Genomic DNA, 230,686 nt, shown 5'->3' with positions numbered 1-230,686 from the left:
AAAAAATGCTCGCCGACCACCTCACCCGTTTCGGGGTCGTAATGGATTGTGGCGGGGCCGTGATATCTATGTAACTGGCCGGAAAGATTGAAATAAACTTCGCTTTCCACATTTCCGGTCTCAGGGTCGTATCGTATGCTCGCAGGATGGCGACCGTCTTCGAACGGATCGAATAAATCGACGTTGAAAGTTTCAAGCGTCTTTCGGCCCTTCTCATCGTAGTTGGTAAGATAGGGGCCATTGCATCGTCGCAAATTGCCCTTTTCGTCTTTCCAAGCCTCAACAGCGACATGCCCGGCATCGTGATGTCGAATAACCTCAACAGTGTATGTAGTTATGTGTTCTTTGGATTTCATAAACCTCCATTTCTAATTAGTTAAATTGTATCACGAGATATCAAAAAAGCACAGAAAAAACATAGAGATAAACGAATTTCCCAAACTTCCCCGAAGTTCCCGTGCCTCGTTCTGGTTCCATGGCCATTGTGTTCCTGTCCCCGAGCGCTCGGAAACATTTTCGAGGGGATGGACTCCCTCCATTACGATGGAGAGTTACGATGCAAGACAAAGCCCTATGCACTAAATGCGGCTTACCAGTTTGCACACCTTGCGTACCTGAAGCAGCGAATGACAACCATGCGGTTCGGCTTCCAAACGATGAGGTGCTGCGTAGCCCTGAAACAGTGAATGCGCTTGCTCGATACTGTGCGCGTTTGGAAATCCCACGTCGTCAGTTTCCGAACGCGATGGCGGACGCAATTTTCGGCTTTCGTGGCGCGATCCTAAACCATCACGGCAAGCCGTTTATCATTGGCGAGAACGATATCGATAAAGCGTTTGGTGTTCCAACTGACAGCGAGCGTGAAGAATACGATCAAGGCATGAAGTGGGACACTGAGCTTCGGTGGATTAGTAACTTCTTCATGCGCGCGAAAAAGCCCGCAAAACAGTCTGCACAGATCAAAGTGACGCCTCGCTTGAGGCTGATCTATATTTTCGTTGCAATCAGAAAACTGCAAGCGATCTGATAAAGCCAAAGACTCTGAAAGCGCCGCCAATGAGCGGCGCTTTTTTTTGTTGAGGCAAGTGCATCTTTGTCCGTTGCTTTGCCCAACCCGTCGGTGCGAGTGCGCTTTGCTGTCCTTGTAAGCGATGCATGTCGCATCGCTGGTGAAGGACTAAACCCCATGTGGCAGCACAACAACCAAGAGCCAAACAAAGACGTCATAGCCCATTCAATCGGATGGATTGCATCCATTGGTGCTGCGGTAATGACGTTCTTCGTAACGCCGCTTGTTTATCAGGCAAGCGTTTCAGCGCTCTTGCGGTTCACAGCCAATCACTACGGCCCTGATTTCGTCTTCGTCGTAGAGCTTGTTTGGTTTCCGGTTGCCTTAGCCCTTGTTTTCTTTCTGCTCAGGGCGTTGACCGCGTTCCTGCTCAGATTGGGACAACTGCTTGCTGCCCGCATCGGATAGTAGGTTCTTCCGCGCACCTAAAAGGATGCTTCAAATGAGCAATCTCGAACACGATACCAGAATTGATATCTCCAGAAAGCCGAAACCAAAAACCAACTGGACCAAAGCCATCTTTGAAGGCGCTGGTGCAGTTGCGGTCTGGATCATCGTTCTGGTCGTCATCGCCAACGTGATTGGCTAATCCAAACCTTTTGAATGGGCGCGTTTCCTGACGGGATCGCGCCCTTTTTGTGTCTGCGTTTCAGGAGAATTAGTTATGGCAGATTTCAATGAAGAATTTCGTTTCGGCTCCGCAAGATGGGCGACGGCAGCGGAAGTCCGCCGCGCCGGATTGTTCAAAGCCCAAGGGCGGCATTTGGGCTACTTTGGCGGAAAGCCGATTAACGCTTTCGGCGATGCGAGCCTCATCACAATAGGTGGCGCGGGTTCGGGGAAATTCAAAGATCAAATCGCATTTTTGGCGTGCAATTCACCGGGGCAGCGGGCGTTGTTTATCGACCCGCGCGGTGAAGCTTCCGCAGTGTCGCGCTTCATCCATGTTCTTAACAATGAGTCCGCCTATGATTGGACACCTATACCAATGGCTGGCCGTCCAAGCCTGAGTTGCAACCCCTTGGACATTCTCGATCCGAATGCGCCGACCTTTATATCAGACTGTAAAATGCTTGCCGATAGCCTGCTCGTCGCTGCCAAAGGCAAAGACCCTTACTGGATCGGGCGGGCGCAGGAATGGGTTGCAAGCTTCCTCAAATTTCATGTCGAACGTTATGGAAAGGTCACGTTTCGCGATCTGGTGCGCATTATGAATGCAATTGAATCAGATGCTGATTATTGGACTAGCGTTCTTCAAGCCATGATGGCGTCCCCCTATTCCAAAGTACAGCGCGTAGCGGGTGAAATGCTCAACAAGCAAACCGAAAGCAGTCGAGAATTTGGCTCGATCTTAAGTGAGCTTTATAATGCTCTTGGTATTTTGGACGATGAGAACCTTCTGCGTTCTTTGGATGGAACGGATTTCTCGCTCAAATGCCTCACTGACCCGCACCGCGTGTGTAAGGTTTTCCTAAATACCCCCGCCGAATATCTTGGAATTTGGGCAGGCCTTCTCAGGATTATTTTCGAGGCTACGATGCTTGCCAAGGCACGCAAGCCAGACGCGTCGCGCGTTCTGTTCGTCATCGATGAAGCGGGACAACTTGGTAAATTCGAGGCGATGCTGCGCAGTGTGACTTTTGGGCGTGGTGCGGGCATTACAACTTGGACGTTCTGGCAGGACATCGGGCAAATTTCACGCAACTTTGACCGCGAGGCCGTGCAGACGTTTTTGGGATCGGCGCAATATAGGCAAGTGTTTGGCGCGCGCGACTTAGAGACTGCAAAAATGGTCAGCGAGATGTGCGGAACGCAAACGCTCACTTTCGATGATGAATTGAGACAAGGCGAAGCCAAGCGGTTAAGGCGCAAAATTGCTCAAAATGTCATGCTTGGCAAAGCCGATCCGATGGAGGCAGGCCATCACATGGCGCAGCTTGATCAGGCTTCCAAGCATCGCAGCAAACAGCAGCGTCGATTGATCTTGCCCGAAGAAGTGATGGCGCTCGGCGAAGACGAGCAACTTATCTTTGCCTCAGGCCTGAATCTGCCGCCGATTAAGGCCAATAAGTTTGGATATTTCACGCGCCAAGCCCGCAAACAAATGGCGGGAAAATATCTCGATAGCCCTTATCACGCGCCGCCTCCGGGTAAGGAAGGTTATGTGCGCGTGCATCACTGGTACGGCGCGCGTTGGCACAAGATTATTCGCGAGCGCGTCCCTGCGTCTTTCCGTCAGTTCGCCCAATATGCCGATGGGGGTTGGGAGTATCTGGATGGCTTCTACAGCCGTTCGTAACACCTAAAAACATCGAAAGGATCACACGCCCATGAGCGAACATGATCAACCCCGAAACGCGCGTGAAAGCGCGTGAAAGCGCAAATGCCAAGGATCGACAGGACAACCAAAGCGAAGCACCAAAGCGCCCCTCTCACATTGCCTATCAGGTGCGTGAGAATGGCGAGAAGTCTTATTTCAACAATATCGGCGTTGGATTTGAGCATAAGGATGAGAAAGGCATCAATGTCATTTTGGAATCTGTGCCTGTTGATGGAAAAGTCACTCTGCGCCGTTTCGAAGATCGCTTGGCGAAACTCAAAGACGGTCAAGGCTCCATGCAGCTTGAACAGGAGCATGAACGTTGAGTTCAGATCATAATGATGCGGGTGGATCATCACCCGCATCGGCGCGCGGTGGTTTTGATGCTGCCGATAGCAATCAGCCCAAAGGCAAAGAGAACACCTTTCAGTTTCGCGCGGACATTGATCTGGGCGAAGTGGCAACCAAGGCTGAAAAAGAGTTTCTGGAAGCCAATCGTCCAAAGCCGGAAATGGAACTCAATCTCACACCAGAAGGCGGGTTTGAAACCACGGTCAAACAGAAGGTCAATGTAGAACAGGAGCGCCGCATTCAAAAAATCGGCAATAGCCTGCGCCAAGCCCAAGACAGGCTTCGAAATGGTTTTGCAAAATCCCAAGACCGCGGCGTTTCACAGGCTCAAGACCGGGAGTACGAGCGATAGAATTGAAGGTTGCTTTTCATCAAAAACAAAATCAAAGGCCGGGCCTAATCGTCCGGCCTTTTTTCCTGTTTGGCCCTCTGGCGGGCTTTGAAGGCATCAATGCGTTTTCGTGCCATATCCAAGGCGGCAGTATCGTTGGTCAAATCCCATCCCGCCTCGTCATGGGCTTTCAAGATGCACTGAACGGACAATGCAAAAGCATCATCCAAGGATACGTTCCTTTCATGGCTCCACTGTAGCGCAAGCGCCAATGTCGATGCTTCATCATAAGCGGCGTCAGCAACAATGCGATCATACCAGTTCCACACGGCCCTATAGACTTCGATGGTTCTGGTTTCACCATCTGGACATTCAAAGCGGCGTTTGGATGTGCGGAGGATTTCTTCGTGTTCGCGTTCAATAAGATAAGTCAGCATAGAATTTGAGTGTAACGGATTTGAGATTTCGCCTGCAACTCATTCCCGCAAAGCCATTGATTTGAATGGCAAATATCTGCTCAATTTTAGAACCTTCTAAGGCTCTAAATCAGGTCCATCGCGTGTGCGTTCACAATGAGATGAATTGGCATCTCGCTGCGCACGGCCTTTACGTTCCCTACGCGGCCTATCGCGCTGCGTTTTGATCGAAGCTTGCATTTCTCGCAGATGTTCACGCGCGCGCTTTTGATCGGCGCGTAAATCTTCAAGAGTTTTCTTATGGGTGCTTTGCATTTGGGCCTGACGCGCTGCCAGTTCACGGCGCTTTGCAAGCTGCTGCGCAATCATACGGTCTTGCTCTTTACGATCCCGCTGCTGCGCTTCCAGAGCCTCGCGTTTGTTCTGCGCTTGGATTTGTGCGCGTTGCCCCGTCACCCACTGCCAAAGCCCCTTCAAGCCGGAATTAAGCTGATCTGAGCGGGCTTTGGTTTCCACGAGCCATCTTTGCTTATGTCGGTCATCGAGTGCTTGCCTGTCCGCTTTATGCTGTGCGGTTAGGGCATCTGTTTTCTGCTTTAGATCATCTTGCGTTTGGCTGTGCTGCGTCTTTGCCTCTTTGGCATGGCGCACAAATGCCTTGCGCATATCCATAGCCATATCGCGTTTGGCGGCCTCAACGCTTGGTAGATGTTCGTCAGGCTCACCAAGTTTGGCGCGTATCTCTTTGGCCTTCTTGCCAACATACCGCGCGATGCTAAGCACTTCGCCTTGTGGCGTGACAGACACATGGCCGCGCCGATCCCCTCTGGCAAGAATGTAGCCGCGCTCTGAAAGTGCATGAGTAAAGGCCACTCTGTTATCGCTCGCGGCATAGGCGTCTTGAATTGCACCTTTTAGATCACGCGGGTCAACGTCCATGCGTTTGCTCTGTTGGTATTCTGCGAGCGTGTAATTGCGCGGATCGCCTGCACCTTTGCGGGCCAGACCGTCCGGCATTTTCCATTCATGCTCGTGATAAAGCTCGCGGCTGATGCTCTGGCACTTCAGCTTGTAATGAGAAAGGTTCTTAGCCGTCATGGTCTCGGCATCAATGCGTGACCAGACAGCGTGTGCGTGGCGGCGGCCTTCTTTCTCATGGAAGACAATGGCGCGGGGTTGTCCTATCAAGCCGTTCTTAAACTCAACGCGCTCAATGGCTTCTTCAAAGGCTGCGATGTTCACCTCTTCATGCGCGGGAGGATTAAAGCTGCAGCTGAATAAATGCTTGCGGCACTTGGTACCTTTGGAAATTGCGTAAGATTCTTCCAACGCGCCTTCCAGATCATCGCTGATAAAGCCGCGCAGTTCATGGACCGTAATATGCTCATTGCCGTCTTTATCATTGAGCAAATGAGCGGCAAGCTCTCGTGCGCTTCCCCGTTCTGATCCGACAATAATCATGCAGCGCCTATCTCTCTTTGAGGCCAAGGGCCTTCATCAGAAGTGACTTGATCTGGCGGATGTCATCGCAGGCGGCTTTGATATGGTTTTCCGTTTCAGTTGTGACAGGCAACGCGCTCATGCGGGCAAGATTGAGAAGGCCGCGTAAGACGCTCAAAGCTTGGCTTTTGCCCAAAAGCGCAATGATCTGCGCAAGCTGTGTTTGAGTCGTATGAGGTGCAGGCGCACCGGATATTTTGCGGCGGGGTTTGCCAAGTCTATCCAAAGTGCATTGACGCACATAAGCACTCGCCGAAAGCTTGCCGCGCTTTGCATCAATCGCCCGCCATTCCTCATCGGAAAAACGGATCGAACGCGGCTTTGTTGTTTCTTGCTTTGGCATAGATCGGCTACGCGTAAACCACACGTAAATGCGGTCACGCCTTCAATTGTGAAATTAAAGAATGAAAACTAAAAAACCGCGCCCACCTCATTGGGTGAAAGCGCGGTCAAACGAGAGATTTTGAAGTCTCAAATATCGAGTTCTGGATCAGGTGGGTGATCAATGAAGGGATCACTGTCCGGTTCATCCACGCCTAAATCTGGGATGGATTGAAGAATGGCCTCCATCCGCTCCAATTCTTTGAAAACATCATCAAAATGGTTCGGACAATCTCCTTGGAAGTCCGCCACAATTGCGACGGCCTGTTTATCAGTATTTCTAAAAACAGTAAATTGTGGTGTCGCCATCTAATGCATCATCAGCAGTATGAAACGCTATCAATTACTTGAGCACCTGAATAAGAAAGACGGTCAGTTTTCAGCGACCAGCTGATTAGCTGTTTGAATAAACATCAAGAGGAAAGCACACCGACAATGGAGGTCTGTACAAGCGTTAGACTAGCACCACATAGTTCTATGAGTGGTAAGCCTCTGGAGGCCTAGTCGATCCGAATTTGTAGGCGAACGCCAAGTTCGACGACATGGAAGTGCTCGCTGCTAAACGGTGGGTTTTGGCTCGGCGAATGACTAGCAGGGAGTGGGCAGCCATTTGTCCCGCTAGGCGACCGCTGCGAAACGATGCCGATTTGTTTAACGCCTCATCCGAGCGATGCCTGAAGCACCAAGGAATATAGCTGAACCGGATTAGAGCGGGATAAGCGATCCAGCTGCCAGGCAGAACGATGCAACCACTTTACAGCGAGGACAAGCTGCACGTTGGCAAGCGCTGCCGAGGCGGGCGCGCCTTGAGAATACGCGGATCAGCAGGTGCACCGAACAATTCCAACGACCGGTGTAGTCTCGACCATCGACATTCTGCTCGAACCATTGGCGCATCCATGGCTCGATGTCGCACGCGTTCAACTATGGCTGTCGGTTTCGATTGCTCGAAGCTGTCAACGACCTTAGCAGGGAGTGTTTTGAACTCGCCGCCAAAATGGTGCCGTCTAGGTGACTCGAACACCCGACCTCCGCATTACGAATGCGATGCTCTACCAACTGAGCTAAGACGGCACTTGGTTTGCTGGTAGCATTTTCGCACAATCCGTCAAGCGCGTTTGCAACCGGTATAAGCCCTAGCCGAAACCCTGCCCCGCATCCTTCGCTTCCATTCTTATAAGACGCGATGTCCTTACTGCTGCCTGGCGGTGATAGACTATCGCCTGATAATCCGGGTCGGTGACCATTTCTAGAAACGCACCTGCGGTGGGGTATCTGGCGATGAATGCGACGTCCCAAAATTCGTCGGCTGGACCGATGAGCATAAGTTTCGGGTTGCCGGACCAGATGATGGAGCCGCCGACGCGTTTGAATATCAGCTCGCTTGCCTTGCCGTAGGCTTTGTAGGCCTCGGCACCCGTTGCGACGCGACCATCTTCATAGGCCGCGCTTTCGTTCAGTCTGAGGAGGTTTAGCATTTCAACGGGAACATCACGGGGCAGGTTTTTGAAGGCGGTGAACGCTTCGCGGTCGGGATCGATAAATTGGGTCATGCGTCAATGAACGGCAGACGTGACCTCTTGTCGAGAGCGTCAGCATTGATGGCTGTAGGTGAAGACCAGTGTGTCATATGCGACCTCACCAGTGGGCGAGCAACGGCGGTGGACCTGACGATCACCACGGACGGTTACCTTGGTCTGGCCGTTCGAAATGGGGCCGGAAACATTATACGTCAGCGGGGTACCGGGGCAGAATTTCGAGTAACGCCGCGCGGTACCAACATAGCTGTTGCCCCGCTTGCGGCCGTTGAACAGCACCGTGCCACGCCGCACACCGGCGCGGCGCAAGACGGCGCGGGGCCGTTGATAGACGAAGGTGCGGGCGTTGCCGTTCGCTTCAAGCCGCATGATCGACCCGTTGTGGTTCCAGCAACTGGCAGCGTGTGCGGAAGGAGCGGAGATCATAAAGGCTGCTGCGCTGACGCTGAAGCCAATCGCGAATGCGGATGCTGCGCGAAAGAGTTTTGGAAATCGGATCATAGTGGCCTCCCAAGCCGGTATTGTGATGCGGTGGGGTCGAACGCCTGGGGCGCAAACGTCCGACCCGCACATCACAGTGCTACTCATTTGGGAGGCATGATGTGCGTTAGCTCACACCGTGCGAAGCAACGCCGAACTTAGGCGTGGATAACGCGGCCTTCGGAATCCATGACGCTCTCGTGCATCATTTCCGACAGGGTGGGATGTGGGAAAACGGCATCGATGAGATCCTGCTCTGTGGTCTCCAGATTCATGGCGACGACAAAGCCCTGGATGAGTTCGGTAACTTCTGCACCGACCATATGGGCGCCAAGGAGTTGACCGGTTTCGGCGTCAAAAATGGTCTTCACCATGCCTTCGGGTTCACCCAGTGCGATAGCCTTGCCGTTACCGGCGAAGTTAAAGCGGCCGATCTTGACCTTACGGCCAGCCTCTTTCGCGGCGCGTTCATTCATACCCACGCTAGCGACTTGTGGGTTACAATAGGTGCAACCGGGGATCTTTGCTTTGTCCATGACGTGAGGATGTTTACCAGCAATCTTTTCAACGCAGATGACGCCTTCATGTTCAGCCTTGTGGGCAAGCATTGGAGCACCAGCAACGTCGCCGATTGCGTAGATGCCTTTGACGCTGGTTGCGCCGTATTCATCAGCGGTGATGATGCCGCGGTCGGTTTTCACGCCGAGTTTTTCAAGGTTGAGACCATCCGTGTTGCCGATGACGCCGACTGCGGAAATGAGATGCTCGGCTTCGATCTTCTCGATCTTGCCGTCCTTGGTTTCCACGTGAGCGGTGATGCCAGTTTTGGATTTATCGACCTTGGCAACCTTGGCCTCCAGCACGATCCGCATGCCCTGTTTTTCAAAACGCTTCTGGGCGTGGGCGGCGATTTCGTGATCTTCCACGGGCATGACCTGCCCCATCAATTCAACCACCGTCACCTCCGCGCCCATGGAGCGATAGAAGGAAGCGAACTCGATGCCGATAGCACCGGAGCCCATGACGACGAGGCTCTTCGGCATCTTCTTCGGCACCATGGCCTCGAAGTAGGACCAGATGCGGTCGCCATCCGGTTCCATGCCCGGCAGGCCGCGCGGGCGTGCGCCGGTGGCGATGATGATGTGTTTGGCTTTGTAGGTGCCCTCGCCCTTCACGCCTTTCGGCACGGGGTGTTGCGGCTCGACGGCTTTCTTGGTGGGCGACTTCACCGCGACGGTGCCGGCATCCTTCAGCGAAGCTTCGCCCCATATGACGTCGATCTTGTTCTTCTTCATCAGAAAACCGACGCCGCCGTTCAACTGGCCGGACACGCCGCGCGAACGTTTGACGATTTTTTCCATATCGAAACCGACACCTTCAGCCGACAGGCCGAAAGCGTCCGCATGGTTCATATGGTCGTAAATCTCGGCAGACCGAAGCAATGCCTTTGTTGGGATGCAGCCCCAGTTGAGGCAGATGCCGCCAAGATGTTCGCGCTCGACAACCGCAGCCTTCATGCCGAGCTGGGATGCGCGGATGGCAGCGACGTAGCCGCCGGGGCCGCCGCCGATGATGAGAACGTCGTATGTGTCAGCCATGATGGTCCCTCATATGAATTCGTGTGCGCGCTTGGCGAAACGCCACCTTGTGCAGTTCGCCTGCGCCCGCTAACCCGCGTGCAAACCACATGTCCGCATTGCGAGTTCTTCGATGGATTTCTTCTCCGCTTTCGCCAGCCTCGGCTATTCGTCGATCGTTTTGATTATCGCCATGGTGTTCGCCACTGCGGTGGTTTGGAACGGGTTGAAAATGTACGCGCGCCCGATCTGGATGCGCCTCGTCTTGCTGGCCATTGCAGCAGTTGCTTTCGGTTTCGCCACGATATTCCTGGCCGAGCAACGCGCCATCGTTTTGAACGACCTGAAAGAGAGCGAGTTCGAACCCCGCGATCCCTCGCTTCCCGGTGCGCCGCAACCCGAAGCTGCGCCCGCCACCGATTGAGGCTACAGAGGTCACCTTTAGACCAGCATCGCCGTCGGATTCTCGATGTAGCGCTTGAACGCGCTTGCCAGTTCCGCACCCAAGGCACCGTCGATAGCGCGGTGGTCGAAAGCAAACGTTGCCGCCATCAACGTCGCTGCGCCGATGGTGCCATCAGACTTCACGACAGCCTTTTTCTCGCCCGCGCCAATCGACACGATGGAAGCGTGAGGCGGGTTGATGATGGATGTGAATTCGCGCACGCCGAACATGCCGAGATTGGACACGGCGGTGGAGCCGCCCTGATATTCTTCCGGCTTCAACTTCTTGCTGCGCGCACGGCCAGCCATGTCCTTCACCTCGGCAGAGATAACGGACAGAGATTTGGTTTCTGCCTTGCGAACGATGGGTGTGAACAGGCCGTCTTCGACCGCAACCGCAACGCCAACATCGGAATGCTTGTGATAGATGCGGTCGGTGCTGGTCCACGAAACGTTGGACATCGGTACGGCCTGCAGCGCGTGAGCCATGGCTTTGACGATGAAGTCATTGACCGAAATTTTGAAGGCAGGCTTGCCGTCGACGTCCGGCGCACCAGCGTTTATTTGCGCACGCAGCGCGAGCAATGCATCGAGTTCGCATTCCATCGTCACGAAATAAGACGGGATGGTCTGGGCGCTTTCGGTCAGGCGTTCGGCGATGACCTTCCGCATGCCGTCGTGAGGTTTCTTCTCGTAGGCATCGGCATCATAGAGCGCGAGAACTTGATCGTCGGACATGCCGGAAGCGCGGGAAACCGTCTGGCCACTTGCTGCGGCTTTCGTCGCGGCGCCGGGCTGCGCGTTTTCGACGTCGGCTTTGACGATACGTCCACGCGGGCCGGAGCCGGAAATGGAGGCAAGATCGACGCCTTTTTGTTCTGCAATCCGGCGAGCAAGAGGTGTTGCGAAAATACGTTCGCCATCAGCACGTTTTGCGGACGTTGCGGAGACGTCCGGCTTGCCATGGCCCTTGGCGTCGTTAGCGCTTTTTTCTGCGATCACAGGAGCGGGCGCGGTTTTCGGGTCGTCATCGGCATGGGGCGTTTCGGCAGGCTTTTCAGTAGCCGCATTTTGTGGCGCGTCGATATCGGAGGCGTCTTCCCCTTCTTCCGCCAGCACTGCGATCACGGCGTTCACTTTCACGCCTTCGGTACCGGCAGGAACCATCAGCTTGGCGACAACACCTTCGTCCACGGCTTCCACTTCCATGGTAGCCTTATCCGTTTCGATCTCGGCGATCACGTCGCCTGCGGAAACGGTGTCGCCTTCTTTCACGAGCCATTTGGCGAGGTTGCCCTCCTCCATGGTGGGGGAAAGGGCTGGCATGGTTATGTTCACGCTCATCGGGTGAGGCTCCCGTTTACGGCTTCGAGATAGATGGGTCCGGAATCTTCCGGGCCATCGTCATAGGGTGCGGCATCCCAGGATCGCGCGGACAGGATGGTGCGCGTCACGGTGATGACGTTGTCGTGGGCGGGGGTGGCGTTGGCGACGGCGCGCAATGTGGCTTGGTCTGCGATTGCCGCCTCCAGCGCTTCTTCTTTGGTCAGCCTGCGTCCGACAAACTCTTCAAGTGCATCATGGCAAATGGCTAACTGGTCACTGCCACAGGGGATGACGACCGCTTCGCGGAAGCGGTCATATTTTGCGCGGTTCACGTCCAGCGGGGGAAAGGAGGCCACGGGCGCGGCCTACTTATAGGTGACGGCTTTTGCCGCCTCGATGATTTCGCCGACATTGGGAAGCGCAAGCTTTTCCAAGTTTGCCGCGTAAGGCATCGGCACGTCTTTGCCGGTGATGCGGATAACGGGCGCATCCAGATAATCGAAAGCGTTCTCCATGATCTGGGCGGAGATTTCCGCACCGATACCGGATTGCGGGAAACCCTCTTCGATGGTGATACAGCGATTGGTCTTCTTCACCGATTCAACGACCGTTTCGATATCCATGGGGCGGATGGTGCGAAGATCGATGATCTCCACGTCAATGCCCATGCCGTCGAGTTCTGTGGCGGCTTCGATAGCGTATTTCATGCCGATGCCGAAGGTCACGAAGGTAACGTCGGCACCCTGTTTGTGGATGCGGGCCTTGCCGATGGGGAGGACGAAATCATCCATCTTCGGCACGTCAAAGGACTGGCCGTACATGATTTCGTTCTCGAGGAACACGACAGGATTGGGATCGCGGATGGCTGCTTTCAGCAGGCCTTTTGCGTCTGCCGCGCCATATGGAGCGATGACTTTGAGACCGGGAATATGGCCGTACCAGGCTGCGTAACACTGGCTGTGCTGCGCGCCGACGCGGGCGGCCGCGCCATTGGGGCCGCGGAAGACCATTGGTGCGCCCATCTGGCCGCCGGACATGTAAAGCGTCTTGGCGGCAGAGTTCACGATCTGATCGATGGCCTGCATAGCGAAGTTGAAGGTCATGAATTCGATGACAGGACGCAGACCAGCCATGGCCGCGCCGACACCGATACCGGCGAAGCCATGCTCGGTGATGGGCGTGTCGATGACGCGCTTTCCGCCGAACTCGTCGAGGAGGCCTTGAGTAATTTTGTAAGCGCCTTGGTACTCGGCAACCTCTTCGCCCATGACGAAGACGCGCTCGTCGGCGCGCATTTCTTCTGCCATGGCGTCGCGCAAGGCTTCACGCACAGTGGTGGAGACCATTTCGGTGCCTTCTGGAATGTCCGGGTCCGACATACGGGCAGCGGCTTTGGGCTCGGGGCGCACTTTGCCTTCAGCAGGGACGCGGCGGTCGGCCATGTCACCGTCGAGCGCGCCATCGGCGACTTCATCGGCTTCCGGCTTTACGGATGTCGTCTTGCCTGCATCGGCAGGTTTGGTCTTGGAAGGTGCGGCAGCAGCATCTTCTGCGCTTTCACCTTCGTCGGCCAGCACAGCGATAACTGCGTTCACTTTCACGCCTTCGGTGCCAGCTTCGACAGAGAGCTTTGCCACGATACCTTCGTCGACAGCTTCGACTTCCATCGTGGCCTTGTCGGTTTCGATTTCGGCAATCACGTCACCAGCGGCAATGTTGTCGCCTTCTTTAACGAGCCATTTGGCCAGAGTGCCTTCTTCCATCGTTGGAGAAAGCGCGGGCATGAGAATTTCGGTCGCCATCTATGCAGCCTCCCCGTCGGTGGGAATGAGTATGTCGGTCCACAATTCGGACGGATCGGGTTCCGGGTTCGTCTGGGCGAAATCGGCAGCTTCTGCGACGATGGCGCGGACTTCCTTGTCGATGGCCTTCAGCTCGTCTTCATCGGCCCATTTCTTTTCGGCCATACGGGCTTTTACGCGCTCGATGGGGTCATTTTCAGCCCGCATCTTCTGCACTTCGTCTTTCGAACGATATTTGGCCGGATCGGACATGGAGTGGCCGCGATAGCGGTAGGTCTGCATGTCGAGAATGATCGGGCCGTGGCCGGAGCGACACCAGTCGGCTGCCAGCTCACCAGCGGCCTGCACGGCGCGGACGTCCATACCATCGACTTCGATGCCGGGGATGTTGAACGAGCAACCGCGCTTGGAGAAATCGGTTAGCGCGGACGAACGGTGTACGGCGGTGCCCATAGCATAGCGGTTGTTTTCGATGATGTAGATCACCGGCAAATCCCAGAGCTTTGCCATGTTGAAGCTCTCGTAAACCTGGCCCTGGTTCGATGCGCCGTCACCAAAATAGGTGCAGGAGACGTTGCCGTTTTCGGTGTATTTGTTGTTGAAGGCGAGGCCGGTGCCAAGCGAAACCTGCGCGCCAACAATACCGTGGCCGCCGTAGAAATTCTTCTCTTTCGAGAACATGTGCATGGAGCCGCCTTTGCCGCGGCTGTAGCCACCTTCGCGGCCTGTCAGCTCTGCCATGATGCCCTTGGGGTCCATGCCGCAAGCCAGCATATGGCCGTGATCGCGATAGGCGGTGATCGCCTGATCGCCCTCGATAAGCGCGGCCTGCATGCCGGTGACGACAGCTTCCTGCCCGATATAGAGGTGACAAAAACCACCGATGAAGCCCATGCCGTACAGCTGGCCGGCTTTCTCTTCAAAACGACGGATCAGCAACATCTCGCGATACGCATTGAGTTCCTGTTGCTTATCGTAGTCGATCGGCTTGGGCGTTTTGGGCGCTTTGGGAACCGATTTCGATGAAGATTTTGCGGTGGAGGTTTTGGCCAAGGCGCACACCCGTTCTCGATTGCATCAACGGGAGAACGCCAAAACGTACGATACGTTTCAAGCAGGCTCCCAGTTGCCGAGCATAAACGGATGGAGACATTTCACAATGCCGTTTTTTGCATGCGACAATTGATGTAAGCGCATGACTTGTATTGCAAATTCAAATTATAACTATATTTCAGCTATAGTTGATTTTCCGGATTCATGAGCACGATCTCGTCTTCGCGCGCCATGTTGAGCTGGCGGCGGACGTATTCGTCGACCATGTCTTTTTCCAGATTGCCATCACGCAACATGGCGACACGCGCTTCCAGCTTTTCACGGACGGCGGTGCGTTGTGCGAGCTTCTTTTCCAGCTTCGCGGTCTGCACATCCATGGCGATCTTAGCGCGGATGCCATACTGGCCGTTGAAAGCGTGGAATCCGAAATAGCCGAGAATCATCAAGGTCGCCAAAGGCGCGATGAAGCGGGTGAGTGGACGTTTGCGGGAGCGGACAGCCATGCCCGCACCCTGCAGCCAGTGTGGTTAAAGAGCGGTTATCAAGCCGCCCTCACATCAGCTTTTGACGACAGAAAGACCGGCGAACTCCGCCTGCGACCCAAGCTCTTCTTCAATGCGAAGCAGTTGGTTGTATTTCGCTAAACGGTCGGAGCGCGACAACGACCCGGTTTTGATCTGGCCGCAATTGGTGGCGACCGCGAGATCGGCAATCGTGTTGTCTTCCGTCTCGCCGGAGCGGTGAGACATGACGGCGGTGTAGCTAGCGCGATGAGCCATATCGACGGCTGCGAATGTTTCCGTCAGCGTGCCGATCTGGTTGACCTTCACGAGGATGGAGTTCGCCGTACCGCGCGAGATGCCTTCTCCCAGGCGCTCGGTGTTGGTGACGAAAAGATCATCGCCCACAAGCTGATGGGTCTTGCCGATGCGGTCGGTCAGGTCTTTCCACCCGTCCCAATCATCTTCGGCCATGCCGTCTTCGATGGAGATGATCGGGTATTTTTGTGCGAGTTCGGCAAGATAGGCTGCCATGTCGGTGGACGATAGGACGCGGCCCTCGCCCTTCAGGTCGTACTGGCCGTCGCGGAAGAATTCGGTCGACGCTGTGTCCAGCGCGATAAAGACATTTTCGCCGGGCTTGTAGCCAGCCTTTTCTATGGACTGCATGACGAAATCCAAGGCTTCCGGCGCGCTGCCAATGTTGGGGGCGAAGCCGCCCTCGTCGCCGACATTGGTGTTGTGACCGGCATTGTGCAGCGCTTTTTTTAGCGTGTGGAAAATCTCCGCACCCATTCGCAGGCTTTCGGCGAATGTGTCCGCACCGGCTGGCATCACCATGAATTCCTGAAAGTCGATGGGGTTGTCGGCATGTTCGCCGCCATTAATGATGTTCATCATCGGCACCGGCAGCACGTGGGCGGATGGGCCGCCGAGGTAGCGGTAAAGCGGCAGACCGGCGGCTTCGGCAGCGGCTTTTGCAACGGCCATCGAAACGCCGAGAATGGCATTCGCACCCAATTTGCTTTTGTTGGGCGTGCCGTCGAGATCGCACATCGCCATGTCGATGCCGCGCTGGTGTTCGGCTTCCATGCCCGCGATGGCGTCGAAAATGTCGTCGTTGACGGCTTCGATCGCTTTGTTGACGCTCTTGCCCATGTAGTCCGAACCGCCGTCGCGCAATTCCACTGCTTCATGCGCGCCGGTGGATGCGCCGGAAGGAACAGCCGCACGACCGAAGGAGCCGTCCTCAAGCAGCACATCGACTTCAACCGTGGGGTTGCCACGGGAGTCGAGAATTTGGCGGGCGTGGACGTCGAGAATTGCGGTCATGGGAGGCTCCTGAACCGTTTGAATTTAGGCGTTTATGGGCGCGATGAGTGCGAGTCGGCAAGTGGTTTGGATCACGCCACCATTTTCGCCAGTTGTTGAGCGATCACCGCCGCACCACGCAAACGTTTATCAGGGGTCGGGTAGTCGCGTTGTAGCACGATGGACTGGTCGGGACGGATTTTGGCTGTGCTGCCCTGTTCGCCGATCCATGTGATGAGATCGCCGGGTGACGCGAATTCCTTGTTGCGGAATTGCACGACGACGCCTTTCGGCCCCGCATCCAGCTTTTCGATGTTCGCCTTGCGGCACAGCGCTTTCACGAAGACGATCTTGAGCAGATGCTCCACCTCTTCTGGCAGTTTGCCGAAGCGGTCGATTAGCTCTGCGCCGAATGCATCGATTTCCTGCGCGGTATCGAGCTCGGCCAAGCGTCGATAGAGGCTCATGCGGACGGTGAGGTCCGGCACGTAGCCTTCGGGAATCATGACGGTCGCGCCGACGGAAATCGTCGGCGACCACTTGCCGTCCATTTCCGCTTCGCCGCCCTCTTTGAGCTCGGCCACAGCCTCTTCCAGCATCTGTTGATAAAGCTCGTAGCCGACCTCGCGGACGTGACCGGATTGTTCGTCGCCAAGAATGTTGCCCGCACCGCGAATGTCGAGATCGTGGCTGGCCAGCTGGAAGCCTGCGCCCAGCGTGTCGAGGGACTGCAAGACCTTGAGGCGACGTTGGGCCGTTGCGGTGAGCACCTTCTTCGGCGGCAGCGTGAGCAGCGCATACGCACGGGTTTTCGACCGGCCAACCCTGCCCCGCATCTGATACAACTGCGCCAGGCCGAACATATCGGCTCGGTGAACGATCATGGTGTTGGCGGTTGGAATATCGAGACCGGATTCCACGATTGTGGTGGACAGAAGCACATCGTAACGCCCCTCGTAGAAGGCGTTCATCACGTCTTCCAACTCGCCCGGAGGCATCTGGCCATGGGCGACGGCGACCTTCAATTCCGGCACGTGCTCAGCCAGCCATTCCTCGCGGCCGCGAATGTCAGCTAGGCGCGGACAGACGTAAAAGCTCTGGCCACCGCGATAGCGTTCGCGTAGCAGCGCTTCTCGCACAACCACGCCATCGAAGGGCATGACGAAGGTGCGAACCGCCATACGGTCCACCGGCGCGGTGGTGATGAGCGAAAGCTCACGGACGCCCGTAAGCGCCAGTTGCAGTGTTCGTGGTATCGGTGTGGCGGACAGTGTGAGGACGTGAACGTCGGCTTTCAGCTCCTTCAACCGCTCCTTATGCTTCACGCCGAAATGCTGCTCCTCATCAATAATGAGCAGGCCGAGGCGCTTAAATTCGATGCTTTTGCCCAACAGCGCATGGGTGCCGATGATGATGTCGGCGGTGCCGTCCTTCGCTGCAGCTTTTGCAGCCGACAGGTCTTTTGAACCGACGAGCCGCGAGGCCTGCACGATCTTGATGGGCAGACCATGGAAACGCTCGGTGAAGGTTTTCATGTGCTGGCGCGACAACAGTGTGGTGGGCACGACGACGGCCACCTGCTTGCCCGACATAGCGGTGAGGAATGCTGCGCGCAGGGCAACTTCCGTCTTGCCGAACCCGACGTCGCCGCAAACCAAACGGTCCATGGGTTGGCCGGATGCGAGGTCTGCGAAAACCGAGTCGATGGCGTTCAGCTGATCGTCGGTTTCCTCGTAAGGAAACTTTGCGGCAAACTCGCCATAGACACCGTCTGGCAGTTGGATGGGGTCGGCTTTTTTCAACTGGCGGGCGGCGGCGATGGCGATCAACTGACCGGCCATTTCCAGAATGCGCTTCTTTAATTTGGCCTTGCGGGCCTGCCAGTTCGCGCCGCCGAGACGGTCCAATTGCACTTCCGTGTCGGAATTACCGTAGCGCGACAGCAGTTCGATATTCTCCACCGGCAGGAACAGCTTGTCCTCGTTGTGGTAGCGCAGCTCCAGACAATCGTGGGGCGCGCCCATTGCTTCGATGGTGACAAGGCCGTGGAAACGCGCGATGCCGTGATCGACGTGGACAACGACATCGCCTGCCGACAGCGACGAAATTTCCTGCAGGACTTCAGAGCCCTTGCGCTTGCTGCGGTTGCGCTTGACCAGCCGGTCGCCAAGGAAATCCTGCTCCCCGATAATCGCCAGTTCGGGGTCTTCGATCCCCTGCTCTATTTTCAGAACAGCGAGCCCCGTGGTGCCTTTTTTCAGCGCATCCAGTTCTGCGATGTTGTCGACGGTTTTGACGTTGGTCAGGCCGTGCTCATCCAATACCTGCACCAGCCGGTCCCGTGCGCCGCCACTCCAGGAGGCGATGGCAACGCGCTTGCCGGCTGCGCGCAAATTCGCGGCGTGGTCGGTGAGCGCCTGAAAGATATTGACGTTGCCCGCACTGCGTTCGGCGGCAAAACTGCGGCCTTGTTTAGCGTGCAGATTGATGACGCGTTCGCCTTGGCTGAAGTCCGGTGCGTCGAAGGCGGATAGCGTGATGAGCTGACGGGCTTGAAGACCAGCCTGAATGAGCTGTGGCGACAGATAGAGCTGATCGGGCTTCACCGGCTTGTAGGGCGCGCCTCCATCTTCGCTGCCATCGAGGCCTCGCTGGCGGGCCTCGTAATGGTCTTCGATCTGGGCGTAGCGCTGTTCCAACGCTTCAACATGGGTGAGATCGGCCACGAAGATTGCGTCCGGAAGATAATCGAACACGGTTTCCAGCCCGTCGAAAAACAGCGGTAACCAGTGTTCGAGACCTGCATACCGGCGACCTTCGGACACGGCCTCGTAAAGCGCATCGTCACGGGTGGCAGCACCAAAGGTGGACAGATAGTTGGTGCGGAAACGGGCGATGGAGGATTTTTCAAGCACCACTTCGCTCATGGGGGCCAGCGTCAGCTCTTTCAGCTGCGCCAATGTGCGTTGCGTGGATGGGTCGAAGCTGCGGAGCGTTTCCAACGTGTCACCGAAGAAATCGAGCCGCACGGGCGCTTCTGTGCCAGGCGCGTAAAGATCGAGAATACCGCCGCGCACGGCGAACTCCCCCGCTTCACGCACCGTGGGCGTGCGTTCAAAACCGTTGCCGGACAGCCAGATGATAAGCGCGTCCATATCGACCCGGCCACCCGGCGCGATGCGTTTCACTTGTTCCGTCATGAACGCCTTGGGCGGCACGCGCTGCATTATGGAATTGGGCGTCAGCGTCAGCAGTCGTGGCTTGTCGGATTTCGTACCGCGAGCCAGACCGGACAGCGTGGCGATACGGTTCGCCAGCACGTCGTTAGACGGCGATACGCGGTCGTAAGGCAGGCAATCCCATGCGGGCAGATGTTCGATCTCTGCCCATGGTGCAAAGAACGGCAACGTCTGTTCCAGATCAGCAGCGCGCTGGCCATCCCGGGCTATATAAACCAACGGGCGGTCCGGCGCGTTTTCCTGCTGCCACGCCAAAATTTGCGCGAGCACCTGCGCTTCGTATCCATCCGGTACAGCACCGACACGAATGGTGCCGGGGTCGGCAAGCAGCCCTTTCAGGCGGGCGATTTCAGGTGTTGTCATGGGTTGAACTCAAGCTGCGCCGTGGAACTTGCGGATGCGGCGCACAACTTCGTTGTTCCAGTTTGGCGGAACCTCGATTGTACCGGAAAGCCATTTGTACATATCGGGATCCGGCACCTGCATCAGCATTTCAAACTCCGCCAGTTGCTCATCGCTCATGTCTTCGATTGCAGCATTTGCGAATGTGCCGAGCACATAGTCCATCTCGCGCATACCGCGATGCCACGAGCGGAAAAGAAGCCGTTTGCGGCGGGCATCCAGCCCGGCGCTGCTGCGCATGGTTTCGCTCATGGGGTCGTCCGGTACGGGAGAGGTTTCCGCTTCCTATAAGTGGCTGTCTGCCACTTGTCAGCCGATAGCTTTGCCATGCGGCATAAACGACCGGTTAGGAATTTGTCGGATAGTTTGCAGCATGACCACGCTACTTCTCATTTTCGCGCTGCTATTTTATCCTCACGCTGCACAAACCGCACTTAATGCGGAACAACAGGCAGAGCCTGTCGCCCAGAAAGTTATCGTCGGCGAGTGGACTTACTACAGTTGTGACGATGGTGCGCCGCTTTATGCGCGCTATATTCGTGAGCAGCCACATCAATATGTCGAGATAAAATACGACAGCGGTCCTCGCATCCGGCTTGATAGCAGCACCCACGTTTTTGGGCCGCATTTTACTGACGGCACGATCAATTTGTTGCGCAAGTCGACAGGCGCAACGCTGACCGACGAAGCTGGACGCCTTATCAACGACTGCCTGCTCTAACACCGCTTGCGCCGCAGCCTGGCTCACGCCAAAAAGCAGGTATGCGTCCCGACATTCTCAACCCGCTGTTTTCGCCGCTCCAGTCCCTACCGGGAATTGGGCCGAAGCTGGCTGTTGCTTTGTCGAAACTGTTGAAGGGTGGTGACGGCAAACTGCCAGCCCATGTTTCCGACCTGCTGTTTCATCTGCCATCCGGCCTGATCGACCGGCGTAATCGTCCGCTCATTATGGACGCGCCGGATGGTTCGCTCGCGACGTTGGAATTGCGGGTAGATCGCCACGAAGAACCGCCGCGTGGGAACTTCAAGGTGCCTTATAAAGTCTTCGGCCATGACGAGAGCGGCGAAATCGGGCTGGTCTGGTTTCGAGGCCAAGCCAGATGGTTGCGCGACAAGCTGCCGGAGGGTGAAACACGTATCGTTTCGGGTCGTGTGGAATGGTTCAACGGGCGGCCCAACATGGTGCATCCCGACCATGTGGTTTCGCCTGAAAATATCGACGAATTGCCGTTGGTCGAGCCGGTCTATCCGCTGACGGCTGGTGTCTCGCTCAAGGTGATGGGGAAAGCGGTTGATGCCACGCTTTCAAAACTGCCGGACCTGCCAGAATGGGCGGAGCCATCCGTTTTGGCAAAGCACGAATGGCCCGCCATGGCCGAGGCGCTGGACCGCATTCACCATCCGCAGGATGAACTCGACCTCTCCGTGCATGGCAAAGCGTGGCACCGGCTGGCCTACGATGAGCTGCTGGCGGGACAGCTTGCGTTGGCGCTCGTTCGCAGCCGTATGAAGCGCAGCGCAGGTATCGCGTGGGTGGGTGACGGGCGACTTCAGAAGGTCGTGCGGAAGACATTCCCCTACCCGCTCACCGGTGCGCAGGAGCGGTCCGTCGGTGAAATTCTGGCCGATATGGCGCAGCCGGAACGCATGTTGCGAATGCTGCAGGGCGATGTGGGGTCGGGCAAGACCATCGTCGCGCTGTTGGCCTGTTGTGCTGCCATCGAAGCCGGGGGACAGGCGGCTATTATGGCGCCGACCGAAATTCTCGCGAGGCAGCATTTGGCGACGATCACGCCACTGGCAGAAGCTGCGGGCATAAGGATTGCGATCCTGACAGGCCGTGAAAAAGGCAAAACACGCGAAGCCATACTGGAGCGGTTGGCGGATGGCAGCATCGACTTGCTCGTTGGCACACACGCGCTGTTTCAGGGGCCGGTGGAGTTCAAAAACCTCGCGCTCGGCATTGTCGATGAGCAGCACCGCTTCGGCGTGCATCAGCGGTTGGCGTTGGCAGCAAAGGGTGCAGGCGCAGATATTTTGGTGATGACCGCGACGCCGATCCCGCGCACATTGGTGCTGACGTTTTTCGGCGATATGGACGTTTCGAAGCTGGACGAAAAACCAGCGCACCGCCTGCCGATCCAAACCAACGCGTTGCCGATGGAGCGGCTCGACCAGCTTATCCAACGCACTGTCGATGCCGTAGCAAAGGGCGACAAGATCTACTGGCTCTGCCCTCTGGTCGAGGACAATGACGAGTTGCCCGTCACGTCTGCGCAGGCACGCTACGACTCACTGCGAGCTCTGATGGGCGACAATGTCGGGCTGGTTCATGGACGTATGAAGCCGACCGAAAAAGATGCTGCCATGGCTGATTTCAAGGAAGGGCGCACACGGGTTCTCGTAGCGACCACGGTGATCGAAGTCGGTGTCGATGTGCCAGATGCGACGATCATGGTGATCGAACATGCCGAGCGCTTCGGCCTCGCCCAGCTTCACCAGTTGCGTGGCCGTGTCGGGCGTGGCGACAAATCGTCTAGCTGTCTGCTGCTCTACAAGGCGCCACTGGGTGAGGTTTCCACCGCTCGGCTGAAGATCATGCGCGAGAGCGAGGACGGTTTTCGCATTGCGGAGGAAGATTTGAAGCTGCGTGGCGAAGGCGAAATTCTCGGCACCCGCCAGTCCGGGACGCCCGGCTTTCAGATCGCGCAGATGGAACATCACGGCGATATACTCGAACTTGCCCGCGACGATGCACGGTTGGTGATCGCCACCGATCCAGAACTGGAAAGCGAACGCGGCAAAGCTTTGCGCGTGCTGCTCTATCTGTTCTCGAAAGATGAAGCCGTAAGGCTGTTGAGAGCGGGTTAGACCTTCTTTTTCGCCTCGTGCTTGGCGATGGCCTCTTGCTGCATCTGGACATATTCCGGTGCGACTAGGCCTGCGGAGATTACCAATTTGGCAGCTTCTTCAACGCTCATGTCCAATTGAATCACGTCCTCTTTCGGGACGAAGAGCAGGAACCCGGACGTCGGGTTTGGCGTCGTCGGCAGGAACACAGAAACGGTCGGGCCAGCGGGTTCATCCAGCTTCGCCTGCGTTTCGCCCAATGTATCGGTGGCGACAAATGCCAACGCCCACAAACCCTTGCGCGGGTACTGCACCAGCACAACGGCTTGAAAGCTGTCACTGTCTTCGCGGAAAACTGTTTCGAAAATCTGCTTCAACGCAGAATAGATCGAGCGCACGACCGGCATCCGCGACAGCAGATATTCGCCATAACCGACGATTGAACGACCGATAAGATTAGCCGTGAGGAAACCCACGATCGTTATGACCACGAAAGCAATCAGCAGGCCGACGCCAGGCACTGTGAATGGCAGATAATTGTTAGGATTGAAGACATCGGGGAGATACGGCTTCACCCAGCCATCGACCCAACCAATCAACGTCCAAGTCAGGTAAAGCGTGATCGCAAGCGGCGCGCAGATAACCAGGCCCGTGAAGAAATAATTCCTCAGGCGCAGAAAGCTGGACGGCTTTTTCGGACTGTCTTTGGAGTTGCGGCTCACGGGCACTCACACGGTTTGGGAGAGGTATCCGGCGCGAATGCCGGACACTTCCTTAGTTGGCTATCAAACCGCCAAGCGCAAGGGCTTTGGCTATTCGACTGTGACCGATTTTGCCAGATTGCGCGGCTGGTCCACATCCGTGCCCATGTGGACAGCGGTGTGATAGGCCAGCAACTGCACCGGCAGCGAATAGACGATAGGCGTTACCAGTTCCGGCACTGTGGGCATGACGATAGTTTTCGCTTCCTCCATTCCCGCTTTTTCTGCACCCTGCTCGTCGGTAATGAGGATGATCTTGCCGCCACGGGCAGCGACCTCCTGCATGTTCGACACCGTTTTCTCGAATATGCGGTCGTGGGGTGCTACCACGACGACCGGCATTTCTTCATCGATGAGCGCGATGGGACCGTGCTTCAGCTCACCAGCCGCATAGGCTTCTGCGTGGATGTAGGACAGCTCTTTCAGCTTCAATGCACCTTCCAGCGCCAGCGGGAAGTTGGTATCGCGGCCTAGATAGAGGCACGATTTTACGCCCGCGAGTGTGGTCGAAAGTTCCTTGATTTCGTCTTCCAGCTTCAACGCTTCATGGACGTAGCGCGGCACTTCTTCCAACGCATCGACCATCTCCTTTTCCTGATCGCTGTCGATATGGCCGCGCTGAACGCCAGCAGCGACCGCCAGTGAGGCGAGAACGGAAAGCTGGCATGTGAACGCCTTAGTGGAGGCTACGCCGATTTCCGGTCCAGCCAGTGTAGGAAACACATAATCGGATGCCCGCGCCATGGTGCTCTCCTGCACGTTGACGATGGACAAGAGTTTCTGGTCGTTGTCTTGGCAGTATTTCAGACCGGCCAGCGTGTCCGCCGTCTCGCCGGATTGCGAGATGAACATGGATAGGCCGTTTTTCGACATGGGCGCTTCGCGGTAGCGGAATTCGGAGGCCACATCGATATCCACCGGCAGGCGGGCGTGGCGCTCGAACCAGTATTTCCCGACGAGACCCGCGAGGTAAGCCGTGCCGCAGGCTGTGATGGTCAGTCGATCCAGCGTCGAGAAATCGAGATCTTCACGACCCTCGCTACGGCGGCGCAACATGATCTTGCGTTCATTAAAATCCACGTAGCGCGAAAGTGTATGGCCCACGACTTCCGGCTGCTCGTAGATTTCTTTGAGCATGAAATGGCGGTGGTTACCCTTGTCGGCCATGTGGGCCGAACCGGACGACACGCTGGTTTCACGCTCGACGACCTTGCCGTTCGCATCGAAAATAGTGGCGCCAGTGCGGCGTAGAACGGCCCAATCGCCGTCTTCAAGATAGGTGATGCGGTTGGTGAAGGGGGCGAGCGCTACGGCATCGGAACCGAGATACATTTCGCCTTCGCCATGGCCAACGGCTAGCGGCGGCCCGTTGCGGGCGGCGACAATGAGGTCATCACGACCCTTGAACATGATAGCGATAGCGAATGCGCCGGTAAGCTGTGCGATGGCGGCGTGGGCCGCCTGCTCCGGTTCTTTTCCCGCAGCCATTCCCTTGGCGACGAGATGGGCCAGAACTTCGGTGTCGGTCTGCGATAAGAAGGTATAGCCGTCGGCTTCCAGCGCTTCGCGCAACTCGCGGAAGTTTTCGATGATGCCGTTGTGGACGACTGCCACGTCAGCGTTGGAAAAATGCGGATGGGCGTTCTTTTCCACCGGTGCACCGTGGGTGGCCCAGCGGGTGTGGCCGATGCCGATGTGACCGGCGAGCGGCTCATCGGCCAAGCGCTGCTCAAGATTGATGAGTTTGCCTTCGGCGCGACGACGGTCGAGCGCACCATCGTGGATGGTTGCGACACCTGCAGAATCGTAGCCGCGATATTCCAGCCTTTTCAGGGCGTCCACGATGAGGGGCGCAACGGGCTGCTGACCCACAATTCCGACGATACCACACATGGGCGCAGTCCTTTGTAACTTCGCACGTCAAAGCGCACGCATCTGTTCCGCCCGTATCAAAGTGCGGGCAGGTTCCAAGTCACAATTGATTGCAAAGACGCAAAGAAAGCGTTTCTTATTTGGAACTTCCGTCCAGTTTTTTAGAGGCTTTCGTAGCCGCGTTGCGTTCGCGCAGCTGTTTGGCCTTGCCGGGTAGGTTCTTCTGTTCGGCTCGTGTGATGGCCAAAGCATCAGCTTCGACGTCACGGCTAATGACAGAACCAGCCGCCGTAATGATGCCTGCGCCTACAGTGACGGGAGCGACCAGAGATGTGTTGGAACCGATAAAAGCGCCTTCGCCGATCCGCGTTTTCCATTTGTTGTAGCCATCGTAATTGCAGGTGATGGTGCCCGCACCGATATTCGCTTTTGCCCCGACTTCAGCATCGCCAATGTAGGACAGATGGTTGACCTTTGCGCCCTCGCCCAGCGTCGCGCCTTTGATTTCGACGAAATTTCCGACCTTGGTGGATTTGCCCAGATCGGCACCTGGACGCAGGCGGGCGTAAGGACCAACCACCGCACCTTCACCAACGGTCGCACCTTCCAGATGCGAGAATGCGCGGATAGTTGCGCCGGACGAGATGGAAACGCCCGCAGCGAAGACAACGTTGGGTTCGATAATGCAGTCTGAGGCAAGTTGCGTGTCGTGGTGCAGAATAACGGTGCCGGGCGACGTCATGGTCACGCCGTCGCGCATAGCCGCTTCGCGCCGGCGCTGCTGCCATAGCTCTTCAACCTGCGCCAGTTGCACGCGGTCGTTCACGCCCAGTGTGTCAGCTTCCGGCACTTCAATGGCGACGGCTTTGAGGCCGCGTTCACGGGCGATTTCTACGGTGTCTGTGAGGTAATATTCGCCCTGCGCGTTACCGCTGCCCACAGCGTCCAGCAGATCAAGCGCATGTTCGGCGCGGAAAGCCATGATGCCGCTGTTGCAGAATGTGACCTTGCGCTCTTCGTCGGTCGCATCTTTCTCCTCGCGAATGGCGAGAAGCTGCGCACCATCTGTGAGCAAGCGCCCATAGCCGGTTGGTTTTGCTGTATGAAAGCCCAGAACAACAACATCACAACCGGAGCGCAAAGCCTCGCGGGCGCTGTCGATGGCTTCTGATCGGATCAATGGCACGTCGCCATAAAGAATGACCAGATCGCCACCCGCTTTTTCGATCACAGCCCGCGCCGCCAGCACGGCGTGTGCGGTGCCTTTGCGCTCGTGTTGAATGTGCGTCGATACGGTGTCGGAATGCCCCCGCACCACGGCCTCTACCCGCTCCGCCTGATTGCCCACCACGACAGCGACCGTATCACTGCCCGTGCTGATTGCTGTGTCGATGACGTGGTTGACCATCGCCAAGCCCGCGACCGGATGCAGCACTTTGGGCGTATCGGAACGCATTCGCTTACCCTCACCGGCGGCAAGGATTACGGTCGTGCAGGTGGTTTGGTCGGGTGTGGTCATGGGCGGTAAACTTCAATTGTGGTCTTGAATCGCGAGTTTCGCGCAACCCTATTTACCGAAGATTAAGCATGACGCGAGATAGATGAACACGCGCGGGCACATTTCCGGCCTTTGTCTCGGCTTTTGCCGGAATTGCAGCGCAGCAAGTCGAATGGACAGGGTGTTCGGCGCCAGTATCTCAGCAGGATGACGCGACATGGGCAAATATCTCGATTTCAGGATTGTAGAAGAAGGCGCCCAGACCAGCCAGATCAGCCATCTGCTGTCCTTGAAAAATGACACGCCCGAACTTGACCAAAACCCGCCCAACGATGCTCCGCTGCCGGGTGCAGATGTAGCGCTTTACACATGGGGCGCGCTTGCCTTCGGATGCGTTGCGTTCATGGCAGCATCCATTGCAACTGGGCCTGATGGCGGGCCGCAAATGGTGGAAATGGCGCGCAAAGCACCTGCCAAGCAGCCGCAGGTCGATCGTGTAGTTGCCATGGGCGAAGATGGTCTACCGGGTCACAGCACATGGTTGGCCGATAGTGGCACGATCAATCCAGAAGGCCTCGACACCAATCCAGTCGGCACTATTACGACTAAGCCCGTATATTTGGGACCAAAACCGACGACATCCAAAGTTGCAGGCTTGCCCGAGCCTCTGCCTGTTATGGAGCATCAGCGCACCGGCGAACTTCGTTCCAACATCACTCACTCTACCGGCAAACACGCAGCACGCCTGCGCGCGCCCAATGGCACACCAATTCCTGCAAAACTGTTTGTTCGCCTTGCGCAACGTGCGCCGGATTTGATGGGACGGCTGAAAGCAAGCTCATCCCAAGGCGAGCTGATCGCTGGTCCGTTCACCACTCGCGAATCTGTCGCGTCGTTTTGCCGATCTGTTGTGTTGCGTCTGACGCTTGGTTGCGAACCGGCAGACTGGCCAAATTCCGACGGTTAAGACTACCAGCTTGCGCGTCTGTTGGATGCGCGACATAGGGTTTCGACCCCACGACGGAACCCTCCGCCATTGTCCGACGATCAAAACTCCACGCCAGAAGCTATCCGTGAACGCCGCAACGCTTATTTGCTGCTGGCGATCATGCCGTTGTTTTTCTCCAGCAACATCATCTTCGGTCGCGCTGCGGTGGATGATGTGGAGCCATTTACGCTGGCTTTTATTCGCTGGACGTCCAGCGCGCTGATACTGCTGTTGATCACTGCGGGCGCAGTGAGGGCCGCATGGCCAGCTATCCGATCTGCAGGAAGCCTGCTGTTCATCAACGCGTTTCTCGGCATGTGGATTTGTGGTGCGCTGGTTTATCTGGCGCTGAAATACACCAGCGCCACGAACGGCACGCTGATTTATACGTCGTCGCCGGTACTGATCATCCTAACCGAGTGGTTGTTTCGAGGCCGCGCAGTGGGTTGGCGCGAGATCGTTGGAATTACGGCGGCGCTGATCGGTGTTGTGGTAATCGTTGCGAAAGGTAGCTTTGCAGTTTTGGCGGCGTTAAAATTCAACGCCGGTGACCTGATCTTTGTTCTCGCGGCAATAAGCTGGGCAATCTATTCGGTGGTGCTGAAATCGAAAGCGTTCGACGGCATTCCCACCCTGCCCTTGTTCACCGTAACCGCCGCCTGCGGTGGCGTGTTGCTGGCACCATTTGCGGTGGCGGAAACTGTCTGGCTTTCCACTTTCCCCAACACATGGTCGAGCTGGGGCAACATTGCCGGGATCGTTTTCATCTCATCGCTGCTGGCGTTTTCGGCATTTCAGTACGGGGTGAAAGTGCTGGGTCCATCGGTTGCCGGCATTTCGCTCTATCTGTTGCCTGTCTATGGCGTGACGCTTGCGGTGATCTGGCTAGGCGAGGAACTCGCGACTTATCACGGCTGGGGTATTGCACTGGTGCTGAGCGGAGTGATTTTCGCAACTCTGCCGAAACGTCTGGCGAAGGCCTAGTTCAATTCACCACGCATGAACATTTTGGCAAGCTCGACAGCCTGCGGCGTGTCTGACACTTCCGGCACAACCGTTTCGCGTCGAGGCGGCGTCATGCGACCTTCTGCAATATCGTTGGCCTCAAGCAATGCCATCTCTATGAGATAGGTCAGGAAATCCAGATCCTTGGCGTTTGCGATCATGCGTAATTCTGTCAGCATCTGGCGGACGTATTCGCCTGTTGCCTGCGCGTCTGTTTGGCCCTGCGACCTGGTTTTGGTCTGTTGCATTATGCCCCCGTATTACCCGTTGAGTTGCCCTATGATTTGACAGATGCCCGCTGCCAACTGCGCTTTGGTTGTGAATACACGCAATCTAATTGAAATTTATAAAAATACCTGTTTTGGTTGCATTGCTGGAGAGCAGCACTAATCAACCCGACCCAATTATACAACCCATAGTAGTATTTTAATCTTAATACACTCATTTATCTATACACCGTGACTTATCATGCAATTGCTTTCGGCAACCGGCTTGCCTACATGCTGCCCGTCACGAATTCCCCGTCCGACAGCAGGCTTCCATGAAACTGGTCATCGTCGAGTCCCCGGCAAAAGCAAAAACGATCAACAAATATCTAGGCTCGGATTATAAGGTCCTGGCGTCCTACGGCCACGTGCGCGATCTGCCAGCCAAAGACGGCTCGGTGTTGCCGGACGACGATTTCTCTATGTCATGGACGGTGGATGCACGGGCCAAGCCGCGTCTGACGGATATTACAAAAGCGGCCCGCGCTGCCGACCGTCTCATTCTCGCGACCGACCCCGACCGTGAGGGCGAAGCGATTTCGTGGCACGTGCTGCAGGTGCTGCGCGACAAGAAGATTCTGAAAGACATGCCCGTCGAGCGGGTGGTCTTCAACGCGATTACCAAGAAGTCGATTCTGGAAGCGATGGAGCAGCCACGCGAGATCGATGAGCCGCTGGTCAACGCTTATCTCGCCCGCCGCGCGCTGGACTACCTGGTTGGTTTCAACCTGTCTCCGGTGCTTTGGCGCAAACTGCCCGGTGCCCGCTCGGCTGGTCGGGTGCAGTCTGTCTCCCTTCGACTGGTCTGTGAGCGTGAGAACGAAATCGAGGTCTTCAAGCCTCAGGAATATTGGACCATCACCGGTGAATTCAAAAACCCCGCCGGTTCCGATTTCGATGCAAGGTTGACCGAGTTCGACGGTGTTAAAAAAACTCGTCTCGATGTGAAGACGGAAGACGAAGCCAGCGCCATCAAACGCATGTTGATGACCGCCGACTTCAAGGTCGGCAAGGTCGAGGCCAAGCCCACGACACGTAATCCTTATGCGCCTTTCACCACTTCTACGCTTCAACAGGAAGCCTCATCAAAACTCGGCTTCGGCGCGTCCCGCACCATGCAGGTGGCGCAGAAATTGTATGAAGGCGTCGATCTCGGCAGCGGCACCGAAGGTCTCATCACCTATATGAGGACCGACGGCGTTCAGATGGCACCGGAAGCGATCGACGAAGCCCGCAAGGTGATCGGCGCAGATTTCGGCAAGATGTATTTGCCGGAAAAAGCGCGTTTTTATTCGTCGAAAGCGAAAAACGCGCAGGAAGCGCATGAGGCGGTTCGACCTACCTCCCTGTCGCGTAACCCTAAAGACATCGCGAGCCACCTCGATGATGACCAGCGCAAGCTGTATGATCTCATCTGGAAGCGCTCTATTGCCAGCCAGATGGCGTCTGCGAAGATCGAACGCACAGCAGCCGACCTCGTCGCCACGAAAGACGGCCAGACTGCGACCATGCGGGCCAACGGTTCTGTGGTGAAATTCGACGGCTTCCTATCTGTCTATTCCGACAGCAAGAAGAAGGCAGATGAAGAGGACAAACGCCTCGTTCCGCTGAATGAGGGCGAAGTGATTTCGCGCGAAGCGATCACTGCCGATCAGCACTTCACCGAACCGCCATCGCGCTATTCAGAAGCTTCCCTCATCAAGAAAATGGAAGAGCTGGGCATCGGTCGCCCCTCCACCTACGCCTCCACGCTGAAGACGCTGGAAGACCGCGAATACATCACCATCGAACAGCGCCGCCTGACGCCGCAGGCCAAGGGCCGTGTCGTCACGTCGTTCCTGGAGAGCTTCTTCAACCGCTATGTCGAATATGATTTCACGGCATCGCTTGAAGAAAAACTCGACAAGATTTCCGCCGGTGAAATGGAATGGAAGGACGTCCTTCGTGACTTCTGGAAAGATTTCTCCGCAGCTATTGGCGACACCAAAGAGCTTCGCATCACCGAGGTTCTGGACAAGCTGAACGAAGAGCTGGGCCCTCTTGCCTTCCCTGAAAAAGAAGATGGCTCCGACCCGCGCCTTTGCCCGACCTGTAATGAAGGCCAGCTTTCGCTCAAGGTCGGTAAGTTCGGTGCGTTTATCGGTTGCTCCAACTATCCCGAATGCAAATTCACCCGCCAATTGGGCGCGGAAGGTTTGGAGCAATCCGAGCAGATGGCCAATGACGGGCCGAAAGTGCTCGGCGTCGATCCAAACACCTCGGAAGAAGTGAAGCTGATGGTGGGTCGCTTTGGCCCATACGTCCAGCGTGGTGAGGGTAAGGAAGGCAAGAATTCCGGCATTCCAAACAGCTGGAACGCAGCGGAGGTCGACTTTGAAAAAGCTATGATGCTTCTGGACCTACCCCGCACGATTGGCCAGCACCCTGAAGACGGAAAAGATATCATTGCCCGCTTCGCCCGCTACGGCCCTGTTGTCCAGCACGGCAGTAAATATGGCGGCTTGGAAAGCGATGATGAGGTTTTCACCGTCGGCATCAATCGTGCGGTTGCAGCTCTCGCCGATGGCGCAAAGCGTGGCGGTCGTGGCACCGCAGCAGCAGCGCTGAAGGAGCTGGGCGAGCATCCAGAATTCGGTGGACCCATGTCCGTGAAGAACGGTCGTTTTGGGCCTTATGTGAACCACGGCAAAATCAACGCGACTGTTCCGAAATCCATCGAACCAACGGCAGTTACCGTAGAACAGGCCGTGCAGTTGCTGGCCGACCGTGTTGAGAAATTGGGCAAGAAGCCACCGAAGAAGAAGGCGCCTGCCAAGAAAAAAGCACCGGCCAAAAAGGCTGCGGCAAAGAAGCCCGCAGCCAAGAAAGCGCCTGCGAAAAAACCAGCGGCCAAGAAGCCTGCCGCGAAAAAGACAACCGCAAAGAAAGCGGAATAACAGTCGAATATGACCGGGCAACCCATTGGACGCCCGGTCGTTTTATAGTTTTGCGGGCAACCGCACTTTCCACTGAAAGACGCCCTTGCCCAAAGCTCCCACAGATAAAAATGCCAACAAGAACAAAGGCAAGCGCGCTCAACTTCCCACACCCGAGCAAGTGGCGGAGTGGATCCGTGAGAATCCCGCTCAGTCTGGCAAACGAGAAATTGCACGCGCTTTCGGCCTGAAGGGCCAGAATAAGATCGCACTGAAAGCCGTGTTGAAAGAGCTTGAAGCATCGGGCGTTGTGAACAAGCGCGGCAAGCGTTTTGCCGAACCCGGCCAACTGCCGCCCACGACTGTTTTGGACGTTGTCGAGCGTGACCGCGAGGGCGGGCTGATCGCGCGGCCCATTCAGTGGGATGTGGAGGTCGATGGCCCTGCCCCTGCCGTTTCTATTGTGAACCATCGCAATTCTAAGGCCCCGACCGCAGGCATCGGCGATCGTGTGCTGGCGAAAATAAGTGGCAACCCGACGCTGGGTTTCCGTGGCCGTGTCATCAAGCGGCTGGAACGTAATGTCGGTGCCGTGTTGGGCGTATTCCGCGCTTTCAAGGAGCCGGAAGGCGGCATCGTAGGGCGTATCGAACCGACCGACCGCAAGGTCAACGAGATGCTCGTTTATGAGCAAAATACAGGTGGCGCTGAAAACGGCGACCTCGTGGAAGTGTCCGTCGTCGGGCGAAATACTCAAGGTTTGAAACAGGCAAAAATCGACAAGGTGATCGGTGATCTGGCTTCAGAAAAAGCCGTCAGTCTCATCGCGCTGCATCAGCACAATATTCCGACCGAGTTTCCGGAAGCGGCTATCAAAGAAGCTGACGCCGCGGGTGACGCGGACATGAACAAGCGGGCCGATTGGCGCGACCTGCCGCTCATCACCATCGACCCGGCGGATGCCAAAGACCACGACGACGCTATCTACGCGATTGCAGATGACGAACCGACCAATGAGGGCGGTTTCATCGTCACCGTGGCGATTGCTGACGTGTCTTACTACGTGCGCCCCGGCACTGCGCTGGACCGCGAAGCGCTGACGCGGGGCAACTCGGTCTATTTTCCAGACCGCGTTGTGCCAATGCTGCCGGAGCGTATTTCCAACGATCTTTGTTCGTTGAAAGAAGATGTCGACCGCCCAGCCATGGCGGTGCGGATGACATTCGCTCAGGACGGGCGCAAGTTGCGTCACACGTTCCACCGCATCATGATGAAAAGCCACGCGCGGCTGGCCTATCAAGAAGCGCAAGCGGCAATTGATGGCGACCCTGCCCCACGTGCCGAACCATGGCTGGAACCTGTGCTGCGCCCGTTGTGGGCGGCTTACGAGGTGCTGAAACGCGGGCGCGACTACCGCAAGCCGCTGGAGCTTGATCTGCCGGAGCGCAAGATCGTGCTAACGGAAGACGGTCAGGTGGATCGCGTGATCGTGCCGCCACGACTGGATGCGCACAAGCTCGTCGAAGAGTTCATGATTCAGGCCAACGTGGCCGCTGCCGAGACCCTTGAGAAGCGAAAGCAGGCGTTGATCTACCGTGTCCACGAACAGCCCAGCATGTCGAAGATCGAGTCGCTGCGAGACTTCTTGCGGACGCTTTCGATTCCCTTGGCGAAGGGTGATCAGGTGAAGGCCGAGACGTTCAACGGTATTCTGTCAGGCGTAGAAGGTACGCCCCATTCCGAACTCGTCAGCACTGTGGTGCTGCGGTCGCAAAGCCAGGCGGTCTATAGCCCGAACAACCAGGGTCACTTCGGGTTGAACCTGAAAAAATACGCGCATTTCACTTCGCCTATACGCCGCTATGCCGACTTGATCGTGCATCGTGCTTTGGTATCGACGCTGAATTTGGGCGCTGGTGGCATCACGCTGGCGGACGAAGAGCGGCTGGAACAGATTGCGGAGATGATATCCGATACCGAACGCCGCGCCATGATGGCCGAGCGGCAGACCATCGACCGGTTGATCGCGCACCACTTGCAAAACAAGATCGGCGCGCAATTCTCCGCTCGCATCAATGGCGTCACCCGCGCCGGTTTGTTCGTCACACTGGACGATACGGGCGCGGATGGTTTCGTGCCGATTTCCAAGCTGGGTGATGAGTATTTCATTTATGATGAGGTCACCCACCGGGTGCAGGGCGACGTGACCGGCGGCATTTACCAAATGGGTGATCGCGTCGAGGTAGAGCTCGTTGAGGCCGCGCCGGTAGCGGGATCGCTGCGATTTGATATGATCACGGAGCCGCGAGAGGGCGACGGTCTGCCACGGAGCAAACGCAGCCGTTCAGGTTCACCTTCAGGGAGACCGCAAAGACAACGCCGCTCCAACCGCTTCGGAGGAAGAAAATGACCATTTCTGATACCACCCTGCCCGATCGTTCTAAAAGTCAGGCCGTGATGCGAGGGTTAAAATGCACATGCCCTAACTGCGCTGAAGGCAAGCTTTTCGACAAGTGGTTGAAGGTCACGCCTGAATGTTCGGTGTGCGGCGAGCAACTTCACCACGAGCGCGCGCAGGACTTTCCACCCTACATCACCATCATGATCGTCGGCCACGTTATCGTGACGCTGCTGATGATGGTTGAGGCGAATTTTGTGTGGTCGCTGACCACACATCTATTGGTCTGGATTCCGCTTTCCACCGCCATGACGCTGGCCATCATGCAGCCGGTCAAAGGCGGAGTGGTCGGCTTTCAGTGGGCCGTTCGCATGTTTGGTTTCGGCGATACGGAAGAGCGCGTCGAACAACCATGAGCAAAGAGGTCATGAGCCGCGATGCCGTGGAACGCGCTTCTGTGCGCGAAGGCATCGGGCGTGCGCCCAATATGCGGCCCAAGGATGCTTCGACGCTGATTATTTTGGACGGTGAAGGCGCGAAAACAAAAGTGCTCATGGGCCGTCGCCACGAACGGCATAAATTCATGCCCGGACTGTTCGTTTTTCCCGGTGGACGTGTGGACTCTGGTGATGGCTCGATCACGACAGCGGACGAGTTGCACGATCAGGTTCACACAAAGCTGATCACGAACCTACGCGGAAAACCTTCAGGGCGCCGTGCGCGGGGAATCGCTCTGGCCGCGATACGAGAGACCTACGAAGAAGCTGGACTGCTGTTGGGGAGCTGCAACAACGCTTATGCGCCGACGCACGATGACTGGCAGGGGTTTGCGGAACACGGCGTGGAGCCGACGCTCTCGCCGCTTCGCCTTCTTGCACGCGCCATCACGCCGCCGGGCCGAAACAGGCGCTTCGATGCTTGGTTCTTCCTCACCCGCGCCGAGCATATCGCAGTGCGACTGGAAGAATTGCCTACCGAAGAGCTGCAGGACCTGCATTGGCTGACGGTCGATGACGCGCTGCAACTCGAGCTACCGGTCATCACCGTGTCGGTGTTGAAAGACCTGAAGAAGCGGTTGGAGCGCGATCCTGATCTCGCACCGGAAGCGCCGCTGCCGTTCTATCACATGAGATATAACCGCTACGTGGAAGAAACGATTTAACCGGATACGTTGTGCGGCTTGACAATCGCCGTGCTTGATTTACACGAACCTCACCGACGCTGCCCGGAAGAGCCGTGCGCCGCGTCTTGATATATTCAAGGACACGAAAATGGCTAAGGCAACCACCATCAAGGTGAAGCTGAACTCGACCGCAGACACCGGGTTCTACTACGTCACCAAAAAGAACTCGCGCACGATGACCGAGAAGCTGACCAAGAAAAAATACGACCCGGTCGTTCGCAAGCACGTCGAATTCAAAGAAGGCAAGATCAAGTAGATCTAGCCACCTTCAGAATTTTTGAAAAGGCCGTCGGAAATCATGCGTTTCCGACGGCCTTTTTGTTTGTGCAATTAGAAACTCCGACACCAAAACACGCGTCCAAAACGCAATGAGCCGACGGCCTGCTGCAACCTAAGTTGCGCTGGCCGTCGGCTCGCTTTCCGGCCCGAGTGATGCGGCGGGCCCGGGTGATCCGGAAAGGCGAGGATGTCGCGCAAGCGCGTCGTCCCTGCAGGCACACTGGCGCAAGCTAAAATTTGCTGCAACGCGATAAGCTATTGTTAGTGAACAGTTAAGGTAAAGCTGCGGGGTTAACGGCCGCCCGTTACGCGGCGTCTGCAACCACCTGATTGCGACCACGGCGCTTGGCATCGTACAGACGCTCGTCTGCCCGCTTCAACATCGTTTCAACTGTCTCATTGGGGCCGGCGATGCCGGCAACGCCTGCAGACACCGTGATCGAGATTTGCTGACGACCATTGTCGACGATGAACGGATGCGCGGAGACCTCCCGACGCATCCGGTCTGCCACAACGAAAGCCAACTCACGGTCGGTATCCGGCATAGCAACGATGAACTCCTCGCCGCCGAAACGGCAGGCTAAATCCTTGTTGCGAACGTTTTTCAAAACGCGCTCTGCAAAGATTTTCAGCACATCGTCACCCACCTGATGCCCATAGGTATCATTGACGTGTTTGAAGTGGTCGATGTCCATAATGATGAGCGACAAAGGCTTGTTGGCAAGGTTCGCCTTTTGCAGCAGCCCTTGCATGTGGTTGTCGAAATAGCGGCGGTTGTTCAGACCCGTCAGGCCGTCGGTGACAGCCATTTCCATGGTGTTGTGGACACTGGCGCGTAGTTGGTCGTTCAACCGCTTGCGCCGCACCTGTGAGCGCACACGGGCTCTCAATTCGTTCACATCCAGCGGGCGCGTGATGTAATCGTTCACGCCCAGATCGATGGCCCGAATGAGAACCGCCTGATCTTCTTTCTGAGCCACGAGAAGAATCGGCACCAATCTTGTGCGGTCGAGGGAGCGCAGTTGCGAACAAAGACGCAGCGGATCGAAATTCTCGATTCCCAGCGATATTATGATCGCGTCGAAATCATCATCAGCAGCGCGGAACAGACCTTCTTGGGGATCGGTGACCACGGCCACGGAATGTTCGGTGGTCAGCGCGTTGACGGAGCGTTCGTAGGATGACGCGCGGTCATCGACGATCAAAATCTTACCGTCGCGGCCATTTCGCGGGTCCACGACCTCCGCTTCCGTTTCCATGCCAAGGCTCGCGCCGGTCGCCGCACGAAGTTTCAACTCGTCCATGGAGTGTTTGAGGCGTGCAAGGCTCTTCACACGGGTCGTCATGGCCAGATCATCGACAGGCTTAGTTAAAAAGTCATCTGCTCCAGCATCCAGGCCCTGAACACGATCGGACGCCTGATCCAGCGCCGTTACCATGATGATGGGAATATGTGCCGTCTTCGGGTCTGCCTTCAGCCGCGTGCAGACTTCATAACCATCCATGCCCGGCATCATAACGTCGAGCAGAATCACATCGCAACGACCAGCCTGACAGATGGCGATAGCATCGGGACCATTGGAAGCCGTGACGACCTCGAAATACTCGGCGAGAAGTCGCGCTTCCAGAAGCCGGACATTGGCCTCCACATCATCGACGACCAGAATGCGGGCCGTCATCGGGCTTTGCCTTCACCCAGATAAGTTTTCACAAGCTCGATAAAACGCATCACGGAGATGGGTTTGGAGATGTATGCCTCGCAGCCGCCCTGCCGAATACGCTCCTCATCGCCCTTCATGGCGAAAGCCGTGACGGCTATGACCGGAATGCGGGCAAGCGAATCGTCTTCCTTCAGCCATTTTGTCACTTCCAGCCCGGAAACTTCCGGCAACTGAATGTCCATCAAGATGAGGTCCGGGTAATGTTTGCGGGCGAGATCCAGCGCAGACAAGCCGTTACTCGTCTGAATTGTCTCATATCCCTGCGCTTCGAGGAGGTCGTTGAACAGTTTCATGTTCAACTCGTTATCCTCGACAATCATCACTTTCTTGGCCAAGAACTCGCCTTTCCCGTGTCGAGACCGCTATGGATGCGGCTGCAAATTGAACGCGGATTGACCGCGATTCCATCAACACGTTGATTTCGTCACATTTAGATAACCGCTCTTTTCTTTAGGACAGGTGAAGATGACACCCCTATCACACACCGCAGCCGAGGCGCTGGCGCTTGCAGGTCTTGCCAGATTGGCGGCTGACGACGAGCTTTTGCTGCGATTTTGCGAATTGACCGGCATCTTGTCGAATGAAATGCGGGAGGCCGCGACGCAGCCGAATTTCCTGCCCGGCGTCCTCGACTTCTACCTTGCCCACGAGCCGGACCTGCTCGACTGGGCGCGTGGCGATGATTTCCCACCCGAACATGTCATGGCTGCGCGCTATGCACTGGCTCCGGAAGACATGGCAGGAATGCAATGACCAAGGCCTATGAAGCCGATCTCTTCACGATCGAACAGTTGAACCGCCTTGGCTACACAGGCGGAAAACGCGCCACACGGCACGAAAAACCCTTGCTGGTATGCGACGTGGACGAGGTTGTGGTGCATCTGGTCGACCCATTCGTCGCTATCATGGAAGAGCGCGGCTACGAATTGCGGTCTCATGCCTTCCAGCTGACCGGCAACGTGTTCGACCGCGAAACGGGTCGGGAGGCAACGCAAGACGAGGTTTGGGAAGGATTGACGCAGTTGTTCAAAGAACAGGAGCAGCGGCAGGGCATCGTCGATGGTGTTGTCGATGGGTTGAACGGCCTAGCGGAATCAACTGACGTGATTTTCCTGACCAACATGCCTCACCCGTTCGGCGATATTCGTCGCGGATATCTGGCATCGCGCGGACTGGAATTTCCGTTGGTCACGAACACGCGGTCCAAAGTGCCCGCGATTCGCATTCTTGCGTCCCATTGTTCCGCAGGCATTGGCTTCGTGGATGACACGCCCACCAACCTGAAACAGGTGGCGGAATCACTTCCAGACGTGAAATTGTTCCACTTCATGGCCAATGACACATTTCGCGATATGGCGGAGAAAGTCGAAGGCATTCATTTCTCCACCGGCGATTGGGTCGAAGCACGGCGCGGTATGGAGACTGCTTTCGCGAGCTGAACCGCGAACGAACGATAGAGAACAAGAAAAGAACATGCTAAGCTTTCGTGATGGATGGCTCGCTCGGATTTTGTCGTGACTGCCTGCAACCGCAGGCGAACACCCTGACCCGTTGCGAGGCATGTGGAAGCCCGCGCGTCGTGCGCCACCCTGAACTAGCGCAGCTTTCGCTTGCCCATGTCGATTGCGACGCTTTCTACGCATCGGTGGAAAAGCGGGACGATCCTTCGCTGGCCAATAAGCCGGTCATCGTTGGCGGCGGAACGCGGGGTGTCGTCACCACATGCTGCTACATCGCCCGTATCAAAGGCGTGCGCTCTGCCATGCCGATGTTCAAGGCGCTGAAATTATGCCCTGAAGCCACAATCGTGAGGCCTCGCATGAAGGTGTACGCAGAGGTCGGGCTGCAAGTGCGGGAGATGATGCGCAGCCTGACGCCGGTGGTAGAGCCGCTGTCTATAGACGAAGCCTTTCTCGACCTATCCGGCACCGAAAAACTGCACGGGGCCATACCGGCGCTGACGTTGGCGCGGTTTTCGCGGCGGGTCAGCGACGAGGTCGGCATCAGCATTTCAGTGGGACTGGCTGCAAACAAGTTCCTAGCTAAGGTGGCGTCTGACTTGGAGAAGCCACGCGGATTTTCCGTCATCGGTGCAGCAGAGGCTTATGATTTTCTCGCCACCAAACCGGTATCGCTGATCTGGGGTGTGGGCCGCGCGATGCAAAACAAACTGCATGGCGACAACATTCGCTTGATTTCCGATCTGCAGCAGATGGAGGAGGAAGACCTTATCCGCCGCTATGGCTCAATGGGCATGCGGTTGGCGCGGCTTTCCAAGGGGCTGGATTTTCGGCGCGTGGAGGCACGTAGTGCGTCCAAAAGCGTGAGTTCGGAGACCACATTCAACGACGACAAATCACTGCCTGCAGACCTTGTGCCAATTCTGCGGCGACAGTCGGAAAAGGTTGCGGCGCGGCTGAAGGAAAAGCATCTCGCGGGGCAGACTGTGGTGCTGAAGCTGAAGACCGCAGACTTCAAATCCCGCACCCGCAACACCACCCTGCCTGACCCCACGCAACTGGCCGACCGCATATTTTCCGTTGGCAGGACCATGTTGCAAAAGGAATTGGACGGTACGCGTTTCCGGCTGCTTGGCATCGGCGTGTCGGATATGAAAAGCGACGAGACCGCAGACCCCGGTGATCTGGTGGATGATGGCGCGCAACGTCGCGCAAAAGCCGAGCGCGCAATGGATGATTTACGCGCCCGCTTCGGCGATCAATCGGTGGAACTGGGCCTTACGTTCGGAACGGTAAAGCCGCGAAGCGAACCGCAACTGGATAAGTAGAACCAATCATTTGCAGGGTTCGGTTTTGAGCATTTCGATCTGTTTCAGATCGCCGCGCAACGAGTAATCCTCGTATTGCATGATGAGCCGGCGGGAGACGCCGCTCTCGTGCATGTAGAAAGATACCGCATAAAGCGGCGTCTTCTCGCCGGTTCCCAGCGTATCGTTTTGTTTGAAATAACTCACCGTGACAGGCCATGCCGACTGGCCGGCAAAGTCCTTGCCAAGGCCGTCTGTCTCGCCCGTAACCTCGACGAGATCAGCGCGCTCTTTGCCTATGATCGCTGTTGTTTCCATCAGCTCATCCGCATCGCCCGAGCCGTCGAAAACCACAGCCTGATGAACCGTCTCACCGGCTTTTGCAGCCTTGATGATTTGCGCCATATGCTCAGACATGAAGACCGCATCGTCGAGCTTTATGCTTTGCTCCTCTGGCAATGCAATTTCCACCTGCATGGAATCACCTTCACGTTCCGCCTGCCCCTTCAAATCCTGCTCCAATTGGCCGTTGAGATAGGACTTGTTGACGAAGGAAAAACTCCTACCATCGGCGCTTTCAAAGCTTGTCGTGCGCTGGTCGTTGGTGAAGCCTTTGCGTGGCGTCGAAACTTCCGTGAAGAAACGAAAGCGCGTGGCAAAACCCTCGCAGGCTGAGCCCGTCATTTCATAGACGATGCGGCCCTTGATGCCGGTGATTCCCGAGCGATCACTCGATTTATCGAGGCTCAAATCATAAACGGCCCGATGGGGAAGTAGCCCTTCGAGACCGGCAGCATGAGCAACGGGCGCAACACTGATAGCGAGCGAAATGAGAGCAAGGCGCAGGGTCATGTGATTCCTTAGCTGATAAGCCGCCAATTTCGTATTGGGCGGCAGTTCGGCGACTGTTGCAGGAGATGCAAACAGGCTACCACTGCTAACAAGCATAGCGCCATATGGGAGTTAATCATGGCAGGAAAAGTAGAAAAACGGCTGGCAGAACTCGGCATCGAACTGCCGGACGCACCGGCCCCGGCAGCCAATTACGTGCCCTTCACGATGCACAACGGCATGCTGATCGTTTCAGGCCAGATTTCCAAGCAAGGCGACGGCACTATGATGACCGGCAAGCTGGGTGATTCTGTAGATGTGGCCGGTGGTCAGGCTGCAGCTCGCGTTTGCGCACTCGCCATTTTGGCACAGGCCAAGGCCGCGCTGGGTGACCTCGACCGTATTACGCAAGTGCTGAAATTGCAGGGGTTTGTTAATGCTACGCCTGACTTCACTGAGCATCCACAGGTCATCAATGGTGCTTCTGACGTCATTGCAGAAATTCTGGGTGACGCTGGAAAACACGCTCGTGCCGCAGTGGGCATGGGTTCCTTGCCGATGGATGTGAGCGTCGAAATCGACGCAATGATCGCCTACGAATAGCGACCGCTAGAATGCTGAAAGCTGCGCCCGATTGGCTCGTAGAACGACCCATAGCCCATCGGGCGCTGCACGATTTGAAACTGGGGCGCGCTGAAAACAGCTGGCGCGCCTTCGATGCCGCCATTACCGCTGGATACGCGATAGAGTGCGATGTGCAGACTTGCGCGTCGGGAGAACCCGTAGTGTTTCACGACACAGTTCTGGCGCGCATGACCGGTGTGGAAGGCAATGTGCGCGATCATACCCCGGACGATCTGCGCAAGATGCGGCTCGCCGGTACCGAAGACGGCATTCACACTTTATCTGAACACCTGGCCCAAGTGGCCGGTCGTGTTCCGCTTATCGTGGAGTTGAAAGGTCTGAAGGGCCATGATGCCGGTTTGGTACAGGCAACTGCTGATGCGCTCTCCGGTTATGACGGCCCGGTCGCAGTGATGAGCTTTGCCCATTGGCTGGTGAACGAGTTTGCCAAGACCATGCCGCACGTACCGCGCGGTTTGACCGCAGAAGGTGACGATGAAACCCGTGATAGGCATGCGACCATCATGGAAAAAGCCGACCTTCAATTCGTCTCCTACAGCGTCACAGATCTGCCCAACCCGTTCGTTGCAGAAACGCGTGAGTACGGCTTGCCGGTGATTACGTGGACGGTGCGGAACGAAGAGCATGTTGAACTGACCAACAAGTACGCCGACCAGATGACTTTCGAATGCTTTTTGCCGGAGACACCTGTCCTTGGCTGATAGTGACGAAATCACAATCGAAGTAGTGTCTTCTGCCGAAGCTGTGGGACGGGTCGAATGGGACGGTGTCGCCAACCCTGCTTCGGACCCGACGTCAGAGTTCGACTATAATCCGTTCCAATCATTCGCGTTCTTCGATGCGTTGGAGCAGTCCGGTTCTGCCACTGGCCGCACCGGCTGGTTGCCACAACACCTTGTCATGCGAGATGCTGACAAGGCCGTGCTCGGCATTGTGCCGTGCTATTTGAAGAACCACAGCCAAGGCGAATACGTGTTCGACTACGGCTGGGCAGATGCTTTCGAGCGTGCTGGCGGCGACTATTATCCCAAGCTGCAAGCGTCCGTGCCGTTCACACCGGCAAGCGGACGACGGCTTCTCGTTGGCAATGGGCCGGACGCAAAGCGCCACCGTTTGATGCTGGCTGGTGGACTAGCGGAAGTGTGCAGCAGGCTGGATGCCAGTTCAGCGCACATCACTTTTCTACCGGAGGACGAATGGAATCTGCTTGGTAAAAATGGCTACCTACGCCGCAGCCACCAGCAGTTTCATTGGCTCAACGATAATTATGAAAGCTTCGGTCAGTTTCTCGAAGCGCTGTCATCGCGCAAACGCAAGAACATCCGCAAGGAGCGTAAGGCAGCGCTGGAAGGCAATGGCATAACCATCGACTGGCTGACGGGCGATCAACTGACCGAAGAAATTTGGGATCGGTTCTTTCAGTTTTATATCGACACGGGTTCACGCAAATACGGACAGCCCTATCTAACGCGGGATTTCTACAGCCGGATCGGCGAGACGATGGCGGACGATATCGTGCTGATGATGGCCAAGCGTGACGGGCAATATGTAGCCGGTGCGATCAATTTTGTCGGGTCCCACACCCTGTTCGGGCGTCACTGGGGTTGTGTTGAAGACCACCCGTTCCTGCATTTTGAAGTCTGTTACTATCAGGCCATCGACTACGCGATCAAACACGGGTTGGAACGGGTTGAAGCCGGTGCGCAGGGCAGCCACAAGCTGGCGAGGGGGTACATGCCCCAAACCACCCATTCCGCCCATTACATCGCCCATCCGGATTTTCGCCGCGCCGTGGAAGACTATCTGGAGATGGAAAGACGCGAAGTTGCGCGGGAAAACGAAATCATCGCGCAACATGGCCCGTTCAGGGAAAGCGCAGGAGACAAAAATGACTGAGGCTTACGACGACCAGAACGTGTTCGCGAAAATTCTACGTGGCGAACTGCCATGCGAGAAGCTGTATGAAGACGAGCACACGGTGGCGATCATGGACATCATGCCCCGCGCCGACGGGCACTGTCTGGTGATTCCCAAAGCGGCTGCCCGCAACATTCTAGACATTGATTCTGCTTCGCTTGCCGCCGTTTCAACAACTACGCAGATCATGGCACGGGCAACGAAAACCGCGTTTTCTGCAGACGGCATTACAATCCAGCAATTCAACGAGGCAGCAGGCGGACAGGTGGTGTTTCACCTTCATATGCATGTCATTCCGCGCCACGAGGGCCAGAGCTTGCGACCGCACACTGGCACGATGGCCGATGGCGATGTGTTGAAGGCCAATGCGGAAAAAATCCGGACGGCGCTGAGTGATCAAGCGGCAAGATAAGCAGCGATCAGAATAGCTTCGCCGACAAGAACACCGGCGATCATGTTTTGTTTTGTCACCACATAAGTCACAAAACCCACTACTGCAGCGCCAGCCCGAACAGGCATCGCGAAATCGGCTAGTGCTCCTGTAGGAAAGAATATGAACTGCGCTGCAACGGCAGCAACAAGAGCTGTAGCAACGCACCGAACGGCTACGAGAACCTCGGAATGTTCGTCAATATCGCCAATTAACCAGGCCCCCGCCCATCGCCACATACTGGTCGGAAGCCAAGCCGCGAGCATGATGAAAACGAACGGCCACCACCAGGTATCAAAGCTGTCATAAAACATCACACAGCCCTGCTTTTTTGCCAGCGGTGCACGCCATACGCGATGGCACCGCCAAGGAAACCAGCAACCAGAATGTTCGCTTGCGGAACAACCAGCGCGAATAGCGGGCCGAGCGCAAAGCCTAAGCCCAAGGCGAGTTTTTCAGCCAAAACACGGGTCGTTTTCCAAGTCGCCATGGTGAAATAGATCGGCGTGAGGAAATAAAGCGCTGCCATCAACACAGGCGGGAATGTAGCTGCAAGCTGATGCACCAATGCAGCAACACTAGTGGTGGCGAGCATCATGGTGGCTGCAAAACCCATGAAATAGGGCAAACGGCCCCTCCGTGGTATCTCGGAAGCAACTGCCAACGTGTGCACCCAAGGGGTGATCGCCACCATGTTGGATACTGCAAACAGATGCCAAGGCTTCGTACGCGGAGCGCGGATTTCCGGCACCAGCGCCATAACCATCGGCATCATGCGGATTGCGGCCAGCATCACTGTAAGCGCGATGAACGGCCAAGGCAGGCCTGTCACGATGCCGCCCACCAGTAGCAAATGCGACGGTAATGCCCAGACCAGCGGCACCATGAACATGACTTGTTCCAACGGCAGGCCAACTTCACGTGCGAGACCGCCAAACCCTATAAAGGCGGACAGTAGGATTAGAGCTGGAATGGAGAGAATTTTCGCCATGCCGCGCGGAAACCACGACCAATCGTAGATCGGTCCATTGTCTTCAACTGTTGGCGGATCGGCGGGAGACATGAAAGTCATTCGATGGGCAAACTACGCACCATCTGTGCGACCGGACCGGAGCTTTGGCAAGGATGTTTGCCTCTTTGCTGCTGTGCACGAGACGCTCAGTTTTCGAGCTATGGCAAACAAAAGGGCTGCAGCTCAACGCGACAGCCCTTTCTGATTAGATTTAGGAAGCCTTAGCGGCTTTGTCGTCCTTCGCATCATCGCCTTTGCTGCTTGCTAGGAAAGGCAACGGGGATTTCTTTTCACCGGCACCGCTTTCCAATGCGGCGTCCAGTTCTTCGGCAAGCTGATCTTCGAGATTTGCATCGTCAGTCTTACCTGCATTCAGCGGCGAACGGTTCATAGTAGCGGAGGCTGGCTTTGCGCTGGCGACCGGTGCTGGCGCGGCCATGACATTGTCATCCACCGGGCTGCCGAGCTCAGCAAGAAGCTGGCCAAGTTTACCGGCCAAGCGGAAATCTTCGCTCATGCGCAGACGGTTGAGGGCATCGGCGCGGATTTTTTTCAGCTGTTCGATATGTTCCATGGGATTAGTCCTTTTACTGTCGGTCACGCGTCAGATTGACGAGGAATGCGGCAAGATTCGTAGTGGCCCTTCACTTTCGCTTACAGCGGGTTACGCATTCGCTTGCAAGCAGATGGATGTGAAAAGGGCGAGGTCTTGCCCCGCCCTTCCCGTCATTCGTTTTAAGGTCAGCTCTTCATCAGCTTTTCAAAGGAACCTTCGGCACTTTCGAACCGCCGCCTTTATTGGCGGGAGGATTCTTCGGCGGCGTCTTCTTGGCCTCCGTTTTTTTAGCAGGGGTCTTTTTGGCAGCGGGTTTTTTCGCAGCCGCTTTCTTTTTCGGCGTTGGGTCTTTTTTCGGTTTCACCGGCTTGTCGTCGATAGCTTCCAGCTTCAACTGCTCTTTGCCATCCACGGTTTCGACACCGACCTTCACCGTGCCACCCTTCTGCAATTTGCCGAACAGCACTTCATCAGCCAGCGGCTTCTTGATGTGCTCTTGGATAACGCGGCCTAGCGGACGCGCGCCCATGCGGTCGTCGTAGCCTTCCTTGGCAATCCAACTCACAGCATCAGGTGTCAGATCGAAGGTCACGCCACGTTCTGAAAGCTGGGCTTCTAGCTGCATGACGAATTTCTGCACGACCTGATGAATGACCTCCGGCTTCAACCCGTCGAACGGGATGATCGCGTCGAGGCGGTTGCGGAATTCTGGTGCGAACAGACGGTTGATCGCTTCCATATCGTCGCCTGTGCGCTTGGACGAACCGAAGCCGATAGCGGATTTGGCAGCTTCCGACGCGCCCGCATTCGTCGTCATCACAATGATGACGTTGCGGAAATCGACCTTCTTGCCGTTGTGGTCGGTCAGCGCGCCATTATCCATCACCTGCAACAGGATGTTGAAAAGGTCCGGGTGGGCTTTCTCGATTTCATCCAGCAACAACACGCAATGCGGATGCTGGTCGACACCGTCTGTCAGCATGCCACCCTGGTCGAAACCAACATAGCCGGGGGGCGCACCGATGAGACGGGAAACCGTGTGGCGTTCCATATATTCCGACATGTCAAAGCGCAGAAGTTCCACGCCGAGCGTGTCAGCAAGCTGTTTCACGACCTCGGTTTTACCTACACCGGTGGGCCCGGAGAACAGGTAAGAACCGATTGGCTTGTTTGGCTCACGCAAACCGGCGCGGGCCAGCTTGATCGCGGATGACAGGGCGTCGATAGCCTTGTCCTGCCCATAGACCATACGCTTCAACTCATCGTTGATGTTCTTGAGAACCTCGGCATCGTCCTTCGACACGGTCTTCGCCGGAATACGGGCCATTGTCGCGATTGTCGCTTCAATGTCCTCTGTGCCGAGCGTTTTCTTCCGCTTCTCGGCCGGCAACAGCATCTGGCTCGCGCCGGTTTCATCAATCACATCGATCGCCTTATCAGGCAGCTTGCGGTCGTTGATGTAGCGCGACGACAATTCAACAGACTGGATGATCGCATCGTTGGAGAACTTAACTTTGTGGAAGTCTTCAAAATACGGCTTCAACCCCTTCATGATCTCGATAGCATCGGGAATAGACGGCTCGTTCACGTCGATTTTTTGGAATCGACGCACCAAAGCGCGGTCCTTCTCGAAGAACTGGCGGTACTCTTTGTATGTGGTCGAACCGATGCAGCGGATCGCGCCGCCAGACAGCGCCGGTTTCAACAGGTTGGACGCATCCATGGCGCCGCCAGACGTGGCGCCAGCACCGATTACGGTGTGAATTTCATCGATGAACATGATCGCGCCGTCGGTCTCTTCGATCTCTTTCATCACCTGTTTCAGGCGTTCTTCGAAATCGCCACGATAGCGGGTACCGGCCAGCAGGATGCCCATGTCGAGGGAATAGATCGTGCAGTCGAGCAGCACTTCCGGCACGTCTTTATCGACGATGCGCTTGGCGAGACCTTCAGCAATCGCGGTCTTACCAACGCCAGGATCGCCCACGTAAAGCGGGTTGTTCTTGGAGCGACGGCACAGAACCTGAATGGTGCGGTTCACCTCGCTCGTGCGGCCGATCAGCGGATCGACTTTGCCGTCCATCGCCTTCTGGTTGAGATTGACGCAATAGGCCGCCAGCGCCTCGCCTTTTTTCGGCATCTCACCGCCCTCGCCTTCCGGCATAGCGGTTGGATCGACACCTTCAACGGGACGCGCAGAAGAAGCGCCGGGGCGCTTCGCGATGCCATGGGAGATGAAGTTTACGGCGTCATAACGCGTCATATCCTGCTGTTGCAGGAAGTATGCGGCATGGCTCTCACGCTCGGCAAAGATCGCCACCAGCACGTTAGCGCCCGTCACTTCTTCGCGACCCGAAGATTGCACATGAATTACCGCGCGCTGAATAACTCGCTGGAAACCGGCGGTGGGTTTGGAGTCATCCAACGCCTCGGTCACCAGATTGGAAAGCTCGGAATCGATATATTCCTGCAGGTCATCGGCAAGTTTCTGGGTGGAGACGTTGCAGGCGCGAAGCACGGCTGCCGCGTCCTCATCTTCCACCAGCGCGAGCAGCAAGTGCTCAAGCGTGGCGTATTCCTGGTCGCGTTCGTTTGCGAATGTCAGTGCGCGGTGAAGCGCGTTTTCTAGGCTGTCGGTAAAGCTTGGCAATAGCTCGTTCCCGTTTTTGTATGTCCGCCTCGCAACAGCGCGGGACGGGCGAGGCCCAAGGCCCCTACTTATTCATGTCGAGGCTTGCGGCCCCTACTTTTTTTCCATCACACATTGCAGCGGATGTTGGTGTTTGCGCGCGTGGTCCATGACCTGCGTTACCTTGGTCTCGGCAACTTCATAGGTGTAGACTCCGCACTCGCCGACACCGTTTTGGTGTACGTGGAGCATCACTTGCGTGGCTTGCTCCATATTCATCTGGAAGAAACGCGCGAGGATCTCGATCACGAATTCCATGGGGGTAAAATCGTCGTTGAGAAGCAAAACGCGGTAAAGGCTGGGCTTCTTGAGTTTCGGTTTGGTGCGGGTGATGACGCCGGTATCGTTGCCGGTGCCGCCCTCATCATCGTTGCCCATGTCATCATCATTGCCAGCTAGGCGGATGTCGAAACGGGCTTCAGTTGTATTGTAGTCTTCTGATTTCATTACGTTTATGACGATCAATCTGGAGAATTTCGGGGCGATGCCCGGTGTTGATAGAAGCCGGATGAGGGGTTTGGAGGGCGGCTTCCTGTTGGAAAGAATATAGGGCGTGATTTGCTGAGTTTAAGCCCCCTGCAGCCCAACCTTCAACCGCGATACGCACTGGTGCGACAACATCGTGAATGACAAGCGACTGAATCAATTTTCTCAAAAAATTAAGGTGACGGCTTAAGCTTCTGGCAACCACGACGGTTTACCAATTGCTCTTGTGACGTTGGGACCATCCTGACGTCACGAGTAATCCTTCGGTCTGCCGTGTATGGGCGGGCCCTCAGTTTGAGGTTTTGTCGTGCGTACCGTTTTCGGATCGACTTCCGCTGCAGCAATGCGGCTTGTGTTCACTCTTTTCCTGTCCACTTTTCTCGTTCTCAGCTTCCAGCTGATGATGACCGGCGATGCCGAGGCAAAACGAAAGAAAAAGGGTAATCCGCGCTACGCGGCTTACGTGATCGACGCCAAGACCGGCAAAGTGATCTTCTCGCGAAACGGAAATGCCCGTCGCTATCCGGCGTCCCTCACCAAAATGATGACGCTCTATCTTGTCTTTGAAGACATGAAAGCTGGTCGCATCAACGGTAAAACCCGCTTGGTGATGTCCAAGAAGGGTTCACTTCAGCAGCCTTCCAAAATCGGCCTTCGTGCTGGTCAGTCCATCTCCATGGATCAGGCTGTGAAATCGCTGATCACGAAATCGGCCAACGATGTTGCAACTGCAATCGGCGGTCAGCTGTCCGGTTCCGAAGTCGAATTTGCCAAACGCATGACCCGTAAAGCGCGCCAACTTGGTATGAGCCGCACCACATTCAAGAACGCCAACGGCCTCACCGCTCGTGGTCAGGTGACGACTGCTGCCGATATGGCAAAGCTGGGCATGGCGTTGCGTGAGCATTTCCCGCGCAAATACAAGCTTTTCTCCACGCGTGTCTTCAAGTTGGGCAAGCGCCGCTACGGCAACCACAACAAGCTGTTGGGTCGTGTTCGCGGTGTCGATGGCATCAAGACCGGTTACACCCGCGCTTCGGGCTTCAACCTGGTATCCTCTGTTCAAACCGGCGGTCGCAGCATCGTGGCTGTAGTCATGGGTGGCCGTTCGGGCCGTTCCCGCAACGCCCACATGCAGACGCTCATCAAACGACACCTGCGCAAGGCCAGCCGTGGTAAGCAGCGTCGCGTAGTTGCTCGTGCCACCGGCTCACGCGGTTCGGTTGCTACGAAAAAGGTGATCGTTGCCAAGGCCGTTACACCAACGCCAAGCCCGCTGGCCGCTCGTTCTTCGGCCCGCAGCCCGCAGCAGAAAATTTCCAGCCGCATCGCGACCGCTCATTCAGCAGCAGCACCAAAGGCAGTTGAAATCGCAGTGGTTAATCGCAAGCTGAAGAAACTGGCCGGGGGCGCTCGCCCTGTGCCCGTGTTGCGCCAGACACTGCCCGTGAAAGCGTTCGCTGCATCTGATCCGGTCAGGACTGCCGCGACCCCTGCCCCCAAAGGGTGGCAGATTCAGATTGCGGCTGCGCCAAACCGCGACAAGGCTGCCCAGATGCTCAAAAACACGCAGCGCAAGCATCGCTGGTTGTTGGGCAAGAACGGCAAAAGTCTTCAGCCCGTGCGTCTCGCAAGTGGCGAAGTGTTGCACCGCGCGCGCTTTACCGGCTTCGGTTCGCAGAAGTCTGCTGTCCGTGCCTGCTCCTTCTTGAAGAAGAAACGCACCGCTTGCATCGCGATCAAAGGCTAGTTCAGCCCAAAATCGCGCTTAAATTCCGCCGGACGCGTACCTGTCCGGTGTCCCACTGCCTCAATTTGTTTTGTGTATGAGGAACTACCCATGAGCCCGCAGAAGAATATCCTTCGCCTCGTTGATTTTGGCCGCAAGAAAAGTCGAGCCCCCGCTGTCGGGGTGCGCGGTCTTCATCAATCGCCGATGGGCAGCCTTGATTTCGTCGATGCCAGCCCCCGCAGCAAGCCCCAGCACCTCATAGGCCTCCTGTTCGCCCATGGGTCCCGTGCTCGGCGCAGCAGTCTGCCCCGCACCGGCATCGCCCTCTCCGTCTTCACGCCAGGCGGGAAAACGGCGGTCAAGATACGCGTCTAACAAAGCGAGCGACTGGCCGTCATCGACGACTTCACTGCGAAGATCGAGAATGTCGGCCTCGTCCATCTCGTCCAACACACGCCCTTCGTGGCGACCGACGAGAACAATGCCGTTCATCTCGCCACTGTCGTGATCCAGTTCCATCTCAAGTGCTGCGGACCGGACAGAAGATTTGGACGGGCCGGATGAACCACCGCCACCGAACATTTGCGATACGCCGCCCCAACGCCGCCAAAGTGCGGCACCGCCCATCACCATCATCATACCGAGGCCTGCACGACCTAGCAGCAATGCCCCGCCACCCAACACAAAAAGCGTGACTGGTAATGCACGGCGAATGATCGTGGCGAGTTGTGCTGCGGGCACGACAACAAATAGCACAGCAGCGATTAAGCCGAATGCGATCAGGCCGGTGATAAATGTCATTTCAATTGCTCCAAAAGGGCCTGCGCGCCCTTATCGCCCTTTGCCCGCGCGTCTTCCAGTGCCGCGCGGCCGCCACTAACAAAACGGGCAACTGCTTGGAGAAGATCAGCCAACCGCGCCGCACTGCCCGGGCCAAAGCGCATGTAAGCGCCGCCGGACAGGCGTGAAATTTCACGGAACGTGCGCTCTGTGTTTCCGTCATGGCCTTCCTGAAACATGAAACACGGCACGCCCAGAAGTTTCAACTGGCCTGCACGATGGCAAAGCTCGTCTGCGTTCTCTTCCATCGCATCGCCAACAAACACCATCGCGTCAACACGGGAGCGGTTGGCGTTTTGCGGGTTTTTCTTACCCGCTTCTTTGATGGCGTGAGAAAGCACCTTGCCGATTTGGGTCTGGCCGCCCCGACAATCGATACCTGTCATCAGATCGCGAAGTGCGGCGGGCCGCGTGACCCATTTTGATGCACGGCACTCGCCGTATCCGCGAAAATAAACTAGCTGCACATCCAGCCCGCCAGTGTCTTCAACAGAGTTGAACATTTCGGACTGGATCTTTTGCGCCTCATCCCATGTGTGACCACGGCTCAGCGTTGCATCTAACGCGAATATCAGCCCGCCAGCACCCTCGCCGCGCCCTTTCAGTTTGGAAGCAGCCTTCAGAAAGTTGGAAATATCGCTGCCGGTTGACGTCGTAGGCGTCGTGATCGGCTTCTTTGGCGTAAGATCTTTGCTCATGCCTGATAGTTGGGCTGCCAAACGGCCCGTGACAAGTCGCGCTGCGGTCGCGGCTTGGCGTTATCTGCATCTTGTCTGGTTAGGCAAAGATGTCCGGCATGGCGACTGGTTCTGCCGAACGCTGCAACCACACTTTGCGCGCGTCGGCCCGTTGGCGACCAGCCTCATCCACGGGCAAGCGCAACATCTTGATGAGATTGCGAATTTCCAACAATGCAGAATGATGGGAACGCGATGCACGGTCGGTCAGCCCAAGGTTTTTTACATCATCCAACGCGGTTAGGCCCTTTGGGAAATATTCGCGATAGACCACGCGTTCCGAAATTCCATCGGCCACACGGAAGCCAAGACGCAGCGATAATTCCTTCACGCAAGCGTGGAGATTTAACTGGTTGCGGGAGCCGATTGAAGCGAGACGGTTGCGCACTACAATCCAATCCAGAAGGCCGTTGTCAGCCAGTCGCCTCTGGCGGCGCGCTTCGCGTACCATCATGGCGTAGTGGGAAACGTCGACTATTTCGAGACTGTCACCGTCAACTCGCCCAAGCACGTCAAAATCAACGAAACTATCGTTCATGGGCGTTACCAGCGTGTCAGCCATCGAATGAGACAGGCGCATGAGATAGTTGTCGGAACCGGGCGTATCGACCACCACGAAATCATGGCTCTCTTCGACATCGGACACGGCCCGCACGAAGGCTGCGAAATCTTCGCTCTGCGCGTCACGTTGTGAATCGACAGTGGCTGTGTCGAAGCGGAAATGGCTGGGCAGTTCGAGATCGACCTTATGGGTCTGCGCAAAATTACGGCGGTTCTGCACGTAGCGGGTCAGCGATTTCTGGCGTGTATCAAGATCGATTGTCGCCACGCGAAAGCCTGCCTTGAGCAGTGCCACCGTTATGTGCATTGACGTGGTCGTCTTACCGGAACCGCCCTTTTCATTTCCGCAAACAATCACATGCGCATTGCTTTTGCGGCGCTTGGCTTTGCCAGCCGCCTCGAAGGACATCACATCACCGGTCAACATCGTCATTTTCCCCAAACGAGATCCACCCACAGATCTTTGTCATCGCCCTAAAAGCACCCTTGTCAGGCGCTTGGCCGAACATGGATCGAATTTCGATACAAATTGCCTCAAAGTCACAAAGCTTTGGGATTTGATGTTCGACAGGGTTAATTGTTCGCTTGAAAACGGATGGTCAAAGAAGACCGAGATCGGCCAACTCGTTCTGCAAATCTGCTGGCAAAGCGGCTTCTCCAGCCTGTAAATCCGGTGGAACATCGGCTTCCACCAGATATCGCCAGCCTTGGAACGGACGACGTGGCACCCAACGGGTCGGAATGAGTTCGCTCGCCAGATGAAGACGACAGCGCTTGATGCCATCCGGTGTCGTGAACGGTTCGATGTCGCGGAAGAGCTGCCGCCCCTGCACATGACCTTTGATGACCCAGTATAGCGAACCGCCGTCCAGCAGTTCATCCATGCGCTTCGGCACCATACGAGTGGTGTGGAAACTTGTGCCGGTGCGCTGCCGGTGAGCCACATATCGGTGCAGCTCTTCAAGGCTGTCGGTCCCGACGCTGAGTTTGAGCATATTGAGCGGCATCAATCGACTTCCGTAGGTGTTTCCACGCGCATGGCAATTTGACCGGCTGCGGCTTGGCCATCTTTCGTTATGGCGATATCGCGAATGATGCCGTCTGCGGGTGCGACCACGGCATGTTCCATTTTCATAGCTTCCACGGCGAACAGCATGTCGCCTTTTTCCACCTCGTCACCTTCCGACACGGTGAGCGCGAGGATCCGCCCGTGCATGGGAACTTTGACCGAGCCATCGGAGCTGCTGTCGCCTGTCTCATCTAGCGACCAAACCCAAGGGCGCACCTTCACCTGTCGTCCTGCGGCGAGTGCGTATGTGATATCGCCATCTCGAGCGATAGAAATTTTCGGGTCCGGGGCGCTCCAAGTCACTTCGTTTTCAGAGATAGAAATGCCATCAGCACCATGGCGAATACGGAGATCAAGCGGTTCACCATCCACCTCGACCCGAAGTGGTGTTTCGCGTGCGCCGGACAGTTGGAAGCCATCGGTCGCAGTCCATGGAGAGTTGGATTTGGACGCGGTCTGCATCGACTGAACTGCCGCTGCGATGAAGGCCAATGAATTATCATCAACCGCCGTCAGCGCCTCAAGATTACGGTCGATGAGGCCTGTATCGAAGTGACCGGCAGCGAAGCCTTCATGCTCCAGCAGTTTGATGAGAAAGCCCGCATTAGTTTGCGGGCCGGCGATCTGCACCTGTTTCAACCGTTCGGCCAAACGGCGCATGGCTTCATCACGTGTCATGCCGTGAGCGATAATTTTCGCGATCATCGGATCATAAAATGCGCTGACCTCGTCGTCGGTTTCAACGCCCGTATCGATACGGATATGGTCGTCGTCGGCGCCGAAATCGGCCGCGATGAGCTTGCCTATTGACGGCAAGAACCCGGTCGATGGGTCTTCAGCGTAGAGGCGCGCCTCCGCCGCGTGACCGGTTATGGATAGCGCGTCCTGCTTCTTCGGTAGCGTTTCACCGGACGCCACGCGCAACTGCCATTCCACCAGATCGACGCCGGTGATGGCCTCCGTTACCGGATGTTCCACTTGAAGACGGGTGTTCATCTCCATGAAATAGAACGAATCTTCGCCAAGATCACCGGACACGATGAACTCCACCGTACCAGCACCCTGATAGCCAACCGCCTCTGCAGCACGGCACGCCGCCTGCCCCATGGCCGCGCGAAGTTCCGGTGTCATGCCCGGTGCGGGTGCTTCTTCGATCACCTTCTGGTGGCGGCGCTGGAGCGAACAATCGCGTTCGAACAGGTGCACGACATTGCCTTGGCTGTCGCCAAACACCTGCACTTCGATATGGCGCGGGTTTTCGATGAATTTCTCCACCAGCACGTCGTCGTTGCCGAAAGCCGCCTGCGCCTCGCGCATGGCAGCTGACAAGGCTTCTGCAAATTCTGCGGGTTTCTCGACCTTCCGCATACCTTTGCCACCACCGCCGGCGACGGCTTTGATGAGCACGGGATAACCGATCTCGTAAGCCTTCCGACGTAACAGATCAGGGTTTTGGTTCTCACCGTGATAACCCGGCACCACCGGCACTCCGGCGTCGTCCATTATAGATTTCGCACGGTCCTTCAGACCCATGGCGGAAATGGCCGATGGCGGCGGGCCAACGAAAATCATCCCCGCTTCAGCGACAAGCGTGGCGAATTTCGCGTTTTCAGAGAGGAAACCGTAGCCGGGGTGAATAGCGTCCGCACCGGCTTCACGGGCAACCGCGATGATGCGGGCTTGGCGAAGATAACTTTCTTTCGGCTCTGGCCCGCCAATCTCGAATGCCTCATCTGCCAGCCGCACATGGCGGGCATTCGCGTCTGCAGTGGAATGAACAGCAATCGTGCGGATGCCCATGCGACGTGCTGTGGCGATGATGCGGCAGGCGATTTCGCCACGATTTGCGATAAGAAGAGAACGGATCATGGAAGCGTTCTAACCGGCAAGTGCGCCTTGCACCATCACCGAGATGGGGTTGCCCTCAACACTCTGCGATATTCACCGGAACATTGACCGCCAAACCGCCTTGGCTGGTCTCTTTATAACGCTCGTTCATGTCCATGCCCGTTTGGCGCATGGTTTCGATACAGGCGTCCAGAGGTACGAAATGGGTACCATCGCCGTGCAGCGCCAAGGATGCGGCGGTAACGGCCTTAACCGCGCCAAGCGCGTTGCGTTCGATACACGGCACCTGAACCAGCCCTCCAACAGGGTCGCAGGTCATGCCAAGGTGGTGTTCCAGCGCAATTTCGGCAGCGTTTTCCACTTGCTCCGGCGTGCCGCCCAGAACAGCGGCGAGACCCGCAGCGGCCATGGCAGCAGCAGAACCAACCTCCCCCTGACAGCCGACTTCCGCACCGGAAATTGATGCCTTGTGCTTGATTATGCCGCCGATGGCAGATGCGGTGAGCAGGAAAGTTTCGACATCCGCCTGGTTCGCGCCTGCGTTGAATTTGTTGTGGTAGGCCAGCACCGCCGGGATGACGCCTGCTGCGCCGTTTGTGGGCGCGGTGACGACCTTGCCTCCAGCAGCATTTTCCTCGTTCACCGCCATGGCGAAAACTGACAGCCAGTCGTTTGCGGCGAGCGGTCCGAGATCATTGTCCTTCCAACGCTCTTCCAACCGTGCGGCGACCGATGCGGCGCGGCGTTTGACCTTCAAGCCGCCGGGCAATTCGCCCTGCTTGGAAAGGCCGCGCTGCATGCAGTCGTCCATGGCTTTTGCGATTTCACCCACGGATTGCTGCACATGGTTGGGTCCGCGCATTGCTGTTTCGTTGGCACGCTTCATGTCTGCGATGGAAAGCTTGGAGCGTTTCGACATCTCCAGCATTTCTGCAGCGCTCTCGAAGGGCCACGGCGCCGTCTCTCTGCGCTCGTCATTGTCGCCACCCGCCTGGGTTCGGGCCAGTTCGGTGTCGTCCACCACGAAACCGCCACCGATGGAGTAATAGACTTTGCGGAGCAGCGGGTTGCCGGCGGCGTCCAACGCAGAAAACCGCATACCGTTGGCGTGACCGGGCAGTGTTTCGTCATAGTCGAAAATCAGATCGCTGTCGGCATCGAACCGCCAATGATCGAAACCGTCAGCATCTATGCGATTGCTCGCAGCGTTCCTTGCCAGAATCACATCGACATCATCAGGGTCGAGCGTGGATGGCTCAGCGCCCATAAGCCCCAGAATCACTGCGCGGTCTGTTCCGTGGCCTTTACCTGTAAAAGCGAGCGAACCGTGCAGCGACACTTGTAAGCGATCCACCTGTGCAGACGCCGGGCGCGGCCAATCGCCATCGCGCAATTCGTGCAGAAAACGACGTGCCGCAACCATCGGACCCATGGTATGGGAAGAGGATGGACCGACGCCCACTTTGAACAGGTCCGTGATCGACAGAAACATAGTCTTCCCCAAAACTTCCTAAGCGAGAACGCCCGATGCAATTCGCACATCCTCTGCAAGAAGCCGTGCTGATACAACGCTACAAACGGTTTCTGGCTGATGTGCGCTTGCCTGATGGCGACATGCTGACGGTGCATTGCCCCAATCCCGGCGCAATGATGGGGCTGAACGACCCCGGCAACCGCTGCTGGATTTCAGACAGCCACAACCCCAAGCGCAAACTGCGCCACACACTGGAATTGGTGGAAGCTCAAGCGCCGGAAGGGCCGGTGCTGGTGGGCATGAACACGATGCTGCCCAACAAACTAGCTCGAGAGGCTATCGAGGCCGGACGTATTCCCGAGCTTTCTGGCTACGACAGCATTCGACCGGAAGTGCCGTATTCCGAAAACTCCCGCATCGATATGTTGCTGGAACATCCCGACCGGCGACCTTGCTATGTCGAGGTCAAAAACGTGCATCTTGTTCGAGAGTTGGGCCTGCACGAATTTCCCGATTGTAAGACGGCGCGCGGAGCAAAGCATCTAGATGATCTCACAGGTGTCGTTGCTGCCGGTGGTCGAGCCGTGATGCTTTACATTATCCAGCGCAGCGACGGGGACCGTATGACGCTGGCGGCTGATCTCGACCGCAATTACGCAGAAGCGTTTATCAGAGCGCAGGCAGCCGGGGTTGAAGCCATCGCCATTCGGTGCGAAATCTCGACGACGGGTATCGAGGCCCTCCACCCCGTCCAGATGATCGCACCCGAACTGTCTTAACCTTCAGAGCAAGAGCCAACCGTGAACAGCTACATCGCCGCCAACGACGCGCCCCTGAAGAACACGGGGCAGATCAAGCTTTATTCCGCAGCCGATTTCGACGGTATGCGCGCCGCCTCGCAGCTTACCGCGCGTTGCCTCGATGAGGTGACACATATGGTGAAGCCGGGCGTGACGACGCAGGAAATCGACGAATTCGTCTATGAATACGGTCGTCAGAACAACGCCGTTCCTGCCACGCTGAATTATCGCGGTTACCCCTATTCGAGCTGCATCAGCCTCAACCACGTTGTTTGCCACGGGATGCCTGGGCCGAAGCCGTTGCGAAATGGTGACGTTCTGAATGTCGACATCACTTTCGTGCTGGACGGTTGGCATGGCGATTCCAGCCGCATGTATATTGCGGGCCAGCCTAAACGTGCCGCCGAACGACTTGTGGATTTGACCTATGATTGCCTGATGGCTGGCATCGATGCCGTGAAGCCAGGAAATCGCATGGGCGCCATTGGCGCTGCAATTCAGGATTTAGCAGAACGCGAGCGCTGCAGTGTGGTTCGTGATTTTTGCGGCCACGGCCTCGGACGCCTGTTCCACGATGCCCCCAACGTGCTGCATTACGGTCGCACAGATGAAGGCGTAGAAATGCGCCCGGGCATGATCTTCACCATCGAGCCGATGATCAATCTCGGCAAACATCACGTCAAAATCCTCAAGGACGGTTGGACGGCAGTGACCCGTGACCGCAGCCTTTCCGCCCAGTTCGAACATTCCGTGGGCGTTACAGAAGACGGGTGTGAGATCTTCACCACCTCGCCTGCCGGTCTGCACAAGCCCGGCCTCAGCGTCCCGAAAGCTGCCTGACCCGACATGGCGGGACGTGATGATGAAACCGGTGCATATGATGCTGGTTCGCCACCTCCAATCGAGCTGGAAGAATCTCCACAGCTTCCCATATTAAAGACCGCCGCAGCGAAGCCCGAAAACCTTCTCCTCGGCCACCGGGACCGCGCGAGAAACCGGTTTGAAAAAAGACCGGACGCGCTGGAGGATTACGAAGTTCTCGAAATTCTCCTTTTCCAAAGCGTCGCGCGTGCCGACACCAAGGCCATCGCCAAGCGGTTGCTGAAAAAATTCGGCTCCGTAAGGGGCGTTTTGGGCGCAAGTTCTGCCGAGTTGCAGAAGGTCGAAAAAGTAGGACCACGAATGGCAGAAAACCTTGCTGTCGTGGGGGAAATCACATCGCGTGCGCTGAAAGATCGTATCGAAGGGCCGGTCGATCTCGGTTCCTGGTCTAAAGTCATCGCCTATTGCCAGTCGCGCATGAGCGAATTGAAAAACGAGCGGCTTCGTGTGCTCTATCTCAACAAGCAAAACGGCCTGATGGATGATGAAGAAATGCAGGAAGGCACCGTCGACCACACCCCCGCCTATCCCCGTGAAATCGTGCGGCGGGCACTCGAAGTGGGCGCAACGGCTGTCATTTTGGTGCACAATCACCCGTCTGGTGATCCGACACCATCGAGGGCCGATATTGAACTCACACGCCAGATCAACACGAGCTGCCAGACGATGAACATCGCGGTGCACGACCACATCATCATAGGCCGCGACACACACACCAGCATGAAAGCGCTGCAGCTTTTCTGATGGCCCGGTTTCTCACAATTATCGCCGCCATATTCATTTGGTCAGGAAGCGCATCCGCGCAGACCAAGGTGGGCCTAGTGCTGCCGTTGGAAGGCAGCGTGGCAGTACCCGCCAAACGCATGGAATTCGGTGCGATGTTGGCCGCCGGGACATTGCGCGATGAGATGCGAGTGAAGCTCGTTTCGGGCGGTTGCGATGACGAAGAAATCGACAACAAGATCGCGACGTTGAAGAAAGCAGATGTCGACATAGTCGTCGGCCCGCCCTGCTTTTCAGGCGCTCTGGCTATCGCCCGTGGCTTGAATCAGGATGGCGGAAAATCCGTGCCAGTGATCGCCCTGTCCACCCGCAGCAGCGGTATGGAGCGAGCGCGCAGCTATGATGGGTTGCCGATTTTCGAGATTTCGCCACCTGCACGTTCCGAAGCTGCAACGGTGGTTCAGAACATACTGCCCCGCTTCAATGGGGAGCCTTTCGCTATCGTAGATGATGGCAGCGTGTATGGACGTGGGCTGGCAGATGCAGTGCGGCTGGCGGCGGATGAAGCGGGCTTACGGGCTGTTGCGAACGAGAATTTCAGGCCGCTCCAACGCTCGCAAGTCGGGCTTGTTCGCCGACTAGCTGCTGCTGGCGCAAAAGCGGTGTTTATCGCCGCCGAACCGGAAGATGTACTCACCATAACCCGCGATATTTTCCAGTACCAACCGACATGGCAGGTTGCCGGTGGTGAAGCCGCGCGGTTGGTGCCTTTTCTGGAAGGTGCGAACCGGTTGCGCGACGGGCTACTTGCCATCCGTCTTTCTGAATTGAAATTGCTGCCGGATGCTCAACTGGGCAATGGCGTCGATATGGAGCGGTTGGATGTCGAAGACAGCCTTATCCTCGGCTACATCGCCATACAGATCGCCAGCACGCAGGCGAACAAAGAAAGCGGTTTGCTGGGCAATAGCTTCGACACGGTGATCGGACCGATACGCTTTAGCGCAGACGGCCGCGCCAGTGTTCAGGCTTTTGAGCCGATTGTTATGCGCGGCGGCGAATGGCAGCCTCTGCCATGACTTGGCAAGCAGGACCACGCAATTCCATTACCGATATTGCCGGACTTCGGGTGGGCAACGCGCATGATGATTCTCTAAAATCCGGCGTGACTGCTTTGCTCTGCGATCTTCCCAACGTGGCTTCGGTTCACGTGATGGGCGGCGCGCCCGGAACCCGCGAAACCGATCTTCTGTCTCCTGAGAACACGGTGGAATCGGTGGATGCTTTGGTGTTGTCCGGCGGCTCCGCTTTCGGGTTGGATGCGGCAGGCGGCGTTCAACAGGTGTTGCGCGATGCGGGACGTGGCTTTGCTGTGGGGCCGCACCGCGTGCCCATTGTGCCGTCGGCTATCTTGTTCGACCTGATCAATGGTGGCGACAAAGACTGGGGCGATCAGCCCCCCTATCGCGATTTGGGCATTCGCGCCGCACAGGCGGCGTCCGAAAATTTTGCAACCGGAAGCGCCGGTGCCGGTTTCGGCGCGCTGACCGGCGGACCTAACCCAGGCCTGAAGGGTGGATTAGGGACAGCGTCGACCATGCTAGAGAACGGCGTAATTGTTGCCGCTCTTGTTGCTGTCAACGCGCTTGGCTCGCCAGTGTGCGGTGACAGTGGGCAATTTCGGGCGTCCGACTTCGAGTTGAACGATGAGTTCGGCGGGTACCGTGCGAACAGCGAAGATCCGTCCGCCTTGCACATAAAATTCGGCAATCGTGAGCAAGAGGCAGGCGCAAACACAACGATTGGCATCATCGCCACCAACGCGAAGCTATCGAAAGGTGCGGCAAAGCGATTGGCTGTGGCGGCCCATGATGGTTTCGCCCACGCGCTTTGGCCGTCTCACACACCGCTTGATGGCGACCTGGTCTTCTCCATTTCAACCGGAGCGGTCGACGCCGATGGGGATCTGCCCATCTCGATCGAACTGTCTGCCGCCGCAGCAGCCACGATGGCCCGGGCCATTACGCGGGGTGTTCACGACGCCACGACAATGCCGAATGACCTGTTTCCAACATGGGCGGACCGCTTCCACCGCACCTAACGGGGGATTGGGCTTTCGCCTGCGTTGAAGCGCAGCACACGCTAGTGTTAGAGCCTGCTTGCCTTTCCGCTCCCATTCAGGCCGCGCCATGATCCCCCGCTATTCCCGCACCGAAATGACCGACATCTGGTCGCCGGAAACCAAGTTCCGCATCTGGTTTGAAATCGAGGCTCACGCTTGCGACGCGCTGGCGAAACTCGGCGTTATTCCCGAAGAGGCCGCCAAAACCATCTGGGAGCGCGGCGGTGCTGCAACTTTCGATGTGGAACGCATCGACGCAATCGAGCGCGAGACCAAACACGACGTGATCGCCTTCCTCACGCATCTGGCTGAAATCGTCGGCGATGACGCCCGCTTCGTGCATCAGGGCATGACGTCGTCCGACGTGTTGGACACGACCTTCAACGTACAGTTGATGAAGGCAACAGACCTGCTCCTCGCCGATCTGGATGGATTGCTTTCAGCTCTTAAAAAGCGTGCCTACGAGCACAAGGACACTGTTACAATTGGCCGGTCCCACGGCATCCACGCGGAGCCGACAACCTTCGGCGTGAAGCTGGCGCAGGCCTATGCGGAGTTCGAGCGCTGCAAAACACGGCTGATCGCAGCCCGCGCAGAAATCGCGACCTGCGCCATTTCCGGTGCGGTCGGCACTTTTGCCAATATCGATCCAGCGGTGGAAGAGCACGTTGCAGAGGCGCTCGGCATGAGCATCGAACCGGTGTCCACGCAGGTCATCCCACGGGACCGCCACGCCATGTATTTTGCAACGCTTGGCGTTATCGCATCATCCATCGAGCGGCTGGCCACGGAAATTCGCCACCTTCAGCGCACCGAAGTTCTGGAAGCTGAAGAATATTTCGCACCGGGCCAGAAGGGTTCGTCGGCAATGCCACACAAGCGTAACCCTGTGCTGACCGAGAACCTCACCGGTCTTGCCCGCATTGTCCGCATGGGCGTCGTCCCGGCCATGGAAAACGTAGCGCTGTGGCATGAGCGCGATATTTCGCACTCTTCTGTCGAACGGATGATCGGGCCGGATTGCACCGTAACACTGGACTTCGCACTTGTGCGCCTGACCGGTGTGATTGAAAAACTGCTGGTCTATCCGAAAAACATGGACCGCAATCTGAACCAGTTCCGTGGTCTTGTTCATTCGCAGCGTGTGCTGCTGGCGCTCACGCAGGCTGGCTGTTCGCGTGAGGAATCCTACCGTCTCGTCCAGCGCAACGCCATGCGGGTTTGGGAAGATGGTGCGGACTTTCTGGAGGAACTGCTCGGCGACGAAGATGTGCGCAAGGCTCTGACCGAAGAGCAGATCCACGAGAAATTCGATCTCGGCTATCACACCAAACATGTCGACACGATTTTCAACCGCGTGTTCGGCTAAGGCTGACCTTTATGAAACTTGCCGAAACCGACATCATCCTCGTTCCCGGTTACACCAATTCAGGGCCGGAACACTGGCAGACCGGCTGGGAACGTAAGATGTCGACCGCACGTCGCATCAGCCAGGAAGACTGGCATAAGCCGGTTGTCGAAGACTGGGTGGCAAGCCTTTTGGCTGCCGTAAAAGAAACCGAAAAACCGGTTGTTCTCGTCGCGCATTCGCTCGGTGTGCAAACCGTTGCGCAAGCAATCGCCCGGGATACAGATGGCGTGATGAAGAATGTGAAAGGCGCGTTTCTCGTCGCCCCACCGGATGTGGAAAATCCCGACATAAAGCCGAAACACCTACAGACCTTCGGCCCCTACCCGCGCGATCCATTCCCATTTCCATCTATAGTCGTGGCGAGCCAGAATGACCCGTTCTGCACCTATGAAAAAGCAGGCGATATGGCGAATTGCTGGGGCTCGATGCTGGTGGACGGACGCGAAAGCGGACACTTCAACACCGAATCCGGCCACGGACCATGGCCGGACGGGTTGATCGTCTTCGCGAAGTTTCTATCCGGGCTTTGAGCGCAAAAAGAAAGCGAACCACACTCCGCTGTCATCCCTGCGTAGGCGGGGACCCACATCTCACTACACTCAAACTACGCATGTATGAGCGCTCAACTATCCGCAAAATGCAGCCATTCCCCGCTGAATTTAGGCGCGTTTCCTGGCTCAAGTGGTTCCCCGCCTTTGCGGGGATGACAGTGGAGTATGAGGCGAGATGCGCTACTTCCGCGTTTTGATTTCACCTAACATAGTGTCGATGCCGCGCTGCAGGTAGGCAATGTCGTGGCCCATGAAGCAGCAGTCGAAGCCGATCTCAGTGGCTAGATCGACATGTTCCGGCCCCGCACACCAAGCGAAGGCGTACTTGCCACGCTTGTGTGCGGCTTCCGGCATTGTTTTGATGATGTCGATCGTGTCTGGTCCATAGGGATCGGGCACGACGTTCTGGCGGATGGAGATCGACAGATCGCCAGGGCCGAGGAAAATGCCGTCGATACCGTCGAGGTCGAGAATTACGTCCATATTGGACACGGCTTCAGCCGTCTCGATCATCGCCATGATCGGGATGTGATCGTTAGCCTGCGTTACATATTCCGGGTTTGTCAGCCCCATCAGGCCCGCACCGTGGGTGGGGCCGAAGGAACGATCGCCGACGGGAATGTATTTCGCTGCACTGACCAGTGCTTTCGCATCATCCAGATTGTTGATCATCGGGGCGATGATGCCGTGGGCGCCTGCGTCCAACGCGCGGCTGACAAGATCAAAGCGCCCCACGGGAATGCGAACCATCGTCGGTTTGCCGGACGGCATAACCGCAGCTATGCCACGGATGACGCTGTTTTCGGTTTGCATACCGTGCTGCATATCCAGCGTGATAAAATCAGCGTTCGTCCTGGCCAGAAGTTGTAGATAGAACGGATCCTGCTGGGCAGACCATGCGGAAACCGGCACGCCATCCTTCGCCAAAAGATTGGTCATTCGTTTCATGGTGCTGCCCCTCCCAAGGCCGGTTTGGTGGACCTTACTGGCCCTGAATTTCTTCGGCCGCCGCGATCAAAAATTCACGCATCTTTGCGCGTAGCTCATCATCACTGACGGTCGCGCTGGAGGCATCGAGGTCGCTGCGCAGCTTGCGGAACACGTCTTCGTCGCCGGCTTCTTCAAAGTCAGCGAGAATCACTTCTTTTGCGTAAGCAGCAGGGTCAGCATGGCCCATTTTTTCAGCCGCCCAATGGCCGATCATTTTGTTACGGCGGGCTTCGGATTTGAATTTCAACTCCGCATCGTGTGCGAACTTGTTTTCGTAGGCATCGCCCCGATCGTCCATAGATGACATGTGATGGTCTCCCGACTCAGACCGCGATACGCGCGGCAATCATTGCGTTGGCTGGAAGGTAAGCACGCACCCAGCCCGTCGCAACCGGTTTTCCTGTGCCGAACCGTCTTAAGGATGGCTCACCGTGATTGTCTTCACCGCCGCAGACGCCTATGGCTGGGCTTCAGCCGACAGAAAGGCAGATACATCATGAGCAGACGTCGCAAGATTTACGAAGGCAAGGCCAAGATCCTTTATGAGGGTCCGGAACCGGGCACGCTCGTGCAGTTTTTCAAAGACGATGCCACAGCCTTTAACGCGCAAAAGCACGAGATTGTTGATGGTAAGGGTGTGTTGAACAACCGTATCAGCGAGTACGTTTTCGAGCAGTTGAACCGTATCGGCCTGCCGACTCACTTCATCCGCCGCATCAACATGCGTGAGCAGCTTATCAAAGAAGTCGAGATCATTCCGCTGGAAGTCGTTGTCCGCAACGTAGCGGCTGGCTCGCTCTCCAAACGCCTCGGCGTGGAAGAAGGCTCTGTACTGCCGCGCTCGATTATCGAGTTTTATTACAAGAACGACGAGTTGAACGATCCTATCGTTTCCGAGGAGCACATCACCGCTTTTGGTTGGGCGTCGCCACCAGAAATCGATGACATGATGGCGCTGGCCATCCGCATCAATGATTTTCTATCCGGCCTGTTCTACGGCGTTGGCATTCAATTAGTGGACTTCAAAATCGAGTTCGGCCGCCTGTACGAAAACGACATGATGCGCGTCATACTGGCAGATGAAATCAGCCCAGATTCCTGCCGTCTGTGGGACGTGAAGACCAAAGACAAGATGGACAAGGACCGCTTCCGCCAAGACCTCGGTGGAATGCTGGAAGCATATCGCGAAGTGGCCTCACGCCTTGGCATTTTGAACGAAAACGAGCCGCCACGCGGCAAAGGCCCCGTATTGGTGAAGAGCGACTGATGACTGTATTCAATGCAAAAGTAACGGTGCGGCTGAAAAACGGCGTGCTGGACCCTCAGGGCAAAGCTATTGAAGGCGCGCTCGGATCGCTCGGGTTTGCCGGTGTCGAACAGGTGCGCCAAGGCAAGACCTTCGACATCCGGCTTGAGGCCGACAGCAAACAGTCTGCCGAAGATCAGCTGGGTGCCATGTGCGAAAAGCTGCTCGCCAATACCGTGGTCGAAGACTATTCGGTCGAATTTTCCACATCTTAACGTTTCGTTTTCCTTACCGCGTCGTTCACCACCTTTCTTGACCGATTCCTGACCATCCAACTCCACAACGGGGTTAACGGATGAAGGAAATGATCATGAAAAATGTAACGATATTCGCCGCATGTCTCGCACTGCCCATGCATGCCGCATCAGCTCAAGCTGCTGAATACGGTCAGGGCATCCAATACGGCCCCACTCGCAATGCGGTGCAGGTGCAGTTCGACAACGAGCAATATGAGCGCTCGCATTACAACAGCACACGCATCCACTACCGCCCATTTTTCGGTGAGCCGAAGGCCAAACACTACGTACCCGAAGCACACACGCCAAAGCGTCACAGCCGCAAATACCGGCGCCACGACCGCAAGCACCACGGTCACTAATCTGTGGCAAATGTTCGGTGAAGAAAGTCGGGCAGTTCCCAATCTGCCGGGGTGATGTGGTGGAAAGCTCATCCTTGCGGTGCTATAGATAGCTCATGCAAGTCTCTATCGTTCAATTTCCCGGCTCAAATCGCGACCGCGATATGATTGCGGCTATCCGCAAGGTTGGTGGTGTTGAGCCAAACCTTGTCTGGCACACCGATACAGAGCTTCCTGCGAGTGATCTGGTGATCCTGCCGGGTGGCTTTTCCCATGGCGACTATCTGCGTTCCGGCGCAATCGCTGCAAGGGCACCTATTATGGATGCCGTATCGAAAGCAGCTCACGCGGGCACTCGCGTTTTGGGCGTGTGTAACGGTTTTCAAATTCTCGTTGAAGCAGGTCTTTTGCCCGGCGCGTTGATGCGGAATTCGGCGCTCACATTTGTTTGCCGCGAGGTACAGTTGGAAGCTGTGAACACCGATAATCCGTTCACCGAGCGATACAGCAAAGGCGAAGTGATCCGCTGTCCTGTGGCGCATCACGATGGCAACTATTTTGCGGACGCAGACACGTTGGCCCGGATCGAAGGCGAAGGTCAGGTGGCGTTCCGCTACGCGAGCGGGACCAATCCGAACGGCTCGATCAACGATATTGCGGGCATCTTCAACGATGCAGGCAACGTTTTGGGCATGATGCCCCATCCGGAAAACCTTATCGAAGCCGCCCATAGTGGCAGTGACGGACGGCGGCTTTTCGAAGGCGCGATGAACTTGCTCCAAGCCGACGCCGCATGAGGGCTACGCAAGGGATTTTGTTTTTGTGCGCGCTGTTATTGAGTGCCTGTCAGTCGAAACCGACAGACCTTGGCAATTCGGGTCTCGGCACCCCGCAAGCTGTGATGCTTAACGTCGCCAAACAGATGCAAGCTTGCTGGTTCAAACCCAAACTGGCGCAGTTCCAACCTTACAAGCTGGCGGCTGAACTTGATTCCTATTCCGGCAAGCCGCGTGTGCTTATCGTACCGCGCAACAAGCCCGCCGGACTTCCAAAGCTCGTAGCTCAAGCTGAACGCCAAGGCGGCAGCACCCAATTCACGAGCTTCGGGCCCCTTCTTCAAACAAGCAACGGCCCTGCCCTTCGCGCCTCCATGGCTGCTTGGGCCAGCGGCTCAAAAACCTGCTGAGATCATGACCAAACCAACCGTCGATAACACCCGCCCCGTTACGCCAGAACTCGTTGCCGAACACGGCCTGAACGAAGAGGAATGGCAGCGCATTCTGGAGCTAACCGGACGCGACCCCACCTATACGGAAATGGGCATCTGGTCGGCGATGTGGAATGAACATTGTTCCTACAAATCGTCCCGCAAGTGGCTGAAAACACTGCCGACGGAGGGCCCACAAGTGATCTACGGACCCGGCGAAAATGCCGGTGTGGTTGATATCGGCGACGGCGATTGCGTGGTTTTCAAGATGGAAAGCCACAACCACCCCTCTTTCATCGAACCCTACCAAGGCGCCGCAACCGGCGTGGGTGGCATTCTTCGTGATGTGTTCACCATGGGCGCTCGCCCGATCGCTGCCATGAATGCGCTGCGCTTCGGTTCGCCTGACCACGAAAAAACGCGGCATCTTGTAGCCGGTGTCGTCGCGGGCGTCGGCGGCTACGGCAACTCGTTTGGTGTTCCCACAGTCGGCGGCGAGGTGAATTTTCACGAACGCTACAACGGCAACATTCTGGTCAACGCCTTTGCGGCGGGCCTTGCAAAAACCGACGCGATCTATGTTTCAAAAGCTGAAGGCGTGGGCCTACCGGTCGTCTATCTCGGCGCAAAGACGGGCCGCGACGGCGTAGGCGGCGCGACTATGGCGTCAGCAGAATTCGATGATTCCATCGACGAGAAACGCCCCACCGTTCAAGTGGGCGATCCGTTCACCGAAAAATGCCTGATGGAAGCCTGCATGGAATTGATGGCGTCCGGTGCTGTTATCGCCATTCAGGATATGGGCGCAGCGGGCCTGACCTGTTCCGCCGTTGAAATGGGCGCGCGGGGAGATCTTGGCATCGAACTCGATCTCGACACCGTGCCGGTGCGCGAAACGCATATGACAGCTTACGAAATGATGTTATCGGAAAGCCAGGAGCGGATGCTCATGGTGCTGCGGCCTGAAAAAGAAGCCGAGGCGAAGGCCATCTTCGACAAATGGGCGTTGGATTTTGCCATCGTTGGTAAGACCACTGACGACTTGCGCTTCCGCGTTATGCACCAGGGCGAAGAAGTCGCTAATTTGCCGATCAAAGAATTAGGCGATGAAGCGCCCGAATACGACCGACCATGGATCGAGCCCGGCACCCATGTGGATCAGGAACCACACTTGTTTGCTCCGCCGGATGATTATTCGGCAGCCCTGCTCTGGATGCTAGCCTCGCCCGACCTTTGCTCCCGCCGTTGGGTTTGGGAGCAGTACGACACGCTGATTCAGGGCAACTCGTTGCAACTGCCCGGCGGTGATGCTGGTGTGGTGCGGGTCGAAGGCCACGCCACAAAGGCGCTCGCGTTCTCTTCTGATGTGACGCCACGTTACGTCGAGGCCGACCCTTATGAAGGTGGCAAACAGGCCGTTGCCGAATGCTATCGTAATCTCATAGCTACCGGCGCGAAGCCGTTGGCAACGACAGATAATCTCAATTTCGGAAACCCTGAAAAACCGGAAATCATGGGCCAACTCGTGGCTGCTATCCGTGGTATCGGCGAGGCCTGCCAGGCGCTGGATATGCCCATCGTTTCCGGCAATGTATCGCTTTATAACGAGACCAACGGCGAAGCCATCTTGCCGACGCCGACCATCGGCGGCTGCGGTTTGATTGACGACCACGCCAAAATGGCGCGCGTTGGCACGGCAGACGAAAGCGATGTTCTGTTCCTCATCGGCACCGAGGGCACTCACCTTTCGCGCTCGATTTATCAACGAGAAATACTAGGCGAAGAAACCGGCCCTGCCCCAACCGTCGATTTGATGACCGAGCGCTTCCGTGGAGACTTTGTGCTGTCCGCCATTCGTGGCGACTACGCTTCCGCCTGCCATGATATTTCTGATGGAGGCCTAGCAATAGCACTGGCTGAAATGTGCATGGCCTCAGGTCTGGGCGCGGATTGCGATATCACCGTCACCTACCCGCATGCTGCCTTGTTCGGCGAGGACCAGTCCCGCTACATCGTCAGCGTGCCTGCAAAATGGGCCGATATGTTCGGCGCAAATTGCGAAGGCTCTGCCTGCTTCTTCTCGCGCATCGGCACAGTTGGTGGTGACCGCTTGAAGATCAACGATCTGGTGGACATATCGGTTGAGGACATGAAAGCTGCACACGAAGCGTGGTTCCCGGATTATATGGCGGGACCAAAGATCGCTGAAGCTGCGGAATAATTTGAAAAGGGCTGCACGATGCCAATGGACGCGCGTGAAATCGAGACGATGATCAAGGAAGCCCTGCCTGACGCCGAGGTCACTATCCGTGATTTGGCCGGTGATGGCGACCACTATGCGGCTGAGGTCGTGTCCGAACAATTCGTCGGCAAATCGCGGGTGGAACAACACCAGCTTGTCTATGGTGCGCTACAGGGCAAAATGGGCGGTGTTCTTCACGCGCTCGCACTACAAACCAGCCCACCCAAATAGGCTGCGGACATGCATTTTTCCGACACCGGAATTGTGGTTGGTTGTTCGTTGGTGCTTCTGGTTGTCGCGCTGGTCCTGCTCTACATCAAATTCGGCGGTCGACGAAAATCCGACCAATATGACTGGAAACCGGCTCAGGATTACGATGTGGTCCAGACCGGCGAAGCGAATATGACGCCAGCATTTCCAGTGTTGAAAAAGCGCAAATCTGTCAAAACCAACGACAAAACCGGTGATCACGAAGCCGACCAGCCTTAACTAGTTTGGCATTTGCGCCCGTAATGCAGGCGCTACACGCACCGTTATCGCAACGCTACCGTCTTCACGGTCAGTTCGTTCGATAACGTGAGCGTTCTCGTAGAACCAGTTCAGTTGGCCCAGTTTCGCAGGCGCCAACACAACGTCCACGACATTTTCTGAACCACCGAGCTTGTCTTCAACCAACTCAAGCAAGCTTCCTTCGCCCTCGCCGGTAACGGCTGACACGAGCAGTGGTGCATCATTTCCGGTTCGCGTGGCGCGGATGGCTTCGAGCGCTTCCGCATCCAGAAGATCGATCTTGTTCCACACTTCCACAACACGGCTGTGGCCATCTTCGCCCACGCCGAGTTGGGACAGGATCGTATAGACGTCCTCGGCCTGCGCTTTTGTGTCCGAGTCTGAAATATCGCGCACATGCAGGATGAGCTCTGCCTCGATCACCTCCTCCAGCGTAGCGCGGAAAGCAGCGACAAGGTGCGTTGGCAGATCGGAAACAAAACCCACCGTGTCCGACAAGATTGCCTGCGTACCTTGCGGCAAATGAAGCTGCCGCAGCGTTGGGTCTAGCGTGGCAAAAAGCATGTCTTTAGCCATCACCTCGGCGCCTGTGAGGCTGTTGAAAAGGGTCGATTTACCGGCGTTGGTGTAGCCCACAAGAGCCACGACAGGGTGAGGAATGCGCTTACGCTGCGAACGGTGAAGCGTGCGGGTGCGACGCACTTTTTCGAGCTCTTTTTCCAGCGCGTTCACCTTGCCCTGAAGTTGACGGCGGTCACTTTCGATCTGGGTTTCACCGGGACCGCCAAGGAAGCCACCGGAACCGCCACCGCCGCCACGCTGGCGTTCAAGATGGGTCCACGAACGAACCAGCCGGCCCTTCTGATAATTCAGGTGGGCGAGTTCGACCTGCAATCGACCTTCTTTGGTTTGCGCACGCGCACCAAAGATTTCGAGAATCAAGCCGGTGCGGTCAACGACCTTGGCCTGCCATTCTTTTTCAAGATTGCGCTGCTGCACAGGGGTAAGCGGATGATCGACAACAACGAGGCCAGCATCGAGGGCGGCAATCAAGCCTTTCAACTCTTCCACTTTGCCTGTGCCAAAAAGCGTGCCCGCCTTTAGTTTTGACAACGGAACCGAGGCGGAATGAACAATCTCCAGATCAATCGCCCGTGCGAGACCGACAGCTTCGTCCAACCGCGCTGCTTCACTGCGGGCGTGCACACGCTCTTTATCGGCTTTTGAAGTGGCGCGTGACGCGATCACTGGCGATAAAACCAGTGCCTTCGTAACCGGCCGTTCATTGGTGGTGTCGAGCTGGAAGCGCGGCTTTCCGGCACTCTCAAAGCTGTCAGGAGAACTCAAATCTGTTGACCCATGGACCTATTCATCGCCTTTATTCATCACCGCGTCCGCCAGTGTCGTCGAACATCTTCAACGGTTCACCGGGCATGATTGTGGAAATTGCGTGTTTGTAGACCAGCTGCGAATGGCCATCGCGGCGCAGCAGCAGGCAAAAATTATCAAACCACGTCACGACGCCGGTCAATTTAACGCCGTTGACCAGAAATATAGTCAGTGAAATTTTGTTTTTGCGGACGTTATTCAGAAATGCGTCCTGCAGATTTTGCTGTCGTTCAGCCATGTTATCCGTATCGTTTCTTTGCCGATTTACTCGCCTAATATAGGGTGCGCCCGCCGCCACGCAATCACCATTAGCGTGTTCGCCAATACCGAAGCGAAAAAATACCGATTACCGCGAGAACTTCCAACCGGCCCAGCAGCATGGTCATCATCAAAACCAGCTTGGCCGAGGTGGCAAAATTCGCATACTCGGGCCACGGCACTTCGGACGCTTGCCCCCAATCAGGGTTGTAAATTGGCCCCGCTGTGGTGAAGCTGGCGATAGTGGCTGTGAGCGCGGCTTCAAACGGCACGCCGCCTGCCGACACCAGAATTGACGCGACCGCAATGGTGATGATGGCGACAACGAAGAAACTCCAGATCGCTTTCATCAACTGCATGTCATAGCGCTCTGAACCGAAGTGGGAACCGCGCACGATGTGCGGGTAGATCAAACGGTCTAGTTCCGACAGCGACTGCACCAACATGCCACCCATGCGATAGAGTTTTAGTCCGCCCGAGGTGGAAAACGCGCTGCCACCAGCAAACACGATGAACAGCACTGTAACGAGCGGCAACAGCGTCATATAGCCGGGTTGGGTTTCCAAACCGCTGGTGGAGACAAGCGAGGCCGCATTGACGAAGGCTTCGATCAGAATTCGGCCACCGCCTGTGCCCTCCACGCCAGAAACATCGATGAACGAAAACGCGAACACAAATGTTGTGATCGCGATGAGCCCAAGCACGAAATAGCTCTCCCGATGTTGGCGCGCCCGCGCCCATTGCCCCGATGTCAGCATTCGTTGCCAATAAATACTGGTAGCACCGGCAACGAGAAAAACACCAAAAATGAACAGGCTGCCCAACGGCACCGTCTGGTCGAGCGAGCTATCGAAGGGCAGAAAGCCACCGGTCGATATGGCCGTCATAGAAAGCGTAAGCGCGTAAAACGCGCGCGTTCCTGTTATGAACATGGCCAGAAAACAGACCACAGTCAGGATCGCGTAAAACAGAGCGAGGTTGCCTGCAAATGCTAACAAGCGGCCTTGCTGGGCGCGGAAATCTGCACCGACAAACATAATCGTGTCGCGGCTTTGCAACCCACCAATGCCACTTGGCGCGATGATGAGAATTACAGTTAGTAAGGCCAAATAACCGCCAATCCACTGTGCCTGAACGCGCAGGAAAATCATTGCCTGAGGCCACTGTTCGATTTCTCGCACAGTGGTCGACCCCGTAGTGGTGAGGCCGGAAACGGCTTCGAATAGTGCATCGACGAATGAGATTTGTGTCAGATCCCAGATCGGAACCGCCAATGAGATTGGAAGCACGGTCCAGACCAGCGCAAGCAACAGCAATCGGCCAATTTGCGGCAACCGCCCCAAACGGCCTATTATCGCGAGTGCGGGACCACCGAAGACAAAGCTGCCCATGAGGATGTAAAAGCCCAATCGGCGAGCAACGTCCCCTTCGCCCGCCAAAATGGCGATAGCGACCGGTGCCAACAGCGAGACGGTGACGATGAGGCCGGTACAGGCGAGGTAGAAGGCGACCGCCAGCATTAAAAGAATTCCAGGCTGACCCTGAACATCTGCTCAACCTGTTTCACGCGTTCGGAGACGGCGAACATAACAATGCGGTCCTTGGCACGGATTTGTAGATCGCCATTGGGCATGATCACTTGCTTGTCGCGATAGACGGCACCGACGCGTATACCATCGGGCAAATCGAGGTCACGCAAGGGCTTGTTGACCAGTGTTGAAGTCTCGAGCGCTTCTGCTTCGATAACTTCAGCCGCACCGTTTTGAACTGAATGCACACCACGGATACGACCGCGCCGCACATGCTGCAAAATGCGCGAGATCGTCACAGAACGTGGGTTGAGATGCGCGTCAATGCCAAGTGACTTCGTGAAGCCATAATAGCTCATGTTGTTCAGAAGCGTCAGGTTGGCCCTGCACCCCAGCTTCTTCGACATGACGGAAGACAGGATGTTGACCTGATCGTCATTGGTAAGCGCAACCATCAAATCGGCTTGCTCGATATCGGCTTCCAGCAGGATTTCCTGATCAAGCGCGCTACCGTGCAGCACAACGGTTCGGTCAACAATATCGGCGATAGCCACTGCGCGTTCACGCGATGCTTCGACAATTTTTACTCGCGCATTGGGCTGTCGTTCTTCGATGGCTTGGGCGACGTAGAGGCCAATGTTACCACCGCCGACGATTACAATACGACTGGCGGCCGCTTCGTCATGACCGAAAATACTCAATGTTCGGCGAACTTTATCGCGTCGCGCAATGACATAGGCCAAATCGCCAGCGACCATGGCGTCGCTGGAATGTGGCACGAACAGTTTGTCACCACGCCAGATACCTGTGACCACGGCAGACAGGTCGGGAAACAGCTCCGATAGCTGATCCAATGGCGTGTCGATGACCGGGCAATCCTCGTTGCATTCGATTGCGATCATCGCGATCTCGCCGTCGGCAAACTGCACCGCATCCGTCGCGCCGGGCAATGCAATGCGGCGCAACACCATTTCACCAACCTCGATCTCAGGCGAAATGATGACGTCGATGGGCATATGCTCACGGGAAAACAGGTCTTTATAGATATCTTGAAGGTAATTTTGCGCGCGGATGCGGGCGACTTTCGTTGGCACATCGAACAATGAGTGCGCCACCTGACAGGCCACCATGTTGACCTCGTCATAGAGAGTGACCGCGATGATCATATCAGCGTCATCAGCACCGGCAGCCTGCAAAACGTCCGGCTGCGAGCCGTGACCAACAAAGCCGCGCACATCCAAGTGGTCACGGACGCCCTGAACGAGCGACGCGGAATTGTCGATTACAGTGACGTCATTGCCTTCGTTGGCAAGGCGTTCGGCGATGCCGTAGCCCACCTGCCCAGCGCCGCAAATGATGACTTTCATACCGGGCAAGCCCCTTCGAACGAAGCCATTTCGGCCTCACGAACGAACCTTATATGCCAAGGCTTTTCAATTTGCGATGGAGGGCGGACCGTTCCATGCCAACGAAATTTGCCGTCTTGGAGATGTTACCACCGAAGCGGGTGATCTGCGCCACCAGATAATCGCGCTCGAAGACCTCCCGCGCTTCGCGCAATGGCATCGACATGATGTGCTCGTCTTCGGTACCGGGTGTTTTCGGCAACATATCGCTGATCTCGCCGGGCAACTGATCCGCAGTTACGGTTTCTCCATCGTCGCCACGCGACAGGATCATCAGGCGTTCGACATTGTTACGAAGCTGGCGCAGATTTCCGGGCCATGAATGAGCTTGAAGAACTGCCATGGCATCATCACCGATCTCGCAGGCTTTGACGCCCGTTTGCGCTTCGATCTGGTGCATGAATGCAATGATGAGCGGTTCGATGTCTTCACGGCGATCAGCCAATGATGGCACTGCCAAGGGGACCACGGCGAGGCGATCAAACAAATCTTGACGGAACAATCCCTCAGTAATCCGCTCCTCCAGATCAACACCGGTGGATGACAGAACGCGCACATCGACCGCCACCTTGCGGGTACCGCCGACGCGTTCAAACTTCTGAGCGACAAGCACGCGGAGAATTTTGGACTGCGTTTCGACAGGCATTTCGCCCACTTCATCAAGCAGTAGAGTCCCGCGGTGGGCTTCTTCCAAAGCGCCCGTTTTGCCTTCCCGATTTTCACCGGCCTCAATGCCGAACAACTCAGTTTCCATTGTCTCCGGAGTAATGGCTGCGGCGTTCAGCACGACAAATGGTCCGCTTGAGCGTGCGGAATTGCGATGGATGGCGCGGGCAACAGTTTCTTTGCCGGAGCCCGATGGCCCGATGATCATCACACGAGAATTCGTTTGCGCTACTTTGTCGATATTCGAACGCAACTGGTTCATCGCAAATGACATGCCAATCATTTCCGGCATATCAGGGCTTTTGCGTTCGAGGTTTTCCACCTGTTTGCGCAGTCCAGCAGTTTCCAATGCACGCTCGGCAATAAGGATCAGGCGGTCAGCCTTGAACGGCTTTTCGATGTAATCATATGCGCCGCGCTGAATGGCGCTCACGGCTGTTTCGATATTGCCATGGCCGGAAATGACGACGACGGGCAGACCCGGATGTAAATCCTGAATTACGTCCAGCAGACCCAAACCATCCAGCTTGCTGCCTTGCATCCAGATGTCGAGAAAGATCATAGACGGCCTGCGGTCTGCGATGGCGGCCAAGGCTGAGTCGCTGTCATAAGCGGTACGGGTTTCGTGCCCCTCATCCTCCAGCAAGCCGGAAACCAGCTCGCGGATATCCGCCTCGTCGTCAACAACCAGAATGTCAGACGCCATGTTGTTCTCCCTGTGAATTGTCTTCTACCGGGTTTACCGGAACTAGAATTCTTACCATCGCGCCGTGGCCGCCATCGGCGACCTGCGGTGCGTCGCGCAGCTCGATAGAGCCACCGTGTTCTTCAAGAACCTTCGACACAATTGCGAGGCCAAGGCCGGTGCCCTTTTCGCGGGTGGTCATGTAAGGCTCCAACAAGCGCGCGCGGTTTTCCATCGGCAAACCCTTACCGTTGTCGATGATGTCGATGATGTGAAAATCATCACCAACCTGTGCGCTGATCGCAATTTCAGGCTTCTCGCCATCTTCGTATTCGTGGCCCTCGATTGCCTCTGTCGCGTTCTTGATAAGGTTGCCAAATGCCTGGCCCAGAAGGCGGCTGTCGAATTTCGCAAGCAACGGCTCTTCGCCTAACTCGACGTTGAACTTGATGTGCGGATTGGAAACCTTCAGCAGGAACACCGCTTCACGCATGGATTCCGACAGATTACCCACCGTTAGCGCAGGCTTCGGCATTCGCGCGAATGACGAGAATTCGTCCACCATCCGGCCAATATCGGCGACCTGCCGCACGATGGTTTCTGTGCACTGGTCAAAGACTTCGCGGTCCTCGGTGATGACCTTACCGTAACGGCGGCGAATACGCTCTGCTGAGAGCTGAATCGGCGTCAGCGGATTCTTGATTTCGTGTGCGATGCGTTGCGCAACGTCGGCCCAAGCTGAGGTACGTTGGGCGGAAACAAGATCGGTAATATCGTCGATTGTGACGACGTGCGAGTGAGTACCCTCACCCGTACCCTCCAGCGTTACCTGCACATCAAAGGTTCGCTCGCGCCCTTCCTGTTCCAAGGTGATCTGTTCACGCAAGCTAGATTTGTGAGCCAATTCCGCGCCATCAACCACGGCTGCAAGCTCAGGCGAAACATCGGCAAGCGATAATCCGATAAGATCGTCGCGCTTCAAAAGTCCGGCAGCCGACGTGTTGGCAATAGCAATTGATCCGCCGTGGTCGACGCCCAATACACCAGCTGTGACACCGGAAAGCACGGCTTCGGTGAAGCGCCGGCGGTCATCAATCTGTTGTTGATTGTCGAGAATTTCATCACGCTGAGCGCGCAGTTCGCTCGTCATAGAGTTGAAAGTATTGGCCAGCGACTTAAGTTCGCCTTCGGAGCGAATATCAGCGACTTGAACATCAAGATCGCCTGATGCCACCTGGTCTGCTGCGGTGATAAGGCGGCGAATAGGATCAACGAGACGGTCAGCGACCGCGATGCCCATCCACATGGCCGCCAGCAAAATGGTAAGGCACATGCCTGCGTAGAGAAGACCGAAGGCGATCTGCAGCGGAATGCGCCCGCTTTCCATCAGACGATATTCCTCGGTGACCTCTTCCATAAGGCCGAGAGAATTCAGAATTTGCGGATCGACGTTTCGCAATGTGTAGAGAAACACGTCAGCGCCCAGCGCTGGCAGCTTAACCACGCAGCCGGCAAGACTGCGCCTGCGCGGTCCGCCGCAGGCCGGTTTTTGGTCGGCAGCTTGCTGGATCAACCCTAGCGGCGCCGTTGGCAAAGTCGTGCTTTGCGGCAGCGTAGCTTCGACGACAATGTTGCCACGAGAGTTGACGATGGCAGCCCGAACCATTCCCCGTGCACGCGCCTGCCCTGTCATGAAACCTTTGAAGGATTGTCGGTCTAGAACGTAGCCGCTGCGATTCCGGCTCAACAGAAACCCCATATTCAAAGTGCTGGAATTCAAGTTACCCGCCGTCTCTTCAACATAAGATTCAGCTAGTGACATGGACGAAGCGACGATGGATTTCGTTCGCTCATCAAAAATCCGGTCCAGCCTAAGATCGAGTGTTATACCCGCGATCACTGCCACTATGATTGCCGGAAGCGCAGCAACGATACCGAAGAGCGCCACGATGCGAATGTGCATTCGCGCCGCAGCACGACCCTTTCGCCGCGCCCGCAACAGCAGGCGAACTTCGCGCGCAACGAGAATCACAATGATAGCAATGAGGACGAAGTTGATAGCGACTGTTGTCAGCACCACCGTGTCGGTCAGTTCAATCGGTGTCAGGCCCAGAAGCACCACGAAGGACGCGAGACCAAAGATGATGGTGAGGATCAGAAAGCCTAAGCCGAAGCGGCGCACTGTGCGTAGGCTGGACAGCCGATCGACGGGCGTTTCGAACACCAATGCCGGTGTTCCGGCATCCAATCCGGCGTCCAAATTTGCCATAGTGCGTGTTATCTAACCGTTCCAGCCACCCAATCGTTGCTAAGTTGCAACTATTTGTGGCGGAAATGCAACGCTTGTCTCATTTACCCAATTCCGCGCGTCACCGGCATATCGAGTTCCTTCAGCTTCTTTCGAAGCGTGTTCCGGTTCAGACCAAGAATACGCGCTGCCTTGATCTGATTGCCCCGTGTGGCCTTCAGCACGACCCGCAGCAACGGCTCTTCGACCTCGCGCAAAATGCTCTGATACAAGTCGTTCAGCGGAGCCTCATCGCTGTCGGCATCCAGCGCCTGACTAGCCAATGTCGAGATTGCTGTGGCCACATCCAGTTCACCCTCGGCAGACATTCCGGCAGGCATGTCGCCCCGCGGGCGGACGCTTCGCAGCTCGCTATCGACCAATTCGCCCGTGATTTGTTCCTGCGGATGCAGCGCCACGAGACGTTGGACAAGGTTTTCCAGTTCGCGAACATTACCTGGCCAATTGTGAGCTCTCAGCCGGTCTAACGCTTCGGATGTGAAGGCTTTGAGCGGCAGGCCGTTGTCGTGGGCAAGTTCAAGAAAGTGACGAGCGAGGTCTGGCACGTCCATCCCGCGTTCACGCAATGGCGGTACCCGTAGGGGCACAACGTTCAATCGGTAAAAAAGGTCTTCGCGGAATTGGCCAGAATCGATGAGCGCCGTGAGATCCTGATGGGTGGCCGCCACAATTCGCACATCTGTGGGAATCGCTTTGCGACCTCCCACCGTCGAATATTCGCCTTCCTGCAGCACACGCAGCAGGCGCGTTTGTGCCTCCAGCGGCATATCGCCAATTTCATCGAGAAACAGCGTGCCGCCCTCAGCCTGCTCGAACCGGCCTGCGGAACGGGATTCAGCTCCGGTAAACGCGCCTTTCTCGTGACCGAACAATTCCGACTCGATCAGTTCGCGCGGGATCGCGGCCATATTGATGGCAACGAACGGGCCGTTCTTTCGCTTGCCGAACTCATGCAGAGCCTTGGCGACAAGTTCCTTACCTGTGCCCGACTCACCGTTGATGAGGACGGTCAAATCTGTCTGCGTCATGCGCGCAATAACGCGGTAAATATCCTGCATGGCGGGGGAACGACCAACCAGCGGCATACGCGGTTCATCGGGCGCAGACTTCGTTGCCGTTCCCACCGGTTGGGCCAGCGCGCGTTCCACGGTAGAAACCAGTTCCTTTAGATCGAAGGGTTTCGGGAGGTAGTCGTAGGCACCTTTTTCAGTGGCTGTAATCGCCGTCATGAATGTATTTTGCGCGCTCATTACGATTACCGGTAGGTCGGGCCGAATGCGTTTGATGCGGGGCAACAGTTCGAACGCATTTTCATCGGGCATGATGACATCGGTGACAATCAGATCGCCGTCACCTGCCTGCGTCCAACGCCAAAGCGTTGCCGCATTGCTGGTAACGCGAACCTCATAACCGGCACGTGTAAGGGCTTGAGACACCACGGTGCGAATCGCCGAATCATCATCGGCTACAAGAATTTCAGCCATTCGTCAGACGCGCCTCTTTCCAGACGGGCAGCAAAATTTCGAAACGGGTGCCCTTCCCGCTGCGGTCACACGAAACGACACCGCCATGGTCGCCAACAATTTTCGCCACCAATGCCAAACCGAGACCGGAGCCATTGATTTTCGACGACACGAAGGGATCGAACATATGCGCCAGAATATCGTCAGGAATTCCCACGCCATTATCGCCGACAGACAGTGAAATCGGCAGCGACACACGATCACGACTGCCAGCGGCGGCCACCCGCATTCCGGGACGGTAAGCGGTTTTTAGCGTCAGCACGCGATCCTCGCGTCCCTCCATCGCTTCGCAGGCGTTCTTAACGAGGTTGAGGAACACCTGAATGAGCTGGTCACGGTTGCCGAGAACCGGCGGTAATGACGGGTCGTAGAGCTCTTCGACCATCACACCGCGCCCAAAGCCGCTTTCCGCAACCTTTTTTACGTGTTCCAGAACCGAGTGAATATTCACCGGATCGCGTTCCACAGGCCGTTCGTCGGAGAAGACCTCCATCCGGTCCACCAGCCTCACGATCCGATCCGTCTCGTCGGTGATGAGGCGCGTAAGCGTGCGGTCATCTTCCGTGCCAGAGGTTTCCAAAAGTTGAGCAGCGCCGCGAATGCCAGATAGTGGATTCTTGATCTCGTGGGCCAGCATCGCAGCTAGACCTGTTACCGTTCGGGCAGCACCGCGATGGGTAAGTTGGCGGTCCAGCGTATCGGCCATGGAGCGCACCTGAAGCTGCACTGCAACGCGCCCTTCTTCCTCCACCATGGGTGAAACGTAGATATCCACCCAACGCTCACTGCCGAGCCGAGGGGATGAGAGATCGACTTTGTACTCGTTGACCGGCGAGCGGCCCTTTAGCACCTGTTCGATGAGCGCGCGCAATGGGCTTGCTAGACTGAGGTATTGATCGAGATTGCGCGCCAAAAGCACAGCTGCGCTGGTCTTGAAGAACATCTCCGCAGAAGTGTTGGCAAAGTGAAACTTCCCGCTTGCATCCACCACGAAAACCGGGTGCGGCAACGCGTTCATAACACCCAGCGCTTCGCTTGTTTCAACCAGATCGCTCATGCGGCGGTCCGAATTGGAGCTACTTGCGACTGCGAGAACAGTTTCTCCACCATCGACAGCACTTCGGTCGCATCCGTGCCCGTCATAATCGCGCGGCGTAGCGGAGACTTCCGCACATCTTTCGGCAAATGCGCGGCGTACCAATCGATATGTTTACGGGCGTTGCGCAGGCCCAGTTCCAAACCGTAATGGGACAGCATCGCGTCCACATGTTCGCAGACCAGCGCAGCGAGGTGTTCACCTGACGGTGTTTCAGGAACCGGTGTTCCAGCAAGTGCCGCTCCGATCTGACCCGGCAACCACGGCGCGCCGTAGGACGCGCGACCGATCATCACCCCATCAGCGCCACTGGCAATGAGGGCCGCACAGGCCGTCGCCTCATCACAAATGTCGCCGTTTACGACCAGCGGCAATCGGCTGGCTTCGCGCACAGCGCGGATGGCATCCCAGTCGGCCGTGCCCTTGTAGAACTGGTTGCGCGTGCGCCCGTGAACGGTGAGCATCTGTACGCCAGCATTTTCTGCCCGACGGGCAAGTTCAGGCGCGTTTATAGATTGCTCATCCCAGCCCAAGCGCATCTTCAACGTCACGGGCAAATCGGTAGCTGCGACCACGGCGTTGATCAGGCCTTCTGCATTGTCAAGATCGCGCATCAGTGCGGAGCCGCTATAGCCGTTCGTCACGCGCTTGGAGGGGCAGCCCATATTGATGTCGATGATGGTTGCGCCAGCGTCTTCCGCCATGCGGGTGGCGCGGTCCATCCATTGCGGTTCGCGGCCTGCTAGCTGCACCATATGGTCCGGCAGGCCGGCACCTGCAGCCTTTAGCACCATTTCATCCATGCCCGTGGTCAGCGCCTCGCTGGCCACCATTTCCGACACGACCATGCCTGCGCCGTAACGCCAAGCCAGCCTGCGGAACGGAACATCGGTCACGCCGGACATGGGCGCAAGAAACGCTGCATTGCGCACGGCCCGGTTGCCGATGGTGAACGGCTGCTCTTGTTTTGGGCTCTCTTCCAACATGCCTGCTTTCTAGGCAGACACGCTTTGCATCGCAAGCCAAACGCTTGCGGTGGCAATGGTGGCGTGGCAATCGAACCACATGGATAAGCGTACGAAAACAGCCGTCATTATCGTTGCCGCAGGGCGCGGCGAGCGCGCGGGCACGGACCATGGACCGAAGCAATACCGTTCACTTGGCGGACGCAGCGTCATCGACCGCGCCATTGCAGCCTTCAGCGCACATGACGGTATCGATCTTGTTCAGCCGGTCATACATGCAGACGATCACGAACTTTTTGCAGTCGCTGCGAAAGGTGGTCCGAAATTATTGCCACCCGTGAACGGTGGCGCAACGCGGCAGGCTTCGGTCCTGGCCGGCTTGGACGCTCTGACCCATTACAATTGCGAGCGCGTGCTGGTTCACGATGCGGCCAGACCTTTCGTGACCGCAGGCATCATCGACCGTGTGCTGAACGGTTTGGACAACTCGGTAGGCGCGTTACCGACGCTTGCGGTGGCCGACAGTTTGCAAAAGGTCGACAACAATGTGGTCGGCGATACTGTCAGCCGCGAAGGCCTGCACATCGCTCAAACTCCGCAGGGCTTCGCATTCGAACCTTTCCACGCGGCGCACAAGGCTGCCGCCAACAAGGGCGTGAATACCTTCACCGACGACAGTTCGTTGATGCGCGATGCGGGCCACGAGGTAACTTCAGTCGAAGGGGACGCCGTGAACACGAAATTGACCACAGCCGACGATATTGCGCGCGCGCAGGCGGCATTTTCAGTGCCCGATATTCGCGTGGGTCATGGCTACGATACGCACCAACTGGTCGATGGTGACAGCATATGGCTGTGCGGTGTCGAACTTCCTCACAGTCGAAAACTCAGCGGCCATTCCGATGCCGATGTCGGCCTTCACGCGCTTACAGATGCACTGCTGGCAACAATCGCAGATGGCGATATCGGCTCTCATTTTCCGCCTAGCGATGAAAAATGGAAGGGCGCGAAATCCGATCAGTTTCTTGCCCATGCGATAGGATTGGTGCGGAAGGCTGGTGGCACGGTCACCCATATGGATGTGACGCTGCTTTGTGAGAGCCCGAAGATCGGTCCGCATCGCGATGTGATGCGCGGCGCGATGGCAAGCATTACCGGCGTCGACCGCGCCCGAATTTCGGTAAAAGCGACTACCAATGAACGCATCGGCTTCATCGGTCGCGAAGAAGGTATAGTGGCTTTAGCCACAGCCACGGCGGTTTTTGGAGTAGTTACATGAGCGCAGATGCTGCCGCTGTTCTAGGTGCTGCAAAAGCCAAGGGCGTCATGATTGCCACGGCAGAAAGCTGCACTGGCGGCCTCATCGCTGCGGCATTGACCGAAGTCGCCGGATCATCAGCGGTGGTCGAACGCGGCTTTGTTACCTATTCCAACGAAGCGAAGACGGAGATGTTGGGCGTTACCGCCGACCTGATAGCCGATCGCGGCGCTGTTAGTGAGGAGGTCGTAACGGCTATGGTTGCCGGAGCACTTGCCAAATCGCGCGCAACACTAGCCGTCGCCGTAACCGGAATAGCCGGACCGGGTGGTGGAAGCGAAGCAAAACCTGTCGGACTAGTGTTCGTTGCCGCAGGTTTGGCAGGCGGTGAGATGGCGGTGCAAAAGTGCCGCTTTGACGAAGAGGGTATCACAGACCGCAGCGGCATTCGTAAACGCACCGTCGAGGTTGCGCTTGCTATGTTGCTCGATCAACTAACGGCAGCGCCTTCGCCGTAGAGTTCGTCTGCGCGCTGTTCGAATGCCTGCACGAATTTTCCGAAAGCGCGGTCGAACATCGAGCCCATCAGCATTTGTAACGCGCGGCTTTTGAACTCATAATCCAGCGTGAAATGGACTGTGCAACGCCCCGTACCGGCCTCTTCGAATCGCCAGCGGTTGTCGAGATATTTGAACGGGCCATCGATATAGCTGGCCTGAATTTCTCGCGTCTCGCGATTCAGAACCACTTGGCAGGTGAAGCTTTCGCGCACCTTTTTGTACCCAGCCGTCATGTCGGCCACCAAAATTTCGCGACCTGCTTTCTCGCGGGTCTGCCGTATGGCTAACGCCTGACATAGGGGTACAAATTCTGGATACTGCTCGATATCGGCGACAAGCTGAAACATATCATCCGCCGAATGGGCGACGGTGTGAACCTTCTCAAATTGCGGCATATCAGGCGGCCTGCTGGTCCCGCGCTTCCCGCAAGCGGGCGAAATCTTCATCAGCGTGGTAGCTGGACCGGGTCAAAGGGCTGGACGAGACCAAGAGAAAGCCCTTGGCGTAGGCCGCTGTTTCGTAAGATTTGAATTCATCGGGTGTGATGTAGCGGTCGATGGCGTGGTGCTTTTTGGTCGGCTGCAGATACTGGCCAACGGTCAGAAAATCGACCTGCGCAGAACGCAAATCATCCATCAATTGCAGCACTTCGTTGCGCGTTTCGCCAAAGCCAACCATTAGGCCGGATTTGGTGAACATAGTCGGGTCCAGTTCCTTCACCCGATCTAACAAGCGCAAAGAATGGAAATAACGTGCACCGGGGCGGACCGTGAGATAGCGGCCGGGTACGGTTTCAACGTTGTGGTTGAACACGTCAGGTTTCGCTTCCACGACAATTTCCAACGCACCATCTTTGCGCAGGAAATCCGGTGTCAGAACCTCGACTGTCGTGCGTGGCGAAGCATTTCGAATGGCGTAAATGGTGTCGGCGATATGCCTTGCCCCGCCGTCGTCAAGATCGTCGCGATCCACCGATGTTATGACAACATGGTTGAGGTCGAGCTGCGCCACCGCTTCGGCAACGCGCTTGGGCTCGTCGCTATCCAGCGCGTCGGGACGGCCGGTTTTCACGTTACAAAACGCACAAGCGCGGGTGCAGGTGTCGCCCATGATCATCATGGTGGCGTGCTTTTTCGACCAACACTCGCCGATATTCGGGCAGCCCGCCTCTTCACACACCGTGACCAGCTTGTTGCTGTTCACGATCTGGCGGGTTTCTTCGTAAACGGGCGAATTGGATGCACGAACGCGGATCCAGTCAGGCCGCTTGGGCGCGGCAGGCTGGTCCGGACGGTGTTCTTTTTCGGGATGTCTCGGCTTCGGAGCCGAGATCGTATCAAGCAGCGTTACCAAGACATCCCCTCTTCAACAGTCGACCTAACGGCTTTTGATAGCGCGATAGACCCAGATAAGCAGACATGCACCGATAACGGCAACGATGCCCTGAACAATAATGCCACCGCCGGCAAAAACGCCAAGCAAACTAAGCAGGAAGTTCAAAACGACCGCACCAAGAATACCGAGACCGATATTCGCGAGCAGGCCCATATCGGCCTTCATGATTTTTTCTGCAATGAAACCGGCGATACCGCCGATAATGATCGTCATAATCCAGCCAAGACCTGTCATCTTAAACTACCCTTTGATTTGTTTATCGAAATGATGGGTAACACCATGCCACACGAACGCCGCGATAGCGCTTGGGTTCCATATTTTCAACAGAACAACTGTCAGCTAAGCGTCTTCCAAAGCATCAGGCGATGCAGCAATCAGCGTCACGCTTTCACCGCAGCCACAAGCTGATGTCTGATTCGGATTGTTGAACACAAAGCCTGAGCGCAATTTCGTCACCTCAAAATCCATTTGAGTGCCGAGCAGGAACAGAACCGCTTGTGGTGCAATGAACACCGTGTTGTCACCTGCAGGAATGGCATCGTCACCCGCTTCCGGGGCCGTTACGAGATCGACGGTATATTCCATACCGGCACAACCGCCATTTTTTACGCCTATACGAATACCCTTGGCATCGTCAGCGTTGGCAACGATTTCATCTACGCGCGAGATAGCTGCATCTGTTAAAGTGATGACTGCAAAACGAGACATTGTGACTCTCCTATTGTTTGAACATAGGGGCAATGCGGCCCATGTTCAAACGCACGCTAGACATACCATCCAAGCGCGATCTGCGCTTCTTCGGACAGCCGTTCCGGCGTCCATGGCGGATCGAAAACCATGTTGACGTTCACGCCGGACACGCCCTCGACAGGGCTGACCGCGTTTTCCACCCAGCCGGGCATCTCGCCTGCCACCGGGCAACCGGGTGCGGTCAACGTCATGTCGATGTCGACCATGCGGTTGTCGTCTATGTCGATGCGGTAGATCAGACCGATCTCATACACATCCGATGGAATTTCCGGATCATAGACGGTCTTCAACGCAGCAATGATATCGTGGGTCAGCCGCTTCAATTCATCATCGTCGATGGCGGTGACATTGCCATCTGTGACGTTTGGTACGTGTGGCCCGCCTTCAGGCAGAAGGTCATCACGAACATGTTCTGGTACGGTGTCGGCTACTTGCTCGGTCATGCGAAAAACTTCCGTGCTTTCTCGAGGCTCTCCACAAGAGTATCGACCTCTGCGCGGGTGTTGTACATGCCGAAGCTTGCCCGGCATGTCGATGTGACGCCGAAACGCTGCATCAGCGGCTGGGCGCAGTGGGTGCCAGCCCGCACGGCGACGCCTGAACGGTCGATGACCATCGACACATCGTGGGCGTGAACGCCTTCCAGTTCAAAGGAGAAGATTGCGCCTTTTTCAGGCGTATCGCCGATTATTCGCAGCGCGTTGATACCGTGCAGTTGCTCGCGGCAATAATCGCGCAGATCAGCCTCGTGATCCGCAATCGCGTCGCGTCCGATGCTCTCCATATAGTCGAGCGCAGCGCCCAAACCGATGGCTTGAACGATGGGCGGCGTGCCTGCTTCAAAGCGGTGCGGCGGGTCGTTATAGGTTACGCCATCGGTGGTGACGTCGAGGATCATCTCGCCGCCGCCCTTGAAGGGACGTGTTTCTTCCAAGGCTTCAGCCGTGCCATACAGCGCGCCGATGCCCGACGGGCCATAGAGTTTATGACCGGTGATGCAGTAAAAATCGCAACCGATATCCTGCACGTCGACCGGCATGTGCACAGCACCCTGCGAACCATCGATCAATGTACGAATGCCTCGCGCGCGGGCCATGGCGCAAATTTCTTTCACCGGCAGCACACCGCCGGTGACGTTCGACATATGGGTGATGGCAATCAGCTTGGTTCGGTCGGTGCAGGCGGCTTCCACGGCTTCCAGCGATACCGCGCCGCTCTCATCACAATCCACCCATTTCAGCACCGCGCCATGACGCTCGCGTAGAAAATGCCATGGCACGATGTTGGAGTGGTGCTCAAGGATCGACAAAACGATCTCGTCACCCGGCTCGATGTGGGGTATCGCCCAGCCATAGGCCACCAGGTTGATCGCGTCCGTCGTGCCGCTGGTCCAGACAATGTTGTTTTCTGACGGTGCGTTCAGGAATTTTGCCATCTTGCCGCGCGCAGCTTCAAACGCGTCGGTCGCTGCATTCGATAAGAAATGCAGGCCACGGTGAACGTTGGCATATTCATTTTCATAGGCGTGGCGCGTGGCGTCCAGCACCTGTGTCGGCTTCTGCGCCGATGCACCATTGTCCAGATAGACAAGCGGTTTGCCGTGAATTTCCCGACTAAGGATCGGGAAATCAGCGCGAATTTGATCGATGGGGTATGCGTTAGACATTTGCGTCCAGCCAGTCGTCCATACGGGCTTCCAGCGCCTCTTCCAGTTTCTCGTCTTCCATGGGCTCAAAGGCTTCGGCAACGAAGGCTTTGATGAGCAGGCGGCGGGCGCGTGTTTCAGAAATGCCGCGCGCCATCAGGTAGAACAGGTAGCTCGGCTCCAGATCAGTGACCGTCGCGCCGTGGCCGCACTGCACGTCATCAGCAAAGATTTCGAGTTCAGGCTTTGCGGAAAAATCACAATCGTCCGAAAGCAGCAATGTGTTGCAGGCCATCTTCGCGTCTGTCAGCTGCGCGGGTTGTGCAACGTTGATCTGGCCCTGAAACACGCCGCGACCGCGACCGGTGCACACGTTACGGAACAGCTCGTTTGCCGTTGTGTTGGCGACGTGGTGGTTGATCGTAGATGTGACGTCGATGTGGGCTTCACCACCGACAAGATTGATGCCAGCGATTTCGACGTGCCCGCCCTCGCCCCGGCAATCGAACACGATTTCCTGCCGCACCAGCTTACCGCCAGCGTTCAGAACGAAAAGGTTGATCGTGGCGTCTTTGCCGAGGTCCACGGTCAAGCGCCCCATGCGGGATGCGGCGTCGCCCTCTTCGATGGACAGGATATAGGTCAGCGTAGCGCCCTCGCCCACTGTAATGTCGACGTGGGACGAGTTGAGGTAACCGTTACCGTTCGGACCGCAAGCGCGTTCGATGACGGTGGCTTTGGAGCCTGCGCCAGCGTTAACCGCAAAGCGTGTACCGGAGGCTGTGTTGGCAGCGCCGGTTTGTGCGTGGGCAAGGCCCAACACGCGGTCGACTTCTACGCCATCGGCGATCTCGACAGTCACGCCGCCGATGGCGACAGCAGCATTGATGAGCGATGTGGCGTCAGCATTGCTGGTCGCACTTGGCGCTTCCGGCAGACCGTCCGTTACCGAAATTCCGGCAGGCAATGCTTCGCCAAAATCGTGGTAATAGCCGTCGCGGAAATGCAGCACGCAGGCGTCGGATGCCAGACGCGGATAAGGTTTGCCAGCATCGCGGGCAACCTCTTCCGACACGGGAGCGGCAGGTTCGAACCCGCCCTTCAGCAGCGCGCGCAGGTCTGTGTAGTGGTAATATTCCACGCGGCGGGTTGGCAGGCCGTTGGCTTCAATTGCGTCCACGGCAGCCTTGCGGGCCGAGGTGTCGCCATCAAATGTGCTGCGGGCCACTGCATCGATAAGCGATGTTTCGCCTTCGGTGAGAATGCGGGGGGAATGGGCTGTCATGGTTACGCCGCCGCCGCGATGATGTCGGCATAGCCTTTGGCTTCCAGTTCCAAGGCGAGATCCTTGTCGCCGGATTTTACGATGCGGCCCTTCGACAGAACATGCACGCTGTCCGGCACGATATGGTCGAGCAGACGCTGGTAGTGAGTGATGACGATCACGGCGCGGTTAGGGTCGCGCAGGTGGTTTACGCCATCGGAAACCACTTTCAGCGCGTCAATATCAAGGCCGGAATCAGTCTCGTCGAGCACGCAGAGTTTTGGCTCCAGCAGGCCCATCTGCAGAATTTCCGCACGCTTCTTTTCACCACCGGAAAAGCCGACATTGACCGGGCGCTTCAGCATATTGAAGTCGATCTCGAGGTCCTTGGCTGCGCCCCGCACGCGCTTGATGAAATCCGGCGTGGTCAGCTCATCCTCGCCGCGCTGCTTGCGCTGGGCGTTCATGGCTTCCTTCAGGAAGGTCAGCGTCGGCACACCGGGAATTTCGACGGGGTACTGGAAGGCCAGAAACACGCCGGCAGCTGCGCGTTCGGCTACGTCCATTTCCAGCAGGTCTTCACCCATATAAGTGATCGAGCCTTCGGTGACCTCGTAGTCGTCCTTGCCGGACAAAACGTAGGACAGCGTGGACTTGCCAGAGCCGTTCGGCCCCATGATCGCAGCCACTTCGCCAGCCTTCACCGACAGGTTTAATCCGCGAAGAATTTCCGTTTCATCTTCCGCGATGCGGACGTGGAGGTTTTTGATTTCAAGCATGAACTAGAGGTCTTTCTTGTAGATAATCCAGGTATCTCGAACGATCGAGAGAAAAAGAAATGGCGCGATTAAAACTAACGCCCAGTAGAATTTGCCGTCGCCTTCAGGCCACCCCCGCCAAACAGAAACTAGTGTGGGGATAAACAGAACCAACGTAATCCGCCTGTTCAGCCGTGGGTTGCGACGCTTGGCCATATCTTGAGGAGCGAGGCCAAGGCGTTCTCGCTCTATCTTCTCTCTGCGAGCCCACTCAAACATTATAGATCGGAATCTCGTTGATTTTATTCGCCCCTGTTGGTCCGTCTCAGCAACAGCGCTCCTAAGCTATTTTGAGCGCGACCAGCGCGATCAGCGTGGATTTTGGAAGTAGAACATCACCCCACACTCCCCTCAAGCGAAATCCCAATCAGCTTCTGCGCTTCGACGGCAAATTCCATCGGCAGTTCCTGAATCACTTCTTTCACAAAGCCATTCACGATCAGCGCGATCGCTTCTTCTTCCGGTATTCCGCGTTGGAGGCAGTAGAACAGCTGGTCATCGGAGATTTTGCTTGTCGTCGCCTCGTGCTCCAGCTGGGCTGAGGCGCTTTTGGTTTCGATGTAGGGCACGGTGTGTGCGCCGCAGCGGTCGCCGATCAGCAGGCTGTCGCACTGGGTGAAATTGCGTGCGTCACTGGCGCGGCGGCCAACGTTGACCTGACCGCGATAGGTGTTCGACGAGCGGCCCGCCGAAATGCCTTTGGAGATGATGCGGCTGGTCGTGTTCTTGCCGATATGCAGCATCTTGGTGCCGCTATCGACCTGCTGCATGCCGTTGGACACGGCGATGGAGTAGAACTCGCCCTGCGAACCATCACCGCGCAAGATGCAGCTTGGGTATTTCCACGTGACAGCTGAACCGGTTTCCACCTGCGTCCATGAAACTTTTGAGTTCTTGCCGCGGCAGTCGGCACGTTTGGTGACGAAGTTGTAGATGCCGCCCTTGCCGTTTTCATCACCGGGATACCAGTTTTGAACGGTGGAATATTTGATCTCGGCATCATCCATGGCGATCAGTTCGACCACAGCTGCGTGCAGCTGGTTTTCATCGCGCTGGGGTGCCGTGCAGCCTTCTAGATAGGACACGTAAGAGCCCTCTTCGGCGATGATGAGCGTGCGCTCGAACTGGCCGGTGTTCTCTTCATTGATGCGGAAATAGGTCGACAGTTCCATCGGGCAACGAACACCCTTTGGCACATAGACAAACGAGCCGTCTGTAAAGACGGCGCAGTTCAGCGTGGCGAAATAATTGTCCGACACCGGCACAACGGTGGCCAGGTATTTCTTCACCAGTTCGGGGTGGTCCTTGATGGCTTCCGACATGGAACAGAATATCACACCAGCTTTGGCCAACTCTGCTTTGAAAGTAGTGACAACCGACACGGAGTCGAACACGGCATCCACCGCAACGCGACCGGACTTATAGATGTTGTCACCCAAATCTTCTTCGCGATCATCCTCAGCAGCAAGAGCAGCCTTCGTTGCAGCGACACCGGAAAGCACTTCCTGTTCGCGCAGCGGAATACCCAGCTTTTCATAGGTTCGCAGCAGTTCGGGATCAACCTCGTCGAGCGACTTCGGACCTTCCGCGAAATTCTTCGGGGCGGCGTAGTAGTAGATGTCCTGATAATCGATCTTATCGTACTCGACCCGAGCCCAATCCGGCTCCGTCATCGTCTTCCAGCGCTCGAACGCCTCCAGACGCCAATCCAGCATCCACTGTGGCTCGTCTTTCTTGGCGGAGATAAAGCGGATCGTGTCTTCGTTGAGACCGATTGGGGCCTTGTCGGACTCGATATCTGTCGAGAAGCCGTATTTGTACTGGTCGATCTCCAGCGTTTTGACGGTGTCGATGGTTTCCTGAACGGCGACCATAATATCTCTCCTTTTGGCGGCGGCTTATGCCGCGCCTGACAGTTGTGTTTGCTGCTGGGCCATCTGCAATACAGTGACCCGCGACAGAATTTTGTCGAACGCCATAAGAAAGGCGTCCATATCTTTGGCCGTGCTGTTCCAGCCGTAGCTGACCCGAAGCGCGCCCTTTGCGATGTCCGCATCGACGCCCATCGCCGATAGAACATGGCTCACACCAACTTTACCCGACGAACAGGCCGAGCCGCTCGAAAGCGCTACGCCTGCCAGGTCGAAAGCGATCAACGCGGTCTGCGCGTCCATGCCCTCGACGGCAAAACAGCAGACGTTTGGTGTTCGTTCCGCATCTCTACCATAAAAGTGGAGTTTTTCACTCCAGCCTTGAGATGTGCATATGGACATCAGACCGGCTTCGGTCGAGTCCCGCAGGTCGGAAAGATGTGCGGCATCGTGCGCTTCAGCGGCGGCAGCTTCAGCCGCAGCACCGAAACCAGCAATTCCGACTACGTTTTCAGTACCGCCACGACGGCGCATTTCTTGTCCGCCGCCAGCGATAAAAGTGAGCGGCAGGACGTTTTCTGCAGCCAACACAAGCGCGCCGACGCCAGCGGGTCCGCCGATCTTGTGGGCAGACAGCATCAGAAAATCGACACCCAATGTGGCGATGTCGATTGGCATGCGTCCTGCCGCCTGAACGGCATCGCAGAGCGTGAACCCGCCGCGCAAGCGAACTTTGCGGGCGATTTCATCCACCTGTTGAATGATACCCGTTTCGCTGTTCACCAACTGCACGGCGACGAACAGAGGTCCGAAAGAATCGTCATGCTCCTCGAACATTGCGTCCAGCGTTTCGTCGGTCAGTCGGCCCTGCTCATCAACGGCAAGCGGAAAGACAACATGGGGAGAAAAACGGCCGCTATCCAAAACGCAAGGATGCTCGGTCGCAGATCTATACAAACGCGGTGCAATGCGCTCTTCGCCGTCTACGAAGATGTGTGGTGTAAGCGCTGATGCAGCAGCTTCCGTCGCGCCGCTGGTGAAGATCACACCAGCGGGTTTTGCGCCAACCAGCGTTGCCACCTGCGCCCGGGCACGCTCTACTATAGCGCGGGCAGAGCGCCCCTCACCGTGGATCGAAGACGGGTTTCCCGTGCAATCCATAGCCGCCGCCATAGCATCACGCGCGACCGGGCGCAGTGGTGCACTGGCATTGTGATCAAGGTAGAAACGGTGGCCGGTCACGGTATGTTTCGCGCACTTTCGAAGGATTAGAGATTGCCGGACATGGTCGCTCAAGCTGGCCATGTCCAATTTTCTTGAAATTCCGGGCTTCGTTAGCGTATACGCGCCGTTGAAAACCCGTTTTCTTCGCTACGCTTCCCATCGAATGGGGCGCGGTACGAAGTTTTGAACTGTTCTAAACTAGGTTAAGAACCTCGCCTGCCCACGTCAAGCCGTAGCTGGCCGTTGTGGGTCTGGCGGCGGCACTTGTCGCAGTCGGATATTTGTCAGGAGACACTATGCCCGAAGTTATCTTCACCGGCCCCGAGGGCCGATTGGAAGCACGTTACCAGCCGTCTGAAGACAAGAACGCGCCCATCGCGATCATACTGCACCCGCATCCGCATCCGCAGTTTGGTGGTACGATGAACCATCCGATCGTCTACAAGCTGTTCTACATGTTTCAGGAACGCGGCTTTACGACGCTTCGTTTTAACTTTCGCGGCGTCGGTCGTAGCCAAGGCGAGTTCGACCACGGTGCTGGCGAACTGTCAGATGCAGCTGCTGCGCTCGATTGGATTCAGACGCTTCATCCTGATTCGACCGGCTGCTGGGTCGCGGGCTTTTCCTTCGGTTCATGGATCGGCATGCAGCTTTTGATGCGCCGTCCGGAAATCGAAGGCTATATTTCTATCGCACCGCAACCGAACGTCTATGATTTCGCGTTCCTCGCGCCTTGCCCGTCTTCCGGCCTCATAATTCACGGCGAAGACGACCGCGTGTCTCGCCCTGAACACGTGCAAACGCTGGTGGACAAGCTGCGTTCGCAGAAGGGCATCACCACAACGCAGATCACTCTGCCCGGGGCCAACCACTTCTTCTCCGACCATCAGGACGAGTTGCTGGACGAGTGCCAGATCTACCTCGACAAACGCTTGGGTCTCATCGAAGGCGGCATCGAAGAGACGATGTTGCTGCGCTAGATCACCCCTGAAGCACAGATTTAAAATTAAGCAAAAGGCCCGGATGGAAATACCATCCGGGCCTTTTGCGTTTGACCTATTCTGCAGTTAGGCGCTGGCGCGACCAAAGTTCTTGCGATTGCCAAACCCTGCTGAGGCAGCTTGAGGTTCTTGAGCAGCTGCTCGGTGAGCGTCGTATTGCGCTCTGGAGATGCCGTGCTTCGCCAGCTCTTTGTCGATGGCCCGATTCTGCTGCCACTTCTTGTGAGCATTTGATGCCATGGCGAGCGCTACAAACCCCATCACGAATGTCATGACAAAGCCGAATGGCCAGATGTCTTTTATGCCAGACCAGGCAGACCCCATGCTGACCCCATCGAAACTGGATGCTTTTGCAGGTGCGTCGACGGCGGTCATACCCAAGGCTGGCAATAGCTTTTCGACAACAACTTTCTGGTTCACCTCGACATAGCCGCGGGTAGGCTTGCTAAAATAGCCGACCCATTCTCCGCCGCCAAAGAAGCCGTGTTTCCAACCGAGATCAAAGTAGCGGCCCTCTCTCTTGAAGTTCTCGATATCGGGCAATTCGCGCACGAAGACGACATCGCTGCTACCACGGCTCATAGGTATGATGATTGGGATCACCCTGACCTTCTTGCTGGACCGCGAACTAAAACCGCCGCGACGCTTTGCATCTGCATCTGTTGGAAGAAGGGTTGGCAGGATGAAGATCGCTGCCAGCATTGTCAGAATGTACTTCATGGCGGTCGCCCCTGCCCGATATAGAGTTCATTTCGGGAGCAAACCTAGCTGCGACATGTTGACCGAAGGCTGCTAAGGACGATTAACGGGCGGCTAATTTTCATCCTCAGGTTGAACCGGACTTTTCAAATGCCGGGCCAGCACGCCACCCGTGGTTGGCTCGGCGCAACCGGTTGTTTCGGGGAAGGTTAGCGGCAGGCCTTCAACGCTTCGCACTGCGAGATAGGCGAAAGCTTGTGCTTCCAGCATATCGCCGTCTAGGCCGAGCTTGTCAGCCAGTTGGACGGTTGCTCCGTCATGATCTGCCATGGCTGATAGATCACCCACTATGCTCGGGTTCAACCTTCCGCCGCCGCACAAAATCCAGGTCTTGGGCCGCTTCGGCAAATGGTCGACCGAGCGGTAGATCGCTTTAGCCGTAACATGCGCCAGAGTGCGCGCGCCATCGTGAAGGCCTGCGGCACTTGTTTCCAACGCTGCAAAATCGAGTCGATCCAGTGACTTCGGTGAATCCAGTTCGAAGTAAGGCGATGCCATGTAGCGCTCGACCACGGACGCCACCACGCCTCCCTCGCTGGCAATCGCGCCACCCTGGTCGAAAGGCACGCCTGCACCGTTATGCACCCACTGGTCGATAAGCGCGTTGCCCGGGCCGCAATCGAATGCGATCAGATCATCGCCATCGACATAGCTGATGTTGGAAATGCCGCCGATATTAACGAAGGCCACCGGCTCATCGAGTTTCAGCCCGAACGCCAGCGCTTGATGGAACACGGGCACCAGCGGCGCGCCTTGCCCGCCCGACTCCATATCAGCGGCGCGCATATCGAAGACGGTGTCGATACCGGTGACATCAGCCAGTGCCTGTCCATCACCGATCTGTACGGTGAGCGCGACATCAGGGCGATGCAGGACGGTCTGGCCGTGGAAGCCCAGAAGATCGACTTCAGACGGGTGAAGTTTCGCTTTTTCCAACAAATGGAATGTCGCGTCCACATGGAGTTCAGTTAGTTCCACTTCCAACTCTGCAATCACTGCCGGACGTTCATCGCGGTGTTGGATAACCTTCGCATCTTCAAGCGCAGCCTCGATCCGTTTGCGCGTGGCCGGTGAATAGGGCCGCTCAATCGCCACGCCCATTTGCACCGCGTTACGCCCATCCGTTCGCACCAACGCGGCATCGATACCGTCCATCGATGTGCCGCTCATCAGGCCGATTGCAGTTTTCATTTCAAGCCTCGTTGCGCTGCGGGTTGGACAGGTTCGGCTGGTGGTGTAGCACACCGGCGACGTCCACAACCGATTATGCACCCATGTCCCGCTTCAAATCCGATTTTCTCGCAACGCTCGACGAGCGCGGCTTCATTCACCAGATTTCAGACGAGACCGGTCTCGACGATCTGCTGACCAAGGAAGTCGTGACGGCCTATATCGGCTTTGATGCAACCGCGAAGTCCCTGCATGTCGGCTCCATGACGCAAATCATGCTGCTGCACTGGTTCCAGCAGACCGGCCACCGCCCCGTCGCTTTGATGGGTGGCGGCACCACCATGGTGGGCGACCCTTCCGGCAAGGACGAGTCGCGCCAGATGATGACGGCGGAGATCATCGCCGACAACAAGACGTCCATCCAGAAATGCTTCGATCCTTTCCTGACCTTCGGCGACGGCAAGAACGATGCGATCATGGCGGACAATGCCGACTGGTTGCTGGACCTGAACTATGTCGAGTTCCTGCGCGACTACGGTAAACACCTGTCGGTCAACGCGATGCTGGCGCGTGATTCCGTGAAGACCCGGCTGGACCGCGAACAGCACCTGTCCTTTCTCGAATTCAACTACATGTGCCTGCAGGCCTACGACTATGTGGAATTAAGCCGCCGCTATGATTGCCGCCTTCAGATCGGTGGTTCGGACCAGTGGGGCAATATCCTGTCCGGCGTCGATCTCGGTCGTCGCTCCGGCACGCCTCAATTATACGCGCTCACCTCGCCACTGTTGACCACATCGTCAGGCGCGAAGATGGGCAAATCCGCCTCCGGCGCGGTGTGGATGAACGAAGACATGCTGCCGGTTTTCGATTTCTGGCAATATTGGCGCAACACCGAAGACGCTGATGTGCCGCGCTTCCTGAAGCTGTTCACGACCCTGCCGATGGATGAAATCGCGCGCCTTTCAGCACTTGAAGGTAATGAGTTGAACGACGCCAAAAAAGTGCTGGCGACAGAAACAACCGCGATGGTACATGGCCGCGATGCTGCAGAAAAAGCAGCGGAAACGGCACGGCAGACTTTCGAGCAAGGAACAGTTTCTGCCGACCTTCCTACCATATCTGTACCCGCTGGGGATTTCGAAGCTGGCACGGGTATTCTGGGCCTTCTCGTTACCGCCGGACTTGCCGGATCGAATGGTGAAGCACGCCGGCACATCAAGGGCGGCGCGGTGAAGGTCAACGATCAGGCGGTCTCAGATGAACGCATGATGTTGGACAAATCCTTCCTCACCGATGGCGCTGTGAAACTGTCCTTCGGCAAAAAGCGCCACGTCCTGATCCGCCCCGAATAGTTAGACCCACTCGCTCCGAGTTATCAGAAACGGAACAGCTGGCGGAACACGCCGGGCGCAATTATCGAAAGCGGATTGACCTGCAAGCGCGGGTTTCCGTAGCGGCCTGCCAGCTGGAATGTGATGCCCAGCAGGCCATTCACCTTGCCGCGCCCGAAGGCCAGACCAAGAATCGGAATCTTTGAAACCAGCCGGTTGAGGCCACGGCCTGGCAAAAAAGTGCCGGAAATTTTCATGTTGTTGGCCGCATCATAAACACGGCCCTCAAAAGCCGCACTGGCATCGCCACCTGTCAGTCGACCCTTTCGGATGTAGAGCGATTTCGGCCCCTTCTCCACGACCGCCGTCAACTCATCAACACGGGCGTTTTGCGTCGGTATTTTGCTAAGTTCACGAACAATCTGATCGCGGTTTTCCAAGTCACGCGGAGCTGATGGCTTTTTCAATAGCTTAGCGAGACGCGGCTCGTTGTTGAGAGTGAAATCGTAGGCTTTCACCGTGCCGCGATAGACCTGGTTCTTATCCCGCACCAAACGCGCTTCGATGCGACCGCCCTGCACCTTTGTATAAAGATCGAGAAAGCGCAGCATAGAGCCCGCATTGGCGGATGCGATGGTGGTTTCCATTCCGCCCTTTACCGGCTGCAGAGAAAACGCTGTTGGCGTGTTGCCTGCAGAAAGACCGGTGACCACGGCCTTCGTGATTGTGGAGCCACGCTGCCGGAATTCAACGGTGACACTGCTCATGGTTTCGCGTCGAAAACCGATCATGCGCCCTATGTTTGCGGCCACCGCAACCTGCGCTCCCTTGCCGGCGGCGGTGCCTTTACCTTTTGCAAAAAATCCACGGATCAGTGATCTGGCATCATAAGACTGCGCGTCGATATTGACGTCGTAGCGGCCTGCACCTGTGCTGGACACGGCAACATCGAAATCGTCTGTGCGGTTCAGTTTTACGTTTTTAAACCGGGCTTTTCGGAAGGCATTACCGGCCAGCGTGATCTCGCCCTGCGCGGAAAACCCGTCACCCTTGAGGCGAAGATTGCTGACACTCGTCGTGTCACCGCGCTGGCGCAAATCGAAGCTGGCCGTCGCCGTGATGCCCTCACCCTTACGCCATCCGATCCAAGGCAGAGACAGTTCTGCACGCTTTAGATTCGCAACAATCTTGCTGTTTCCATCGGGCCTACGCTGCACCTCTACGGTTATGGGACCATTAAGCAGACCGCCGGTGGAAATGCCCATTTTCTCGCGCTGTTTGTCGCTCAGGGTCAGCTTGAACGAGCCTGTGCCGCCGCCGGAACCGTCGGTTGGCTGCACCATGGCAACTTCGGTCTTCGAACCATCGATTAGCGCTGTTCCGTTGATTTGCGCCTGCTGCCGATCTGCCTTGATGGTCAAGTCGCCGTCATTGAAAACGCGACCTGCAATAGGTTTCGTAGAAGCCGCATTGCGCAAGCGAATGTCGGCGTTCCATTCGCCCGGATCGATCTTGCCGCCTTTGTGCATGATCATATCAAGGTCGATTTGAGCGCTGGCGTTACCGCTCAGGGCATTGGCATCAAGGCCAATTTTTTTAGTCACACCCAATGGCTTGCGAGAACCCAGGGTCGCCAACGCCCGAAGCGGACCGTCCAAGGTGAGGTCGAGATTCATAGGCAGGTCGGGATTGGTGTAGCTGCCGAATGTCAGGCGCGATGGGCCAACCTGCAACGTACCGGATTTGCCAAGATCTGCGGTGCCTGTCGACAAATCAATCGTCGTGCGCGTACCGGCCAACAGCACGACGGCCGTAGCATTCTCGATATCGGGAATGGCTCCAGCGGTCTTCACACGAGAACCGGAAATAGGAAGACTGACGGCCAGATGTTCAGCCGTGTACAACTCGTCCTTGCCCAACACGCCAGCCGGTAGGTCCACCTCAACGAGGGCGTTGGTGATTGTTCCGCCGACTACACCATCGGAAATCCATTCACGCACTTTTGGCGCAAGATAATCCGGCCAGAATTGCTTCAGCTGAGCGACAGGCATCGAAGCGATAGTCAGGTTTGCTTTTGCAGCTGGACCTTGAGGGCTGAACGTCAAACTGCCGTCCCCCTCCAGCAAACCATCGGGCGTCTTGATCGCTATCTTGTCAGCGACGATGGTCTGGTTCGCAGCTTCCCAACGCCCGTCCAGTTGCATAGCCGCGCGTTGACGTTTCGTGCCATCCAGCAAGCCATATGCCGCGACGTTATTGGCGATAAGTTCGAAGCGTGGCGGCTGTGGATCATCGGAATTTCGCGGCAATCGCAATCCACCCAACAGAACAGCATCAGACGATGCAAATCGCATCGGCGAACGATCGAGTTCGATCTGGTTCTTGTTCGGGAGCAGGCGCAAGTTGAGAACACCGCTTCCTCCCTTCACCAGTGTCCGCCCTTTCACGTAGGGCACGTCGAGACCATCGACATCCAGTTTGGCGACCGCTTCCAGCGGTTTACCATCTGCATCGAAAGGCGCGTCGATCTCCAATTTGAAGCCAGCCGTCACCTCGGATTGAGAATTGAAATCGGCGACGGTCAGCCTGTCGATACTGACGGTGACCCGCTTTTCACCGGTGGCCTGCGGCTTCCACGACGCGGAAAATGGAATGTCTCTTTCGTTGATCAGCAGGACACCGGACAGGTTCGCGCCTGCGCCTGTTTTTCGCGTTATGCGAAGTTGTTTAACCGCAGCGCGACCGGTGTTTATCGGAAATGCGTCCAATCCCAGAAGCTTCACATTGTTGAGGTCAAACTGTTTCAGACCAGCGCGGTCGATGGACGCGACAATGTTGTCGAGCGCCGATCCGAGTTGACGCAGCGCCTTTTCGAAATCCAGCGCTCCTGACCACGCGGAGGCGGGCTGCTGCGCCGTTTCAGGAACTGCAAATGCCGACACATCCAATGCACCACCTGCAATACTGACGGATCGGGCCTGAATACGCCCCTGCATCAATTCCCAAAGGTCGAGTTCTGCATCAACACGCGAAGCTGCCGTTAACGTGCGGGAGGCGGCGTCCACGATACGGGCATCAGAAGCTCCCAATGACAACAGTCCGCCGCGCCCTACCGCAACTTCGGTTTCACCTAATTTTGCAGTGAGCGACGGCCCAAGAGCTGCGGACAATCTGCTTTCCAACTGCGCGCGCATTTGCTCGTTCGAAACGCCCCCCTGCGTCAGGGCGTAGAACAGCACGCCACCTATGCAGGCAAAAGCGATGAACAAAACAACCAACGAGCGACCCACGAAACGCACCGCGCGATTGGGCTTACCCGACCTGTCGCGCGCGCCTTTTTCAACCGGCGCACCTGTTTGGGCTTGCGCGGACGGAAAACGCGCAAGATCAGGCCGTTGTTCAAGGGTCGTCTCGTCAATCATGTCCGCGTTCGTCACCCCTATGCCAGACTTGTCCGACAGCGAATCAGCTTTACCCAGCCTGCCACGACACTAGTCGCGAGCATCATCAGGCTCAAATCAGAAGCTCGCCTTCAAGCGCTTGAAAAGCGCGGCATTTGCGCAGGGTTACAAGCCCCGTTTATTTTGCCAAACAGTGTGGTGATAGTTTGGGCAAACGAAGTGGAACACGAAAATGCTTAACGTTGGCGATACGGCACCGGCCTTTGATCTAGAAGCGCAGAGCGGCGGGCGTGCGAAATTCCCTTCCGGCAAACCTGCGGTGGTCTATTTCTACCCCAAGGATGACACTCCGGGCTGCACCACCGAGGCCAAAGAATTCACCGGTACCAAGGGCGATTTTGAAGCTCTCGGCGTGGATATTATCGGTATGTCGCCCGATACGGCGGCCAAACATGACAAATTTACCGCCAAGCACGATCTCGGCATCACGCTTGCTGCTGACCCGGACACCGAAACGCTGGCTGCATGGGGCGTGTGGCAAGAAAAGAGCATGTACGGCAAGACATATATGGGCGTCGTTCGTTGCACTTTCCTCGTCGATGCCGACGGCAAAGTGCTTGAGGCGTGGCACAAGGTTCGCGTGAAGGGCCACGTGGACGCTGTGCTAGAGGCCGCGCGCAGCCACTTTGGATAACTCCTTACTCGATAATTCAGTCAGTTCCTTGTCTATCAATTCCTTGCGGGATCGGCTTTTCACACCGGATGAATGGCCGGAACGCTGGCAAGAGCTTCCTGCATCAGGCAGGGCCTCCACATTAAAATCTGCCGCCATCGCCGCCCTGTCTGCGGCCAACCTCGACGATAAAATATCCCTTACCCGACAAGCTGCGTGGGGTTGGTTCTCCGGCGGCATCGGTCCGGGTGGCGATGTCGCCCTGCCAGTCCCTTCGCGCCCCGGACGACCTGAACAGCCAAATCTCGTTGCTCCTTCGCAACTGAAGAGGCGGTCGTTGCGGTCTGAAAAGGGCCGCTTCGCGCTGCTTCATGCCATCGCGCATATCGAGTTGAACGCCATTGATCTGGCTCTGGATGTGGTCGCACGTTTTTGCGATCCTAAACATCAGATGCCGCGTTCCTTCTACGATGGCTGGATGCGCGTGGCGCTGGAAGAAGCCAAGCATTTCAGCCTGTTGCGCGAACGTCTTGCCCAAATTGGCGGTGCATATGGCGACCTCGATGCCCATGACGGCCTATGGGAAGCAGCGCAGGAAACCGGGCATTCACTCGACGCTCGCCTTGCCGTCGTCCCCCTAATTTTGGAAGCGCGAGGGTTGGACATAACGCCGTCGCTGCTGCGGCAAATGGATGAGGTGGGCGACCACGATAGCCGTCGTATTTTCGAAATCATCTACCGCGACGAAGAAGGCCATGTTGCTGTGGGTGCCAAGTGGTTTCGCTTCCTGTGTCTGCGGCGTGGCATCTCTCCTTCCCATGAATTTCAACGTCTTGTTCGTCTGCATTTCCGTGGACCACTCAAACCGCCTTTCAACGATCTGGCACGGGCTCGAGCCGGCCTGACACCAGGATTTTATCGTGCACTTTCAAGCGCGGGAACATGAATTTCACAACCTGAACGCGAAACTGGAAACCCTCGGTTAACCACGATCTGCGATAGTGACGGCACACTGCCCACTTTCACGGACATTCCATGCTCAGCAACGCCGCCCGCTCCAACCGCCCAACCCGCGCCAAAGGCCCGGCTGTTCTGGTGTGGGCCCGCGGCGACCGAACCCGCACATGGACCGTGCGTCCCGCTTTGATGTGGCTTGGCACGGCAACTATGACGTGCCTCGCCACGCTTACAGTCGCCAGCGGTGCGTACCTCTTCTTCCAGGACGACCTCGTTCGCGGCAGCATCGAGCGTGAAGCGCAGATCCGCCAGACGTATGAAAAGCGCATTTCCCATCTGCGTATGCAGGTGGATGTGATGACCAGCCGCCAGATTGCCGGTGAACGGGTGATCCGCGAGAAAGTGTCCAAGCTCGTTGAAAAGCAACGCGAGTTGGGCCAGCAGCAGTTGGACCTGAAACGTTCCGCCATCGAAGCCGGAATTGCTGACCAGCGGGCTTCGCTTGGAAGTGCCGCATCGGTTTCCGGCCTAACCCGCCTTGCTGCCGAACAGCTGGACGCGGGTGATGACCGCGCTTTCGCCACGCTGGAAGCCTCGCTTTACGAAACCGAACAGGCCCAGCTTGCCGAGCTGACAGAGATGCGTCGCTCCACCCGCAAGAAAGTTTCGCGACTTGCTTCTTTCCTGAAGAAACAGGGTATGCGCCTACCCCGTGCTACAGCAGTCGGTGGCCCGCTGATCGAACTTTCCGGCGCCGCCAATTTTGACGATTCCGTTCGCGCGCTGGACGAGCAGATGGAAACTCTTGCGACCGTCCGCAAGGCCGCTCTCTTTCTGCCCCACGGTTCGCCCACTCCCAACTCTTCCATCTCCTCCCGCTTCGGTCGCCGCACTGACCCGTTTACGAAACGCACCGCCGTTCACGGTGGCCTCGATTTTCGCGCAGCTCGCGGCACACCGGTTCTCTCCACGGCTTCCGGCCGCGTGGTGAAAGCGGGCCGCAACGGTGGCTACGGCAAGATGGTCGAAATCGACCATGGCGGCGGCATCACCACCCGCTACGCTCACCTTTCGCGCATTCACGTGAAGAAGGGCCAGAAGATCAAACGCGGCAAGCGCATCGGCAAAGTCGGCAGCACAGGCCGCTCCACCGGCCCGCACCTGCACTACGAAGTGCGCCGCAAAGGCCGCGTGCTGGACCCGATCCACTACGTGCGGCTGGCAAAACACCTCAGCCCGCTGCTGCGCTAGAGGCCTGCGGTTCATTCCGCTGTCATCTTTTAAGCTCCCATTTCCCCCACACTACCTTGTCATCCCCGCGAAAGCGGGGCCCATCCACCCGCGAGACGCAGCGGTGGATGGATGTGAGGTAGCGGATGCACGGAAGCATCGGCGTTTACTCTCTTGCTCTCGTTTCGTTGTGAAGTGGGTCCCCGCCTTCGCCGGGATGACAAGAGAATGTTGGATTGCGGATGCGCGAAAATATCGACCCGCCTTCCGACGTCCGAGTGAGGAGCAAGGTGTCGCCATTCGCCTTTAGCGAACGAAAGCGGCCCCGTAAAAAATGAGCCAGCGGAGCAAAGGAATCTGCCGTTAGCCTGTAGTTTCAGGCGAAAAGGCATACGCCTTCGCCCCGCTCGATCCTGCTGCGGATGTGTCTCAACACCATTCCCGTCACCTCCCCGAACATGAGAACCCGAAAGTTCCCATCGGCCTTGCCTTCGGCCCGCCATTACTGACGTTCGACGTCCGGTCCCGAAGCTGTTGTGGCAGCTCTGCCGGTGCAACATAGAGCTCCGCCCGCTTGCGACCGTTAAGCGCGCGCGACGGAAGGATCGCTTTCACGCAACGATCAGGACGGTCCGGACCGTCGGCTCATGCGCGAAAGAAGGCGTAGTATGAGGTGGCTTGGTCGTGCGGGGACAGATTTATCTACCGAACGTGCGCCGTGTCTGGTCGTGCCCCCATGCAAAGTCATAAGGTGTCGCCACGGGGTCAGACTGCACAGGAAGCAACAGCGCCATGAGCCAACGACCATTTTTGGAAACCGACAAGTTGCTCACAGATGTCTTGGGCAACATTGCCGGTCTGGATGTTTTGGATATTGGCGCAGGCTCAGGAAGGCTGACGCATAGGCTGAGCAATCTCGGTGCCCGGGCAGTCGGTGCCGAGCCTAACCCTGAGGCGGTGAAAGCAGCGCAGGCTAAGCACCCTGACATTAGGTTCGTGACCGCTCCGACCGAGGCGCTTCCATTCGATGCAGCAACCTTCGACATCTCGATCTTTTCACTCAGCCTTCACCACGCGACCGACATGAGGGCTGCGATCGGGGAAGCCTGTAGGGTTACTCGACCGGGCGGTCTCATCTTGGCGATCGAACCAGAACCGCGTGACCCGCTCTATCCTGTGGTACGTTTCATCGTCGATGAAAGCGACATCTGCGCCGAAGCGCAGGCCGCGCTGGACAAGGCCGTCACTTCAGGCGCTCTGAAGCGCAGCAGCACCCTGCACATTGCCTCAAAGTATAACATGGAGACACCAGCAGACATGATCGCTGATCTTGTGTCGGTTGATAGCGGGAGAGTGCTGAAGGACGAGGATAAACCGGCCTTCGAAGCAGCCTTTTGGGATGCGCATTGCCAAGATGAAACAGGCGGATATCTGCCCTATTGGTCGCGGGCCGATGTGTTCAAGATCACGGATTGACCTAACGCGCATTCGAAATTCCGGCAGCAGGCGTTCGATCCGCCATTGCTGAAGTTCGACGTCCGGTCCGGACGCTGCTGTGGCAGCTTTGCCGGTGCGACATAGAGCTCTGCCCGATGCCGTTCGTTAAACGCGCACCACGATCAGTATGGTCTGGGCCGTCGGCTCATGCGCGAAAGAGAAGGAAGTATAGAGTGCTGGGCGAGTGCGGGGAGAGAAAATATCCCGCAAATTCGCATTTGAGACTAGCTGGTTCGCGTTTAAAATACACAGCAGATTTACTCCGCCCTAGATTGCTTAAAATTTCTGCTTATTTCTAGGATGAAACATTCACTTCTATATTTTATTTTACTCGTTACGGGAACCAGAGGGAGTTATGTATTATGAAAATCGTAAATCTATTTTTCTTGCTCGTATTCACTGTTCTTTCAAGCAATGTCTGGGCATCTGAAGATCGCTTACCCATAGCGGATGCCGATGACCCAAATTTCCAACAGGTCTTGGAGGTCTGGCTGAACGGTAACGACAGTGCCGCGCTGAACGAGTTGGCGAAGATGGCGAACGAGGACCACCTCGCGGCACAGATTTTTCTGGGGCAGATTGTCGGCCGTGCATCTCATACGAGTCGTGATCTGCTTGATGGCCTTGGGCGGGATGATCGCAGAGCCATCACACGAAAAAACGATGGTTCCCGGAGGGGAAAGTCTTGGTTGTGGGTTGCTGAAGATCGACACCCACTGGCTTGGGCCCTTGTGAACGTTCAGCAACCCGAAACCCTCGTTCAGGCTCTATCCTATCTCTTGGATCACGATGAAAAGTTCCCGCAGTGGCGTGGGATCAACAGCCTTATCAACTGGCAGGAAATGGACAGCCTGTTCCGCTTTGCTGCGGAGGGCAAGATAGATGAGATCTACAGGCCCTGGGTCGCTATGTACATTCGGGGCAAGCTGCTTTTGGGCAAGCCAGTGCCCGGCGGTCCGAATGGCGCTCTTGTCCAAGAATATGCAAAGATTGGCGACGTTTATACCTCGCCTGCCGAACATGAATTTCTCTTCTGGGGGCGGCCACCCAAGATCCTGTTCGATCTGAGTAAAGGCGTTTATCCAGGCTATCCGGAAAGCCTTGTCGATAACGCCAGCCTCTTCAATCGGCTGCAAGGAATCTCTCTATCTGATGTAAGGATGAAGCCCTTGTTGGGCCTTTGTAAGCGCATCTGCCCAAAAAGCGCTGCTGCCTGCACCGTCGCGCTTAAGGCGCATCAGCATTCTTTTGGAAGGACCTTGAGCCGCACTCACAGCCCCGTCGAAGCCTTGGTCAGTACATCGAAATATCGGGCAAGTGTGCGGTTTCCGGCGGATATCCGTCGCGTGTTGTCAGATTCCAAGCAAGACCCTGAAGCTCTGCGACCCGTGGATGCATGTTTTGCCGATTTTCTGCTTGCGAAATAGGGGACGGGAGAAAAGTCGACGTGCGGTCGTTCGCTCGCAAAAAATGCCGAGGCAAATTCAAATCTACCACTGGTTGCAAAGTGGGTCCCCACCTTCGCGGGGATGACAGTGGTGTGGGTGAGTAGCCCCTACTCCACGTCTTCGACAACCTTATCCTCGCCACTCACCTGATGCGCCAACGCCGCTTCCATGAAGGCGTTGAGGTCGCCGTCCAGCACTGCTGATGGATTGGTGCTTTCAACGCCGGTGCGGAGGTCTTTGACGAGTTGGTAGGGTTGCAGGACGTAGGAGCGGATTTGGTGGCCCCAGCCGATGTCCGATTTTGCTTCGTGGGCGGCCTGTGTTGCCTCGTTACGCTTTTGCATTTCGGCTTCGTAGAGCCGCGATTTCAGCGCCTTCATGGCGTTAGCGCGGTTCTGGTGCTGCGATTTTTCTGATGATGTGACCACGATGCCGGTGGGAATGTGGGTGATGCGAACGGCGGAATCCGTGGTGTTCACATGCTGCCCGCCAGCGCCGGACGAGCGGAACGTGTCGAGGCGTATTTCGTTGTCGGGCACGATGATTTCGATATTGTCGTCGATGACGGGATAGACCCAGACGGATGAAAACGACGTGTGGCGCTTGGCCTGTGAATCGTAGGGCGAGATGCGGACCAGCCGGTGTACGCCACTTTCGGTCTTCATGTAGCCGTAAGCGTTTGCGCCCTTCACCAGCACCGTGGCAGCCTTGATGCCCGCCTCGTCGCCGGACGTGGTGGCTTGCACCTCGACCTTGTAGCCGTTGGTTTCTGCCCAGCGGATATACATCCGCAACAGCATGTTGGCCCAGTCGTTGCTCTCCGTGCCACCCGCGCCGGAATGGACCTCGAAATAGGTGTCGTTGGCGTCGGCCTCACCGGACAGCAGCGTCGCCGCCTGTCGTTTACCGAGGTCGGCGTGCAGTTCGCGCAGGGCGCTTTCGGCTTCCGCCAAAACGTCGGCATCGTCTTCCATTTCGGCCAGTTCGATCAGGTCTTTGGTGTCGCCCAGATCGCCTTCGAGGCCGTTGATGGAGGTGATGCCGGTTTCCAGCTGCTGGCGCTCTTTCATAAGCAGTTGCGCCTTGCCGGGATCGTTCCACAGGTCAGGATCTTCGGAGGCTGCGTTCAGCTCTTCCAGACGGGTGTTCGCCTTTTCCCAATCAAGGTGACGGCGCAGCAGGCTGATGGCTTGCGTGATCTCATCGGCAAGGGTCTGCATTTCGGCGCGCATGGGGTCGTCTCGGTGGGGCTGGGATGCGCCTACCGATAGGAGGGTCGGGCTGTGGTGTAAAGTTTCGCCCGTCCTGTCGAACGCCGAAAGCCGGGTCTGCGCTAACGCAGATCCGGCCTCTTCGGGAGAACTCTTCTTAGGCGCTAACGCTGTCGGCCCATCGGCCTTCGCTACGCGAGTGCGGCGCACCAGCGCCGGGCGATACTTGATCGCCTTACAATTTCAGCAAAGAGCTGAAATTTCCGGTTATTTTAGCCGTACATGCAGCGGGCGGCGACATAGGCGCCGCGCACGCCCCGATTGCGGAATTTTCGGGCCTGTTTGCTGGCCCAGCCGCGTGGGCCGGGACCGGTACCGACGACCCAAAGGCCTTTGCCCGCGTTGGGGCTGTCGGAAGCGTCGAGATCGAAGACCTGACCACCGACACGGCGCGCTTGTTTGCGGGCAGCGTTACGGGTGGAGAAGGCGCCTGCAAAAGCGTAGTGGCCGCAAACGCCATCGGATGCGAAGGCGACCTGTGCGGATGGTGCGGCAGCGGCGTAGATGGCAACGATAGCGGCGACGGCAAGTGATTTTCTGAACATGGTGATACTCCGATACAGGAGGCATGCTCCTGAGTTCCAATACGGGATCAATTTTCCCCTTGGAGACCACAGTGAGCCAGTCACCAGCGCATCACTGTGCGGAAAGTCACACCACCAGCAGAGTGGCGCGAGATTGGCACTAAAAATTAGATCGCGAGGTACTCGTGGCGCAATTCTTCGTTGTCGAGCACCTCTTTGGCGGAGCCTTTGAACGCGATTTCTCCGGTATCGAGAATCACCGCACGGTCGGAGATTTTGAGCGCAGCAACGGCGTTCTGTTCAACGATGATGGTGGTGATGCCCGCTGCACGGACTTCCAACAGCGCTTTTTCGATGTCGTGGCGAACCACCGGCGCGAGACCTTCGTATGGTTCATCGAGCAGCAGCAGTTTCAGCTCCTTTGCCAGCGCGCGGCCAATGGCCAGCATCTGTTGTTCGCCGCCAGACATTGTAGTGCCTTCCTGTTTACGGCGCTCTTTGAGGCGCGGAAACAGGTCGTAGATCCGCTCGTAGTCCCAACCTTTGCCGCCTGCGATGGTGGCGAGGTCGAGATTTTCTTCCACGGTGAGGCCCGGAATAATGCGGCGGTCTTCCGGCACGAGCGCGATGCCTGCGTTGGAGGCGCTGAAATTCTTCATGTCGTGAACGGGCTGGCCCTGAAGCCAGATTTTGCCACCGCGCAGTTCAGGTTCGTCAGCACGGGCGATCGCGCGGAGCGTCGAGGTTTTACCAGCACCGTTGCGGCCCAGAAGTGCAAGAATTTCGCCCTCGTTAACATCGAACGAGATGTCCTGAACAATGTAGCTGTCGCCGTAATAGGCGTTCAGCTTATCGACGGAAAAATAGTCGCTGACCGCGTCGGCATTAGGAGCAGGATGAGCCGCGCTTTCGGTTGCTGTAGCCCCACCTGTTTGTTGAGCGGTCATACCTCTTCGTCTCCCAGATAAGCTTCTTTCACGCGGGGATCGTTCTTGATCTCTTCCGGCGTGCCTTGCGCGATGATGCGGCCACCGGCCAGCACCGAAATGCGGTCGGCGAGCGAGAACACGACGTGCATGTCGTGCTCGATGATGACCTTGGTCATTCCGCCTTCTTTGATCTGCTTCAGCAGGTCGATGGTGGCGTTGGTGTCGTGGCGGGCCATGCCTGCAGTTGGCTCATCGAGCAGCAACAGGCGCGGCTTCTGGATCAGGCCCATGGCGAGTTCCAGACGGCGCTTGTCGCCGCGTGACATGGAAGATGCGTTGTCGGTGAGTTGTGCCTGCAGGCCGACGCTTTTCAAAACGTGTTCGGCTTCGTCCTGCAATGCGGATTCCTTACGGAAACTGGAAAACGGGCTGAACTTGAAGTGGCCGTGTTTTTTGGAAAGGCCGGGCACCATGACGTTTTCCAGAACGGTGAGATCGGGGAAGACCTCCGGTGTCTGAAACACGCGGGCAACGCCCACCTGATTGATTTCGTAGGGTGTCTTACCCGTTAGAACGTGACCGTCGAAAACGACCGCGCCGCGATCCGGTTTCAGGCGCCCAACGCAGACGTTGAGGAGCGTCGATTTACCGGCGCCGTTCGGCCCGATGATGGCGTGGGTTTCGCCCTCATGCACCGACAGGTCCACATCGGACAAGGCATGGAGACCCGCAAAACTTTTGTGCACATCGTCGATGTGGAAAACCGTATTTGGCGTGCCGCGTTTGAAACCGCGATCTTCGCCAGCGTCATCGGTGATGTCTTGAATGCTCATCGTATCGATCTCTTTCGTGCGGGCTTATTCAGCGGCTGCAGGCGTGCTGCCTGCAACGCTGTCACGGTCGTTGGGTTTCTTGCGCGAAAAGAGCGCACCTATCTTGCCAATGCCCTGCATCAGACCGCCGGGCAGGAAGATCACGACGAGCATGAACATGAGGCCGAGCGTCAGATGCCAGCCTTTGCCAACAAACGGGTAGATAACGGCCACGATGAAATCCTGAAGAAAATCAGGAGCCCAGGCGAACCAGCTTTCAAGGACACTCTGGTTGATCTTGGAAATGATGTTTTCCATGTATTTGATCATGCCAGCGCCCAGCACGGGGCCGATTAGCGTACCGGCACCGCCGAGAATGGTCATTAGCACCACCTCGCCACTGGCCGTCCAGAACATGCGTTCAGCACCGGCCTGCGTGTCCATCGCCACCATCAGCCCACCAGCCAAACCGGCATACATGCCGGAAATCACGAACGCAGCAAGATTGTAGGGACGAGCGCTGACACCGGTATAACCAAGGCGGTTCTGGTTCGATTTCACCGCCCGCAGCATCAGACCGAAAGGCGAGCGGAAAATACGGATGGACGCGTAGAAGCTAACCAGCATGAGAAACGCTGCAACATAGTAGCCGACGTTGAAGGTGAAGACCCAGCCGCTGACCACCAGTTCGTAGCTGCTGCTCATTTCCATCCCGAACAAGCTGGCGCGGGCCTGCTCGCCGGGCTCAAGAGCGCCGTCCAAAATGCGGGGATCGTTGGATTTTGGCTGAAGACCCGTTTCACCACCGGTGATCGGCGTCAGCACCGAATAGGCGAGCGAATATGACATCTGCGCGAAAGCCAGTGTCAGGATCGAAAAGTAGATGCCGGAGCGGCGCAGCGAGATGTAACCCACCGCGAGACTGAACAGGCCTGCCACGATGATCGACAGCGTGATGGCCGGAATGATGTTCATCGTCAGCAGTTTCATCATCCAGATTGCTGCATAAGAGCCGGCACCGAGAAAGGCCGCGTGACCGAAAGACAGGTAACCTGTGAGGCCGAACAAGATGTTGAACCCGATGGCGAAGATACCGAAAATAACAAAACGCTGCATCAGGTCGGGATAGCCGGCATTGAACTGCGCGAGGCTCGAATCCACAGGAAACGGGTTTAGAAAGAACGGCGCAAACATGGTGAGAATTGCGACCAGAAGTAAAATCTGAAGATCGCGGGCGTTGAGACCGAGCATTGGTCTAATCCTCCATCACGCCGGGTCGGCCCATAAGGCCGCGCGGACGGGTAAGCAAAATGACGATAGCAACGACGTAGAGGATAACCTGGTTGATGCCGGGCAGCACTTCCAGCACTTGCCCCATAGAGGCGAAACTTTCCAGAATACCGAGAAGGAAGCCGGCCAGCACAGCGCCGCCAAGACTGCCCATGCCACCAACAACAACCACGACGAAGGACAACACGAGGAAGTCCATGCCCATATGGTAGTTGGGTGAGTTGATGGGCGTGTACATGACGCCGGCAATACCGGCGACAGCAGCCGCCAACCCGAACATGATGGTGAAGCGCTTGTCGATATTGATGCCCAGCAGACCGACCGTTTCACGGTCCTGCATGCCAGCACGGACGACCATGCCAAATGTGGTGAACTGAAGGAATGAGAACACGCCGCCGATCACCACAGCAGCAAAGGCGAAATAGACCAGACGCCAGTAGGGATAAATCACGAGATTAGGGTCGAAACCCAGCAACGTGCCGAAGTCAAAAGAGCCTGCGAACACTTCAGGTGCAGGCGTCGGGATTGGGTTGGCGCCGTAAAAATATTTGATGATTTCCTGCAGCACGATCGCCAAACCGAATGTCACGAGGATCTGGTCGGCATGGGGACGCTTGTAGAAGTGCTTAATAAGGCCGCGTTCCATGGCAACGCCAATGGCCATCATCACAGGAATGGCGACTAAAATGGATATAGGCACGGCCCAGTCGATGATGACATCACCTGTGGCCTGACCGAAAACATCATAGAGGTAAGGGACTTCCACTTTGGCCGGATTGCCGAGGAAGTCGGTTTTCGTTTCGTCGATGACGATGTGGGACACGGTGAGCAGCTTGCTCAATGTCACCGCGCAGAAAGCACCGATCATGAAAAGCGCGCCGTGTGCGAAGTTGACCACGCCAAGCGTGCCGAAAATGAGGGTCAGGCCGAGCGCGATGAGCGCATAGGCGGAACCCTTATCAAGGCCGTTGAGGACTTGAAGAACGATTGCTTCCATTGTCGGAACCCTTAAGGGCCCTCCCCGTCACGTCACACCGACCCAAGTGTCGGCAACGTAAATGTCAGAAAGAGTGGGAGCGGCCGCTAGGGCCACTCCCGATAGGCTTGCCTGAAATCAGGCGCCCGGATTGCAGGTGCCGACGGGCACAACGTTGCCGTCGCCATCGCGCATCTGCGGGTGATCTGGTGCATAGGTGACCTGATCGACCGGCGTCACTTCCACAACTTCAAGAAGGTCGAAGTCGGAATCCGGGTTTTCTTTACCCTTCACAACCAGCACGTCTTTGAAGCACTGGTGATCTTCGGCGCGGTATAGCGTTTTGCCGTTACCAAGACCGTCGAACTCGAAGCCTTCGAGTGCTTCGACGACGCCGCATGGATTGAACGTACCGGCGCGCTCACAGGCATCTGCATAGAGCAGTGTCTGCACGTAGCATGTGTGGGCTGCCTGTGATGGCGGGAAGCCATACTTGGTGCCGAAGGATTTCACGAAGGCTTTGGAACCTTCATCCGTCAGCGACCAATGCCAGTTGGTTGAACCAAAGATGCCTTTAACGTTGGCACCGGCACCCTTCGCCATAAGGCGCGAGTAGAGCGGAACAACGATCTGGAAGTCTTTGCCATTCACCTGCTTGTCGCGCAGGCCGAATTGCACAGCGTTGGTCAGCGAGTTGACCATGTTGCCGCCGTAGTGGTTCAGCACCAGCGTGTCGGCACCGGACTGTAGAACAGGCGCGATGTAAGCGGAGAAGTCGGTCTGTGTCAGCGGTGTTTTCACAGCTGCAACAGTTTCCCAGCCGAGAGCTTCCGTTGATTCTTTCACGGCCTGCTCGGTGGTGTAGCCCCAGTTGTAGTCTGCGGTCAGGTGGTAAGCCTTACGGTCGTTGCCGTAGTTCTTGGCCAACACTGGCGCGAGCGCTGCACCGGACATGTAGGAGTTGAAGAAGTGACGGAAACCGTTGGCCTTCTTGTCCTTGCCGGTTGTGTCGTTGGAGTGGGTAAGACCGGCCATGAAGATGATACCGGCTTCCTGGCAGAGCGCCTGAACGGCCACGGCAACACCGGAGGACGAACCACCAGTGATCATCACAGCGCCGTCTTTTTCGATCATCGAACGGGCGGATGCACGGGCGGCGTCAGACTTCGTCTGGGTGTCACCGGTAACGTAAACGACCTTCTTGCCAAGGATACCGTTACCCTTCAGCGCTTTGGACGAGAATGTCGGCATCATACCAGCATCGCCTTCACCGTTGAGGTGTTCGACGGCAAGTTCGTAAGCGCGCAGCTCATCAGCGCCTTCGTCGGCATATGGGCCGGACTGTGGCACGTTGAAGCCCAGCGTAACCGTGTCGCCCTGTGGGGCGTTGCGGTAGCCGGCGTGGGCATCAGCCAAAGCTGCATTGGTGAAGAAGTATGGGGTCGCGGAAGCGGCTGCGGCAGCAGCTGCACCTGACTTGATCACGCGGCGACGCGTGAAGTCTTTAAAATTGCTCATGTGGTTCCTCCCTGGAAAACGAGCTTCAAGATCCGGAATCCTCCCCCGGTTCTTGGCTTGAAGAGTAGAGAGGCCAAGGTTTTTATCAATGAGCCTTAAGGTGTATGGATTGACGCATGCGTCAATTGTCCATTCGAGGTGGATTGAAACGCCGCTAGGCGGTTCTAACCACTGGATTTTTCCGCGATTGACCTGAGCGCGTCGCAGATGTGGACGAAGGATTGCGCGGCTTTTCCACCGGCATGGCGGGCACGAAGGTAGCCGTGGATGAGGCTCGCTTCTTCGATATAGGTCGCTTGCCCGCCAGCCGCGTTGATGCGCTCGCAATAGACTTTTCCGTCATCGCGAAGTGGGTCGCATTGGGCCGAGAAGACTGTTGTCTGTGACAGGTTGGAGAAGTCTTCGTCCTCGAGCGGCGATGCTTTGGCGTTGGCCAGTCGGGATATGTCGCCGCCTGCCCGCATGGATTTGTAGGCGCGGGTGTCGGCGGTGGAGAGACCGGGTGCGTTCGCGTGTTCGACAAACGAACCTCGGGTGAGGTCCGAGCCGAGCCCGGGATAGACCAACACCTGCCCCACCGGTGCTTTCGGGTGGTTTCGTTTCTCGTGGCAAACGGCTGCCGCCAGATTCGCACCGGCGCTGTCGCCGAAGGTGATGATCGGCAGATCGTCACGCGTCACATGTTCGAAGGCCGCCATGGCATCGTGCCAATCTTGCGGGAACGGACGTTCCGGCGAGAGCGCGTAGTCGACAGCGGTGAGCAGCATTCCGGTTGCATCCGCCACCTGAAGGCACAGGTCGTGATGGCTTTCGAGCGAACCGAGTACGTAGCCACCACCGTGGAAGAATAGAATTTGCGCGCCAGCGTTTTGCCAACCGGAGGGCATATAGCGGCGGATGGGAATGTCGCCGCGTTCGTTCGGGATCACTTCATCGCGAGTCTCTATCTGCGGCAGATCATCGGGTCGAAAGTCTTCGCTGAGAGCGTCGTACATTTGGCGTTGTTCGGGGATCGACGCGGTAGTTGCGTCAACTGGATAAAACGCTTCGGTGCGGGCGATGAAGGTTTTGATGTCATCGTCGAGAATGCGGGCGTAGTCGTCTGCGGTCCACGTTCTGATCGTCATGCGAAGGCTTTTAGATCGGTTGCTGGATCGGCGGCAACAGCTTTCGGCACGTTCCCACCAGCTTCCAAAATACGTCGTGCCATCATGAAGGCCGGAGCGTCGTTCATGGCATCGACCGCCAACAACTGCTCGCCGCGATAGTACCAGATGGATTGGGCGCCTTCGCGTTTTCCGGGGCGCAATACGGTGTCGTCGTAACCGCTGTTCAGGCCGGCGATCTGCAATTTTACGTCGTATTGATCGGACCAGAACCACGGTTTCGGTTGATACTCTGCTGCCTGCCCCATCATGGCCCGCGCCGCCGCCTCGCCTTGCTGGATTGCATTGGGTACCGATTCGATACGGGTGCGCTCTTCGTTCCAGATGATGCTGGCGCAGTCTCCGGCAGCGAAAATGCTCTCGTCGGACGTGCGGCAATCGCCATCCACCGCGATGCCGTTTTCGATATGCAGCCCTGCCATTTCGGCCAAATCGGAACGCGGCACGACACCGATTCCCACCAGCACGACATCGGCTTCTATATGACCGCCATCGGAGAGGTTGGCTCCGGTCACACGACCGCCCTCGCCTGTCAGTTCGGAAATTCCGGTAGCTTCGACAATTTCGACGCCATGGCTCTGGTGTAGATCGCGGTAGAACTCCGAGGTCTGAGGTGACGCCACGCGCTGCAGAATACGGTCGGCCATCTCAACGACCGTGACTTGCTTTCCTGCCTTCGCGGCAACCGCTGCCACCTCCAGCCCGACGTAACCGCCGCCGATCACCAGTAGCTTTTCGCCCGCTGCAAAGGCTTCTGACAGCAGGTCGGCATGGCGTTTGGAGCGGAGTACGAAAACACCATCCAGAGTGCCGCCCATTTCCGCAGGCAGTCTGCGTGGTCGCGCGCCCGTGGCGAGCAGCAGCTTGTCGTAAGCCAGTACTGAACCATCGTATGCGTGGAGCGTCTTCGACTCGCGGTCGAGCGCCTCGATCCGCAGGCTGTCGCGGATAGTGATGCGGTTGCCGTCATACCACTCACGCGGACGAAGCAGCAGGCGATCCACCGGCAGCTCGCCTTTGAGATAGGCTTTGGACAGCGGCGGCCGCTGATAGGGCAGCACCGGCTCATCCATCACAAGCGTGACGGGAATTTCCACATCATGCTTGCGAATTTCCGCCATTGCTGACGCTGCTGCCTGCCCACCGCCGATGATAACCACGCCCGACAATTTTAGCGCCCGATTGCGTCCAGCGTGGCGAACAAATCATCATCCACCGCGATGCCATCGGCTTCCATGTCGGCGCGAAGTGCGGAGCGGCGTGCACCGGGAACACGGGCACCGTCTTGCGATTCGATGGATGCAGTGAGCGCAGCAATCCGGTCCGTCGCACCGGGGCCGCCGATCTTGTCGGGGTCGATGACGATAAGAAACTGGCCGACGCCTGGCGATTCGCCTTCTGCATCGAAGAACGAGGTCGCATTGGCAGCCGTGTTTGCACCGGTCAGACAAGCGGCGAGAATTTCCACCATCAGCGCCAGCGCCGTGCCTTTAGCGTCGCCCAGCGGCACCATGGTGCCGGACAGGCCGGTGGCCGCGTCGGTCGTCGCCTGCCCATCCTGACCCAGCGCCCAGCCTTCGGGAATAGCATCGCCCTTTTGTTTTGCCGCCATCAATTTGCCGCGCGCGACTTTTGAAAGCGACACGTCCACCACCACCGCATCACCGTTGGAACGCGGCGCGGCGAAAGCGATGGGGTTGGTGCCGAATGTCGCCTGCGATCCGCCCCAAGGGGCCATCGCGGCGGGTGTGTTGGCGAAAAGCAGCGCCACCAAACCTTGTGACGCCATTTTCTCGACGATCACACCGGCGACGCCGCAATGGTGCGAATTGTGAAAGCCTGCAGCAGCAATACCCTGCTCTTTTGCCATGGCAGGCAGTTGTTCAAGTGCCATGTCGAGAGCCGGATAAGCGTAGCCCTTGGCGACATCGACACTCAATGTGCCGGGCGCGGTACGGGTGAGTTTCGGAGTGGCATTGCCGTCCACCTTCCCGCTTTGTGCCTGTGCGGCATAGCTTTCAACACGGCGCAGGCCATGCCCGGTCTGGCCTGCAAGTTCGGCTTCTACCAGCGCAGAAGCGACGGAGCGTGCATTCAACTCGCTAGTGTTGCAGCGCATAAAAATACCCGCGACAAAATCACGGAGTTCAGCGGGAGATAGTTTGCGGCTCATGCGGATGTTTCCAGATGTTGAAGAACCTTATCGGCGATCAATTCGCTGACGCGGCTGTTTGATTCGACCGTCACGCCTGCAATGTGCGGTGTGGCGATGAGATTGGTGAGACCGGCGAATTTCGCGCCCGCCTCTGCGGTAAGCGGTTCGACCTCGAAGACATCGAGTGCTGCACCACCGATCATGTTTTCAGACAGCGCGTAGGCGAGCGCTGCATCATCCACCACGCCACCACGGGCCGCGTTGACGATGATCGCGTCGTCCTTCATCGCGGTGAGGAATTTCGTGTCGACCATGTGGCGGGTGCCTTCCGTCAGCGGCACGTGCAGGCTGATGACGTCGGCCAGTTCCGCCACACCATCGAGTGACACATTACGGGCGTGCTGCCAGACGGGGTCGGTGCTCGGCAAATGCGGGTCGTAGGCGACGACCTCCATACCCATCATCAGCGCCCTGCCCGCTACTTCGCGCGCAATCGCGCCGAAGCCGATAAGGCCCATGGTCTTGCCCGCCATTTCGCGACCAACCATCGCCTGTCGCGGCCACTCGCCAGCCACGACCGATGCGGTGCCGGTATATGACGTCCGTAGCAGCGCCATCGCGGACGTGATGACGTATTCAGCGACGGAGAGATCGTTTGCGCCGGTGGCGGGAATCACTTCGATGTCACGTGATTTGCACGCCGCCACATCTATGTTGTCGAGGCCGACGCCGAGGCGGCCCACGCAGGTGAGCTTGCTTGCACCTTCCAACAGTGCGCCCCGCACCTGTGTGCGGTTGCGGACCACGAGAACCTTTGCATCCGCTGCCAACTTCGCCAGCTCGTCCGGCGCATCCACAAGCGCAGGATCGTAATGCGTGTCATGAACGGCACTGAGGCGGTCCACCGCGGCCTCGTCCATAAATTCGGTGATGACGATGTCGGGCATATGTATCTCGGCGTATAATGACGTTCCATTCGTTCTATCGGCAGGATGTGTGCGGCGAAAGCGACGTTTTGCGGTTCTTGCATCAGCGCAACACGACCCAGCCATTTCGCTTCCATAGCCCACCGCCCGTTTGCATCATTTCGGGGAAGCGTTTAGGAAGCCGCCAACATCGGCGGAGACATGTTCGCCGCACCATTTCAGTTTGCTCAAGGACGTTGAACCCGTGTCCACATTCGACAAAGTCGCCGACATCATTTCCGACACTTCCGAGATCCCCCGCGAGGAGATCAAGCCGGAGTCCCACACCATCGACGATCTGGGCATCGACTCGCTCGATTTTCTCGACATCGTGTTCGCCATCGACAAGGAATTCGGCATCAAGATCCCGCTGGAAGCCTGGACGCAGGAAGTGAACGACGGGAAAGCCACCACCGAGGAATACTTCGTGATGAAGAATCTCGTTGCCAAGATCGAACAGTTGATCGCTGCCAAGGCCTAAGGTTTTCGGGCCACCGCCATGCTGCTTGAATATTTCCAGATGATCGACGGCGTCTCCTCTATCGAGGATGACGACGAAGGTGCTGTGCGTTTGGTCGCTCGTTCCATGGTTCCGGAAAAAAGCCCTGTGTTCGAGGGCCATTTTCCCGGAATGCCGCTGGTGCCGGGCGTGTTGCTGATCGAAACCATGGCGCAGGCCAGCGGTTTTCTGCTCATGGCATCGCTCAATTTTTCCGCCATGCCGTTTTTGGCCGGTGTGAAGAACGCGAAAATGCGGACCTTCGTCGACCCCGGCACGCCGCTCGACATCGCAGCCGAGTTGGAGCACCGCGGTTCCGGCTTCGCCATGGCGAAAGCGGCCATCACCAGCGACGGCAAAAAGATTTGCGACGCACAACTGACGTTAAAGACGCTGGACTTCCCCGATGACACATTCGCCACGATGATCCGCAGTCGTGCCGCTGAACTGGACGTTCCGGCCCGCTATCTGCCGCAGGAATAGTTGGGAATGATGCGGTGGGGCTTTCCCATCGCGGTTTGGCACCTTACATAACGCCATCCACTCATTTGCCTTCAGGTCGCCCGTTCATGGCCGCAGACAAACAACCCGTTCTCATCACCGGCATTGGCCTTCTATCGTCCCACGGCGAAGGCCCGCAGGCGCATCTCGATGCTATGGCTGGCGGCAAGCCCGCCAATGTCAATATCGAGCGCTTTGCGCCTTACCCCGTCCACGCGCTGGGCGAGGTGGATTGGTCGCAGCAGATTTCGCGCCGCGACATGCGGCAGATGGAAGGCTGGCAACGCATTGGTACCTATGCCGCTGGCCTCGCGCTGGATGATGCCGGTGCCAAGGACAACGAAGAACTGTGCGGACGCATGGACATGATCATCGCTGCCGGTGGTGGCGAGCGCGACGTGGAAGTCGATGCCAGCGTCATGGAAGCGGGCCGCACTGCCAACGACCGCGAAGCGCTGTTGAACGAACGCCTATCGAACGATCTGCGCCCGACGCTTTTTCTAGCCCAACTTTCCAACTTGCTCGCTGGCAACATCTCCATCGTCCATAAGGTCACCGGTTCATCCCGCACCTTCATGGGTGAAGAAGGCGCAGGCATTTCTGCCATCCGCACGGCGTTTGCCCGTGTCGAATCCGGCCAGAGTGACATCGTTCTGGTGGGCGGGGCCTTCAACGGCGAACGCGAAGACATGCTGCTGCTGTTCGAACTCGGCCACTATCTGACAAAAGATGAACTGCAGCCCGTGTGGAGCCGCGAAGGCCACAAGGCCGGTTTCGCGCAGGGATCAATCGGAGCATTTCTGGTGCTCGAAAGCGCCGACCACGCCAAAAAGCGTGGCGCAAAAGCATATGCGCGGCTGAACGAAGTAATCGGTGAACATGGCCGCCGCACCGCAGGTGCAGGTCGCGCGCGTTTGAACGATGCGTGGAACCGGATGCCGGACAAAGATTTCGACGGCGTGATGAGCGGTGCCACAGGTGCCGCCCCCGCGACCGCTATGGAAGCCTCATGGTTGCGCGATGGTGTGCCCGATCTGCCGGTACGGGCCTTCGGCTCGCTCTTCGGCCACGGTGTCGAAGCGCAATTCCCGTTGGGCATCGCGCTGGCGGCCTTGTCGGTCAACAAAGGCGAAATGCCTCCGCCGTTTGAAGGCGCAGAACGACCAGCGGCCAAACCGGCAACTGCCGTGTTGGTCACCGGCGTCGGCCATCACAGGTCCGAAGGGCTGGGCGTGGTCACAAAATTGAAAGATGAAGGACAGGCCCGATGAGCAAATTTACCGACCATTTAGGGCGTCCCATCGTTGCCATCACCGGCGTCGGCGTCGTCTCCTCGCTTGGCAAAGGCAAAGATGAAAACTGGGCGAAACTGACGGCTGGTGAATCCGGTATTCACCGCATTGACCGCTTTTCCACCGACGGGCTGAAGACCAGCGTCGCCGGAACTGTCGACTTCATGGAGTTGGACACCCACAGCGCACCTGCCCTGTCGCTGGCACTCGCCCGCACAGCAACGCGGGAAGCCGTGGATCAGGCTTCGATCGACGGTGAAAAATTTCCCGGTCCGCTTTTTCTCGCAGCCCCGCCGGTGGAGATGGAGTGGCAGCACCGCTTCGCGCTCGACCAGGAGGTCGATGAAGGCGAAGGCTATGGCCGCCTGCTCGCCGCCGCCCGCAAAGGCGATCATTCCGACCTCTATGAAATGCTGCAGTTCAACTGGATTGCAGACACGCTGGAAGAAGAATTCGGCACGGACGGCCTGCCCGTTTCGCTGTCCACCGCCTGCGCCTCCGGTACTACCGCGGTGCAGATGGGTGTAGAAGCAATCCGTCGCGGCGAAACAAATGCCGCGCTTTGCGTCGGCACTGACGGTTCGGTGACAACCGAGTCGCTCATCCGCTTTTCGCTGCTTTCCGCGCTGACCACACAAAACGAAGACCCGACCAAAGCTGCCAAGCCGTTCTCCAAAGACCGTGATGGTTTCGTCATGGCGGAAGGCGCCGGTGCGCTGGTGCTGGAATCGCTTGAAAGCGCCACGGCGCGTGGCGCAGAAGTTCTCGCAATCGTGCGCGGTTGCGGCGAGAAGGCCGACCATTTCCACCGCACACGTTCGTCGCCCGATGGCTCCCCCGTCATTGCAGCTGTCAGTCTTGCGTTGGAAGATGCAGGCGTTGCGGTGGACGAGATCGACTACATCAACGCCCACGGCACATCGACGCCGGAAAACGATCGCATGGAGTACAACTCGCTGAAAGCCGTGTTCGGCGATGCGATCCACACCACGCCGATTTCTTCCAACAAGTCGATGATCGGCCACACTTTAACGGCGGCCGGTGCCATCGAAGCGGTGTTCTCCGTACTCACACTGCAAAACGGCCTGATGCCGCCGACGATCAACTACGGCAATCCAGACCCGGACATTCCGCTGGACGTTGTGCCGGACAAGGCGAGGGAAGCGACCGTGCGAAATGTGTTGTCGAACTCCTTCGGTTTCGGCGGGCAAAATGCCTGTCTGGTGTTGAGCCAGCCGAACGGGTAAACCGGCCGCTTACGCGGAGTAATTGCCGCTCAATTTTCACTATTTTTCGAGGCCATCATGCGCGCGCTTCAACTCGTCTCCGACCGCGAAACCAAGGCGGTCGATCTGCCAGAACCGGATGCACCAGCCGCTGGCGAAGTGCAGTTGCGCGTTCGAGTTGTGGCGCTGAACCATCTCGACGTTTGGGGCTGGCGCGGCATGGCGTTCACCCAACGCGAAATGCCACTGACCATCGGCGCAGAAGCCTCCGCCGAAGTGGTGGCGCTTGGCGAAGGCGTGAGCGGGTTGAAGCCGGGCGATCTTGTTTCGATCTTCGGCGCGCGCACCTGCGGAAAATGCGCGGACTGCCGCGCCGGACGCGACAATCTTTGCGATCACGTCGAAGGCGTTCACGGCTTTCACCTCGGCGGCTTCGCCCGCGAATTGGTCAACATTCCGGCCCGCCAATGCGTGCTCGTGCCCCCGGGTTGCGATGATGTAGGAGCAGCACTTGCGCCGATTACCATCGGCACCTGCGAACACATGCTGTTCGACAACGCCAAGCTGCTACCGGGCGAAACCATTCTCATTCAGGCGGGTGGTTCAGGCATCGGCACAGCGGCAATTCAGTTGGCAAAAGCCATCGGCTGCACCGTCATCACCACCGTCGGCAGCGACGACAAGATCGAACCCGCGCTCGCGCTGGGCGCTGACCATGTCATCAATTACCGCAAAGACCGCTTCGAAGGTAAGACGCGCAAGCTGACCAAAAAGAAGGGTGTTGATGTCGTTTTCGAGCATGTTGGCAAGGAAACTTGGGCGGGCTCCATGTTGGTGATGAAGCGCGGCGGACGTTTGGTCACTTGTGGTTCCACATCGGGCGTGTCTGCTGAAACCAACCTGATGATGTTGTTCCAGCGCCAGCTGCGCCTTATCGGCTCCTTCGGTTGCCGCATGGAAAACATGGTCACGTCGATGGATAAAATCGCGGCAGGCCACGTGAAGCCGGTGATTGATACCGAGATCGAATTCGGCGATCTGGCCACCGCGCTTGAGCGCATGGAAAGCCGCAAGGTGTTCGGCAAAATCATCATGCGGATGTCGTAAGGCCAGCATGGCCCGCCTGATCCGTAACCCTCATGTCGAACGTGCTGCGCTCAAGCTGAAGAACACGAGCGACTGGATCGTCGCAAAACTTATTGGCGCATTGCTGAAGGTAGTGCGCCTGCTGCCGCCGGAACGCTCCACCGCCATGGCGGAGCGTATTGGTCGTCGCTTAGCGCCCATTCTGCCTCGCAGCAAATTGGCTCGCAAAAATCTGCGTCTCGCCTTCCCTGAAAAATCCGACGACGAGATCGAGACACTGCTGCGCGGTGTGTGGGGCAATGTTGCGCGCGGTATCGCGGAATATGTGTTTCTCGACCAGCTGTTCGATTTCGATGTCGAAAATCCCACGGCGGGTCGTATCGAAGTCTGCGGCATCGAACAATTCGTGAAACTGCGCGACAGCGGCAAGCCGGTCATCATCTTCACCGGCCATACCGGTAATTTCGAAATTCTGCCCATCGCTGCGGCAGCTTACGATCTCAATGTCACCGCAATGTTCCGCCCGCCCAACAACCGCTATCTCGCCGAAAAGCTGATGAAGGCTCGCAGTACAGCGAGCGGCCATCTTGTGCCGTCACGGGTTGGTGCCGCGTGGTCGCTGGCGCGTATTTTGGATAATAACGAGGCCGTGGGGCTTCTCGCCGATCAGGCGTTCACCACCGGCCCGCGCATCACGTTTTTTGGGCGGGAGGCATCCGCCAACCCGGTGGCGGCGAAGCTAGCACGGCAATATGATTGCGACATCCACCCTGCCCGCTGTGTTCGTCTGCCCGAGGGCCGTTTCCGCTTGGAACTGCACGAAGCCATCGACATTCCACGCACCGCCAATGGTGACGTCGATGTGCTGGGAACCACCGAACGGATCAATGCGATCATCGAAGGTTGGGTGCGCGAAGAGCCGGAACAATGGCTGTGGCTACACGACCGATGGAAGATAAAAGCCGACCCCAAAAAGGCTTGGCGCGAAGCCCGCGCCAAGCAACTTAGAGATAAAAACTAGCCAATCTTATTCGGCTGGAACCAACGCTTCGTCACCGCCGTAATACAGGCCAACAGCGTGGCGGGCGACGGCGAAGAACAACCAACGGTCCATGAACACACCAGCGAATAGAGACGCCGTTCCGATCACGCGCAAGAAGCCGAAGCTTGGCGCATAGGTGGCGATGATGAGGCAGATTACCGGCACCACAAGGCCCAGGACCAGCGCGATGCGCCAGAACTTGTCTTCGTGTTTGCGGGCCACCCGGAAGGCCATCTCATTGGTCAGGTAATTACCCATGGCATGGGGGCGTTCCAGCAGGCGCACCTTGCCCAAACCGCCAAGGCCCGTGGCGCTTTCCATCGAACTATCACCATAGCCCACAGTGCGGGCGCGGTTCATCCAGACCATGCGAATACCCCATGTGATAATGAGGAAGACAATCGCCAACCAGTTCCAGATCGCAGCAGAATCGGTGCCCGCTTCACGCCCGAAAAACGTGAGGTAGAGCATCGTGCCGGTGGTGAGCGAAACGGCGAGATAAGACGCCAAAGTCCACATGGTGTGCCAGGCAGGAATGGTGCGGAGTGAGCCGTAAATCATCGCGGTGGAGGCGACGGTGGCAATGGACAGGAACGCTGCAATGTAGCCAAGAACCGAGTTGAACTCGTCCATGAACAAGCTCATCAGCGCCAACAGGCCGAGCGGAATGAAGGTTAGAATCGCCAACACGCCCTCGCGCGACAGCCATGACGAACGCCACTGACTGAAAGCGCGCCATGCCCGTTGTGGATTGCCAAGATGCAAGGTCGAACACAGCAGGCCGATGGCGATGAGTGCGAGCGCTAATATCCACGCAATCTTGGTGGCAAGAAAACCGGGATTACCGTGGCCTGTGCCAAGTACAATAGCGAGGCCGTAGCCAGCGCCGGAAAGCGATGTGAACGCGATAACGGAAAGTGCGGGATGCATCAGTTCGCTCCTTTTGCCGAGCCGCCGGATAGCGCGCGGTCGATCCAACCCAGCAGGCCATCGGCGCTGGATGTGTCGTTCGCGTCTGCAGCGCCTGCGGCTGGCATTGCGCCCTCGCCGAGCGCTGTGCGTTTGCGCGGTGGCAGGTATTTGTTCACGGGCTTGTTGCCCTGTTCCGGCATCAGATCAAAGCCGCCACGGTCTGCAACGAGCTGTGAGACTGCGGAGTTCGGATCACCCAAATCGCCGAAGTGGCGCGCGCCGGCGGGGCATGTTTTTACGCATGCTGGCTGGCGGTCAATCTCTTCCAGTTCCTCGTTGTAGATGCGGTCGACGCAGAGCGTGCACTTTTTCATCACACCGGCGGCAGCGTCCATTTCGCGAGCGCCATAGGCACAGGACCAGGCGCAGAGGCCGCAGCCGATGCACTTGTCTTCATCCACCAATACGATGCCGTCCTCGACGCGCTTGTAGGATGCGCCGGTGGGGCAAACGGTGACGCAGGGGGCGTCTTCGCAGTGCAGGCAGGATTTCGGAAAGTGGACCACGCGGGCTTCACCGGCCATGCCTATCACCTCGCCCACGCCCTGCCCTTTGGGCTTGGCAAGTTTGGGTTCGGGCATAATCTCGAAGGTGTGGATGCGGTTCAGCCATGAGCCTACAGGTTCAGCACCATACGGGTCTTGGTCCGACAGCGGCACGCCGTAGCCGGAGGTGTTCCATTCTTTGCAGCTGACCACGCAGGCGTGACAGCCAACGCATGTGTCGAGATCGATGACGAGACCGAGCTTTTTGTCGGTCGTTGCGGGAAGCATGGTCATGCGTTGCCCTCCCTTTCTTTCGTCCATTGCAGGCCGTAGCGCAGTTCATCCGGGTTGGCGGTGCCGCCCTTCTGATAGCCCAGAACAGGTTCAGTCACTGCATCGCCTTCAGGCGCTTTTTCGATGTTCACCCGCAGATCGTACCACGCGGCTTGGCCGGTGATCGGGTCGGAGTTCGCCCAGCGATGGCCGTCGCCCTTGGGCGGTAGCAGCTCGTTGATGAGGTGGTTGAGCAAGAAGCCTTTGGTGGCCTCCGGCGCATCCTTATCGAGGCTCCATGCGCCACGACGTTTGCCGATGGCATTCCACGTCCACATGGTTTTGTCGTTGACCGCATCCATGCGGGCGATCTGAACTTTGATCTTGCCGTGGTAGGATGTGATCCACGCCCAGTCTCCATCGACCAAGCCCTTCTCGTCACAGATGTTGGACGGCACGTAGAGCGGGTTCTTGGTGTGGATCTGGCGCAGCCATGCGTTCTGGCTGCCCCATGAATGGTACATGGCCGCCGGTCGCTGGGTGAGCGCGTGAAAGGGGAATTCTTCCTTCGTGCGGTCGCCGAGACCTTCTTCTTCGAATGGCGCATACCAACATGGCAGCGGGTCGAAGGTGCGCTCGATGCGCGCGCGCAATCGGTCAGGCGGCTGGCGGTCGCCGTGGCCTTGGGCGGCTAGGCGGAACTTTTGCAGCACTTCGCTGTAGAGGTTGAAAGTCACCGGCTGGGGCGCATCGTAGAAGCCCATGTCCACGGCGAAATCCTGATAGGCGGCGTTGGCGTGTTTGAAGAATAACGCCTCTTCCGGCAGGTGCGTAACGGAGAACGAGCCGTTTTCTTTATAGCGTTCGAGCTGATCTGGGTTCGGTTCGCCGCGACCTGCCTTATCGCCGTTTTCGCCACGAAAACCGGCGAGCGGGCCGATGCCCGGCTTACGCTGGTGGTTGACGATGTAGTCGGCATAATCCTTGAACTTCGGCGAACCATCTTCATTCACCATCCCCGGCAGGCCGAGGCGAGCGCCGAGGTCGAGGACGACGGACTGAAAGCCGCGTACTCCTTCATGTCCGGGACGCTTCGGTTCGACCACCGGCCAGCGGATGGAATCCACCACCGCTTCCGGCTCGGAACACGGGCGGTCCAGCAACGAGATGCAGTCGTGGCGTTCAAGATAGGTCGTGTCCGGCAAGATGAGGTCGGCATAGGCGACCGTCTCGGAATTATAGGCATCGGAATAGATGATGCGCGGAATGACATAGTCGCCGTTCTCGTCTTTGTCCGTCAGCATTTCGATGGTGCCACGGGTGTTCATGGACGAGTTCCACGCCATGTTCGCCATGTACATGAACAGTGTGTCGATCTTGTACGGGTCGCCCGCGTGCGCGTTGGCGATGACCATGTGCATCATGCCATGGGCGGACATTGGGGCGTCCCATGTGTAGGCCTTGTCGATGCGGATGGCGGAGCCATCATCGTCCAGCAACAGGTCTTCCGGACCGTGGGGGTAGCCGAGATGCGGGCCTGCCAGCGGGCCGTCGGGCGCTTCCGTGTTGCTGTAAGCGTGGGGCTTCGGGTGCGCCGTGAACGGCTTCGGGTAACTTGGCTTGCAGCGAAAACCGCCGGGGCAATCCACCGAACCGATGAGCACCTGAAGCACATGCAGCGCACGGCAGGTCTGGAAGCCGTTGGAGTGGGCCGAGATACCGCGCATGGCGTGCATCGAGACGGGACGACCGATGAAACGCTCGTGGCGCTCGCCCTTCATGTCCGTCCACGGCTGTTCGATCACGATCTCTTCTTCGAAGGCGACCTTGGCGATTTCAGCGGCGAGGCCGCGAATTGTGTCGGCATCAATGCCGGTGGAATCAGCTACCGCTTCCGGCGCGTGTTCGGGCTTGGAGTATTCCGCCGCCATCAACGTGAACACCGGACGCGCGGTGCGGCCCTTCATGGGGCCAGCGGTGATTTTCACCGTCTGGGTGAGCGACGGAGCAACGCCCTTTTTGTGACGCGAAACCGCTTTTCCGGTGGCGCTATCGACCACCAGTTCCGCACCATCTTTGTCGCGGGCGATGAGGCCATCGTCTGCCGTACCGGGCGCGTCCACCACGAGGTGCGGCGCGTTGGAATAGCGGATGAGGTAGTCGAGATCGATTTTACGGTTGCGGAACAGTTCGTAGATTACCGACAGAATGAGTTGGCCGTCTGTGCCGGGGCGGATGCCCAGCCAGTTGTCGGCCACCGCGCTGTAGCCGGTGCGAACCGGATTGACGGAAACGAAACGTCCGCCGTTGCCCTTCAGCTTGCCGATGCCCATTTTCAAAGGGTTGGAATCGTGGTCTTCCGCGACGCCGAACATGATGAAAAGCTTGGTGCGATCCCAGTCAGGCGTTCCAAATTCCCAGAACGCGCCGCCGATTGTGTAGATGCCGGCAGCGGCCATGTTCACGGAACAGAAGCCGCCATGCGCCGCATAGTTGGGCGTGCCGAACTGTTGCGCCCACCATGAGGTGAGCGATTGCGACTGGTCGCGGCCTGTGAAGAACGCCAGCTTGCGCGGCGTTTTCTTCAGCGGCTCCATCCAGTCGACGGCGGTTTGCAGCGCCTCTTCCCAGCTGATTTCCTCAAACTCGCCGGAGCCACGCGGGCCGACACGCTTCATCGGTGCCTTCAAGCGGGCCGGTGAATAGTGCTGCATTATACCGGCGGAACCCTTGGCGCAAAGCACGCCCTGGTTAACCGGATGATCGCGGTTGCCCTCGATATATCGCACCTTCATCTCGCCGGTTTCGTCCGGTTTGAGATACACATTGATGCCGCAACGGCAGGCGCACATATAGCACGTGGTCTGCCGCTTTTCGCCGATTGGCTCGGAGAGTTTCAGTTTCGGCTGGTCGTGAACGGTCATCCCGGTTCTCCAGTTATGCGAGTGCAAGACGCGCCAGGCCGGAAGCGGCCAGCAGCATCAACAATAGAAGGCAGAAGGGTTTGTAATAGCGTTCGAGGCGCGGCCTGAACAAAGCCTGACCCAACAATACACCGGCGATAACCACCGGCGCATAGGACAAACCGCGCAAAATGCCCGTCCAGTCCATGATGCCGAAGCCGACCTGATAGCCCAGACCAACCACCGATGAGATCGCGAGATAAAGCACCAGCGTGGCGCGCATGATGATGGGGGTTTGGTCCTGCGACAGCACGTAAAGCGCCACCACCATTCCGCCCACCATGGCGAGGCCGGTTGCAAGACCGGCTGCAACGCCGCTCAAGACAACGCCAACAGTGGTTGCCAGAAATGCGAACCGCACTTTCGCCAGTTGGGCGATGGCCAACACGATAATCATGCACAGTGCGATGATGCGCGACTGGTCCACCGGCAGTGTTGTGGTGAGGTATAGACCGATGGGTTGGCCCATCATGCCACCCAGCACCAGCAGAATTGCGATGCGCCGATCCGCCTCGCGCCATCCGCCGCGCACCATCAACAGCGTTGCCGCCGTTTCCAGCCACCACAGAATAGGAATGAGTTGGAGCGGCGACAGGACCAAAGCCGCGCTGGCCATCACAAGTGCGGACAAGGCGAAGCCCGAAAAGCCGCGCACCATTCCCGCGGCGAAAACCACCACGGCAAGATAGGCTGCTTCCCAGGCTGTTAGTCCAACGCTTGCCAACCATGCGGTCAAACGGCTCCCCTCGCAGTCAGTTCAGTCGTTCGGCCACGTTCGATTGAACGTGACGCGCATTCAACCCGGCGGCAATCCCCCGCCGCCGGGCTTCGTTAGATTAATCTGTTAGGCAGAAACCTGAGGTTTCATATCGCCGGGATTGATGCCCGCGACAGAGACAGGCTTTTTCATCGCATCGCGGCGGAAGGGTTCGCCGAGTTCCTGATTGAGCAGGATTTCGATGAAGGTGGTTTCACCCTTCTTCATCTGGGCATCGACGGCTTTGTCGAGTTCCGTTGTCAGCTCTTCCATGGAAGTGACCTGCACACCGTTCACGCCGCAGGCGCGGGCGATGGCTGCGTATTCCACATCAAGGTCGAGTTCCGTACCGACGAAATTGTCTTCGAACCACAATGTCGTGTTCCGCTTTTCAGCGCCCCACTGGTAGTTGCGGAAGATCACCATGGTGATCGCTGGCCAGTCGTCGCGGCCACAAGCGGTCATCTCGTTCATGGAGATGCCGAAAGCGCCGTCGCCTGCGAAACCAACGACCGGTACATCGGGCTGGCCCATTTTCGCGCCGAGGATGGCTGGGAAACCGTATCCGCAAGGACCGAAGAGGCCCGGCGACAGGTATTTGCGGCCCTGCTCGAAGGTCGGGTAGGCGTTGCCAATAGCGCAGTTATTGCCGATATCGGAGGAAATGATCGCATCCTTGGGCAGTGCCTGTTGGATTGCGCGCCACGCCATGCGGGGTGACATTTTTTCCGGCTCGCGGTTGCGCGAACGTTCGTTCCAGTCTGTGCCTGGATCGTCGTCTTCGTGGTCCATGGAGGACAAAGTCTGGAGCCAAGAGGATTTCGTCTGGTGGATCAGAGCTTCACGATCCTTGTTCGGCGACGATGTCACCTGCGCGAGGATCTGCTCTGCGACTTTCTTGGCGTCACCCTGAATGCCAACGGCGACAGGTTTGGTGAGGCCGATGCGATCTGCATTGATGTCGACCTGAATGAGTTTCGCGTCTTTAGGCCAATAATCGATGCCATAACCGGGCAGCGTGGAGAACGGGTTGAGGCGTGTGCCGAGAGCCAGAACAACGTCGGCTTTCGAGATCAGCTCCATCGCCGCTTTCGAGCCGTTATAGCCGAGCGGGCCGACGGAAAGCGGATGGGAACCGGGGAAAGCATCGTTGTGCTGGTAGTTGCAGCAAACTGGCGCGGACAGTTGTTCGGCCAGCTTGGCGGATGCCTCGATGGCACCACCGATGACGACGCCTGCGCCGTTCAGGATGACCGGGAATTCGGCTTCAGACAGCAGTTTGGCAGCTTCGGCAATCGCGTCTTCACCACCGCGGGGCAGTTCGAATTTCACGATCTGTGGCAGCTCGATGTCGACAACCTGCGTCCAGTAATCGCGCGGGATGTTGATCTGGGCCGGGCCGCAACCGCGCCATGCCTGCGCGATCACACGGTTCAGAACTTCGGCCATACGCGATGGATCGCGGACCTCTTCCTGGTAGCAGACCATGTCTTCGAACAATTTCATCTGCTCGATTTCCTGGAAACCGCCCTGCCCGATTGTCTTGTTGGCCGCCTGTGGCGTGACCAGCAACAATGGCGTGTGGTTCCAGTAAGCGGTCTTAACAGGAGTGACGAAATTGGTGATGCCGGGGCCGTTCTGGGCGACCATCATGGACATCTTGCCGGTGGCGCGGGTGAAACCGTCAGCCATCATGCCTGCGTTGCACTCATGGGCGCAGTCCCAGAACTTGATTCCAGCTTCTGGGAACAGATCGGAGATCGGCATCATGGCGGAACCGATAATGCCGAATGCATTGTCAATACCGTGCATTTGCAGGACTTTTACAAAGGCTTCTTCGGTGGTCATCTTGGTCATGGAAAGCTCCCCCAATACCGGAAAATACGCGAAAAACGAGACAAGAAGTCTCATTATTTGAATTGCATGTGCAGTTTACCGGTTTGAGGACGCAGTGTCTTGGTGCCAATGGTTACGTCACCATGGTGCCAATTTGATGTGGTATCTGTCACAGACAAATGAGTCCATGCAATTGGCAACTATCGGGCTCGTCCACACGTATACTGTTATGAACAGCGGCAACGTCGACTTCATGCAAAGCTGCGGCCGAAGGGAATTTATGATGCGAACTTTAATGATGGCCGCCATTGCTGGCGGAACGATATTGGCGACCGGTGTAGCCGCGACAGGCAAAGCCGAAGCACGGCAAAGCACGAAATCCTTCACCTGTGATGGGGTGCGCAGCTTGATCAACCGTCGCGGTGGCGTCGTGCTAAACACCAAAAACAGCAATGTTTATCAACGCTTGGTGCGCAATTACAAGTTTTGCCCGTCACCGCTATATGCGCGTAGAACAACGGTGCCGACAAAAACCGGTCCTTGCCGCGTGCGCTATTGTTCCCAGACTCCACCGCTAGGTGGCGGCTTTCAGGGCAATTTCAATTAGACAGCTCTAGCTGGGCGCGGCGGCATTCTTTTTGCGGGATGCGCGAATGACCGCCTGCCGCTTCAAGAAACGTTTGTAGGCTGCCACCTCTTCCGGCGTGTATTTGGGCTTGGTTTTTGCCTTAGCCGTTTTCGGCTTGATGGTTTTAGCCTTGGTCGCTTTTGGCTTTGCAGCCTTCCGTCGTGTCTTTGGCGCAGCAATAGCGCTTGCAGCGGATGCTGTGCGGAAACTCGGCTTTGCAACCTCGGCTTCCACCACAGCGGATCTATCTTCAGTGCGCGGAGACGCCGACGGTTGGCCGGGAATCGGGGGTAAATATGTGTGGGAGTGCGCGGCAATATGATAGCCTAAGCGCGCCACCACAACTGCAGGCTCTACAACAGGCTTCTCGAATGTCGACCTTAGAACGGGAATGCCACCTGACGAGACGACGCGTGTTGGCTTTGTCACATTAATGACAGCGCGCGCTGCAGCCGGTTGGCCTTCATTGGCCGCTGCCACCAGTAGCGTTTCGGCAGGCTCGGGCTTGCGGGCTGTCAGCTTCGCAAACGGCCATTTTGCGCGCAGTTCCGCAGGCGTCATGGCAGCGACATTTACGTCGATCCAGTTACCCGTGCCTTTGATACGCATGGGGCATGTTGTGTCGTTGCAATTCACCATCGAGGAGAACTGCCAAATCGTGTAGCTATCCCAATTCCCCATGGGAAAGACGCCGCGAATATCGGACTTATAGCGGGCATACCAAAGGTTCAGGCGCGACAGGACCGGAAGCTCGTGCTTACGGGCAGCGATAGCGCGGGCGGTGTAATGGTTGGTGTAGAGAACCGGATAGCGCCCTGTGCGCATCTTGATGTGTTCGGCAAAAATCTCGCCATCTTCCAGCGACATCCATTTGCGCGGATCATCATGCTCGATGTCCAGCGCGAGCAAGTCGTCCGGCCCGGGCTTGGTGTAGCTGAGGAAATGTTCCGCCTGCTTGATGGGGTTTCCGGGGCGCGCCAGATGATAGGCGCCCCATTTCAAACCCTGCGTAATCGCAAGTGCGCGGCGGGTTTGATAAAGTTCCTTGGTGGCAGAATAACGCTTCCAGTTCACACGGCAGGTCTTGTCGCTCTTGCAACGATATTCAGGTGCCAGCCCGTCAGAGGCCTTGTTGATGAAAGCCGCTAGGTTTTTGTTCTTTGGCAGTTCCAGCCATTTGATCGGCGTATGCTCATAGGCATCCAGCACGATAGCAGAATTGTCTGTACGCCATGTGTTGTTGAACTCGTCAGCATGTACTGCAGGAGCTGCAACAACAATTGCGAGAAACGAGGCCGTTAGCGCTCTTCTGAACGATGTAAAATAGTCGATCATGATGCGTTCCATCCGCCAAACGAGTTATGTCCGGTGCGATCACAAACCGCCCGTACTAACTCTCCAGCATCGTTTTTTATGGTTAGCGAAACCTTAACCCGTCTATTATGGCCGCGATTAGACGGCCAAAAACAGGGCATTATGGGCCGTATAAAGACACCATCACTGGACAGAATTGTGGTGTCGCGGCAAGCGGCGGTCAATTCACCGAGTGTTGCGCGATGACATGCGCGAGGCGCTCGATGCCCGTCTCAATCACATCATCTTCGATGGACGAGAAGCCCAGCCGGAAGCTGTATTCACCGCAGGGGCCGGTGAAATAGACCTTGCCGGGTTCGATGAGAATACCTTCGGCCAGCGCAGCTTTTGCAATCTGGTCAGCCGGTGCGGTCGATCCTTCAGGCAATTCCACCCAATAGGATGAGCCGCCCTGCCCACGGCTGACCGTGGCTTGTGGCAAATGTTTTGCAAGCGCTTCACCCATGGTCTTCCAACGCTGGTGGTAGGTGCGGTGGAGCCGACGCACAAACACGTCATAATGGCCGAGCGACAGAAAGAAGGCCGTGCTGCGCTGGTTGTTCATCGGCGGGTGGCGCACCATCAGACGGCGCAGAGCGCGCATTTCTGCGATCAGTGGCGCATCGGCCACCACGAAACCTAGGCGCAAACCGGGGAACAGTGTCTTGGAGAAGGAACCCACGTATATCACACGGCCATCGCGGTCGCTGGATTTCAAAGCCGGAAGCGGTTCGCCGACATAGTTCGTCTCTAGTTCATAATCGTCTTCGATGATGAGGAAATCTTCCTCACGAGACCGCTCCAACAGGGCGCGGCGGCGCTGGGGCGACATGGTGACGTTGGTGGGCAGCTGGTGGCTCGGCGTGGTGTAGAGAATGTCGATGTCGCGCAGATTTTCGCCAACGATCAGGCCGTCACGATCTACCGGCTGCGGCGTTATGCGGTCGGTGCGGAGAGCGAAAATGTTGCGGGCGTCGGGATAGCCCGGATTTTCCAGCGCAACGCGGGTGTGGCTGTCCACCAAGAGGCTGGCGGCTGTGTAGAGCGATTGCTGCGCGCCCAGCGTTACGAGGATCTGGTCTTCGCCCACGAGAATACCGCGACGGGGCAGAATGCGGGTGCGAATTTGCTCCACCAGCATTTGATCATCATCGTTTTGGGTGTCCTGCGTCCACGCATCCAGCCACTGCTTGGACATGGATTTATAGACGCAATCACGCCAGTCCGTGATCGGGAAAAGCTTCTGGTCCGGTTGGCCGTAGATGAAAGGAAACGGCAGTTTGCGCCAATCCTTAGGCTTAGAAATATTGGCCTGACCTCCGGGGAACTTTTTCATCCGCGCCGCCCAATCAATCGTTTCCGTGGGCGCTTCCAACGCTTCATCGATGGAGCGTGCCGAGCGATGAACGCCCATTTCCAGCACGGTTTCGTTGACGTAGTAACCGGAACGTTGTGATGTGCGAAGGTAACCGTCTTCCACAAGCCCCTGATAAACCAAGACACTCGTGTTGCGCGAAATGCGCAATTGTCGCGACAGATGACGAGTGGAAGGCAGTTTATCTGTGGGCTTCAGATGGCCAGCAAGGATGGCGGAAACCAGCACTTCGCGCAGTTGCGATTGCAGCGACTTAGGCGAGTCGCGGTCGAGTTCTATCAGCAAATCGCGCATGTTGGCTCCAGATCAAGACCACTGCTGTGGTCCAGATCGTGATGGCGCGCGACGGGCCTGCCTGTCAACTCACGTGAGTGGGAGCGCAAGAACTGCGCTCCCCTGTTAGTCTTTGATTAGGCGGCAGCTTTCGCCAGTGCACGATCAATAGAGTCCATGATTTCGTCGATATCGGACTTTGTGGCAATGAGCGCGGGGCTGAGGCAAAGCGTGTTGTTGTAGCCAGCCAGCGAGCGGTTGGTGGCACCAATGACCACCGCATCCGTCTTGAAACACTCGGCAACGATAGACTGCGTGACGCTTTCGTGCACCGGCTCTTTGGTCTCGCGGTCGGTCACCAGTTCAGCACCAACGAACAAGCCCTTGCCGCGCACCTGACCAATCATCGAATGTTTGGCCTGTAGTTCTTCGAGCTTCTCAAGGCAGTATTCGCCCATCTTGGTGGTGTTCTCGAGCAAGTTCTCGTTTTCCAGAATATCCATGTTCGCCATCGCCGCTGCCGGGCCAGCCGTGCAGCCGCCGAAGGTGGAGATGTCGCGGAAATAGGACATGGGATCATCGGCGTCCGCCTTGAACATGTTGAACACGCGCTCGGTGGTGACCGTGCAGGAAATGGCTGCGTAGCCGGAGGCCACGCCCTTCGCCATAGTCACCATGTCGGGCTCGATGCCGTAATGCTGGTAGCCGAACCACGTGCCGGTACGGCCCATGCCGCAAACCACTTCGTCGATGATGAGCAGCACATCATACTGCTTGCAGATTTCCTGCACGCGCGGCCAATAGCCTTCCGGCGGGGTGATGACGCCACCGCCTGCTGTGATTGGCTCCAGAATGATGGCGCCAACGGTATCGGCACCTTCAGCGAGAATCGTTTTCTCGATCTCGTTGGCAGCGCGGATGCCGTAGTCGTCCACTTCGCCCCACTGGCTGCGGTATTCGAGGCAATGCGGCACTTCCACGAAGCCCGGCGTGAACGGGCCGTATTGCGCCTTGCGCTCGTCCTGACCGCCGGAGGAAAGCGCCGTGATTGTCGTGCCGTGATAATCGCGGGCACGATATAGGATTTTGTGTTTCTTGCCGCCATGCAGATTGTGGCTGATCTGGCGCACGATCTTGTAGGTCTTCTCATTCGCTTCCGAACCGGAGTTTGAATAATAGACACGGCTCAGGCCGGGCATCTTGTCGATCAGGCGTTCAGCAAACAGCGCGCCGGGAATTGTGCCCATGGAACCGGCGAAATAGTTCATCTTCACCAGCTGGTCGCGCACGGCATCAGCAATGCTTTCACGGCCATAGCCGACGTTTACGGTCCAAACGCCACCGGAGACGGCGTCGAGATGCTCACGGCCCGCCTGGTTCCAGACGCGCATGCCCTTGCCCTCAACGATGATGAGCGGGTCGCTGGCCTCGAACTTTTTATGCTGCGTGAGGTGGTGCCAAACGTGGGCCTTATCAGCCTCGATGACTTGGGAAAGATCGTTCTGTCCGACGTGAATGTTCATGGTTCGCATCCCTCAACTGTGCGGCGCAATCCGGTCCCCCCGTTTGCGCGATAAGCAATATCATCACAGCTTGACGGCGAATGCGAGATGGTGAGCGGAGCCAGTGGGAAATCTTGAATAGGTCCAGATGACAAGCTGGCAGGACCACAAAAAAGGCCCACCTCCTTTCGGAAGCGGGCCTTTTTCAAATCAACCGCGGGGTTGAGATTTAGTAGCTCACCTTCACGGTGCCGCCGGAGCGACGCACCAACGAGAAGAGCGTTGCGGCATTGGATGGGTGCAGACGCACGCAACCGTGGGATGCCACACGCCCCAGACGTTTGATGGAATTCGTACCGTGGATAGCGAAACCGCGATGGTAGAACATGGCGTAAGGCATTGGCGCGCCATCATACTTCTTGGAGTAATACTCCTTGTGCATGCGGTGGATCTTCCACGTACCGGTTGGCGTGCTGTAGCCCTTACGGCCGGTAGACACTTTCCACGTGTACAGGTGGCGACCACCTTTGGTCACGCGCATGGTCTGCGAGGAAATGTCGACCTTGGCGACCACGCGGCCACCGACGTTGGAACGACGCTTAACGGCGCGCTTCTTCTTGGTATAAGAGGCCTTGCGATATTTCTTGCCGTTCTTTTTAGCGGCCTGCTTTTTGTACCAGACGCGTGTCCAATAGGCCTTGTCTTTCTTCACGTAAGTGCTGGTCGATTGGCCGACCTTCACCGTTTTGGAATGGTGTGCCATGGCAGGCATGGCGATGAAGCTCGCCAGCAATGCCACTACGGTAAATAATCTTTTCATTTTGGTGTCACCTCCAGCTGACGATACTCGTACTGCCCTAATTGGCTAATGGCGCCGAACGCTGGGCCCCGCCCCTCATTCTGCTGACCAAGGTCTAACAGTTGATTGCCACCACAAGAGTAAAGACCTGCGGCTATTTCCGCTCCGATTACAGTCTAAGTTAAATCCGTCTAAAGAACTGTGCGGATTCACACTAACCTGTAACGAAGTTTGTCCGTCGCGCCGCCACGACATTTAAAGCGTGGGCCTTGAGTGGCTGGACGGTCAAGGCGATAAGGTCACGGTTTCGTGTCTGCTTGACAGATCGGTGCAATAGACAATCGTAGCGTTGTATTTGCGCCACGCGAAACGGGATGGATTCGATGCAAGACAGGTTCGACGCCTTGCGCCGCGATATTGAAGACCGCCGTGCCGAACTGATCGCACTGACGCAGGCCTTGATCCGGTTTCCCACCATCAACCCGCCGGGCGAGGCTTACACGCCATGCGCGGAATTTATCGGCAAGCGGCTGGCGAAGCTCGGCGCTAAGGTGGAGTACATTCGCGCCCACGACACGCCGGGCGACAGCGACGCCTTTCCCCGCACCAACATTGTTGCGCGGTTCGAAGGCAGCGCGCCGGGACCGGTGGTGCATTTCAACGGGCATATCGATGTCGTGGAAGCGGGCGACGGCTGGACCGTCGATCCGTTCGGCGGCGAGGTTCGCGATGGCCGCGTCTATGGCCGTGGTGCCTGCGATATGAAGGGCGGCATCGCAGCGTCCATTATCGCTGCGGAAAGCTACATGCGCGTGGTGCCTGACTTTCGCGGTGCAATCGAAATTTCTGGCACGGTGGATGAAGAGTCCGGCGGCTTCGGCGGCGTCGCGCATCTGGCGTCGCTCGGCTATTTCTCCAAGCCCCGCGTCGATCATGTCATTATTCCCGAACCGTTGAACAAGGATCGAGTGTGCCTTGGCCACCGTGGCGTGTGGTGGGCGGAAGTCGAGACATTTGGCACGCAGGCCCACGGGTCCATGCCATTTCTTGGTGATTGCGCCGTGCGGCACATGGGCAGCGTGCTGGATAAGTTCGAGACCGACATGTTTCCCAGCCTCGCCCAAAAACGCACAACCATGCCCGTGGTGCCGGAGGGTGCGCGACAATCGACGCTCAACATCAACTCCATCCATGGTGGCGAATCGGAAGCGGGCGCAGACGGCAAACCGGATGATTACGACGGTCTGCCCAGCCCCAATGTGCCGGACCATTGCCGCATGATTATCGATCGTCGCTTTTTGATAGAAGAAGACCTCGCCACCGTAAAACGGGAGGTGAGCGATATTCTCGACGGCCTAAAGCACGACCGTGAGGGCTTCGAATACGCGATAAAGGACATCATGGAAGTGATGCCGACAATGACCGAACGCGATGCGCCGGTGGTGAAAGCCGTGAGCGATGGCATCGAAGCTGTTTTGGGCAAGCCCGCAGAATATGTCGTATCTCCCGGCACATATGACCAGAAGCATGTCGCCCGCATCGGCCATCTGCATGACTGCATCGCCTACGGCCCCGGCATTTTGGACCTTGCCCATATGGCGGACGAGTATGTTATCATCGACGATATGGTGGAAAGCGCACAAGTGATGGCCCACGCCATCGATGCGCTGCTGCAGGGGCCAATCTCCTAGCCGAACGGCCTGACCATTCATTCACCTTCACATTAAACTGCACGGTCCGTGTGTTGACCAATGCGCCTGCAGCCGCGAACCATGCGATGGAATTGCCGTTCGCGGCTTCGACCAACGAACGTTTCTCCAGGGGGAATAGATGTTCAAGCTCATAAAACTTGCGACTGCCGGTGCTTTGCTGGCCGCCTTCGTAATCGCGCCTGCACTGGTTAAGCCAGCAGACGCCAAGGTCGTCATCAACGAACGGACGAAATATTACTCTGTTACCGGCCGCAACGGTAAGGCGCTGTTCCGCTCTATCAAGCGGCGCGGGCCAAAGCACCGTATGACGGGCCACGCCATCGCAACCACAACAACCTCCATCAAAGTGCGCGACATGAAATTCGGCATTCGTGGACGGAACTGCGTGGTGGAGAACGTGAATGTCTTCGTCGACATCACTTACAAATATCCCCGTTGGCGCGACCGCAGACGGGCCAACGCCGACGTTCGCAAGGCTTGGGACGCATTCGAAGTCCGCGTGAAAAAACACGAAGAAACCCATGGCCGCATCAGCCGCGAATATGCCCGCGGGCTGGAGAAGAAGCTGAAGACGCTGTTCGGCAGAAAATCACGCGGATGCAAGGACTTCGGAAAATTTTCTGAGCGCCGATTGAAGCAAGCCTATGTCGCTTTTCAAAAACGGCAGTATAACTTCGACAGACGCGAAGGCAGTGCCCGCTCGCGCATTCGAAGATTGCAGGCTGCGCTCCAAGAGGCGCGCTAAGTCCTGCCACAGAGGGAGGACTACTCTATGATCCGCACCATCTCAAAACCATCCGCCTTTGCGTCTTTCGCATTGGCGCTGGCGGCATCTGCCGTGGCATTCGTTCCCGGCGCATATGCCGCCAAAACATCTCTCAATATGGGCATGGTTTTGCAGCCCCCTCACCTCGACCCAACCGCCGGTGCGCCTGCAGCCATCGACGAAGTGGTTTACTCCAACGTCTTTGAAGGCCTTACCCGTATCGACCGCAATGGCGCGGTGCAGCCAGGCCTCGCTGAAAGCTGGACGGTTTCCGAAGACGGCAAGACCTACACCTTCAAGTTGCGCTCCGGCGTGAAATTCCACGATGGCTCGGATTTTACTGCAGAAGACGCGAAATTCAGCCTCGACCGTGCCCGCGCTGAAGGCACGGAAAACGCGCAGAAGGCATTGTTTGAAGGTATTGCGACGGTAGAAGCCGCCGATCCAGCCACGCTGATGGTGACGCTTTCCAGCCCCGCAGGCAACTTCCTGTTCAACCTCGGCTGGGGCGATGCCGTTATGGTTGCGCCGGAATCGGCTGAGACGAACAAAACCAAACCTGTCGGCACCGGTCCATTTGTGTTTTCCAATTGGGTGAAAGGTTCTTCACTCACGTTGAAAAAGAACGCTGACTATTGGGGTGATGCCGTCGCGCTGGAAACCGCGACCTTCAAGTTCATTCCCGATCCTGCAGCAGCGCTTTCCGCCATGCTGGCTGGTGATGTGGACGCCTTCGCCAACTTCCCCGCACCGGAAACCATTCCTCAGCTTCAAGCCGACCCGCGCTTTACCGTTGTGGTGGGTTCGACCGAGGGCGAGACGATCCTGTCCACCAACAACGCCAAGCCGCCGTTCGACAACATCAAAGTGCGCCAGGCTATCGCCCACGCCATCGACCGGCAGGCGATTATCGACGGTGCGATGTTCGGCCTTGGCACGCCTATCGGAACCCATTTTGCACCGCACCACCCGGCCTATGTGGATCTGGTCGGCCAATATGCCTACGATCCTGAAAAGGCCAAGGCACTGCTGGCGGAAGCGGGTTTTGCGGACGGCATCAAGGCGACCATCAAACTGCCGCCACCATCCTACGCTCGTCGTGGTGGCGAAATCATCGCCGACCAGCTTCGCAAAGTTGGCATCGAGTTGGAAATCATTCCGGTGGAATGGGCCGTTTGGGTGCCGGAAGTGTTCAAGGCCAAGGACTACGATCTCACCATCGTGTCCCACACCGAGCCAATGGATATCGGCATCTATGGCCGCCCCGATTACTACTTCAACTACAAGAGCGATGCGCTGGACGCGACGCTCGCGAAGCTGAACGAAACGGTTGACGAAAAAGGCCGTTACGCCCTGATGGCCGAAGCACAGAAGACGATCTCCGGTGATGCCGTGAACGGCTTTCTGTTCCAACTGGCCAAGGCCGGCGTGTGGGATGCCAAGGTGAAAGGCCTGTGGGAGAACTCGCCCATTCAAGCCAATGACCTGACAGATGTGAGCTGGGACGACTAAGCCGCCACACTGCAGGCAAGAATTTTCGCAAGGGCCGCATCTGCGGCCCTTGCTTTTTATGCGCTCCACTTTGCATGGTCGGCGCAGAAAACTATCGGGAGAATACCATCATGGACGTCAGAGCCGCCGTTGCCTTCGAGGCTGGAAAACCGCTGGAAATCGCCACCGTTCAACTGGAAGGCCCGCGCGCGGGCGAGGTGCTGGTGGAGATCAAAGCCACAGGTCTCTGCCACACAGACGAGTTCACCCGTTCCGGTGCAGACCCTGAGGGCATCTTCCCAGCCATTCTCGGCCATGAAGGTGCGGGCATCGTGGTGGATGTCGGCCCCGGCGTGACGACGTTGAAGAAGGGTGACCACGTCATCCCGCTCTACACGCCGGAATGCCGCGAGTGCGATTATTGCCTGAACCCGAAAACCAACCTGTGCCAAGCCGTGCGCTCGACACAAGGCCAAGGCCTGATGCCAGACGGTTCCAGCCGTTTCTCGCTCGATGGCAAACCCATCATGCATTATATGGGCTGCTCGACCTTCGCCAATTTCACTGTGCTGCCGGAAATCGCGTTGGCTAAGGTTCGTGAAGACGCACCCTTCGATAAGATTTGTTACATCGGTTGCGGCGTCACGACGGGCATCGGCGCAGTCATCAACACGGCAAAAGCGGAACCCGGCTGCCGCGCCGTTGTGTTCGGCCTCGGCGGTATCGGCCTCAATGTCATTCAAGGTCTGCGGATGATCGGCGCATCGCAAATCGTCGGTGTTGATCTGAATGATGACCGCAAAGAATGGGGCGAGAAATTCGGCATGACCGACTTCTACAACCCGACCGGAAAAGACCATCAGGAACAGGTAGACGACCTTGTCGAACTTACCGGCGGTGGTGCCGACTACACGTTCGAATGCATCGGAAACACCAACGTCATGCGTGTGGCGCTGGAATGCGCGCACAAGGGTTGGGGCGAAAGCATCATCATCGGCGTGGCCGGTGCAGGGCAGGAAATCTCCACCCGCCCGTTCCAGCTTGTGACCGGTCGTTCATGGCGCGGAACGGCCTTCGGCGGTGCGCGTGGCCGGACAGATGTTCCGAAAATCGTGGACTGGTACATGGAAGGCAAGATCGAGATCGACCCGATGATCACCCATCTTCTGAAGCTGGAAGATATCAACAAGGGCTTTGACCTAATGCACGAAGGCAAGTCGATCCGTGCGGTTGTTGAATTTTGATGCTGCGCGGAATTCTCATATGCGGCGCAATCGCGCTTCTTGGAACGTCAGTGGCTGCGCAAAATACAACAACGAGGCCCGCAGCTGAGGTCGAGACAAACAGCTCGATAAACGCCGCACCATCAAGTGATGCAACGGGCGACAGTGACTCGACCGCAAAGCCAGAAGCCGAGGCTGCTGAGACTGAAGCAGAACCTGCCGAACCTGATCCGCAGGCAAAATTGCGGAAGGAACTGGACGAGCAATTGTTGGGCGCATGGGCGGAAATGCCCGGCGGACTGACAGGGCAGCTTTCGCAGGACACGGTGAAGGTTGCATTGGCCGGATGTTACGCGGCGCTCAGCGTGCCGTCATTGCGTTTCGAAACCACAGCAGAACGAGCCCTGCCCCCGCAGGACGACCGAAAGGGGCACGTGATCTACTATCGCACCAGCAAGGGCCTACAGCGCTTTGACACGAAAGCAGGCACCGTGACGGTGTTCCCGCAAATTGCGAAAGTCCCGCGGGAGACGTTCAACGTCTATGTTCTTCGCGGGCGTTCCGCGACCTTACCGCTACGCTTTGCCAAACGTGGTCGCGGCACATTTTTGGCGGAAGGCGACAAGATTTATCTGCATTGTCGTGGCCTGCCCGCGCGACCTTGAGCGGCAGATCCTTGCGTATCTTCATCGACGCTGACGCCTGCCCCGTGAAGGAGGAAACTCTAAAGGTCGCGTCGCGTTACCGGCTGGAGGTCTTCATCGTATCCAACGGAGGGATGCGGCCTAATCCAGACCCGCTGGTTAGCGTCATAGTGGTGGCAGATGGCGCCGATGTTGCCGACGACTGGATCGTTGAAAAAGCGGAAGCCGGAGACATCGCCATCACTGCCGACATTCCACTGGCCGCCCGCCTGCTGGACAAAAAGGTGATGCCGCTCGGCCCCACTGGCAAGCCGTTTACCGAACAAACCATCGGCATGGCGCTGGCCGTGCGCGAGATCAAACAGCACCAGCGCGAGGCCACGCAGACGCAAACCCGTAATGCCGGTTTCACACCGCGCGACCGTTCCAATTTTTTGCAGGCGCTGGACCGGTTGGTGCAGCAAAACATGAAAAGAGGCTGAGACCATGGACACAATTTCCACCGCAAAAGCCCATGGCGGCATGCAAGGCATTTATTCCTATTCGTCGCTTTCGTTGGACGGCGAGATGACCTTCGCCGTCTTCATGCCGCCCCAAGCAGCGGATGAATTGGTGCCTGTGCTCTGGTACCTGTCCGGCCTGACCTGCAACCATTCCAATGTGATGGATAAGGGCGAATACCGCGCGGCAGCGGCCAAACACGGTGTGGCGATAGTCTGCCCCGATACCAGCCCGCGCGGCGATGGCGTGGCAGATGACGAAAGCTGGCAGCTTGGCAAAGGTGCCGGTTTCTACATCGATGCGACGGAAGAGCCGTGGGCTGCCAACTACCAGATGAACAGCGCGATCCATTTCGAACTGCAGGAAGTGGTGGCCGAAAACTTCGATGTTGACCTGAACCGCCAAGGCATCTTTGGTCATTCCATGGGCGGCCATGGTGCGCTCATCGCGGCATTGCGCGAGCCGGAGCGGTTCAAATCCTGCTCCGCTTTCGCGCCCATTGTGAACCCATCAACGGCTGAGTGGTCACGCAATGCGTTCACCGCCTATCTTGGTTCGGACGAAAGCAAGTGGGCCAAGTGGGACGCTGTTCGGCTGATCGAAGGCGGTGCACGGTTCAGCGAATTTCTCGTTGATCAGGGAACAGCTGACAGCTTTCTCGACGATGGCTTGCGCCCCTGGTTGCTGGAAGAGGCATGCAAGGCGGCTGATATTCCGCTAACGTTGCGGATGCAGGATGGCTACGACCACTCCTACAATTTCATCTCGACCTTCATGGCTGACCACATCGCGTGGCACGCCAAACGGCTGAAAGCGTAAGCGCTATTTCAGCAACAGACGATGCATCGTGAAGGGCTCTTGCGAGCCTCTCAATTCATGCTGCCCTGCATCTATTGCTTCGACATTAGCTGGCAATTCGATGCGCTCCAACGCCTGCTGCGAAATCAGATAATCAACATCAAGTGTCTTCGTCAGCGTCTCGATGCGGGCGGTCATATTCACCGCGTCGCCTAGAAAAGTGATTTGTCGGCGGCTGTCGCCGCACTCCCCTACAACCACGGGTCCAGCATGAATTGCCGCACGCAGATGCGGCCGTTCGCCGAATTCGACCTCGAAAGCGTCTGCCACCATATCCATCTGTCGGTGCATCGCGCGGAGTGCTTTTAAGCACGAGCGGTTGCGTTGCGGATCGTCCCGTAACGGCCATGTATAAATGACGGCGTCGCCCACATAGGACACCACCTCACCGCTGTAACCAATACTGGACCGGTCCAACTGGAAGAACACTTCGGCCAGAAAATCGTGAAACCGCAGGTCTCCCAACCGCCGTGCCAGCGCGGATGATCCCACCAGATCGACGAACATGAAAATACGTTCTTCCACGGCGGGCCGGTAATAGCGGCCCGACACAAGATGCAGAAACCGCCGCATCCCGATGATCGACGTGAACTGCGAGATCATGATGAAAGCAATAACCACCACGACCGACAAGAGCGTGTCGCGCAACTGGTTGGCAAAGGTAAAATCCTGCCAAGCAGAGGCATCACCCAGCCAAAATGAAAGCGCCTGATTGGCGACAATGCAGAGGCGGATAAGCAGCGTGAGAACCAAAACCCGCACGACGAGACCCGGCAGATAGGCTACCCGCCTAATCCAACTGCGCCGGTAGTTGCGGATGTAAAAAATTTCGATCAGCGCGCTGACGAAGGCAATGGAAAAACCAATGCGGAAGCCCAGCTGGTAATCGAAATCATCTGGCCCGTAGAACGCATCGCCATAGGCTTTGCCTAACATACCGCCCAGAACAGCGATCACCAGCGCAGCCAACAATCGAACCCACACAGAACGCCTGTGCGAGCCTGCCGCGCTTAGTTTCTCATCTGCCGCCGCACGAGGCATTTCAGCCCTTCGCCGAAAGTGCAGTAATGGCGAAACAAGCGCATTCCATATCAATGAAACGGGCGGCGCGACGGTCGGCGGCTTCGTAGTCCTGCCCCCACTGCGCGATATTCCAGTCTTCATCCACATGAGCTGCTGCCCAAGCCGCTTCCGCATCGCGCTGCCCATGGCAAACGCTTATGGCGATGATTGCAGAACCGGTGAGCGTCGTGACGACGTGAGCAGATGCGAGCGTCAGCGGGTGCTCGATTGCTTTCACATGATGGCCAAATGCGGCGATGCTTTCGCGCGGTTGGGCGACGTGCATGATGCCTTCCGCGAGCGTCAGGCGGGTGTCCAAAGCGGTTTCTGCCCAGTCCAACAACGGGTCCCACGTGGCGCGTTGGATCTCGATCAGGTCATCCGGTTGGCCTGCACGGTAGCAAAGCATGTCCGTTCCAGCGAACCGGATGATGTCTTCGCGCACGGCTTGCATTTCAGTAGCGACGCCATCAAGCGCCGTGTTCACCAGCCGAGTCATGGGCATGGTCAGCGGGTCGATGCGCTCGCCCTGTGCGTTCCATTCGGCAGCAAGACGCTCCATGATGGGCTTATTGTCGACGGCGAGGAAATTCTTACCCGGCGTTTTCACTGGGCGACCATCCAGCAGCACGCGCCATTCACCATCGACGTCACCCAACTCGACCGCTTTGTAGAAGCGCTTCGGCAGTTGGCTTTCACGCGAGGGTTCGGAAACCTTGGTCGGGTCGCGGGGTACGTTGGGGTCGCGCTCGCCCAGAATATCAGACATCAAAGCCATCCTCATCCACTTCCACACCATCCGCTTCTTCAAAGGCGAACAGGTTCCAGCTCTGCACCATATGGGGCGGCAGTGGGGCGGTTACATCCAACGTGGGTTGGTTCTCGTCGGGATGGGGAATGCGAATGCGCCGCGCATGGAGGTGCAACCGCTTTTGAATGCCGCCGGGCATCTCCCAATTCTCGGTGGAAAAATATTTGTTATCACCGATGATGGGGTGGCCGATATGGTCGGCGTGCACGCGCAACTGGTGCGTGCGGCCCGTGTGGGGTGACAGTTCCACCCAAGATACCGTGCGCGGATTGCTGTCGATAACGCGGTAGAACGATACCGCATGGTCGGCGTGACGTTCCCCATGCTTGGCAACGCGCATACGGTCGCCATCTTCCGTCTGCTCTTTCACCAGATAGGTGGAAATGCGCCCTTCCTTCTGGCGCGGAATACCACGCACCAGCGCCCAATAGGTTTTTTGCGTGGTGCGCTGGCGGAAGCTTTTTGTCAGTGCCGCAGCAGCACCACGGGTTTTTGCAACGACCAAAACGCCGGACGTGTCACGGTCGAGACGATGGCACAAACGCGGCTTCTGGCCAGCTTTGTCGCGCAGGCTTTCCAGCATGGAATCCACCGACCGGCTAATGCCGGACCCACCTTGCACGGCGAGACCGGAAGGCTTGTTGAAGACCAGCACCTTCTTGTCTTCGTACAGGATCATGTCGCGCAGCACGTCTTCATCGTGACGGTCGCGGATCGTGTTCGATGTCATGTGCAGAGGCTTGTCGCTGGCGGCAGAATCGAGCGGCGGAATACGCACCACTTGCCCTGCTTCCAACCGCGATGCGGTTTTCACGCGACCACCATCAACCCGCACTTGGCCGGAGCGAAGCAGCTTCTGCAGCTTGCCGAAACCAACGCCGGGGTAGTGCAGTTTGAACCAGCGGTCGAGGCGCATTCCGCCCTCGTCCTCATCGACCGTCTTTTGCGAAACGCCTGTCAAAGCCATGGATCAGCTTCCCAAATTACGAGCAATAGCCAGACCGGCAAACACCGCTCCGACAGAAAGAAGAACGCTGGCCGCAATATAGCCGAACGCTGCCGAGGTTGCGCTGCGTTCCCACATGTTCGCCACGTCGAGCGAAAACGCGGAGAACGTCGTGAAGCCGCCGAGGAAACCGGTGGCCACGAGCAAGCGTGTTTCGTTCGACGTGCCATTGCGTATGGCCCAGCCGATGAACAGCCCCATAAGCAAAGACCCCACCACATTGACCGCCAAGGTGCCTGCGGGAAACGCAGGCCCAAGCGCCCGCAACGCAGCGCCGTTGACGAGATGGCGAGAAGCCGCGCCGAGGCCACCGCCAAGGAAAATGAGAAAGAGATGCAACATGGCCGTCTCTTAGCCGGATGGGCAGCGCGGTGCCACCATTAAGCGTGTGCAGAAATTCAGCTATGCCCGCACGAATTTGCGCGTCACACTTGCGGCTCGGCATTTGGGGAAACGGAAACGCAGATATGAAAACGACCGCACTCATCATTGGTCTCGCAGCTTGTACCGCGATCACCGGCTGTCAAACGGCCAAACGTAAATCGACCGAGAACGTTAAAGTCATCGTGCAACCGCGTGGTGCGAAGGTGACGACATCATTGGGCGAAAGCTGCACCGCGCCCTGCAGCTTCAAGGTCAAACGCCGCAAAGTATTCACGGTCACCGCATCGAAAAAGGGCTACCGCACGCAGACTGTAAAAGTGGGCCGTAAAATCAACAAGAAAGCAGCGCTCGGCACCACGGCAGTTGCAGTCATTGCGCCGGGCGGCTCGGTTCTTGGTGCGGTCGATGTTGCTTCGGGTGCCTTGTACGATCATGAACCAAACCCGGTTCGCATCCGGCTGAAGCGTGGTCGCAGCGGAAGCTAGTTTTTCTGACGCTCGGCGCGAAGGCGGGACCAATAGTCTAGCCGCTTGCCTATTTCGCGTTCGAAGCCGCGATCGACAGGTTTGTAAAACTGTTTGCGGCCCATGCGTTCCGGAAAATAGTCTTGCCCTGAAAAGCCGTCCGGTTGGTCGGGATCGTACAGATAGCCCGTGCCGTAGCCCTCGTCTTTCATCAACTTGGTAGGTGCGTTCAAGATGCACTTTGGCGGGGCAAGCGACCCCTCTTCTTTCGCCGTCCTCATGGCGGCCTTGAAGGCCACATAGACAGCGTTGGATTTCGGAGCCGTGGCAAGGTGAACGCAGGCCTGAGCCAGTGCTAACTCACCCTCCGGAGAGCCGAGAAACTGATAAGCGTCCCGCGCCGCGATGCAGACCACCAGCGCCTGCGGGTCCGCCTGCCCTATGTCTTCGCTTGCCATACGCACCAGCCTGCGGGCCAGAAAGAGCGGGTCTTCGCCAGCGTCCATCATGCGTGTGAGATAGTAGAGTGCTGCGTCCGGGTCAGAGCCGCGCACGGCCTTGTGCAGCGCGGAAATGAGGTTGTAATGGCCCTCCTGCGCCTTGTCGTAAATCGGTGCGCGACGCTGGACGATCTCTTGCAGCTGCTCGACATCGAACGTCTCGCCATCACGGGCGGCCCGCCATGCTTCTTCGATCAAGGTCAGCACGGCACGACCATCACCATCCGCCATACGCAGCAGGCTTTCGCGGGCGTCATCGGTGAGCGGCAGCGCTCTGCCTTCGGTGGTTTCTGCACGGGCCATGAGGCTGCGTAGGCTATCGTCGTCATGGGGACGGAAGGTAAGCACGCGGGCGCGGGACAGGACAGCCGCGTTCAATTCAAAACTGGGATTTTCCGTCGTCGCGCCGATGAGCGTGATCGTCCCGTCTTCCATGACCGGCAGAAAACTGTCCTGCTGGGCGCGGTTGAAGCGGTGAATCTCGTCGACGAAGAGCAATGTACGGCGGCCATTGCCAGCGCGAATGCGGGCCTGCTCGAACACTTTTTTCAAATCGGCAACACCGGTGAAAATAGCGCTGATCTGCTCGAAATGATGCTCACCCTCGTCGGCCAGCAATCGAGCAACCGTGGTCTTGCCTGAGCCGGGTGGGCCCCAGAAGACCATCGATCCCAAACTCGGCGCTTCCAGCATACGACGCAACGCACCGTTTTCGCCCAGCAGGTGGTCTTGGCCTACGACCTCGTCCAGCGTTTTCGGGCGCAGCCTGTCCGCGAGCGGTCGCAGGCCGTCAGCCTTCAGGTCCTGCGCTTCTTTCGATGATCCGAACAGGTCGCTCATAAGGGTCTAGCGCAAGAACTGGCGCAGGACTTTTCCCTCACGCTCGATGGCAAAGCGCCAGCCATTAGCACGGCGGCTGGCGATATCTTCCATCACCTTGGTGCTGGAAACATCACGCCCATTGATGTCGAGCAGCACATCGCCAGCACGAAAACCGAGACGACGCGCCGGGCTGCGCTGATCGACTTTGCTGACGACCACGCCGCGAACACGATCAGGAATCTCAAGCTCCTGTGCAGTGCGTGGCGACAGGTTGATGACCGTGAGACCGGCGAAAGGAGAACGACCACGGAGCAAGCGCGTGTCCCGCACGGGCACTTCCGGTGCGGCGGCCAGCTTCAAGGTCAATTCGCTACGGGTGCTGCGCGACAGCACGGTCAGGCTGGCTGTACGGTCCAGACCGGCAGTGGCCAACCGGTAGCCGAGCGCATCCACATGGGGCACCGCCTTGCCGTCGATGGCCAGAATGACGTCACCCAACTGCAGGCCAGCCGCCTCTGCGGGGCTACCGCCGAACACGCCTGCGACCAACGCACCTTGCGGCCGATCAAGGCCAACCGATTCTGCAATTTCTGCGGTGACGGCCTGAAACTGCGCGCCGATCCATGGGCGCATCAGTGTCGAAGAACCGAGGCGCACGCTGTTCAACACAACCTGCACCATGTTGGACGGCACGGCGAAGCCGATGCCGTTCGACCCGCCGGAGCGAGAATAAATCGCAGTGTTGATGCCGATCAGGTTACCGTTCATCGCCACCAATGCACCGCCGGAATTACCCGGGTTGATGGAAGCATCGGTCTGGATGAAGAAACCGAAATCGTTGACGCCGTTTTGACTGCGGGCGAGTGCCGAGACGATACCGGATGTGACCGTCTGCCCGACACCGAACGGGTTGCCGATGGCGAGCACCAGGTCGCCCACTTCGAGACTTTCGCTATCGCCAAGTTTTACGACCGGCAGCTCACCTTCCGGCTTAAACTGAAGCACGGCCAGATCGGACTTCTTATCGATCAGCTTGATCTCGGCCTCGTACTCACGCCCATCAGCGAGTGCGATCTTCACCTCATCGGCGTTTTCGATAACGTGGTTGTTGGTGATCACGAGGCCATCCGCAGAAACGATGACGCCGGAACCGAGCGACTGACTTTGGCGGCGCTGCGGTTTGCCGGAAAACTCGCGGCCAAAGAATCGCTCGAAAAACGGATCGCCAGCAAAGGGCGAACGGCGTTGCGGCACTTCGCGGGCGGCATAAACATTCACCACGGCAGGTGCGATCTGCTTCACCAGCGGCGCGTAGGAATACGTCACCTGCTCCCGCGTTTGCGGAACCGCAGTTTGCGCGTAGGCAGCAGCAATGGGCGTAGCAAAAAGCACAGCAAGTGCTGCGGCAAAACGGGTCAGTCGCATGGGCAAAGTCGCTCTCATCAATTTATTTACCAAGGTCGGTCATCCTTCCTTAGCCCTGCAAAAGTTTTGCGTAGCAGAAAGGCCCCAAGATGATCCGAACCGCAACCCTGTTGGCGGCAGCAATCGCCGTTTTAACACCTAGCGTATCACAAGCCCAACCGTCCAAAGCGGGCGCCTATGTGGCGAAAGAACAGATGGCGGAAGCCTGTGGCAGCCGCAAGCGCGCCAAAGCTGCCAGTGACGCCTTTCAAGAAAAGGATCTGACCGGCGATGGACGCCCCGATCTTCTGGTGAATCACCGTAAGATTCGCTGTGCAAAAAAGCGTAAGAACGAGCGCTGCGGGCCGAAGAATTGCACCATTCAAATTTACGTGCGGACCAAACGCGGCTTGTTGAAACCGGCCTTCGAAGTATTGGCCAATGACGCGAAAATTAGTGGCGGTGAAAAACCCACCATCATCATCACCAGTTCGCTCGGCACCGGAAAAGTGCGCTGGGATGGGAAGTCATTTGGCCAGTAGCTCTGAAAAATCTGGCGGCATGATCGGCTATGTGACGCTGGGTTCGTCTGATCTGGCGAGATCGAAAGCGTTCTACGATCCGATTTTCGAAAAGATGGGGTTATCGCTCTGTTTCGAGGACGATCAGGTCTTTTGTTGGGGCGACAAGAGTGACGAAGCCGTTCCGCGATTTTTCGTCTGTACGCCATTCGATGACCAGCCTGCGACCGTGGGAAATGGAACCATGACCGCCTTCAGATTGCCCCGCGCTTCGATGGTGGATGACCTCCACAGCATCGGAATAAAGCTCGGCGGAACGGATGAAGGCGCACCCGGATTCAGACCCGAACAATACGGCGACAAGTTCTATGTCGCCTACATGCGTGACCCTGACGGGAACAAGCTTGCCTTCGCTTGCTATGACGGTATCGCCAACCCGTAACGGCTGCGAATAATGCAACCAGTATCTGAAACGAAAAACGGCGGCCCGATGAGGGACCGCCGTTTTCAATTCTTACGATGACGCTTGCGGTTTACGCAGCGGCCTCGGCAGGTGCGGTGCCCATTTCAGCTTCTTCAGCTTCCATGCGCTCGCGGTCTGCTTTGCCCTTGGCATCGACGTCGCGGTCAACCAGTTCGATGACGGCCATCGGTGCGTTGTCGCCGTAGCGGAAACCAGCTTTCAGGACGCGGGTGTAACCACCTGGACGTTCCTTGTAGCGCTCGCCAAGCGTCGAGAAGAGCTTCTTGACGACTTCGTTGTCCTGCAGCTGCGAGAGCGCCTGACGACGAGCGTGAAGATCGCCGCGCTTGCCCAGTGTGATCAGCTTATCGACGATAGAACGTAGTTCTTTCGCCTTGGGCAGAGTTGTCACGATCTGTTCGTGTGTCAGCAGCGCCTGCGACATGTTCATGAACATGGCTTTGCGGTGGCTCTGTGTACGATTGAGCTTACGCCCTTGTTTACGGTGTCTCATATGCCTTCTCCTGTAGGAAAAGCTCCGGCCTAGGACTTAAGCCCGGAGCGTTGAAATTGGTATGAAGCTTAGTATTGGTCTTCGTAACGCTTGGCCAGATCGTCGATGTTCTCTGGCGGCCATGCTGGAATTTCCATGCCGAGATGGAGACCCATCGTAGCCAGAACCTCTTTGATCTCGTTGAGCGACTTGCGACCGAAGTTCGGGGTGCGGAGCATCTCGCCTTCGGTCTTCTGGATGAGATCGCCGATATAGACGATATTGTCGTTCTTGAGGCAGTTGGCGGAACGAACGGAAAGCTCCAACTCGTCGACCTTCTTGAGCAGCGCAGGGTTGAACGCGAGTTCGGTAACCTGCTCCTGAACGACTTCTTTCTGAGGCTCTTCGAAGTTCACGAAGATCGACAACTGGTCCTGAAGGATACGTGCGCCGTAAGCGACGGCATCTTCCGGCGTAACCGAACCATCGGTTTCGATGGTCATGGTCAGCTTGTCATAGTCGAGAACCTGGCCCTCACGGGTGTTCTCCGTCTTGTAAGAAACCTTACGGACAGGCGAGAACAGCGCGTCGACCGGAATGAGGCCGATAGGCGCATCTTCGGGACGGTTGCGGTCCGCAGCGACGTAGCCCTTACCGGTATCGACGGTGAATTCCATGCGGATTTCTGCGTCTTCGTCCAGCGTGCAGAGCACGTGTTCCGGGTTGAGGATTTCGAGATCGCCAACGGTCTGAATGTCGCCGGCGGTAACCACGCCAGCGCCTTCTTTACGCACAACCATGCGTTTCGGGCCTTCGCCTTCCATACGGATGGCAAGTTCCTTGATGTTCAAGATGATGTCGGTGACATCTTCACGAACGCCAGGGATCGATGAGAATTCGTGCAACACGCCATCGATCTGGACAGCGGTAACAGCAGCACCCTGGAGGCTGGAAAGCAGAACGCGGCGAAGCGCGTTACCGAGCGTCAGGCCAAAGCCGCGCTCAAGTGGCTCTGCAACCAAAGTGCCTTTGGTGCCGTTGGAGCTTACGTCCAGCTTGGTGGGTTTAATCAGTTCCTGCCAATTGCGGTGGATCATGGGGTAATCCTTCAATACAAATTGCTGCCATCCAATCGCAGCAAATGATGGTCCGCCCCGCGGGATGGGTTCGGGGCGAGAAGGCGCGGCAATTGCTTGCCGCGCGGCAGTGGATTTTAGACGCGGCGCTGTTTGCGGGCGCGGCAGCCGTTATGCGGCACGGAGGTCACGTCGCGGATGGACGTGATGACGAAGCCGATGGACTGAAGAGCGCGAAGCGCGGATTCACGACCGGAACCGGGGCCACGAACCTCAACTTCCAAAGTTTTCATGCCGTGGTCCTGAGCCTTCTTACCGGCATCTTCAGCAGCAACCTGTGCAGCAAATGGCGTCGACTTACGCGAGCCTTTGAAGCCCTGAGCACCAGCAGACGACCAAGCAATTGTGTTGCCCTGTGCATCTGTAATGGTGATCATGGTGTTGTTGAAGGTGGAGTTCACATGAGCAACGCCCGAGGCGATGTTCTTGCGCTCTTTGCGTTTTACGCGAGCGGCGTCTTTTGCCATTTCAGTCTTCCTTTTGGGATATCGTCACCGCCGTGATTCCAGCGGCTACATCGGATTTCATTCAAGCGCGCCATAAACGCGCCTTCATTATAACGCGCGTTAAACGCGCTAACGGGGACGGCACCAGAACGGTGCGCCCCCGGTAAGAAACGTACGCCTAACGGCGCACGACCTTATTTCTTTTTGCCTGCAATAGCCTTCGCCGGGCCCTTACGGGTGCGGGCGTTGGTGTGCGTGCGCTGGCCACGAACCGGCAGGCTGCGACGGTGGCGCAGGCCGCGGTAGCAACCAAGGTCCATGAGGCGCTTGATGTTCATGGAAGTGTCGCGACGCAGGTCACCTTCCACCATGTAGTCAGCATCAATGATCTCACGGATCTGCAGAACTTCTGCGTCCGTCAGCTGGTTGACGCGGCGTTCCATTGGAATGTTAGCCTTCGTCACGATCTCATTGGCGTTTTTCTGACCAATGCCGTGAATGTACTGAAGCGCAATAACAGTGCGCTTATTAGTTGGGATGTTGACGCCAGCGATACGAGCCACGCTGCTCTCCTTGCCAAGTTGATGTTCCCGATCCAGCAGCTTGGCGCCGCCGGTGGGAAGAAAGTCGCGGTATGCGAATGGTTTGCGGACCAGAACGCCCGCATAGTGCGGGGCCAAAGCCCAGAGCGACCGCTCGAATTGATCCCCATTTGAGGAGCATTCCGAATCCGATCACTATTAATGTAGCGGATTGTTGGTGCGTCTTAAGCGTGAAGCCTTCGCGCGTCAACACATGACAGGTAGGACTGTCAAGCTTCCGGTCAAGTGCTGTTCTGCTCGCATTTTGGTTGGAGCAGAACAGATGTCGTTAAACCTGCGCGAGTACCGCACCGATTTCTTCACTCACCTGATCGATTGCGCCCATGCCATCGACGGTGCGCAGTTTCTCTTTGGCGTAATAGTAGCCGATGAGCGGAGAGGTTTCTTTGTAATAGACTTGAAGGCGGGTGCGCATGGCTTCCGCGTTGTCGTCTGGGCGACGCTTGAATTCTTTGGAACCACATTTGTCGCAAACGCCTTCGGCTTCCGGCTTGTTCAATGTGTCGTGGTAGCCGGCTCCGCAATTGGCACAGGTGTATCGACCGGCCACGCGCTCGACCATGGCATCATCATCGACACGAAGTTCAACGACGGCATCGAGCGCCGTGCCCTTCTCAGCCAACATCGCTTCTACCGCATCAGCTTGCGGCAACGTGCGAGGGTAGCCATCGAGAATGAACCCGTTAGCGCAGTCTGCTTCGTCAATGCGATCAGAGACAATTGCGTTGACCACATCGTCAGACACCAGCTTGCCTGCATCCATGATTGCTTTGGCGCGGAGGCCTGTTTCGGTTCCAGCCGCCACGGCAGCGCGAAGCATATCGCCTGTAGAGAGCTGCGGGATTTTGTGCTCTTCCACCAGCCGGTGTGCCTGCGTACCTTTGCCGGCCCCGGGAGGGCCAAGTAGGATTAGTCTCATTTCTTGCGTCGTCCCGTCTTGCGACCGCCCGGCTTACCGCCCGGCGTTCCTCCCCTCGCGCCGGACGATTTCGCCCCGCGCAACTTCGATTTCTGGATCAGACCCTCATATTGCTGGGCAAACAAGTGGCTTTGCACCTGTTGCACCGTATCCATCGTTACCGAAACAACGATGAGCAACGACGTGCCGCCGAGGAAAACAGAGATGCCCAGTCCCGTCAGGAACATTTCGGGCAGCAGACAGACGAAGACCAGATAGATCGCACCTGCCACGGTGATGCGGGTGAGCACGTAATCAATATATTCAGCCGTGCGGTCACCGGGGCGAATGCCCGGAATAAAACCACCATGCTGTTTAAGGTTGTCAGCGGTTTCCTTCGGGTTGAACACGATGGCCGTGTAGAAGAACGCGAAGAACAGGATCATGCCGCCGTAGAACAGCAAGTAGCCCGGCTGACCGCGGCCGAGGAAGGCGGAAATCCATGCTGCCCACTCGCCCTGCTCGCCAGCGGCGGAAAAGCCGGTGATCGTGGCAGGCAACAGCAGCAAAGACGATGCAAAGATCGGCGGAATGACGCCAGCGGTGTTCAGCTTCAGAGGCAGATGGGACGAATCCCCCTGGAACATTTTGTTGCCGACCTGACGCTTTGGATACTGAATCAACAAGCGACGCTGAGCGCGTTCAATGAAGACGATGAACGCGATGAGCGCAATGATGGCCACCAACACACCAAGCATGGTGAGTGTGGAGATCGAGCCTGTTGCACCAGCATCCAGCAGCTGCGCCAGAGCGCCCGGAAGAGCTGCCACGATGCCTGCGAAGATGATGAGGGAAATACCATTACCGATGCCGCGTGCGGTGATCTGCTCACCCAGCCACATGAGGAACATGGTGCCGCCAACAAGCGTCACGACCGTGGTGAGAATAAAGAACCAACCGGGGTTCAGCACCATGCCTTCAGCGCCGTTCAGGCCGATAGCGATGCCGTAGGCCTGCGCCGTGCCAAGAATAACCGTGCCATAGCGGGTGTATTGGTTGATGACCTTGCGGCCCTGCTCGCCCTCTTTCTTCAGCGCTTCCAGCGTCGGAATAACCGACGTCATAAGCTGCATGATGATGGAGGCCGAAATATACGGCATGATGCCTAGCGCGAAGATCGCCAAGCGCTCCACAGCGCCACCGGCAAACATGTTCACCAGACCCAACACGCCTTGGCTCTGCTGGTCGAATGCCGCCTGCAACTGCTCCGGATTGATGCCTGGCACAGGAATATATGTGCCAAGGCGATAAACGATAAGCGCCAAAAGGGTGAACCAGATACGCTTCTTAAGGTCGGTCGCCTTGGAAAACGTTTTGTAGTTCAGATTGGCGGCAAGTTGTTCGGCAGCTGATGCCATAGAAGTCTCCGCTGTGTCCGCTGATGTCGCCCTGCCCTTTCAGGCAACAAACGACCGGCTCTGCATGGAACGCCCCATGTGGGGTCCGCACCACTGTAATTTCAAGCATGCAGTCGCACGTAGTCACACACGCTGCAAAACGATCACGCCTTCCTTAGAGAGAGTGGCGCTTTGGGGCAATCGTCTTTCGAGGCCAAAGCTGAATGATCCCACCAATCAAGGCAATAACCGCAAAGGCGTAGAGCGTATGCCAAACAAGAATGATCCAAATGTTCGCACCAAGGGCGATGGCGACAAATGTATCTTCCAGAACGGCATGAATAATCGAGAGGCCAGCCAATGGCGTGAACAACTCGCGACGGCTGTATTGGCGCTTCTTCGTCTCCTCAACGATCAGTCCGCCACCATAACTGAGGCCAAGCAACATGCCGATGGTCACCAATGGGGCAAGCGCGGGCACGATGCCAATCATGCGGAAGAACGGCGTGAGGAGTGCTGTCAGACGATCGAACAGGCCGATGCGGCGAATACAGTCCAATAATGCGAGAAGAACGAACAGAATGAGGAGCATAAAACCGAGTGTACGAATGGTTGAGATGGTCCATGCCAACCAACCTGTATCCGTTTGGACCTCCGGCAGGAAGCCCAACTGTGCAGGCTCCGTGAGCACCTCAGTCGCACTACCGATGTGCCACAGCAAAAACCCGAATGTGATCGCTGTGGCGATTCGCACCAGACCGGTGGCCACTGCGCTCACGCCTGCCGCACGAACGATGGATTGCTCCACCGGAAGCGCGTGAGCGAACATGATCATCGACAGCAGAATATTGAGTTGCAGTGCTGTCAATTCCACCGTCGCCACGAGCGCCACCAAACCGCCTACTCCACCATAAAAACCGGTGAGCAAAGCAATGGCCCAAACCAGCCCCGCCTCACCCGGCAAGCCGACCAGACACATGACCGGCGCAAGAACATCGCCCAGCCATTTCGAGAAACCGAGCTGGTCAGCGATACGAACAAAGATCATCACCGGCAGCATGATTTTGACGAGCTTTAGGAAGGTCGTGGCGGTACGACTGACCAGAGATCGTAGATACTGATGAGTGTTCATCTTGTTGCCCTAGATCTCTTTCCAGTGATGGACGACGTAGAAACCTTCCATGCCCTCGGCCTCGATGCGCGCCATAAGGGCATCGGAATAAAATGTGCGGGGTAACCGGCTGTCGATCCATGCCGCACGGCCGGCAATGCGATCCTTATAAACGGCGAGTTTCTTGCTCGGGTTCATCGTGTAGGGATTGTACGGGTCGCTATCGTCTGGCTCAGGAACGCGACCCGGCAACCACCCAGACTTTATATTCCATGTGAATTTTTCGTATTTTTCTTCACGAAGGTATTCCCATTCCTGCTTATAAACACCGCCCAACTCGGGGCTGATGGAATCAACCAACTGACAAATGTTGAAAGACCACCATGGCTCGGAATATGACTCACCATCGACACCAATGACCTTCACCGGCAGGAATTGATGAACGCCGGGTTCTATATCCTCGACTGCCTGCCGAAACCGCTCGCTGAAAAGCGGCACGCCAACAAAGATGTTGCTATCGTAGAGCTTCCCACCTTGCGTCAGGCGCACAGTGTCTGGTGCGATGTCTACTGGGACAGGAACGCCTTCGTAAGATGCGACCGCCATATTGCTAAGATCGTAAGCTTTATGCCAAGCAGAAAGACCATCCTTATAACGCTCGCCCTTGACGTTCAGGCATTCACCCTTCGTTCTGTAAAACTTCCCACTATGTTGTAATTCAACCGTTGCAGCCATTTTGGTTTTACCCGTTCGAAAGAAAATGAAATCATATTTTTTGGGCGCCGAGACGCTCAATTGTCTCACGGTCGATAGTATGCGCGACTGTAGGGTGAAGTTTGAGTGGTTCTCGCATTGCAATGTCCGGTAAGGCGCACGGCAACAGTTTTCAAATTCATCAACGAAAAAGGCCCGATGCTTTCGCACCGGGCCTCTGATCTTTGTCGCAAGAGGCGTCGCTTATTCAGCGGCGGCTTCCTTAGCGGCGACCTTGATAGAGCCACCGGCTTTTTCGATGGCTTCGATGGCGCCTTTGGAGGCCCCGGTCACGTCGAGGTTGAACTTCGACTTGGCTTCGGAACCACCGAGGATGCGGACACCGTCGAGCTCGCGACGGATGACACCGGCTTCTTTCAAAGCTGCTGCATCGACAGTTTTCTTGACGTCCAACTTGCCAGCTTCGACTGCCTTTTCAAGGCGGGCGATGGAGACTTCATTGTACTTGTTCGCGAACTGTGCGTTCGAGAAACCACGCTTTGGCAGACGACGATAGATTGGCATCTGCCCGCCTTCGTAACCCTTGATGGCTACACCGGAACGGGACTTCTGCCCCTTCACACCGCGACCACCGGTCTTGCCGGTGCCGGAACCAATGCCACGACCAACGCGCTTGCGGCTTGGCGTTGCGCCTTCGTTGTCGGAGATTTCATTGAGTTTCATAATTCAGATCCTCCTGCTTAGGCTTCGTCGACGACTTTGACGAGGTGAGAAACCTTGCGGATCATGCCGCGCACGGAAGGAGTATCTTCCAGCGTGCGACGACGGTTCATCTTGTTCAGGCCGAGACCGACTAGGGTCTGACGCTGATCCTTGGGGCGGCGCAGCGGCGAACCGATCTGCTCCACGGTCACTGTTTTCTTATCAGCCATTATTCAGCACCCGCTTCCGCACCGATCAGGTCGCGACGACGCTCCTGAAGAGTGGAGTATTTCAGACCACGCTGCGAAGCGATGTCTTTGGGGTGCATCTGGCGCTTGAGGCCGTCGAAAGCTGCACGAACCATGTTGTACGGGTTCGAAGAACCGAGCGACTTGGCAACAACATCAGACATGCCGACCATTTCGAAGACAGCACGAACAGGACCACCAGCAATGATGCCGGTACCGGCAGGTGCGGCGCGCATAATGATTTTACCGGCGCCGTGGCGACCGTGAACATCGTGGTGCAGCGTGCGACCGTCGGCCAATGGCACGAAGATCAGATCGCGTTTTGCAGCTTCGGAAGCTTTGCGGATAGCCTCTGGGACTTCGCGAGCTTTACCGTGGCCAAAACCAACGCGGCCTTTCTGATCGCCGACAACGACGAGTGCAGCAAAACCAAAACGCTTACCGCCTTTAACCACTTTGGCCACGCGGTTGATGTGAACTAGTTTGTCGGTGAAGCCATCATCTGGCTTCTCATCGCGGCGGTTGTTACGGCCTCCGCGTTCGGGACGTTGTGCCATATCCTGTTCCTTATTCTTTTCCGGGTGCACAAACATTTGGCAAATCAGACGACTTGCCGGTGAAGCCCTTTCCCTTTCGCAGACCAGTCAGTGCCGGTTTGAACCTACGAGGTGAATGAGCAAACGGCGGAAGCCTCATGTGAGACATCCCGCCGAGAAACTTGGGTCATTCTAAAGCAAGTGCTTAGAACTTCAGGCCACCCTCACGGGCAGCATCGGCAAGAGCCTTTACGCGACCATGGTAGAGGAAGGAGCCACGGTCGAAAACAACCTCAGCGATACCGGCCTTGGTTGCGCGTTCTGCAATCGCCTTACCGACGGTTGCGGCTGCATCAACGTTGCCGCCGCCTTTTTTGTCGCCTTCCATGGAGGAAGCCGCTGCCAGCGTTACACCGTTCACATCATCGATGATCTGGGCGTAAATGTTGGCGTTGGAGCGATACACTGACAGACGTGGACGACCGTTAGCAACCTTCTTGAGGCTGCGGCGGACGCGGGCTGCGCGGCGTTCTTTGGTGTTGAGATTTGCCATCTTACTTCTTCTTGCCTTCTTTGCGGAAGACTGTCTCTTCAGCATATTTCACGCCCTTGCCCTTATAGGGCTCCGGCGGACGGTATGCGCGGATTTTTGCAGCCACCTGACCAACGACCTGTTTGTCGTGACCGGTGATGACAATTTCCGTTGGTTTCGGACAGACGATCGAAACGCCTTCAGGCGGCGTGTAAATCACTTCGTGACTGAAGCCAAGCGAGAGCTGAACGTTCTTGCCCTGCATAGCAGCACGATAACCAACGCCATTGATTTCAAGCTTACGCTCGTAACCGTCTTTAACGCCGGTGAACATGTTCTCGATCATGGTGCGCGACATGCCCCACTGGGACCGTGCGTCCTTCGACTTGTCCGCCGGATCGACGGACACGATGCCATCTTCCAATTTGACCATGACCTGCTGGTTGACCACAAAGGACAGCTCGCCCTTAGGACCTTTGGCTGTGACGGTCTGGCCGTCGACGGTAGCCGTTACCCCATCGGGGACGCTAACCGGTTTTTTGCCGATACGTGACATAATGTTGTCTCGCCTGTTTTTCTGCGCCCAAGCCAACCATAAGAAGGCCGGGCGTGATTAAAATTGAGTGCCCTAAAACAAGATCAGAAGATCCGGCAAAGCACCTCGCCACCGACATTGTGCTCACGCGCATCGTGGTCCGCCATCACACCTTTGGGCGTGGAGAGGATCGAGATACCGAGGCCGTTAGCGACGCGTGGCATCGTCTTGACCGACGAATAGACACGACGACCGGGCTTCGAGATGCGTGTGATCTCACGGATCACAGGAGCGCCATCGAAATATTTCAGTTCGATTTCGAAATCCGCTTTGCCGTTGTCGTAGTCAGTGCGGGAATAGCCACGGATGTAGCCCTCAGCTTCCAGCACGTCGAGAATACGACCGCGAAGTTTCGAAGCCGGCGTGGACACAGAGCCCTTACCGCGCATCAAACCGTTACGGATACGGGTGAGCATGTCACCTACAGGATCGTTCATCATGATGCGCGCTCCTTACCAGCTGGATTTGACGAGGCCGGGAACGAGGCCATTCGACCCCAGTTCACGCATCGCGATACGGCTCATGCCCAACTTACGATAGTAAGCACGTGGACGACCTGTGATGTTACAACGGTTGCGAACCCGTGTCTTCGCGCCATTGCGCGGAAGAGCTGCAAGCTGAAGTTGCGCGCGGAAGCGCTCTTCGATTGGCAGTTCGCGGTTGTTGATGATTTCTTTAAGTTCAGCACGTTTGGCGGCGAACTTAGCCACCAGACGCTGCTTCTTCTTGTTCTTCTCGATTGCCGAAACCTTGGCCATTCAATTAGTCCTCATATTCGTTTGCCGTTACGGCCGGGCACCATGCCGGCCCGCACTTTCGAAGAGTAGAAGCCTTAAGCGGCTTCTTTCTCTTCCTTGGGTGCGGGGAACGGGAAGTTGAAAGCGCGCAGCAGTTCGCGTGCCTCATCATCCGTTGCAGCCGTCGTACAGACGATGACGTCCATGCCCCAGATCTGATCGACCTTGTCGTAATTGATCTCTGGAAACACGATGTGTTCTTTAATGCCCATGGCGAAGTTGCCACGACCATCGAAGCTCTTTGGATTCAGGCCGCGGAAGTCACGAACGCGCGGCAGCGCGATGGTGATCAGACGGTCCATGAATTCGTACATTTGAGTGCCGCGCAGGGTAACTTTCGCACCCAGTGGCATCTCTTCACGTACCTTAAAGCCCGCGATGGACTTCTTGGCCCGTGTCACCATGGCCTTCTGGCCAGCGATGAGGGTGAGGTCTTCGGCAGCAACCGAAGCCTTTTTGGAATCGGCGGTGGACTCACCAACGCCCATGTTCAGCACGATCTTGTCGAGACGGGGCATCTGCATGACGTTCGCGTAAGCAAACTTCTCCTGCATAGCCTTCTTGACGCTATCTTCGTAATGCTTCTTGAGCCGCGGCTCGGATTTCTGCTCAGCCATCGATCAGGTCTCCGGAGCGTTTGGCGAAGCGGACGCGCTTGCCGTCGTCATTGGTTTTAATTCCAACGCGCGTTGCCTTGCCGTCTTTGGGATCGGCAAGCGCGAGGTTGGAAATGTGAAGTGAGGCTTCCTTGGCGATGATACCGCCTTCGGTTTCCTGCGACTGTTTCGTGTGACGCTTGACCATGTTGACGCCCTGCACAAGCACACGGTCGGTCTTGGTGATCATTTCCAGCACAGTGCCGGAGCGACCTTTGTCCTTACCAGACAACACGACGACAGTGTCGCCTTTTTTGATCTTGTTCATATCGGTTCCTTAACGCTCTGGACTTTCGCCTCAGAGCACCTCCGGTGCCAGCGAGATGATCTTCATGTGACGCTTGGCGCGCAGTTCGCGCGGCACCGGGCCGAAGATACGCGTGCCGGTCGGCTCGCCCTTGCTGTCGATCAGCACGGCGGCGTTGGTGTCGAAACGGATCACCGAACCGTCAGCGCGCTGAATGTCTTTCGCAGTGCGGACGACGACGGCTTTTGCCACATCACCCTTTTTAACGCGGCCGCGCGGAATAGCTTCTTTGATGGAGACGACAATGATGTCACCCACACCTGCATATTTGCGCTTGGAGCCGCCAAGCACTTTGATGCACATGACGCGGCGCGCGCCGGAATTGTCGGCAACGTCCAGGTTAGTTTGCATCTGAATCATGGCTGTTCTCTTCTATTATTGAAGGGCCCGACCGGAACGGTCAGACCCAAGTGCCATTTGCGGGAAGCTTACGCTGCCCTGCTCGTGTGTTGAATCAATCGAAGCTTACGCCTCGAGGACGATCCAGCACTTGTCTTTTGAAATCGGTTTCGTCTCTTCGATGGAGACCATGTCGCCGACTTTGCGCTGGTTGTTTTCGTCATGCGCTTTGTAGTTCTTCGAACGACGCACAACCTTCTTGAACAGCGGGTGTGTGAAGCGGCGTTCCACTTTCACGACGACCGTCTTGTCGTTCTTGTCGGACACCACGGTGCCCTGGAGAATACGTTTAGGCATTGTGTTCTTTCCTCGTGTCGCCCGCCTCTGAAAACCAGAGGCAGCGGACTATGCTGACGCTTGAGCCGGCTGTTGGCGGGCGATTGTCTGGATGCGCGCAATGTCACGACGAATCTGCCGCATGCGTGCTGTGTTTTCCAACTGACCGGTTGCCCGCTGGAATCGCAGGTTGAACTGCTCTTTCTTCAATGCGATCAGCTGATCTTTCAACTGATCTTCGCTCATGGCGCGGATGTCGCTGGGCTTCATAGCCTCAACCTTTCGATTTGTCTCTACGTGAAACGCGAGAAATGCGAACTAATTTTTTAGTCGGCGATGCGCTGGATGAATTTGGTCTTCACAGACAGCTTCATGGCACCCAAACGAAGGGCTTCACGGGCAATCGGCTCCGACACACCATCGATCTCGAACATGATCCGGCCAGGTGCAACACGGGCTGCCCAATATTCAGGAGCGCCCTTACCTTTACCCATACGAACTTCGGTCGGTTTCGCAGAGATTGGCAAATCAGGGAAGATGCGAATCCACACACGGCCCTGACGTTTCATCTGACGCGTGATAGCACGACGTGCAGCTTCGATCTGGCGCGCGTTGACGCGATCAGGCTCGAGAGCTTTCAGACCATAAGCGCCAAAAGTCAGCGTCGAGCCGCCTTTCGTGTTGCCGTGGATACGGCCCTTATGCGCCTTGCGGAATTTTGTACGTTTCGGTTGCAGCATTTGCTGTTTTCCTTCTCAGGCTTACCGGTCTGTCTCTTGCGATGGCGACCGGCGTTCCTTTGTTCTTATTATAGGCAGCTATCAGTTACGGGGCGGGCGACGGTTGCCACCACCACCGGTTTCCTGAGCTTCCGTGTGACGACGTTCGTGCGCCATCGGATCGTGCTCAAGGATTTCGCCTTTGAAGATCCAGACCTTCACGCCGCAGATACCGTAAGCGGTTTCAGCTTCAGCTGTACCGTAGTCGATGTCGGCGCGCAGGGTGTGCAACGGCACACGACCTTCACGATACCATTCGACGCGGGCAATCTCTGCGCCGCCAAGACGGCCACCACAGTTGATACGAATACCTTGGGCACCGAGACGGATTGCGGACTGCACCGAGCGCTTCATGGCGCGACGGAATGCAACACGGCGTTCCAGCTGCTGGGCAATCGACTGGGCAACGATGGTTGCGTCGAGTTCCGGCTTGCGGATTTCCACGATGTTAACGGAAACTTCGGCACTGGTCATCGTCTGGACCTTGCGCTTCAATTTCTCGATGTCTGCACCTTTTTTACCGATGATCAGACCGGGACGACCGGCGTGAATAGTAACGCGGCATTTCTTGTGCGGACGCTCGATAATCACTTTCGAGATGGAAGCTGCTTTCAGCTCTTTCTCGATGTAGTTGCGAATGTTGATGTCTTCATCAAGCATGCTCGCGTAATCGCCTTTAGTGGCGAACCAGCGGCTGTCCCACGTGCGGTTGATACCGAGGCGAAACCCGATGGGATTGATCTTTTGACCCATTACGCGGCCTCCTCTTCTTCGGCTTCCTTCACGATAATCGTGAGGTGCGCGAAGGGTTTTTGAATCCGGCTCGCTTTACCGCGACCACGTGCCATGAAGCGCTTCATGACGATGGAATGACCAACATGGGCTTCCTTCACCACAAGGCTGTCAACGTCGAGATCATGATTGTTCTCGGCATTGGCAATGGCTGACTGCAGGCACTTACGAACGGTGCCCGCGATCCGCTTGTTGGAGAATTCAAGATCGTTCAACGCGTTCTGCGCTTTCTTACCGCGAATAAGCTGAGCCACAAGGTTCAGCTTCTGCGGGGAAACGCGGATCATACGGTGGACCGACTTTGCTTCGTTGTCGGCGAGCTGACGCTCAAGTTTGGGCTTACCCATGACTTACTTCCTTTTCGCCTTTTTGTCGGCGCCGTGACCGTAATAGGTACGGGTCGGTGCGTATTCACCAAATTTCTGGCCAACCATGTCTTCGGAGACATTGACCGGAATGTGCTTGTGACCGTTGTAGACGCCGAACGTCAGGCCAACGAATTGTGGCATGATGGTAGAGCGACGGCTCCAGGTCTTGATAACTTCCTTGCGGCCGCCCTCGTGTACCTTCTCTGCTTTTTTGAGAAGGTAGCCATCGACAAACGGGCCTTTCCAGACTGAACGTGACAAATCTATCGATCCTTATTTCTTGCGCTGGTGGCGCGAGCGCATGATGAATTTATCCGTGGTTTTGTTGGAGCGCGTGCGCTTGCCTTTAGTAGGCTTGCCCCAAGGTGTCACTGGGTGACGACCACCGGATGTACGACCTTCACCACCACCGTGGGGGTGATCGATCGGGTTCATAGCAACACCACGTACTTTTGGGCGGCTACCGTACCAGCGATTGCGGCCGGCTTTACCCATGTTGGTGTTGGAATTGTCTGGGTTCGACACGGCACCGATGGTGGCCATGCAGGAACCGTGGATCAGTCGCTGTTCGCCGGAGTTGAGACGCAGGATGGCCATAACGCCATCACGACCGACCAACTGTGCGTAGGTGCCAGCGGAGCGTGCGATCTGACCGCCCTTGCCCGGCTTCATCTCCACATTGTGGATGATGGTGCCGACCGGAATAGCGGACATTGGCATCGCGTTGCCGGGCTTCACATCAGCGGAAGCTGCCGAAATAACCTTATCGCCTTCGCCCAGACGCTGTGGCGCCAGGATGTAGGCGACTTCGCCGTCTGCATATTTCAGCAGCGCGATGAAGGCCGTGCGGTTCGGATCATATTCCAGACGCTCGACCGTTGCTTCGACGTCACGCTTTGTGCGTTTGAAGTCGATCTTGCGGTAGGAGCGTTTGTGACCGCCACCGATGCCGCGTGATGTCATGCGACCGAGGTTGTTACGACCACCGGACTTGGTCAGGCCTTCGGTCAAAGTCTTGACCGGTTTGCCCTTCCACAGACCCTCACGAGAGACGATCACCAGTTGGCGCATACTCGGGGTAATTGGTCTGAATTTTTTCAGTGCCATGTTCTTATTTCCCTGCACCCTGTTTCCGAACTTGTTGTCCGGACTGCGGTGCCGTTAGCTTTTTGTCTTGAAGACCGTTCCTTACAGACCGGTCGTCACGTCGATGGACTGGCCTTCGGCCAGCGTCACGAATGCTTTTTTCACGTCGCTCTGCTTGCCGAGATGGCCGCGGAAACGCTTCACCTTGCCCTTACGGAGCACAGTGTTGACGGCAACGACCTTCACACCAAACAGACCTTCGACAGCCCGTTTGATTTCAGGCTTGGAAGCGTCACGCGACACGTTGAATACAACCTGGTTGGCTTCGGCAGCCAAGGATGCCTTCTCGGTGATAACCGGGGAGACGATCACGTCATAATTGCGGACTTCGCTCATTTGAAGCGCTCCTCAAGTGCGTCCACGGCAGCTTTCGACAACACCAGGGTGTTGCGACGAATGATGTCATAGACGTTGATGCCCTGCACCGGCAGCACATCGATATGGGGGATGTTCTGGGCAGCGAGCTTGAAGTTGTTGTCCAGTTCGGAACCGCCGATCATCAAAGCATTCTCGAAACCGAGTTTGCCGAGATTGCCGCGCAGAGCAGCAGTCTTAGGATCTTTGGCGGCCAAATCGTCAACGACGACCAGAGTGCCGGCCTGAGCCTTGGCGGACAGTGCATGGCGCAGAGCCAATGCACGGAACTTCTTGGTCAGGTCGTGGCTGTGGTCACGCGACTGCGGGCCATGGGCCTTACCACCACCACGGAACTGCGGAGCAGCCTGCGAGTGGTGACGTGCGCCGCCAGTACCTTTCTGGCGGTACATGCGCTTACCGGTGCGGTCCACATCGGAACGACCCTGTACCTGGTGCGTACCCTGACGAGCTTTTGCAAGCTGGTAGCGAACCATGCGCTGGATGATGTCTTGGCGGGGCTCAAGACCGAACACGGTGTCGGAAAGCGACACTTTGCCGGACTTGGAACCGTCCATCTTGGTGACGTCGAGTTCCATTATTCTGCGCCCTTCTCTTTGTTGTCTTCAGCAGCCGTCTCTTCGGCAGCTTCAACAGCAGCTTCCTGCTCGGCAGCCTGAGTTGCTGCCAATTCTGCAGCAGCCTCTTCAGCCATAGCGGTTTCAGCAGCAGCAGCGGCCTCTTCAGCAGCTTCCGCATCGCGGCGACGTGCTGCAGGGAATATCGCATCGGGATGAACCGGCTTCTTGATAGCATCACGCAATGTGACCCAGCCGCCTTTTGGTCCGGGCACAGCACCCTTCACCAAAACGAGACCGCGATCGACATCGACGGAGACAACCTGAATGTTCTGCGTGGTGACGCGGGTGTTGCCCATGTGGCCAGCCATACGCTTGCCTTTGAACACTTTACCCGGATCCTGACACTGACCGGTCGAACCATGCGAACGGTGCGAAACGGACACACCATGGGAAGCGCGAAGGCCACCAAAGTTGTGACGCTTCATAGCACCGGCAAAGCCCTTACCGATTGTCGTGCCCGTCACGTCGACGAACTGACCTGGCATGTAGTGAGCAGCGATAATTTCAGCGCCCACCGGAACAAGGTTTTCTTCGGTGACGCGGAATTCGGCCAATTTGCGCTTTGGCTCGACCTTCGCAACAGCGAAGTGGCCACGCATCGGCTTGGAAACGTTTTTCACCTTGGCTTTACCTGCGCCCAGCTGGACGGCGGTGTAGCCATGTTTTTCTTCGGTCCGTTGGGCAATGACCTGAACGTGCTCCATACGGAGAACGGTCACGGGGACATTGATACCTTCATCGGTATAAATGCGGGTCATCCCGACCTTCTGTGCAATCACGCCTGAGCGCATTGTTCTCATCCTTTAGCGTTTAGGACCGTGTGGTCCTGGCAGGCGGAACGCATATACGTTCACTGCCCCGCTTTTGTTGTTTGTTCAGTCCGCACGATGTGAAGACTGTGGGCGGATGCCCTTCTGTCAGACCGAGGTCTTACAGTTTGATTTCACGCTCGCTAGAGCTTGATTTCAACGTCGACACCAGCTGCCAGATCGAGCTTCATCAGCGCGTCCACGGTCTGTGGCGTCGGATCGACGATATCCAGCAGGCGCTTGTGGGTGCGCATTTCGAACTGTTCACGTGCTTTTTTGTTCACGTGGGGCGAGCGGTTGACGGTGTAGCGCTCGATGCGGGTCGGCAACGGCACTGGGCCGCGAACCTGTGCGCCTGTGCGTTTCGCAGTCGACACGATTTCCTTGGCGGACGTGTCGAGGATGCGATGGTCGAACGCTTTCAGGCGAATACGAATATTCTGACCGGTCATGTGTTTCGTCCTTGATACGAGACATCAGCCGGATGCTGATGGCCCTTGAATTCATTACGGGATCGGTCAGCCGTCCCGTGTCGTTTAGCCGGCCCTTTCGGGGCAAGCGAACGGCGGGGCAGCTTTCCAGCCGCCCCGCCGTGCATAATTTTGTTTAGTCCAGGATTTCGGCGACGATGCCGGCACCAACCGTACGGCCACCTTCGCGGATAGCGAAGCGGAGACGGTCTTCCATAGCGATCGGCACGATCAACTCAACAGTCATTTCGACGTTATCGCCGGGCATGACCATTTCCGTACCTTCTGGCAGCGAGCAGATGCCCGTCACGTCGGTGGTGCGGAAGTAGAACTGTGGGCGATAGTTGGTGAAGAACGGCGTGTGACGGCCACCCTCTTCTTTCGTCAGGATGTAGGCTTCCGCACGGAACTTGGTGTGCGGCTTGACGGAACCAGGCTTACAAAGAACCTGACCACGCTCGACGTTTTCACGATCGACACCACGGATCAGCGCGCCGATGTTGTCGCCAGCTTCACCCGAGTCGAGCAGCTTGCGGAACATTTCGACGCCGGTGCAGGTTGTTTTCTGCGTGTCTTTGATGCCGACGATTTCGATTTCTTCACCGACCTTGACGATACCGCGCTCAACGCGACCGGTCACAACCGTACCGCGACCAGAGATCGAGAACACGTCCTCGATTGGCATCAGGAATGGCTGGTCAACAGGACGCTCTGGCTGTGGGATGTAGCTGTCGACAGCTTCCATCAGTTCACGGATAGCGTTTTCACCAATTTCAGGATCGCGGCCTTCAACGGCTGCCAGTGCGGAGCCTTTGATGATCGGAATGTCGTCGCCGGGGAATTCGTAGGAAGACAACAGTTCACGCACTTCCATGTCGACGAGCTCGAGGAGCTCTTCGTCATCAACCTGATCGACCTTGTTCAAGAACACGACGAGGGCTGGAACACCAACCTGACGAGCGAGCAGGATGTGCTCACGGGTCTGTGGCATTGGGCCGTCAGCTGCGGAACAGACGAGGATACCACCGTCCATCTGGGCAGCACCGGTGATCATGTTTTTCACATAGTCGGCGTGACCCGGGCAATCGACGTGGGCGTAGTGACGGTTTTCCGTCTCATATTCCACGTGAGCCGTCGAAATGGTGATGCCGCGGGCTTTTTCTTCGGGAGCGCCGTCGATTTCATCATAGGCTTTGAATTCACCAAAATATTTGGTGATCGCCGCTGTAAGCGTCGTCTTGCCGTGGTCAACGTGACCAATGGTGCCGATGTTGCAATGCGGCTTATTACGTTCGAACTTTTCTTTAGCCATCTTGGCCTCCATTTTTCACCAGCGCTCGCTAGCGACTTCTGAACTTCTTGGCGACATCGCTGCCGCCGACTTAACTGGAAGACGCGGAACCGACCGCGCCTTCGAACTCTTTATACGCTTACGCGTATTTCTCGATCACTTCGTCGGCGACCATCTGGGGCACCTGCTCGTAGTGGTCGAATGTCATCGTGTACTGCGCACGGCCCTGGCTCATGGAGCGCAGGCTGTCGACGTACTTGAACATGTTTGCGAGAGGAACCATCGCGGACACGACTTGGTCGATACCGCGGGATTCCGTACCGGAAACCTGACCACGACGGGAGGACAGATCACCGATCACATCGCCCATATAGTCTTCCGGTGTCACAACTTCCACCTTCATGATGGGCTCAAGCAATTTTGCGCCAGCTTTCTGCGCGCCTTCACGAAATGCAGCGCGTGCTGCGATCTCAAAGGCCAGAACACTGGAGTCGACATCGTGGTATGCGCCGTCAAGAAGGGTCGCTTTCACGCCCAGCATCGGGAAGCCGGCCACGGGGCCGTTGTCCATGACAGACTTGATGCCCTTTTCAACGCCCGGAATGTATTCCTTAGGCACGTTACCGCCGACAATCTTGGACTCGAATTCGAACTCCTCGCTGTCGGGGTTCGGTGTGAAGACAATTTTCACGCGCGCAAACTGACCGGAACCACCGGACTGTTTCTTATGCGTGTAGTCGATTTCAGCTTCACGGGTGATGGTCTCACGATAGGACACCTGCGGTGCACCAACGTTAGCTTCAACCGAGAATTCGCGCTTCATGCGGTCGACAAGAATGTCGAGGTGCAATTCGCCCATACCGGAAATGATGGTCTGGCCGCTCTCTTCGTCGGAACGCACACGGAAGGACGGGTCCTCGGCTGCGAGACGGTTGAGCGCGATGCCCATTTTTTCCTGGTCGCCCTTGGTTTTAGGCTCGATTGCAATGGAAATCACCGGATCGGGGAATTCCATACGCTCGAGGATAACCGGCTTGAGCGGATCGCAAAGCGTGTCGCCCGTTGTCGTCTCTTTGAGGCCTGCAATAGCAACGATGTCGCCTGCATATGCTTCTTTGATGTCGATGCGGTCGTTGGAGTGCATCTGCAACATACGTCCGATGCGCTCTTTCTTACCTTTCACCGTGTTCATCAACGAACCACCTGTCTCCAGGCTGCCCGAGTAGATACGGCAGAATGTGAGCGTGCCGACAAACGGGTCGTTCATGATTTTGAACGCCAGCATTGAGAAAGGCTCATCATCGGAAGATTTGCGTACGGTCTCTTCTTCGGTCTTTGCGTCGATGCCTTTAATTGCAGGCACTTCCAGAGGCGAAGGCAGGTAATCGGTGATTGCGTTCAACAGCGGCTGAACACCTTTGTTCTTAAACGCCGTACCGCACATCATTGGGAAGAACTGAACCGCGATGCAGCCCTTACGGATCAATGCACGCAGACGATCGTTATCCGGCATGTTGCCTTCGAGATAGGCTTCCATGTCAGCATCGTCGGCTTCTACAGCCGTTTCGATGAGCAGGTCGCGATACTCTTCAGCTTGAGCCTTCAGCTCGTCTCGGATTTCCAGGACATCCCATGTCGCGCCGAGCTCTTCGCCTTTCCAGACGTGCTCTTTCATCTCGATCAGATCGATGATGCCTTCGAACTCGTTTTCAGCACCAATCGGCAGCTGAAGAACACAAGGGGTTGCGCCAAGGCGCGAACGGACCGTGTCGATACAATTGAAGAAGTCAGCACCGACCTTGTCCATTTTGTTGGCATAGATCATGCGCGGGACGTTGTACTTGTTGGCCTGACGCCAGACAGTTTCTGTCTGTGGCTCTACGCCGGCGTTAGCATCGAGAAGCGCAACAGCGCCATCGAGCACACGCAAGGAGCGTTCGACCTCAATCGTGAAGTCGACGTGACCAGGGGTGTCGATGATGTTGTAGCGACGCTTCTTGCCGTCACGACCTTCCCAGAAGGTGGTTGTCGCAGCAGACGTGATCGTGATGCCACGCTCCTGCTCCTGCTCCATCCAGTCCATGGTAGCAGCACCTTCGTGCACTTCGGCCATTTTGTGGATTTTGCCCGTGTAATACAGGATCCGCTCGGTCATCGTGGTCTTGCCCGCATCAATATGGGCCATGATGCCGAAGTTGCGGTAGTCCTCGAGTTTATATTCGCGTGCCATGATTATGCTCTTTGGGAATATCGGGAGACGTTACGGGTTCAGGCACTACCAGCGGTAGTGTGAGAAGGCCCGGTTGGCTTCAGCCATCTTGTGCGTGTCTTCACGCTTCTTGACGGCAGAACCACGGTTATTTGCAGCATCCAGCAATTCACCAGCGAGACGGTCGACCATAGTGGTCTCGTTACGCTTGCGGGCTGCAGTAATGAGCCAGCGAATGGCCAGAGCCTGCTTACGCTCGGTGCGAACATCGACGGGCACCTGGTAGGTGGCACCACCAACACGGCGGGAGCGAACTTCCACGGAAGGCGCAATGTTTTCGAGCGCAGTGTGGAACATCGGCAGCGCTTCGGAGCGCGCTTTTTCTTCCATCTGCTCGAATGCACCGTAAACGATGGCTTCGGCCTTGGATTTCTTACCGTCCAGCATGATGGAGTTCATGAACTTGGACAGAACCAGATCACCAAATTTGGGATCGGGCAGGATTTCGCGTTTTTCGGCGCGGTGACGACGTGACATATATCTCTACCTTACTTCGGACGCTTGGCGCCGTATTTCGAACGGCGCTGTTTACGGTCTTTGACGCCCTGCGTGTCGAGCACGCCGCGGATGATGTGGTAACGGACACCAGGAAGATCCTTCACGCGACCGCCGCGGATCATAACCACGGAGTGTTCCTGAAGGTTGTGACCTTCACCGGGAATGTAGCCGATGACTTCGAAGCCATTGGTGAGGCGGATCTTGGCAACCTTACGAAGAGCCGAGTTCGGTTTCTTCGGGGTCGTGGTGTAAACACGTGTGCAAACGCCGCGCTTCTGCGGGTTCGCTTCCATTGCTGGAACCTTGGAACGCTTGATCGGCGCTTTGCGCGGATTGCGTACAAGTTGGTTGATGGTCGGCATGACACATCCTTCTTATCTGCCCGCTCCACAAAACCGTGAGAGAATGGGCGTTTCACTGTGCTGGCACCTCTAGGCTGTCACCCGAGATGCCGTGCGATAGGGATTGTCGAGCGCATGTGAAAACCACATGCCAAACACGAGAAAGGCACCACAACGCGGGATTGCCGCACGGGTGCCGGACTCTCAATGCAGAGGAACAAGGCCAAAGTACGACCCGGTTCTTGCTCTCGAACCATACATATTCGTTTTTGCGAACCTTGTTTGAGCGGGCTGGCTGCAACGCTAGGCGCATCGCAATTCACGGCTCACATCGGCTCGTCGTGAAGGGTATCTAGGCCCAACCCCCCATCCCGTCAACCCCGATATCTTCCCTAAAAGGCCGCAAACTGGCGCTTTTGATGGCAAAAGGCATGATCGAACTACCGTAAACGTCAATGGCGTGCCAAACCGTGTGGAATCAGACCGACTTACAGGAAGTTTTGCCGTGTTTAAGAAGATCGCACTTGGGCTTTTGAGCCTTATCGTAGTTCTGGGCGTCATTTTTGCTCTTGGCCCGCGTGAAGAAATCGACGAGACGCTTCGATTCTCCGCTGATGCTGTAGGTAGTGACATAGAAGGTTATCTGGCAAAATCAGAAGCCGCCTTCACCGATATCAAGCCCGGCGCTGAAAAGCGGATCATCTGGGACAGCGATATCGCCAAGGTCCAGACCGATATCGCCGTGGTGAACATTCACGGATTCTCGGCCAGTTCGGAAGAGATCCGCCCGGTTCCCGATATGGTGGCGGACCGCTTGCAGGCCAATCTCTTCTTTGGTCGTCTCGCCGGCCACGCCCGTTCACCGGACGCGATGGCGGAGCCTTCGGTCAATGACTGGATGAACGACACCGCAGAGGCCATCGAAATCGGCAGGCGTATCGGCAAGAAGGTTATCATCATCTCCACCTCCACGGGCGGTACGTTGGCGACGTGGGCCGCAACGAAGCCGGACCTCATCAAGGATGTTGCGGGCATCGTTTTCATATCCCCGAACTACGCCGTGCAGAACGCCAGTGCCGATATTCTGACCCTGCCTTGGGCGCGTCAGTTGGTGCCTGTTCTGGCAGGTGCCGAGCGCAGCTGGGAACCGATGAACGCCGAACAGGAGAAATGGTGGTCCACCACGTATCCAACCGTGGCAGCACTTCCGATGAAAGCCAGCATCGACCACGTTCGCGCCCTGCCCTTTGAAGACATAAAAGTCCCTGCCCTTTTCATGTTCCATGATGACGACGGCGTGGTGAAATCCTCTGTCACCCGCGAGGTCGCCGCACGCTGGGGCGGTCCTGCAAAAATCATTGCGGTGGAAGATTCCACAGATACGTCGAAACACGTCATAGCCGGTGCCATCACGTCGCCGGAGAACACTCAAATGGCGGTGGACGCCATCGTAGAATGGGCGGAAGCACTATGAGCGAAACACGCACAGCACAGCCGGAAGGCTCGCACTTCATCGGCGGTAAATATGCAGAAGATAAAGCAGGCGAAGCCTTCGACACGCTTCATCCTGCGACCGGCGAAGCGGTGGCGCATATTCATGCCGCGACCGACGCGATCATCGATCAAGCCATAGCCGCCGCACAGCAGGCGCAGCCTGTTTGGGCGGCGATGTCAGGCGCGGAGCGTGGCCGCGTTCTCATAAAGGCCGCGCAGATCATGCGCGAGCGCAACGACGAGATCGCCCGCATCGAGACGCTGGACACCGGCAAGGCCATCCAGGAAACGCTCTATGTCGATGCTGTGAGCGCTGCCGATAATCTGGAGTATTTCGGTAATCTGGTCTCCACCCTGACCAACGAGCAGATACCGGTCGACGACACCGCTTTCGCCTACACATTGCGCGAACCGCTGGGCATCGTCGCAGCTGTGGGCGCGTGGAACTACCCGATACAGACTGCGACGTGGAAGGCTGCCCCTGCCCTCGCGATGGGCAATGCCATCATCTACAAACCATCGGAAGAAACGCCGCTCACCGCGCTGAAACTGGCGGAATGCCTGCGCGATGCAGGCGCGCCGGACGGAATCATCGGCATCGTGCAGGGCAAGGGCGAAGTCGGCGCGAAGTTGCTGAACCACCCTGCGGTTTCCAAAGTCTCGCTCACCGGCTCCGTTCCCACCGGCAAGCGCATCATGGCATCCGCAGCCGACAGCTTGAAAAAAGTGTCGCTGGAATTGGGTGGCAAGTCGCCCCTCATCATTTTCGACGACGCCCATCTGGAAAACGCAGTCTCCGGCGCGATCATGGCGAACTTTTACTCAACCGGCCAAGTCTGCTCCAACGGCACCCGCGTATTCGTGCAGTCTGGCATTCGTGAAGCGTTCACCGAGCGGTTGGTGGAGCGTACCAAGGCAATCAGCATCGGCGATCCGCTCGACCCTGACGTGCAGATGGGGCCGATGATTTCTGCCAAGCAGTTGGAAATCGTCAATGGCTACATCGAAAAGGGTCAGGCCGAAGGGGCAACGATGCTCTGCGGTGGCGAGACGCCGAAAGTCGAAGGTTTCGAAGGCGGCAACTGGGTCGCACCCGTGGTGTTTTTCGATGTCACCGATGACATGACCATCGCGCGGGAAGAGATTTTTGGCCCCGTCCTGTCTCTGCTGAACTTCGACGATGAAGCGGACGTTCTGGCTCGCGCCAACGACACGATCTTCGGCCTCGCCGCCGGTGTCTTCACTGCCGATATAGGCCGCGCCCACCGCGTCGTCCGCCAGCTTCAGGCTGGCACGACGTATATCAACAACTTCAATCTCACCCCCGTCGGTGTGCCGTTCGGTGGCTACAAAATGTCTGGCATTGGGCGTGAAAACGCCCACCACGCCATCGACAACTACAGCCAGATCAAGAGCGTCTATGTCGAACTCGGCGACGTGGAGGCACCCTACTGATGGCAAACCCTATCCTTGTCGAAATCACCCGAGGCGACCGCGTAGAAAGCGTCCATCGCGGCGCAGTCTCGGTGGTCGATGGTGACGGTAACACCGTCTGGCAGACCGGGGATACGCAATCGCCGGTCTTCCCGCGGTCCGCCGTGAAGGCCATTCAGGCGTTGCCGCTGGTGGAAAGCGGCACAGCCGACGCGCTGGGCTTCACCGACGAAATGCTGGCACTCGCTTGCTCCTCCCATTCCGGCGAACCGGGTCACATCGAAACCGCCACCGCCATGTTGGCCAAAGCCGGGCTGGACGAAGCCGCGCTGGAATGCGGCGGCCATTGGTCTTCGCAGCAGCCGGTGCTCATCGAACAGGCACGCACATATGCCGATACGCCCACCGCGATCTGCAACAACTGCTCCGGCAAGCACGCAGGCTTCGTGTGCACAGCCGCCCATACGGGCGTCGACCCGACCGGCTACATTTCGCCTGACCACGCGATTATGACCAACGTTCGCCGCGCCATGGAAGAGATGACCAATGCCGAACACAGCATCACCGCTGATTGCGGCACAGACGGCTGTTCCATTCCCACGCATGCGATTCCGCTAGATGCGATGGCGCTAGGCTTTGCGCGTATGGCAACAGGCAAAGGTCTCTCCAACGACCGCGCCAACGCGGCCAAGCGACTGATGAACGCCTGCATGGCGAACCCATGGCATGTCGCCGGTACCGACCGCTTTTGCACGTCCTTCATGACTACAGGTGCAGGCCGTCTGTTTGCCAAGACCGGAGCCGAAGGGGTGTTCTGCGGAGCGATCCCTGAACTCGGCTACGGCATCGCGCTGAAATGCGATGATGGCGGCACGCGCGGTGCTGAAGCCATGATGGCTGCCGTGACCGCCAAGCTGTTGGGCGATACCGACCCGCTTTACGAGACGCTGCACAATCTAGGCCACACCACCATGCGGAACTGGAACGGTATCGTGGCGGGCGAAATCAGGCCTTCGGCAGGCGCGTTCGCCTAGGCTTTTTCCGGCGGGCGGTCTTCGCTGAACGCATAGATCGCCAGTGCCACTGCCAGCGCGACAACGTAGAAAATCAACACGGGCTGGAAGGCCGATAGGAACTCGCCTTTATCGTTGGAACGATAGACGCCTGACGATAGCCACTGCATTACGCCGACACCGCCCATGTTGAAGAAGTTCAGCAGTGTCACACCCCGCCCCGTCAGGTGGTCGGGAATGAAGGCCATGCCGTGGGCCATGGTGAGGCCGAAATACATGGTGCAGAAGCCGAGAAGCGATAGCGCGATCTGCATCTGCACCACCGACGCACCAGGGTTGAGCGTCCACCACAGCAGCGCGGCCATGCCGATGCTACCGCCTGCCAGCACCACATACTTGCGGGTGTTGAACAGCTTATCCGCAGGGCCGTAGGCGAGGCTACCGACGGCCATGATGATCGCCACCACGAACAAGGTGTTGCCGATGGCCAACTGATCGAGACCATGCACCTGCCCCAGATACGGCCCGGCCCATAGCCCACGCAGGCCGCCGATGACGGCGTAATTGACGAAGAGCAGCGGGAAGATGAACCACAGCGGACGCAGCTTCATCAAATCCCAATAGCTGCCGGTGCCGCCTGCAGGTTGCTCGGCCTTCGGCGGGTCGGAAACGAAGGCGATGATGCCTGCCGCCAACGCGCAGGTGACTATTGCCAGCCCCACCATGGTGCTGCGCCAGCCGAAATTTGCAGATGCCCATGCCAGCGGGCTGGACCCGATGATGTTGCCCATCAAACCGGCCGCGATGAAGCTGGAGGTCAGCATGGCGAACTGGCGGCCCGAATAGGTGCGCTTGAAAATAAACACCGAGGCCATCAAAACAGGCGCGCAACCGATGCCGAGCATCACCATGCCGATGGTCAGGCCCAACGCGGTTTCGGACGACGCAAACAGCAGCCCGCCTCCGCCAGCGCCCACCGCAAACATGCTGGCTGCCGTCCAACGCGGGCCTACACGGTCGAGCAGCGCCCCCACCGGAAATTGCGCCAACGCAAAAGCTGCAAACCACGCGCCCAGCGCATCCGACAACACATCCGGCCCCAACCCCAGCTCCGCCGTGAGCTGCGGCGACAGCACGGCAAGAAACGAGCGGTAAAAATGGCTGAGGATATAAGCCCCGGCGAGGATGACGATGCCGATCAAAGGAATAAAGGTCCATTAGGTGTGCTGCGCTTGTTTCACCGAATACCGCGAAACACGAGTCATTTTAGCCACTTGCACGAGTCCGGTGATATATCGATTCCAGCGCGGTCCATGTCCAGTTGAGCGCGTCCGAAAATACAAGTCGAGCGTCCCATTTTGAGCGCAATATACTCTATTGTGAACACACAAGACTTAGATCTCTACGTTCAACCTCAGCTCATCCGCCAATGGAAATATGTCTCTATGAACAAAGCCGTCAAAGCGCTCGCTCTCGCTGCAATCATGACATCCACTTTCGTAACAGCCAGCGGTGCTGCCGATACGATTGAACAAATAGATAGCGATCTCGTGGCGGCAGATGCCATTGCTGAACGGTCAATTCTCTTGGGTATCGGTGCGGGCTTCCAGCCGCTTTACGAAGGGTCGGATGAATTCCGCGCATTTCCGGTTCCGATCTTTTCCTATGATTCTGGTGTGCCCGGCCCGCGTCGTTTTGAATTTCGCGGGCTGGACGACATCCGTTTTCACGCGCTGCGCTTGGGCAATTTTTCAACCGGACCAATCGTCGGTTACCGCTTTGGTCGCGATGAAGATGATTCCGCACGTTTGCGCGGGCTTGGCAATATTGACGGCGGCCTCGTGGTCGGCGGCTTCGCGTCCTACGAATTTTACAATGATACAGGTTCAAGCTGGGGTGCCGATATCGGCATCTCATCACAGGTAACGGGTGACGCTTTCGATGAAGGTCGTTTTGCAGGCCTGCCTACCCAATTCGATGATGGCTACGGCTACGAGATCGATTTTGGTATCAGCAACGAGATGGATATTACCGACCGGTTCAACCTCGCCACGCGTATCGGCGCAACCTACGCGTCCGACGATTATTTGCAGACGAATTTCGGCGTAGGTGTTGCGCAAGCTGCTGCAGCGATAGCAGCCGGTAACGGCATCGCTGCTTACGACGCAGATGGTGGCATCAAGAATGCGTATTTCAATGTTAGCGGAACCTATGAGCTTACAAATTACATCCAGCTTCGTGCAGGGCTCGGCTATTCACGCCTGATGGGTGATGCTGCGGACAGTCCGATCACCGAAACCGAGAACCAGTTTTCAGGCTCTATTGGTGCAGCGTACCGCTTCACTTTTTAAAGCGAGCGACATCCTCCACATCATGAATAAATATGCTGGTGCAGGGATGTTCAGCAGAGCTTTCGGCGGCAGGTTGTGGGAACCGTGTGTTTGTAGGTCTGGATGAACCCTCAATCAGATAGCAGACCAATCCTCCCTGAAAGCTAGTGTCCGCTCCTAGCTTCAACCAATTCATACATGAAGGGAATCTGGTTTGGTGCCCCCACCCGGACTTGAACCGGGACGGCCTTGCGGCCTACAGATTTTAAGTCTGCTGCGTATACCAATTTCGCCATGGGGGCGGCGGCGTGCCAAGCAATCGAAACGAAAGCCGAAGCCTTGCCATGCGCGCCCGCCGTGGTTAGCGCGGTCGCAGGGCAATCGGCAAGAGGCAGTTTAGCATGGCGAACAAGAACGAGGGTACGGTGACAGCAGCCATGGTTGTGATCGGCGATGAAATTCTGTCGGGGCGCACCAAAGACAAGAATATCGGCTATGTAGCCGAGTTCCTCACGGCCATGGGCATCGAACTCGAAGAGGTGCGGGTCGTGTCCGACGATCAGGACCGGATAGTGGAAGCGGTGAACGCGCTGCGCGCCCGCTACACCTACGTGTTCACCAGCGGCGGTATCGGGCCCACGCATGATGATATCACAGCTGATTCCGTTTCTGCCGCCTTCGGTGTGCCGTGCCATGAAAACCCTGAGGCCGTTGCCATTTTGGAAGAGCATTATCGCACCTCCGACCTCCCATTCACCGATGCTCGCCGTCGTATGACTCGGACGCCTGTGGGTGCCAGCCTCATCAGAAACGCAGTTTCTAAGGCCCCGGGTTTCCGCATGGAGAACGTGCATGTGATGGCCGGAGTACCGAGCATCATGCAGGCGATGATGGACGCTATCGCGCCGACGCTCGAAGGTGGCATTCCCATGCAGTCCCGCACCGTGGAATGTCCGTTGGGCGAAGGCACTATCGGCGCTCCGCTGGGCGAGCTGCAGAAGAAACACCCCGACACGATGATGGGCTCTTACCCCCGCTATAATGACGGTACCTTCTCCACGCATCTTGTGGTGCGATCCCGAGACGAGGGCGCACTCGATGCTGCAATCTCAGACGTTCAGGCGATGGTCGATCGGCTCATCGCCGAGGATTGATATTCCTACCCCGCGCTAACAGGCCTTGTGGACAGGCGCTTAGACAGCGCCTGCAACCTTGCCCGTCTCAACGCCCCGCGCTATCGACCGCCACCCCGTTGTCCGAACTGCCAACCGCCGGAGCGCATCCATGGCCAATCCCCCAAAAGCCTTTCCCGTATCGTGGGACCAGTTCCACCGCGACTGCAAAGCGCTGGCTTGGCGTTTGGCGGGACCAGGCAAGGACAAAGTAGAGTGGAGCGCCATCGTTGCTATCACCCGCGGCGGGCTTGTTCCTGCAGCAATCATCGCTCGCGAACTGGGTATACGCACCATTGAAACCGTCTGCATCGCGTCCTATCACGAGTATAAAGACCAAGGTGAGCTGGACGTCATAAAGGGCATCGACAGCAAGATGATCGAAGCCGATGGCGGCAAGGGCGTGCTGGTGATCGACGATCTGACGGACACCGGCGCGACAGCCCGCAAGGTGCGCGAAATGCTGCCCAACGCCCATATCGCAACGGTTTATGCCAAGCCCAAGGGCTGTGAAATGGCGGATACGTTCATCACCGAAGTGAGCCAGGACACGTGGATCTATTTCCCGTGGGACATGGAGATGGGGTATGTTGAGCCGATTTCGGGGTTGAAAGACGGCTAGCTTTTGGATGCATTTTTCTTCGCGTCACAAAAATATCGATTTTTTTCGCGTAAGTTTGAACTGAAGTTGATTTAGCAACGTTGTATAAGATGATGCCCTTTCAATCAGAGGTTTTCCTATGACCGACGTTACAATCACTCGCCGTTCCGCCCTGCTCGGCGCAGCAGCTCTGCCGCTTGTTGCATCCGCACTCCCCGCCAACACAGCGCAGGCCGCAGCGCCCATGATGGGCGTGGACAACACGCCGTTTGCCCGTTTCAAGCTGGGCGAATTCGAAGTGACAACGCTGCTGGCCGGTGCTGCCGTGCGCGAAGAGCCGCACAAGATTTTCGGCCTCAACGTCGATGATACGACCTTCGACAAGGCCGCTGAAGACGCTTTCATTCCCAACGATATGGCGCGCTTCTTCTTTACGCCCACCGTGGTGAACACAGGCTCCTCGCTGGTGCTGTTCGACACCGGCCTGCCGGGTGACACCCCAGGCGTGGTCTCCGCTTTGGCTGGAGCTGGCTATACGCCGGATCAGGTGGACACAGTGGTGCTGACGCACATGCACCCGGACCATATCGGCGGTATGATGACCGGCGGTAAACCCACCTTTCCCAATGCCAGCTATGTGATCGGCGACACAGAATACAATTTCTGGAAGGGCAAGGACAACCGCATCGGCAAGATGATGGACGGCATGGTCGTGCCTATCGAGGACAAAGCCAAGTTCATCAAACCCGGGGATGAGGTGACCGGCGGCATCACCGCAGTCGAAGCATTCGGCCACACGCCGGGCCACATGACCTTCCAGCTCGAAAGCGGCGGGCAGAACCTGATGTTGATGGCCGATGCGGCCAACCACTACGTGTTCTCACTCGCCCACCCGGATTGGGAAGTGTCGTTCGACGCCGACAAAGCAGCCGCTGCGGCCACCCGTCGTCGCCTGCTGACCATGTTGGCCGAAGAACGCATGCCTTTCGTCGGCTATCACATGCCATTCCCGGCGCTGGGATATGTGGAAAAGCGTGGCGAAGGCTTCCACTACGTACCTGCAAGCTACCAGCTGGAAATGTAGGTTGGACCTATTCTAGCCAAACGTTTACGCGCCCTCGTCGCCATGCTGGCGGCGGGGGCGTGTTTTTCTGCCCTCCAGCGTTGCCACCACTCCGCGTAGCGCGTGGATTTCCTGTTTCGAAAGGCCTGCTTTTTGGAAAATGTTCCGCAGGTTTTCCACCATGGTCGCCTTCTTATGGGACGGGCGGAAATAGTGCATATCTTCCAGCGCGCCTTCCAGATGGCCGAACAGGCCGAACAGATCATCCTTTTCTGCAGGTTCGCTGGGCGGTTGGTGGATGGGCAGTTCGATCTCGCCTGACGCCATCCATTCATAGCTCATCAGCAGCACAGCCTGCGCAATGTTGAGCGAAGCAAACGCCGGGTTCACCGGAAAGGTGACAATTTCATCGGCCAGTGCGACTTCCACGCTTTCCAGCCCTGCCCTTTCACGCCCGAACAAAATGCCGGTGCGCTCGCCCGCCCTATGTCGTGTTCGCAGGGTGCTTGCAGCTTCCGCAGGGCCGCGAACGGGCTTCAACATTTCACGCTGCCGGGCGGTTGTCGCATAGACGAACTGCAAGTCGGCGAGCGCGTCTTCCAACAGGTCGAACACCTGCACGTTGTCGATTATGTGATCGGCCTTGGCCGCGTTGGCCTTCGCTATGGGGTTCGGCCAGCCATCGCGCGGGTCCACCAAACGTAACTCCGCAAGCCCGAAATTGGCCATGGCGCGCGCTGCCCCACCGATGTTTTCGCCCATCTGCGGGTTCACCAGAATGACCACTGGCCCCTCGGCGATCAATTTCTTGCGGCTGTCTGTTCCCGACATCTGCGGCGCACTTCTCGTGGTTAGTTCTGTAGTTGCATTGGATTAGCGCCATGGCGGTGATATAGCCACACCAACCGTGCGAGGGAGCGCGCGGGTGCAAGACCGCTTGCGCCCTTCGCCCTTCGCTGCCCCGCTGGCACGTTCAGCCAAATAACGAAGGAATACGCATGTCCAAGATCAAGGTCGAAAATCCGCTCGTAGAGCTCGATGGCGATGAGATGACCCGCATCATCTGGCAGTTCATCAAGGACAAGCTGGTTCACCCCTATCTTGATATCGATCTGAAATATTACGATCTCGGCATTCAGGCCCGCGACGACACCGATGACCAGATCACCATCGACGCGGCCAACGCGATCAAGAAATACGGCGCAGGCGTGAAATGCGCCACCATCACGCCGGATGAAGATCGCGTTGAAGAATTCGGTCTGAAGAAAATGTGGCGTTCGCCAAACGGCACGATCCGCAACATTCTGGGCGGCGTGATCTTCCGCGAGCCGATCATCATGCAGAACGTGCCACGCCTCGTGCCCGGCTGGACCAAACCGATCATCGTTGGCCGCCACGCCTTCGGCGACCAGTACCGCGCCACCGATTTCCGCTTCCCCGGACCCGGCAAAATCACCATGAAATTCGTCGGCGAAGACGGCACCACGCAAGATTATGACATTTTCGATGCGCCATCCTCCGGCGTCGCCATGGGTATGTACAACCTCGATGATTCCATCCGCGATTTCGCCCGTGCCTCGCTCAACTACGCGCTGAACCGTGGCGTGCCGTGCTACCTGTCCACCAAAAACACGATCATGAAAGCCTATGACGGGCAGTTCAAAGACCTGTTCGAAGAGGTCTTTCAGGCCGAATTCAAAGACAAATATGAAGAGAAGAAAATCTGGTACGAGCACCGCTTGATCGACGACATGGTGGCGTCTGCCCTGAAGTGGTCCGGCGGTTACGTGTGGGCGTGCAAAAACTACGATGGCGACGTGCAGTCCGACATCGTGGCGCAGGGCTTCGGTTCCCTCGGCCTGATGACATCCGTGTTGATGACGCCAGATGGGAAGACCGTCGAATCGGAGGCCGCGCACGGCACCGTTACCCGCCACTACCGCGCTCACCAGAAGGGCGAGGAAACGTCGACCAACTCCATCGCCTCCATCTTCGCGTGGACCCGTGGCCTCGCCCACCGCGCCAAGCTGGACAGCAATGACGAGTTGCAGAAGTTCGCCGACACGCTGGAGCAGGTTTGCATCGACACCGTGGAATCAGGTCACATGACCAAAGACCTCGCGCTGCTCATCGGTCCCGATCAGCCGTGGCTCTCGACCACTGGCTTCCTCGATAAGGTCGACGAAAACCTGCAGAAAGCCATGAGCTAAGAGTTACGAAGGGCGGCCATGAGGTCGCCCTTTTTCGTTGGTGCCAAGCTTCGATGACAGCCCAAGACTTATGCCAACCGACCGGAGAGCCTTGAATACGCGCTCGTGCTAGAGTGTAGGAGAAGCGAAAACTGGAAGCGCAGCATGAACCTGAAAACATTCGATGCTGCATGCAGCGCCCTGCCCAACGTCACTATGGTTATCCAGTGGCGCGGTGCGCATGTTTGGAAGATCGGCGGCAAGGTATTCGCTGTCGGTTGGTCACGCGATCAGAGCGGCGACGCAACCTGTCCGTTTACGATCAAGGTCGATGATATGGCGTCGGAGTTCTTACGGCAGGAAACAGGTGTAGAAATCGCACCATATTTCCGCAGCCCAAGCTGGCTGCGGTTCCTGCCCGAATGCACAATCAATGACGATGATCTTGCTGGCTACATCGCCCGCAGCCGCGAGCTGATCATAAGCGGCCTACCGAAAAAGCGGCAGACCAGCTTGTTGAGCTGAGACGACTTCAACCAATAAGTGTCAGCCAGCCAGAGCAGCTCGCACAGCATCCAAAGCAGCGTCCACATTCGCGCCATCCGGACCACCGGCCTGAGCCATATCAGGGCGACCGCCGCCGCCTTTGCCGCCCAAAGCTTCAGAGCCTGCACGCACAAGAACTACAGCATCGAAACGATCTGTCAGATCTTTCGTTACGCCAACGACAACCGCGCCCTTACCGTCTTCATTGTTAGCGGCGATAGCCACGACGCCGGAACCGATGCGGGTTTTTTCTTCGTCGACCAGGCCCTTTAGGTCTCGTGGCGAGACGCCTTGCAAAACGCGGCCAACAAACTGAACGCCACCAATATCTTCGGCAGCAGCTTCCGTTCCGCCGTCAACACCGAGCGCCAATTGCTTCTTGGCTTCGGCGAGTTCGCGTTCGAGCTTCTTGCGTTCATCTATGAGTGCCGCGACGCGGGTTGGCACGTCTGCTGGTGTAGTCTTCAGCTTGGCCGCTGTGCTGCGCAGTAATTCATCCTGCTGTAGCAGATATTCGCGTGCGGCCTGCCCAGTTAACGCTTCAATTCGGCGTACGCCCGAAGATACGGCGCTCTCGCCGACGACTGTAACCAAACCAATATCACCTGTGTTCTTCACATGGGTGCCACCGCACAATTCCAATGACCAAGCTTTGGCCTCGTTACCCTCACCGACCTTGCCCATGGATACGACGCGAACCTCGTCGCCATATTTCTCGCCAAACTGTGCCTGAGCACCGAGTTCGATGGCGTCATCTACGGCCATCAGGGTGGTGGAGACTTGGCTGTTTTGCAGCACGTATTCATTGGCCATGGCTTCGATGCGGCGCATCTCTTCAGTCTCAACCGGCTTTGAATGCGAGAAATCGAAGCGCAAACGCTCCGGCGCAACAAGCGAGCCTTTTTGAGAGACATGGTCGCCCAAGGTTTCGCGCAAAGCTTCATGGACCAAGTGGGTTGCAGAGTGGTTGGAGCGTAATTTGCTGCGCCGCGCATGGTCGATCTCCAGCGATGCGCCATCGCCGACTTTCAGCGTGCCGGAATCGACCGTACCCATGTGAACGAACAAGCCATCGCCGCGTTTTTTAGTATCGGTAATAGTGAGCTTCGTTTCGCCGACGACCAACGTGCCAGTGTCACCCATCTGCCCGCCAGATTCTGCGTAAAATGGGGTTTGGTTTAGGATAACCGAAACTTCGTCGCCCTTCTTTGCAGTAGACACCTCAGCACCGTCCTGGAGAATAGCGAGGACAGAACCTTCGGCTTTTTCAGTTTCGTAGCCGAGGAATTCCGTTGCTCCGTGTTTCTCGCGCAATTTGAACCAGATGGCGTCGTCAGCGGCTCCCCCTGCACCGGCCCAAGAGGCGCGAGCGACAGCTTTCTGCTCTTCCATGGCGGTCGAATATTCGTCTGTATCGACCGTAATGTCGCGACGGCGCAGAGCATCTTGCGTGAGATCGAGAGGGAAACCGTATGTGTCGTAAAGTTTGAACGCGACGCGCCCGTCGAGAGCATCACCTGCCTTCAAATCAGCGCTGGCTGTATCGAGCAGATCGAGGCCACGTGTGAGCGTTTTCCGGAATCGAACCTCTTCCAAGTTCAATGTCTCGGTCATCAGCGATTGGGTGCGACGCAATTCCGGAAATGCCTCACCCATCTGCGCAACCAGAGCGGGAACAAGGCGGTACATCAGCGGGTCTTGCGCGCCGAGCAAAGATGCGTGGCGCATGGCGCGGCGCATAATGCGACGCAGCACGTAGCCGCGGCCTTCGTTACCTGGCAGCACGCCGTCAGCGATCAAAAAACAGGACGCCCGCAGATGATCTGCAATCACCCGATGGCTGGCGCGCGTATTATCGTCGGAACCAACGCCGGTCGCCTGCTCGGAAGCTGAAATGAGTGCTTTGAACAGATCTATTTCATAATTGTCGTGGGTGCCCTGCAGGACGGCGGCGATGCGCTCCAATCCCATACCGGTGTCGATAGATGGTTTGGGCAAGTTGACGCGTTCGTCGACCGTAACCTGCTCGAATTGCATAAAAACAAGGTTCCAGATTTCGACGAAACGATCACCGTCTTCTTCCGGGCTGCCGGGAGGGCCGCCCCAGATGTGGTCGCCATGGTCATAGAAAATTTCCGAACATGGACCACATGGACCGGTGTCACCCATGGCCCAGAAGTTGTCAGAGGTTGCGATGCGGATGATGCGGTCATCTGACAAACCGGCAATCTTTTTCCAAAGATCAAAAGCCTCGTCATCGTCGTGATAGACGGTGACGAGAAGTCTCGACGCATCGATACCGTATTCCTCGGTGAGCAAGTTCCACGCGAATTCTATGGCGTCTGCCTTGAAATAATCGCCGAAGGAAAAGTTGCCCAGCATCTCAAAGAATGTGTGGTGGCGAGCGGTGTAACCAACGTTGTCGAGGTCGTTGTGCTTACCACCTGCCCGCACGCATTTTTGCGAGGTTGTGGCGCGGGAGTAGTTTCGCGTTTCCAGACCTGTGAAGAGGTTTTTGAACTGCACCATGCCGGCTGCTGTGAACATCAATGTAGGATCATTGCGCGGAACCAAAGGCGATGAATCGACCGCAGCGTGACCGTTCTTCTCGAAATAAGAGAGGAATGTGGACCGGATGTCGTTGACGCCGCTCATGGCATTTTTCCTTGGTCGAACTGCAAACGGAAGAGCTTGCAAATGTTGAATTGGCGACGCTTCTAACGCCCACCTCTGTGGGCGCGGTTTGACCTCATCACAGCCAAAAATTCAACCGTCTGTCTCATGGTCAGATGGAGAATACGCTTAAGACGAAAAAGGCCGCCTCCGATAGCGATCAGAAGCGGCCTCTCGATTTCGGTAGCGTGATGCAGATCAGGCGCCGTTTGCGATCTCTCCGAGCTCCGGATCGGTCCCATCCTCATCCTTGCCGGTTGGCTCATCGAGCAACTTTTCGCCGATCAAGCCAGCATTGGTTCGAATGGCCTTTTCAATTGTTTCAGCAACTTCGGGATTATCGCGAAGGAACTGTTTGGCGTTCTCGCGTCCCTGCCCCAGACGTTGGCTGTCATAGGAGAACCAAGAGCCTGATTTTTCAACGATACCAGCAGTGACGCCGAGGTCGATCAGTTCGCCCATCTTGGACACGCCCTCGCCATACATGATGTCGAATTCGACCTGCTTGAACGGGGGAGCCAGTTTGTTTTTGACGACCTTGATGCGTGTCTGATTACCAACGATTTCATCGCGATCTTTGATTGCGCCGATACGGCGAATATCGAGACGAACAGAGGCGTAGAATTTCAAGGCGTTACCGCCAGTGGTGGTTTCTGGCGAACCGAACATCACGCCGATTTTCATGCGGATTTGATTGATGAAGATAACCATAGTGTTGGATTTGGAGATCGACGCGGTAAGTTTCCGCAGTGCCTGGCTCATCAAACGGGCCTGCAGGCCGGGGAGCGAAGCCCCCATCTCACCTTCGATTTCCGCACGGGGCGTCAACGCAGCAACGGAATCGATGACCAAAATATCGCAAGCGCCAGAACGCACCAGTGTGTCGGCAATTTCTAATGCCTGTTCACCGGTGTCAGGCTGCGAAATGAGCAGGTTTTCAAGATTCACACCAAGCTTTTTAGCGTAAACAGGATCAAGCGCGTGCTCGGCATCAACAAAGGCGCAAATACCGCCCTCTTTCTGGGCTTCCGCGACCGTGTGAAGGGCCATTGTCGTTTTACCCGACGATTCAGGACCGTAGATTTCCACGATACGGCCTTTCGGCAAACCGCCGACGCCAAGCGCAATATCCAGGCCGATACAGCCTGTTGAGATTGTCTCAATCTCGACCGCCTGTTCATTGGCACCGAGCCGCATGATTGAGCCTTTACCAAAGGCGCGCTCGATCTGCCCCAGAGCTGCTTCCAACGCTTTCGATTTGTCCAATTTCTTGTCCTCAACCACTTTCAGGTTCGGTGCAGCCATCGTTCGATTCCTTATTTCACGGCGTGATCGCATGTGCAATTTGGAACAGATGTACTAGCTTTGTTCTTTTTCGTCAATACATCTTTATAACATTGATAAAATTCGTTTATTTTCTTTTTTGTCCACATTTGTTCTCGTGAAAAAAATAAAAACGCATCAGCCGATGCACCTTAAATATCGGCTGCTTATCCGACGCCCATCAAATGCGACAGAATCGTGGCACTGGGGCAACACGCTTAAGGTTAACGTCTTGTTAACATTTTATTCTGCGGTCCGATTGATTGACTCTTTATAGGAAGGAAAGCCACTAAACGCCTGGGGCGCATACATTTTATAACAGAACGGATTGAGAGCGATCCATATGTTGCATGCGAGGGGTCTGGTCATGGCAAAGAGAACGCGCAGCCATATGGCCGTATCCGTACGGCTGGCAATTGCCTCTGTGTTTGTTACCGCCTTCAGCGCAACAGCTCCTGCCGCTGCTGAAAGCATGAAGAGCGCCGTGCGTCATGCTATCAAAACCAACCCAACCGGCCTTGCAAGAGCTGCGGGCACACGCGCGATCGCCCATGACGTTGAGGCCGCACGCAGCGAATTCAATGCCAAGATTGATGTCTTTGGCGAGGTTGGCGCGCAGCGGGTGGACAATGAAAACTCACTAAGTGCCAGTGATAACGACAGATGGCGCGGTGCACGTCAGGTCGGCGTATCGGCATCCTATCTTTTGTATGACGGCTATCGACGCGCGAACCGGCTGTATCGTGAAGGTGCCCGCCTAGATGGTGCTGTGTACGGGCTACTGTCCACGAAAGAGACTGTCGCGCTGAATGCGGTAGAAGCCTATGTCGATGTTGTTCGTCATCGCGACCTTATTCATATCGCGCGCCGCAATATCGACCGCCACATCGCAATCCAGCGGCAGATCAATGCCCGTGTTGAGGGAGGTAAATCTCCAACCAGCGATAGGTTCCAGATCGAAGAGCGCGTGTTTGCGGCTCGTGCAGTGTTGGTGGAAATCCAGAAAGCATATGCAGACGCAGTTGCGAAATATCAAAAGGTTGTTGGGCGTAAGCCAGGCCGGAAGATGCGAATCGCGAATGCCGGTAAACTGCCGCGCAGCAAGGAGGCATTGGTTCAGCGGTCCATCGCTAACAACTACTCTGTGCAGGCCGCGCAAAAGCAGATCAATCAAAACGAATATGCCGTTGATGCAGCCGAAGGCGAGAAACTGCCCGAGCTTGGCGTAAACGGCCGCGCTACTTGGGGTGGTGATCGCAATGGTTCGCGCGGTACGGAAACAGACGTCTATGTCGGCCTTCGCCTGTCATGGCGCCTTTACGACGGCGGCGTGCGCGACGCACAAGTTGGTGCAGCCACTGCCCGCGTTACCGAGGCGCGTTTTCAGTTGGACGAACGCCGCCGTGATGTTGCTGAGCTCGCCCGCCGTTCCTGGAACGCTTATTCCGACGGTCGCCTGCGCGCGAGCTTGCTTTCCAAGCAGGTGGAAGCGAACAAAAAGATCGTTCGCAATTATCTCGAAGAATATGAGCTATCAAAGCGCAGTCTACTGGATGTGCTGGACGGTGAACGAGCTTTATTCAACACCCGCTTTCAGTATCAAAGCGTTCGCGCCGCCTATCGATTTGCGACCTTCCGTATGAAGGCTACGCAGAGCCGATTGGCGAAATTCTTCGGTGTGTCTGCAGGCTCTATCGCACCAACGCCCAATGTCGAAAACCGCTTGCTGAATTCCGGTGGAGATCGCCCGCTTTCCAGCCAGCGCTTCTTCAATGTTAACATCGAGCCACTGAAATAACGTCGCAAAATAACGGCTTAAGTATATTTTGAGCGTAGTGACATTTGTCATATCGTGTTTTGCCATGCTGGTATTTCATGCACGGGGATGTAGCGCAGCTAGCCCGATGAAAATTTGGGGCGGGCATTAGGCAAAACGCATGGACAATACCGATAAGCTGAGCCCGGCGGAAAAACCGCAAATAGCAAGCGACACAGATGCTTCCGCCCCTGCTCCATCTCCATCAACCGCGACTGGGCTAGCGAGTGACAGTGGCATGGACGTAATGCCTGCCGTTACAGCGTGGCTGGCTGCCCATCATCAGATGCCCTATGCGCGTGCCGCCGTCTTACGCAACGTGCCATCGGACTACGCCACGCGTGGCGACGATATGTTGCCGCGTATGCTGGCCAATGTCGGACTTCAAGCCTCCATGGTGCAACGCAAGTTGAAAGATATTCCGCCCGCCGTGCTGCCTTGTGTGGTTTTCAAGAAGGACGGAAATCCACTCATCGTCACCGCGTTTGCCAATAAGGGCCGCGACGTGCTGGTGCATGACCTTGCCGATGGTGATTTTGCGACCGAGATACCGCGCCGCAAATTACAACGGCAGCTTTCCGGTACCGCCGTGTTCGCCACGCGCTCACCGGACATCGCAGCGTCCATGACCAACACGCGCTATTCCGCGCTGCATCGCGATCAAAGCCACTGGTTATGGGGCCCTATCCGCCGCAATCGTGGGGCTTGGGGTCAAATTCTGGTAGCGGCGCTGGGCATCAACATTCTGGCGTTGGCGCTACCGATCTTCGTGATGAACGTTTATGATCGCGTGATCCCGAACCTTGCGATGACAACCCTTTGGACGCTGGCGCTGGGCGTATCGATTGCGCTGCTGCTCGACCTGCTGCTGAAAATTTTACGGACGACGATACTCGAACGCGCCGGACGACGGGTTGATTTGAAAATCGCCTCGACGCTGTTCCAACAAGCGCTTTCCGTGAAAATGTTAAAACGCGAAGGCAGCGCTGCAGCCTTGGCCAGCCAAATTCGTGACTTCGAGTCCGTACGGGAATTCTTCTCATCCTCCAGCTTCGTCGCCATGATCGACGTGCTGTTCATAGGCATTTTCGTCACCGTATTGTGGCTGATCGTCGGTCCCATCGCGATCGTTCCGCTGCTTGCCGTGCCCGTCGTCATCATACTGGCGTTGGTGGCACAGGCACCCATCGGCAACTCGATCACCCAATCGCAGAACCTCGCCGCCAAAAAGAACCTCGTTCTTATAGAAACATTGTTGGGCATGGAAACAGTCCGCAGCGTCAACGGCGAAGGCGTGATGTTGCGCGAATGGGAAGATGCGTCAGCCGCCTCCACGCGTATCAATGGTAAGACACGGTTCTGGTCCAACTTCGCCATCACCTCCACCATGATGGTGCAACAGGGTGTCAGCGTCATCATCGTGTTATGGGGCGTTTATCTAGTGGCGGACGGACGCATCACGGTAGGTGGATTAATCGCAGCAAACATCCTCGCAGGTCGTGTGCTGGCGCCGCTGGGCAACATTTCACAAACGCTGGTGCGCGCGCAGCAGGCAATGAAGTCGCTGGGCTCGATCTCCCGCTTCATGGCGTTGGATGTGGAGGGCGACGGCGACCTGAAACCGGAGCTTTCGGTGCGCGAAGGAAGGGTGCAGTTCAAGGATGTGTCGTTCACCTATCCCGGCGCTCAAAAAGGCGCGTTGCACAATATCGACTTCACGCTGGAGCCGGGCCAGACCATTGGCCTTCTCGGTCGCGTGGGTTCCGGCAAGACAACGCTGGGCAAATTGTTCGTCAATATGGCGCAGCCGGATAGCGGGTTGATCCTCGTAGATGGTCACGAGATCCAGCAATACGACCCTTCGGTGTTGAGAGAAGGAATCGGGTATCTCCCGCAGGACCCTGAAATCTTTACCGGAACCATCCGCGAGAACATCGTGCTTGGCCGCCCCAATGCGCCAGAATCTGCCATTGAGGAAGCGCTGTATTTCGCAGGGATGGACCATTTTATCTCTGAAAATCCCGAAGGATTGGCGCAGTTCGTTGGCGAGAAAGGCAACCGGCTATCCGGCGGGCAACGGCAGGCCATCGCGCTGGCGCGGCTGCTTTTGTGCAAACCCAAAGTACTATTTTTGGATGAGCCCACAAACGCGATGGATACAATAACAGAAACGCTAGTGGTGGAACGCTTGAAGGCGCTGCAGGCCAAAGGCGTCACCATGGTCATATCCACCCACCGAAACTCTATCGCTGCTGTCGTTGATCGGCTTTGCGTTTTGGAGGGCGGCAAGATCATCGCCAACGGACCGCGCGAAGACGTGATGGCTGATTTGCGCAACAACGCTCAAGCGCGCGCAAAATCTCCTGTGGGGGCAACGTAAATGTTCGGCAGTTCCCTAGACGACCAGTTCATCAACCGCAGTGCGGCAACAGATTCTGCACACCGTTCGCGCGGCGCGTGGCCGATGATTATCATCATCTTGTTGGGTATCGCGGCTTTCGTGGCGTGGGCTTGGTTTTTCGAGATCGAAGAGCGAACGAGCGGTCAGGGTCGCGTAATTCCGTCCAGCCAGTTGCAGGTCGTGCAATCGCTGGAGGGTGGCATCATCCGCGAAATAGGCGTGGCGACGGGCGACATCGTAGAAGCCGGCCAATTGTTGATGACCATCGATGATACCGGCTTTTCCTCAACCCTCGGTGAAGTGACCAGCAGACGGCAGGCGCTGCTGACAGAACAGGTGCGGCTGCGGGCGGAAGCGCGGGGCGATGAAACCCTGAAATTTGCCGAAGAATTCGCGGTGGCAAACCCCAAACTGGTGGCCAGCGAAACGGAAGTTTTCCAGTCACGTCAGCAGCAGCTTATCGCCGAGCTTGAAGTGCTCGACGACAGGCTTATCCAACGTCAGGGCGAACTAGCGGAAGCCCGCGCACGCCAGACCAAGCTTGCGACAACGGCTGAGCCACTTCGCAAGGAAACCACCCTCACCCGCCGCCTGGTGCGGCGCGGTGTTGTGCCGGAGGTCGACTATTTGCGCCTTGCCAGTCGATTGGCCGAAATCGACGGCGATATAGCGGTCGCTGAAGCACAAATACCAAAGCTGGAAGCCGCAATCTCGGAAGCTAAGAAACAGCTCGTTTCAACCCGCAACACCTACAAGCTGGCGGCGAACGAGCGATTGGCGAAGTTGCAGGGCGAGTTGGCCGTGCTGCAACAAACGGAACTCGGTGCAGAAGACCGCGTGTCACGCACGCAGTTGCGTTCGCCCGTGCGAGGCGTTGTGAACAAGGTGAATATCGCAACCGTGGGCGCGGTGGTTCAGCCAGGCGCGCCGCTGGTCGAGGTGGTGCCTTCGGAAGACGGATTGCTGGTTGAAGCCTCCATTCGTCCGCAGGACGTGGCGTTTATTCGTGTGGGTGGGAAAGCGTCGGTGAAGCTGACGGCTTATGATTATCTGATCTATGGCTCGCTTGACGGTGAAGTGACCCGCATCGGGGCGGATTCCATCACCGACCCTAACGGGGAGCAGTTCTTTCAGATCACCGTGAAGACCGAGAAGAACCATCTGGGCGATAACCCCGAACGCAACCGCATCAGCCCCGGTATGGTGGCTTCTGTAGATATTCAGACCGGCACAAACACGGTGCTGACTTATCTGCTGAAACCGGTGTTGCGGGCGCGGGCTGAAGCCTTCAGGGAACGCTAAAACTCTTGCGCTCACGCTGTCGGCCTACCGGCCTACCGGCCTTCGCTACGCGGGTGCGGTGCATAAGCGCCGGGCGATTGTTTGATCGCCTCGCGACCCAATCGTAGTCGCTTGAATTTCTCTATTTAGACGTCGCGGAATACACGCCGTCCCACGCCTGTCCCGGTGGGTTGGATGAGAATTCAGCAATGCGCGTTTCGTAGATGAAAGTGTAGTCGTCGAGGTTCAAGCCAAGCACATCATCGCATTCGCGGATGAGTTCAAGGCTGGCGGTCGCAGTATCCCAATCCTGCTTGCGGTAGGCCCGCAGCATGTCGGCATTGTGCCGCGCGAGGTCCGTGAATTTCGGGGTGGCCAACATCCCTTCGTCGCCCACAAGACCGAAAATATGTTCAGGCTCAGTCTTGCCCTTCACGCGAATGAGGTCGATCTCGATCACCGCCAGACGCTTCCTCACCAACTCTGCCGTGTTAGAGCCAATGACTATGAGAATGCCGTAAGGCTTCGATTGGCCTTCCAACCGCGAACCAAGGTTCACCGTGTCGCCAAGCGCCGTGTAATCAAAGCGGCTGTGGCTGCCCATATTGCCGACAATACACTCGCCGGTGTTGATACCGATACCGATGCCGATGGTGGGACACCCCACCGCTTCTTCTTCGCCAGCTTCAGCCCGCTCACGGAATTCCTGCTGGATGGTGGCATCGAACGCGGCAACATCAACCACCATTTTAAGCGCCGCCTTGCAGGCCGAATAGGCGTGATCGTCGTGGTCCAACGGGGCGTTCCAGAACGCCATGACAGCGTCGCCCATGAACTTATCGATGGTGCCGTCATATTCGAGAATGCCGTCGGACAGGTCTGTCAGAAGCCGGTTCATCAGGATCGTGAGATCTTCGGGGTGCTCTTTGTAGCTTTCTGAAATACCTGTGAAATTTCGAATATCTGAGAACAGAACCGTAAGATCACGCTTCACACCACCGAGCTGCAAACCGTCTGGTTCATCAGCCAATTGATCGACCAGTTTAGGCGACACATATTGCGAAAATGCGCCACGGATTTGTTGTCGTTGGCGCTCTTCTGCGATGTAGCTAAACGACGCCATAAGGACCATCAACATCGCAAGCATGATGCTGGGATCGAGTAGAATACGGTACTGGTCAAACGCGAGCCAAGACCCAGCTACCAGCGCAAACAGAACGCTGCCAGACACAAGGATCGCCATTTTTGCTGATAGCATCGGCAGCACTGCGATAACAATCAAACCGGCCACGATCAGCAGCGCAATTTCGGCAATATCGGCATAGTTGGGGCGGACGAGAAGCTGGTCTGACAACACCCCTTCAAGCACTTGCGCCTGAATTTCGACCCCTGCCATGAGTTCACCAAGCGGAATGGCGCGGTAGTCTTCCAAGCCGATGGCGGAGGTGCCAACGAGCACCAGCTTGCCGCGCAGTGCGTCTACGGGAGCAGCAAATTCCAACACGTCCTTGGCTGAAACGAAGCGCTCCGGGCGACTTTTTGAAAACCATGGCCAAACATCGCCGTGCGCGCCGGTGCGGACCAACTGACGACCCAGAACGATGCCTTCAATCCCCGCTTCGTTGGTCTTGATCGCGAAGGCAGAACCACCCGTTGCAACGCGCAGTAATTCCATTGCAAGGAACAAGCGCATTTGCCCTTCCGCTTTCATGGCGAGGCCAACGCGGCGGAACACGCCGTCTGCGTCGGGCAAAACGGTGAACAGCCCGTAACCACTCGCGGCTTTTTCGATCACCGGAATGTTCTGCACCACCGTCTCGAAATTGCGCAGGAAGTCCAGCTTGTCCGGCCCAAGCATTGCATTGGGTACAGCAACAGGTTTGCGGCCGTCCTCGTTGGCATCCCGCCGGCTCCGCACGCTGGTTTCGCCCAACACCACCCTGCCCGCAGCAATTGCTGCGGCAAAGGTTTCATCACTCGATGGCAGCGCCGACAGTTCCGTTTTCACCCGTGTCGAAAGCGACGGGTTGTCCTTGGCAAAAAGATCCGGCGACAGGCGGTCTTCTTCAGCAAACACAATATCGAAAGCGGTTGCTGCGGTCCCGTAACGGGTGAGGTTTTCAACCAGCTGTGCCAGCCGTGTTCGTGACCACGGCCATTGGCCGTAAGCGCGCAGGCTGGCCTCATCAATATCAACGATGACGACCGGTTGGGGGGTATAGGGGCGCGGTTTTATGCGCTGAAAGGTGTCGAATGCGATGTGGCGCAGAGTTTGAACAGGTACGGGATCGGCAAACCGCAGGAAAACTAATGCCGCGAGAACGGCGAGACCAGCGATGCGACTCCAGCCGATTGAGCGCGCAAAGCGGCGAAACCTACCCAACATGGCGCCTAAACTCCCCTTGCAGCCGATTTCTCAGCCCGATTTCACCAACTGTCGCCCCGTCGGTAACCGCCATGTGACCTGCCACTGACCGAAGGCGCAATGGGCAAGCTGTGCAGAACTGTAACACCTTAACTTTATTGTAATAATTTGCATGGCGCGGAATTCGCCAGACTCGCAGTTGGGCGCGAAGTGTGACATAAACCACAGCAGGGGCATGGACGCGACGTATAGGGGGTCGTCATGGCTCGTCTTGATTCTGAACACGGCATTGATTTCACACCATCGCTTGAAGCGGCGGGAGCGAAATCCATAGTCGTCGAGAACCCCTATCTGCTCTTCAATGCAGAGTATTCCCGCCAAGGCTCCGACCTAATCCTGAGCGATGATCGCGGCAGTGAGCTGCGGCTGCAAAACTACTTCGATAACGCGGAACCGGCAGACCTCGTTTCGCCCGATGGCGCGCGTCTGACCGGCGACGTTGTGGAAGCTCTAGCTGGCCCCGCCTTCCCAGGGCAGGTCGCCCAGGGCGCCCCCGGCGCAGCTGTCGCTGCTGGTGCAAAGGCCATCGGTCAGGTGGAGACCTTAACCGGCACGGCAACAGTTCAACGCTCAGACGGCACCACGGAAACTTTGTCTCTGGGTACGCAAGTCTTCCCCAACGACGTGGTTGCCACAGCAGATGGCGGATCACTTTCGATCACCTTCGAAGACGGCACGATCTTCACACTCGCTGCCGGTTCCAGAATGGTGCTGAACGAGTTGGTCTATGATCCGGCCAGCGATAGCAATTCCGGCGTGTTCAATCTGGTGGAAGGCTCGTTCGTCTTCATCGCAGGTCAGGTTGCTAAAACAGGTGGCATGGAAGTGATCACCCCCGTTGCCACCATGGGTATCCGCGGCACAACCGTGCGCGTGGATATCGAAACTGTGAACGGTGTCAGCACGGTTGATATCTCGCTGGTGCGCGACCCAGATGGCGGCTTGGGCAACTTCACGATTACAGGCCTTGACGGCAGCCCGATTGCTAGCGTCACCGGTACGGAAACCAAGTGGATTATTTCACCGGTCGACGGGCAGACCCGCGAAGTTCCCAAACTTCCGGGCGATCTAGCGAAGGATAATGCACTGTTTGCGCGAGCGACACAGGCTTACGAAATCGCCGAAGGACGTGTGCGCGACGGGGGCGAGTATTTACCCAACAACGGGCCAAACAATCAGGATCGGCCTGACGACGCACCTGACGATGACAGACCTGATGGTAACAACCCGGATGCGCCCGATGACGACCGTCGTGGCGAACTTGGTTCAGGTCTGGAAACCGACGTTGCGGGTCTGAACGAAAGGCCCGGCGTGCCACAGATCGGAAGCGCTACCGAAACCCTTGGTGGCGACGGTCCACCGCTTGATCCACCTGCCCCCGGTGTGGGCGACGAACCTAACGGCCCACGTCCACCGTTAGATATCGTTATTCCCGATGTTCCCAATGATGCGCCGATAGACACCGGTCCGGTCACGGCTACGGGTCCTAGCTTCACGTTCCCAAATTTCAACGGCTCCGTCACGGAAGACGGCTTCGTCATTCTCACCGGTTTTTCTTTCACGGATACCGGTGGCCCACTAACTGTGACGTTGGTTGCGGGTTCCACAGTGACCATCAACCCCAATAGCGGTGTTACAATCCTCGAGGGTACCGGCACAAATGACGAGCGCCTCGTTATCAACGGCACGGCCGAACAAATCGAAGCAGCACTGAACGCCAACAGCGAAGGCCCGGGCCTCACGTACCGCCCTTCCTCTGATGCCGATGGCAACGGTAGCCTGACGATCACCTCCAGCGATGGCACATCTGCCGTCACAGGCCAGCTGACCCTGCCGATTGATCCGGTGCAGGACGCGCCCACAGCAGGTGACGATGCCATAACGCGCAGCGAAGATGACGGTGATCTTATCGGCGATCTTCTGCTGAATGACAGCGACCCCGACACCAGTCCTCAGCCGGATGTGTTGACCGTGACGGAAGTCACCTATGCAGGTTTTCCGTTCATCATGGGCGAGCCTCTGGTGCTGACCAACAACGCCCAGATCACCTTCCTGCCTAACGGGCTCTACGTTTTTGAACCCGGTAACAACTATCAGAATCTCAATGACGGTGAATCTGTCGTCGAGACATTCACCTACACTCTCGATGACGGCAACGGGAACACAGATACGGCCACACTGACGCTGACTATCGAAGGGGCCGACGATGCTGCTCCGATAGTTACGGTTACACCTCCCGACCCGTTCACCGAGGCTTTGGTGGGCGAGGTCGACACGGTTCGCACGTTCGATCTGGCCGACGCTGCCACTGCGACACTGGGCGGATCACCCGCTGGTCTTACAGTTACCGATGGCACGGTTGAGATTTTCGTATCGGTCGGTGGCGCCGCAGGCACCGCTGTAGCGCCAGGCCTCTTCACTGTTTCAGGCAGCTTAGTTTCCTTCGACAGCATCGTATTCGACACATTGGGCGATGGCGAAGACGCTTCATTCATCGCGACCTTCGACGCCGTGGTGAACGGCGAAACGCTGCCGCAACTGGTGGAATTCACTGTCAATGGCGTCAATGATGCGCCTGTTTCCTCGGGCAGTGAAGAGATCAGCGTCAATTTGAACGGCGTTGTTACCGTCGGTACCGACACGCTGAACGCATTCGATGTAGATGACGAAGACGACAGTCTGACGATCACCGTCACCAATCCTGCACCCAACGGCTTTTTCGCGCTGGGCAGTGCGCCCGGAACGGAGATAACAAGTTTCACACTGGGCGATCTGCGCGGTGGCGCAATCGTGTTCAATAACGATGGCACGGTGCGTGTGGACACCACGATCACCGTTTCGCTTGCAGATGATGGTGCAGATGGTGCGGAAGCGCAGCTTTCCGTTATCAATATCATCTCGATTGATAACGGCAATCTGGACCCTTCGGGCACAGGCGTTCAAGCCAGCCTGACAGCGACCGAAGATATCCAATCGACGCTCGATGTAAGCAATATTGTCATTGCTGATGCCGACGCAGCTGGCGGCGACGTGACGGTTACATTCACATCCAGCAATGGCACGATGGTCATCATCAACGGCCCTGATGTCGTTGTTGGCGGCACCGGCAATGTTGCCACGCTGACAGGCACTGTAGACGCCTTGAATGCCTATTTCGCAGGCAGCTCGGAAATCACATACCGGGGCCCGACCGACTTCAACGGCGCAGCCAGCATTGCTGTTACAGTGAATGATAACGGCAACTCAGGCTCCGGCGGCGGCACCGATGTGCTGATCGGAACCGTCGCCGTTACCGTTTCTGCCGTGAACGATGATCCCGGCGGCAGCGGTGTGCCGAGCGCTTTTTTCACCAGCGAAGATACACTCGCGCCGCTTGACGTTAGCGCCATTCAAATTACCGACGTGGACGCCACTAGCGGCGACGTCACAGTCACATTCAACGCTTCAATCGGCAGCATCATCATCGTCGCTGATGGAGACGTGACCGTCGGCGGCTCCACAAGCGAAGCGACACTGACCGGCACTGTTGTCGCGCTGAACACCTATTTCTCTGAGCTGGCTAACGTAAGCTATCTCGGCCTTGAAAATTTCAACGGCACGGCCACAATCAGCGTCACGGTCAATGACAACGGTAATGATGGCGCAGGTGGCGGCGGCGATATTTCGCTTGGCACCATTGCGGTAACGCTGGAGCCACAAGACGACGCGCCGGAAATCACCATCACGCCGCCTGCGGCGTTAGATGAAGCTTTCGTTGGGGAAAGCGTTGCGGAACGCCAGTTCAACCTCTTGGACACCGTGTCCGTCACCGACATAGACAGCCCCGGCGTTGCTTCTATCAATGGGACCAGCGTTTCGTTCTTTGAATCTGTTTCTGGCGTACCGGGTGCGCCAGCCGCAGGGGGCATTTTCTCAATGTCCGGAGATAATGTGTTGTTTGACGGGGCATCATTCGACTATCTGGGCGACGGTGAAACACAGAACTTCATCGCCACGTTCGATCTGAATGTTGACGGTACACTGACCCCACATCAGGTGGAATTCACCATTACCGGCAGCAATGATGGGCCTACCATCGGCGGATCGCTCGGCGGTTCGGTTGCCAATGGCGGCACGATAGTCCTGAACGCCCCTCATATCGACGGGCTTGATGTCGACGACGAAGACACCAGCCTTACCGTGAGTGTGGACACGCCACCGGTGAACGGCATCATAGCCTTGGCATCACAGCCTACAGTTGCGATCACCTCTTTCACCGTTGGGCAGTCGCGTGCCGGCGATGTGGTTTACGTGCACAATGGGTCCAGCACGACCACGGACAGCTTCAACTTCTCGATTGCAGATGATGGCGCCGATAGCGTTGCGCCAACAAGCGGCACGTTTAACCTCAACATCAATGTTGGCGCGAACAGCGATCCAAGTGGCAGCGGTCTGCCGACGACGCTTTCAGCTAACGAGGACATCCAGTCCACGCTGGATGTTTCAAACATAGTCATTTCGGATGCTGATGCCGGCACGGGCGATGCGACCGTGACATTCACGTCCTCAAACGGCGTCATCGCGATCGTCGGCGGCGCAGGCGTGACGGTGGGTGGAAGCGACAATGTTGGTACGCTGACAGGCACAGTAACCGCGCTAAACGCCTATTTCGCAGGCTCTCCGGAAGTCACATATACAGGCCCCGCTGATTTCAACGGCGCAGCCAGCATCGACATTACGGTGAACGACAACGGCAACACGGGCAGCGGTGGTGGAACGGACATCGCGCTCGGCACGGTCGCGGTGACAGTTGATGCGGTGAATGACGACCCGACGGGCAGCGGCCTGCCGCTGGCTCAAAGCACTGATGAAGACGTCATAGCGGCGGTGGATTTCGACGGTTTCTCACTTGGAGACATTGATGCTGGAGCTGGTGAATTGACCGTCAGCTTCACGCCTTCACTGGGCGGTCTATCTTTCGTCGGCGATACGGGCATCACAATCACCACCGCGGGAACGACGGTTATGGTGAGCGGAACTTTGGCTGCGCTGAATGCCTATTTCAGTTCAACTCCAACCGTTTTTTACACCCTTCCCTTCGATTTGAATGGTGAAACCACGATTAATGTCACTGTTAACGACAATGGAAACACAGGCACGGGCGGTGGCACAGACATCGATCTGGGTCCGATTACGTTCACTGTAAATCCGGTGAATGACGCGCCTGAGATTACGGGCGATCTGCAAGGAAGTCTCGACGAGGGCGAAACGCAGTTCTTCGGCATCGGAGACCTCAACGGCACCGACATCGATAATGCCGACGGTGATCTCATCTTCACAGTTACAAGCAGCCCGGCCAATGGCACATTGCTAGTCGATGGTTCTGCTGACACCACTTTCACCGTGCAGCAGTTGCGCGATAGTTTGGTGGGCTACAGGCACAACGGCTCGGAAACCACCAGCGACACTATCGGTCTGTCGCTCTCCGATGGTTCCTTGGCGGACACAGCTACACTGAATATTACCGTAAATCCGGTGAACGACGCGCCCGATGCGGCGGGCAGAACGGTGAGCATTGGCGAGGCTGCATTCACGGTTTCCGATACCGTTCGCCAGTTTGCCAGCGATCCTGACAATGCGACGTCCGAATTGTTCCTCACCTCCGTTGTCATTGAAGGAACGAGCACAAGCATTCCCATCGGCACCAACTTCACGCTGGCCAGCGGCGCGCAGATCAGATTCTCCGCCAACGGCAATTTCACTTTCACGCGAAATGGCGCCTATGAAGAGCTGGGGACTGGCGACCGCGTTGATGAGCGTTTCACCTATACATTCTCGGACCCAGGCGGCCTGACCGATGAAGGCCCGCTTTTGTTGGCTATTCTTGGCAGCAATGACGCACCGGTCATCACTGGTGATCTTCTGGCGACGGTTACGGAAGGAGATACAGTCGCACTCACGACCGCGGATCTGGACGGAACCGATATCGACGATAACGATGGTTCTCTCATTTTCACCGCGACAACGGGGCCTACTAACGGCACGATTTTGGTAGATGGGTCTGCAGCGACCAGCTTCACCGTCCAGCAATTGCGCGATGGCCAGGTCAGCTACACACACAACGGCTCAGAGGGCGCAACTGACTCAATCGAGCTGTTGCTCGAGGACGGCGGGGAGTTTCCAGGAGCTGCGACACCAGCAACGGCAACACTCAATATTGATATAGCCGCCATCAACGACGACCCCACCGGTACAGGTCTTCCGGTCAGCGTTTCCGTTGTAGAAGACGCCGAAGGCAGCGTGCTGATAACCGGCTTCCAGATCGATGATGTCGATGCTGGTGGCGGCGATTTCACAGTCACGTTCACCGCAGATACCGGCTCGATCATCGTGACCGGCGGAACCGGCGTGACGGCATTTTCGTCCGGCAGCGTAGGAACGTTGACAGGCACAGTAGCGGCGTTGAACACCTATTTCTCTTCGGCCTCAGACCTTCGCTATCAGAGCACGCAGGATTTTGTTGGTGCAGACAACATCACCGTCACTATAAATGACGGCGGCAACACCGGCACGGGCGGCGGCGCGGATGTCGTGGTCGGCGCTATCGCAGTAGACGTTGTAGCGTTCAACGACGATCCGACAGCGACCGGTCTAAATCTTACTCAAAACGTTGATGAAGACGTGACGACAGCGCTCGATCTTGTGGGGCTTTCACTGGCGGATGTAGATTCAGGCTCAGGCGAGCTGACTGTCAGTTTCACGCCTGCGACCGGGTCCATTTCTATCGTCGGCGATACCGGCATTACAGTCGGCTCAGTCGGTTCGACAGCAACCGTGACCGGCACATTGGGCGCGCTGAACGCATATTTTGGCGCGTCACCGGACGTCTTCTATACCGGCCCTGCCGAGTTTAGCGGCACGACATCGATCGACGTGACAGTGAACGACAACGGCAATACCGGCACGGGCGGTGGAACGGATATCGCGCTTGGCACGATCACCGTGACAATCGATCCGGTGAACGATGCGCCGGTGACAGAACTGGCAAACCTAGGGGCAGATATTGCCCTCAATGGCGGCTTTGAATCAGGACCTGCCGATGGCGTGCCGGGAGTGCAGGTAGAAGCCGGTAGCACCGCCATCACTAACTGGACTGTTTTGAGCGGTAATGTCGATCATATCGATACCACAGCCGGTGCGGCGGAAGTCGTTGCCCTGGAAGGGGAAAATGCAATCGACTTGCACGGCGACCGGACCGGTGCAATCGTCACCCAGTTGAGCACCCAGACGGGCGCGACATATGTGGTGGAGTTCGGACTGTCCGCAGCGTTCGGGGACGGAGAAACGATCCGCGACGTCGAGGTCGGCGTGAACGGGCTTGGCGAGCAGTTCAGCGTTGACACAAGCGGTTTGACCGGAGCCGGAGTTGTGCCGTGGGTGACGGAGTCTTTGGTGTTCACCGCATCAACGACCACTACATCGCTCAGCTTTACCAGCCTTGATGCCAATATCAGAAATGGCGTTTTGCTCGACAACGTCGTGGTCCGCGAGGTCTTGAACACTGGTGTTGAAGGCGGGATTATCCCCATCACCGGCTTTTCGTTGGCGGATATAGATGCGGGCATGGAAGATGTTCGTGTCGAGCTGACTGCCGAAGGCGGCAGTGTCTTTGTGAACTCGACACTAGGCGGCGTCAGCCCCGGCGATGTGACGGTAACACCTGCCGTGACCACGTTTGAAGGAACGCTTGCAGAAATCGCGGCAACCTTTGCAGACGCGGGCGGGATAACGTTCACGGCAGACGCAGGCTTTAGCGGCCTCTCGCAAGTGACATTTACCGTCAGCGATCTGGGCAACACCGGCTCTGGCGGTGCGCAATCGAGCACGAGCACGAGCTATATCTATGTAGAACCCGTGCCGAGTGCGCCGGTGATCGATGCCAGCGGAGCGAGCTTCCTGACACCTGCGGTGTTTGATGGGTCGGTGGCGAATTACGCGGTTTCAGATGCGGTGACCGAGTTTCCGACCGGAGATTTTGCAATATCGCTTCGGGTGCGCGACACGGGATTTGAGCAGGCTGGGGCGCCGGGTTTCCCGTTGGAACCATATTTCTCCTATCACCTCGACAATACCAACGATAACGAGATCAACATTCTGAGGCGGCCAGACGGCACGCTGACGGTCGCAAACTCCAGTAGAACAGTCTCCACAAGCGAGCCAATTCCCTATGATGGGCAGTGGCATCACCTAACGGTGAATTTCAACGTTTCATCAGGGACCGTGGACATCTATTTCGATGGCGAACTGGTAGAAGGCGCGCTGCCGCTAGATGGTTTGATCGCGCCAGCCAATGGCGGAATCATAGCATTTGGAGTGGAACAGGATTCCCCGGGCGGAGGCTTTGCATCCGAACAAACCTTCAACGGCAGTCTTGACGACGTTGCAATCTGGAACGAACTGCTGTCGCCGACAGATATTCTCAACATCGCACGGGGCGAAGCGTTTGCAGCAAATCCTCCAGTCCTGACTGCGCAGTGGGACGGGCTTTCCGGCACCTTCGTCAACAGTTCTGGCAGCACGACATTCACCACCAATGGCACGGTAGGTGCCGGCCCGACTTTTGCGCCGATGACCGAAGATGGCAGCCTTGTTTTCCGCGACTTCCAGGTTGCCGACGGCGACGGGCCTGACGAAGTCATGACCATGGTGCTCACGGCACCGACCGGAACGTTCACGGTGTTTTCCAGTGACGGCATTTTCGGAAGCGCAATCACGAATAACAACACCGGCACGGTCACGGTTGAAGGCACACGCGCCGACATCAACGACTGGCTTCAGAACCACGGTTTCCGCTATCAGCCCCCTGCCGACTTCTTCGGCGATGTTGATATCACTATCGACGTCACCGATAGCTTTGCGTTGACGGACAGCTTCCCGCTCACCATCAATGTGCTGTCAGTCAACGACGCCGCAACAGTCTCAGCAACAACCGATCCGACTAATTTAGTCGAGGGCGACCAAGGCGTGGTTTCCATCGCCTCCATAGATCTGAACTCCACCTTCACCGCCAGCGACCCTGACGGCACGCCGATGATTGACCCCGATAGCATCACCATTGTCGACGGTTTGAACACGGGCTTTGCCGGAAGTTCGCAGCTCTTCTACGTCGAAGGCGACGAGGTGAAACTCGATACCGGACTGCTTGATGCGCTGCAGACCGGCTCATCCATTGATGCCGTGGTGTTCTTCGATGTCGTATCAGGGCCGGAAACTTTCAGCCGCTCGATCACGATCACCGTGGATGGCGTGACCGACAGCACGATCAACTTTGTGGAAGGCAGCTCCGCGCGAGATACATTCACCCCGACGACGGGGGACGATTTCTTCGTCTCAGGCGGCAATATCTCAAACGACGAGGAGTTTCTATTTGGGGGCAATGGGAACGATATTCTGATCGGTTCCGATGCAGCAGTAGGCGAACGTTTCGATGGCGGGGACGGAAATGACACCATCATCACAGGCAGCAACAACGCCTCTACCAGCGATTTCAGCGCCGGCTCACGCGGCAGTGACCGCTACTATTTTACCGGCAACGGCAATGGCTATCAGGGCATTTCATATGCGGCATTGACCGGCGGCTTGGTCGCTACGATTTCAGCTGCGACAAATACTGCCACCATCGATAAAGGCGCGGGAGAGATCGACACAATCATCGACGTGGCTGCAGCGGTTTATTCAGGAGATGGCGGTTTTGGCCTCTACGGTTCCGCGCAGACGGACACGTTCAATATCGATAATGGTCCGATAACCGATGAAACCCAGTTCATGCAGGTGGGCGGTGGCCGCGGTAACGATGTCTATAACATTATCTCCGGTAACATTCGTCTCGATCTGCGGCGTGATGAGAACTTTGAGCAGCCGGAAACCGGTGTTCAGATCAATCTTTCGCTCGGCTCCAACCAGATCATCAATGATGGCTTTGGCGGTACCGACACGATCACCGGCCCGGGAAGTTTCACATCTATCCGCACCACCGATCTCGACGACAGCATCATCGGGTCTGCCGCAGATGAGCAGTTTATCGCTCGCCAAGGCAATGATGTCATTGACGGTGGCAGTGGTTTCGACACCATCCGTTACGACCGTTTGGGAGCAGCGTCTGTCGAACTCGATCTTGCCGCCAACAGCTCGGTTGGCATCTGGGGCGATGGGCAGTTCAATCAAACACTGACGAATATCGAAGGCGTTCGTGGTTCCAATATCGGCGTCGATACCATTCTCGGTTCCACGGCTGATAACCGTCTTGAAGGTCGCGGCGGCACTGACATCATTGATGGGCGCAGCGGCAACGATACTCTTATTGGCGGCAGCGGAGGTGATGTCTTCATCATCACAAGCGGCAGCGGTGTTGATGTTATCGAAGACTTCGACCCCACCACCTCTGGCGACCGGCTGGTGTTTGACTACAGTGGCATCAATGCGTTGGGCGATTTCGAGAGTGTGACCTTGAATGGAAGCGACACGCTGATCGACATCGACGGCGCGGGCAATACATTGCTGTTGCAAAACTATGATTTGAACGGCGCCCCCTTCCCCGCAGATTTCCTGGTCTTCAGCGCGGAATTCGGTGGGACCGGCGATGAAACGCTTACGGGTACTGCTGTCAGTGACGCGCTGCTCGGCAATGGCGGTGACGACACACTTCTGGGTCTAGACGGAGACGACATTCTCATCTCCGGTCGCGGCGTTCAGGACTTCTCCACAACAGGCGAAACACTGGATGGTGGCGCAGGCAACGACCTGTTGATCGGCGGCACGTTCTCGGCCGTTCGCCTTATCGGCGGCGCGGGCGACGATCAGTTGATGGCGGCCAATGTGTCGTTTTCTGACGATGCAACACGCTGGTTCGAATGGGTGGTCTTCGACTACAGCAACGACCCACTGGGCATCATCGCCAACCTGACTTCCGCCAATTATCTGGGCGTCGTAGCAAGCTCCGTTCTGGACGGATATGGCGGCACTGACAGCGTAACGGGTGTGCGCACGATCTATGATACTTCGTCCGGCGATTTCTTCCGCATTGATGGCAGCCTCGAGAACAGCCATTCCAGCAACCGTGTGGAAGTGGAATTGAGCAGCGGCGGTGACGATACGGTCGACTTCACAGGCGCAAGCCGAGGTCGGGTCGCTTTCACCAACGCCAGCGAGGGTGTCTCGGTCAATCTGGCGACAGGGATAGCATCGGATATCAATGCGTCCAACGGCAACCAGATCGGCAGCAACAGCATAACCGGCGCGACCGAAATCAAAGGCTCCGACTTCGGTGATGTGCTCACCGGCAATGGCGGCGATAACCAGTTTCAGGGTCGTGGTGGCGATGACACCATCACGGGCGGCGCAGGTATCGACAGCATCAGCCACTGGTCGGCACGAGACTTCGTAACTGTCGATTTATCCGCAGCAACGGAGCAGGTGTCGCAAGATGGCTTTGGCGGCACCGATACAGTTAGCGGCATTGAGAACGTGAATGGTGGTCTATCTCACGATATGATCACCGGCCAAACAAACTCCCAAGTCCTGAATGGCTACGCAGGAAATGACGTCCTGCGATCGGGTGGTCTAGGCGGCGCGGTTACTCTCATCGGCGACGAAGGAAGTGCGGCAGGCGTATCAGGCGGCAACGATACGCTCATCGGCGCGGACGGATTGAACGTGATGATTGGCGGCGAAGGCTCCGATGTCTTTGTTTTCAAATTGGAATCCACCGGCGACAACCGCAGCAATATCGAAGACTTCAGCCTTGCCGATGGCGATCTCATCGACGTTTCCGACTTCGGCGTAACGAGTACGGCTGATTTTAATCGCTTCCTCTATTCTGCCGTTGAAGACCTTACGATCATCAATGTTCGCTCAGGCGGTTCGGGGTTTGAGGAATTCATTGTAAGGGGCATCGACCTCACAGTGCTTCCCAACCCGGATGAGCTTTTCATCTTCACGCGTGTTGATGGCATTGATGGCGCAAACGACCCAATAACTGCCGATGGCGACGACGGCACTTGGTATCGCGCGTTTGAAAGCAATCCGAATTTCGGCTTCGACCAGATTTTCGTAGAGTTCGGCTCTTATACATTCGACTACAGCTTCAGCCGCATGGGTGAGCAGAGGCTCAGCTATTCAGCTGTAACAGACTGGGGGATCACCGCTGATCTGGACGGAGTGAACAACACCGGCACGATCCTTAAGGATGGCGGCGTCGAAGGCACCGACACAATCTTCAATATCCAGAACGTCGTGAACGACAAATCGGACGGGTTCCACATTTTTGGAACGACGGTCAACGACAGCTTCACCATCGACAACGGCGATAACACCTACATGGAAATCACGGCGCTGGAGGGCAACAACAGCTTCCAGATCGACTCCGGCGTGGTTCGGGTGAACTACAGCTTCAACTTTGTGTCCCCCATCGTCGCCAATCTGATTGCCGGAACGATTACGCACAGCGCTGGTAACAGCGACACAGTGAGCGGCGCTCTTGGCATTACAGAAATTGTCGGTACGCGCGACACCGACACCTTCATCGGTACGGCGAACGATGAAACCTTCATAGGGCTTGGTGGCGATGATAACATTAACGGTGGCGCTGGTATCGACCGGGTTCGCTACGATCTCGTTGGCGACACTTCAGAACTCGACGTCGATTTGACTGCGGGCACCGCAGACGGTGCTTTCGATGAAGACGGTTTCTCTCACACATTGACAGGCATCGAATGGGTGACCGGCTCGTTCAATGACGACATCATCGCAGGCTCGTCCAACAACGAACGGCTTGATGGCGGTGGTGGCGCGGACACAATCAGCGGCCAAGGCGGCAATGACGTTATCACAGTTGCAGACGTGGCATTTACCAGCGTTGATGGCGGAACCGGCCAAGATATTCTGCAGCTTGACGCAGGCGGTGTGTTCCTCGATCTGGCCACCGGTGGGGGAACGAACACTGTCACCGGTATCGAGACGTTCGATCTGAAAGCGGGAAATGGCGAAACCAAACTAAAAATTTCCGAGAACGATGTTATCGACCTTTCCACGGAAGGTAACGCATCAATATTGGCCGCGCTTGGAATTTCAAACGATACTTTGTTGGTTGAAGGCGATTCCAGTGACGTTCTCCAACTTTATCACGACGACTTCATGGGAAGTGGCTGGTCGCTCGATACGATTGCGAGTTCGGCAATGGACGGCTACGACGTCTTCACAGCCAGCAATGGCGGCGGCTTCACCGCAACCGTGGCAGTGGATGAAGACGTTCAGGTCGAGTTGCTCAACATTTCCTAGGAACCATGCCACCGCGAGAAATCCAGCAAGATAGCACCGGCATCACACTTGCCGGTGCCGCCCATCGCGACCGAACGGCGCGGATTGATGGCCGCGACGCCATGGGTCGCTCTAATCCAGGTGCGTGGACCGAGTGCCTTGGTGGTGCGGCGTGGAATGTCGCGGTCGATCTTGCAGCCCTTGGCCACAAGCCTGCACTCCACACCGTCTTGGGGCAGGACCAGAGCGCATTTCAGGATGAAGCGGAGCGGTTGGGTATCAATCTGCACGCGCAGACCAGTGATGCATCGACAGCCAGCTACAGTGCCATCGTGGATCGCAATGGCGACCTGCTGATCGCCGTGGCTGATATGGATATCTATCGCGATTTTTCTGCCGATCCGGTGGACCATGCCCCTGCCCTGATCGTCGATGCCAATCTTGAAACGGAAGCAATCGAAGCGCTTTGTTCAAAGGCAGATTGGGTGGCTGCACTGGCCGTATCTGCTGCCAAAGCACCGCGGCTGGAACGCTGTCTCGACAAGATTGACCTGCTGCTTGCCAATGCAAGCGAGGTAGAGGCGCTGGGCGGATTGAACGCCTTAGCGGACCACGTGTCACTGATCGTATCCAGCGACGGTGCCGGTGTTCTGCGTGTTATTGATCATGGTGAAATGGACAAGTTCGAGGTGCCGCCCGCCGCCATTACAGGCGATGTTGTGGGCGCGGGCGATGCGTTGGCGGCGGGCTACCTGCACTGCTGGTTGAAGCATCAATCGTTCGACCATTGCGCGACTTTCGCCATCGCCTGCGCGCAGGCCGTACTTGCCGTAAACGGCCCCGCCCGCCATGACCTGTTGCAAGCCGCCACCGAGTCGATTGCTCAATGACACAACCTCAATTCACCGCATCACCAGACGTTGCCGCAGCACTGGCGGAAGGCCGCCCGGTCGTAGCGCTGGAATCCACCATCATCACCCACGGTATGCCGTGGCCCGAAAATGTTGAGACAGCACGACAAGTCGAAGAGACAGTACGGGCTGGCGGCGCCGTCCCCGCAACAATCGCAATTTTAGACGGTCAACTGCGCATCGGCCTGACCGACGAAGAGCTGGTTGCTTTGGGTCAGGCCAAAGACGTTATGAAACTCTCGCGGGCCGATCTCGCATTCGCTGTCACGATGGGGCGAACAGGTTCGACAACGGTCGCTGCTACGATGATCTGCGCCGCACTTGCGGGCATTGAAGTCTTTGCCACCGGCGGTATCGGCGGCGTTCATCGTGGCGCTGAAGACAGCTTCGACATTTCAGCTGACCTGATCGAACTGGCGCGAACACCCGTGACGGTGGTTTGTGCCGGGGCGAAGGCGATCCTCGATTTGCCGAAAACATTCGAGGTTCTGGAAACGCAGGGCGTGCCCGTAGTTGGCTATCGCTGCGACGAACTTCCCGCCTTCTGGTCACGTGAAAGCGGGCTGCCTTCGCCGCTACGTATGGATGAGGCAATTAAGATCGCGCGCCATATGGCGGACAGGAAAGCTCTCTCGCTCGGTGGCGGCATGCTGGTAACGAACCCCGTGCCTGAAGCAGACGCCATCGCGGCGGACGTAATCGGTGCTCATATCGAAGCCGCGCTGACAGAAGCCAACCAACAGAACATCACCGGCAAAGGTGTTACGCCATTCCTATTGGGACGAATGGTCGAGCTAACCGATGGCGCAAGTCTGGTCACCAACAAGGCACTGATCCTCAACAATGCTGCACTGGCAGCCGAAATTGCCGTTGCTGCGGTCACAATTTAGCAATGAGGCAAATTGCGCGACCGTGTGAGGCAGCTTTGGGCTAGGACAATCACACCAATATGCTATGCGGGGTGGCTTGGGGCAGAAGTGATTTCAATGGGCGTGGCGAAAGTCGCGCCGCCGGGCAGGACCAATAATATGATGCTGACAGCAAAAATGCGCGCTTTGGTAATCGCGGCTCTCGCACTATTTGCAACGGGCTGCACGACAAGCAGCGTCATCACCGCGCCATACGAGCCGCCAACGGCGCGGTACGCAGCCATCGTGATCGATGCAAAGTCCGGCAAGGTGCTCCACAACACCCGCGCAGATGCCATCCGTTTTCCAGCTTCACTGACTAAAATGATGACGATGTATATGGCGTTTGAAGCGCTATCGCGTCGCCGGATTTCGCTGAACTCGGAGATTCCGGTGTCCAGTTACGCAGCCAGCAAACCAGCGTCGAAGCTCTACCTCAAAGCCGGTGAAACCATCAACGTCGACACAGCGTTGCAGGCGCTTGCCGTAAAATCTGCAAACGATGTCGCCACTGCGATGGCCGAATTCCTAGGCGGTTCCGAGGCAACCTTTGCACGCATGATGACTGCCCGCGCACGGTCGCTCGGCATGCGGTCCACAACGTTCCGCAACGCATCGGGCCTGCCCGACAGGTTGCAGGTCACAACCGCTCGCGACATGGCGACATTGTCGCTGGCGTTGCAAAAGCGCTACCCGCAGTATTTCCATTATTTCGGCAAGAGCACCTTTGTTTGGAAGGGCAAAACCATCCGCGGGCATAACCGCGTGCTGGGCATGCTGAAAGGCGCAAACGGCATCAAAACCGGCTATACACGCGCGTCAGGCTTCAACCTCGCCACGTCCGTTAAACGTCCCAATAAACATCTGGTTGGTGTGATCCTTGGCGAAGATTCCGGCAAAGTCCGCAACCGCCATATGGTGGAATTGTTGAAAGCCTTTGGCGCTTGAAACCATCACGCGACCCTGCCCGTCTCGTTGAAATCATGCAGGCGTTGCGAACGCCGGTAACCGGCTGCCCTTGGGATTTGGAGCAGACATTCCGCTCCATCGTGCCCTACACGATCGAAGAGGTTTACGAGGTCGTGGACGCCATCGAGCGCAGCGACATGGAAAACCTGCGCGAAGAGTTGGGCGACCTGCTGCTGCAGGTTGTCTATCACGCGCAAATGGCGGCTGAAGACGGCAGTTTCGATTTCGGTGATATCGTGGACGGCGTCACCACAAAGATGATCCGCCGCCACCCCCACGTTTTCGGTGATGAAAAAGCCCGCAGCGCAGGCATGGCAAAGGGGATGTGGGAGCGCATCAAGGCCGAAGAGAAAGCGGAACGCGCCGACCGCCGCGCCGCAATGGGCCTCACGCCGGCAGCGAATCCCGCAGGCCTCCTGGACGATGTTCCAGCCGCTATGGAGCCGATGTTGGAAGCGGTGAAACTGCAACAAAAAGCGTCCAAAGTCGGCTTCGACTGGAACGATCCGAAAGCCGTGATCGCGAAAATGCGCGAAGAGCTGGATGAGCTCGAAGCGGAAATCGATGGTGGCACGGCAGACAGCCGTGAGGACGAATTGGGTGACGTTCTATTCACAGTCGCCAATCTCGCCCGTCATTTCGACATGGACCCCGGTAGCGCATTGCGCCGGACAAACGGGAAATTCCGCAAGCGGTTTGCCGCTATGGAAGCAGCTGTTGCCAAGCGCGACCAGTCGCTTTGCGATCTTGATCTGGATGCACTCGAAAAATTGTGGGTGGATGCGAAGTCACACGACTAGGCACCACTGGAAAAGCAACGCTTGTCCCCCTAGATTAGTAATGAAGCAGCGCTTACGCGACGCAAACCCATTCGGAGAGCAATGCCATGAGCATGCAGGATTTCATCAAAAACGAAGTAACAACCAACGACGTGCTGGTCTTCATGAAGGGCACCCCCGCCTTCCCGCAATGCGGGTTTTCCGGCCAGGTCGCGCAGATTATGGATTATCTCGGTTGCGAGTGGAAAGGCGTGAATGTGCTGGCCGATGACGAGTTGCGCCAGGGCGTGAAGGACTTCACCCAGTGGCCAACCGTGCCGCAGATCTACGTCAAAGGTGAGTTCATCGGCGGCTGCGACATCACCCGCGAAATGTTCCAGTCGGGCGAATTGAAAACAATGCTGGAAGAAAAAGGCGTACCGATGCAGGGGAAAGCCACAGCGTAAACGACTATGCCTGAAGCAGATTTCCCCGGTTTTCCCGAGGATACCCTGCCCTTTTTAAAAGCGCTGGGTTTCCATCAAAGCCGCGAATGGTTTCACGAAAATAAGCCACTCTATGAGCAGGCGGTGAAAAATCCGCTTGCTCATTTTGTCGATGCGGCATCGGTCGCATTCGCCGAGGCTGATGTTCCGCTGAAGGGCTCGCCCCGTGCCAGCACATTTCGCATTAACCGCGACATCCGGTTTTCAAAAAACAAAGACCCTTACAACCAGCACATCTCCGGTGTGCTGACGCGCACAGGCACGAAGAAAGACACCGGCGGAGTCTATTTTCATTTTACAACAGGAGGCTGCCTCTTCGCCTCCGGCCTGTGGATGCCCAGTGGCCCAATGCTCAAAGCCTTCCGCGAACGGCTGGTCGAAAAACCTGACGAATTCTTCGCGATTGAAGCGGATCTCGCAGCCAAAGGCTTGGTTTGGGGCGAAGACAATAAGCTCGTTCGCGTGCCCAATAGTTTCAAGCATGTAGAAGACGAACGCCTTCAGGATCGGCTAAAAATGAAAAGCTTCATCGTGGAGCGATCTTTGAAAGACGGTTCCATAAAGAAGCCTGCGATAATCGGTGACCTCGTCAGCTTTGCCCACGATATAATGCCAATGATGCAGCACGTTTGGCGCGTGACAGACCATGTACGCGAGGCAGAAAGCACTACCTAGGCTTCACGATTGAGCAAAGAAAAAGGGCCGCTCTATTGGAGCGGCCCTTTTGCATTCTGCGATATGTGTCGCGATTAACGCGAGTAGAATTCGACCGTGAGGTTCGGTTCCATCAGAACCGGGAACGGCACGTCGCCGAAAGCTGGGACAGTAACCAGCGAGCAGGTCATCTTGGAGTGATCTGCGGTCACGTATTCCGGTACATCGCGTTCGGCCAGGCCGACAGATTCCAGAACGATGGCGAGCTGCTTGGACTTTTCGCGAATTTCGATCACGTCACCCGGCTTGCAGCGGTAGGATGGGATGTTGGTCCGCACACCGTTTACCAGCAGGTGGCCGTGGTTCACGAACTGACGAGCAGCGAACACGGTTGGCACGAATTTCGCACGGTAGATGATGGTGTCGAGACGACGCTCCAGCAGGCCGATGAGGTTTTCACCGGTATCGCCTTTTTGGGCGTTGGCTTGGTCGAAAATCTTGCGGAACTGTTTTTCCGAGATGTTGCCGTAATAGCCTTTCAGCTTCTGCTTTGCGCGCAGCTGAATGCCGAAGTCGGACAGTTTGCCTTTGCGGCCCTGACCGTGCTGACCGGGGCCATATTCACGACGGTTCACCGGGGACTTAGGACGACCCCAGATGTTTTCGCCCATGCGGCGATCGAGCTTATATTTGGATGCTTGGCGCTTGCTCATAGCATTTCCTCTCAAGTTCGCGCGCAGACCATTCCACGCGGCGGAGAAAACGCACCCTCCTCTGCCCCGATTTTGCGGGACTGACAGGGATGCACACGCACGCTTTGCGAAACATCCCACGGGATACGTCGATGGTCGCCCGTTGGGACGTTCATCGTGAGGAGGCAATAGGACGGGAATTGCGGCCTGTCAAACGGTCTTGGTGCTAATGTGCATCCGCGATTGCGAGACCGAAACCGGATAGTAAGCGCTGGCGCAAAACGTCCGGCTTACCGCCCGTAAAATGCGCCAAATCTTGAATAGGTTTCACCGGCTGATCTCCATCAGGCAGCAGGCTCTTTGCATGGCGTGCGATGGCTTCTGCCGGGTTCAACCAGTCCACCGGCCACGGCGCTAGGCGGCGATAGACGTTGGTCAAAAATGGGTAGTGGGTGCATGCCAACACCACGACGTCGGTGCGCGCGCCGTACTGATCAACGAAGCAGTCCTCAATTTCACTTTTGACAGCTTCCGTATCCGTTTCGCCCGTTAGCATAAAATGTTCTGCCAACCCTGCCATTTTCTCTGCGCCCACAAGGCGAACATTCACCGTGCTGGCAAATTCTGAGATCAGAGAACGAGTATAGTCTCGCTGCACCGTGCCGGGCGTCGCTAACACGCTGATATGGCCACTGGCCGTAAGTTCCGCTGCCAGTTTAATAGCGGGTACCGTACCAACCACGGGAAAATCAAAACGGCTCCTCAAGTGCGGAAGGATAATGGTGGAAGCCGTGTTGCAGGCCACGATAATCATGCTGGGCTCAAAGCGCGTCACGAGGTCTTCGAAAACCTCCATCATCCGCTCAACCAGAGCTTCCGCTTCCCAGTCGCCATAAGGAAAGGCGGCATCGTCAGCCACATAGACGAAGCGATGGCCTGGCATCAAAATGCGGGCTTCGCGAAGAACGGAGAGGCCGCCAAGGCCGGAATCGAAGACGAGGACTGTCATGCTACTCTCGTAGCGAAGGAATGTGGCTGTGTCAGCGCTTGCCGAATGCGGGACGTTTGGCGTGCGGAGACATCGCTCGTGGAGCAACGGGTACTGCAGGTGTTTCCACAGTCGGCGCATGTGCGTTCAACATCGCTGCGCGGCGCAACAAGTCTTCGTCTGATAGTGCGCCAAGCGCGTCCAGTTCCACATTGTCAGAATCAGAGTCCTTCTGATCAGGCGCGGCACTTTTCACGGCGACCAATGCCATGCTGATCGCCAAAACCGCCAATTCCGCGCCAAACGCAATCATGCTTTCCTCGCGGCCAAAGGCCAGCACCGATGCTCCAGCCAGACCGTAAACTATGCCAAGCGCAGGACTGCCCCAAGCATCACGGGCCCGCTTGCAGGACAGGCACGTGTGCATCCATAGCCCGAAAAGAAACGCGGCCTGTACGTCAGGTCGGGTCAACAGGGCCCGCAAATCGGGCGCTCCACCCTGTCTCATACCCGCAATGCCGGCAGCGAAGCTGTCGATGTTCAAAAGCAATACGGGCAACACGGCGATGATCGACGCGCACATCATGTTGGCACCGTATGAAAACGGGCGAATGCGGCCGGTGGGCCACAGGAAAAGATGCAGCGGATTCATGGGCGCTCCTGTCGTGTTGGCGACAGTGAAGCGGGGAAACCTTCACATCAGGTTTCTTACGGTATTTCAGGCGTAGATTTAGCCGTCGAAACGAAAGGTCGGCGCTATCTGCGGGATGCTGTCGAAGCTGAAATCGAAGACGTAGAATGTGATGTAGAACAGCGCGAAGACGATGGCTGCAACGACCGAATTCCACAGCATCCGCTTGCCCATCTGCGGAAGAATGGGGGCTGCGGGTTCAGTGCCCTCGACCACGTGACCCGCTTCGACCTGGCTCTTCATACGGAAGGGCAAGGTGGCGAAAAGCGTGGTCCACCACAGCACGAAATAGATGGCGATAGCGGTTCCGATGCCCATCACACCTGCTCCAATTCAACGAGCGTTCCGGCAAAATCCTTCGGATGCAGGAACAGCACAGGCTTGCCGTGTGCGCCAATTTTCGGCTCGCCATTGCCCAGCACCCGAGCACCATCCGCCTTCAGTTTTTCAGCGGCTACCAGAATGTCATCCACCTCGTAACAGATGTGGTGCATACCGCCGGAGGGCGATTTTTCGAGGAAGGCCGCAATTGGCGAGCCCTCCCCCAAAGGTTCAAGCAGTTCGACCTTGGTGTTCGGCAGTTCCACAAACACGACCGTCACGCCATGTTCAGGCAGCGCCTGCGACGCGCTTACCTTGCCACCCAGTGTGTCGCGGTAAAGCGCGGTGGCTTTCGCAAGGTCAGGCACCGCGAGTGCCACATGGTTCAAACGTCCGATCATGGTGTCTTCTACCGCAGGTCAGACGCGGGTGACGAGAGCCGTGATCAGCGGCTTCTTGCCCCAGAAGTCACGAATCTCGGCACGCACGGCACGTTCAACCGTTTGCGTGATGCGGTTCTGATCACGACGCTGTTTAGCGGTCATGGCTTCGAAGGCTTCGAGCGCGGCATCGTAGATGATGTCTTCGAAGCTGTCGTTGCCATCCACCGTGCGCGGCAGACCTTCGCAAACCACTTCGGGATCGGCGAGAAGGTCGCCACGGCTGTCGATGACCATGGCGATGACGACATTACCGACCCACGACAGAACACGACGGCGCGCAATGCCCATCTGGTCTTCGGTGCCGACAAGATTGCCATCTTTGTAAATGCGGCCGGCAGTGACGTTGTCGATCACTTCCGCTGGCCCGGGGGCCAAGCGCAGCATGTCACCATTACGGACAGGCGCGACATCGGAAATGCCTTGCTCGCCCATAAGCTTGGCATGGGCTGCCAGGTGGCGGGCTTCACCGTGCACGGGAACGCCGATGGTCGGCTTCGTCCACTCATACATCTGCACAAGCTCGCTGCGGCGCGGGTGACCGGAAACATGAACCAGCGTCTCACCATCGAGAACGATCTCGACGCCCTGTTCGACAAGTGCGTTTTGAATGTCGTTAATGCCACGCTCATTGCCGGGAATCGAACGGGACGAGAAGATGACTTTGTCACCTGCAGCCAGCGTTGCGTTGCGGTGTTCACCACGAGACATCTTGCCGAGTGCCGCACGCTGTTCACCCTGCGAACCGGTGCAGATAACCACGAGTTTGTTGCGGGCGATTGAGCCGTATTCGTCTTCGGTCAGGAAAGGCGCGATGCCATCGAGATAACCGAGATCGCGGGACACATCGCAAACGCGAAGCAGCGAGCGACCGAGAATCATGACTTTGCGGCCAGCTTTTTCAGCAGCCATAGCGATGGAACGGATGCGACCAACGTTGGATGAGAAGGTGGTGACCAGCACTCGGCCCGTGCTGTTGGTGATGACATTGGCCAGACTTTCAGAAACCGATTCTTCCGACGGGCTGGTGCCTTCGACCATGGCGTTGGTGGAATCGCAGATAAGAGCGAGCACGCCCTCTTCGCCCATGCGGCGGAAATGCGCCTCATCGGTTTTCTGGCCCAGTGTCGGCGCGTGGTCGAGCTTCCAATCACCAGTATGAATGATGTTGCCCAGTGGCGAACGGATCATCAGCGACACGGGTTCAGGTATAGAGTGGGTGACGTGGATGCCTTCGATTTCGAAGGGGCCAACCTTGAACGGCTCGCCTGCCTTGAAGACTTCAATCTTGATTTTCGGTGCATTGCGCTCGCCTTCGATCTTGGCTTCCAGCATGCCTGCGGTGAACGGGGTGCACCACACTTTGGTTTTCAACATTGGCCAGAGCGCTAGCAATGCGCCGTAATGGTCTTCGTGAGCGTGGGTGATGATAATGCCGTCGAGCTTGTCGAGACGTTGGGTAATGTAGCTGATGTCGGGCAGAACGAGGTCTGCACCTGGGAAGTCGTCACCGGGAAATGTTACGCCGACATCAACGATGATGAAGCGGCGGTCTTTGCCTTTGCCGTATCCGTAGAGGGCAAAGTTCATGCCGATCTCGCCGACCCCGCCAAGGGGAAGGAAGATGAGATCGTCGGTTTTCTTTTTGGCTGCCATGATGGCTCCTTAAGTAAATTTACGTTGGATGCGTTCGCATCGAATTTTCAAAATTTCGGGTTTGGCGGGTTCAGGAAATTGAACCGTGCCCTTCGGCCTTTGTCTGTGTTCTCAAGCCGGATGTTTGTGGGATTGCGTTAGCGCGTTTCGGCGGTTTCGCCAAAGAATATGTCTGCGGCAGATATGCGCTGCGTACCGTTCTGGCCGCGCAGCACGAGATAGCCGTCTTCATCGAGACTATCAAATATTCCGCTCTTCTCATGGTTGGAAAATCGGGCTGTGATGGGTTGGCCGAGGCCGGCGGCTCTTGAAAGCCAGTCATCGCGGATTGCTGCAAAGCCTGCTCCCCGGTTCCAGCGGTGAAGTGCATCAGCCATCTCACGGGCCAAATGGGGGAAAAGTGCTGCAGGTTCAAGGGGGGCGATGGATTCGGCAACGGAGGTGGATGGATAGAGCCCCTCGCCAGGGTGGTGACCACAATTGATTCCGCAGCCGATAACGATGTTGTGGCGTTCGCCGATCTGGGCCGCTTCCAACAACATGCCGCTGAGCTTTTTGCCGTCCAGCAGAAGGTCATTGGGCCATTTTATCGTGAGCCGTGTTTTCGCCTCCGGTACCGCAGCAACGACCGCGCGGTGGAGTGCCACGCTGGCCACCAAAGGCAATTGGCCTATGGCGTCGGCTGGTGCCGGATCGACCAATAACAGAGAAGCGTAGAGGTTGCCCTCTTCCGACACCCACGCACGACCGCGACGCGCTTTGCCTTGCAATTGACGTTTGGCAGTTACCCAAAGCTGTCCGGCATCACCACCCTGCGCCGCGTCCATTGCGACCGTATTCGTGGAGCCTACATCACCGAGCGCAAGTCTGCGCCAATTTGGAAGACCTTTAATCTCGACAGGTGTTTCGATCAGAAGAAGGTCCGCGCAGCAGCGGTGGCCACGGTGGAAAGCGGGCCAGCAACAAACACGTAGAACAGCGTGAAGACGGCAGCGATTGTGCCAACCACTTTCAACTCACCAGCCATTGGAACAAATGCGGGTTCGCCATCGTCGAACCACATGATCTTGACGATGCGGATATAGTAGAACGCGCCAACGACACTCGCCAGCACGCCGATGACGGAAAGGATATAAAGCTCCGACTGGATAGCGGCGAGGAAGACGAAATACTTCGCCCAGAACCCTGCCAGCGGTGGAATGCCTGCAAGCGAGAACATGAAGATTGTCAGGGCCAAAGCCATCATCGGGTTGCTGCGCGACAGGCCGGACAGGTCTGTGATGTCTTCCACCATACCGTCGGTGCGGCGCATGGCGAGGATGCAGGCAAATGTGCCCAGCGTCATGGCCATATAGATGATCATGTAGAGCACGACGCCCGACACGCCTTCTTGCGAGCCGGCAGCGAGACCGACCAACGCAAAGCCCATATTGGCAATCGACGAATAGGCCATGAGACGCTTGATATTTGTTTGGCCAATAGCGGCAAACGCGCCAAGGCCCATCGAGGCGATGGCAATGAAGGTGATGATCTGCTGCCAGTCGGCAACGGCGGGTTCAAACGCGCCGTAAACAACGCGAACCAGCATCGCCATGGCAGCGATTTTAGGGGCGGCCGAGAAGAAAGCGGTAACCGGTGTGGGCGCGCCCTCGTAAACGTCTGGTGTCCACATATGGAAAGGGACGGCGGAAATCTTGAACGCGATACCCGCCAACACGAAGACGATGCCGAAGACCAGACCGAGAGAACGCTCTGCCGTCATCGCTTCTGCGATACCGGCGAAGTTGGTGTGGCCAGTGAAGCCGTAAATAAGCGACATGCCATAGAGCAGCATACCGGACGACAGCGCGCCGAGGACGAAATATTTCAGACCGGCTTCAGTAGAGCGCAGGCTGTCGCGGTTGATAGCAGCGATGACGTAGAGCGCCAGTGCCTGCATTTCGAGGCCAAGATAGAGCGTGATGAGATCGTTGGCCGAGACCATGATCAACATGCCGACAGTCGCTAGGATCACTAGGATCGGATATTCGAACCGGTCGAAATTCTCTTCCTTGGCAAAGTTCACCGACATGGCGATGGCTGCCGCAGAACCGATAATAACGAGGATCTTCATCAGCAGCGCGAAAGGGTCCATCAGCACCGCGCCGTTGAAAGCGCTACCGGATGCCGGATCCCATATGAGCCACAGGCCTGCAATGGCCAGCAAAGCGACAGACAAACCGGTCACGATGCGCGTGGACGTTTCTCCGATGAACACGCCAAGCATCAACAGCGCCATAGCGCCGACAGCGAGAAGGAGTTCGGGGCCGACGATGGCCAGTTGTGCGAATTCGAAAGTCTGCATGGTCCTCCCTCCCCTTAGTTGCCGGTTGCCGCGAGCGCTGAACGTGCTTCGCTATCAATGGCTGCCTGAACGGTGGCAACGAGGTTGTCGACCGAAGCGGTCGTCACATCGAAGACCGGCGACGGATAGACGCCAAAGAAAATGACCAGCACCACCAAAGGATAGAGGATCACTTTTTCGCGGGTGTTCAGATCGAGCATCGCCTTCAAGGCTTCCTTGTCCAGCGTGCCGAACACAACGCGACGGTAGAGCCATAGCGCGTATGCCGCAGACAGGATGACGCCGAGCGTGGCGAAAATCGCGACCCATGTGTTGGCCTGGAAAGCGCCGAGCAACGTCAGGAATTCACCGACAAAACCAGCAGTGCCGGGCAGTCCGACATTGGCCATGGTGAAGATCAGGAATGCCACAGCGTATTTCGGCATGTTGTTCACGAGGCCACCGTAAGCCGCGATCTCACGGGTGTGCATACGGTCATAGACAACGCCGACGCAGAGAAAGAGCGCACCGGACACGAGACCGTGGGCCAGCATCTGGAAAATGGCGCCCTGAATGCCCTGAACGTTGGCCGTGAAGATGCCCATGGTGACGTAACCCATATGGGCAACCGACGAGTAGGCGATGAGCTTCTTGATATCTTCCTGCATCAACGCCACCAGCGAGGTGTAGATGATAGCGATGACGGACAGTGCAAAGACGAAGTTCTGCATCGTATCGCTGGCGAGCGGGAACATGGGCAGCGAGAAGCGCAGGAAGCCGTAGCCGCCCATTTTCAACAGGATGCCAGCCAGAATGACGGAGCCGGCGGTTGGCGCTTCGACGTGAGCATCCGGCAGCCACGTATGGACTGGCCACATGGGCATCTTCACCGCGAAGGACGCGAAGAAAGCGAGCCACAACCATGTCTGCATGTCAGCAGGGAAGTCGTAGGCAAGCAGCGTCGGGATGTCGGTCGTTCCGGCCTGCCAGTACATCGCCATGATGGCGAGCAGCATGAGCACCGAGCCAAGCAGCGTGTAGAGGAAGAATTTCATCGACGCATAAACGCGGCGCTGGCCGCCCCAAACACCGATGATGATGAACATCGGGATGAGACCGGCTTCGAAAAACACGTAGAACAGCACTATATCAAGCGAGCAAAACACGCCGATCATCAGCGTTTCGAGCAGCAGAAACGCGATCATGTACTCACGCACACGGTGCTGGATAGCGTCCCAACTGGCGAGGATGCAGAACGGCATGAGGAATGTCGTTAGGATGACGAACAACATCGAAATGCCATCGACACCCATGTGATAGGCGATGCCGCCTTCGCTGATCCACTCGACTTTCTCAACGAACTGGAAATCGGCGCGGCTGTTATCAAAGCCTGCCCAGATGCCCAAAGAAACAAGGAATGTCAGGCAAGTGGTCAGTAGCGCGACCATGCGAACATTGCGGCGTGCGACTTCGCTGTCTTCCCAGATGAGGAAAACAATCAGCGCGCCAACCAGCGGCAGAAAGGTCGTGATCGTGAGAATTGGGAGGTCGGCCATGGCTCACTTCACCCCGGTGAACATGATGTAGGTGATGAGCGCAGCAGCGCCGATGAGCATCGCAAAAGCGTAGTGGTAGAGATAGCCGGTCTGCAGTTTCACAACCCGCGCTGTCACATCCTGCACCCGCGCGGCGATGCCGTTGGGCCCGAAACCGTCGATTATACGACCATCACCTTGCTTCCAAAGGAAGCGGCCAAGCCACATGGCCGGACGGATGAAAATGCGCTCGTAAAGCTCGTCAAAATACCACTTGTTGAGCAGGAACTTGTAGAGACCGTTGTGCTGGCGGGCGAGCTCCACCGGTACATCCGGCGAGCGAATGTAGAACCAGTAGGCAATCGCCAGACCGGGCAGCATGACCAGCACAGCAGCCCATTTCACCAGCTTCGGCACATCATGGAACATCTCCAAAATCTGGTTCGTCGGTCCGGTGAACAACGCGCCTTTCCAGAACTCCAGATAATGCGGATCGACCGCGCCAATCTCGTGATGGGAACCGATGAACGGCGTGTGGAACACGACACCAGCAAACAAGGCACCTGCGGCCAGAATATAGAGCGGCACCAGCATAACGTTGGGGCTCTCATGGATATGGCTCATCACATCAGCGGAAGCGCGGGGCTTGCCGTGGAAGGTCATGAAAATCAGACGCCATGAATAGAAGCTGGTGAAGAAGGCTGCGACGACAAGCATCCAGAAGGCGTAACCGGCAGCCGGATTCGTGCCGACCCAAACACTTTCAAGAATCGCATCTTTGGAGAAGAAACCGGCAGTACCAAAAATGGTACCCGGAATACCGACGCCGGTAATGGCGATCGTGCCGATAACCATCATCCAATAGGTCTTGGGAATGTGCTTCCGCAGACCACCCATTTTCCGCATGTCCTGCTCGTTGGAAACGGCGTGAATGACCGAACCCGCGCAAAGGAAAAGCAGTGCCTTGAAGAAAGCGTGGGTGAACAGATGGAACACACCAGCGCCGTAGGCACCGACGCCGAGAGCTGCGAACATGTAGCCCAACTGCGAGCAGGTGGAATACGCGATCACACGCTTGATGTCGTTTTGGACGAGACCGACTGTGGCCGCGAAGAATGCGGTGGTCGCCCCAAAAATCGTCACGACAGTCAAAGCGGTCGATGAAAGTTCGAAAACTGGCGACATGCGGGCCACGAGGAAGACGCCAGCCGTAACCATGGTCGCTGCGTGGATAAGTGCGGAAACCGGCGTTGGGCCTTCCATGGCGTCAGGCAGCCAGGTGTGCAGCAAGAACTGCGCCGACTTACCCATCGCGCCCATGAAGAGAAGCAGACAGATGATGGTCAGTGCTGACGCTTGATCCAAAGCGTAACCGGCAAACTCGAAAACCGGACCGTCAGGAACGGTTCCGCTTTCAGCAATGCTGATCGCCTTTGCAAAAATCACATCAAAGCTGACCGAACCGAAGAACACGAAGATGCCGAAAATGCCCAAGGCAAAGCCGAAGTCACCGACGCGGTTGACCACGAAGGCCTTCATCGCAGCCGCGTTTGCAGAAGGCTTTTTGTACCAAAACCCGATCAGCAGATATGACGCCAAACCCACACCTTCCCAGCCAAAGAACATCTGTATCAGGTTGTCGGACGTCACCAACATCAACATCGCGAATGTGAAAAGCGACAGATAAGCGAAGAAGCGCGGGCGGTGCGGATCGTGGCTCATGTAACCAATGGAATACATGTGCACGAGGCAGGACACCGTGTTCACCACCACCAGCATGACAGCCGTCAGCGTATCAACGCGGAACGACCAATCGGCGCTGAAATTGCCGACCTGAATCCAGCGCAACACATCCACAGTGAACGGCTCTGCACCACCCAACCAGAAAGAACCGAACACGACCCAAGACAGGATCGCCGAGATACCCATGAAACCGGTGGTCACATATTCAGACGCAGTTGCGCCCATGCGGTTGCCGAACAGGCCCGCGATCAAAAAGCCGAGAAGCGGAAGAAAAACGATGAGATGAAGCATGATGAAAACGGTCGCGGGAGCGCGCGCCCTACCCTTTCAACATGTCGACATCTTCCACCGCGATGGAACCGCGATTTCGGAAGAAGACGACGAGAATAGCGAGACCGATAGCAGCTTCTGCTGCCGCAACGGTGAGAATGAATAGCGCAAACATCTGCCCCATCATGTCGCCGTTAGCCTGCGAGAAGGCGAGGAAATTGATGTTCACAGCGAGCAAAATGAGTTCGACGGACATCAAAATGACGATGACGTTCTTGCGGTTCAGAAAGATACCGAACACGCCCAGCGTGAACAGGATCGCACCAACGGTGAGAAAATGGGAAAGACCGATTTCCATATCAGATGCCCTCGCCAGGTTTCACGGAGCGCAATTCGACATCGTTAGGATCACGCGCGACTTGATCGGCAATGTTCTGACGGCGCACATCCGGACGATGGGACAGGGTCAGCACGATTGCGCCGATCATCGCGACCAGAAGGATGAGGCCACACAGTTGGAAGAAGAAAATGTATTTCGTGTAGAGCAGATCACCGATGGCCTGAATGTTGGACACTTCCGCCAGATCGGGGATCGGCTGGACAGCGCGGGCAGCAATTTCAGGATCAAAACTGAGACCGCCCAGAACAAGAATGAGTTCGACAGCCAAGATGATGCCGATCACCGCGCCGATGGGCATATATTGCAGGAAGCCATCGCGCAGCTCTGCGAAATCCACATCGAGCATCATGACGACAAACAGGAACAGCACCGCCACCGCGCCGACATAAACGACGATGAGGATGAGTGCCAGAAACTCAGCGCCGGTCAGCATGAAGAGACCGGCTGCGTTGAAGAAACACAGAATCAAAAACAGGACCGAATGCACAGGATTGCGAGACGCAATGACCATGAAGGCCGATGCGACGCAAATTGTTGCGAACAGATAGAAAAATAGCGCGGCGACGCCCATAGGGTGTGCACTTTCCTCGATTTTCACAGGGGCCGCGGTATCGCGAAAGTCCCTGCCCGTCTGCCAAGTGGCATCCCTTCAAGATGTCGAAGCACCTGCTCCACCATCTGCGACATGGCGTCCTCATAACGCCTCACCCAAGGCCCGTCCATGGGCCGATGGGTGCAGATTTCATGTCACGCCAGTTGCGTGACATTTCTACAAGAAACCTTACCGGTAAGGAGCATCTAACGCGATATTGCGCGCTAGTTCACGCTCCCAACGGGCACCGTTTTCCAGCAGTTTGTCCTTGTCATAGTAAAGCTCTTCACGGGTTTCCGTCGAAAACTCGAAATTTGGGCCTTCTACGATGGCATCCACCGGGCAGGCTTCCTGACAAAAGCCGCAATAGATGCATTTTACCATATCGATATCGTAGCGAACCGTGCGGCGTGTGCCATCGTTGCGGCGCGGGCCGGCTTCGATGGTGATGGCCTGTGCCGGGCAAACAGCTTCGCACAATTTGCACGCGATGCAGCGTTCTTCCCCATTGGGGTAGCGGCGTAGAGCGTGTTCCCCACGGAAGCGCGGCGACGATTCACCCTTTTCGTAAGGGTAGTTGATCGTGACCTTGGGCGCGAAAAAATACTTCACGCCAAGGGCGAAAGCTTTGACGAATTCCAGCAGGAAAAGGGACTTGCCGGCTTGTGCGAGACTGGACATCAGAAGGTCTCCACGTTGGAGGTGAATACGAAAAAGTCGAGAATGTAGTAGAAGCAAGGCATAGCTAGAGCCAGCACCGGCACGAGCATCAGAGCACGCTGCCAGTTCATTCTGGTTCTCCACCAAATGAGGTCATAGTGATTGGAGTATCGTAGATCGGCGATCCCAGTTGGTTCCTCTTCCGTAGGATGTATCCACTTGTGCTCAGCGCTGAAGACGAAACCAACGACAACGCCGAATGCGGCGAAAACCACGTAAGGAAAAAACTCTCCCATCACGCTGTCACCTTCAAAACCACAACAGCGGCCTGCTCGAAGGCAGCGCGCTTGGCTTCTGGATCAGGCATCAGGTCGAAGGCCATCAGGATGAAGGCTGTGATGAAGACCATAGCGAGTGAGATGGGCAGGAAGACTTTCCAGCCCAGTCGCATCAGCTGGTCGTAGCGGTAGCGCGGCACGATGGAGCGCACCATCGCCATGCAGAAGAACACAAACATGCCCTTGAGGACGAACCAAACGACGCCTGGCACCCAGTTGAATGGCGCGATGTCGATTGGCGGCAACCATCCACCCATGAAGAGCAGCACGGTGAGCGCGCACATGAGGGTGATGGCTACGAATTCGCCAAGGAAAAACAGCAGGAACGGTGTGGAGGAATACTCGGTCATGTGACCGGCCACGAGTTCAGATTCCGCTTCCGGCAAATCGAAGGGCGGACGGTTTGTTTCCGCAATTGCCGAGATGAAGAAGATGATGAACATCGGGAAAAGTGGCAACCAGTGCCAGTCAAGGAACGAGTTCACCGGCAGGCCAAGCGACGTGCCGACCCCGTCAGTTTGCGCGTAAACTACATCGGTCAAGTTCAACGACCCGACGCAGAGCAATACGGTGATGATGACGAAGCCGATGGAGACCTCGTAGGATACCATCTGCGCGGCCGAACGAAGCGATGCGAGGAACGGATATTTCGAGTTCGACGCCCAACCACCCATGATGATGCCGTAAACTTCCAACGACGAGATCGCGAAGACGAACAGCAGACCGAGGTTCGGGTCAGCGACCGCCCAACCGTCGGCCACGGGAATGACGGCCCAGGCCGACAGCGCGAGAACACCAGCCACCAGTGGGGCCAGCAGGAACACGCCCTTGTTGGCGGAGGCCGGAATGATGGGCTCTTTCAGAACGAATTTGATGAGGTCAGCGAAGCTTTGCAGCAGCCCCCACGGGCCCACCACGTTCGGGCCGCGACGCAGTTGAACAGCCGCAAAAATCTTGCGATCGGCGTACAAAATATACGCAACGACCACGAGCAGAACCACAAGAAGCAGAACCGACTGGCCCACCATCCAGAGCGGCGGAGCGACATATTGCTCGAAGAAGGTCATTCAGCTGCCTCCGCCAGGTCACCGTTCGCGCGTTGCGAACATTCGGCCATGACCTTGGAGGCACGGGCGACGGCATTGGTGAGGTAAAAATCCTGAACCGGAGAAGTGAATGGCTCGTTCGACATTTTGCCACCGCGAGCTGCAAGCGAAGCAAGAACATCACCCTGCTGTTCGACTTCCGGCACCTCATCCAGCTCCATGAAATGCGGATGCGCTTCGTAGAGTTGCGCGCGCAGTTGCGCGAGCGAATCGAAAGGCAGGGTTTTGCCGAGACGGTCTGACAGGGCGCGCAGAATGGCCCAGTCTTCACGGGCCTCGCCCGGAGGAAACGCTGCGCGGCTTCCCATCTGGACCCGGCCTTCGGTATTGACCCAGGTACCGGATTTTTCGGTGTAGGCCGCGCCGGACAAAATGACGTCTGCATGGTGCGCACCGACATCGCCATGGTGGCCGATATAGATGGTGAAGCCGCCAGCTTTGCGGGCGGTCATATCGATTTCGTCTGCGCCCAACAACACAAGAACGTCGCTCTCGCGAACCATCGCTGCCGTGTCTTTGCCACCCTCGCCCGGAACGAAGCCGAGGTCCAAACCGCCAACGCGGGCGGCTGCGGTGTGCAGAATGTTCAACCCGTTCCAGCCGTCACGAATGACGCCGAGCGACTTCGCGGCTTTGGCAATGGACGCCATGACGGCATTGCCGTCTTTACGGGCATAAGCGCCGGGACCGACGATAAACATCGGGCGTTTGGCTTTGGTTTTCTTCTTCGTTTCCAGTTCCTTGAGGGAATCCGGTCCTGCACCAAGGTAAGTGTAGTCGTAGGTCAGGTCGGCGTTCTCGCCGACCATGCCAACGGTCAACTCGCCGGTGCGCCAGCGCTTGCGGATGCGGGCGTTCAACACGCTGGCTTCCTTGCGGGGCACCGCGCCGATGATCATCAGCGCGTCGGCGTCTTCAATACCGTCGATGGTGGAGTTAAAGATGTAGCTTTCGCGACCCAGCGACGGGTCGAGTGCGGAACCTTCTTCGCGGCAATCCATCGAGGTCACACCAAGCGACGTCATCAATTCGCGCAGTGCGTAGATTTCTTCGACGCTGGAAAGATCACCGGCGATAGCGCCAATATCTGCGGCGTCTGTCGCCTTCATTTTCTCAGCGACAACATCGAACGCTTCGCTCCAGCTTGCTGCGCGCAGCTTACCGTTTTCGCGGATATAAGGCTTATCGAGGCGCTGGCTGCGAAGGCCATCCCAGATGAAACGGGTCTTGTCGGAAATCCATTCCTCGTTCACCGCCTCGTTGATGCGCGGCATGATCCGCATCACTTCGGAGCCGCGCGTATCGACGCGAATGGCTGATCCAACCGCATCCATCACGTCGATGGTTTCGGTCTTGGTCAGTTCCCACGGACGGGCTTGGAAGGCGTATGGTTTTGAGGTGAGCGCGCCCACGGGACACAGATCGATCACATTGCCCTGAAGTTCGGACGTCATGGCCTGTTCGAGCGCGGTTGTGATTTCAGCATCTTCGCCACGGCCCAGCAGGCCAAGCTCGGAAACGCCGGCAACTTCCGTGGTGAAACGCACGCAACGGGTGCAGTGAATGCACCGGTTCATGATCGTCTTCACCAGCGGGCCGATATATTTGTCTTCGACCGCGCGCTTGCTCTCGCTGTAGCGGGTCTCGTCCATGCCGAAAGCCATGGCCTGATCTTGCAGATCGCACTCACCGCCCTG

The 230,686-nt window shown here is 57.0% G+C and carries 221 protein-coding genes and 2 tRNA genes (2 of these 223 only partly in view); 84 read left to right on the top strand and 139 right to left on the bottom strand.

Annotated features, from left to right (window positions below; all coding sequences use genetic code 11):
- On the bottom strand, window positions 1-356 hold the 5' portion of the coding sequence (locus R2A130_RS02155) for a hypothetical protein (protein WP_009463251.1). It extends 91 nt beyond the left edge of the window; only the first 356 of its 447 coding nucleotides appear in the window; its start codon is at window positions 354-356; its stop codon lies off the left edge, out of view.
- Between the two features lie 200 nt (window positions 357-556).
- Here R2A130_RS02155 and R2A130_RS18345 point away from each other — a divergent pair, with 200 nt between their 5' ends.
- The 6 genes from R2A130_RS18345 (at window position 557) to R2A130_RS02130 (ending at window position 4,092) form a co-directional block, all read left to right on the top strand.
- On the top strand, window positions 557-1,027 hold the full coding sequence (locus R2A130_RS18345) for a hypothetical protein (RefSeq protein ID WP_156798359.1): 471 nt from the start codon (window positions 557-559) through the stop codon (window positions 1,025-1,027).
- A gap of 159 nt (window positions 1,028-1,186) precedes the next feature.
- The gene (locus tag R2A130_RS02145; RefSeq protein ID WP_009463245.1) at window positions 1,187-1,477 is read left to right on the top strand and encodes a hypothetical protein; all 291 of its coding nucleotides are present in this window, start codon (window positions 1,187-1,189) and stop codon (window positions 1,475-1,477) included.
- 34 nt (window positions 1,478-1,511) lie between these two features.
- Window positions 1,512-1,658: a hypothetical protein gene (locus R2A130_RS18340; RefSeq protein WP_009463243.1), complete on the top strand. Its 147-nt coding sequence runs from the start codon at window positions 1,512-1,514 to the stop codon at window positions 1,656-1,658.
- A 75-nt stretch (window positions 1,659-1,733) separates the two neighbouring features.
- Window positions 1,734-3,368 carry a type IV secretory system conjugative DNA transfer family protein gene (locus R2A130_RS02140; protein WP_009463241.1) on the top strand — a complete coding sequence of 545 codons (1,635 nt, stop codon included), beginning with the start codon at window positions 1,734-1,736 and terminating at the stop codon, window positions 3,366-3,368.
- A 41-nt stretch (window positions 3,369-3,409) separates the two neighbouring features.
- Window positions 3,410-3,715 carry a hypothetical protein gene (locus R2A130_RS02135; RefSeq protein WP_009463239.1) on the top strand — a complete coding sequence of 102 codons (306 nt, stop codon included), beginning with the start codon at window positions 3,410-3,412 and terminating at the stop codon, window positions 3,713-3,715.
- Complete coding sequence (locus R2A130_RS02130; protein WP_009463237.1) at window positions 3,712-4,092, top strand: hypothetical protein; 381 nt, start codon at window positions 3,712-3,714, stop codon at window positions 4,090-4,092. The genes R2A130_RS02135 and R2A130_RS02130 overlap by 4 nt, the downstream gene beginning before the upstream one ends.
- A 44-nt stretch (window positions 4,093-4,136) precedes the next feature.
- Here the strand turns inward: R2A130_RS02130 and R2A130_RS02125 are convergent, their stop codons facing one another.
- From R2A130_RS02125 to lpdA, 8 genes are all read right to left on the bottom strand, one after another.
- The gene (locus tag R2A130_RS02125) at window positions 4,137-4,508 is read right to left on the bottom strand and encodes a hypothetical protein (protein WP_009463235.1); all 372 of its coding nucleotides are present in this window, start codon (window positions 4,506-4,508) and stop codon (window positions 4,137-4,139) included.
- A gap of 96 nt (window positions 4,509-4,604) precedes the next feature.
- Window positions 4,605-5,948: a relaxase/mobilization nuclease domain-containing protein gene (locus R2A130_RS02120; protein WP_009463233.1), complete on the bottom strand. Its 1,344-nt coding sequence runs from the start codon at window positions 5,946-5,948 to the stop codon at window positions 4,605-4,607.
- Window positions 5,949-5,955: 7 nt separating this feature from the next.
- Entirely contained in the window at window positions 5,956-6,330 is a 375-nt protein-coding gene (locus R2A130_RS17345) for a hypothetical protein (protein ID WP_009463231.1), read from the bottom strand.
- A gap of 128 nt (window positions 6,331-6,458) precedes the next feature.
- On the bottom strand, window positions 6,459-6,677 hold the full coding sequence (locus tag R2A130_RS18335) for a hypothetical protein (RefSeq protein ID WP_009463229.1): 219 nt from the start codon (window positions 6,675-6,677) through the stop codon (window positions 6,459-6,461).
- Window positions 6,678-7,366: 689 nt separating this feature from the next.
- A tRNA-Thr gene (locus tag R2A130_RS02110) sits at window positions 7,367-7,442 on the bottom strand.
- Between the two features lie 62 nt (window positions 7,443-7,504).
- Window positions 7,505-7,921 carry a DUF1330 domain-containing protein gene (locus R2A130_RS02105; protein ID WP_009463227.1) on the bottom strand — a complete coding sequence of 139 codons (417 nt, stop codon included), beginning with the start codon at window positions 7,919-7,921 and terminating at the stop codon, window positions 7,505-7,507.
- A gap of 39 nt (window positions 7,922-7,960) precedes the next feature.
- Window positions 7,961-8,407 carry a hypothetical protein gene (locus R2A130_RS02100; protein ID WP_009463225.1) on the bottom strand — a complete coding sequence of 149 codons (447 nt, stop codon included), beginning with the start codon at window positions 8,405-8,407 and terminating at the stop codon, window positions 7,961-7,963.
- A gap of 137 nt (window positions 8,408-8,544) precedes the next feature.
- On the bottom strand, window positions 8,545-9,984 hold the full coding sequence (gene lpdA, locus R2A130_RS02095; RefSeq protein ID WP_009463223.1) for a dihydrolipoyl dehydrogenase: 1,440 nt from the start codon (window positions 9,982-9,984) through the stop codon (window positions 8,545-8,547).
- Window positions 9,985-10,096: 112 nt separating this feature from the next.
- On the opposite strand from lpdA, the gene R2A130_RS02090 reads away from it, so the two are divergent.
- Window positions 10,097-10,387 carry a hypothetical protein gene (locus tag R2A130_RS02090; RefSeq protein ID WP_009463221.1) on the top strand — a complete coding sequence of 97 codons (291 nt, stop codon included), beginning with the start codon at window positions 10,097-10,099 and terminating at the stop codon, window positions 10,385-10,387.
- Window positions 10,388-10,404: 17 nt separating this feature from the next.
- Here the strand turns inward: R2A130_RS02090 and R2A130_RS02085 are convergent, their stop codons facing one another.
- The 8 genes from R2A130_RS02085 to R2A130_RS02050 form a co-directional block, all read right to left on the bottom strand.
- The gene (locus tag R2A130_RS02085) at window positions 10,405-11,751 is read right to left on the bottom strand and encodes a pyruvate dehydrogenase complex dihydrolipoamide acetyltransferase (protein ID WP_009463219.1); all 1,347 of its coding nucleotides are present in this window, start codon (window positions 11,749-11,751) and stop codon (window positions 10,405-10,407) included.
- Window positions 11,748-12,089: a hypothetical protein gene (locus tag R2A130_RS02080; RefSeq protein WP_009463217.1), complete on the bottom strand. Its 342-nt coding sequence runs from the start codon at window positions 12,087-12,089 to the stop codon at window positions 11,748-11,750. The genes R2A130_RS02085 and R2A130_RS02080 overlap by 4 nt, the downstream gene beginning before the upstream one ends.
- Before the next feature lie 9 nt (window positions 12,090-12,098).
- On the bottom strand, window positions 12,099-13,535 hold the full coding sequence (locus R2A130_RS02075; protein WP_009463215.1) for a pyruvate dehydrogenase complex E1 component subunit beta: 1,437 nt from the start codon (window positions 13,533-13,535) through the stop codon (window positions 12,099-12,101).
- Window positions 13,536-14,588, bottom strand: coding sequence for a pyruvate dehydrogenase (acetyl-transferring) E1 component subunit alpha (pdhA, locus tag R2A130_RS02070; RefSeq protein ID WP_009463213.1), 1,053 nt, complete (start codon window positions 14,586-14,588; stop codon window positions 13,536-13,538). It abuts the gene before it with no gap.
- Window positions 14,589-14,770: 182 nt separating this feature from the next.
- On the bottom strand, window positions 14,771-15,091 hold the full coding sequence (locus R2A130_RS02065; RefSeq protein WP_009463211.1) for a septum formation initiator family protein: 321 nt from the start codon (window positions 15,089-15,091) through the stop codon (window positions 14,771-14,773).
- A gap of 54 nt (window positions 15,092-15,145) precedes the next feature.
- Window positions 15,146-16,420 (bottom strand): phosphopyruvate hydratase, encoded by a 1,275-nt coding sequence (gene eno, locus R2A130_RS02060; protein WP_009463209.1) that lies wholly within the window; start codon window positions 16,418-16,420, stop codon window positions 15,146-15,148.
- 71 nt (window positions 16,421-16,491) lie between these two features.
- On the bottom strand, window positions 16,492-20,001 hold the full coding sequence (gene mfd / locus R2A130_RS02055) for a transcription-repair coupling factor (protein WP_009463207.1): 3,510 nt from the start codon (window positions 19,999-20,001) through the stop codon (window positions 16,492-16,494).
- Window positions 20,002-20,010: 9 nt separating this feature from the next.
- Window positions 20,011-20,292 carry a succinate dehydrogenase assembly factor 2 gene (locus tag R2A130_RS02050; protein ID WP_009463205.1) on the bottom strand — a complete coding sequence of 94 codons (282 nt, stop codon included), beginning with the start codon at window positions 20,290-20,292 and terminating at the stop codon, window positions 20,011-20,013.
- A 121-nt stretch (window positions 20,293-20,413) separates the two neighbouring features.
- On the opposite strand from R2A130_RS02050, the gene R2A130_RS02045 reads away from it, so the two are divergent.
- Both R2A130_RS02045 and recG read left to right on the top strand, forming a co-directional pair.
- On the top strand, window positions 20,414-20,761 hold the full coding sequence (locus R2A130_RS02045; RefSeq protein ID WP_009463203.1) for a hypothetical protein: 348 nt from the start codon (window positions 20,414-20,416) through the stop codon (window positions 20,759-20,761).
- A gap of 41 nt (window positions 20,762-20,802) precedes the next feature.
- Window positions 20,803-22,911, top strand: coding sequence for an ATP-dependent DNA helicase RecG (gene recG / locus R2A130_RS02040; RefSeq protein WP_009463201.1), 2,109 nt, complete (start codon window positions 20,803-20,805; stop codon window positions 22,909-22,911).
- Here recG and R2A130_RS02035 read toward each other — a convergent pair.
- From R2A130_RS02035 to glmU, 3 genes are all read right to left on the bottom strand, one after another.
- Window positions 22,908-23,612 carry a DUF502 domain-containing protein gene (locus R2A130_RS02035; protein ID WP_009463199.1) on the bottom strand — a complete coding sequence of 235 codons (705 nt, stop codon included), beginning with the start codon at window positions 23,610-23,612 and terminating at the stop codon, window positions 22,908-22,910. The two genes, recG and R2A130_RS02035, sit on opposite strands and share 4 nt — an antisense overlap.
- 90 nt (window positions 23,613-23,702) lie before the next feature.
- The gene (gene glmS, locus R2A130_RS02030; protein ID WP_009463197.1) at window positions 23,703-25,544 is read right to left on the bottom strand and encodes a glutamine--fructose-6-phosphate transaminase (isomerizing); all 1,842 of its coding nucleotides are present in this window, start codon (window positions 25,542-25,544) and stop codon (window positions 23,703-23,705) included.
- Between the two features lie 115 nt (window positions 25,545-25,659).
- On the bottom strand, window positions 25,660-27,042 hold the full coding sequence (gene glmU, locus R2A130_RS02025; protein ID WP_009463195.1) for a bifunctional UDP-N-acetylglucosamine diphosphorylase/glucosamine-1-phosphate N-acetyltransferase GlmU: 1,383 nt from the start codon (window positions 27,040-27,042) through the stop codon (window positions 25,660-25,662).
- 196 nt (window positions 27,043-27,238) lie between these two features.
- Here glmU and R2A130_RS02020 point away from each other — a divergent pair, with 196 nt between their 5' ends.
- Together R2A130_RS02020 and R2A130_RS02015 are read left to right on the top strand one after the other, a co-directional pair.
- The gene (locus R2A130_RS02020) at window positions 27,239-27,988 is read left to right on the top strand and encodes a hypothetical protein (protein WP_009463191.1); all 750 of its coding nucleotides are present in this window, start codon (window positions 27,239-27,241) and stop codon (window positions 27,986-27,988) included.
- Between the two features lie 69 nt (window positions 27,989-28,057).
- Window positions 28,058-28,993 (top strand): DMT family transporter, encoded by a 936-nt coding sequence (locus R2A130_RS02015; protein ID WP_009463189.1) that lies wholly within the window; start codon window positions 28,058-28,060, stop codon window positions 28,991-28,993.
- On the opposite strand, the gene R2A130_RS02010 is transcribed toward R2A130_RS02015, so the two are convergent.
- Window positions 28,990-29,262, bottom strand: a complete 273-nt coding sequence (locus tag R2A130_RS02010) for a hypothetical protein (protein ID WP_009463187.1) — start codon at window positions 29,260-29,262, stop codon at window positions 28,990-28,992. The genes R2A130_RS02015 and R2A130_RS02010 overlap by 4 nt on opposite strands.
- Before the next feature lie 293 nt (window positions 29,263-29,555).
- On the opposite strand from R2A130_RS02010, the gene topA reads away from it, so the two are divergent.
- The 5 genes from topA (at window position 29,556) to rpmG (ending at window position 36,032) form a co-directional block, all read left to right on the top strand.
- Window positions 29,556-32,216: a type I DNA topoisomerase gene (topA, locus tag R2A130_RS02005; protein WP_009463185.1), complete on the top strand. Its 2,661-nt coding sequence runs from the start codon at window positions 29,556-29,558 to the stop codon at window positions 32,214-32,216.
- Between the two features lie 85 nt (window positions 32,217-32,301).
- The gene (gene rnr, locus R2A130_RS02000) at window positions 32,302-34,605 is read left to right on the top strand and encodes a ribonuclease R (RefSeq protein WP_009463183.1); all 2,304 of its coding nucleotides are present in this window, start codon (window positions 32,302-32,304) and stop codon (window positions 34,603-34,605) included.
- On the top strand, window positions 34,602-35,009 hold the full coding sequence (locus tag R2A130_RS01995) for a DUF983 domain-containing protein (protein WP_009463181.1): 408 nt from the start codon (window positions 34,602-34,604) through the stop codon (window positions 35,007-35,009). Before rnr ends, R2A130_RS01995 begins: the two co-directional genes overlap by 4 nt.
- Window positions 35,006-35,755, top strand: a complete 750-nt coding sequence (locus tag R2A130_RS01990) for an NUDIX hydrolase (protein ID WP_009463179.1) — start codon at window positions 35,006-35,008, stop codon at window positions 35,753-35,755. The genes R2A130_RS01995 and R2A130_RS01990 overlap by 4 nt, the downstream gene beginning before the upstream one ends.
- Before the next feature lie 109 nt (window positions 35,756-35,864).
- On the top strand, window positions 35,865-36,032 hold the full coding sequence (gene rpmG / locus R2A130_RS01985) for a 50S ribosomal protein L33 (protein ID WP_040304737.1): 168 nt from the start codon (window positions 35,865-35,867) through the stop codon (window positions 36,030-36,032).
- Window positions 36,033-36,360: 328 nt separating this feature from the next.
- Here rpmG and R2A130_RS01980 read toward each other — a convergent pair whose 3' ends face one another.
- Window positions 36,361-37,734 (bottom strand): PleD family two-component system response regulator, encoded by a 1,374-nt coding sequence (locus R2A130_RS01980; protein WP_009463175.1) that lies wholly within the window; start codon window positions 37,732-37,734, stop codon window positions 36,361-36,363.
- The gene (locus R2A130_RS01975) at window positions 37,731-38,111 is read right to left on the bottom strand and encodes a response regulator (RefSeq protein ID WP_009463173.1); all 381 of its coding nucleotides are present in this window, start codon (window positions 38,109-38,111) and stop codon (window positions 37,731-37,733) included. The genes R2A130_RS01980 and R2A130_RS01975 overlap by 4 nt, the downstream gene beginning before the upstream one ends.
- Before the next feature lie 130 nt (window positions 38,112-38,241).
- On the opposite strand from R2A130_RS01975, the gene R2A130_RS01970 reads away from it, so the two are divergent.
- Genes R2A130_RS01970 through R2A130_RS01960 form a run of 3 tightly spaced genes read left to right on the top strand, consistent with a single transcriptional unit; the run spans window position 38,242 to window position 40,564 of the window.
- Window positions 38,242-38,529 (top strand): DUF3572 family protein, encoded by a 288-nt coding sequence (locus R2A130_RS01970; protein ID WP_009463171.1) that lies wholly within the window; start codon window positions 38,242-38,244, stop codon window positions 38,527-38,529.
- Window positions 38,526-39,215 (top strand): hypothetical protein, encoded by a 690-nt coding sequence (locus tag R2A130_RS01965; protein ID WP_009463169.1) that lies wholly within the window; start codon window positions 38,526-38,528, stop codon window positions 39,213-39,215. The genes R2A130_RS01970 and R2A130_RS01965 overlap by 4 nt, the downstream gene beginning before the upstream one ends.
- A gap of 50 nt (window positions 39,216-39,265) precedes the next feature.
- Window positions 39,266-40,564, top strand: coding sequence for a DNA polymerase IV (locus tag R2A130_RS01960; protein ID WP_040304521.1), 1,299 nt, complete (start codon window positions 39,266-39,268; stop codon window positions 40,562-40,564).
- Window positions 40,565-40,570: 6 nt separating this feature from the next.
- Here the strand turns inward: R2A130_RS01960 and R2A130_RS01955 are convergent, their stop codons facing one another.
- On the bottom strand, window positions 40,571-41,395 hold the full coding sequence (locus tag R2A130_RS01955; RefSeq protein WP_009463165.1) for a cell envelope integrity EipB family protein: 825 nt from the start codon (window positions 41,393-41,395) through the stop codon (window positions 40,571-40,573).
- Between the two features lie 117 nt (window positions 41,396-41,512).
- Here R2A130_RS01955 and R2A130_RS01950 point away from each other — a divergent pair, with 117 nt between their 5' ends.
- Genes R2A130_RS01950 through R2A130_RS01935 form a run of 4 tightly spaced genes read left to right on the top strand, consistent with a single transcriptional unit; the run spans window position 41,513 to window position 44,348 of the window.
- A complete protein-coding gene (locus R2A130_RS01950) occupies window positions 41,513-41,977 on the top strand; it encodes a RidA family protein (protein WP_009463163.1) in 465 nt (154 codons plus the stop codon).
- Window positions 41,978-41,988: 11 nt separating this feature from the next.
- Complete coding sequence (locus R2A130_RS01945) at window positions 41,989-42,720, top strand: glycerophosphodiester phosphodiesterase family protein (RefSeq protein ID WP_009463161.1); 732 nt, start codon at window positions 41,989-41,991, stop codon at window positions 42,718-42,720.
- Window positions 42,713-43,915 (top strand): GNAT family N-acetyltransferase, encoded by a 1,203-nt coding sequence (locus R2A130_RS01940; protein ID WP_009463159.1) that lies wholly within the window; start codon window positions 42,713-42,715, stop codon window positions 43,913-43,915. The genes R2A130_RS01945 and R2A130_RS01940 overlap by 8 nt, the downstream gene beginning before the upstream one ends.
- Entirely contained in the window at window positions 43,908-44,348 is a 441-nt protein-coding gene (locus R2A130_RS01935; RefSeq protein ID WP_040304518.1) for an HIT family protein, read from the top strand. The genes R2A130_RS01940 and R2A130_RS01935 overlap by 8 nt, the downstream gene beginning before the upstream one ends.
- On the opposite strand, the gene R2A130_RS01930 is transcribed toward R2A130_RS01935, so the two are convergent.
- From R2A130_RS01930 to clpS, 5 genes are all read right to left on the bottom strand, one after another.
- The gene (locus R2A130_RS01930) at window positions 44,333-44,680 is read right to left on the bottom strand and encodes an AzlD domain-containing protein (protein ID WP_040304515.1); all 348 of its coding nucleotides are present in this window, start codon (window positions 44,678-44,680) and stop codon (window positions 44,333-44,335) included. The genes R2A130_RS01935 and R2A130_RS01930 overlap by 16 nt on opposite strands.
- Window positions 44,680-45,429: an AzlC family ABC transporter permease gene (locus R2A130_RS01925; RefSeq protein WP_009463156.1), complete on the bottom strand. Its 750-nt coding sequence runs from the start codon at window positions 45,427-45,429 to the stop codon at window positions 44,680-44,682. The genes R2A130_RS01930 and R2A130_RS01925 overlap by 1 nt, the downstream gene beginning before the upstream one ends.
- 160 nt (window positions 45,430-45,589) lie before the next feature.
- The gene (locus R2A130_RS01920) at window positions 45,590-45,952 is read right to left on the bottom strand and encodes a hypothetical protein (protein ID WP_009463155.1); all 363 of its coding nucleotides are present in this window, start codon (window positions 45,950-45,952) and stop codon (window positions 45,590-45,592) included.
- Between the two features lie 178 nt (window positions 45,953-46,130).
- Window positions 46,131-48,584, bottom strand: coding sequence for an ATP-dependent Clp protease ATP-binding subunit ClpA (gene clpA / locus R2A130_RS01915; RefSeq protein ID WP_009463154.1), 2,454 nt, complete (start codon window positions 48,582-48,584; stop codon window positions 46,131-46,133).
- Window positions 48,585-48,677: 93 nt separating this feature from the next.
- The gene (gene clpS / locus R2A130_RS01910) at window positions 48,678-49,001 is read right to left on the bottom strand and encodes an ATP-dependent Clp protease adapter ClpS (RefSeq protein ID WP_040304732.1); all 324 of its coding nucleotides are present in this window, start codon (window positions 48,999-49,001) and stop codon (window positions 48,678-48,680) included.
- Between the two features lie 415 nt (window positions 49,002-49,416).
- Between clpS and R2A130_RS01905 the strand changes: the two genes are divergently transcribed.
- A complete protein-coding gene (locus R2A130_RS01905; RefSeq protein WP_009463152.1) occupies window positions 49,417-50,859 on the top strand; it encodes a D-alanyl-D-alanine carboxypeptidase in 1,443 nt (480 codons plus the stop codon).
- An 84-nt stretch (window positions 50,860-50,943) separates the two neighbouring features.
- Here R2A130_RS01905 and R2A130_RS19075 read toward each other — a convergent pair whose 3' ends face one another.
- The 6 genes from R2A130_RS19075 to R2A130_RS01875 all read right to left on the bottom strand — a co-directional run bounded on the left by R2A130_RS19075 (window position 50,944) and on the right by R2A130_RS01875 (window position 57,388).
- The gene (locus tag R2A130_RS19075; protein WP_009463151.1) at window positions 50,944-51,642 is read right to left on the bottom strand and encodes a DnaJ domain-containing protein; all 699 of its coding nucleotides are present in this window, start codon (window positions 51,640-51,642) and stop codon (window positions 50,944-50,946) included.
- Window positions 51,639-52,379, bottom strand: a complete 741-nt coding sequence (locus R2A130_RS01895) for a hypothetical protein (RefSeq protein WP_009463150.1) — start codon at window positions 52,377-52,379, stop codon at window positions 51,639-51,641. Before R2A130_RS01895 ends, R2A130_RS19075 begins: the two co-directional genes overlap by 4 nt.
- A 79-nt stretch (window positions 52,380-52,458) precedes the next feature.
- On the bottom strand, window positions 52,459-53,406 hold the full coding sequence (locus R2A130_RS01890) for a division plane positioning ATPase MipZ (RefSeq protein ID WP_009463149.1): 948 nt from the start codon (window positions 53,404-53,406) through the stop codon (window positions 52,459-52,461).
- A gap of 172 nt (window positions 53,407-53,578) precedes the next feature.
- Window positions 53,579-53,986, bottom strand: coding sequence for a DUF1489 family protein (locus R2A130_RS01885; RefSeq protein ID WP_009463148.1), 408 nt, complete (start codon window positions 53,984-53,986; stop codon window positions 53,579-53,581).
- Window positions 53,986-55,917 (bottom strand): acetyl/propionyl/methylcrotonyl-CoA carboxylase subunit alpha, encoded by a 1,932-nt coding sequence (locus tag R2A130_RS01880; protein WP_009463147.1) that lies wholly within the window; start codon window positions 55,915-55,917, stop codon window positions 53,986-53,988. Before R2A130_RS01880 ends, R2A130_RS01885 begins: the two co-directional genes overlap by 1 nt.
- Window positions 55,918-55,972: 55 nt before the next feature.
- A complete protein-coding gene (locus R2A130_RS01875; RefSeq protein ID WP_009463146.1) occupies window positions 55,973-57,388 on the bottom strand; it encodes an L-serine ammonia-lyase in 1,416 nt (471 codons plus the stop codon).
- 35 nt (window positions 57,389-57,423) lie between these two features.
- Here R2A130_RS01875 and sfsA point away from each other — a divergent pair, with 35 nt between their 5' ends.
- The 7 genes from sfsA to R2A130_RS01840 all read left to right on the top strand — a co-directional run bounded on the left by sfsA (window position 57,424) and on the right by R2A130_RS01840 (window position 63,838).
- On the top strand, window positions 57,424-58,149 hold the full coding sequence (gene sfsA / locus R2A130_RS01870) for a DNA/RNA nuclease SfsA (protein WP_009463145.1): 726 nt from the start codon (window positions 57,424-57,426) through the stop codon (window positions 58,147-58,149).
- 21 nt (window positions 58,150-58,170) lie between these two features.
- Window positions 58,171-59,010, top strand: a complete 840-nt coding sequence (map, locus tag R2A130_RS01865) for a type I methionyl aminopeptidase (protein ID WP_009463144.1) — start codon at window positions 58,171-58,173, stop codon at window positions 59,008-59,010.
- Between the two features lie 6 nt (window positions 59,011-59,016).
- Complete coding sequence (gene radC, locus R2A130_RS01860; RefSeq protein ID WP_009463143.1) at window positions 59,017-59,796, top strand: DNA repair protein RadC; 780 nt, start codon at window positions 59,017-59,019, stop codon at window positions 59,794-59,796.
- Window positions 59,796-60,854 (top strand): ABC transporter substrate-binding protein, encoded by a 1,059-nt coding sequence (locus R2A130_RS17340; RefSeq protein WP_009463142.1) that lies wholly within the window; start codon window positions 59,796-59,798, stop codon window positions 60,852-60,854. The genes radC and R2A130_RS17340 overlap by 1 nt, the downstream gene beginning before the upstream one ends.
- On the top strand, window positions 60,851-61,876 hold the full coding sequence (locus R2A130_RS01850) for a P1 family peptidase (protein WP_040304725.1): 1,026 nt from the start codon (window positions 60,851-60,853) through the stop codon (window positions 61,874-61,876). The genes R2A130_RS17340 and R2A130_RS01850 overlap by 4 nt, the downstream gene beginning before the upstream one ends.
- A gap of 88 nt (window positions 61,877-61,964) precedes the next feature.
- The gene (gene purB / locus R2A130_RS01845; protein ID WP_009463140.1) at window positions 61,965-63,266 is read left to right on the top strand and encodes an adenylosuccinate lyase; all 1,302 of its coding nucleotides are present in this window, start codon (window positions 61,965-61,967) and stop codon (window positions 63,264-63,266) included.
- 11 nt (window positions 63,267-63,277) lie between these two features.
- The gene (locus R2A130_RS01840) at window positions 63,278-63,838 is read left to right on the top strand and encodes an alpha/beta hydrolase (protein WP_009463139.1); all 561 of its coding nucleotides are present in this window, start codon (window positions 63,278-63,280) and stop codon (window positions 63,836-63,838) included.
- A gap of 201 nt (window positions 63,839-64,039) precedes the next feature.
- Here the strand turns inward: R2A130_RS01840 and R2A130_RS01835 are convergent, their stop codons facing one another.
- Window positions 64,040-64,807 carry an HpcH/HpaI aldolase/citrate lyase family protein gene (locus tag R2A130_RS01835; protein ID WP_009463138.1) on the bottom strand — a complete coding sequence of 256 codons (768 nt, stop codon included), beginning with the start codon at window positions 64,805-64,807 and terminating at the stop codon, window positions 64,040-64,042.
- Between the two features lie 34 nt (window positions 64,808-64,841).
- Window positions 64,842-65,156, bottom strand: coding sequence for a DUF1476 domain-containing protein (locus R2A130_RS01830; RefSeq protein ID WP_009463137.1), 315 nt, complete (start codon window positions 65,154-65,156; stop codon window positions 64,842-64,844).
- A gap of 189 nt (window positions 65,157-65,345) precedes the next feature.
- Here R2A130_RS01830 and purC point away from each other — a divergent pair, with 189 nt between their 5' ends.
- The 8 genes from purC (at window position 65,346) to R2A130_RS01790 (ending at window position 70,670) form a co-directional block, all read left to right on the top strand.
- Window positions 65,346-66,116, top strand: coding sequence for a phosphoribosylaminoimidazolesuccinocarboxamide synthase (purC, locus tag R2A130_RS01825; RefSeq protein WP_009463136.1), 771 nt, complete (start codon window positions 65,346-65,348; stop codon window positions 66,114-66,116).
- Entirely contained in the window at window positions 66,116-66,370 is a 255-nt protein-coding gene (purS, locus tag R2A130_RS01820; RefSeq protein ID WP_009463135.1) for a phosphoribosylformylglycinamidine synthase subunit PurS, read from the top strand. The genes purC and purS overlap by 1 nt, the downstream gene beginning before the upstream one ends.
- Before the next feature lie 95 nt (window positions 66,371-66,465).
- A complete protein-coding gene (locus tag R2A130_RS01815; protein ID WP_156798357.1) occupies window positions 66,466-66,753 on the top strand; it encodes a hypothetical protein in 288 nt (95 codons plus the stop codon).
- Window positions 66,754-66,848: 95 nt separating this feature from the next.
- Window positions 66,849-67,529: a phosphoribosylformylglycinamidine synthase subunit PurQ gene (purQ, locus tag R2A130_RS01810; RefSeq protein WP_009463133.1), complete on the top strand. Its 681-nt coding sequence runs from the start codon at window positions 66,849-66,851 to the stop codon at window positions 67,527-67,529.
- 104 nt (window positions 67,530-67,633) lie between these two features.
- Window positions 67,634-67,918 (top strand): hypothetical protein, encoded by a 285-nt coding sequence (locus R2A130_RS01805; RefSeq protein ID WP_009463132.1) that lies wholly within the window; start codon window positions 67,634-67,636, stop codon window positions 67,916-67,918.
- 4 nt (window positions 67,919-67,922) lie between these two features.
- Window positions 67,923-70,160, top strand: a complete 2,238-nt coding sequence (gene purL / locus R2A130_RS01800) for a phosphoribosylformylglycinamidine synthase subunit PurL (protein WP_009463131.1) — start codon at window positions 67,923-67,925, stop codon at window positions 70,158-70,160.
- Window positions 70,161-70,178: 18 nt separating this feature from the next.
- Window positions 70,179-70,412: a BolA family protein gene (locus R2A130_RS01795; protein WP_009463130.1), complete on the top strand. Its 234-nt coding sequence runs from the start codon at window positions 70,179-70,181 to the stop codon at window positions 70,410-70,412.
- Window positions 70,413-70,421: 9 nt separating this feature from the next.
- Complete coding sequence (locus R2A130_RS01790) at window positions 70,422-70,670, top strand: hypothetical protein (RefSeq protein ID WP_009463129.1); 249 nt, start codon at window positions 70,422-70,424, stop codon at window positions 70,668-70,670.
- Here the strand turns inward: R2A130_RS01790 and hflX are convergent, their stop codons facing one another.
- From hflX to dusB, 9 genes are all read right to left on the bottom strand, one after another.
- The gene (gene hflX / locus R2A130_RS01785; RefSeq protein WP_009463128.1) at window positions 70,671-72,038 is read right to left on the bottom strand and encodes a GTPase HflX; all 1,368 of its coding nucleotides are present in this window, start codon (window positions 72,036-72,038) and stop codon (window positions 70,671-70,673) included.
- Between the two features lie 31 nt (window positions 72,039-72,069).
- Window positions 72,070-72,318 carry an RNA chaperone Hfq gene (hfq, locus tag R2A130_RS01780; protein ID WP_009463127.1) on the bottom strand — a complete coding sequence of 83 codons (249 nt, stop codon included), beginning with the start codon at window positions 72,316-72,318 and terminating at the stop codon, window positions 72,070-72,072.
- Window positions 72,319-72,388: 70 nt separating this feature from the next.
- Window positions 72,389-73,858 (bottom strand): potassium transporter TrkG, encoded by a 1,470-nt coding sequence (locus R2A130_RS01775; protein WP_009463126.1) that lies wholly within the window; start codon window positions 73,856-73,858, stop codon window positions 72,389-72,391.
- Window positions 73,858-75,234 carry a Trk system potassium transporter TrkA gene (trkA, locus tag R2A130_RS01770; RefSeq protein ID WP_009463125.1) on the bottom strand — a complete coding sequence of 459 codons (1,377 nt, stop codon included), beginning with the start codon at window positions 75,232-75,234 and terminating at the stop codon, window positions 73,858-73,860. The genes R2A130_RS01775 and trkA overlap by 1 nt, the downstream gene beginning before the upstream one ends.
- A 49-nt stretch (window positions 75,235-75,283) precedes the next feature.
- A complete protein-coding gene (locus tag R2A130_RS01765; protein ID WP_009463124.1) occupies window positions 75,284-76,645 on the bottom strand; it encodes a sigma-54 dependent transcriptional regulator in 1,362 nt (453 codons plus the stop codon).
- The gene (locus R2A130_RS01760; RefSeq protein WP_009463123.1) at window positions 76,635-78,893 is read right to left on the bottom strand and encodes a PAS domain-containing sensor histidine kinase; all 2,259 of its coding nucleotides are present in this window, start codon (window positions 78,891-78,893) and stop codon (window positions 76,635-76,637) included. Before R2A130_RS01760 ends, R2A130_RS01765 begins: the two co-directional genes overlap by 11 nt.
- 83 nt (window positions 78,894-78,976) lie before the next feature.
- Window positions 78,977-80,416 carry a nitrogen regulation protein NR(I) gene (ntrC, locus tag R2A130_RS01755; RefSeq protein ID WP_009463122.1) on the bottom strand — a complete coding sequence of 480 codons (1,440 nt, stop codon included), beginning with the start codon at window positions 80,414-80,416 and terminating at the stop codon, window positions 78,977-78,979.
- Window positions 80,409-81,512, bottom strand: a complete 1,104-nt coding sequence (locus tag R2A130_RS01750) for a nitrogen regulation protein NR(II) (RefSeq protein ID WP_009463121.1) — start codon at window positions 81,510-81,512, stop codon at window positions 80,409-80,411. Before R2A130_RS01750 ends, ntrC begins: the two co-directional genes overlap by 8 nt.
- A complete protein-coding gene (gene dusB, locus R2A130_RS01745) occupies window positions 81,509-82,537 on the bottom strand; it encodes a tRNA dihydrouridine synthase DusB (protein WP_009463120.1) in 1,029 nt (342 codons plus the stop codon). The genes R2A130_RS01750 and dusB overlap by 4 nt, the downstream gene beginning before the upstream one ends.
- 79 nt (window positions 82,538-82,616) lie before the next feature.
- Here dusB and R2A130_RS01740 point away from each other — a divergent pair, with 79 nt between their 5' ends.
- On the top strand, window positions 82,617-83,795 hold the full coding sequence (locus tag R2A130_RS01740) for a bifunctional 2-C-methyl-D-erythritol 4-phosphate cytidylyltransferase/2-C-methyl-D-erythritol 2,4-cyclodiphosphate synthase (protein WP_009463119.1): 1,179 nt from the start codon (window positions 82,617-82,619) through the stop codon (window positions 83,793-83,795).
- Entirely contained in the window at window positions 83,792-84,292 is a 501-nt protein-coding gene (locus R2A130_RS01735; RefSeq protein WP_009463118.1) for a CinA family protein, read from the top strand. The genes R2A130_RS01740 and R2A130_RS01735 overlap by 4 nt, the downstream gene beginning before the upstream one ends.
- On the opposite strand, the gene R2A130_RS01730 is transcribed toward R2A130_RS01735, so the two are convergent.
- The 10 genes from R2A130_RS01730 to R2A130_RS01680 all read right to left on the bottom strand — a co-directional run bounded on the left by R2A130_RS01730 (window position 84,265) and on the right by R2A130_RS01680 (window position 93,319).
- Window positions 84,265-84,729 carry a type II toxin-antitoxin system RatA family toxin gene (locus R2A130_RS01730; RefSeq protein WP_009463117.1) on the bottom strand — a complete coding sequence of 155 codons (465 nt, stop codon included), beginning with the start codon at window positions 84,727-84,729 and terminating at the stop codon, window positions 84,265-84,267. The genes R2A130_RS01735 and R2A130_RS01730 overlap by 28 nt on opposite strands.
- Before the next feature lies 1 nt (window position 84,730).
- Window positions 84,731-85,687: a lipoyl synthase gene (lipA, locus tag R2A130_RS01725; RefSeq protein WP_009463116.1), complete on the bottom strand. Its 957-nt coding sequence runs from the start codon at window positions 85,685-85,687 to the stop codon at window positions 84,731-84,733.
- A 24-nt stretch (window positions 85,688-85,711) separates the two neighbouring features.
- Window positions 85,712-85,963 carry a GlsB/YeaQ/YmgE family stress response membrane protein gene (locus R2A130_RS01720; RefSeq protein WP_009463115.1) on the bottom strand — a complete coding sequence of 84 codons (252 nt, stop codon included), beginning with the start codon at window positions 85,961-85,963 and terminating at the stop codon, window positions 85,712-85,714.
- A gap of 105 nt (window positions 85,964-86,068) precedes the next feature.
- Window positions 86,069-86,437, bottom strand: a complete 369-nt coding sequence (sufA, locus tag R2A130_RS01715; protein WP_009463114.1) for a Fe-S cluster assembly scaffold SufA — start codon at window positions 86,435-86,437, stop codon at window positions 86,069-86,071.
- A 56-nt stretch (window positions 86,438-86,493) separates the two neighbouring features.
- Entirely contained in the window at window positions 86,494-86,922 is a 429-nt protein-coding gene (locus R2A130_RS01710; protein WP_009463113.1) for an SUF system Fe-S cluster assembly protein, read from the bottom strand.
- Complete coding sequence (locus R2A130_RS01705) at window positions 86,919-88,145, bottom strand: cysteine desulfurase (RefSeq protein WP_009463112.1); 1,227 nt, start codon at window positions 88,143-88,145, stop codon at window positions 86,919-86,921. The genes R2A130_RS01710 and R2A130_RS01705 overlap by 4 nt, the downstream gene beginning before the upstream one ends.
- Window positions 88,138-89,409, bottom strand: coding sequence for a Fe-S cluster assembly protein SufD (gene sufD, locus R2A130_RS01700; protein ID WP_009463111.1), 1,272 nt, complete (start codon window positions 89,407-89,409; stop codon window positions 88,138-88,140). The genes R2A130_RS01705 and sufD overlap by 8 nt, the downstream gene beginning before the upstream one ends.
- A 2-nt stretch (window positions 89,410-89,411) precedes the next feature.
- Window positions 89,412-90,167, bottom strand: coding sequence for a Fe-S cluster assembly ATPase SufC (gene sufC, locus R2A130_RS01695; protein ID WP_009463110.1), 756 nt, complete (start codon window positions 90,165-90,167; stop codon window positions 89,412-89,414).
- Window positions 90,168-90,541: 374 nt separating this feature from the next.
- Window positions 90,542-92,080: a Fe-S cluster assembly protein SufB gene (sufB, locus tag R2A130_RS01685; protein WP_009463109.1), complete on the bottom strand. Its 1,539-nt coding sequence runs from the start codon at window positions 92,078-92,080 to the stop codon at window positions 90,542-90,544.
- Between the two features lie 24 nt (window positions 92,081-92,104).
- On the bottom strand, window positions 92,105-93,319 hold the full coding sequence (locus R2A130_RS01680; protein ID WP_009463108.1) for a cysteine desulfurase family protein: 1,215 nt from the start codon (window positions 93,317-93,319) through the stop codon (window positions 92,105-92,107).
- 278 nt (window positions 93,320-93,597) lie between these two features.
- Here R2A130_RS01680 and R2A130_RS01675 point away from each other — a divergent pair, with 278 nt between their 5' ends.
- On the top strand, window positions 93,598-94,281 hold the full coding sequence (locus R2A130_RS01675) for an alpha/beta hydrolase (RefSeq protein WP_009463107.1): 684 nt from the start codon (window positions 93,598-93,600) through the stop codon (window positions 94,279-94,281).
- 87 nt (window positions 94,282-94,368) lie between these two features.
- Here R2A130_RS01675 and R2A130_RS01670 read toward each other — a convergent pair whose 3' ends face one another.
- Together R2A130_RS01670 and R2A130_RS01665 are read right to left on the bottom strand one after the other, a co-directional pair.
- Window positions 94,369-95,022 (bottom strand): hypothetical protein, encoded by a 654-nt coding sequence (locus R2A130_RS01670; RefSeq protein ID WP_009463106.1) that lies wholly within the window; start codon window positions 95,020-95,022, stop codon window positions 94,369-94,371.
- A gap of 93 nt (window positions 95,023-95,115) precedes the next feature.
- On the bottom strand, window positions 95,116-96,252 hold the full coding sequence (locus R2A130_RS01665) for an anhydro-N-acetylmuramic acid kinase (RefSeq protein ID WP_009463105.1): 1,137 nt from the start codon (window positions 96,250-96,252) through the stop codon (window positions 95,116-95,118).
- Between the two features lie 83 nt (window positions 96,253-96,335).
- Here R2A130_RS01665 and tyrS point away from each other — a divergent pair, with 83 nt between their 5' ends.
- Window positions 96,336-97,586, top strand: a complete 1,251-nt coding sequence (tyrS, locus tag R2A130_RS01660; protein WP_009463104.1) for a tyrosine--tRNA ligase — start codon at window positions 96,336-96,338, stop codon at window positions 97,584-97,586.
- 23 nt (window positions 97,587-97,609) lie between these two features.
- On the opposite strand, the gene R2A130_RS01655 is transcribed toward tyrS, so the two are convergent.
- Complete coding sequence (locus R2A130_RS01655; protein WP_009463102.1) at window positions 97,610-100,987, bottom strand: RNA-binding region RNP-1; 3,378 nt, start codon at window positions 100,985-100,987, stop codon at window positions 97,610-97,612.
- Window positions 100,988-101,198: 211 nt separating this feature from the next.
- Between R2A130_RS01655 and R2A130_RS01650 the strand changes: the two genes are divergently transcribed.
- The 5 genes from R2A130_RS01650 (at window position 101,199) to R2A130_RS01630 (ending at window position 106,750) form a co-directional block, all read left to right on the top strand.
- Window positions 101,199-101,660: a peroxiredoxin gene (locus R2A130_RS01650; protein WP_009463100.1), complete on the top strand. Its 462-nt coding sequence runs from the start codon at window positions 101,199-101,201 to the stop codon at window positions 101,658-101,660.
- Between the two features lie 136 nt (window positions 101,661-101,796).
- Window positions 101,797-102,585: a ferritin-like domain-containing protein gene (locus R2A130_RS01645; RefSeq protein ID WP_050786057.1), complete on the top strand. Its 789-nt coding sequence runs from the start codon at window positions 101,797-101,799 to the stop codon at window positions 102,583-102,585.
- 89 nt (window positions 102,586-102,674) lie between these two features.
- Window positions 102,675-103,847, top strand: coding sequence for a M23 family metallopeptidase (locus R2A130_RS17335; protein WP_009463096.1), 1,173 nt, complete (start codon window positions 102,675-102,677; stop codon window positions 103,845-103,847).
- A gap of 771 nt (window positions 103,848-104,618) precedes the next feature.
- On the top strand, window positions 104,619-105,302 hold the full coding sequence (locus tag R2A130_RS17330) for a class I SAM-dependent methyltransferase (protein WP_009463094.1): 684 nt from the start codon (window positions 104,619-104,621) through the stop codon (window positions 105,300-105,302).
- A gap of 383 nt (window positions 105,303-105,685) precedes the next feature.
- The gene (locus tag R2A130_RS01630; RefSeq protein ID WP_009463093.1) at window positions 105,686-106,750 is read left to right on the top strand and encodes a hypothetical protein; all 1,065 of its coding nucleotides are present in this window, start codon (window positions 105,686-105,688) and stop codon (window positions 106,748-106,750) included.
- Between the two features lie 128 nt (window positions 106,751-106,878).
- Here the strand turns inward: R2A130_RS01630 and prfB are convergent, their stop codons facing one another.
- From prfB to R2A130_RS01575, 11 genes are all read right to left on the bottom strand, one after another.
- On the bottom strand, window positions 106,879-108,003 hold the full coding sequence (prfB, locus tag R2A130_RS01625) for a peptide chain release factor 2 (RefSeq protein ID WP_009463091.1): 1,125 nt from the start codon (window positions 108,001-108,003) through the stop codon (window positions 106,879-106,881).
- Between the two features lie 251 nt (window positions 108,004-108,254).
- A complete protein-coding gene (locus R2A130_RS01620) occupies window positions 108,255-108,587 on the bottom strand; it encodes a hypothetical protein (RefSeq protein WP_009463089.1) in 333 nt (110 codons plus the stop codon).
- 146 nt (window positions 108,588-108,733) lie between these two features.
- Window positions 108,734-109,513 carry an ABC transporter ATP-binding protein gene (locus R2A130_RS01615; protein ID WP_009463088.1) on the bottom strand — a complete coding sequence of 260 codons (780 nt, stop codon included), beginning with the start codon at window positions 109,511-109,513 and terminating at the stop codon, window positions 108,734-108,736.
- The gene (locus R2A130_RS01610; protein ID WP_009463086.1) at window positions 109,510-110,328 is read right to left on the bottom strand and encodes an ABC transporter ATP-binding protein; all 819 of its coding nucleotides are present in this window, start codon (window positions 110,326-110,328) and stop codon (window positions 109,510-109,512) included. The genes R2A130_RS01615 and R2A130_RS01610 overlap by 4 nt, the downstream gene beginning before the upstream one ends.
- A gap of 24 nt (window positions 110,329-110,352) precedes the next feature.
- On the bottom strand, window positions 110,353-111,558 hold the full coding sequence (locus R2A130_RS01605; protein WP_009463084.1) for a branched-chain amino acid ABC transporter permease: 1,206 nt from the start codon (window positions 111,556-111,558) through the stop codon (window positions 110,353-110,355).
- 4 nt (window positions 111,559-111,562) lie between these two features.
- Window positions 111,563-112,594 (bottom strand): branched-chain amino acid ABC transporter permease, encoded by a 1,032-nt coding sequence (locus tag R2A130_RS01600; RefSeq protein ID WP_009463082.1) that lies wholly within the window; start codon window positions 112,592-112,594, stop codon window positions 111,563-111,565.
- Between the two features lie 117 nt (window positions 112,595-112,711).
- The gene (locus tag R2A130_RS01595) at window positions 112,712-114,091 is read right to left on the bottom strand and encodes a substrate-binding protein (protein ID WP_009463080.1); all 1,380 of its coding nucleotides are present in this window, start codon (window positions 114,089-114,091) and stop codon (window positions 112,712-112,714) included.
- A gap of 164 nt (window positions 114,092-114,255) precedes the next feature.
- A complete protein-coding gene (locus R2A130_RS01590; protein WP_009463078.1) occupies window positions 114,256-115,218 on the bottom strand; it encodes an alpha/beta hydrolase in 963 nt (320 codons plus the stop codon).
- Window positions 115,215-116,426, bottom strand: coding sequence for an NAD(P)/FAD-dependent oxidoreductase (locus R2A130_RS01585; RefSeq protein WP_009463076.1), 1,212 nt, complete (start codon window positions 116,424-116,426; stop codon window positions 115,215-115,217). The genes R2A130_RS01590 and R2A130_RS01585 overlap by 4 nt, the downstream gene beginning before the upstream one ends.
- A gap of 2 nt (window positions 116,427-116,428) precedes the next feature.
- Window positions 116,429-117,430: an Ldh family oxidoreductase gene (locus tag R2A130_RS01580; protein ID WP_009463074.1), complete on the bottom strand. Its 1,002-nt coding sequence runs from the start codon at window positions 117,428-117,430 to the stop codon at window positions 116,429-116,431.
- On the bottom strand, window positions 117,427-118,359 hold the full coding sequence (locus tag R2A130_RS01575; protein ID WP_009463072.1) for a hydroxyacid dehydrogenase: 933 nt from the start codon (window positions 118,357-118,359) through the stop codon (window positions 117,427-117,429). Before R2A130_RS01575 ends, R2A130_RS01580 begins: the two co-directional genes overlap by 4 nt.
- Window positions 118,360-118,582: 223 nt before the next feature.
- Between R2A130_RS01575 and R2A130_RS01570 the strand changes: the two genes are divergently transcribed.
- The 6 genes from R2A130_RS01570 (at window position 118,583) to R2A130_RS01545 (ending at window position 124,002) form a co-directional block, all read left to right on the top strand.
- Window positions 118,583-118,858 (top strand): acyl carrier protein, encoded by a 276-nt coding sequence (locus R2A130_RS01570; protein ID WP_009463068.1) that lies wholly within the window; start codon window positions 118,583-118,585, stop codon window positions 118,856-118,858.
- A gap of 18 nt (window positions 118,859-118,876) precedes the next feature.
- A complete protein-coding gene (locus R2A130_RS01565; protein ID WP_009463066.1) occupies window positions 118,877-119,359 on the top strand; it encodes a 3-hydroxyacyl-ACP dehydratase FabZ family protein in 483 nt (160 codons plus the stop codon).
- A gap of 86 nt (window positions 119,360-119,445) precedes the next feature.
- Complete coding sequence (locus tag R2A130_RS01560) at window positions 119,446-120,648, top strand: beta-ketoacyl-ACP synthase (RefSeq protein WP_040304502.1); 1,203 nt, start codon at window positions 119,446-119,448, stop codon at window positions 120,646-120,648.
- Window positions 120,645-121,916: a beta-ketoacyl-ACP synthase gene (locus R2A130_RS01555; protein WP_009463062.1), complete on the top strand. Its 1,272-nt coding sequence runs from the start codon at window positions 120,645-120,647 to the stop codon at window positions 121,914-121,916. The genes R2A130_RS01560 and R2A130_RS01555 overlap by 4 nt, the downstream gene beginning before the upstream one ends.
- A gap of 57 nt (window positions 121,917-121,973) precedes the next feature.
- Window positions 121,974-123,002, top strand: coding sequence for a zinc-binding dehydrogenase (locus tag R2A130_RS01550; protein ID WP_009463060.1), 1,029 nt, complete (start codon window positions 121,974-121,976; stop codon window positions 123,000-123,002).
- 7 nt (window positions 123,003-123,009) lie between these two features.
- Entirely contained in the window at window positions 123,010-124,002 is a 993-nt protein-coding gene (locus R2A130_RS01545) for a lipid A biosynthesis lauroyl acyltransferase (protein WP_009463058.1), read from the top strand.
- A gap of 6 nt (window positions 124,003-124,008) precedes the next feature.
- Here the strand turns inward: R2A130_RS01545 and R2A130_RS01540 are convergent, their stop codons facing one another.
- From R2A130_RS01540 to xsc, 5 genes are all read right to left on the bottom strand, one after another.
- The gene (locus R2A130_RS01540; RefSeq protein ID WP_009463057.1) at window positions 124,009-124,953 is read right to left on the bottom strand and encodes a DmsC/YnfH family molybdoenzyme membrane anchor subunit; all 945 of its coding nucleotides are present in this window, start codon (window positions 124,951-124,953) and stop codon (window positions 124,009-124,011) included.
- Window positions 124,953-125,774, bottom strand: coding sequence for a 4Fe-4S dicluster domain-containing protein (locus R2A130_RS01535; RefSeq protein ID WP_009463056.1), 822 nt, complete (start codon window positions 125,772-125,774; stop codon window positions 124,953-124,955). The genes R2A130_RS01540 and R2A130_RS01535 overlap by 1 nt, the downstream gene beginning before the upstream one ends.
- Window positions 125,771-128,677 (bottom strand): molybdopterin oxidoreductase family protein, encoded by a 2,907-nt coding sequence (locus R2A130_RS01530; RefSeq protein ID WP_009463055.1) that lies wholly within the window; start codon window positions 128,675-128,677, stop codon window positions 125,771-125,773. The genes R2A130_RS01535 and R2A130_RS01530 overlap by 4 nt, the downstream gene beginning before the upstream one ends.
- 13 nt (window positions 128,678-128,690) lie before the next feature.
- Window positions 128,691-129,452 carry a sulfite exporter TauE/SafE family protein gene (locus R2A130_RS01525; protein ID WP_009463054.1) on the bottom strand — a complete coding sequence of 254 codons (762 nt, stop codon included), beginning with the start codon at window positions 129,450-129,452 and terminating at the stop codon, window positions 128,691-128,693.
- 108 nt (window positions 129,453-129,560) lie between these two features.
- Entirely contained in the window at window positions 129,561-131,330 is a 1,770-nt protein-coding gene (xsc, locus tag R2A130_RS01520; protein ID WP_009463053.1) for a sulfoacetaldehyde acetyltransferase, read from the bottom strand.
- Between the two features lie 136 nt (window positions 131,331-131,466).
- Between xsc and R2A130_RS01515 the strand changes: the two genes are divergently transcribed.
- Window positions 131,467-131,916, top strand: coding sequence for a hypothetical protein (locus tag R2A130_RS01515; protein ID WP_156798356.1), 450 nt, complete (start codon window positions 131,467-131,469; stop codon window positions 131,914-131,916).
- 6 nt (window positions 131,917-131,922) lie between these two features.
- Here the strand turns inward: R2A130_RS01515 and R2A130_RS01510 are convergent, their stop codons facing one another.
- From R2A130_RS01510 to R2A130_RS17945, 4 genes are all read right to left on the bottom strand, one after another.
- Window positions 131,923-133,272, bottom strand: coding sequence for a glycoside hydrolase family 25 protein (locus tag R2A130_RS01510; RefSeq protein ID WP_009463051.1), 1,350 nt, complete (start codon window positions 133,270-133,272; stop codon window positions 131,923-131,925).
- A gap of 199 nt (window positions 133,273-133,471) precedes the next feature.
- Window positions 133,472-134,959, bottom strand: coding sequence for a PLP-dependent aminotransferase family protein (locus R2A130_RS01505; RefSeq protein ID WP_009463050.1), 1,488 nt, complete (start codon window positions 134,957-134,959; stop codon window positions 133,472-133,474).
- A 116-nt stretch (window positions 134,960-135,075) separates the two neighbouring features.
- Window positions 135,076-136,461, bottom strand: a complete 1,386-nt coding sequence (locus R2A130_RS01500; RefSeq protein WP_009463049.1) for an aspartate aminotransferase family protein — start codon at window positions 136,459-136,461, stop codon at window positions 135,076-135,078.
- Between the two features lie 208 nt (window positions 136,462-136,669).
- Window positions 136,670-137,260 carry a L,D-transpeptidase gene (locus R2A130_RS17945; RefSeq protein ID WP_009463048.1) on the bottom strand — a complete coding sequence of 197 codons (591 nt, stop codon included), beginning with the start codon at window positions 137,258-137,260 and terminating at the stop codon, window positions 136,670-136,672.
- Between the two features lie 362 nt (window positions 137,261-137,622).
- Here R2A130_RS17945 and R2A130_RS01490 point away from each other — a divergent pair, with 362 nt between their 5' ends.
- From R2A130_RS01490 to fghA, 7 genes are all read left to right on the top strand, one after another.
- A complete protein-coding gene (locus tag R2A130_RS01490) occupies window positions 137,623-138,930 on the top strand; it encodes an acetylornithine deacetylase/succinyl-diaminopimelate desuccinylase family protein (RefSeq protein WP_009463047.1) in 1,308 nt (435 codons plus the stop codon).
- Window positions 138,931-139,069: 139 nt separating this feature from the next.
- A complete protein-coding gene (locus R2A130_RS01485; RefSeq protein ID WP_009463046.1) occupies window positions 139,070-139,696 on the top strand; it encodes a DUF922 domain-containing protein in 627 nt (208 codons plus the stop codon).
- 27 nt (window positions 139,697-139,723) lie between these two features.
- The gene (locus R2A130_RS01480; protein ID WP_009463045.1) at window positions 139,724-141,229 is read left to right on the top strand and encodes an ABC transporter substrate-binding protein; all 1,506 of its coding nucleotides are present in this window, start codon (window positions 139,724-139,726) and stop codon (window positions 141,227-141,229) included.
- A gap of 110 nt (window positions 141,230-141,339) precedes the next feature.
- Window positions 141,340-142,452, top strand: a complete 1,113-nt coding sequence (locus R2A130_RS01475; RefSeq protein WP_009463044.1) for an S-(hydroxymethyl)glutathione dehydrogenase/class III alcohol dehydrogenase — start codon at window positions 141,340-141,342, stop codon at window positions 142,450-142,452.
- Window positions 142,453-142,502: 50 nt separating this feature from the next.
- Complete coding sequence (locus R2A130_RS01470; protein WP_156798354.1) at window positions 142,503-143,096, top strand: hypothetical protein; 594 nt, start codon at window positions 142,503-142,505, stop codon at window positions 143,094-143,096.
- Window positions 143,097-143,107: 11 nt separating this feature from the next.
- The gene (locus R2A130_RS01465; protein WP_009463042.1) at window positions 143,108-143,557 is read left to right on the top strand and encodes a YaiI/YqxD family protein; all 450 of its coding nucleotides are present in this window, start codon (window positions 143,108-143,110) and stop codon (window positions 143,555-143,557) included.
- Between the two features lie 4 nt (window positions 143,558-143,561).
- Window positions 143,562-144,395 carry an S-formylglutathione hydrolase gene (gene fghA, locus R2A130_RS01460; protein ID WP_009463041.1) on the top strand — a complete coding sequence of 278 codons (834 nt, stop codon included), beginning with the start codon at window positions 143,562-143,564 and terminating at the stop codon, window positions 144,393-144,395.
- Between the two features lie 3 nt (window positions 144,396-144,398).
- Here the strand turns inward: fghA and R2A130_RS17325 are convergent, their stop codons facing one another.
- From R2A130_RS17325 to crcB, 4 genes are read right to left on the bottom strand one after another with little or no spacing between them, the layout of a single operon-like run.
- Window positions 144,399-145,475 carry an adenylate/guanylate cyclase domain-containing protein gene (locus R2A130_RS17325; RefSeq protein WP_009463040.1) on the bottom strand — a complete coding sequence of 359 codons (1,077 nt, stop codon included), beginning with the start codon at window positions 145,473-145,475 and terminating at the stop codon, window positions 144,399-144,401.
- 1 nt (window position 145,476) lies between these two features.
- Window positions 145,477-146,265 carry an ATP12 family chaperone protein gene (locus tag R2A130_RS01450; RefSeq protein WP_040304705.1) on the bottom strand — a complete coding sequence of 263 codons (789 nt, stop codon included), beginning with the start codon at window positions 146,263-146,265 and terminating at the stop codon, window positions 145,477-145,479.
- Entirely contained in the window at window positions 146,258-147,268 is a 1,011-nt protein-coding gene (locus R2A130_RS01445; protein ID WP_040304703.1) for an RluA family pseudouridine synthase, read from the bottom strand. Before R2A130_RS01445 ends, R2A130_RS01450 begins: the two co-directional genes overlap by 8 nt.
- Before the next feature lie 9 nt (window positions 147,269-147,277).
- Window positions 147,278-147,655: a fluoride efflux transporter CrcB gene (crcB, locus tag R2A130_RS01440; RefSeq protein ID WP_009463037.1), complete on the bottom strand. Its 378-nt coding sequence runs from the start codon at window positions 147,653-147,655 to the stop codon at window positions 147,278-147,280.
- Between the two features lie 125 nt (window positions 147,656-147,780).
- On the opposite strand from crcB, the gene R2A130_RS01435 reads away from it, so the two are divergent.
- The gene (locus R2A130_RS01435) at window positions 147,781-148,182 is read left to right on the top strand and encodes a hypothetical protein (protein ID WP_009463036.1); all 402 of its coding nucleotides are present in this window, start codon (window positions 147,781-147,783) and stop codon (window positions 148,180-148,182) included.
- Here R2A130_RS01435 and R2A130_RS01430 read toward each other — a convergent pair.
- Window positions 148,179-149,501 carry a replication-associated recombination protein A gene (locus R2A130_RS01430; RefSeq protein WP_009463035.1) on the bottom strand — a complete coding sequence of 441 codons (1,323 nt, stop codon included), beginning with the start codon at window positions 149,499-149,501 and terminating at the stop codon, window positions 148,179-148,181. The two genes, R2A130_RS01435 and R2A130_RS01430, sit on opposite strands and share 4 nt — an antisense overlap.
- Window positions 149,502-149,507: 6 nt before the next feature.
- Window positions 149,508-150,926, bottom strand: coding sequence for a DegQ family serine endoprotease (locus R2A130_RS01425; RefSeq protein WP_040304496.1), 1,419 nt, complete (start codon window positions 150,924-150,926; stop codon window positions 149,508-149,510).
- Between the two features lie 71 nt (window positions 150,927-150,997).
- Between R2A130_RS01425 and R2A130_RS01420 the strand changes: the two genes are divergently transcribed.
- Window positions 150,998-151,429 carry a hypothetical protein gene (locus R2A130_RS01420; protein WP_009463033.1) on the top strand — a complete coding sequence of 144 codons (432 nt, stop codon included), beginning with the start codon at window positions 150,998-151,000 and terminating at the stop codon, window positions 151,427-151,429.
- Window positions 151,419-151,850, top strand: a complete 432-nt coding sequence (locus tag R2A130_RS01415) for a VOC family protein (protein ID WP_247869229.1) — start codon at window positions 151,419-151,421, stop codon at window positions 151,848-151,850. The genes R2A130_RS01420 and R2A130_RS01415 overlap by 11 nt, the downstream gene beginning before the upstream one ends.
- Window positions 151,851-151,941: 91 nt before the next feature.
- On the opposite strand, the gene rplQ is transcribed toward R2A130_RS01415, so the two are convergent.
- From rplQ to rpsL, 33 genes are all read right to left on the bottom strand, one after another.
- Window positions 151,942-152,385, bottom strand: coding sequence for a 50S ribosomal protein L17 (gene rplQ, locus R2A130_RS01410; RefSeq protein WP_009463031.1), 444 nt, complete (start codon window positions 152,383-152,385; stop codon window positions 151,942-151,944).
- A 68-nt stretch (window positions 152,386-152,453) separates the two neighbouring features.
- The gene (locus tag R2A130_RS01405; protein WP_009463030.1) at window positions 152,454-153,461 is read right to left on the bottom strand and encodes a DNA-directed RNA polymerase subunit alpha; all 1,008 of its coding nucleotides are present in this window, start codon (window positions 153,459-153,461) and stop codon (window positions 152,454-152,456) included.
- A 116-nt stretch (window positions 153,462-153,577) separates the two neighbouring features.
- Window positions 153,578-153,967 carry a 30S ribosomal protein S11 gene (gene rpsK, locus R2A130_RS01400; RefSeq protein WP_009463029.1) on the bottom strand — a complete coding sequence of 130 codons (390 nt, stop codon included), beginning with the start codon at window positions 153,965-153,967 and terminating at the stop codon, window positions 153,578-153,580.
- 173 nt (window positions 153,968-154,140) lie between these two features.
- The gene (gene rpsM / locus R2A130_RS01395; RefSeq protein WP_009463027.1) at window positions 154,141-154,509 is read right to left on the bottom strand and encodes a 30S ribosomal protein S13; all 369 of its coding nucleotides are present in this window, start codon (window positions 154,507-154,509) and stop codon (window positions 154,141-154,143) included.
- 307 nt (window positions 154,510-154,816) lie between these two features.
- Complete coding sequence (locus R2A130_RS01390) at window positions 154,817-155,467, bottom strand: adenylate kinase (protein WP_009463026.1); 651 nt, start codon at window positions 155,465-155,467, stop codon at window positions 154,817-154,819.
- Window positions 155,464-156,864, bottom strand: a complete 1,401-nt coding sequence (secY, locus tag R2A130_RS01385; protein ID WP_009463025.1) for a preprotein translocase subunit SecY — start codon at window positions 156,862-156,864, stop codon at window positions 155,464-155,466. Before secY ends, R2A130_RS01390 begins: the two co-directional genes overlap by 4 nt.
- Before the next feature lie 154 nt (window positions 156,865-157,018).
- Window positions 157,019-157,975: a permease gene (locus tag R2A130_RS01380; RefSeq protein WP_009463024.1), complete on the bottom strand. Its 957-nt coding sequence runs from the start codon at window positions 157,973-157,975 to the stop codon at window positions 157,019-157,021.
- 9 nt (window positions 157,976-157,984) lie between these two features.
- A complete protein-coding gene (locus R2A130_RS01375; protein WP_211098022.1) occupies window positions 157,985-158,758 on the bottom strand; it encodes an imm11 family protein in 774 nt (257 codons plus the stop codon).
- A gap of 153 nt (window positions 158,759-158,911) precedes the next feature.
- Window positions 158,912-159,391 (bottom strand): 50S ribosomal protein L15, encoded by a 480-nt coding sequence (gene rplO, locus R2A130_RS01370; RefSeq protein ID WP_009463022.1) that lies wholly within the window; start codon window positions 159,389-159,391, stop codon window positions 158,912-158,914.
- Between the two features lie 17 nt (window positions 159,392-159,408).
- The gene (rpmD, locus tag R2A130_RS01365) at window positions 159,409-159,600 is read right to left on the bottom strand and encodes a 50S ribosomal protein L30 (protein WP_009463021.1); all 192 of its coding nucleotides are present in this window, start codon (window positions 159,598-159,600) and stop codon (window positions 159,409-159,411) included.
- Window positions 159,600-160,175 carry a 30S ribosomal protein S5 gene (gene rpsE, locus R2A130_RS01360; protein ID WP_009463020.1) on the bottom strand — a complete coding sequence of 192 codons (576 nt, stop codon included), beginning with the start codon at window positions 160,173-160,175 and terminating at the stop codon, window positions 159,600-159,602. The genes rpmD and rpsE overlap by 1 nt, the downstream gene beginning before the upstream one ends.
- 184 nt (window positions 160,176-160,359) lie before the next feature.
- The gene (gene rplR / locus R2A130_RS01355; RefSeq protein ID WP_009463019.1) at window positions 160,360-160,707 is read right to left on the bottom strand and encodes a 50S ribosomal protein L18; all 348 of its coding nucleotides are present in this window, start codon (window positions 160,705-160,707) and stop codon (window positions 160,360-160,362) included.
- A 1-nt stretch (window position 160,708) separates the two neighbouring features.
- Entirely contained in the window at window positions 160,709-161,242 is a 534-nt protein-coding gene (gene rplF / locus R2A130_RS01350; protein ID WP_009463018.1) for a 50S ribosomal protein L6, read from the bottom strand.
- 83 nt (window positions 161,243-161,325) lie between these two features.
- Entirely contained in the window at window positions 161,326-161,721 is a 396-nt protein-coding gene (gene rpsH / locus R2A130_RS01345; protein ID WP_009463017.1) for a 30S ribosomal protein S8, read from the bottom strand.
- A gap of 12 nt (window positions 161,722-161,733) precedes the next feature.
- Complete coding sequence (gene rpsN / locus R2A130_RS01340; protein WP_009463016.1) at window positions 161,734-162,039, bottom strand: 30S ribosomal protein S14; 306 nt, start codon at window positions 162,037-162,039, stop codon at window positions 161,734-161,736.
- Window positions 162,040-162,113: 74 nt separating this feature from the next.
- Window positions 162,114-162,695 carry a 50S ribosomal protein L5 gene (gene rplE / locus R2A130_RS01335; RefSeq protein ID WP_009463015.1) on the bottom strand — a complete coding sequence of 194 codons (582 nt, stop codon included), beginning with the start codon at window positions 162,693-162,695 and terminating at the stop codon, window positions 162,114-162,116.
- On the bottom strand, window positions 162,688-163,002 hold the full coding sequence (rplX, locus tag R2A130_RS01330) for a 50S ribosomal protein L24 (protein ID WP_009463014.1): 315 nt from the start codon (window positions 163,000-163,002) through the stop codon (window positions 162,688-162,690). Before rplX ends, rplE begins: the two co-directional genes overlap by 8 nt.
- A gap of 30 nt (window positions 163,003-163,032) precedes the next feature.
- Window positions 163,033-163,401 carry a 50S ribosomal protein L14 gene (rplN, locus tag R2A130_RS01325; RefSeq protein WP_009463013.1) on the bottom strand — a complete coding sequence of 123 codons (369 nt, stop codon included), beginning with the start codon at window positions 163,399-163,401 and terminating at the stop codon, window positions 163,033-163,035.
- 105 nt (window positions 163,402-163,506) lie between these two features.
- Entirely contained in the window at window positions 163,507-163,737 is a 231-nt protein-coding gene (rpsQ, locus tag R2A130_RS01320; protein ID WP_009463012.1) for a 30S ribosomal protein S17, read from the bottom strand.
- A gap of 48 nt (window positions 163,738-163,785) precedes the next feature.
- Window positions 163,786-163,986 (bottom strand): 50S ribosomal protein L29, encoded by a 201-nt coding sequence (rpmC, locus tag R2A130_RS01315; protein WP_009463011.1) that lies wholly within the window; start codon window positions 163,984-163,986, stop codon window positions 163,786-163,788.
- A gap of 56 nt (window positions 163,987-164,042) precedes the next feature.
- Window positions 164,043-164,456 carry a 50S ribosomal protein L16 gene (gene rplP / locus R2A130_RS01310; protein WP_009463010.1) on the bottom strand — a complete coding sequence of 138 codons (414 nt, stop codon included), beginning with the start codon at window positions 164,454-164,456 and terminating at the stop codon, window positions 164,043-164,045.
- An 81-nt stretch (window positions 164,457-164,537) separates the two neighbouring features.
- Window positions 164,538-165,248 (bottom strand): 30S ribosomal protein S3, encoded by a 711-nt coding sequence (gene rpsC, locus R2A130_RS01305; RefSeq protein ID WP_009463009.1) that lies wholly within the window; start codon window positions 165,246-165,248, stop codon window positions 164,538-164,540.
- Window positions 165,248-165,634, bottom strand: coding sequence for a 50S ribosomal protein L22 (gene rplV, locus R2A130_RS01300; protein WP_009463008.1), 387 nt, complete (start codon window positions 165,632-165,634; stop codon window positions 165,248-165,250). The genes rpsC and rplV overlap by 1 nt, the downstream gene beginning before the upstream one ends.
- A 3-nt stretch (window positions 165,635-165,637) precedes the next feature.
- The gene (gene rpsS / locus R2A130_RS01295) at window positions 165,638-165,916 is read right to left on the bottom strand and encodes a 30S ribosomal protein S19 (protein WP_009463007.1); all 279 of its coding nucleotides are present in this window, start codon (window positions 165,914-165,916) and stop codon (window positions 165,638-165,640) included.
- Between the two features lie 12 nt (window positions 165,917-165,928).
- Complete coding sequence (gene rplB / locus R2A130_RS01290; RefSeq protein WP_009463006.1) at window positions 165,929-166,762, bottom strand: 50S ribosomal protein L2; 834 nt, start codon at window positions 166,760-166,762, stop codon at window positions 165,929-165,931.
- Between the two features lie 81 nt (window positions 166,763-166,843).
- A complete protein-coding gene (locus tag R2A130_RS01285) occupies window positions 166,844-167,137 on the bottom strand; it encodes a 50S ribosomal protein L23 (RefSeq protein WP_009463005.1) in 294 nt (97 codons plus the stop codon).
- On the bottom strand, window positions 167,134-167,754 hold the full coding sequence (gene rplD, locus R2A130_RS01280) for a 50S ribosomal protein L4 (protein WP_009463004.1): 621 nt from the start codon (window positions 167,752-167,754) through the stop codon (window positions 167,134-167,136). Before rplD ends, R2A130_RS01285 begins: the two co-directional genes overlap by 4 nt.
- Entirely contained in the window at window positions 167,754-168,587 is an 834-nt protein-coding gene (gene rplC / locus R2A130_RS01275) for a 50S ribosomal protein L3 (RefSeq protein WP_009463003.1), read from the bottom strand. The genes rplD and rplC overlap by 1 nt, the downstream gene beginning before the upstream one ends.
- Window positions 168,588-168,748: 161 nt before the next feature.
- Window positions 168,749-169,057 (bottom strand): 30S ribosomal protein S10, encoded by a 309-nt coding sequence (gene rpsJ / locus R2A130_RS01270; protein ID WP_009463002.1) that lies wholly within the window; start codon window positions 169,055-169,057, stop codon window positions 168,749-168,751.
- Window positions 169,058-169,211: 154 nt separating this feature from the next.
- Window positions 169,212-170,387, bottom strand: a complete 1,176-nt coding sequence (tuf, locus tag R2A130_RS01265) for an elongation factor Tu (RefSeq protein ID WP_009463001.1) — start codon at window positions 170,385-170,387, stop codon at window positions 169,212-169,214.
- 118 nt (window positions 170,388-170,505) lie between these two features.
- Window positions 170,506-172,596: an elongation factor G gene (fusA, locus tag R2A130_RS01260; RefSeq protein WP_009463000.1), complete on the bottom strand. Its 2,091-nt coding sequence runs from the start codon at window positions 172,594-172,596 to the stop codon at window positions 170,506-170,508.
- Window positions 172,597-172,641: 45 nt separating this feature from the next.
- Window positions 172,642-173,112: a 30S ribosomal protein S7 gene (gene rpsG, locus R2A130_RS01255; protein ID WP_009462999.1), complete on the bottom strand. Its 471-nt coding sequence runs from the start codon at window positions 173,110-173,112 to the stop codon at window positions 172,642-172,644.
- A gap of 11 nt (window positions 173,113-173,123) precedes the next feature.
- Entirely contained in the window at window positions 173,124-173,495 is a 372-nt protein-coding gene (rpsL, locus tag R2A130_RS01250; protein WP_009462998.1) for a 30S ribosomal protein S12, read from the bottom strand.
- A 484-nt stretch (window positions 173,496-173,979) separates the two neighbouring features.
- Here rpsL and R2A130_RS01245 point away from each other — a divergent pair, with 484 nt between their 5' ends.
- The 3 genes from R2A130_RS01245 to R2A130_RS01235 are packed head-to-tail and all read left to right on the top strand — an operon-like array spanning window position 173,980 to window position 177,436.
- Complete coding sequence (locus R2A130_RS01245; protein WP_009462997.1) at window positions 173,980-174,948, top strand: carboxylesterase; 969 nt, start codon at window positions 173,980-173,982, stop codon at window positions 174,946-174,948.
- The gene (gene betB, locus R2A130_RS01240) at window positions 174,945-176,423 is read left to right on the top strand and encodes a betaine-aldehyde dehydrogenase (protein ID WP_009462996.1); all 1,479 of its coding nucleotides are present in this window, start codon (window positions 174,945-174,947) and stop codon (window positions 176,421-176,423) included. Before R2A130_RS01245 ends, betB begins: the two co-directional genes overlap by 4 nt.
- Window positions 176,423-177,436, top strand: coding sequence for an asparaginase (locus R2A130_RS01235; protein ID WP_009462995.1), 1,014 nt, complete (start codon window positions 176,423-176,425; stop codon window positions 177,434-177,436). Before betB ends, R2A130_RS01235 begins: the two co-directional genes overlap by 1 nt.
- Here the strand turns inward: R2A130_RS01235 and R2A130_RS01230 are convergent.
- A complete protein-coding gene (locus R2A130_RS01230) occupies window positions 177,433-178,617 on the bottom strand; it encodes an MFS transporter (protein ID WP_009462994.1) in 1,185 nt (394 codons plus the stop codon). The genes R2A130_RS01235 and R2A130_RS01230 overlap by 4 nt on opposite strands.
- A gap of 243 nt (window positions 178,618-178,860) precedes the next feature.
- Here R2A130_RS01230 and R2A130_RS01225 point away from each other — a divergent pair, with 243 nt between their 5' ends.
- Window positions 178,861-179,766, top strand: coding sequence for a MipA/OmpV family protein (locus R2A130_RS01225; protein WP_009462993.1), 906 nt, complete (start codon window positions 178,861-178,863; stop codon window positions 179,764-179,766).
- 194 nt (window positions 179,767-179,960) lie between these two features.
- On the opposite strand, the gene R2A130_RS01220 is transcribed toward R2A130_RS01225, so the two are convergent.
- Window positions 179,961-180,047, bottom strand: a tRNA-Leu gene (locus tag R2A130_RS01220).
- Window positions 180,048-180,146: 99 nt separating this feature from the next.
- Between R2A130_RS01220 and R2A130_RS01215 the strand changes: the two genes are divergently transcribed.
- From R2A130_RS01215 to R2A130_RS01205, 3 genes are all read left to right on the top strand, one after another.
- Complete coding sequence (locus tag R2A130_RS01215; protein WP_009462992.1) at window positions 180,147-180,899, top strand: competence/damage-inducible protein A; 753 nt, start codon at window positions 180,147-180,149, stop codon at window positions 180,897-180,899.
- Between the two features lie 130 nt (window positions 180,900-181,029).
- On the top strand, window positions 181,030-181,539 hold the full coding sequence (gene gpt / locus R2A130_RS01210; protein WP_009462991.1) for a xanthine phosphoribosyltransferase: 510 nt from the start codon (window positions 181,030-181,032) through the stop codon (window positions 181,537-181,539).
- Between the two features lie 118 nt (window positions 181,540-181,657).
- A complete protein-coding gene (locus tag R2A130_RS01205) occupies window positions 181,658-182,602 on the top strand; it encodes an MBL fold metallo-hydrolase (RefSeq protein WP_009462990.1) in 945 nt (314 codons plus the stop codon).
- Window positions 182,603-182,626: 24 nt separating this feature from the next.
- Here R2A130_RS01205 and R2A130_RS01200 read toward each other — a convergent pair whose 3' ends face one another.
- Entirely contained in the window at window positions 182,627-183,412 is a 786-nt protein-coding gene (locus tag R2A130_RS01200) for an RNA methyltransferase (RefSeq protein ID WP_009462989.1), read from the bottom strand.
- Between the two features lie 167 nt (window positions 183,413-183,579).
- Between R2A130_RS01200 and R2A130_RS01195 the strand changes: the two genes are divergently transcribed.
- The gene (locus tag R2A130_RS01195; protein WP_009462987.1) at window positions 183,580-184,791 is read left to right on the top strand and encodes an NADP-dependent isocitrate dehydrogenase; all 1,212 of its coding nucleotides are present in this window, start codon (window positions 183,580-183,582) and stop codon (window positions 184,789-184,791) included.
- A gap of 144 nt (window positions 184,792-184,935) precedes the next feature.
- Window positions 184,936-185,295, top strand: coding sequence for an MmcQ/YjbR family DNA-binding protein (locus tag R2A130_RS01190; RefSeq protein ID WP_009462986.1), 360 nt, complete (start codon window positions 184,936-184,938; stop codon window positions 185,293-185,295).
- 21 nt (window positions 185,296-185,316) lie between these two features.
- Here R2A130_RS01190 and alaS read toward each other — a convergent pair whose 3' ends face one another.
- Both alaS and recA read right to left on the bottom strand, forming a co-directional pair.
- On the bottom strand, window positions 185,317-187,971 hold the full coding sequence (gene alaS, locus R2A130_RS01185; RefSeq protein WP_009462985.1) for an alanine--tRNA ligase: 2,655 nt from the start codon (window positions 187,969-187,971) through the stop codon (window positions 185,317-185,319).
- A gap of 216 nt (window positions 187,972-188,187) precedes the next feature.
- Window positions 188,188-189,294 (bottom strand): recombinase RecA, encoded by a 1,107-nt coding sequence (gene recA, locus R2A130_RS01180; protein ID WP_009462984.1) that lies wholly within the window; start codon window positions 189,292-189,294, stop codon window positions 188,188-188,190.
- Between the two features lie 385 nt (window positions 189,295-189,679).
- Here recA and R2A130_RS01175 point away from each other — a divergent pair, with 385 nt between their 5' ends.
- The 3 genes from R2A130_RS01175 (at window position 189,680) to R2A130_RS01165 (ending at window position 194,831) form a co-directional block, all read left to right on the top strand.
- Window positions 189,680-191,110, top strand: a complete 1,431-nt coding sequence (locus R2A130_RS01175; protein ID WP_198008600.1) for a TolC family protein — start codon at window positions 189,680-189,682, stop codon at window positions 191,108-191,110.
- A gap of 139 nt (window positions 191,111-191,249) precedes the next feature.
- The gene (locus R2A130_RS01170; protein WP_009462982.1) at window positions 191,250-193,508 is read left to right on the top strand and encodes a type I secretion system permease/ATPase; all 2,259 of its coding nucleotides are present in this window, start codon (window positions 191,250-191,252) and stop codon (window positions 193,506-193,508) included.
- Window positions 193,509-194,831 carry an HlyD family type I secretion periplasmic adaptor subunit gene (locus tag R2A130_RS01165; protein WP_009462981.1) on the top strand — a complete coding sequence of 441 codons (1,323 nt, stop codon included), beginning with the start codon at window positions 193,509-193,511 and terminating at the stop codon, window positions 194,829-194,831.
- Window positions 194,832-194,952: 121 nt separating this feature from the next.
- Here the strand turns inward: R2A130_RS01165 and R2A130_RS01160 are convergent, their stop codons facing one another.
- Window positions 194,953-197,196: a CHASE2 domain-containing protein gene (locus R2A130_RS01160; RefSeq protein ID WP_009462980.1), complete on the bottom strand. Its 2,244-nt coding sequence runs from the start codon at window positions 197,194-197,196 to the stop codon at window positions 194,953-194,955.
- 240 nt (window positions 197,197-197,436) lie between these two features.
- Here R2A130_RS01160 and R2A130_RS01155 point away from each other — a divergent pair, with 240 nt between their 5' ends.
- From R2A130_RS01155 to R2A130_RS01125, 7 genes are all read left to right on the top strand, one after another.
- Window positions 197,437-210,549: a choice-of-anchor C family protein gene (locus R2A130_RS01155; protein ID WP_009462979.1), complete on the top strand. Its 13,113-nt coding sequence runs from the start codon at window positions 197,437-197,439 to the stop codon at window positions 210,547-210,549.
- Window positions 210,550-210,554: 5 nt separating this feature from the next.
- Entirely contained in the window at window positions 210,555-211,418 is an 864-nt protein-coding gene (locus tag R2A130_RS17320) for a PfkB family carbohydrate kinase (RefSeq protein ID WP_009462978.1), read from the top strand.
- Entirely contained in the window at window positions 211,415-212,329 is a 915-nt protein-coding gene (locus tag R2A130_RS01145) for a pseudouridine-5'-phosphate glycosidase (RefSeq protein ID WP_009462977.1), read from the top strand. Before R2A130_RS17320 ends, R2A130_RS01145 begins: the two co-directional genes overlap by 4 nt.
- Before the next feature lie 138 nt (window positions 212,330-212,467).
- Window positions 212,468-213,295: a D-alanyl-D-alanine carboxypeptidase family protein gene (locus R2A130_RS01140; RefSeq protein WP_040304693.1), complete on the top strand. Its 828-nt coding sequence runs from the start codon at window positions 212,468-212,470 to the stop codon at window positions 213,293-213,295.
- Window positions 213,292-214,116, top strand: coding sequence for a nucleoside triphosphate pyrophosphohydrolase (gene mazG, locus R2A130_RS01135; RefSeq protein ID WP_009462975.1), 825 nt, complete (start codon window positions 213,292-213,294; stop codon window positions 214,114-214,116). The genes R2A130_RS01140 and mazG overlap by 4 nt, the downstream gene beginning before the upstream one ends.
- Window positions 214,117-214,202: 86 nt before the next feature.
- Window positions 214,203-214,541, top strand: coding sequence for a Grx4 family monothiol glutaredoxin (gene grxD, locus R2A130_RS01130; RefSeq protein ID WP_009462974.1), 339 nt, complete (start codon window positions 214,203-214,205; stop codon window positions 214,539-214,541).
- A gap of 6 nt (window positions 214,542-214,547) precedes the next feature.
- A complete protein-coding gene (locus R2A130_RS01125) occupies window positions 214,548-215,255 on the top strand; it encodes a DUF2461 domain-containing protein (RefSeq protein ID WP_009462973.1) in 708 nt (235 codons plus the stop codon).
- A 74-nt stretch (window positions 215,256-215,329) separates the two neighbouring features.
- On the opposite strand, the gene rpsD is transcribed toward R2A130_RS01125, so the two are convergent.
- The 15 genes from rpsD to nuoG all read right to left on the bottom strand — a co-directional run.
- Window positions 215,330-215,947, bottom strand: a complete 618-nt coding sequence (gene rpsD / locus R2A130_RS01120) for a 30S ribosomal protein S4 (RefSeq protein ID WP_009462972.1) — start codon at window positions 215,945-215,947, stop codon at window positions 215,330-215,332.
- Between the two features lie 205 nt (window positions 215,948-216,152).
- A complete protein-coding gene (murI, locus tag R2A130_RS01115) occupies window positions 216,153-216,935 on the bottom strand; it encodes a glutamate racemase (protein ID WP_009462971.1) in 783 nt (260 codons plus the stop codon).
- A 31-nt stretch (window positions 216,936-216,966) separates the two neighbouring features.
- The gene (locus R2A130_RS01110; RefSeq protein WP_009462970.1) at window positions 216,967-217,566 is read right to left on the bottom strand and encodes a hypothetical protein; all 600 of its coding nucleotides are present in this window, start codon (window positions 217,564-217,566) and stop codon (window positions 216,967-216,969) included.
- A gap of 78 nt (window positions 217,567-217,644) precedes the next feature.
- On the bottom strand, window positions 217,645-217,923 hold the full coding sequence (locus R2A130_RS01105) for a DUF1467 family protein (protein WP_009462969.1): 279 nt from the start codon (window positions 217,921-217,923) through the stop codon (window positions 217,645-217,647).
- Entirely contained in the window at window positions 217,923-218,327 is a 405-nt protein-coding gene (gene mce, locus R2A130_RS01100) for a methylmalonyl-CoA epimerase (protein WP_009462968.1), read from the bottom strand. Before mce ends, R2A130_RS01105 begins: the two co-directional genes overlap by 1 nt.
- Window positions 218,328-218,345: 18 nt before the next feature.
- Window positions 218,346-220,022: a ribonuclease J gene (locus tag R2A130_RS01095; RefSeq protein ID WP_009462967.1), complete on the bottom strand. Its 1,677-nt coding sequence runs from the start codon at window positions 220,020-220,022 to the stop codon at window positions 218,346-218,348.
- A 137-nt stretch (window positions 220,023-220,159) separates the two neighbouring features.
- Window positions 220,160-220,915 (bottom strand): biotin--[acetyl-CoA-carboxylase] ligase, encoded by a 756-nt coding sequence (locus tag R2A130_RS01090; protein WP_040304475.1) that lies wholly within the window; start codon window positions 220,913-220,915, stop codon window positions 220,160-220,162.
- Between the two features lie 17 nt (window positions 220,916-220,932).
- Window positions 220,933-222,366, bottom strand: coding sequence for an NADH-quinone oxidoreductase subunit NuoN (gene nuoN / locus R2A130_RS01085; RefSeq protein ID WP_009462965.1), 1,434 nt, complete (start codon window positions 222,364-222,366; stop codon window positions 220,933-220,935).
- A gap of 14 nt (window positions 222,367-222,380) precedes the next feature.
- The gene (locus R2A130_RS01080) at window positions 222,381-223,901 is read right to left on the bottom strand and encodes an NADH-quinone oxidoreductase subunit M (protein WP_009462964.1); all 1,521 of its coding nucleotides are present in this window, start codon (window positions 223,899-223,901) and stop codon (window positions 222,381-222,383) included.
- A gap of 3 nt (window positions 223,902-223,904) precedes the next feature.
- The gene (gene nuoL, locus R2A130_RS01075; protein ID WP_009462963.1) at window positions 223,905-225,914 is read right to left on the bottom strand and encodes an NADH-quinone oxidoreductase subunit L; all 2,010 of its coding nucleotides are present in this window, start codon (window positions 225,912-225,914) and stop codon (window positions 223,905-223,907) included.
- Between the two features lie 28 nt (window positions 225,915-225,942).
- On the bottom strand, window positions 225,943-226,251 hold the full coding sequence (nuoK, locus tag R2A130_RS01070; RefSeq protein ID WP_009462962.1) for an NADH-quinone oxidoreductase subunit NuoK: 309 nt from the start codon (window positions 226,249-226,251) through the stop codon (window positions 225,943-225,945).
- 1 nt (window position 226,252) lies between these two features.
- Window positions 226,253-226,864: an NADH-quinone oxidoreductase subunit J gene (locus R2A130_RS01065; RefSeq protein ID WP_009462961.1), complete on the bottom strand. Its 612-nt coding sequence runs from the start codon at window positions 226,862-226,864 to the stop codon at window positions 226,253-226,255.
- A gap of 210 nt (window positions 226,865-227,074) precedes the next feature.
- A complete protein-coding gene (gene nuoI, locus R2A130_RS01060; RefSeq protein ID WP_009462960.1) occupies window positions 227,075-227,566 on the bottom strand; it encodes an NADH-quinone oxidoreductase subunit NuoI in 492 nt (163 codons plus the stop codon).
- Window positions 227,567-227,840: 274 nt separating this feature from the next.
- On the bottom strand, window positions 227,841-228,950 hold the full coding sequence (gene nuoH, locus R2A130_RS01050; RefSeq protein ID WP_009462959.1) for an NADH-quinone oxidoreductase subunit NuoH: 1,110 nt from the start codon (window positions 228,948-228,950) through the stop codon (window positions 227,841-227,843).
- Window positions 228,947-230,686, bottom strand: the 3' portion of a protein-coding gene (nuoG, locus tag R2A130_RS01045) for an NADH-quinone oxidoreductase subunit NuoG (RefSeq protein ID WP_009462958.1). 333 nt of this gene lie beyond the right edge of the window; the window shows 1,740 of its 2,073 coding nt (coding positions 334-2,073); its start codon lies off the right edge, out of view; it ends in the stop codon at window positions 228,947-228,949. Before nuoG ends, nuoH begins: the two co-directional genes overlap by 4 nt.

The organism is Ahrensia sp. R2A130 (genome assembly GCF_000179775.1).
Classification (GTDB): domain Bacteria; phylum Pseudomonadota; class Alphaproteobacteria; order Rhizobiales; family Rhizobiaceae; genus Pseudahrensia.
This window is presented reverse-complemented; position numbering and strand designations above follow the sequence as displayed.

Excerpts from the sequence above, each read along its gene's own strand:
- R2A130_RS01065 (WP_009462961.1), bottom strand. The coding sequence starts at position 226,864 with ATGGGCGTCGCCGCGCTATTTTTCTATCTGTTCGCAACAATTTGCGTC.
- R2A130_RS01740 (WP_009463119.1), top strand. The coding sequence starts at position 82,617 with ATGGATAAGCGTACGAAAACAGCCGTCATTATCGTTGCCGCAGGGCGC.
- nuoN (WP_009462965.1), bottom strand. The coding sequence starts at position 222,366 with ATGCAGACTTTCGAATTCGCACAACTGGCCATCGTCGGCCCCGAACTC.
- R2A130_RS01145 (WP_009462977.1), top strand. The coding sequence starts at position 211,415 with ATGACACAACCTCAATTCACCGCATCACCAGACGTTGCCGCAGCACTG.
- R2A130_RS01930 (WP_040304515.1), bottom strand. The coding sequence starts at position 44,680 with ATGTTTTATGACAGCTTTGATACCTGGTGGTGGCCGTTCGTTTTCATC.
- R2A130_RS01500 (WP_009463049.1), bottom strand. The coding sequence starts at position 136,461 with ATGAACATTCACGTCGGACAGAACGATCTTTCCCAAGTCATCGAGGCT.
- R2A130_RS01510 (WP_009463051.1), bottom strand. The coding sequence starts at position 133,272 with ATGATCGACTATTTTACATCGTTCAGAAGAGCGCTAACGGCCTCGTTT.
- purB (WP_009463140.1), top strand. The coding sequence starts at position 61,965 with ATGATCCCCCGCTATTCCCGCACCGAAATGACCGACATCTGGTCGCCG.
- secY (WP_009463025.1), bottom strand. The coding sequence starts at position 156,864 with ATGGCATCAGCTGCCGAACAACTTGCCGCCAATCTGAACTACAAAACG.
- R2A130_RS01955 (WP_009463165.1), bottom strand. The coding sequence starts at position 41,395 with ATGACCCTGCGCCTTGCTCTCATTTCGCTCGCTATCAGTGTTGCGCCC.
- R2A130_RS01775 (WP_009463126.1), bottom strand. The coding sequence starts at position 73,858 with ATGCTGGCGGTCGCCTTCTACCTCGCCTGTACCGGCCTCATCGTCACC.
- lpdA (WP_009463223.1), bottom strand. The coding sequence starts at position 9,984 with ATGGCTGACACATACGACGTTCTCATCATCGGCGGCGGCCCCGGCGGC.
- rplQ (WP_009463031.1), bottom strand. The coding sequence starts at position 152,385 with ATGAGACACCGTAAACAAGGGCGTAAGCTCAATCGTACACAGAGCCAC.
- R2A130_RS01875 (WP_009463146.1), bottom strand. The coding sequence starts at position 57,388 with ATGTTTCTGTCGATCACGGACCTGTTCAAAGTGGGCGTCGGTCCATCC.
- rpsH (WP_009463017.1), bottom strand. The coding sequence starts at position 161,721 with ATGATGAACGATCCTGTAGGTGACATGCTCACCCGTATCCGTAACGGT.
- R2A130_RS01605 (WP_009463084.1), bottom strand. The coding sequence starts at position 111,558 with ATGCTCGGTCTCAACGCCCGCGATCTTCAGATTTTACTTCTGGTCGCA.
- R2A130_RS01935 (WP_040304518.1), top strand. The coding sequence starts at position 43,908 with ATGACTGAGGCTTACGACGACCAGAACGTGTTCGCGAAAATTCTACGT.
- R2A130_RS02010 (WP_009463187.1), bottom strand. The coding sequence starts at position 29,262 with ATGCAACAGACCAAAACCAGGTCGCAGGGCCAAACAGACGCGCAGGCA.
- purL (WP_009463131.1), top strand. The coding sequence starts at position 67,923 with ATGACCAAACCAACCGTCGATAACACCCGCCCCGTTACGCCAGAACTC.
- ntrC (WP_009463122.1), bottom strand. The coding sequence starts at position 80,416 with ATGGCTGAAATTCTTGTAGCCGATGATGATTCGGCGATTCGCACCGTG.
- R2A130_RS01920 (WP_009463155.1), bottom strand. The coding sequence starts at position 45,952 with ATGGAACATATCGAACAGCTGAAAAAAATCCGCGCCGATGCCCTCAAC.
- R2A130_RS01990 (WP_009463179.1), top strand. The coding sequence starts at position 35,006 with ATGAGCAAAGAGGTCATGAGCCGCGATGCCGTGGAACGCGCTTCTGTG.
- fusA (WP_009463000.1), bottom strand. The coding sequence starts at position 172,596 with ATGGCACGCGAATATAAACTCGAGGACTACCGCAACTTCGGCATCATG.
- nuoH (WP_009462959.1), bottom strand. The coding sequence starts at position 228,950 with ATGACCTTCTTCGAGCAATATGTCGCTCCGCCGCTCTGGATGGTGGGC.
- R2A130_RS01720 (WP_009463115.1), bottom strand. The coding sequence starts at position 85,963 with ATGACAGGTCTTGGCTGGATTATGACGATCATTATCGGCGGTATCGCC.
- rplR (WP_009463019.1), bottom strand. The coding sequence starts at position 160,707 with ATGGCAAATCTCAACACCAAAGAACGCCGCGCAGCCCGCGTCCGCCGC.
- rplE (WP_009463015.1), bottom strand. The coding sequence starts at position 162,695 with ATGGCTGAGCAGAAATCCGAGCCGCGGCTCAAGAAGCATTACGAAGAT.
- R2A130_RS02085 (WP_009463219.1), bottom strand. The coding sequence starts at position 11,751 with ATGAGCGTGAACATAACCATGCCAGCCCTTTCCCCCACCATGGAGGAG.
- rpsD (WP_009462972.1), bottom strand. The coding sequence starts at position 215,947 with ATGAGCAAGCGCCAAGCATCCAAATATAAGCTCGATCGCCGCATGGGC.
- R2A130_RS02050 (WP_009463205.1), bottom strand. The coding sequence starts at position 20,292 with ATGAGCGAAACCATGCGCAGCAGCGCCGGGCTGGATGCCCGCCGCAAA.
- R2A130_RS01215 (WP_009462992.1), top strand. The coding sequence starts at position 180,147 with ATGGCGAACAAGAACGAGGGTACGGTGACAGCAGCCATGGTTGTGATC.
- R2A130_RS01595 (WP_009463080.1), bottom strand. The coding sequence starts at position 114,091 with ATGAGCAATTTTAAAGACTTCACGCGTCGCCGCGTGATCAAGTCAGGT.
- fghA (WP_009463041.1), top strand. The coding sequence starts at position 143,562 with ATGGACACAATTTCCACCGCAAAAGCCCATGGCGGCATGCAAGGCATT.
- R2A130_RS01170 (WP_009462982.1), top strand. The coding sequence starts at position 191,250 with ATGGACAATACCGATAAGCTGAGCCCGGCGGAAAAACCGCAAATAGCA.
- rplD (WP_009463004.1), bottom strand. The coding sequence starts at position 167,754 with ATGGAACTCGACGTCACCAAGATGGACGGTTCCAAGTCCGGCAAAGTG.
- R2A130_RS01205 (WP_009462990.1), top strand. The coding sequence starts at position 181,658 with ATGACCGACGTTACAATCACTCGCCGTTCCGCCCTGCTCGGCGCAGCA.
- R2A130_RS01815 (WP_156798357.1), top strand. The coding sequence starts at position 66,466 with ATGAAAAATGTAACGATATTCGCCGCATGTCTCGCACTGCCCATGCAT.
- mfd (WP_009463207.1), bottom strand. The coding sequence starts at position 20,001 with ATGACAACACCTGAAATCGCCCGCCTGAAAGGGCTGCTTGCCGACCCC.
- R2A130_RS01200 (WP_009462989.1), bottom strand. The coding sequence starts at position 183,412 with ATGTCGGGAACAGACAGCCGCAAGAAATTGATCGCCGAGGGGCCAGTG.
- R2A130_RS01885 (WP_009463148.1), bottom strand. The coding sequence starts at position 53,986 with ATGCCGCTCAATATGCTCAAACTCAGCGTCGGGACCGACAGCCTTGAA.
- R2A130_RS01555 (WP_009463062.1), top strand. The coding sequence starts at position 120,645 with ATGAGCAAATTTACCGACCATTTAGGGCGTCCCATCGTTGCCATCACC.
- mce (WP_009462968.1), bottom strand. The coding sequence starts at position 218,327 with ATGATCGGACGTTTGAACCATGTGGCACTCGCGGTGCCTGACCTTGCG.
- glmU (WP_009463195.1), bottom strand. The coding sequence starts at position 27,042 with ATGACCACACCCGACCAAACCACCTGCACGACCGTAATCCTTGCCGCC.
- R2A130_RS01705 (WP_009463112.1), bottom strand. The coding sequence starts at position 88,145 with ATGTCTAACGCATACCCCATCGATCAAATTCGCGCTGATTTCCCGATC.
- R2A130_RS18345 (WP_156798359.1), top strand. The coding sequence starts at position 557 with ATGCAAGACAAAGCCCTATGCACTAAATGCGGCTTACCAGTTTGCACA.
- R2A130_RS01575 (WP_009463072.1), bottom strand. The coding sequence starts at position 118,359 with ATGCCCGACATCGTCATCACCGAATTTATGGACGAGGCCGCGGTGGAC.
- R2A130_RS01160 (WP_009462980.1), bottom strand. The coding sequence starts at position 197,196 with ATGTTGGGTAGGTTTCGCCGCTTTGCGCGCTCAATCGGCTGGAGTCGC.
- R2A130_RS01980 (WP_009463175.1), bottom strand. The coding sequence starts at position 37,734 with ATGACGGCCCGCATTCTGGTCGTCGATGATGTGGAGGCCAATGTCCGG.
- recA (WP_009462984.1), bottom strand. The coding sequence starts at position 189,294 with ATGGCTGCACCGAACCTGAAAGTGGTTGAGGACAAGAAATTGGACAAA.
- R2A130_RS01950 (WP_009463163.1), top strand. The coding sequence starts at position 41,513 with ATGGCAGGAAAAGTAGAAAAACGGCTGGCAGAACTCGGCATCGAACTG.
- R2A130_RS01225 (WP_009462993.1), top strand. The coding sequence starts at position 178,861 with ATGAACAAAGCCGTCAAAGCGCTCGCTCTCGCTGCAATCATGACATCC.
- R2A130_RS01880 (WP_009463147.1), bottom strand. The coding sequence starts at position 55,917 with ATGATCCGTTCTCTTCTTATCGCAAATCGTGGCGAAATCGCCTGCCGC.
- R2A130_RS01650 (WP_009463100.1), top strand. The coding sequence starts at position 101,199 with ATGCTTAACGTTGGCGATACGGCACCGGCCTTTGATCTAGAAGCGCAG.
- rpsE (WP_009463020.1), bottom strand. The coding sequence starts at position 160,175 with ATGGCACAACGTCCCGAACGCGGAGGCCGTAACAACCGCCGCGATGAG.
- sufD (WP_009463111.1), bottom strand. The coding sequence starts at position 89,409 with ATGACAGCCCATTCCCCCCGCATTCTCACCGAAGGCGAAACATCGCTT.
- R2A130_RS01960 (WP_040304521.1), top strand. The coding sequence starts at position 39,266 with ATGGATGGCTCGCTCGGATTTTGTCGTGACTGCCTGCAACCGCAGGCG.
- R2A130_RS01580 (WP_009463074.1), bottom strand. The coding sequence starts at position 117,430 with ATGAGCCGCAAACTATCTCCCGCTGAACTCCGTGATTTTGTCGCGGGT.
- R2A130_RS02120 (WP_009463233.1), bottom strand. The coding sequence starts at position 5,948 with ATGATTATTGTCGGATCAGAACGGGGAAGCGCACGAGAGCTTGCCGCT.
- tyrS (WP_009463104.1), top strand. The coding sequence starts at position 96,336 with ATGTCCCGCTTCAAATCCGATTTTCTCGCAACGCTCGACGAGCGCGGC.
- R2A130_RS01475 (WP_009463044.1), top strand. The coding sequence starts at position 141,340 with ATGGACGTCAGAGCCGCCGTTGCCTTCGAGGCTGGAAAACCGCTGGAA.
- eno (WP_009463209.1), bottom strand. The coding sequence starts at position 16,420 with ATGACCGCAATTCTCGACGTCCACGCCCGCCAAATTCTCGACTCCCGT.
- R2A130_RS01285 (WP_009463005.1), bottom strand. The coding sequence starts at position 167,137 with ATGAGCGAAGTCCGCAATTATGACGTGATCGTCTCCCCGGTTATCACC.
- recG (WP_009463201.1), top strand. The coding sequence starts at position 20,803 with ATGCGTCCCGACATTCTCAACCCGCTGTTTTCGCCGCTCCAGTCCCTA.
- R2A130_RS02045 (WP_009463203.1), top strand. The coding sequence starts at position 20,414 with ATGACCACGCTACTTCTCATTTTCGCGCTGCTATTTTATCCTCACGCT.
- purQ (WP_009463133.1), top strand. The coding sequence starts at position 66,849 with ATGCAAGTCTCTATCGTTCAATTTCCCGGCTCAAATCGCGACCGCGAT.
- trkA (WP_009463125.1), bottom strand. The coding sequence starts at position 75,234 with ATGAAAGTCATCATTTGCGGCGCTGGGCAGGTGGGCTACGGCATCGCC.
- R2A130_RS17330 (WP_009463094.1), top strand. The coding sequence starts at position 104,619 with ATGAGCCAACGACCATTTTTGGAAACCGACAAGTTGCTCACAGATGTC.
- R2A130_RS02075 (WP_009463215.1), bottom strand. The coding sequence starts at position 13,535 with ATGGCGACCGAAATTCTCATGCCCGCGCTTTCTCCAACGATGGAAGAA.
- R2A130_RS01675 (WP_009463107.1), top strand. The coding sequence starts at position 93,598 with ATGCCCGAAGTTATCTTCACCGGCCCCGAGGGCCGATTGGAAGCACGT.
- rpmC (WP_009463011.1), bottom strand. The coding sequence starts at position 163,986 with ATGAAGCCCAGCGACATCCGCGCCATGAGCGAAGATCAGTTGAAAGAT.
- R2A130_RS01835 (WP_009463138.1), bottom strand. The coding sequence starts at position 64,807 with ATGAAACGAATGACCAATCTTTTGGCGAAGGATGGCGTGCCGGTTTCC.
- R2A130_RS01165 (WP_009462981.1), top strand. The coding sequence starts at position 193,509 with ATGTTCGGCAGTTCCCTAGACGACCAGTTCATCAACCGCAGTGCGGCA.
- R2A130_RS01890 (WP_009463149.1), bottom strand. The coding sequence starts at position 53,406 with ATGTTGACCGGTGATGTGATGTCCTTCGAGGCGGCTGGCAAAGCCAAG.
- grxD (WP_009462974.1), top strand. The coding sequence starts at position 214,203 with ATGAGCATGCAGGATTTCATCAAAAACGAAGTAACAACCAACGACGTG.
- murI (WP_009462971.1), bottom strand. The coding sequence starts at position 216,935 with ATGACAGTCCTCGTCTTCGATTCCGGCCTTGGCGGCCTCTCCGTTCTT.
- R2A130_RS01485 (WP_009463046.1), top strand. The coding sequence starts at position 139,070 with ATGTTCAAGCTCATAAAACTTGCGACTGCCGGTGCTTTGCTGGCCGCC.
- R2A130_RS01175 (WP_198008600.1), top strand. The coding sequence starts at position 189,680 with ATGGCAAAGAGAACGCGCAGCCATATGGCCGTATCCGTACGGCTGGCA.
- R2A130_RS01550 (WP_009463060.1), top strand. The coding sequence starts at position 121,974 with ATGCGCGCGCTTCAACTCGTCTCCGACCGCGAAACCAAGGCGGTCGAT.
- R2A130_RS01235 (WP_009462995.1), top strand. The coding sequence starts at position 176,423 with ATGGCAAACCCTATCCTTGTCGAAATCACCCGAGGCGACCGCGTAGAA.
- R2A130_RS01965 (WP_009463169.1), top strand. The coding sequence starts at position 38,526 with ATGACCAAGGCCTATGAAGCCGATCTCTTCACGATCGAACAGTTGAAC.
- sufC (WP_009463110.1), bottom strand. The coding sequence starts at position 90,167 with ATGCTTGAAATCAAAAACCTCCACGTCCGCATCGCGGAAGATGAAACG.
- R2A130_RS01970 (WP_009463171.1), top strand. The coding sequence starts at position 38,242 with ATGACACCCCTATCACACACCGCAGCCGAGGCGCTGGCGCTTGCAGGT.
- R2A130_RS01140 (WP_040304693.1), top strand. The coding sequence starts at position 212,468 with ATGATGCTGACAGCAAAAATGCGCGCTTTGGTAATCGCGGCTCTCGCA.
- R2A130_RS01630 (WP_009463093.1), top strand. The coding sequence starts at position 105,686 with ATGAAAATCGTAAATCTATTTTTCTTGCTCGTATTCACTGTTCTTTCA.
- betB (WP_009462996.1), top strand. The coding sequence starts at position 174,945 with ATGAGCGAAACACGCACAGCACAGCCGGAAGGCTCGCACTTCATCGGC.
- R2A130_RS18340 (WP_009463243.1), top strand. The coding sequence starts at position 1,512 with ATGAGCAATCTCGAACACGATACCAGAATTGATATCTCCAGAAAGCCG.
- R2A130_RS17945 (WP_009463048.1), bottom strand. The coding sequence starts at position 137,260 with ATGAAAAGATTATTTACCGTAGTGGCATTGCTGGCGAGCTTCATCGCC.
- nuoK (WP_009462962.1), bottom strand. The coding sequence starts at position 226,251 with ATGGAAATCGGTCTTTCCCATTTTCTCACCGTTGGTGCGATCCTGTTC.
- R2A130_RS01750 (WP_009463121.1), bottom strand. The coding sequence starts at position 81,512 with ATGAGCGATCTGGTTGAAACAAGCGAAGCGCTGGGTGTTATGAACGCG.
- rplB (WP_009463006.1), bottom strand. The coding sequence starts at position 166,762 with ATGGCACTGAAAAAATTCAGACCAATTACCCCGAGTATGCGCCAACTG.
- R2A130_RS01105 (WP_009462969.1), bottom strand. The coding sequence starts at position 217,923 with ATGGGCATCGGAACCGCTATCGCCATCTATTTCGTGCTGTGGTGGACC.
- sufB (WP_009463109.1), bottom strand. The coding sequence starts at position 92,080 with ATGGTCGCCGTTCAGGAAACCATCGACACCGTCAAAACGCTGGAGATC.
- rpsL (WP_009462998.1), bottom strand. The coding sequence starts at position 173,495 with ATGCCGACCATCAACCAACTTGTACGCAATCCGCGCAAAGCGCCGATC.
- nuoL (WP_009462963.1), bottom strand. The coding sequence starts at position 225,914 with ATGCTTCATCTCATCGTTTTTCTTCCGCTTCTCGGCTTTTTGATCGCG.
- R2A130_RS01480 (WP_009463045.1), top strand. The coding sequence starts at position 139,724 with ATGATCCGCACCATCTCAAAACCATCCGCCTTTGCGTCTTTCGCATTG.
- crcB (WP_009463037.1), bottom strand. The coding sequence starts at position 147,655 with ATGTTGCATCTCTTTCTCATTTTCCTTGGCGGTGGCCTCGGCGCGGCT.
- R2A130_RS01380 (WP_009463024.1), bottom strand. The coding sequence starts at position 157,975 with ATGAACACTCATCAGTATCTACGATCTCTGGTCAGTCGTACCGCCACG.
- R2A130_RS01655 (WP_009463102.1), bottom strand. The coding sequence starts at position 100,987 with ATGATTGACGAGACGACCCTTGAACAACGGCCTGATCTTGCGCGTTTT.
- hfq (WP_009463127.1), bottom strand. The coding sequence starts at position 72,318 with ATGGCTGAACGACAGCAAAATCTGCAGGACGCATTTCTGAATAACGTC.
- R2A130_RS01435 (WP_009463036.1), top strand. The coding sequence starts at position 147,781 with ATGAAAACGACCGCACTCATCATTGGTCTCGCAGCTTGTACCGCGATC.
- R2A130_RS01080 (WP_009462964.1), bottom strand. The coding sequence starts at position 223,901 with ATGGCCGACCTCCCAATTCTCACGATCACGACCTTTCTGCCGCTGGTT.
- purS (WP_009463135.1), top strand. The coding sequence starts at position 66,116 with ATGACTGTATTCAATGCAAAAGTAACGGTGCGGCTGAAAAACGGCGTG.
- glmS (WP_009463197.1), bottom strand. The coding sequence starts at position 25,544 with ATGTGTGGTATCGTCGGAATTGTGGGTCAGCAGCCCGTTGCGCCCCTC.
- R2A130_RS01515 (WP_156798356.1), top strand. The coding sequence starts at position 131,467 with ATGTGGTATCTGTCACAGACAAATGAGTCCATGCAATTGGCAACTATC.
- R2A130_RS01665 (WP_009463105.1), bottom strand. The coding sequence starts at position 96,252 with ATGAAAACTGCAATCGGCCTGATGAGCGGCACATCGATGGACGGTATC.
- R2A130_RS01530 (WP_009463055.1), bottom strand. The coding sequence starts at position 128,677 with ATGACCGTTCACGACCAGCCGAAACTGAAACTCTCCGAGCCAATCGGC.
- R2A130_RS01545 (WP_009463058.1), top strand. The coding sequence starts at position 123,010 with ATGGCCCGCCTGATCCGTAACCCTCATGTCGAACGTGCTGCGCTCAAG.
- R2A130_RS02100 (WP_009463225.1), bottom strand. The coding sequence starts at position 8,407 with ATGATCCGATTTCCAAAACTCTTTCGCGCAGCATCCGCATTCGCGATT.
- R2A130_RS01615 (WP_009463088.1), bottom strand. The coding sequence starts at position 109,513 with ATGACCGCTCAACAAACAGGTGGGGCTACAGCAACCGAAAGCGCGGCT.
- R2A130_RS01390 (WP_009463026.1), bottom strand. The coding sequence starts at position 155,467 with ATGAGACTAATCCTACTTGGCCCTCCCGGGGCCGGCAAAGGTACGCAG.
- R2A130_RS01560 (WP_040304502.1), top strand. The coding sequence starts at position 119,446 with ATGGCCGCAGACAAACAACCCGTTCTCATCACCGGCATTGGCCTTCTA.
- R2A130_RS01505 (WP_009463050.1), bottom strand. The coding sequence starts at position 134,959 with ATGCGCGATTTGCTGATAGAACTCGACCGCGACTCGCCTAAGTCGCTG.
- rplO (WP_009463022.1), bottom strand. The coding sequence starts at position 159,391 with ATGAAACTCAATGAAATCTCCGACAACGAAGGCGCAACGCCAAGCCGC.
- R2A130_RS01110 (WP_009462970.1), bottom strand. The coding sequence starts at position 217,566 with ATGAATCCGCTGCATCTTTTCCTGTGGCCCACCGGCCGCATTCGCCCG.
- gpt (WP_009462991.1), top strand. The coding sequence starts at position 181,030 with ATGGCCAATCCCCCAAAAGCCTTTCCCGTATCGTGGGACCAGTTCCAC.
- nuoI (WP_009462960.1), bottom strand. The coding sequence starts at position 227,566 with ATGTCCAGTCTCGCACAAGCCGGCAAGTCCCTTTTCCTGCTGGAATTC.
- rpsK (WP_009463029.1), bottom strand. The coding sequence starts at position 153,967 with ATGGCAAAAGACGCCGCTCGCGTAAAACGCAAAGAGCGCAAGAACATC.
- R2A130_RS01730 (WP_009463117.1), bottom strand. The coding sequence starts at position 84,729 with ATGCCGCAATTTGAGAAGGTTCACACCGTCGCCCATTCGGCGGATGAT.
- xsc (WP_009463053.1), bottom strand. The coding sequence starts at position 131,330 with ATGACCAAGATGACCACCGAAGAAGCCTTTGTAAAAGTCCTGCAAATG.
- R2A130_RS01490 (WP_009463047.1), top strand. The coding sequence starts at position 137,623 with ATGCAAGACAGGTTCGACGCCTTGCGCCGCGATATTGAAGACCGCCGT.
- R2A130_RS02145 (WP_009463245.1), top strand. The coding sequence starts at position 1,187 with ATGTGGCAGCACAACAACCAAGAGCCAAACAAAGACGTCATAGCCCAT.
- R2A130_RS01155 (WP_009462979.1), top strand. The coding sequence starts at position 197,437 with ATGGCTCGTCTTGATTCTGAACACGGCATTGATTTCACACCATCGCTT.
- R2A130_RS02020 (WP_009463191.1), top strand. The coding sequence starts at position 27,239 with ATGGGCAAATATCTCGATTTCAGGATTGTAGAAGAAGGCGCCCAGACC.
- rplV (WP_009463008.1), bottom strand. The coding sequence starts at position 165,634 with ATGGGTAAGCCCAAACTTGAGCGTCAGCTCGCCGACAACGAAGCAAAG.
- R2A130_RS01610 (WP_009463086.1), bottom strand. The coding sequence starts at position 110,328 with ATGAGCATTCAAGACATCACCGATGACGCTGGCGAAGATCGCGGTTTC.
- rplX (WP_009463014.1), bottom strand. The coding sequence starts at position 163,002 with ATGAACAAGATCAAAAAAGGCGACACTGTCGTCGTGTTGTCTGGTAAG.
- rpsG (WP_009462999.1), bottom strand. The coding sequence starts at position 173,112 with ATGTCACGTCGTCACCGCGCCGAAAAACGCGAAATCCTGCCCGATCCC.
- R2A130_RS01600 (WP_009463082.1), bottom strand. The coding sequence starts at position 112,594 with ATGGAAGCAATCGTTCTTCAAGTCCTCAACGGCCTTGATAAGGGTTCC.
- R2A130_RS17340 (WP_009463142.1), top strand. The coding sequence starts at position 59,796 with ATGGCCCGGTTTCTCACAATTATCGCCGCCATATTCATTTGGTCAGGA.
- R2A130_RS01535 (WP_009463056.1), bottom strand. The coding sequence starts at position 125,774 with ATGACCATGCTTCCCGCAACGACCGACAAAAAGCTCGGTCTCGTCATC.
- R2A130_RS01850 (WP_040304725.1), top strand. The coding sequence starts at position 60,851 with ATGACTTGGCAAGCAGGACCACGCAATTCCATTACCGATATTGCCGGA.
- R2A130_RS01405 (WP_009463030.1), bottom strand. The coding sequence starts at position 153,461 with ATGATCCACCGCAATTGGCAGGAACTGATTAAACCCACCAAGCTGGAC.
- R2A130_RS01125 (WP_009462973.1), top strand. The coding sequence starts at position 214,548 with ATGCCTGAAGCAGATTTCCCCGGTTTTCCCGAGGATACCCTGCCCTTT.
- R2A130_RS02140 (WP_009463241.1), top strand. The coding sequence starts at position 1,734 with ATGGCAGATTTCAATGAAGAATTTCGTTTCGGCTCCGCAAGATGGGCG.
- R2A130_RS01540 (WP_009463057.1), bottom strand. The coding sequence starts at position 124,953 with ATGCATCCCGCACTTTCCGTTATCGCGTTCACATCGCTTTCCGGCGCT.
- R2A130_RS17335 (WP_009463096.1), top strand. The coding sequence starts at position 102,675 with ATGCTCAGCAACGCCGCCCGCTCCAACCGCCCAACCCGCGCCAAAGGC.
- R2A130_RS02125 (WP_009463235.1), bottom strand. The coding sequence starts at position 4,508 with ATGCTGACTTATCTTATTGAACGCGAACACGAAGAAATCCTCCGCACA.
- R2A130_RS01590 (WP_009463078.1), bottom strand. The coding sequence starts at position 115,218 with ATGACGATCAGAACGTGGACCGCAGACGACTACGCCCGCATTCTCGAC.
- R2A130_RS01095 (WP_009462967.1), bottom strand. The coding sequence starts at position 220,022 with ATGGCAGCCAAAAAGAAAACCGACGATCTCATCTTCCTTCCCCTTGGC.
- R2A130_RS02090 (WP_009463221.1), top strand. The coding sequence starts at position 10,097 with ATGGATTTCTTCTCCGCTTTCGCCAGCCTCGGCTATTCGTCGATCGTT.
- R2A130_RS01945 (WP_009463161.1), top strand. The coding sequence starts at position 41,989 with ATGCTGAAAGCTGCGCCCGATTGGCTCGTAGAACGACCCATAGCCCAT.
- sufA (WP_009463114.1), bottom strand. The coding sequence starts at position 86,437 with ATGTCTCGTTTTGCAGTCATCACTTTAACAGATGCAGCTATCTCGCGC.
- R2A130_RS01760 (WP_009463123.1), bottom strand. The coding sequence starts at position 78,893 with ATGGCAAATTTGGACGCCGGATTGGATGCCGGAACACCGGCATTGGTG.
- rplN (WP_009463013.1), bottom strand. The coding sequence starts at position 163,401 with ATGATTCAGATGCAAACTAACCTGGACGTTGCCGACAATTCCGGCGCG.
- rplF (WP_009463018.1), bottom strand. The coding sequence starts at position 161,242 with ATGTCACGTATCGGCAAAAAACCGGTTAGCGTCCCCGATGGGGTAACG.
- rpsN (WP_009463016.1), bottom strand. The coding sequence starts at position 162,039 with ATGGCCAAGGTTTCGGCAATCGAGAAGAACAAGAAGAAGCAGCGTCTG.
- R2A130_RS17320 (WP_009462978.1), top strand. The coding sequence starts at position 210,555 with ATGCCACCGCGAGAAATCCAGCAAGATAGCACCGGCATCACACTTGCC.
- R2A130_RS01420 (WP_009463033.1), top strand. The coding sequence starts at position 150,998 with ATGATCCGAACCGCAACCCTGTTGGCGGCAGCAATCGCCGTTTTAACA.
- purC (WP_009463136.1), top strand. The coding sequence starts at position 65,346 with ATGAGCAGACGTCGCAAGATTTACGAAGGCAAGGCCAAGATCCTTTAT.
- R2A130_RS02135 (WP_009463239.1), top strand. The coding sequence starts at position 3,410 with ATGATCAACCCCGAAACGCGCGTGAAAGCGCGTGAAAGCGCAAATGCC.
- R2A130_RS01790 (WP_009463129.1), top strand. The coding sequence starts at position 70,422 with ATGCATTTTTCCGACACCGGAATTGTGGTTGGTTGTTCGTTGGTGCTT.
- R2A130_RS01735 (WP_009463118.1), top strand. The coding sequence starts at position 83,792 with ATGAGCGCAGATGCTGCCGCTGTTCTAGGTGCTGCAAAAGCCAAGGGC.
- R2A130_RS01995 (WP_009463181.1), top strand. The coding sequence starts at position 34,602 with ATGACCATTTCTGATACCACCCTGCCCGATCGTTCTAAAAGTCAGGCC.
- rplP (WP_009463010.1), bottom strand. The coding sequence starts at position 164,456 with ATGCTGCAACCGAAACGTACAAAATTCCGCAAGGCGCATAAGGGCCGT.
- R2A130_RS01565 (WP_009463066.1), top strand. The coding sequence starts at position 118,877 with ATGCTGCTTGAATATTTCCAGATGATCGACGGCGTCTCCTCTATCGAG.
- R2A130_RS02065 (WP_009463211.1), bottom strand. The coding sequence starts at position 15,091 with ATGGCTGTCCGCTCCCGCAAACGTCCACTCACCCGCTTCATCGCGCCT.
- R2A130_RS01450 (WP_040304705.1), bottom strand. The coding sequence starts at position 146,265 with ATGTCTGATATTCTGGGCGAGCGCGACCCCAACGTACCCCGCGACCCG.
- R2A130_RS18335 (WP_009463229.1), bottom strand. The coding sequence starts at position 6,677 with ATGGCGACACCACAATTTACTGTTTTTAGAAATACTGATAAACAGGCC.
- rpsQ (WP_009463012.1), bottom strand. The coding sequence starts at position 163,737 with ATGCCTAAACGTATTCTCCAGGGCACCGTGGTGTCCGACAAGAACGAC.
- R2A130_RS17325 (WP_009463040.1), bottom strand. The coding sequence starts at position 145,475 with ATGCCTCGTGCGGCGGCAGATGAGAAACTAAGCGCGGCAGGCTCGCAC.
- R2A130_RS19075 (WP_009463151.1), bottom strand. The coding sequence starts at position 51,642 with ATGACATTTATCACCGGCCTGATCGCATTCGGCTTAATCGCTGCTGTG.
- rplC (WP_009463003.1), bottom strand. The coding sequence starts at position 168,587 with ATGCGCTCAGGCGTGATTGCACAGAAGGTCGGGATGACCCGCATTTAT.
- radC (WP_009463143.1), top strand. The coding sequence starts at position 59,017 with ATGGCGGGACGTGATGATGAAACCGGTGCATATGATGCTGGTTCGCCA.
- R2A130_RS17345 (WP_009463231.1), bottom strand. The coding sequence starts at position 6,330 with ATGCCAAAGCAAGAAACAACAAAGCCGCGTTCGATCCGTTTTTCCGAT.
- R2A130_RS02105 (WP_009463227.1), bottom strand. The coding sequence starts at position 7,921 with ATGACCCAATTTATCGATCCCGACCGCGAAGCGTTCACCGCCTTCAAA.
- R2A130_RS01670 (WP_009463106.1), bottom strand. The coding sequence starts at position 95,022 with ATGAAGTACATTCTGACAATGCTGGCAGCGATCTTCATCCTGCCAACC.
- R2A130_RS01430 (WP_009463035.1), bottom strand. The coding sequence starts at position 149,501 with ATGAGCGACCTGTTCGGATCATCGAAAGAAGCGCAGGACCTGAAGGCT.
- topA (WP_009463185.1), top strand. The coding sequence starts at position 29,556 with ATGAAACTGGTCATCGTCGAGTCCCCGGCAAAAGCAAAAACGATCAAC.
- R2A130_RS01620 (WP_009463089.1), bottom strand. The coding sequence starts at position 108,587 with ATGTTCAGAAAATCACTTGCCGTCGCCGCTATCGTTGCCATCTACGCC.
- rpsC (WP_009463009.1), bottom strand. The coding sequence starts at position 165,248 with ATGGGTCAAAAGATCAATCCCATCGGGTTTCGCCTCGGTATCAACCGC.
- dusB (WP_009463120.1), bottom strand. The coding sequence starts at position 82,537 with ATGTTGGAAGAGAGCCCAAAACAAGAGCAGCCGTTCACCATCGGCAAC.
- alaS (WP_009462985.1), bottom strand. The coding sequence starts at position 187,971 with ATGAGCGGCGTCAACGACATCCGGTCCACATTCCTCTCTTATTTCGAG.
- R2A130_RS01805 (WP_009463132.1), top strand. The coding sequence starts at position 67,634 with ATGCTTAACGTCGCCAAACAGATGCAAGCTTGCTGGTTCAAACCCAAA.
- R2A130_RS01425 (WP_040304496.1), bottom strand. The coding sequence starts at position 150,926 with ATGAGAGCGACTTTGCCCATGCGACTGACCCGTTTTGCCGCAGCACTT.
- rpmG (WP_040304737.1), top strand. The coding sequence starts at position 35,865 with ATGGCTAAGGCAACCACCATCAAGGTGAAGCTGAACTCGACCGCAGAC.
- rpsJ (WP_009463002.1), bottom strand. The coding sequence starts at position 169,057 with ATGACCGGTCAGAATATTCGTATTCGCCTGAAAGCGTTCGACCATCGC.
- R2A130_RS01195 (WP_009462987.1), top strand. The coding sequence starts at position 183,580 with ATGTCCAAGATCAAGGTCGAAAATCCGCTCGTAGAGCTCGATGGCGAT.
- R2A130_RS01925 (WP_009463156.1), bottom strand. The coding sequence starts at position 45,429 with ATGTCTCCCGCCGATCCGCCAACAGTTGAAGACAATGGACCGATCTAC.
- prfB (WP_009463091.1), bottom strand. The coding sequence starts at position 108,003 with ATGCGCGCCGAAATGCAGACCCTTGCCGATGAGATCACGCAAGCCATC.
- R2A130_RS01895 (WP_009463150.1), bottom strand. The coding sequence starts at position 52,379 with ATGAGCAAAGATCTTACGCCAAAGAAGCCGATCACGACGCCTACGACG.
- sfsA (WP_009463145.1), top strand. The coding sequence starts at position 57,424 with ATGCAATTCGCACATCCTCTGCAAGAAGCCGTGCTGATACAACGCTAC.
- rpmD (WP_009463021.1), bottom strand. The coding sequence starts at position 159,600 with ATGGCTGATAAGAAAACAGTGACCGTGGAGCAGATCGGTTCGCCGCTG.
- R2A130_RS01830 (WP_009463137.1), bottom strand. The coding sequence starts at position 65,156 with ATGTCATCTATGGACGATCGGGGCGATGCCTACGAAAACAAGTTCGCA.
- R2A130_RS01840 (WP_009463139.1), top strand. The coding sequence starts at position 63,278 with ATGAAACTTGCCGAAACCGACATCATCCTCGTTCCCGGTTACACCAAT.
- R2A130_RS01795 (WP_009463130.1), top strand. The coding sequence starts at position 70,179 with ATGCCAATGGACGCGCGTGAAATCGAGACGATGATCAAGGAAGCCCTG.
- clpS (WP_040304732.1), bottom strand. The coding sequence starts at position 49,001 with ATGGGCAACGATGATGAGGGCGGCACCGGCAACGATACCGGCGTCATC.
- R2A130_RS01190 (WP_009462986.1), top strand. The coding sequence starts at position 184,936 with ATGAACCTGAAAACATTCGATGCTGCATGCAGCGCCCTGCCCAACGTC.
- tuf (WP_009463001.1), bottom strand. The coding sequence starts at position 170,387 with ATGGCTAAAGAAAAGTTCGAACGTAATAAGCCGCATTGCAACATCGGC.
- R2A130_RS01765 (WP_009463124.1), bottom strand. The coding sequence starts at position 76,645 with ATGGCGTCTGACATTCTGGTTGTTGACGACGAGGCGGATATCCGCGAG.
- R2A130_RS01710 (WP_009463113.1), bottom strand. The coding sequence starts at position 86,922 with ATGACCGAGCAAGTAGCCGACACCGTACCAGAACATGTTCGTGATGAC.